This is a genomic window from Mycolicibacterium holsaticum DSM 44478 = JCM 12374, assembly GCF_019645835.1.
Lineage (GTDB): Bacteria > Actinomycetota > Actinomycetes > Mycobacteriales > Mycobacteriaceae > Mycobacterium > Mycobacterium holsaticum.
This window is the reverse complement of the sequence record NZ_CP080998.1, coordinates 1-227713: the sequence shown is the minus strand read 5'-3', so window position 1 is coordinate 227713 and position 227713 is coordinate 1. Positions and strand designations below refer to the sequence as shown.

At 67.2% G+C, this 227713-nt stretch carries 225 protein-coding genes and 2 pseudogenes (1 of these 227 cut by a window edge); 87 read left to right on the top strand and 140 right to left on the bottom strand.

Going from position 1 to position 227713, the window contains the following annotated elements:
• Both K3U96_RS01125 and K3U96_RS01120 read left to right on the top strand, forming a co-directional pair.
• Window positions 1-72 carry the 3' end of an anti-sigma regulatory factor gene (locus K3U96_RS01125; RefSeq protein WP_069405151.1) on the top strand. 339 nt of this gene lie to the left of the window's left edge, so 72 of the gene's 411 nt are visible here — the last part of the coding sequence; its start codon lies beyond the left edge, outside the window; it ends in the stop codon at window positions 70-72.
• Window positions 65-2284, top strand: a complete 2220-nt coding sequence (locus tag K3U96_RS01120; RefSeq protein ID WP_220691798.1) for a SpoIIE family protein phosphatase — start codon at window positions 65-67, stop codon at window positions 2282-2284. The genes K3U96_RS01125 and K3U96_RS01120 overlap by 8 nt, the downstream gene beginning before the upstream one ends.
• Before the next feature lie 35 nt (window positions 2285-2319).
• Here K3U96_RS01120 and K3U96_RS01115 read toward each other — a convergent pair whose 3' ends face one another.
• Window positions 2320-3216, bottom strand: a complete 897-nt coding sequence (locus K3U96_RS01115; protein WP_205871053.1) for a DMT family transporter — start codon at window positions 3214-3216, stop codon at window positions 2320-2322.
• Window positions 3217-3351: 135 nt separating this feature from the next.
• Between K3U96_RS01115 and K3U96_RS01110 the strand changes: the two genes are divergently transcribed.
• The gene (locus K3U96_RS01110; RefSeq protein ID WP_220691797.1) at window positions 3352-3696 is read left to right on the top strand and encodes an aminopeptidase; all 345 of its coding nucleotides are present in this window, start codon (window positions 3352-3354) and stop codon (window positions 3694-3696) included.
• Here K3U96_RS01110 and K3U96_RS01105 read toward each other — a convergent pair.
• From K3U96_RS01105 to K3U96_RS01060, 10 genes are all read right to left on the bottom strand, one after another.
• A complete protein-coding gene (locus K3U96_RS01105; protein ID WP_069405972.1) occupies window positions 3693-3980 on the bottom strand; it encodes a hypothetical protein in 288 nt (95 codons plus the stop codon). The genes K3U96_RS01110 and K3U96_RS01105 overlap by 4 nt on opposite strands.
• 32 nt (window positions 3981-4012) lie before the next feature.
• Window positions 4013-5317, bottom strand: coding sequence for an MFS transporter (locus K3U96_RS01100; RefSeq protein WP_220691796.1), 1305 nt, complete (start codon window positions 5315-5317; stop codon window positions 4013-4015).
• A gap of 72 nt (window positions 5318-5389) precedes the next feature.
• Window positions 5390-5827: a hypothetical protein gene (locus K3U96_RS01095; RefSeq protein ID WP_230982328.1), complete on the bottom strand. Its 438-nt coding sequence runs from the start codon at window positions 5825-5827 to the stop codon at window positions 5390-5392.
• Window positions 5824-7071, bottom strand: coding sequence for a DUF58 domain-containing protein (locus K3U96_RS01090; RefSeq protein ID WP_220691795.1), 1248 nt, complete (start codon window positions 7069-7071; stop codon window positions 5824-5826). Before K3U96_RS01090 ends, K3U96_RS01095 begins: the two co-directional genes overlap by 4 nt.
• A gap of 6 nt (window positions 7072-7077) precedes the next feature.
• Window positions 7078-8037 carry an AAA family ATPase gene (locus K3U96_RS01085; protein ID WP_069408232.1) on the bottom strand — a complete coding sequence of 320 codons (960 nt, stop codon included), beginning with the start codon at window positions 8035-8037 and terminating at the stop codon, window positions 7078-7080.
• A gap of 2 nt (window positions 8038-8039) precedes the next feature.
• The gene (locus K3U96_RS01080; protein ID WP_220691794.1) at window positions 8040-8525 is read right to left on the bottom strand and encodes a hypothetical protein; all 486 of its coding nucleotides are present in this window, start codon (window positions 8523-8525) and stop codon (window positions 8040-8042) included.
• On the bottom strand, window positions 8522-9484 hold the full coding sequence (locus K3U96_RS01075) for a DUF4129 domain-containing protein (protein WP_220691793.1): 963 nt from the start codon (window positions 9482-9484) through the stop codon (window positions 8522-8524). The genes K3U96_RS01080 and K3U96_RS01075 overlap by 4 nt, the downstream gene beginning before the upstream one ends.
• Window positions 9485-9538: 54 nt before the next feature.
• Window positions 9539-10300, bottom strand: coding sequence for a hypothetical protein (locus tag K3U96_RS01070; protein ID WP_220691792.1), 762 nt, complete (start codon window positions 10298-10300; stop codon window positions 9539-9541).
• Between the two features lie 24 nt (window positions 10301-10324).
• Entirely contained in the window at window positions 10325-11485 is a 1161-nt protein-coding gene (locus tag K3U96_RS01065) for an alpha/beta hydrolase (RefSeq protein WP_220691791.1), read from the bottom strand.
• A 1-nt stretch (window position 11486) separates the two neighbouring features.
• Window positions 11487-12335 (bottom strand): rhomboid family intramembrane serine protease, encoded by an 849-nt coding sequence (locus K3U96_RS01060; RefSeq protein ID WP_069405779.1) that lies wholly within the window; start codon window positions 12333-12335, stop codon window positions 11487-11489.
• 303 nt (window positions 12336-12638) lie between these two features.
• Between K3U96_RS01060 and K3U96_RS01055 the strand changes: the two genes are divergently transcribed.
• The 3 genes from K3U96_RS01055 (at window position 12639) to lipE (ending at window position 14940) form a co-directional block, all read left to right on the top strand.
• Window positions 12639-13040 carry a heme-binding protein gene (locus K3U96_RS01055; RefSeq protein ID WP_220691790.1) on the top strand — a complete coding sequence of 134 codons (402 nt, stop codon included), beginning with the start codon at window positions 12639-12641 and terminating at the stop codon, window positions 13038-13040.
• Window positions 13041-13130: 90 nt separating this feature from the next.
• Window positions 13131-13679 (top strand): Rv1352/Rv1906c domain-containing protein, encoded by a 549-nt coding sequence (locus K3U96_RS01050; RefSeq protein ID WP_069405775.1) that lies wholly within the window; start codon window positions 13131-13133, stop codon window positions 13677-13679.
• 22 nt (window positions 13680-13701) lie between these two features.
• A complete protein-coding gene (gene lipE / locus K3U96_RS01045; RefSeq protein WP_220691789.1) occupies window positions 13702-14940 on the top strand; it encodes a lipase LipE in 1239 nt (412 codons plus the stop codon).
• On the opposite strand, the gene K3U96_RS01040 is transcribed toward lipE, so the two are convergent.
• Genes K3U96_RS01040 through K3U96_RS01025 form a run of 4 tightly spaced genes read right to left on the bottom strand, consistent with a single transcriptional unit; the run spans window position 14941 to window position 21823 of the window.
• Window positions 14941-16065 carry an FAD-dependent oxidoreductase gene (locus K3U96_RS01040; RefSeq protein ID WP_220691788.1) on the bottom strand — a complete coding sequence of 375 codons (1125 nt, stop codon included), beginning with the start codon at window positions 16063-16065 and terminating at the stop codon, window positions 14941-14943.
• Window positions 16062-16895 (bottom strand): glutaminyl-peptide cyclotransferase, encoded by an 834-nt coding sequence (locus K3U96_RS01035; RefSeq protein WP_084223270.1) that lies wholly within the window; start codon window positions 16893-16895, stop codon window positions 16062-16064. The genes K3U96_RS01040 and K3U96_RS01035 overlap by 4 nt, the downstream gene beginning before the upstream one ends.
• A 52-nt stretch (window positions 16896-16947) precedes the next feature.
• Window positions 16948-20910 carry an ATP-dependent RNA helicase HrpA gene (gene hrpA / locus K3U96_RS01030; RefSeq protein WP_220691787.1) on the bottom strand — a complete coding sequence of 1321 codons (3963 nt, stop codon included), beginning with the start codon at window positions 20908-20910 and terminating at the stop codon, window positions 16948-16950.
• 19 nt (window positions 20911-20929) lie between these two features.
• Window positions 20930-21823, bottom strand: coding sequence for a mycobacterial-type methylenetetrahydrofolate reductase (locus tag K3U96_RS01025; protein WP_069405771.1), 894 nt, complete (start codon window positions 21821-21823; stop codon window positions 20930-20932).
• 158 nt (window positions 21824-21981) lie between these two features.
• Between K3U96_RS01025 and K3U96_RS01020 the strand changes: the two genes are divergently transcribed.
• The 4 genes from K3U96_RS01020 to K3U96_RS01005 are packed head-to-tail and all read left to right on the top strand — an operon-like array spanning window position 21982 to window position 25117.
• A complete protein-coding gene (locus tag K3U96_RS01020; RefSeq protein WP_069405770.1) occupies window positions 21982-22236 on the top strand; it encodes an ANTAR domain-containing protein in 255 nt (84 codons plus the stop codon).
• A 48-nt stretch (window positions 22237-22284) separates the two neighbouring features.
• Entirely contained in the window at window positions 22285-23745 is a 1461-nt protein-coding gene (locus K3U96_RS01015; RefSeq protein WP_220693349.1) for a protein adenylyltransferase SelO, read from the top strand.
• 22 nt (window positions 23746-23767) lie between these two features.
• Entirely contained in the window at window positions 23768-24001 is a 234-nt protein-coding gene (locus tag K3U96_RS01010; RefSeq protein WP_220691786.1) for a hypothetical protein, read from the top strand.
• A gap of 42 nt (window positions 24002-24043) precedes the next feature.
• Window positions 24044-25117 (top strand): M42 family metallopeptidase, encoded by a 1074-nt coding sequence (locus tag K3U96_RS01005; protein WP_220691785.1) that lies wholly within the window; start codon window positions 24044-24046, stop codon window positions 25115-25117.
• Here K3U96_RS01005 and K3U96_RS01000 read toward each other — a convergent pair.
• From K3U96_RS01000 to K3U96_RS00970, 7 genes are all read right to left on the bottom strand, one after another.
• Window positions 25114-25809 (bottom strand): DUF899 domain-containing protein, encoded by a 696-nt coding sequence (locus K3U96_RS01000; RefSeq protein WP_220691784.1) that lies wholly within the window; start codon window positions 25807-25809, stop codon window positions 25114-25116. The genes K3U96_RS01005 and K3U96_RS01000 overlap by 4 nt on opposite strands.
• A gap of 29 nt (window positions 25810-25838) precedes the next feature.
• Entirely contained in the window at window positions 25839-26732 is an 894-nt protein-coding gene (locus tag K3U96_RS00995) for a hypothetical protein (protein WP_110917338.1), read from the bottom strand.
• Window positions 26733-26737: 5 nt separating this feature from the next.
• Window positions 26738-27148, bottom strand: a complete 411-nt coding sequence (locus K3U96_RS00990) for a cupin domain-containing protein (protein ID WP_069405765.1) — start codon at window positions 27146-27148, stop codon at window positions 26738-26740.
• Between the two features lie 13 nt (window positions 27149-27161).
• Window positions 27162-27884 carry an SDR family NAD(P)-dependent oxidoreductase gene (locus K3U96_RS00985; protein ID WP_069405764.1) on the bottom strand — a complete coding sequence of 241 codons (723 nt, stop codon included), beginning with the start codon at window positions 27882-27884 and terminating at the stop codon, window positions 27162-27164.
• 13 nt (window positions 27885-27897) lie between these two features.
• A complete protein-coding gene (locus tag K3U96_RS00980) occupies window positions 27898-28452 on the bottom strand; it encodes a sigma-70 family RNA polymerase sigma factor (RefSeq protein WP_069405763.1) in 555 nt (184 codons plus the stop codon).
• 115 nt (window positions 28453-28567) lie between these two features.
• The gene (locus K3U96_RS00975; RefSeq protein WP_220691783.1) at window positions 28568-31357 is read right to left on the bottom strand and encodes a helix-turn-helix transcriptional regulator; all 2790 of its coding nucleotides are present in this window, start codon (window positions 31355-31357) and stop codon (window positions 28568-28570) included.
• 65 nt (window positions 31358-31422) lie between these two features.
• Window positions 31423-32088, bottom strand: coding sequence for a nitroreductase (locus K3U96_RS00970; RefSeq protein WP_069405761.1), 666 nt, complete (start codon window positions 32086-32088; stop codon window positions 31423-31425).
• Between the two features lie 168 nt (window positions 32089-32256).
• On the opposite strand from K3U96_RS00970, the gene K3U96_RS00965 reads away from it, so the two are divergent.
• A complete protein-coding gene (locus tag K3U96_RS00965) occupies window positions 32257-33186 on the top strand; it encodes an NAD(P)H-binding protein (RefSeq protein ID WP_220691782.1) in 930 nt (309 codons plus the stop codon).
• On the opposite strand, the gene K3U96_RS00960 is transcribed toward K3U96_RS00965, so the two are convergent.
• On the bottom strand, window positions 33156-35951 hold the full coding sequence (locus tag K3U96_RS00960; RefSeq protein WP_434085133.1) for a helix-turn-helix transcriptional regulator: 2796 nt from the start codon (window positions 35949-35951) through the stop codon (window positions 33156-33158). The two genes, K3U96_RS00965 and K3U96_RS00960, sit on opposite strands and share 31 nt — an antisense overlap.
• A gap of 128 nt (window positions 35952-36079) precedes the next feature.
• Here K3U96_RS00960 and K3U96_RS00955 point away from each other — a divergent pair, with 128 nt between their 5' ends.
• Window positions 36080-36712, top strand: coding sequence for a TetR/AcrR family transcriptional regulator (locus K3U96_RS00955; protein WP_069405495.1), 633 nt, complete (start codon window positions 36080-36082; stop codon window positions 36710-36712).
• Here the strand turns inward: K3U96_RS00955 and K3U96_RS00950 are convergent.
• Together K3U96_RS00950 and K3U96_RS00945 are read right to left on the bottom strand one after the other, a co-directional pair.
• Window positions 36709-37263, bottom strand: a complete 555-nt coding sequence (locus tag K3U96_RS00950; protein ID WP_220691780.1) for an NAD(P)H-dependent oxidoreductase — start codon at window positions 37261-37263, stop codon at window positions 36709-36711. The two genes, K3U96_RS00955 and K3U96_RS00950, sit on opposite strands and share 4 nt — an antisense overlap.
• A complete protein-coding gene (locus K3U96_RS00945; RefSeq protein WP_220691779.1) occupies window positions 37260-38636 on the bottom strand; it encodes an LLM class flavin-dependent oxidoreductase in 1377 nt (458 codons plus the stop codon). The genes K3U96_RS00950 and K3U96_RS00945 overlap by 4 nt, the downstream gene beginning before the upstream one ends.
• 74 nt (window positions 38637-38710) lie before the next feature.
• Here K3U96_RS00945 and K3U96_RS00940 point away from each other — a divergent pair, with 74 nt between their 5' ends.
• Complete coding sequence (locus K3U96_RS00940; protein ID WP_220693348.1) at window positions 38711-39268, top strand: nuclear transport factor 2 family protein; 558 nt, start codon at window positions 38711-38713, stop codon at window positions 39266-39268.
• 3 nt (window positions 39269-39271) lie between these two features.
• Complete coding sequence (locus K3U96_RS00935; RefSeq protein ID WP_220691778.1) at window positions 39272-40063, top strand: SDR family oxidoreductase; 792 nt, start codon at window positions 39272-39274, stop codon at window positions 40061-40063.
• On the opposite strand, the gene K3U96_RS00930 is transcribed toward K3U96_RS00935, so the two are convergent.
• The gene (locus tag K3U96_RS00930) at window positions 40051-41433 is read right to left on the bottom strand and encodes a 13E12 repeat family protein (protein ID WP_220691777.1); all 1383 of its coding nucleotides are present in this window, start codon (window positions 41431-41433) and stop codon (window positions 40051-40053) included. The two genes, K3U96_RS00935 and K3U96_RS00930, sit on opposite strands and share 13 nt — an antisense overlap.
• Before the next feature lie 124 nt (window positions 41434-41557).
• Window positions 41558-42739, bottom strand: a complete 1182-nt coding sequence (locus K3U96_RS00925; protein WP_220691776.1) for a cytochrome P450 — start codon at window positions 42737-42739, stop codon at window positions 41558-41560.
• A gap of 43 nt (window positions 42740-42782) precedes the next feature.
• Here K3U96_RS00925 and K3U96_RS00920 point away from each other — a divergent pair, with 43 nt between their 5' ends.
• Window positions 42783-43637 carry a TIGR03619 family F420-dependent LLM class oxidoreductase gene (locus K3U96_RS00920; protein ID WP_220691775.1) on the top strand — a complete coding sequence of 285 codons (855 nt, stop codon included), beginning with the start codon at window positions 42783-42785 and terminating at the stop codon, window positions 43635-43637.
• Window positions 43638-43642: 5 nt separating this feature from the next.
• Here the strand turns inward: K3U96_RS00920 and K3U96_RS00915 are convergent, their stop codons facing one another.
• Window positions 43643-44071, bottom strand: coding sequence for a VOC family protein (locus tag K3U96_RS00915; protein WP_220691774.1), 429 nt, complete (start codon window positions 44069-44071; stop codon window positions 43643-43645).
• Between the two features lies 1 nt (window position 44072).
• Entirely contained in the window at window positions 44073-44843 is a 771-nt protein-coding gene (locus K3U96_RS00910) for an SDR family NAD(P)-dependent oxidoreductase (RefSeq protein WP_069405502.1), read from the bottom strand.
• A 94-nt stretch (window positions 44844-44937) separates the two neighbouring features.
• On the opposite strand from K3U96_RS00910, the gene K3U96_RS00905 reads away from it, so the two are divergent.
• Window positions 44938-45609 carry a nitroreductase family protein gene (locus tag K3U96_RS00905; RefSeq protein WP_220691773.1) on the top strand — a complete coding sequence of 224 codons (672 nt, stop codon included), beginning with the start codon at window positions 44938-44940 and terminating at the stop codon, window positions 45607-45609.
• 14 nt (window positions 45610-45623) lie between these two features.
• Here the strand turns inward: K3U96_RS00905 and K3U96_RS00900 are convergent, their stop codons facing one another.
• A complete protein-coding gene (locus K3U96_RS00900) occupies window positions 45624-46469 on the bottom strand; it encodes an SDR family NAD(P)-dependent oxidoreductase (RefSeq protein ID WP_220693347.1) in 846 nt (281 codons plus the stop codon).
• An 11-nt stretch (window positions 46470-46480) separates the two neighbouring features.
• Complete coding sequence (locus tag K3U96_RS00895; protein ID WP_205871030.1) at window positions 46481-47215, bottom strand: SDR family NAD(P)-dependent oxidoreductase; 735 nt, start codon at window positions 47213-47215, stop codon at window positions 46481-46483.
• Between the two features lie 97 nt (window positions 47216-47312).
• On the opposite strand from K3U96_RS00895, the gene K3U96_RS00890 reads away from it, so the two are divergent.
• Window positions 47313-48500 (top strand): cytochrome P450, encoded by a 1188-nt coding sequence (locus K3U96_RS00890; RefSeq protein ID WP_220691772.1) that lies wholly within the window; start codon window positions 47313-47315, stop codon window positions 48498-48500.
• Window positions 48501-48512: 12 nt separating this feature from the next.
• On the opposite strand, the gene K3U96_RS00885 is transcribed toward K3U96_RS00890, so the two are convergent.
• From K3U96_RS00885 to K3U96_RS00875, 3 genes are read right to left on the bottom strand one after another with little or no spacing between them, the layout of a single operon-like run.
• Window positions 48513-50114 (bottom strand): GMC family oxidoreductase, encoded by a 1602-nt coding sequence (locus K3U96_RS00885; RefSeq protein ID WP_220691771.1) that lies wholly within the window; start codon window positions 50112-50114, stop codon window positions 48513-48515.
• A gap of 42 nt (window positions 50115-50156) precedes the next feature.
• Window positions 50157-50810 carry an MOSC domain-containing protein gene (locus tag K3U96_RS00880; protein ID WP_220691770.1) on the bottom strand — a complete coding sequence of 218 codons (654 nt, stop codon included), beginning with the start codon at window positions 50808-50810 and terminating at the stop codon, window positions 50157-50159.
• A 36-nt stretch (window positions 50811-50846) separates the two neighbouring features.
• Window positions 50847-51158, bottom strand: coding sequence for a hypothetical protein (locus K3U96_RS00875; RefSeq protein WP_131815098.1), 312 nt, complete (start codon window positions 51156-51158; stop codon window positions 50847-50849).
• 195 nt (window positions 51159-51353) lie between these two features.
• Here K3U96_RS00875 and K3U96_RS00870 point away from each other — a divergent pair, with 195 nt between their 5' ends.
• From K3U96_RS00870 to K3U96_RS00860, 3 genes are all read left to right on the top strand, one after another.
• Window positions 51354-51899, top strand: coding sequence for a TetR/AcrR family transcriptional regulator (locus K3U96_RS00870; protein ID WP_220691769.1), 546 nt, complete (start codon window positions 51354-51356; stop codon window positions 51897-51899).
• A gap of 64 nt (window positions 51900-51963) precedes the next feature.
• Entirely contained in the window at window positions 51964-52440 is a 477-nt protein-coding gene (locus K3U96_RS00865) for a MarR family winged helix-turn-helix transcriptional regulator (protein ID WP_220691768.1), read from the top strand.
• Window positions 52437-53693 carry an MFS transporter gene (locus K3U96_RS00860; protein ID WP_069405511.1) on the top strand — a complete coding sequence of 419 codons (1257 nt, stop codon included), beginning with the start codon at window positions 52437-52439 and terminating at the stop codon, window positions 53691-53693. Before K3U96_RS00865 ends, K3U96_RS00860 begins: the two co-directional genes overlap by 4 nt.
• A gap of 4 nt (window positions 53694-53697) precedes the next feature.
• Here K3U96_RS00860 and K3U96_RS00855 read toward each other — a convergent pair whose 3' ends face one another.
• Window positions 53698-55089, bottom strand: a complete 1392-nt coding sequence (locus K3U96_RS00855) for a S1C family serine protease (RefSeq protein WP_220691767.1) — start codon at window positions 55087-55089, stop codon at window positions 53698-53700.
• A 7-nt stretch (window positions 55090-55096) separates the two neighbouring features.
• A complete protein-coding gene (locus K3U96_RS00850) occupies window positions 55097-55936 on the bottom strand; it encodes an SDR family oxidoreductase (RefSeq protein ID WP_220691766.1) in 840 nt (279 codons plus the stop codon).
• 33 nt (window positions 55937-55969) lie between these two features.
• Here K3U96_RS00850 and K3U96_RS00845 point away from each other — a divergent pair, with 33 nt between their 5' ends.
• Window positions 55970-56791, top strand: coding sequence for a class I SAM-dependent methyltransferase (locus K3U96_RS00845; protein ID WP_230982327.1), 822 nt, complete (start codon window positions 55970-55972; stop codon window positions 56789-56791).
• Window positions 56792-56801: 10 nt separating this feature from the next.
• On the opposite strand, the gene K3U96_RS00840 is transcribed toward K3U96_RS00845, so the two are convergent.
• Window positions 56802-58157 carry a WS/DGAT/MGAT family O-acyltransferase gene (locus tag K3U96_RS00840; protein ID WP_220693346.1) on the bottom strand — a complete coding sequence of 452 codons (1356 nt, stop codon included), beginning with the start codon at window positions 58155-58157 and terminating at the stop codon, window positions 56802-56804.
• Window positions 58158-58292: 135 nt separating this feature from the next.
• Between K3U96_RS00840 and K3U96_RS00835 the strand changes: the two genes are divergently transcribed.
• Both K3U96_RS00835 and K3U96_RS00830 read left to right on the top strand, forming a co-directional pair.
• Window positions 58293-58658, top strand: coding sequence for a hypothetical protein (locus tag K3U96_RS00835; RefSeq protein WP_220691764.1), 366 nt, complete (start codon window positions 58293-58295; stop codon window positions 58656-58658).
• Window positions 58659-58866: 208 nt separating this feature from the next.
• A complete protein-coding gene (locus K3U96_RS00830) occupies window positions 58867-60036 on the top strand; it encodes a site-2 protease family protein (RefSeq protein ID WP_230982326.1) in 1170 nt (389 codons plus the stop codon).
• On the opposite strand, the gene K3U96_RS00825 is transcribed toward K3U96_RS00830, so the two are convergent.
• Window positions 60033-61610: an FMN-binding glutamate synthase family protein gene (locus tag K3U96_RS00825; RefSeq protein ID WP_069405517.1), complete on the bottom strand. Its 1578-nt coding sequence runs from the start codon at window positions 61608-61610 to the stop codon at window positions 60033-60035. The two genes, K3U96_RS00830 and K3U96_RS00825, sit on opposite strands and share 4 nt — an antisense overlap.
• Before the next feature lie 86 nt (window positions 61611-61696).
• Here K3U96_RS00825 and K3U96_RS00820 point away from each other — a divergent pair, with 86 nt between their 5' ends.
• On the top strand, window positions 61697-62050 hold the full coding sequence (locus K3U96_RS00820) for a VOC family protein (protein WP_069405518.1): 354 nt from the start codon (window positions 61697-61699) through the stop codon (window positions 62048-62050).
• An 8-nt stretch (window positions 62051-62058) separates the two neighbouring features.
• Here the strand turns inward: K3U96_RS00820 and K3U96_RS00815 are convergent, their stop codons facing one another.
• A complete protein-coding gene (locus K3U96_RS00815) occupies window positions 62059-62664 on the bottom strand; it encodes a class I SAM-dependent methyltransferase (RefSeq protein WP_220691763.1) in 606 nt (201 codons plus the stop codon).
• A 57-nt stretch (window positions 62665-62721) separates the two neighbouring features.
• Here K3U96_RS00815 and K3U96_RS00810 point away from each other — a divergent pair, with 57 nt between their 5' ends.
• From K3U96_RS00810 to K3U96_RS00795, 4 genes are all read left to right on the top strand, one after another.
• Window positions 62722-63816, top strand: coding sequence for an NADH:flavin oxidoreductase (locus K3U96_RS00810; RefSeq protein WP_220691762.1), 1095 nt, complete (start codon window positions 62722-62724; stop codon window positions 63814-63816).
• Window positions 63817-63852: 36 nt separating this feature from the next.
• Window positions 63853-65112 carry an oxygenase MpaB family protein gene (locus tag K3U96_RS00805; RefSeq protein WP_220691761.1) on the top strand — a complete coding sequence of 420 codons (1260 nt, stop codon included), beginning with the start codon at window positions 63853-63855 and terminating at the stop codon, window positions 65110-65112.
• A gap of 68 nt (window positions 65113-65180) precedes the next feature.
• A complete protein-coding gene (locus K3U96_RS00800; protein WP_220691760.1) occupies window positions 65181-67508 on the top strand; it encodes a Tex family protein in 2328 nt (775 codons plus the stop codon).
• 61 nt (window positions 67509-67569) lie between these two features.
• The gene (locus K3U96_RS00795) at window positions 67570-68430 is read left to right on the top strand and encodes a TspO/MBR family protein (protein WP_220691759.1); all 861 of its coding nucleotides are present in this window, start codon (window positions 67570-67572) and stop codon (window positions 68428-68430) included.
• Here the strand turns inward: K3U96_RS00795 and K3U96_RS00790 are convergent.
• Window positions 68381-69088: an SDR family oxidoreductase gene (locus K3U96_RS00790; RefSeq protein ID WP_220691758.1), complete on the bottom strand. Its 708-nt coding sequence runs from the start codon at window positions 69086-69088 to the stop codon at window positions 68381-68383. The two genes, K3U96_RS00795 and K3U96_RS00790, sit on opposite strands and share 50 nt — an antisense overlap.
• A 170-nt stretch (window positions 69089-69258) precedes the next feature.
• Here K3U96_RS00790 and K3U96_RS00785 point away from each other — a divergent pair, with 170 nt between their 5' ends.
• A complete protein-coding gene (locus tag K3U96_RS00785; RefSeq protein WP_372514998.1) occupies window positions 69259-70173 on the top strand; it encodes a GlxA family transcriptional regulator in 915 nt (304 codons plus the stop codon).
• A 103-nt stretch (window positions 70174-70276) separates the two neighbouring features.
• Complete coding sequence (locus K3U96_RS00780; RefSeq protein ID WP_220691756.1) at window positions 70277-70927, top strand: HD domain-containing protein; 651 nt, start codon at window positions 70277-70279, stop codon at window positions 70925-70927.
• A 9-nt stretch (window positions 70928-70936) separates the two neighbouring features.
• Here the strand turns inward: K3U96_RS00780 and K3U96_RS00775 are convergent, their stop codons facing one another.
• From K3U96_RS00775 to K3U96_RS00755, 5 genes are all read right to left on the bottom strand, one after another.
• Window positions 70937-71878 (bottom strand): mechanosensitive ion channel family protein, encoded by a 942-nt coding sequence (locus K3U96_RS00775; protein ID WP_220691755.1) that lies wholly within the window; start codon window positions 71876-71878, stop codon window positions 70937-70939.
• Window positions 71879-71932: 54 nt separating this feature from the next.
• The gene (locus K3U96_RS00770; protein WP_230982325.1) at window positions 71933-73096 is read right to left on the bottom strand and encodes an acyl-CoA dehydrogenase family protein; all 1164 of its coding nucleotides are present in this window, start codon (window positions 73094-73096) and stop codon (window positions 71933-71935) included.
• Window positions 73089-74285: an acyl-CoA dehydrogenase family protein gene (locus K3U96_RS00765; RefSeq protein WP_069403812.1), complete on the bottom strand. Its 1197-nt coding sequence runs from the start codon at window positions 74283-74285 to the stop codon at window positions 73089-73091. The genes K3U96_RS00770 and K3U96_RS00765 overlap by 8 nt, the downstream gene beginning before the upstream one ends.
• Before the next feature lie 62 nt (window positions 74286-74347).
• Window positions 74348-75178 (bottom strand): LLM class F420-dependent oxidoreductase, encoded by an 831-nt coding sequence (locus tag K3U96_RS00760; RefSeq protein ID WP_220691753.1) that lies wholly within the window; start codon window positions 75176-75178, stop codon window positions 74348-74350.
• 59 nt (window positions 75179-75237) lie between these two features.
• The gene (locus K3U96_RS00755; protein ID WP_230982324.1) at window positions 75238-75795 is read right to left on the bottom strand and encodes a COG4315 family predicted lipoprotein; all 558 of its coding nucleotides are present in this window, start codon (window positions 75793-75795) and stop codon (window positions 75238-75240) included.
• A gap of 102 nt (window positions 75796-75897) precedes the next feature.
• Between K3U96_RS00755 and K3U96_RS00750 the strand changes: the two genes are divergently transcribed.
• From K3U96_RS00750 to K3U96_RS00725, 6 genes are all read left to right on the top strand, one after another.
• A complete protein-coding gene (locus K3U96_RS00750; protein ID WP_220691752.1) occupies window positions 75898-78438 on the top strand; it encodes a DEAD/DEAH box helicase in 2541 nt (846 codons plus the stop codon).
• 117 nt (window positions 78439-78555) lie between these two features.
• Window positions 78556-79218 (top strand): Rv1733c family protein, encoded by a 663-nt coding sequence (locus tag K3U96_RS00745; RefSeq protein ID WP_230982323.1) that lies wholly within the window; start codon window positions 78556-78558, stop codon window positions 79216-79218.
• 120 nt (window positions 79219-79338) lie between these two features.
• Window positions 79339-80433, top strand: a complete 1095-nt coding sequence (locus K3U96_RS00740; RefSeq protein ID WP_220691751.1) for an acyl-CoA dehydrogenase family protein — start codon at window positions 79339-79341, stop codon at window positions 80431-80433.
• A 1-nt stretch (window position 80434) separates the two neighbouring features.
• Window positions 80435-81622 carry an acyl-CoA dehydrogenase family protein gene (locus K3U96_RS00735; RefSeq protein WP_220691750.1) on the top strand — a complete coding sequence of 396 codons (1188 nt, stop codon included), beginning with the start codon at window positions 80435-80437 and terminating at the stop codon, window positions 81620-81622.
• Between the two features lie 5 nt (window positions 81623-81627).
• The gene (locus tag K3U96_RS00730; protein WP_220691749.1) at window positions 81628-83991 is read left to right on the top strand and encodes a CaiB/BaiF CoA-transferase family protein; all 2364 of its coding nucleotides are present in this window, start codon (window positions 81628-81630) and stop codon (window positions 83989-83991) included.
• Between the two features lie 34 nt (window positions 83992-84025).
• Window positions 84026-84958, top strand: a complete 933-nt coding sequence (locus K3U96_RS00725) for a LysR family transcriptional regulator (protein ID WP_220691748.1) — start codon at window positions 84026-84028, stop codon at window positions 84956-84958.
• Between the two features lie 9 nt (window positions 84959-84967).
• Here K3U96_RS00725 and K3U96_RS00720 read toward each other — a convergent pair whose 3' ends face one another.
• Entirely contained in the window at window positions 84968-85366 is a 399-nt protein-coding gene (locus K3U96_RS00720) for a DUF302 domain-containing protein (protein ID WP_220691747.1), read from the bottom strand.
• Between the two features lie 36 nt (window positions 85367-85402).
• A complete protein-coding gene (locus K3U96_RS00715; RefSeq protein WP_069408175.1) occupies window positions 85403-85672 on the bottom strand; it encodes a metal-sensitive transcriptional regulator in 270 nt (89 codons plus the stop codon).
• 187 nt (window positions 85673-85859) lie between these two features.
• Here K3U96_RS00715 and K3U96_RS27250 point away from each other — a divergent pair, with 187 nt between their 5' ends.
• The 3 genes and pseudogenes from K3U96_RS27250 (at window position 85860) to K3U96_RS00705 (ending at window position 87326) form a co-directional block, all read left to right on the top strand.
• Window positions 85860-86024 carry a DUF8730 family Cys-rich protein gene (locus K3U96_RS27250; RefSeq protein ID WP_491562388.1) on the top strand — a complete coding sequence of 55 codons (165 nt, stop codon included), beginning with the start codon at window positions 85860-85862 and terminating at the stop codon, window positions 86022-86024.
• A 10-nt stretch (window positions 86025-86034) separates the two neighbouring features.
• Window positions 86035-86433 (top strand): annotated as a pseudogene (locus tag K3U96_RS00710) (TSUP family transporter); the annotation flags it as partial.
• Window positions 86434-86534: 101 nt separating this feature from the next.
• Window positions 86535-87326 (top strand): enoyl-CoA hydratase, encoded by a 792-nt coding sequence (locus K3U96_RS00705; protein ID WP_220691745.1) that lies wholly within the window; start codon window positions 86535-86537, stop codon window positions 87324-87326.
• Window positions 87327-87336: 10 nt separating this feature from the next.
• On the opposite strand, the gene trxA (K3U96_RS00700) is transcribed toward K3U96_RS00705, so the two are convergent.
• From trxA (K3U96_RS00700) to K3U96_RS00690, 3 genes are read right to left on the bottom strand one after another with little or no spacing between them, the layout of a single operon-like run.
• Window positions 87337-87714: a thioredoxin gene (gene trxA / locus K3U96_RS00700; RefSeq protein ID WP_220691744.1), complete on the bottom strand. Its 378-nt coding sequence runs from the start codon at window positions 87712-87714 to the stop codon at window positions 87337-87339.
• A gap of 41 nt (window positions 87715-87755) precedes the next feature.
• Complete coding sequence (locus tag K3U96_RS00695; protein ID WP_069403339.1) at window positions 87756-88955, bottom strand: NAD(P)/FAD-dependent oxidoreductase; 1200 nt, start codon at window positions 88953-88955, stop codon at window positions 87756-87758.
• A gap of 29 nt (window positions 88956-88984) precedes the next feature.
• Window positions 88985-90364, bottom strand: a complete 1380-nt coding sequence (locus tag K3U96_RS00690; protein ID WP_220691743.1) for a rhodanese-like domain-containing protein — start codon at window positions 90362-90364, stop codon at window positions 88985-88987.
• Between the two features lie 195 nt (window positions 90365-90559).
• Between K3U96_RS00690 and K3U96_RS00685 the strand changes: the two genes are divergently transcribed.
• Both K3U96_RS00685 and K3U96_RS00680 read left to right on the top strand, forming a co-directional pair.
• On the top strand, window positions 90560-91153 hold the full coding sequence (locus K3U96_RS00685; RefSeq protein WP_230982322.1) for a rhodanese-like domain-containing protein: 594 nt from the start codon (window positions 90560-90562) through the stop codon (window positions 91151-91153).
• Window positions 91150-92037: a sulfite exporter TauE/SafE family protein gene (locus K3U96_RS00680; RefSeq protein ID WP_220691741.1), complete on the top strand. Its 888-nt coding sequence runs from the start codon at window positions 91150-91152 to the stop codon at window positions 92035-92037. Before K3U96_RS00685 ends, K3U96_RS00680 begins: the two co-directional genes overlap by 4 nt.
• 3 nt (window positions 92038-92040) lie before the next feature.
• Here the strand turns inward: K3U96_RS00680 and K3U96_RS00675 are convergent, their stop codons facing one another.
• The gene (locus K3U96_RS00675; RefSeq protein ID WP_220691740.1) at window positions 92041-92418 is read right to left on the bottom strand and encodes a hypothetical protein; all 378 of its coding nucleotides are present in this window, start codon (window positions 92416-92418) and stop codon (window positions 92041-92043) included.
• A 100-nt stretch (window positions 92419-92518) separates the two neighbouring features.
• Complete coding sequence (locus tag K3U96_RS00670; RefSeq protein ID WP_220691739.1) at window positions 92519-93337, bottom strand: formate/nitrite transporter family protein; 819 nt, start codon at window positions 93335-93337, stop codon at window positions 92519-92521.
• Between the two features lie 197 nt (window positions 93338-93534).
• Here K3U96_RS00670 and K3U96_RS00665 point away from each other — a divergent pair, with 197 nt between their 5' ends.
• Window positions 93535-94566, top strand: a complete 1032-nt coding sequence (locus K3U96_RS00665) for a fused (3R)-hydroxyacyl-ACP dehydratase subunits HadA/HadB (RefSeq protein ID WP_069403345.1) — start codon at window positions 93535-93537, stop codon at window positions 94564-94566.
• A gap of 6 nt (window positions 94567-94572) precedes the next feature.
• Here the strand turns inward: K3U96_RS00665 and K3U96_RS00660 are convergent, their stop codons facing one another.
• The 4 genes from K3U96_RS00660 to K3U96_RS00645 all read right to left on the bottom strand — a co-directional run bounded on the left by K3U96_RS00660 (window position 94573) and on the right by K3U96_RS00645 (window position 98143).
• The gene (locus K3U96_RS00660; RefSeq protein ID WP_230982321.1) at window positions 94573-94851 is read right to left on the bottom strand and encodes a hypothetical protein; all 279 of its coding nucleotides are present in this window, start codon (window positions 94849-94851) and stop codon (window positions 94573-94575) included.
• A gap of 72 nt (window positions 94852-94923) precedes the next feature.
• A complete protein-coding gene (locus tag K3U96_RS00655) occupies window positions 94924-95604 on the bottom strand; it encodes a class I SAM-dependent methyltransferase (protein ID WP_220691738.1) in 681 nt (226 codons plus the stop codon).
• Between the two features lie 13 nt (window positions 95605-95617).
• Window positions 95618-97009 carry an alanine/glycine:cation symporter family protein gene (locus K3U96_RS00650; protein WP_220691737.1) on the bottom strand — a complete coding sequence of 464 codons (1392 nt, stop codon included), beginning with the start codon at window positions 97007-97009 and terminating at the stop codon, window positions 95618-95620.
• A gap of 282 nt (window positions 97010-97291) precedes the next feature.
• Window positions 97292-98143 carry an acyl-CoA thioesterase gene (locus K3U96_RS00645; protein ID WP_220691736.1) on the bottom strand — a complete coding sequence of 284 codons (852 nt, stop codon included), beginning with the start codon at window positions 98141-98143 and terminating at the stop codon, window positions 97292-97294.
• Window positions 98144-98250: 107 nt separating this feature from the next.
• Between K3U96_RS00645 and K3U96_RS00640 the strand changes: the two genes are divergently transcribed.
• Window positions 98251-99519 (top strand): DUF8462 domain-containing protein, encoded by a 1269-nt coding sequence (locus K3U96_RS00640; RefSeq protein WP_220691735.1) that lies wholly within the window; start codon window positions 98251-98253, stop codon window positions 99517-99519.
• Between the two features lie 179 nt (window positions 99520-99698).
• A complete protein-coding gene (locus tag K3U96_RS00635; RefSeq protein WP_069403350.1) occupies window positions 99699-100049 on the top strand; it encodes a 1-phosphofructokinase family hexose kinase in 351 nt (116 codons plus the stop codon).
• 61 nt (window positions 100050-100110) lie between these two features.
• Here the strand turns inward: K3U96_RS00635 and K3U96_RS00630 are convergent, their stop codons facing one another.
• The 24 genes from K3U96_RS00630 to K3U96_RS00515 all read right to left on the bottom strand — a co-directional run bounded on the left by K3U96_RS00630 (window position 100111) and on the right by K3U96_RS00515 (window position 123433).
• The gene (locus tag K3U96_RS00630) at window positions 100111-100650 is read right to left on the bottom strand and encodes a hypothetical protein (protein ID WP_275085719.1); all 540 of its coding nucleotides are present in this window, start codon (window positions 100648-100650) and stop codon (window positions 100111-100113) included.
• Window positions 100651-100702: 52 nt separating this feature from the next.
• The gene (locus K3U96_RS26810) at window positions 100703-101113 is read right to left on the bottom strand and encodes a hypothetical protein (protein ID WP_235848016.1); all 411 of its coding nucleotides are present in this window, start codon (window positions 101111-101113) and stop codon (window positions 100703-100705) included.
• Window positions 101110-101535, bottom strand: a complete 426-nt coding sequence (locus tag K3U96_RS00620) for a hypothetical protein (RefSeq protein ID WP_372514999.1) — start codon at window positions 101533-101535, stop codon at window positions 101110-101112. Before K3U96_RS00620 ends, K3U96_RS26810 begins: the two co-directional genes overlap by 4 nt.
• Window positions 101536-101590: 55 nt before the next feature.
• Window positions 101591-102244, bottom strand: coding sequence for a hypothetical protein (locus tag K3U96_RS00615; protein ID WP_230982320.1), 654 nt, complete (start codon window positions 102242-102244; stop codon window positions 101591-101593).
• An 11-nt stretch (window positions 102245-102255) separates the two neighbouring features.
• A complete protein-coding gene (locus K3U96_RS00610) occupies window positions 102256-102945 on the bottom strand; it encodes a hypothetical protein (RefSeq protein ID WP_372514981.1) in 690 nt (229 codons plus the stop codon).
• Between the two features lie 24 nt (window positions 102946-102969).
• Window positions 102970-103926 carry an MlaD family protein gene (locus K3U96_RS00605; RefSeq protein ID WP_069403353.1) on the bottom strand — a complete coding sequence of 319 codons (957 nt, stop codon included), beginning with the start codon at window positions 103924-103926 and terminating at the stop codon, window positions 102970-102972.
• Window positions 103923-104918, bottom strand: a complete 996-nt coding sequence (locus tag K3U96_RS00600; RefSeq protein ID WP_220691731.1) for an MlaD family protein — start codon at window positions 104916-104918, stop codon at window positions 103923-103925. Before K3U96_RS00600 ends, K3U96_RS00605 begins: the two co-directional genes overlap by 4 nt.
• Window positions 104915-106021 carry an MlaD family protein gene (locus K3U96_RS00595; protein ID WP_084222892.1) on the bottom strand — a complete coding sequence of 369 codons (1107 nt, stop codon included), beginning with the start codon at window positions 106019-106021 and terminating at the stop codon, window positions 104915-104917. Before K3U96_RS00595 ends, K3U96_RS00600 begins: the two co-directional genes overlap by 4 nt.
• An 8-nt stretch (window positions 106022-106029) precedes the next feature.
• Window positions 106030-106992 carry an MlaD family protein gene (locus K3U96_RS00590; protein WP_069403399.1) on the bottom strand — a complete coding sequence of 321 codons (963 nt, stop codon included), beginning with the start codon at window positions 106990-106992 and terminating at the stop codon, window positions 106030-106032.
• Window positions 106989-108008 (bottom strand): MlaD family protein, encoded by a 1020-nt coding sequence (locus K3U96_RS00585; protein ID WP_220691730.1) that lies wholly within the window; start codon window positions 108006-108008, stop codon window positions 106989-106991. Before K3U96_RS00585 ends, K3U96_RS00590 begins: the two co-directional genes overlap by 4 nt.
• Window positions 108005-109090 carry an MlaD family protein gene (locus tag K3U96_RS00580; protein ID WP_220691729.1) on the bottom strand — a complete coding sequence of 362 codons (1086 nt, stop codon included), beginning with the start codon at window positions 109088-109090 and terminating at the stop codon, window positions 108005-108007. The genes K3U96_RS00585 and K3U96_RS00580 overlap by 4 nt, the downstream gene beginning before the upstream one ends.
• 10 nt (window positions 109091-109100) lie before the next feature.
• Window positions 109101-109913: an MlaE family ABC transporter permease gene (locus K3U96_RS00575; RefSeq protein WP_069403402.1), complete on the bottom strand. Its 813-nt coding sequence runs from the start codon at window positions 109911-109913 to the stop codon at window positions 109101-109103.
• Between the two features lie 35 nt (window positions 109914-109948).
• Window positions 109949-110890 carry an ABC transporter permease gene (locus K3U96_RS00570; RefSeq protein ID WP_372514982.1) on the bottom strand — a complete coding sequence of 314 codons (942 nt, stop codon included), beginning with the start codon at window positions 110888-110890 and terminating at the stop codon, window positions 109949-109951.
• Window positions 110890-112131: a lipid-transfer protein gene (locus K3U96_RS00565; protein ID WP_084222886.1), complete on the bottom strand. Its 1242-nt coding sequence runs from the start codon at window positions 112129-112131 to the stop codon at window positions 110890-110892. Before K3U96_RS00565 ends, K3U96_RS00570 begins: the two co-directional genes overlap by 1 nt.
• On the bottom strand, window positions 112091-113203 hold the full coding sequence (locus K3U96_RS00560) for an NDMA-dependent alcohol dehydrogenase (RefSeq protein ID WP_220693340.1): 1113 nt from the start codon (window positions 113201-113203) through the stop codon (window positions 112091-112093). Before K3U96_RS00560 ends, K3U96_RS00565 begins: the two co-directional genes overlap by 41 nt.
• 22 nt (window positions 113204-113225) lie before the next feature.
• Window positions 113226-113615 (bottom strand): SCP2 sterol-binding domain-containing protein, encoded by a 390-nt coding sequence (locus K3U96_RS00555; RefSeq protein ID WP_069403404.1) that lies wholly within the window; start codon window positions 113613-113615, stop codon window positions 113226-113228.
• A gap of 28 nt (window positions 113616-113643) precedes the next feature.
• Window positions 113644-113844 carry a ferredoxin gene (locus K3U96_RS00550; protein WP_069403357.1) on the bottom strand — a complete coding sequence of 67 codons (201 nt, stop codon included), beginning with the start codon at window positions 113842-113844 and terminating at the stop codon, window positions 113644-113646.
• Window positions 113841-115406, bottom strand: a complete 1566-nt coding sequence (locus tag K3U96_RS00545) for an aldehyde dehydrogenase family protein (RefSeq protein ID WP_220691728.1) — start codon at window positions 115404-115406, stop codon at window positions 113841-113843. Before K3U96_RS00545 ends, K3U96_RS00550 begins: the two co-directional genes overlap by 4 nt.
• A complete protein-coding gene (locus K3U96_RS00540; protein ID WP_069403359.1) occupies window positions 115403-116584 on the bottom strand; it encodes a cytochrome P450 in 1182 nt (393 codons plus the stop codon). The genes K3U96_RS00545 and K3U96_RS00540 overlap by 4 nt, the downstream gene beginning before the upstream one ends.
• Window positions 116584-118194: a class I adenylate-forming enzyme family protein gene (locus K3U96_RS00535; protein WP_220691727.1), complete on the bottom strand. Its 1611-nt coding sequence runs from the start codon at window positions 118192-118194 to the stop codon at window positions 116584-116586. Before K3U96_RS00535 ends, K3U96_RS00540 begins: the two co-directional genes overlap by 1 nt.
• Complete coding sequence (locus K3U96_RS00530; RefSeq protein WP_220691726.1) at window positions 118191-119342, bottom strand: FAS1-like dehydratase domain-containing protein; 1152 nt, start codon at window positions 119340-119342, stop codon at window positions 118191-118193. The genes K3U96_RS00535 and K3U96_RS00530 overlap by 4 nt, the downstream gene beginning before the upstream one ends.
• Before the next feature lie 17 nt (window positions 119343-119359).
• A complete protein-coding gene (locus K3U96_RS00525; protein ID WP_220691725.1) occupies window positions 119360-120760 on the bottom strand; it encodes an aldehyde dehydrogenase family protein in 1401 nt (466 codons plus the stop codon).
• A 29-nt stretch (window positions 120761-120789) separates the two neighbouring features.
• On the bottom strand, window positions 120790-121647 hold the full coding sequence (locus tag K3U96_RS00520) for an LLM class F420-dependent oxidoreductase (protein ID WP_220691724.1): 858 nt from the start codon (window positions 121645-121647) through the stop codon (window positions 120790-120792).
• A gap of 157 nt (window positions 121648-121804) precedes the next feature.
• On the bottom strand, window positions 121805-123433 hold the full coding sequence (locus tag K3U96_RS00515) for a class I adenylate-forming enzyme family protein (protein WP_220691723.1): 1629 nt from the start codon (window positions 123431-123433) through the stop codon (window positions 121805-121807).
• 56 nt (window positions 123434-123489) lie between these two features.
• On the opposite strand from K3U96_RS00515, the gene K3U96_RS00510 reads away from it, so the two are divergent.
• Window positions 123490-124356 (top strand): enoyl-CoA hydratase-related protein, encoded by an 867-nt coding sequence (locus tag K3U96_RS00510; RefSeq protein WP_069403364.1) that lies wholly within the window; start codon window positions 123490-123492, stop codon window positions 124354-124356.
• Here the strand turns inward: K3U96_RS00510 and K3U96_RS00505 are convergent.
• The 4 genes from K3U96_RS00505 to K3U96_RS00490 are packed head-to-tail and all read right to left on the bottom strand — an operon-like array spanning window position 124293 to window position 126678.
• The gene (locus K3U96_RS00505) at window positions 124293-124931 is read right to left on the bottom strand and encodes a TetR/AcrR family transcriptional regulator (protein WP_165614069.1); all 639 of its coding nucleotides are present in this window, start codon (window positions 124929-124931) and stop codon (window positions 124293-124295) included. The two genes, K3U96_RS00510 and K3U96_RS00505, sit on opposite strands and share 64 nt — an antisense overlap.
• Window positions 124932-124979: 48 nt before the next feature.
• Entirely contained in the window at window positions 124980-125297 is a 318-nt protein-coding gene (locus tag K3U96_RS00500; protein WP_230982318.1) for a cytochrome C oxidase subunit IV family protein, read from the bottom strand.
• The gene (locus K3U96_RS00495) at window positions 125258-125881 is read right to left on the bottom strand and encodes a cytochrome c oxidase subunit 3 (RefSeq protein ID WP_220691722.1); all 624 of its coding nucleotides are present in this window, start codon (window positions 125879-125881) and stop codon (window positions 125258-125260) included. Before K3U96_RS00495 ends, K3U96_RS00500 begins: the two co-directional genes overlap by 40 nt.
• The gene (locus K3U96_RS00490; protein ID WP_220691721.1) at window positions 125878-126678 is read right to left on the bottom strand and encodes a hypothetical protein; all 801 of its coding nucleotides are present in this window, start codon (window positions 126676-126678) and stop codon (window positions 125878-125880) included. The genes K3U96_RS00495 and K3U96_RS00490 overlap by 4 nt, the downstream gene beginning before the upstream one ends.
• 292 nt (window positions 126679-126970) lie before the next feature.
• On the opposite strand from K3U96_RS00490, the gene K3U96_RS00485 reads away from it, so the two are divergent.
• A complete protein-coding gene (locus tag K3U96_RS00485) occupies window positions 126971-127645 on the top strand; it encodes a TetR/AcrR family transcriptional regulator (RefSeq protein ID WP_069403369.1) in 675 nt (224 codons plus the stop codon).
• Here K3U96_RS00485 and K3U96_RS00480 read toward each other — a convergent pair.
• From K3U96_RS00480 to K3U96_RS00460, 5 genes are all read right to left on the bottom strand, one after another.
• Window positions 127600-128694: an acyl-CoA dehydrogenase family protein gene (locus K3U96_RS00480; protein ID WP_220691720.1), complete on the bottom strand. Its 1095-nt coding sequence runs from the start codon at window positions 128692-128694 to the stop codon at window positions 127600-127602. The two genes, K3U96_RS00485 and K3U96_RS00480, sit on opposite strands and share 46 nt — an antisense overlap.
• Before the next feature lie 59 nt (window positions 128695-128753).
• Window positions 128754-129929 carry an acyl-CoA dehydrogenase family protein gene (locus K3U96_RS00475; protein WP_220691719.1) on the bottom strand — a complete coding sequence of 392 codons (1176 nt, stop codon included), beginning with the start codon at window positions 129927-129929 and terminating at the stop codon, window positions 128754-128756.
• Window positions 129926-131812, bottom strand: a complete 1887-nt coding sequence (locus K3U96_RS00470) for a flavin-containing monooxygenase (protein WP_230982317.1) — start codon at window positions 131810-131812, stop codon at window positions 129926-129928. The genes K3U96_RS00475 and K3U96_RS00470 overlap by 4 nt, the downstream gene beginning before the upstream one ends.
• A gap of 141 nt (window positions 131813-131953) precedes the next feature.
• Entirely contained in the window at window positions 131954-132934 is a 981-nt protein-coding gene (locus K3U96_RS00465; protein ID WP_069403372.1) for a cyclase family protein, read from the bottom strand.
• A gap of 53 nt (window positions 132935-132987) precedes the next feature.
• Complete coding sequence (locus K3U96_RS00460) at window positions 132988-134433, bottom strand: carotenoid oxygenase family protein (protein ID WP_230982316.1); 1446 nt, start codon at window positions 134431-134433, stop codon at window positions 132988-132990.
• A 457-nt stretch (window positions 134434-134890) separates the two neighbouring features.
• On the opposite strand from K3U96_RS00460, the gene K3U96_RS26805 reads away from it, so the two are divergent.
• Both K3U96_RS26805 and K3U96_RS26800 read left to right on the top strand, forming a co-directional pair.
• Window positions 134891-135415, top strand: a complete 525-nt coding sequence (locus K3U96_RS26805; RefSeq protein ID WP_230982315.1) for a 1-phosphofructokinase family hexose kinase — start codon at window positions 134891-134893, stop codon at window positions 135413-135415.
• 82 nt (window positions 135416-135497) lie between these two features.
• On the top strand, window positions 135498-135677 hold the full coding sequence (locus K3U96_RS26800; protein WP_350355540.1) for a 5'/3'-nucleotidase SurE: 180 nt from the start codon (window positions 135498-135500) through the stop codon (window positions 135675-135677).
• A gap of 252 nt (window positions 135678-135929) precedes the next feature.
• Here K3U96_RS26800 and K3U96_RS00445 read toward each other — a convergent pair whose 3' ends face one another.
• The 9 genes from K3U96_RS00445 to K3U96_RS00405 form a co-directional block, all read right to left on the bottom strand.
• Window positions 135930-136547, bottom strand: coding sequence for a TenA family protein (locus K3U96_RS00445; protein ID WP_220691716.1), 618 nt, complete (start codon window positions 136545-136547; stop codon window positions 135930-135932).
• Between the two features lie 35 nt (window positions 136548-136582).
• Entirely contained in the window at window positions 136583-137020 is a 438-nt protein-coding gene (locus tag K3U96_RS00440) for a hypothetical protein (RefSeq protein WP_069403374.1), read from the bottom strand.
• A 31-nt stretch (window positions 137021-137051) separates the two neighbouring features.
• Window positions 137052-137681: a heme-binding beta-barrel domain-containing protein gene (locus K3U96_RS00435; RefSeq protein ID WP_069403375.1), complete on the bottom strand. Its 630-nt coding sequence runs from the start codon at window positions 137679-137681 to the stop codon at window positions 137052-137054.
• Complete coding sequence (locus K3U96_RS00430; RefSeq protein ID WP_372514983.1) at window positions 137678-138154, bottom strand: Fur family transcriptional regulator; 477 nt, start codon at window positions 138152-138154, stop codon at window positions 137678-137680. The genes K3U96_RS00435 and K3U96_RS00430 overlap by 4 nt, the downstream gene beginning before the upstream one ends.
• Window positions 138155-138230: 76 nt before the next feature.
• On the bottom strand, window positions 138231-138695 hold the full coding sequence (locus tag K3U96_RS00425) for a MarR family winged helix-turn-helix transcriptional regulator (RefSeq protein WP_230982314.1): 465 nt from the start codon (window positions 138693-138695) through the stop codon (window positions 138231-138233).
• A gap of 73 nt (window positions 138696-138768) precedes the next feature.
• Entirely contained in the window at window positions 138769-139116 is a 348-nt protein-coding gene (locus K3U96_RS00420) for a DUF202 domain-containing protein (protein ID WP_069403378.1), read from the bottom strand.
• A 1-nt stretch (window position 139117) separates the two neighbouring features.
• Window positions 139118-139495 carry a YidH family protein gene (locus tag K3U96_RS00415; RefSeq protein WP_220691715.1) on the bottom strand — a complete coding sequence of 126 codons (378 nt, stop codon included), beginning with the start codon at window positions 139493-139495 and terminating at the stop codon, window positions 139118-139120.
• 182 nt (window positions 139496-139677) lie between these two features.
• Window positions 139678-142548, bottom strand: a complete 2871-nt coding sequence (locus K3U96_RS00410) for an MMPL/RND family transporter (RefSeq protein ID WP_220691714.1) — start codon at window positions 142546-142548, stop codon at window positions 139678-139680.
• Window positions 142545-142991, bottom strand: coding sequence for an MmpS family transport accessory protein (locus tag K3U96_RS00405; protein ID WP_220691713.1), 447 nt, complete (start codon window positions 142989-142991; stop codon window positions 142545-142547). Before K3U96_RS00405 ends, K3U96_RS00410 begins: the two co-directional genes overlap by 4 nt.
• A 180-nt stretch (window positions 142992-143171) precedes the next feature.
• On the opposite strand from K3U96_RS00405, the gene K3U96_RS00400 reads away from it, so the two are divergent.
• Window positions 143172-143762 carry a TetR/AcrR family transcriptional regulator gene (locus tag K3U96_RS00400; RefSeq protein ID WP_230982313.1) on the top strand — a complete coding sequence of 197 codons (591 nt, stop codon included), beginning with the start codon at window positions 143172-143174 and terminating at the stop codon, window positions 143760-143762.
• A gap of 43 nt (window positions 143763-143805) precedes the next feature.
• Here the strand turns inward: K3U96_RS00400 and K3U96_RS00395 are convergent, their stop codons facing one another.
• Complete coding sequence (locus K3U96_RS00395; protein ID WP_220691712.1) at window positions 143806-144555, bottom strand: 3-oxoacyl-ACP reductase family protein; 750 nt, start codon at window positions 144553-144555, stop codon at window positions 143806-143808.
• 113 nt (window positions 144556-144668) lie between these two features.
• Here K3U96_RS00395 and K3U96_RS00390 point away from each other — a divergent pair, with 113 nt between their 5' ends.
• Complete coding sequence (locus tag K3U96_RS00390) at window positions 144669-145214, top strand: TetR/AcrR family transcriptional regulator (protein ID WP_220691711.1); 546 nt, start codon at window positions 144669-144671, stop codon at window positions 145212-145214.
• A gap of 1 nt (window position 145215) precedes the next feature.
• On the opposite strand, the gene K3U96_RS00385 is transcribed toward K3U96_RS00390, so the two are convergent.
• The 5 genes from K3U96_RS00385 to K3U96_RS00365 form a co-directional block, all read right to left on the bottom strand.
• A complete protein-coding gene (locus tag K3U96_RS00385; RefSeq protein WP_220691710.1) occupies window positions 145216-145974 on the bottom strand; it encodes an SCO6745 family protein in 759 nt (252 codons plus the stop codon).
• Window positions 145975-146075: 101 nt separating this feature from the next.
• A complete protein-coding gene (locus K3U96_RS00380) occupies window positions 146076-146564 on the bottom strand; it encodes an SRPBCC family protein (protein WP_220691709.1) in 489 nt (162 codons plus the stop codon).
• Between the two features lie 2 nt (window positions 146565-146566).
• A complete protein-coding gene (locus K3U96_RS00375) occupies window positions 146567-146893 on the bottom strand; it encodes an ArsR/SmtB family transcription factor (protein WP_220691708.1) in 327 nt (108 codons plus the stop codon).
• A gap of 59 nt (window positions 146894-146952) precedes the next feature.
• Complete coding sequence (locus K3U96_RS00370; protein WP_069403409.1) at window positions 146953-147858, bottom strand: universal stress protein; 906 nt, start codon at window positions 147856-147858, stop codon at window positions 146953-146955.
• A gap of 20 nt (window positions 147859-147878) precedes the next feature.
• The gene (locus K3U96_RS00365) at window positions 147879-149102 is read right to left on the bottom strand and encodes an acetyl-CoA acetyltransferase (RefSeq protein WP_069403387.1); all 1224 of its coding nucleotides are present in this window, start codon (window positions 149100-149102) and stop codon (window positions 147879-147881) included.
• 53 nt (window positions 149103-149155) lie between these two features.
• Between K3U96_RS00365 and K3U96_RS00360 the strand changes: the two genes are divergently transcribed.
• Both K3U96_RS00360 and K3U96_RS00355 read left to right on the top strand, forming a co-directional pair.
• Window positions 149156-150646 (top strand): carotenoid oxygenase family protein, encoded by a 1491-nt coding sequence (locus K3U96_RS00360; RefSeq protein WP_220691707.1) that lies wholly within the window; start codon window positions 149156-149158, stop codon window positions 150644-150646.
• A gap of 44 nt (window positions 150647-150690) precedes the next feature.
• Window positions 150691-151599, top strand: a complete 909-nt coding sequence (locus tag K3U96_RS00355) for a winged helix-turn-helix transcriptional regulator (protein WP_220691706.1) — start codon at window positions 150691-150693, stop codon at window positions 151597-151599.
• On the opposite strand, the gene K3U96_RS00350 is transcribed toward K3U96_RS00355, so the two are convergent.
• Window positions 151596-152984 (bottom strand): oxygenase MpaB family protein, encoded by a 1389-nt coding sequence (locus K3U96_RS00350; protein WP_220691705.1) that lies wholly within the window; start codon window positions 152982-152984, stop codon window positions 151596-151598. The two genes, K3U96_RS00355 and K3U96_RS00350, sit on opposite strands and share 4 nt — an antisense overlap.
• Window positions 152985-153151: 167 nt before the next feature.
• Between K3U96_RS00350 and K3U96_RS00345 the strand changes: the two genes are divergently transcribed.
• A complete protein-coding gene (locus tag K3U96_RS00345) occupies window positions 153152-154258 on the top strand; it encodes a ferritin-like domain-containing protein (RefSeq protein WP_069403390.1) in 1107 nt (368 codons plus the stop codon).
• Here the strand turns inward: K3U96_RS00345 and K3U96_RS00340 are convergent.
• From K3U96_RS00340 to K3U96_RS00330, 3 genes are read right to left on the bottom strand one after another with little or no spacing between them, the layout of a single operon-like run.
• Entirely contained in the window at window positions 154255-155196 is a 942-nt protein-coding gene (locus K3U96_RS00340) for an alpha/beta hydrolase (RefSeq protein WP_220691704.1), read from the bottom strand. The genes K3U96_RS00345 and K3U96_RS00340 overlap by 4 nt on opposite strands.
• Window positions 155193-155822, bottom strand: coding sequence for a TetR/AcrR family transcriptional regulator (locus tag K3U96_RS00335; protein ID WP_069403392.1), 630 nt, complete (start codon window positions 155820-155822; stop codon window positions 155193-155195). Before K3U96_RS00335 ends, K3U96_RS00340 begins: the two co-directional genes overlap by 4 nt.
• A complete protein-coding gene (locus K3U96_RS00330) occupies window positions 155812-157182 on the bottom strand; it encodes a flavin-containing monooxygenase (RefSeq protein WP_220691703.1) in 1371 nt (456 codons plus the stop codon). The genes K3U96_RS00335 and K3U96_RS00330 overlap by 11 nt, the downstream gene beginning before the upstream one ends.
• Before the next feature lie 184 nt (window positions 157183-157366).
• Here K3U96_RS00330 and K3U96_RS00325 point away from each other — a divergent pair, with 184 nt between their 5' ends.
• Together K3U96_RS00325 and K3U96_RS00320 are read left to right on the top strand one after the other, a co-directional pair.
• Complete coding sequence (locus K3U96_RS00325) at window positions 157367-159400, top strand: toprim domain-containing protein (protein ID WP_220691702.1); 2034 nt, start codon at window positions 157367-157369, stop codon at window positions 159398-159400.
• A 9-nt stretch (window positions 159401-159409) separates the two neighbouring features.
• Entirely contained in the window at window positions 159410-161545 is a 2136-nt protein-coding gene (locus tag K3U96_RS00320; RefSeq protein WP_069405197.1) for a DNA gyrase subunit A, read from the top strand.
• A 13-nt stretch (window positions 161546-161558) separates the two neighbouring features.
• Here the strand turns inward: K3U96_RS00320 and K3U96_RS00315 are convergent, their stop codons facing one another.
• Together K3U96_RS00315 and K3U96_RS27120 are read right to left on the bottom strand one after the other, a co-directional pair.
• Window positions 161559-162488, bottom strand: coding sequence for a DUF5996 family protein (locus tag K3U96_RS00315; protein ID WP_220693336.1), 930 nt, complete (start codon window positions 162486-162488; stop codon window positions 161559-161561).
• A 217-nt stretch (window positions 162489-162705) separates the two neighbouring features.
• Window positions 162706-163227: a ribbon-helix-helix domain-containing protein gene (locus tag K3U96_RS27120; protein WP_220691701.1), complete on the bottom strand. Its 522-nt coding sequence runs from the start codon at window positions 163225-163227 to the stop codon at window positions 162706-162708.
• A gap of 52 nt (window positions 163228-163279) precedes the next feature.
• On the opposite strand from K3U96_RS27120, the gene K3U96_RS00305 reads away from it, so the two are divergent.
• Window positions 163280-164047 carry a DUF1906 domain-containing protein gene (locus tag K3U96_RS00305; protein ID WP_220691700.1) on the top strand — a complete coding sequence of 256 codons (768 nt, stop codon included), beginning with the start codon at window positions 163280-163282 and terminating at the stop codon, window positions 164045-164047.
• 8 nt (window positions 164048-164055) lie between these two features.
• Here K3U96_RS00305 and K3U96_RS00300 read toward each other — a convergent pair whose 3' ends face one another.
• The 3 genes from K3U96_RS00300 to K3U96_RS00290 all read right to left on the bottom strand — a co-directional run bounded on the left by K3U96_RS00300 (window position 164056) and on the right by K3U96_RS00290 (window position 166591).
• Window positions 164056-165153, bottom strand: coding sequence for a coiled-coil domain-containing protein (locus K3U96_RS00300; RefSeq protein ID WP_220693335.1), 1098 nt, complete (start codon window positions 165151-165153; stop codon window positions 164056-164058).
• Between the two features lie 105 nt (window positions 165154-165258).
• On the bottom strand, window positions 165259-165687 hold the full coding sequence (gene arr / locus K3U96_RS00295; protein ID WP_069405200.1) for an NAD(+)--rifampin ADP-ribosyltransferase: 429 nt from the start codon (window positions 165685-165687) through the stop codon (window positions 165259-165261).
• A gap of 130 nt (window positions 165688-165817) precedes the next feature.
• Window positions 165818-166591 carry a cyclase family protein gene (locus tag K3U96_RS00290; RefSeq protein WP_220693334.1) on the bottom strand — a complete coding sequence of 258 codons (774 nt, stop codon included), beginning with the start codon at window positions 166589-166591 and terminating at the stop codon, window positions 165818-165820.
• 136 nt (window positions 166592-166727) lie between these two features.
• Here K3U96_RS00290 and K3U96_RS00285 point away from each other — a divergent pair.
• The 3 genes and pseudogenes from K3U96_RS00285 to K3U96_RS00280 all read left to right on the top strand — a co-directional run.
• A pseudogene (locus tag K3U96_RS00285) lies at window positions 166728-166997 on the top strand (NAD(P)-binding protein); the annotation flags it as partial.
• A 7-nt stretch (window positions 166998-167004) separates the two neighbouring features.
• Entirely contained in the window at window positions 167005-167130 is a 126-nt protein-coding gene (locus K3U96_RS27015; RefSeq protein WP_268928492.1) for a hypothetical protein, read from the top strand.
• Between the two features lie 130 nt (window positions 167131-167260).
• Window positions 167261-167698: an SPW repeat protein gene (locus K3U96_RS00280; protein WP_220691699.1), complete on the top strand. Its 438-nt coding sequence runs from the start codon at window positions 167261-167263 to the stop codon at window positions 167696-167698.
• Between the two features lie 88 nt (window positions 167699-167786).
• Here K3U96_RS00280 and K3U96_RS00275 read toward each other — a convergent pair whose 3' ends face one another.
• Window positions 167787-168482 (bottom strand): SDR family oxidoreductase, encoded by a 696-nt coding sequence (locus K3U96_RS00275; RefSeq protein ID WP_220691698.1) that lies wholly within the window; start codon window positions 168480-168482, stop codon window positions 167787-167789.
• A 97-nt stretch (window positions 168483-168579) separates the two neighbouring features.
• Here K3U96_RS00275 and K3U96_RS00270 point away from each other — a divergent pair, with 97 nt between their 5' ends.
• On the top strand, window positions 168580-169197 hold the full coding sequence (locus K3U96_RS00270; protein WP_268928464.1) for a TetR/AcrR family transcriptional regulator: 618 nt from the start codon (window positions 168580-168582) through the stop codon (window positions 169195-169197).
• Window positions 169198-169211: 14 nt separating this feature from the next.
• Here K3U96_RS00270 and K3U96_RS00265 read toward each other — a convergent pair whose 3' ends face one another.
• Window positions 169212-169859: a maleylpyruvate isomerase family mycothiol-dependent enzyme gene (locus K3U96_RS00265; RefSeq protein WP_220691697.1), complete on the bottom strand. Its 648-nt coding sequence runs from the start codon at window positions 169857-169859 to the stop codon at window positions 169212-169214.
• A gap of 143 nt (window positions 169860-170002) precedes the next feature.
• Between K3U96_RS00265 and K3U96_RS00260 the strand changes: the two genes are divergently transcribed.
• The 4 genes from K3U96_RS00260 (at window position 170003) to K3U96_RS00245 (ending at window position 175693) form a co-directional block, all read left to right on the top strand.
• A complete protein-coding gene (locus tag K3U96_RS00260) occupies window positions 170003-171346 on the top strand; it encodes a DoxX family protein (RefSeq protein WP_230982312.1) in 1344 nt (447 codons plus the stop codon).
• A 145-nt stretch (window positions 171347-171491) separates the two neighbouring features.
• On the top strand, window positions 171492-173360 hold the full coding sequence (locus tag K3U96_RS00255; protein WP_220691696.1) for an ABC transporter permease: 1869 nt from the start codon (window positions 171492-171494) through the stop codon (window positions 173358-173360).
• 3 nt (window positions 173361-173363) lie between these two features.
• A complete protein-coding gene (locus K3U96_RS00250; protein ID WP_220691695.1) occupies window positions 173364-174485 on the top strand; it encodes an ABC transporter ATP-binding protein in 1122 nt (373 codons plus the stop codon).
• Between the two features lie 23 nt (window positions 174486-174508).
• Window positions 174509-175693, top strand: coding sequence for an ABC transporter substrate-binding protein (locus K3U96_RS00245; RefSeq protein ID WP_220691694.1), 1185 nt, complete (start codon window positions 174509-174511; stop codon window positions 175691-175693).
• Window positions 175694-175697: 4 nt separating this feature from the next.
• Here K3U96_RS00245 and K3U96_RS00240 read toward each other — a convergent pair whose 3' ends face one another.
• From K3U96_RS00240 to K3U96_RS00190, 11 genes are all read right to left on the bottom strand, one after another.
• Window positions 175698-176264, bottom strand: a complete 567-nt coding sequence (locus K3U96_RS00240; protein WP_220691693.1) for a dihydrofolate reductase family protein — start codon at window positions 176262-176264, stop codon at window positions 175698-175700.
• Between the two features lie 95 nt (window positions 176265-176359).
• The gene (locus K3U96_RS00235; protein WP_230982311.1) at window positions 176360-177598 is read right to left on the bottom strand and encodes an NRAMP family divalent metal transporter; all 1239 of its coding nucleotides are present in this window, start codon (window positions 177596-177598) and stop codon (window positions 176360-176362) included.
• Window positions 177595-178470, bottom strand: coding sequence for a magnesium transporter MgtE N-terminal domain-containing protein (locus tag K3U96_RS00230; protein ID WP_220691691.1), 876 nt, complete (start codon window positions 178468-178470; stop codon window positions 177595-177597). Before K3U96_RS00230 ends, K3U96_RS00235 begins: the two co-directional genes overlap by 4 nt.
• A 257-nt stretch (window positions 178471-178727) precedes the next feature.
• Window positions 178728-181400 (bottom strand): replicative DNA helicase, encoded by a 2673-nt coding sequence (locus K3U96_RS00225; protein WP_220691690.1) that lies wholly within the window; start codon window positions 181398-181400, stop codon window positions 178728-178730.
• A gap of 461 nt (window positions 181401-181861) precedes the next feature.
• Window positions 181862-182320, bottom strand: a complete 459-nt coding sequence (gene rplI, locus K3U96_RS00220; protein ID WP_069405209.1) for a 50S ribosomal protein L9 — start codon at window positions 182318-182320, stop codon at window positions 181862-181864.
• A 30-nt stretch (window positions 182321-182350) separates the two neighbouring features.
• Window positions 182351-182611 carry a 30S ribosomal protein S18 gene (gene rpsR / locus K3U96_RS00215; protein WP_069405210.1) on the bottom strand — a complete coding sequence of 87 codons (261 nt, stop codon included), beginning with the start codon at window positions 182609-182611 and terminating at the stop codon, window positions 182351-182353.
• Between the two features lie 36 nt (window positions 182612-182647).
• Window positions 182648-183154, bottom strand: a complete 507-nt coding sequence (locus K3U96_RS00210) for a single-stranded DNA-binding protein (RefSeq protein WP_220691689.1) — start codon at window positions 183152-183154, stop codon at window positions 182648-182650.
• 78 nt (window positions 183155-183232) lie between these two features.
• A complete protein-coding gene (gene rpsF, locus K3U96_RS00205) occupies window positions 183233-183523 on the bottom strand; it encodes a 30S ribosomal protein S6 (RefSeq protein WP_003884149.1) in 291 nt (96 codons plus the stop codon).
• Window positions 183524-183712: 189 nt separating this feature from the next.
• The gene (locus K3U96_RS00200; RefSeq protein WP_220693331.1) at window positions 183713-185311 is read right to left on the bottom strand and encodes a glycosyltransferase family 87 protein; all 1599 of its coding nucleotides are present in this window, start codon (window positions 185309-185311) and stop codon (window positions 183713-183715) included.
• Between the two features lie 65 nt (window positions 185312-185376).
• Window positions 185377-187854, bottom strand: a complete 2478-nt coding sequence (locus tag K3U96_RS00195; protein WP_271035605.1) for a transglycosylase domain-containing protein — start codon at window positions 187852-187854, stop codon at window positions 185377-185379.
• Between the two features lie 58 nt (window positions 187855-187912).
• Window positions 187913-188356: a DUF5318 domain-containing protein gene (locus K3U96_RS00190; RefSeq protein ID WP_069405213.1), complete on the bottom strand. Its 444-nt coding sequence runs from the start codon at window positions 188354-188356 to the stop codon at window positions 187913-187915.
• 98 nt (window positions 188357-188454) lie between these two features.
• On the opposite strand from K3U96_RS00190, the gene K3U96_RS00185 reads away from it, so the two are divergent.
• The 9 genes from K3U96_RS00185 (at window position 188455) to K3U96_RS00145 (ending at window position 196783) form a co-directional block, all read left to right on the top strand.
• Window positions 188455-189321 (top strand): DUF1707 SHOCT-like domain-containing protein, encoded by an 867-nt coding sequence (locus K3U96_RS00185; RefSeq protein WP_069405214.1) that lies wholly within the window; start codon window positions 188455-188457, stop codon window positions 189319-189321.
• A 162-nt stretch (window positions 189322-189483) separates the two neighbouring features.
• Entirely contained in the window at window positions 189484-190038 is a 555-nt protein-coding gene (locus K3U96_RS00180; protein ID WP_220691687.1) for a PadR family transcriptional regulator, read from the top strand.
• Between the two features lie 38 nt (window positions 190039-190076).
• A complete protein-coding gene (locus K3U96_RS00175; RefSeq protein WP_220691686.1) occupies window positions 190077-191183 on the top strand; it encodes an inositol-3-phosphate synthase in 1107 nt (368 codons plus the stop codon).
• 78 nt (window positions 191184-191261) lie between these two features.
• Entirely contained in the window at window positions 191262-192170 is a 909-nt protein-coding gene (locus K3U96_RS00170) for an Rv0045c family esterase (protein WP_220691685.1), read from the top strand.
• A gap of 9 nt (window positions 192171-192179) precedes the next feature.
• The gene (locus K3U96_RS00165) at window positions 192180-192971 is read left to right on the top strand and encodes an LLM class F420-dependent oxidoreductase (RefSeq protein WP_069406501.1); all 792 of its coding nucleotides are present in this window, start codon (window positions 192180-192182) and stop codon (window positions 192969-192971) included.
• A 56-nt stretch (window positions 192972-193027) separates the two neighbouring features.
• Complete coding sequence (locus tag K3U96_RS00160; protein ID WP_069406500.1) at window positions 193028-193708, top strand: GntR family transcriptional regulator; 681 nt, start codon at window positions 193028-193030, stop codon at window positions 193706-193708.
• 44 nt (window positions 193709-193752) lie between these two features.
• A complete protein-coding gene (locus K3U96_RS00155; RefSeq protein WP_220691684.1) occupies window positions 193753-195546 on the top strand; it encodes an ABC transporter substrate-binding protein/permease in 1794 nt (597 codons plus the stop codon).
• Window positions 195546-196283, top strand: a complete 738-nt coding sequence (locus K3U96_RS00150; RefSeq protein ID WP_069406498.1) for an amino acid ABC transporter ATP-binding protein — start codon at window positions 195546-195548, stop codon at window positions 196281-196283. Before K3U96_RS00155 ends, K3U96_RS00150 begins: the two co-directional genes overlap by 1 nt.
• Before the next feature lie 56 nt (window positions 196284-196339).
• A complete protein-coding gene (locus K3U96_RS00145; RefSeq protein WP_220691683.1) occupies window positions 196340-196783 on the top strand; it encodes a MarR family winged helix-turn-helix transcriptional regulator in 444 nt (147 codons plus the stop codon).
• Here the strand turns inward: K3U96_RS00145 and ggh are convergent, their stop codons facing one another.
• A complete protein-coding gene (gene ggh, locus K3U96_RS00140) occupies window positions 196784-198124 on the bottom strand; it encodes a glucosylglycerate hydrolase (RefSeq protein ID WP_220691682.1) in 1341 nt (446 codons plus the stop codon).
• A gap of 54 nt (window positions 198125-198178) precedes the next feature.
• Between ggh and K3U96_RS00135 the strand changes: the two genes are divergently transcribed.
• Window positions 198179-198844 (top strand): SDR family oxidoreductase, encoded by a 666-nt coding sequence (locus tag K3U96_RS00135; RefSeq protein ID WP_069406495.1) that lies wholly within the window; start codon window positions 198179-198181, stop codon window positions 198842-198844.
• 45 nt (window positions 198845-198889) lie between these two features.
• On the opposite strand, the gene leuS is transcribed toward K3U96_RS00135, so the two are convergent.
• A complete protein-coding gene (leuS, locus tag K3U96_RS00130; protein WP_069406504.1) occupies window positions 198890-201736 on the bottom strand; it encodes a leucine--tRNA ligase in 2847 nt (948 codons plus the stop codon).
• A 236-nt stretch (window positions 201737-201972) separates the two neighbouring features.
• Here leuS and K3U96_RS00125 point away from each other — a divergent pair, with 236 nt between their 5' ends.
• On the top strand, window positions 201973-203010 hold the full coding sequence (locus K3U96_RS00125; protein WP_220691681.1) for an LpqN/LpqT family lipoprotein: 1038 nt from the start codon (window positions 201973-201975) through the stop codon (window positions 203008-203010).
• Window positions 203011-203101: 91 nt separating this feature from the next.
• A complete protein-coding gene (locus K3U96_RS00120; RefSeq protein WP_220691680.1) occupies window positions 203102-203467 on the top strand; it encodes a hypothetical protein in 366 nt (121 codons plus the stop codon).
• Here K3U96_RS00120 and K3U96_RS00115 read toward each other — a convergent pair.
• Window positions 203464-204078 (bottom strand): YqgE/AlgH family protein, encoded by a 615-nt coding sequence (locus tag K3U96_RS00115; RefSeq protein WP_069406492.1) that lies wholly within the window; start codon window positions 204076-204078, stop codon window positions 203464-203466. The genes K3U96_RS00120 and K3U96_RS00115 overlap by 4 nt on opposite strands.
• 157 nt (window positions 204079-204235) lie before the next feature.
• Here K3U96_RS00115 and K3U96_RS00110 point away from each other — a divergent pair, with 157 nt between their 5' ends.
• Both K3U96_RS00110 and K3U96_RS00105 read left to right on the top strand, forming a co-directional pair.
• Complete coding sequence (locus K3U96_RS00110; protein ID WP_220693330.1) at window positions 204236-205477, top strand: MFS transporter; 1242 nt, start codon at window positions 204236-204238, stop codon at window positions 205475-205477.
• Window positions 205478-205482: 5 nt separating this feature from the next.
• A complete protein-coding gene (locus tag K3U96_RS00105) occupies window positions 205483-206256 on the top strand; it encodes a TIGR03084 family metal-binding protein (RefSeq protein ID WP_069406502.1) in 774 nt (257 codons plus the stop codon).
• Window positions 206257-206262: 6 nt separating this feature from the next.
• On the opposite strand, the gene K3U96_RS00100 is transcribed toward K3U96_RS00105, so the two are convergent.
• The gene (locus tag K3U96_RS00100) at window positions 206263-206748 is read right to left on the bottom strand and encodes a pullulanase (RefSeq protein WP_069406491.1); all 486 of its coding nucleotides are present in this window, start codon (window positions 206746-206748) and stop codon (window positions 206263-206265) included.
• Window positions 206749-206765: 17 nt separating this feature from the next.
• Entirely contained in the window at window positions 206766-208202 is a 1437-nt protein-coding gene (locus K3U96_RS00095) for a CCA tRNA nucleotidyltransferase (protein WP_220691679.1), read from the bottom strand.
• Between the two features lie 85 nt (window positions 208203-208287).
• Here K3U96_RS00095 and K3U96_RS00090 point away from each other — a divergent pair, with 85 nt between their 5' ends.
• From K3U96_RS00090 to K3U96_RS00055, 8 genes are all read left to right on the top strand, one after another.
• On the top strand, window positions 208288-209082 hold the full coding sequence (locus tag K3U96_RS00090) for an NUDIX hydrolase (RefSeq protein WP_069406489.1): 795 nt from the start codon (window positions 208288-208290) through the stop codon (window positions 209080-209082).
• Window positions 209079-211535 (top strand): hypothetical protein, encoded by a 2457-nt coding sequence (locus tag K3U96_RS00085; RefSeq protein WP_372514985.1) that lies wholly within the window; start codon window positions 209079-209081, stop codon window positions 211533-211535. The genes K3U96_RS00090 and K3U96_RS00085 overlap by 4 nt, the downstream gene beginning before the upstream one ends.
• On the top strand, window positions 211532-215182 hold the full coding sequence (gene murJ, locus K3U96_RS00080) for a murein biosynthesis integral membrane protein MurJ (RefSeq protein ID WP_220691678.1): 3651 nt from the start codon (window positions 211532-211534) through the stop codon (window positions 215180-215182). Before K3U96_RS00085 ends, murJ begins: the two co-directional genes overlap by 4 nt.
• Before the next feature lie 64 nt (window positions 215183-215246).
• Window positions 215247-215816: an RNA polymerase sigma factor SigM gene (gene sigM / locus K3U96_RS00075; RefSeq protein WP_220691677.1), complete on the top strand. Its 570-nt coding sequence runs from the start codon at window positions 215247-215249 to the stop codon at window positions 215814-215816.
• Between the two features lie 48 nt (window positions 215817-215864).
• Entirely contained in the window at window positions 215865-216473 is a 609-nt protein-coding gene (locus K3U96_RS00070) for an RsmA family anti-sigma factor (RefSeq protein WP_220691676.1), read from the top strand.
• A gap of 93 nt (window positions 216474-216566) precedes the next feature.
• The gene (gene trxB / locus K3U96_RS00065) at window positions 216567-217538 is read left to right on the top strand and encodes a thioredoxin-disulfide reductase (RefSeq protein ID WP_069404649.1); all 972 of its coding nucleotides are present in this window, start codon (window positions 216567-216569) and stop codon (window positions 217536-217538) included.
• A gap of 14 nt (window positions 217539-217552) precedes the next feature.
• Entirely contained in the window at window positions 217553-217891 is a 339-nt protein-coding gene (gene trxA / locus K3U96_RS00060) for a thioredoxin (protein WP_069404648.1), read from the top strand.
• Between the two features lie 135 nt (window positions 217892-218026).
• Window positions 218027-219223, top strand: coding sequence for an N-acetylmuramoyl-L-alanine amidase (locus K3U96_RS00055; RefSeq protein WP_069404647.1), 1197 nt, complete (start codon window positions 218027-218029; stop codon window positions 219221-219223).
• A gap of 8 nt (window positions 219224-219231) precedes the next feature.
• Here the strand turns inward: K3U96_RS00055 and K3U96_RS00050 are convergent, their stop codons facing one another.
• The 9 genes from K3U96_RS00050 to rpmH form a co-directional block, all read right to left on the bottom strand.
• Entirely contained in the window at window positions 219232-220002 is a 771-nt protein-coding gene (locus tag K3U96_RS00050) for an acetyltransferase (protein WP_220691675.1), read from the bottom strand.
• 218 nt (window positions 220003-220220) lie between these two features.
• On the bottom strand, window positions 220221-221216 hold the full coding sequence (locus K3U96_RS00045) for a ParB/RepB/Spo0J family partition protein (RefSeq protein WP_069404645.1): 996 nt from the start codon (window positions 221214-221216) through the stop codon (window positions 220221-220223).
• Window positions 221217-221260: 44 nt separating this feature from the next.
• On the bottom strand, window positions 221261-222307 hold the full coding sequence (locus tag K3U96_RS00040) for a ParA family protein (protein ID WP_230982310.1): 1047 nt from the start codon (window positions 222305-222307) through the stop codon (window positions 221261-221263).
• Window positions 222304-222984: a 16S rRNA (guanine(527)-N(7))-methyltransferase RsmG gene (gene rsmG / locus K3U96_RS00035; RefSeq protein ID WP_230982309.1), complete on the bottom strand. Its 681-nt coding sequence runs from the start codon at window positions 222982-222984 to the stop codon at window positions 222304-222306. The genes K3U96_RS00040 and rsmG overlap by 4 nt, the downstream gene beginning before the upstream one ends.
• A 67-nt stretch (window positions 222985-223051) precedes the next feature.
• Window positions 223052-223606 (bottom strand): Jag family protein, encoded by a 555-nt coding sequence (locus tag K3U96_RS00030; protein ID WP_220691673.1) that lies wholly within the window; start codon window positions 223604-223606, stop codon window positions 223052-223054.
• A 37-nt stretch (window positions 223607-223643) separates the two neighbouring features.
• A complete protein-coding gene (gene yidC, locus K3U96_RS00025; RefSeq protein ID WP_220693326.1) occupies window positions 223644-224795 on the bottom strand; it encodes a membrane protein insertase YidC in 1152 nt (383 codons plus the stop codon).
• On the bottom strand, window positions 224788-225075 hold the full coding sequence (yidD, locus tag K3U96_RS00020; RefSeq protein WP_220693327.1) for a membrane protein insertion efficiency factor YidD: 288 nt from the start codon (window positions 225073-225075) through the stop codon (window positions 224788-224790). Before yidD ends, yidC begins: the two co-directional genes overlap by 8 nt.
• A gap of 53 nt (window positions 225076-225128) precedes the next feature.
• The gene (rnpA, locus tag K3U96_RS00015; RefSeq protein ID WP_069404639.1) at window positions 225129-225488 is read right to left on the bottom strand and encodes a ribonuclease P protein component; all 360 of its coding nucleotides are present in this window, start codon (window positions 225486-225488) and stop codon (window positions 225129-225131) included.
• A gap of 21 nt (window positions 225489-225509) precedes the next feature.
• Window positions 225510-225653: a 50S ribosomal protein L34 gene (gene rpmH, locus K3U96_RS00010; RefSeq protein WP_082933415.1), complete on the bottom strand. Its 144-nt coding sequence runs from the start codon at window positions 225651-225653 to the stop codon at window positions 225510-225512.
• Between the two features lie 554 nt (window positions 225654-226207).
• On the opposite strand from rpmH, the gene dnaA reads away from it, so the two are divergent.
• On the top strand, window positions 226208-227713 hold the full coding sequence (dnaA, locus tag K3U96_RS00005; protein WP_220691672.1) for a chromosomal replication initiator protein DnaA: 1506 nt from the start codon (window positions 226208-226210) through the stop codon (window positions 227711-227713).

The following is a 227713-nucleotide window of genomic DNA, read 5'->3' as shown; positions in this document are numbered from 1 at the left end:
CTGCAAATCGAATCGAGGCCCGGTCGGGGCACCGTGATCGAGATGTGGAAGTGGGTGCCCGACGATGGTTAGGCATGCAAGCGACTTCTACACGCGGTACGCCGAGGCGCTGAACGCCTACCTGCGCAGCGGCGACGAAGCGGTGCTTGCCGTGGGGCACGACCTCGGACGTCAGGCGCTGATCGAGCGGATGAGCATGCTCGAGATCATCGAGAACCACTGGCGGCTGGTCAGCGCCGGCGGCCCGGACACCGACGCGGGCCCGGGCGGCGCGCTTCAGTTCCTGCTGCAAACCCTGGCGGCGCTCGACATCGCCACCCGCGGATTCCTCGACGGCACAAAGCGTTACGCACAGCAGCGAGCCCGCGCCGACAACCTCGCCGACCGCGACGCGTTCCGCACCGCGCTGGTGAACTCCCTTCAGGAAGGATTTTTCGTCGCCGACGACACCGGAACGATCGTCGAGATCAACGACGCGTTCGCCGACATCACCGGATACGGCGCCGACGACCTGCCCTACCAGATGCCTCATCCGTGGGTGGAGGATCCGGCAACGGCGAACCAGCATCTGTCGGAGGTGGCCCGGCGCGGCGCGGGCACCGCCGAGATCGCGATCCGGCATCGCGACGGCCGCAGCCGCTGGGTGGTGCTCAGCATGAACGTGATCGCCGAGCATGCCTCGGACCGGATGGCCTATGTCGGCACGGTGCGCGACATCACCGCTCCGCGCGCGGCGGCGGCGCGTGACGGCGCGGTGGCCCGGCTGGCGACGGCGGTCAGCCTCGCCACGAACGTCGACGAGGTGCTGTCGATCCTGTTGGCGCAGTGCGCTTCCCCGCTGGACGTCGCGCGGGTGATCGCCGTCATCTGGCCGCACACCGACGGTGATCCGACGATCCACGTGGCCGGTGACCCCGCCGTCTCGAGTTGGGACGAGCTGGATCCCGACTGGCAACGCACCTTCGACGACGCCCGCGACTGGCTGCCGCTGACCGTCAACACGGTCGGTGCCGCACCCAGCGCGGGCACCACCCGAGGCTTCGCGGCGGCGCTGTCCAGTAAGCGCGACGTCGTGATCTGCCTGGAGCACCACCGGCCGCGCGTGGTCAGCACCGAGGACCGGCGGCTGGTCAGCGCGCTCGTCGGGCATCTGGGTCTGGCGATGCAGCACGTCCGCCAGTTCGAGAGCGCCAGGGAGACCTCGCTGACGCTGCAGCGCTCGATGCTCGCGCCCAGCACGCTTCCCGCCGGGTTCGTCGTGCGCTACGAACCGGCCGTCTCGCCGCTGGAGATCGGCGGCGACTTCTACGATGTGCTGCCCGTCGCCGAACAGCGCATCGGTGTGGTCGTCGGCGACTGTGTGGGCCGCGGGCTGTCGGCCGCCGCGGTGATGGGCCAGCTCCGCGCGTCGGCCAGGGCGCTGCTGCTGACGGGCGCAGAGCCGTCGGACGTGCTGGCACACCTCGACTCGGTGGCCGAGTTGATCCCGGCTGCGTTCTGCACCACGGTGTTCGTGGCGGTGATCGACACCGAAACCGGGTCGGTGCACTACAGCAACGCCGGCCATGTGCCGCCGGTGCTCATCACAGGCGCGTCGCCGCCGGAACTGTTGACCGACGGGCGTTCGGTGCCGTTGGCCGTGCAGAGTGAGGAGCCCCGACCGCAGGCGACCCGGGCGCTGACGTCGGGTTCGACGCTGTTGCTTTACACCGACGGGCTGGTCGAACGGCGCGGCGACGCGATCGACAGCCAGATCGAACGTCTCGGCGAGGTGCTCGCCGAAACCACCGCTCAACCGATCGAATCGGTCGCCGATGCGGTGCTGGCAAAGCTGATGCCGGACAACGGTTTCGACGACGATGTCGCGATCGTGCTCTACCGGCTGGAGCGCGCGCCGCTGCGTATCGACACCGAGGCCGCGGCGATCCGGTTGAGCGAGGTGCGGCACCGGCTGGCCGCCTGGCTGCGCGGCAACGACGTACCCGACCAACTCGCCGACGACATCGTGCTGGTGGTCAACGAAGCGTGCTCGAACTGCGTCGAACACGCTTACCGCGGCCGCGATCCCGGCCGCATGCGGGTGGAGGCCGACATCCGCGGCCACGAGATGCACATCCGCGTCATCGACGGGGGTTCGTGGAAGACACCGCCTGCCGACCCGGGCACCAGAGGGCGGGGCCTGATGCTGATGCGCGCGGTCAGCGACGGGGTGGATCTCGACGGGACGCCGGCGGGTACGACGGTGGAGATGTCATTCCGACTGCCAACGACAAGCCGCGGTTGACCCACCGCCGGCGCCGGTCGTCGACGGCGCGCGGGCTAAGTGTCGGCCCGGCCCGCCACGGCGGCCTCGAGTTCTTCCTCCAGCGCGCCCTCCTCGCGACCGAGCGCGATGGTCGACGCCATCATCGCGACGACCGCGACCGTGATCGCCGCGGCCTTGACGCCGTTGACCGTCATGTGTTCCCCGAGCACCACCGCGCCGAGCACCACCGCGATGACCGGTTCGAGCACCAGCATCGTGGGCACCGACGTCTGCAACGAGCCGGCGTGGAAAGCCGACTGCTGCAGAAACACCGCGATAACCCCCAGCAGCACAAGCAGATACGGTATCGGCGTGCTGAGCACTGCCAGCAGCCCGTTGTGGGTGAGCATGTGCATGACAACCTTGGTCAGCACCGCGACGACGCCGAAGAGCACGCCCACGGCGACGGCCAGCAGCACGGCGCGCCGCCAGCCCGGGCGGCGGACCGCCACCACCACGCATGCGGTCACCGCCGCGACGCACACCAGCGCGACGACAGCCGTCAGCGGCGCGGAGGCCTCGTAGTCACCGGGCCGGGTCTTGGCCAGCACGACGAACACCCCCAGCGCGGCGGTCAGCGCCGACGCCCACAGCCATTCACCGCGGGTGACGCGGCGATTGGCCAGCCGCGCGCTCAGCGGCAGCGCGAAAAGCAGCGCGGACACCAGGATGGGCTGGACCAGCAGCAGCGAACCGAACACCAGCGCGAGCGCCTGAAAGCAGAACCCGGTCACCGCCGCCGCGGTGCCCGCCCACCACAGCGGCCTGCGCAACAACGTGAGCACCATCACGCTGCTCACCCCGTGCTCGGGTGCGACGTCCATGGTGGCGCGCTGGCGCACCACGATGCCGATCGCCAGGAACACCGCGGCGAGCAGGGCCAGAAGTACGGCCAGACCATGGCTTACCAAAGCGTTCAGCTCCCTTCAGACCATGGTCGGCACACCGGACAAGCAGACCATAATGGCCGATGCGCCGCGCAGTCGGTGTGAGGCCCCCGGCGGCGGGCACGTTTCGGCGCCCGGCCAATTGGGCATTGATCGATCATGAACATGCGACGGTTGGTGTTGCTACTGGGTGCGGTCGTGTTGGTAATCGGTGTCATCGGTCTTCTGGTACCCGTATCGATCGCCGGACCCGACAATCAGAAGATCGGTTGCGGTAACGCGGTCGCCGCGGACTATGCGCCCGCCCGCAACGTGGACAACCGCAATCCGGTCAACCTGCCGGTGCTCAACGAGCTGATTCCGCACACCGACTACGTCGCACAGTGCGAGTCGGCGGTGTCCCAGCGTCGGACCTGGACCATCCCGGTGGCGGTCATCGGGCTGGTGATTCTGGTCGGCGGGTTCTTCGTCGGCAACCGGGTCGGCGGCGCACGAACCGGCTAGCTCGCCTCGCGGCCTCCGACCACGCGCAGCCGTGGCGGCGCGTGGGGCGTCGGCTGGGGTGTCGGTGCGATCTTGTCGTTGACCGACGCGACGACGGTGTCGACCCGGGTGACGGCGCGGTCGCACAACCCGCGCACCCGGTCGCTGGCCACGTCGACGTCGTCGGCCGCGCTGCGCAGGTACGCCCGGACATTGACCCGGAACCGATCGCCTGCCACGCGCAGCCTGCGGCGAAGCCGGTCGTCGATCTCCACCGAGATGTAGGGCAGCACCCGAACCTTCATGGCCCCACGATAGCCGTGCCGGGTGCGCCGGCCTACCTGCCGAGCGGTGCGGGCACCGGCTGGTCGGTGGTCTGCGGCAGCGGGCGCGCCGCGGTCTCGCGCATCGTCAACACCGCGGCCAGCGACACCACCGCCGCCACGATCAGGTAGAACGCCGGTGCCACGGGGTTGTCGGTTTCGGCGGTCAGCCAGGTGACCACATACGGTGTGGTGCCGCCGAACCCGGCCACGCAGAGGTTGTATCCGATGGAGAAGCCGCTGTAGCGCACGGTGGTGGCGAACAGCTCGACGCCGGCCGACACCGCCGCGGACACGTAGACGGATTCGATCGCGGCCAGACAGCAGTGCGCGATGACCGCCGCCGTCAGCGAACCCGAGTTCAGCAACAGGAACAGCGGATAGCCCAGCACCGCGAAGGTCACCGAGGCCCCGATGAGCATCGGTTTGCGGCCGATCCGGTCCGACAGCGCGGCCAGCGGAAGGATGAGGATCAGCGCCACCAGGCTGGCCAGCGTCATGGAGACGAACGCGCTGGTCTTCGAGAACTCGAGCGTCTTGATGAAGTAGGTGGGCAGGAACGTGAACACCACGTAGTAGCCGACGTTGAACACGATGAACAACCCGATCACCTGAAGGATCGGGCGCCACGCCGTGGTGACGGCCTCCCGCAGCGGCGACTCGGCGATCTGATCGGTCTTGCTGAGTTCGGCGAACTGCGGGGTGTCGTCCAGGCGCAGCCGGATGTACAGGCCGACAAGGCCCAGCGGCCCGGCGATCAGAAACGGGATGCGCCAGCCGTAACTCTCCATCGCCGCGGCGGGCAGCAGCGCCTGCAACAGCGTCACGGTCGCCGAGCCGAGCAGGAAGCCCAGCACCCCCGACCACGCCATGAACGTGACGGTCAGCCCGCGGCGTTTGTCCGATGCGAACTCGGCCAGATACACCGCGCCGCCGCCGTACTCGCCGCCTGCCGAGAACCCTTGCAGGCAGCGCAGCAGCAGCAGCAGAAGCGGCGCGGCGACGCCGATCGAGGCGTAGGTCGGCAGTAGCCCGATGGCCACCGTTGCCGCCGACATCAGCAGAATGACGATCGCCAGGACGCGCTGGCGACCGATCCGGTCGCCGAGCGGACCGAACACGAACCCGCCCAGCGGACGCATGAAGAACGCCGCCGCGAAGATCGCGAATGTGTTGAGCAGCGCGGCGGTTTCGTTGCCCGCGGGAAAGAAGTTCGCCGCGATGAACGTCGCAAGGAAGCCGTAGATCGCGAAGTCGAACCATTCGACGGCGTTGCCGATCGATGCTCCGGTTATGGCCCTACGCACATCGGACGGCATGTCGCTGCTCCCTGCAACTAAGCGTTGTGCTGACTTTGCCAGCGCCAGTGTGGAATTGAGGCACGCTGGAGTCTATCGGTCGGCCCAGTACGGCCGGGTCACCAGCACCACCAAACCCAGCACCGCGACCGGAGCCACCAGCGGCAGCCACGGCAACTCCGCGGCAACCGACACCGCGGCCAGCCCGACGGCGCCGAATCCCACCGCTGCGATCACTGTCGGCGCCGTCGCGGTGCCCGCATGCCGCAACACCAAGTAGCCCGCCGCCGTCAACCCGCACAACGCCGCCAGCATCGGCGCGGCGTCGGCGAGCACCAACACCGCCCCGGCCAGCAGCACCGCCAGCGTCGCGCACGGCCGAAACACGCTGCCCGCCAGCACCGCAAGCGCAGCCAGCCCGGCCACCACCAGCGCGATGTCGTCGGCCTGCACCGCCGACGCCGCCACCATCACCAACCCGAACGCGGTTGACATCGCCCGGTTCACCGCCATAGCCATCGCGCGGTTCACCGCGGTCTCCCCACCGGGCGCCGATGGTCGGGTACCAGCTGCATCGCCGCCTCCAGCGTATCCACCGCACGCCACGACACCACATCGACACCGATGGTGCCCATGTCGCGGTACATGAACGACCGCTGCAGCGCCCACATCCTGGCGACCAGACGGTCGGTGTCTTCGGCGAACGGGGCACCCTCCAGCACGTCGACGGCGACGACGGTGTGCCCGCGTTTGCGTAAATCGATGAGCGCCAACGCGAATTCGGTGTCCAGCATCGTCGAGAACGCCACCACGATCGCACCCGGCGGCACCGCCGCGCGGGGCGCCAGCGTGCCCGGCGTGGTCTCGAACCCGTCGTCGACGGCGAGCATCGCATCCAGCACCCGGTAGAACTGCCGACGGCCGATGTCGGCGCCGAGCCAGCGCGGCTGCCGGTCCCCCAGGGCGACGACGCCGGCGCGGTCACCGCCGCGCAGCGCGCTCTGCACCACCTGCACGGCGCCCCTGGCGGTGCGGTCGGCGGCCTCGGTCGCGGGCCCCGCGGGTTGCGGATAGTTGTCGACGAGCACCACCACGTCGGCGGCGCGGTCGGTCAACCGCTGGGTGACGTGCAGGCTGCCCCGACGCGCGCTGACCGGCCAGTTGACCGTGCGCAGTTGGTCGCCGGGAACGTATCTGCGCACGTCGGCGTACTCGACGCCGGGGCCGATATGCCGGGTCAGGTGCGTGCCGAGGCGGTCCAGCAGTTCGGTGCGCGGAATCGCCGTCGGTTGCGGCGGGGCCTGAGGAAAGACGTAGACGGTGGCAGCGTCGACGACCCCGCGGCCTTCCAGCAGGCCGCCGCGCGCGGCCACCCGCAGGTGCGCCCGGATGGGGTAACGGCCCCAACGGTCGGCGCTCACCTCGACGGTCTGTCGCGGCCCACGTTCGACGACGTCGCATTGCATCCCCGTGGCCGCCGAGACGGCGACGAACACCGTTTCCGGTTCTGCGTCGGCCCACACCGTGACACGCACCTGTTCGGTCTCGAAGCAGCGGTGCGCGCCGGGTTGGGCATGCACCCGCGCCGACGGCACCGGCCGCTGCCACCCGATCGAGCACAACACCCCGATCAGCGGCGCCGCGAACGCCACCAGCTGCCAGCACCCGCCGATCACCGCCACCACGAATGCCACCGCCGCGCACGTCACCAGCGCTGCCGTCAGAGGTGAGGCGCGCCAAGTCAATTCGGCGTCAGCGGCGCGGGCTTCGGTCACGGCGCGTCAGGCTTCGGCTCGCGGTACCGGCAGGCGGCGCAGCAGTTCCTGGACCACGTCGCTGCCGTGCACGCGACGCACCCACATCTCCGGCCGCAGGCTGATGCGGTGGGCGATCGCCGGAACGGCAAGGGATTTCACGTCTTCGGGGATGACATAGTCGCGGCCGAACAGCAGCGCGCGGGCGCGGGCCAGCTGGACCAGGTCGAGTTCGGCGCGCGGGCTGGCGCCGACGGCGATCTGCGGATGCTGGCGGGTGGCCGCGGCCAGCGACACCACGTAGCGCAGCACGTCGTCGTGCACGGTCACCTGTTCCACCGATTCCCGCATGGCGATCAGCTCGTCGGCGTCGACCACCTGGCCCACCGCCGGCTCCGTCGATCCCCGGTCGATGCGCCGGCGCAGCATCGAAACCTCCTCGGGCTCAGAGAGATAGTTCAGCTCGAGGCGGATCGTGAACCGGTCGAGTTGCGCCTCGGGCAGTGGATAGGTGCCCTCGTACTCGATGGGGTTGTCGGTGGCCAGCACGATGAACGGGGCGGGCAGTCGGTGCGTGACGCCGTCGATGCTCACCTGGCGTTCGGCCATCGCCTCCAGAAGCGCTGCCTGGGTCTTGGGTGGCGTGCGGTTGATCTCGTCGGCCATCAGCAGGTTCGTGAAGATCGGCCCGGGCCGGAACTCGAACCGGCCCGACTGCATGTCGTAGACCGTCGAGCCGAGCAGATCGGCGGGCAGCAGGTCCGGGGTGAACTGGACCCGCTTGAACTGCAACCCGAGCGCGGCGGCGAACGACCGCGCGATCAACGTCTTGCCGAGGCCGGGCAGGTCTTCGATCAGCACGTGCCCGCCGGCCAGCACGGTGGTGAGGATGAGCGTCAGCGCACCGCGCTTGCCGACCACCACGCGCCCGATCTCGTCGAGCACGGTTTCGCAGTTGGCGGTGGTGGTCGCCGCCGGAAGGCCCATGGTCATATCCGCTCCAGCCGTTGCAGGATCTCGTCAAGGGCCGCGCGGCCGGGGCCCGGTTCGTTGGCGTCGCTGCGCGCGACGTTCTCCGGGTCCACCCATGCCCACAGCTGCGCGCCGAAGAGCATCTCGCCGGTGGCGGCATACGCCGCGCGGTCCTTGAGCCGCTTTTGCCCCGATGCCATTTCGAACTGTCGCGCGAGCATGGGCCGCAGGTGGCGGTCCCAGTCCCTTCGGGTGGAGTCCGCCCTGCTGATCAACGTCTCGGTGCGGGACAACCAGCGGCGCAGCGACTCTGCGGCGTCGTCGACCGGGGCTTCGGCCGCACCCGCGGTCGGATCGCGCACCAGGTACCACCGCAAACCCAGCAGCGCCACCGCGAGAGCCAGACCCGAGATGACCAGGGCCATGCTGCGGTCGGGTGCGGCCAAAACCATCAGCTCGGCTGCCACCACGAGCAGAAATGCGACCGCCACAAGCCTTTTCACGCCGGAACCTCCGGTATGCGCCCGGGCAGTTCGGCGAGCACCCGGTGCAGCACCCGCACCGCGGCATCACGGTGCGCCTCGGTCATCACATGTTTGGAGAACCGGGCCTCCTCGAACAGCTCGACCAGTTCGGTTGCGCTGTCGGCGCGTAACGCGTTGCGCTCGACCGCACGCGCCAGCACCTCGGTCGGGGTGTCGCAATCCTGCGGGATCGCCCCGGGCACCCGGGTCAGCTCACGTTCCATCGACGCGTAGCACGCGATGATCGCCTCGCGCGGCTCCCGGCTCAGGTCACCGATCTCGGCCAGCCCGATCTCTGCAGCCCTGGCAAGGGAATTCGTCGTCGGAGACGAAGGGGCGGGACGGTCCTCGTCACCGAACAGCTCGGGTTCGTGACGCCGCTGCCGCCGCGACGCGACCGCCGTGCCGAGCACCACCAGCCCCATCAGGATCAGCATCGGCGGGACCAGGTACCCGACGACGTTCGAACCCGTGTCGTCGGCCTGGTCGGGGAGTGGTGCGGGCGGGCTCTGCGCGCCAGGCGCAGTGTCGGCGATACCGGTCCCGGTGCCGGACTGCTCGATCGCCTCCCGGCCGCCGATGCGGCTCAACACCACGATCAGCAGCAGCCACCCGATGACGACCGACAGCGCGATCAACGAGAACCGCCACGTCGGGCGCCCCCTGGTGCCCGGACTGCGCGGCAGCGCGCCCACCGATGGCGGCGTGGGTCGGCGGTCGCGCAACCGCACGATGATCGCGAACCCGATGATCGCCACCGCCGCGGTCAGCAGCGCGACGACGGCGATCAGCGCCGCCGGGTGGCTCTGCTCGGGCTGTCGGGGTTCGGCTGGCCGCTCGGCCGCGCCGGGCACATATCCGCGCAACCCCCACGCGGCAAGGACCATGAGCGCGATGACCGCGATCACGCGCTGTGTCGACTTGTCGAAACCGGCCATGACCCTGACCCCATCCTGACAGGCGTTCAGTGATTTGGGTGCGCGAACGAGCGCTCAGCGCGCTTTAACGCGCCGAAGTCGCATCGCGGCGTCGCGGCTGGCCTGTTTGCCCTTCGCGTAGGCGTCTTCTGCGGCGGCCAGCGCCGCCTCGGCGTCCGCCAGCCGGCGACGTGCATCCTGGTGGCGCAGCCGCGCGGTGGCCAGGTCGGACTGCAGCTCGCCCAGCGCGTCGTCGGCCTCGGCCTTGGCGCGTTCGGCGGCCTTCAGTTCGGCGCGGGCCTGCCGGGCCGCCTTGTCGTCGGCCACGGGTTCGGCCCTGGTCTTGGCGGCCCGGGTCGGCTTGAAAACCGCTGCGCTGTCACCGAACCCGCCGAACCCGGACCACTGCTCGGCCTTGACCAGCCTGCCGATCCTGGCCGCGACGTCCTGATCGGCGACGGCCGCCTGCAGCGTCGAGATGACGTCGTCACGCAACGACGCCGACGGACGGGTCAACTCGGCTTCTTCGAACGCCGTCCGGGTCAGGTCGTCGATGAGCCGGCGCTGCTCGGCGGACAGTTCGCGGATCCGGGCGCCGTCCATCGCGCTGTGCGCGTCGCGCAACCGCGCACCGAGGTCGGCAAGGCGCCGCTGCACCGCATCGTCGGCGTGGGCGAGCCGGTTGACCACCCACGCCGCCGTGGTGGGCTTGCGCGCGGCCGAGATCTTCTTGGCGTCCTCGGTGTCCCCGCGTTTCCTGGCGGCCGCGGCGAGCTTGGTGCGCAGCGCAGTGAAGTCCTCGAGCCGGGCGGCATAGAGCTCGTCGAGCGGATCCATACGTCCCTCCTGCCGGTGGTGCGGTTACGGCCCCTGTCCATGGTCGCGCAACCAGCGCGCGGTCAGCTGCCGGAAGGCCTGTTGGCCGATGCTGCCGGGACGCGCGTCGAACACGTGATCGGCGAACGGCACGGGAACCAGCTCGACGTCAACGCCTGCCGCCGCGGCCTGCTCGACAAACCGGTGGGTACCGGCGACGGGCACCAGGTGGTCAGCCTCGGGCAGGATGATCAGCGTCGGCGGCGCCTCGGCGGTGATATGGCTGGCCGACGAAATGTGTTGGTAGCGCTCGGGAAATTGCTCGGGTGAGCCGCCGGTGTAGGCGGCCACCATGTCGCGCGCGGTGGCGCCGAGCAGCGGATCGGCGTTGCGGTACATGCCCACCGGGTCGACGGCGGGATACATCACCGACACCGCGTGCACCGCCGGTGGCCGCCCGCCGCACGACGACGACAGCCGCCCCGCGGCGGCCAGGTAGGCGGTATTGACCGCCAGGTTTCCGCCCGCGGAGTGTCCGGACAGCGACAGCCGCGCCGGGTCCCCGCCGTAGCGGTGCGCGTTGTCCCCGATCCAGGCGAGCGCGCAGCCGAGTTGGCCCTGGACCACGTCCGCGAGATGCCGGTCGGCCGACGACAACGGGTATCCGACGCTGATCGTCAGCCAGCCCTGGTCGGCGAGCCAGCGCAGATCGGTGCTACGCGAGTGCCGGTCGCCCTCGACCCACCCGCCGCCGTGGATGTACACCAGCACCGGCGCGCGCGACGCGTCCGTCGACCCGGGCGGCCGGTAGATGCTGACCTGCAGCGGTTCACCCTCGAACGTCGCGTAGGTCGCTTCCGCGTCGGGGCTGGCCGACCGGGGCAACCCGATCCCGAACACGTCGACCAGATCGACGTCGGCGCCCGCAGCGGCCACGGCGGCGGTCATCCGGACGGTGATGTACGACGCGCCTACCGCGGCGAACACGGCGACCACGGTCAGCGTCGCGGCGAACCGGCCACGCCCCCGCCACCAGCGGTACCCGGCAAGCACGGCGGCCACCGCCGCCGCGACGATCAGCCAGACGACGAACCAGGGCGTGAACGCCGTCGCGAGGCCCACATACGGCACGTCGTGCAGCAGGGTGCCCAGCACCGCCAGCGCCGCGACCGCGGTGAGCGGCACCGCCACCGCGTACACGATCACGTCAGGCCAGCCCGAACATCTCCAGCAGAGCCGCGGTGCGCCACCAGATCAGCACCGCGAACACGACCAGGACCGCGACGGTGACACCCGCCTGCACCGCGTTGCGCGATCTCTGCGGCGCATACGCGTACGCCGCGGCGACCGCGGCGCCGGTGACCAGCCCGCCCAGGTGACCCTGCCAGCTGATGTTGGCCGAGCTGATCAGCGGGAAGATGAACGTGAACGCCAGGTTGAGCCCGATGATGGCGACCACCCAGCGCACGTCGAGGTTGAGGCGCTTGCCCACCACGAACGTCGCGCCGAACAGCCCGAACACCGCGCCGGACGCACCGGCGGTGGCTGAACCCAGCGACGACAACAGGTACACCAGCACCGATCCGCCCAGCGCGCTGAGGAAGTAGAGCGCGCTGAACCGCAGCCGGCCCAGCGCGGCTTCCAGCGGTGGGCCCACCACCCACAGCGCCCACATGTTGAACAGCAGATGTGTCAGGCCGTAGTGCAGAAACGCCGAGGTCAACAGCCGGTACAGGTCGCCGTCGGCCACCGCGTAGGGCTGCAGCACCAGCCCGTTCTGGAAATCCCTCGACATGGTCTGCAGGACGAACATCACCACGTTGACCGCGATCAGGACGTAGGTCACCACCGGGGCGCCCGACGGGCGCCCGCCGAACTGGGTTCGCGGCTGGCGGACCGTCTTGGCGCCGGTGTGCACGCAGTCCACGCACTGATGGCCAACGGCGGCACTGCGCATGCACTCCGGGCAGATGTAGCGGTTGCACCGGGAACAGCGGACGTAGGTCACCCGGTCGGGGTGCCGGTAGCAGGTCTGCGTCTCCGCGGGGGTCGACATGGTCACCACCTTAAAGAGACGGTTTCGGGGCGCCGGGCAATCGCATTCGATAACGATTCGATCACCGTCCAGATCACGATCACCTAAGACGTGCGGGCAAATTCTAAGAAGGCACCGTTGTTCTGGCCGCGCGCTTAGTCGAATAGGCCGATTTTGCGGTATAGATCACGCCGGTCGGATGTAACGATCATTCCTATCCAGCAAACGAAGATACGGTCGGGATCTGCCCGTGTTGCGGCGCGCTACCTTGGTTTTCAGGGACGGGGAAATCCGAGACAACATCGCATAAAAAGGAACGAACACATGAAATTCAGTGGTATCGCTGCGCGCCGGGGAATCGTCGGCGCATGTGCAGCAAGCGTGCTCGGGGGCTTGGCCGCAGCAACCATCGCCGCGCCGTCGGCGGCGGCCTCGCCCGAGCAGTGCACCGCCAGCGCGGTGTCCGGCACGGTCAGTTCCGTGACGGGCTCGGCACGGGCGTATCTGGACAGCCATCCCGGCGCCAACCAGGCGGTCACGACCGCGTTCAACCAGCCGCGTCCGGCGGCGGCCGCCACGCTGCGCGGGTACTTCACCAACAACCCCGGGGAGTACTACGACCTGCGCGGCATCCTCGCGCCGATCGGTGACGTGCAGAGCACGTGCAACGTCTCGGTGCTCCCGCCGGACCTGGCGTCGGCCTACAACGAGTTCATGGCCGGCTGAGTCCCTCGCCGTGACGGTCGGACCCGCCGCTGCAGCCCCGCTGCGGCGGCGGGTTCTTTCATGTCCGTTGGACGCCTAGACTGGCTTCCTATGAACCCGACCCGATCTACCGTCATCGCCGCGGCGGTCCTCGTCGCCGCTGGTGGAGCGGTCGCCGGGGTCGCGCATGCCCAGCCCGAGCCGGCCCCGTCGCCGACGCCGTCCACCTCGGTGTCCGCGCCTGCCACGCACGACCCGTCGGCGGGGGCGCCGGGCCCGGCGGCTCAAGCCACTCCGGCTCCCGAGGGATCGCCGGAGTCCGAGGCGCCGGCTGTGCCACAGACCTCCATCGACGCCGACGGCACCTACAAGGTCGGTGTCGACATCGTGCCGGGCACCTATTCGACGGCGGGCCCCATCACCGACGGTGTCTGCTACTGGAAGCGCACCAGCGCCGGGGAGCTCGCCGACAACGCGCTCACCAAGAAGCCGCAGGTGGTGCAGATCAAGGCCGACGACACCACGTTCACCACCAACGACTGCCAGCCCTGGCAGCTCACCAACGCCGCGCCCCCGCCCCAGCCCGGCCCGCAGGACCTGCTCGGCCAGCTCGGGGCGTTCATCGGCTCGGGCATCCTCAACGGCGCGCCGCCCTCGTAACCGCCGCCCGTACGCTGGCCACGTGGACGCGGCGCAGGGCAGCGTCGACGTGCCTGCCGATCTCGACGCGGTGACGGCCGTCGGCGAAGAAGATCATTCGGGGCTCGACCCTGCGTCGGTCGAGCGGATCTGGCAGGCCGCGCGGCACTGGTATGCGGCCGGTATGCATCCGGCGATCCAATTGTGCTTGCGCCACCACGGCAAGGTGGTGCTGAACCGGGCGATCGGGCACGGCTGGGGTAACGGCCCTTCCGATCCGCCGGATGCCGAAAAGATCCCTGTCACAACGGAAACCCCGTTCTGCACCTACTCGGCGGCCAAAGCGATCACCTCAACGGTGGTGCACATGCTCGTCGAGCGGGGGTGCTTCTCGCTCGATGACCGGGTCTGCGACTACCTGCCCAGCTACACCAGCCACGGCAAGGACCGCACGACCATCCGGCACGTGATGACCCACAGCGCAGGCATTCCCATCCACACCGGGCCGCGGCCGGACCTCAAACGCATGGACGACAGCGGGTACACCGTCGCGCAGCTGAGCGAGCTCAAACCGCTGTACCGGCCCGGGCTCGTGCACATCTATCACGGGCTGACGTGGGGTCCGCTGATCCGCGAGATCGTCGGCGCCGCCGCGGGCCGCAACATCCGCGACATCCTGGCCACCGAGATCCTCGAACCGCTCGGGTTCCGGTGGACGAATTACGGTGTTGCACCCGAAGATGTTTCCGCGGTCGCGCCCAGCCACGCCACCGGTAAGCCGCTGCCACGGCCGGCCGCCACGGTATTTCAGTTGGCCGTCGGCGGATCGCTGTACAAGATCATCCCGTTCACGAACACCCCGATGTACCTGACCAGCGTGCTGCCGTCCTCGAACACGGTGTCGACGGCGTTGGAGCTGTCCCGCTTTGCCGAATTGTTGCGCAGGGGTGGGGAACTCGACGGTGTGCGGGTGCTGCGGGCCGAGACGTTGCGGGCGGCGACCGTGCAATGCCGGCGGCTGCGGCCCGATGTCGCGGTCGGTTTGGCGCCGCTGCGGTGGGGCACCGGCTACATGCTCGGGTCCAAGCGGTTCGGGCCGTTCGGGCGAGATGCGCCCGACGCGTTCGGCCACACCGGGCTGACGAACATCGCGGTGTGGGCCGATCCGCAACGCGCACTGTCCGCGGGGCTGATCAGCAGCGGTAAACCCGGGCCGCATCGAGAGGCCAACCGCTATCGGGCGCTGCTGAACCGGATCACCGCGGAGATCCCGCGCGGCTGATCACCCGAACGGGGAGTTCTCCCGCACCCCGCGGTAGATGCCGCGGCGCACGATCCACGGTTGCAGCAGCCGCTCGATCGACCAGGCCGGAAACCGGAACGCCTGCCCCTTCGGCGTGAACACCTCGAGGCCGTCGGGTTGGACGCCGAGCACCGAACCCCATCGTCGGGTCGCGGGCCGGAAAGCCCGCTGCTTCCCGCCCGACAGTGTGGCGCGAATGTTGTGTGCCAGTAGTCCATCCGCGCGGTTACGCGCCGAACTGCGCAACGGATCGGTGGCCGCGACGTCGCCGATCGCGAACACCCCGTGGTGGCCGGGCACCGTGAGCTGCGCGGTGACCCGGACGAAACCGTGCTCGTCGAGGATGTCGGCGGGCAACCATCCGGTGTTGGGCACAACCCGTCCGATCGTCCACAGCACCGCGTCCGCGGAGGCCGGCGGTTGGCCGGTGCTCCACCGGACCGGGCCGGTGGTGATGTCGTCGCAGGCGAAACCGTCGGGTACCACGGCGCGGTGCCCGCCGTGCAGTTCGACGTTCAGCTCCGCCAGGCGCCGACGCACGCGCTGCCACACCCGCGGATGGTGGTGGGTCAGCGCTTGTTGGCCGGGAAAGTACAGCGCGACATGCTTGGTCGGCCACGTCCTCGCCGCATTGGCGGCGCTGCTGACCGCCGCGGCGCCGCCGCCGATCACCAGCACGGATCCGGCGGCGGCCAACCGCTCGTGGCGGTCACGCAGGTCGGCACGCACCTGGTCGGCCGACTGCAGACCGGGCATGCGCCAGAAGCCGTTGCTCACCCCCGTCGAAATGACCAGTGCGTCAAAGGGTTCGGAGATGGGGCCGCCATCTTCCCGCTGGGCGAACACCTTTCGCGCTGGCAGGTCGACGCCGGTCAGGGTGGCGTGGAGGGTTTCGGTCGTGTCGAGGCCACGGAACCTGTCGAACGGGATCCAGTAGTCGCGCGCCCACTCGTGGGGCCGGCTGAGCCGGGCGCCGAGTTCCTGACCGCTGACCAGACCCGGTTTGGCGGAGATTCCGACGACGTCGGCGTGGCGCGCCAACCGGATTGCGGTGAGGACCCCGCTGTCACCGAGGCCGGCGATGACGACCCGGGGCCGGCTCACCGCTGCGGTGCGTCGAGGCGCACCCGGTACATCGACGGCCATTTCTTGCCGGTCAGCAGGTACTCGTCGGCGCCGATGTGGGCGATGCCGTTGAGCACCCGCTGGCCGTCACCGGCGTGCCCCGGCCACAGCCCGGCCGCGTTGACGACGGTGTTGACCTTTCCCGACGCCGGATCGATCCGCACGATCATGTCGGTCTGCCACACGTTGGCCCAGACCTGCCCGTCCACGCATTCCAGCTCGTTGAGGCTGGCCTGCGGGAGGCCGTCGCGGGTGACGGCGACCGAACCGGTTTCGGCGAACGTCACCGGGTCATGGAACCGCAGCCGGTCGGTTCCGTCGCTGCGGACGAGCCGGTCGCCATCGCGTTGGTCATCGTGGCAGAGACCCCAGCCCTCACCCTCGACGGGCACCTCCCGAACGGGTGTCAGGGTCGCCTTGTCCCATTCGACGGCGACACCGTCGCGCCAGGTCAGCTCCCAGATCCGAGCACCGACGACGGTGATGCCCTCGCCGTAGTAATCGTGCGGTGCGGGTGCGGCGCGCAGCACCGCGCCGGTCGCGGGGTCGAGTTGGCGCAGCTGTGAGGCGCCCGCGATGCCGGTGCCCTCCCAAAGCGCCGGGCCGTCGAACTCCAGCCCCTGCGTCCACGCCGCCGGGTCATGCGGCACCTCTGCCAGCACGACGGGGGTGATGACCGGGACCGGGCCGCCGTCGGCCGCGGGCTGGCTGTCGGCGCGGGGCGCCGAGTGACCGCAACCGGCCGCCACGAACAGCACAAGCGCGATCAGCCAGGTGACAGGCCGCCGCGCGGCATCCGATACGCCCATAGGAGCTAATACCTACCCCAGCGGCCGCCGTCGTGCGTCAGAAACCGCGACCTCACGGCAGTACCGCGTCGATCGCCCGGTAGATGCGCTGCTCGCTCACCGGGCGCGGCGTGCCGAGTTGCTGCGCCCACAGGCTCACCCGCAGTTCCTGGATCTGCCTGGCGATGTCGCGGACGTCGTCGGCGGCCGCGCGCGTCGGTGACAACGCGGCGACGAGGTCGTCGTAGGCGTCCCGCACGGCGTGCACCCGCTGCATCCGCTCCCGGTCGGCGCCGACGGCGTGCGGCAGCCGGTCCAGGCGTCTGCCGATCGCGGTGAGATAGCGGGTCAGATCGGCCAGATGCGCCGCGCCGGTGGCGGTGACGAACCGGTCGGGCAGCAGCGCGTCGAGCTGTGCGCGGATGTCGGCGATCGCATCGGCCTGCGCGGGACCGGGCTCAGCGGGTATGGCGAGCTGGACGTCGTGTGCGGCGGCGAGCACCTTTTGCACCCGGGCGACAATGTCGCCGGTGGTGCGTTCGAGGTTGGCGGTGACGCGGTCCCGCAGGGCGGCGAACTCGGCGCGCGTCCACGCCGGTGCGGGCGTCAACACGTCGATCGCGGCGTCGGTGCAGTCCTCGAGCAGGGCCTGCAGCGAACCGTCGGGGTTGGCGCCCAGCACCAGGCGGGTGCGCGGATCGAGTTGGCGCTCCAGTGTTTTGACCGGGGACGGTACGGCCAGCCGCAGCAGTCGGCGGGTGCCAGGCCCCATCGCGCTGTTCTGCTCGGCCGGTGATGCGAACACGTGCACGTCGACGGCCACGCCCGCGTCCACCAGCGCCGGATAGCCGCGCACGGTGTCGCGCTCAACGGTGCGGGGCAGCTCGTCGAGGTCGTCGGGCCAGCCGCGCAGCCCGCTGCGTTCGAGTTCGCCGGCGACCGCGTCGGCGACGGCTTGGCGCACCGGCCCGGCCAGTTCGTGCTGCAGCGCGTCAAGGTCCTTGCCCCGCGACAGCTCGGTCCCGTCCGGGGATTCGACGGCGAACGTCACGCGCAGGTGCGACGGCAGCTTGTCCAGGTCGAACGCGTCGATCGGCACCAACACGCCGGTGCGCCTGTGTAGTTCGCGCTGCACGGCGTCCAGCAGCGGCCCGTCGCCGGGGGTGATCGCACCCAGGATGGCGCGTGCGGTGTCCGGCGCCGGAACGAAGTTGCGGCGCAACGGTTTCGGCAATGCCCGGATCAGCGCGGTGATCAGCTCTTCCCGAAAGGCCGGTACCTGCCAGGCGAATTCGTCGCCGCCGAGGCGGGCCAGCACCTCGACCGGGACGTGCACGGTGACGCCGTCGTCTGCGGCGCCCGGCTCGAACCGGTAGCTCAGCGGCAACGCCAGATCGCCTGCCCGCCACGCATCGGGTTGTTCGGCGGCCTCGTCGGTGCGCAGCAGATCCTCTCGGGTGAAGGTGAGCAGGTCCGGCGTCTTGTGCCGTTGTTTGCGCCACCACGCGTCGAAGTGTTTGGCCGACACCACCTCTGCGGGAATGCGGGCGTCGTATAAGGCGTAGATCTCCTCGTCGCCGACCAGCAGGTCGCGCCTGCGCGCCTTCTCCTCGAGCTCCTCGAGTTCTTCGCGCAGCCGGGCGTTGTCCCGGAAGAAGTGGTGGCGGGTCTGCCAGTCGCCTTCGACCAGCGCGTGGCGGATGAACAGCTCACGCGCGAGTTCCGGCTCGATCTGCGAATAGCCGACGCGTCGGCGCGGCACGAGCGGCAGCCCGTACAGGGTGACCCGTTCGTAGGCCATGACCGCGCCACGCTGGGCGTCCCAGTGCGGCTCGCTGTAGGTGCGCTGCACCAGATCGCCGGCGACCCGTTCGACGGTCTCGGGCTGGATGCGCGCGGCGATGCGCCCGTAGAGCCTGCTGGTCTCGACGAGGTCGGCGACGACGACCCAGCGCGGCGGTCGTTTGGTGAGCACCGAGCCGGGTGCCAGCACGAACCGTGAGTTACGTGCGCCCTGAAACTCCCTGGCGCCACGCCCTTTGGCCTCGTCGCGCAGACCGATGTGCGACAGCAGCCCGGCCAGCAGCGCGGTGTGCACCTGCGCCGGGTCGGCCGGTTCACCGGATTCCCTGATACCCATGTCACGGGCGATGCCGCGCAGTTGGCCCACCAGATCCTGCCATTCGCGGATCCGCAGGTAGTGCAGGAACTCGTCGCGACACATCCGGCGAAACGCGTTTCCGGACAGCTCTTTTCGTTGGTCACGCAGATACCGCCACAGGTTGAGGTAGGACACGAAGTCCGAGTCCTCGTCGGCGAACCGGGCATGTTTCTGGCGGGCGGCGTCCTCGCGGTCGGCGGGCCGCTCCCGCGGGTCGGGGATCGACAGGGCCGCGGCCAGCACCAGGATCTCGGCGACGCAGCCCTCGGCGTCGGCCGCCAGGATCATCCGGCCCAGCCGCGGGTCGACGGCCAGCTGCGCCAGGCGCCTGCCGATTGCGGTGATCTTGCCGTCGCGGTCGAACGCGCCGAGTTCCTGCAGCAGCTGGACGCCGTCGCGGATACTGCGCCGTTCGGGCGGGTCTAAGAAAGGGAAGCTTTCGATCTCACCGAGATTGAGCGCGGCCATCTGCAAGATCACCGCGGCCAGGTTGGTGCGCAGGATCTCCGGATCGGTGTAGCGGGGCCGCGCTGCGAAATCCTCCTCGGAGTACAGCCGGATGCACACCCCCGGTGCGGTGCGTCCCGACCGCCCGGCGCGCTGGGCGGCCGAGGCCTGCGAGATCGGTTCGATCGGCAACCGCTGCACCTTGGTGCGTCTGCTGTAGCGCGAGATCCGTGCGGTGCCCGGGTCGACGACGTAGCGGATGCCGGGCACCGTCAGCGACGTCTCGGCGACGTTGGTGGCGAGCACGACGCGGCGCCCGGGATGCGGTGCGAACACGCGCTGTTGTTCGGCGGTCGGCAGCCGGGCATACAGCGGCAGCACCTCGGTGTCGCGCAGCAGCCCGCGCAGAACTTCTGCGGTGTCACGGATTTCGCGTTCGCCGGACAGGAACACCAGGATGTCGCCGGGCGGCTCGGCTTCGAGTTCGGCGATGGCGTCGACGATGGCCTCGGTCCGGTCCCGTATCTCGGTGCGCACCACCTCGTGGTCCGGGTCGTCGGGGTCGTCGGCGTCCTCGGTTTCCAGCGGCACTTCCAGTGGGCGGTAACGGATCTCGACGGGATAGGTGCGTCCGGAAACCTCGACGATCGGCGCACCGCCGCTGTGCTCAGCGCCGCCGCTACATCTATTTTCGGCACCGCCGAAGTGCGCGGCGAACCGCTCGGGCTCGATCGTCGCCGAGGTGACGATGACCTTGAGGTCGGGCCGGCGCGGCAGCAGCTCGCGCAGGTAGCCGAGCAGGAAGTCGATGTTGAGACTGCGCTCGTGGGCTTCGTCGAGGATCAGCGTGTCGTAGCGCAGTAGCCGGCGGTCGCGCTGGATCTCGGCGAGCAGGATGCCGTCGGTCATCAGCTTGACCAGGGTGCGGTCGCTGGCCTGGTCGGTGAACCGCACGGTGTAGCCGATGGTTTCGCCGAGCGGGGTGCCCAGTTCGTCGGCGATGCGCTGGGCGACGGTACGCGCGGCCAGCCGCCGCGGTTGGGTGTGCCCGATCGTGCCGCGGATGCCGCGGCCGAGCTCCAGGCAGATCTTGGGCAGCTGGGTCGTCTTACCCGAGCCGGTCTCCCCGGCGACGATGACCACTTGGTGGTCGTTGATGGCCCTGGCGATCTCGTCGCGCCGCTCGCTGACCGGAAGGTCCGGGTAGGTGATGGCGGGAACCGCCGCGGTGCGGGTGGCCACCAGCGCCTCTGCCGCGGCGAGCTGCTCGGTGAACCGGGCGAGTTCCTCCGGCCCGGCGTCGCGAAGGTGCTTCAGCCGCCGGCCCAGCCGGGCGGCGTCGCGCATCGTCAACCCGTCGAGGCGGGCCCGCAGTTCGGCCGACGAAATCGACGAAACGGCGTCATCTGGTCGCACTTTGTCGCCCATTTGTCCCTTTGGGCGAAAATCAGGTGGCGTCCGGCGCCCAGTACGCGAGCATCTCCGCGAACGTCTCGAACGCCGGGGCCGATACCCCGTACGTCGCCTCGAGGTGGATGCTCAGCGGGAAGCCCAGCTCGGCGACGCCGTCGATCACCCGCTTGTACAGGTCGACCATCAGCTTGCGCTTCTCGCTCGGGTCGGTGCCGGCCAGCCGCTTGACGAACTCCTGCTCCTCGGCGACGGCGGCGTTGCCGGGGTCCTGGATCAACCAGTGGATCAGCCCGACCTTGCTCTCCATCTTCGGCACGAACCCGAACGACAGCAGGATCTCGGGCCGATGGTCGGTCGTCGCGGCGAAGTCCCGCAGGAACCCGACGATCGCATCCGAGTACAGCAGCTGGGTCATGCCGTAGGTGGCGCCGCGGTCGCATTTGAACGTGAACCGGCCCTGCTCGCCATCGCGGGTCGGGATGAGGATCGCCCCGCGGTTGGGCACCACGTCGGCGAACAGCGACAACGCGTCGGTCGGCGCAACCCCGCCGCCTTCACCGTCGGCCATCGTGCGCGGCACTCCGACGAACGCGATGCCGTCGAACCCGGCGCCGGACAGCTCGGCGAGCCGCTGCCGAAGCGCCGGTTCGTCCAGGAACGAGGTGACCTGCGTGCACAGCCCGTTGACGCCGGGCAGCTCGGGTTTGAGCACCGACCAGAAGTCGAGCACGTCGAGCTTCGGCTTCATCTCGACGGGCCGGTCGTCGTCCTCCTCGATCATCCCGGGGATCATCACGTGCCCGATACGCCCGTCCAGGCCCGTCTGCGCCGAGTACCGCAGCACCTTGTGCGCGTCTTCGCGCGCCTGCTCGTGTCCGCGGTCCACGTTGGGCGCCACGAGCTCGAGCGCGATGGTGTTCAGCGTCACCGGGCTCTCCTCAATCACTATCCGCGCCCCTCCCCCGGGAGCCTCACCATACAGACCGCAAAGATACGGCCGCACAGACGCCGGGACGGCCGTAGCTCTCAGCCGATTCCCAGCGCACGGTTACCTCCGTGCTGCCTGCGACAGGTACCAACGGAGTCATGACACCCGGACGTAAAGGCCTGGACACCGCAGAAGGTGTTCTCATCGCACTTCGCCAATGCACCGTCGACGAGGCGTTTCGCGAGATGATCCGCGCCGCCCAGCAGCATCAGGTACCGCTGTTCACCCTCGCCGACGCGCTCGTCACGGCGGCCAGCGGCCATGCGGAGTGCCCGAACACCGCGGCCCGCGCCGCGGTGCTGGCCGAGTGGGGGCCGCTGTTGACCACACCGGAGCGGTTCACCATCGGTTGACACCAGGGTGACGGAGCCCCGGCCGCTCGTACTGTGGACAGGGTGAGCATCGCACCGCCCGGCCCCAATCAGTCGGTGGCCTTCGCCGGCCACTACGCGAGCACCCTGCCCGAGTTGGCGGTCCGCTGGCAGGCCGACGCGGCGCCGGACCCGCGGCTGCTGGTGCTCAACGAACCGCTGGCCGCCGAACTCGGTATCGACGCCGACTGGCTGCGCGGCCCCGAGGGGCTGCGGCTGCTGACCGGCACCCGGGTTCCCGACGGCGCCACCCCGGTCGCGCAGGCGTACGCCGGTCATCAGTTCGGCGGGTTCGTGCCCCGGCTGGGCGACGGGCGCGCGCTGCTGATCGGTGAGCTCACCACCGCCGACGGCGAACTGCGCGACCTGCATCTCAAAGGCTCAGGAGCCACCCCGTTCGCCCGCGGCGGCGACGGGCTGGCGGCGGTCGGGCCGATGCTGCGCGAGTACGTGATCAGCGAGGCGATGCACGCGCTGGGCATCCCGACCACCCGGTCGCTGGCCGTCGTCGCGACCGGGCGCACGGTCGCCCGGGAGACGCTGTTGCCGGGCGCGGTGCTGGCCCGGGTCGCGAAAAGCCACCTGCGGGTCGGCACCTTCCAGTACGCGGCGACGACCGGAGACCCCGCGTTGGTGCGCCGCCTGGCCGACTACGCCATCGCCCGCCACCACCCCGCCGCCGCCGGCGCCGACAACCCGTATGTGGCGCTGTTCGACGCGGTGATCGCCGTGCAGGCCGATCTGGTCGCGCGGTGGATGCTGGTCGGTTTCGTGCACGGCGTGATGAACACCGACAACACCACGATCTCCGGGGAGACCATCGACTACGGCCCGTGCGCGTTCATGGAGGCCTACGACCCGGAAACGGTGTTCAGCTCGATCGACTCCTGGGGCCGCTACGCCTACGGCAACCAGCCGACGATCGCCGGCTGGAATCTGGCCCGGCTCGCCGAGGCGCTGCTGCCGCTGTTCGCCGACGACCAAGAACAGGCGATCGCGATCGCCCAGGACCGCCTCGAGGGCTTCAGCGTGCGGTTCCAGCAGGCGTTGACCAGCGGCATGCAGGCCAAGCTGGGGCTCACCGGCGATCCTGCGACGCAGGCGCCGCTGATGAACGAGCTGCTCGAGCAGCTCGCGGCCAGCCACGTCGACTTCACTTCGTTCTTCCGGCACCTGGGCTCCGCGGCGCGCGGTGACACCGAACCGGCGCGCCGGCTGTTCGTCGACCTCGCGGCGTTCGACGCGTGGTTGACCCGATGGCGCGCGGGTGATCCCGACGCCGAACTGATGGGCCGGGTCAACCCCGTCTACATCCCGCGCAACCACCTCGTCGAGGAGGCCCTGACCGCGGCGACCGACGGGGATCTGGCCCCGACACGGCAGCTGCTGGCCGCCGTGACCACGCCCTACCAGGAACGGTCCGGGCTGGAGCGCTACGCCGAGCCCGCGCCGGAGGACTTCGGGAGATACCAAACCTTCTGCGGGACGTGACCTGCGGCCTAGACTGCCGAGCATGGGTTTTCTGCGCCGCTCGGTGACTGCTGTACTTTTCACGGCCGCCGTGGCGGCCGCCCCCCTCTCGCCGGCCGTCGCCGTGGCCCAGCCCGGCAACGTCGGGTGCGCGCCGGGTGAGACCGGCGTCATCTACGGCTGTTCGCCATTCTGCGTGCCGGGCAAGGCGCTCGACGTCAATACCGGGTTGTGCGTCCCGGCGCCGCCGCCGTTCCCGCATCCGCCGGTCCAGTAGCGCCGGGGTTTCCGCCGCGCCGTCTGCGGTAACTCGTGGGCGGTGTCCGATCAATATCAACTACGCCGCGCCCTGCTGCAGGAGCTGCTGTGGGCGTACGGGCCGTGCGGCCAGGAGCAGGCGGTGCGCGAAATCTGCCGTCGAGAGCTCGAACCGCACGTCGACGAGGTGTGGATCGACCCGGCCGGAAACCTGATCGGTCTGATCCGCGCAGACCATCGCGGCGACGACGGGCCGGCGACCCGGGTGATGGCCCACCTGGACGAGTTGTCGATGCTGGTCAAACGTGTCGAGAGCGACGGCACCGTGCACCTGACGCCGTTGGGCACGATGTACCCGGGCAACTTCGGGCTCGGCCCGGTGGTGTTGCTCGGTGACCGTCAGACGGTGTGCGGCGTGCTGACGTTGGGTTCCGAGCACACCACCAAGGAAAGCCTGCGGATCTGGGAGACCAAACCCGACCAGGGCGACAAATCGCTGGACTGGATGCACGTCTACGTCTTCACCGGCCACACCCCCGAGGAATTGACCGACGCCGGGGTGCAGCCTGGCACCCGGGTGTGCATCGACCGCAGCAAGCGCACGCTCGTCGACATCGGCGACGGCTACCTGGGCAGCTATTTCCTCGACGACCGCGCCCCGGTGACCGCGCTGCTGGAAACCGCGCGTGTGCTGCACGACCGCCGCCCGGCCCACGACGTGTACCTGGTGTTCACCACCAGCGAGGAGATCGGCGGCGTGGGCGGCTCCTACGCCGGCCGGATCCTGCCCGGCGACCTCACCATCGCGCTCGAGGTCGGCCCGACCGAGGCGGAGTACGCCACCTCGGTGCGCGGCGGCCCGATCGTCGGATACAGCGACGAGCAATGCGTCTACGACAAGGACGTCGCCGACGCGTTGATGGGCATCGGGCTGGACCTGGGGCTGTCACCGCAGGCGGCGGTGCTCGGCGCGTTCGAATCCGACGCCTCACACGCCAAGAGCACCGGGCTCACCCCGCGCGCCGGGTTGCTGTGCGTGCCGACGCTGAGCACCCATGGCTACGAAGTCATTGCCCGCCAAGCGATTCCGAATATGGCCCAGCTGCTGACCGAGTTCCTGGTGCGGCCCGGCTAGCCGTACTGCGCGGCGATATCGGGTGAGTCCAACCAGCCGGCATACGCCGGGCCTTGTGGCCAGCCGTCGGGTGAGTCCTGCCAGTCCTCCTGGCGACCCCACGGCAGCAAATCGATGAGCGGGAACGTGTGGCTGAGCTGTTCGGTGCCGCGGCCGTTGGTGTGCCACGTGCGGTACACCTGGTCCTCGCCCGACGGACCCGTCGCGCGTAGGAACACGTTGACCCCGAAACCGCCGCCGGGCGGGGCGTCGACGTCGGCGCCGAACGGGCTCAGCGACGACGAGTACCAGTCCATCCGGTTGCCCACCTTGTCGCGATACGCCAGCGCCTCCTCGATCGGCCCGTTGGTGACGATGACAAAGCGGGCGTCGTAGTTGTCGAGGAACTCCAGCCGGGTGAACTGGGACGTGAAACCGGTACAGCCACCGCACTGCCACTGCGCGCCGTCGGTCCACATGTGGTGGTAGACGATCAGCTGCGAGCGCCCCTCGAACACGTCGGCCAGGCGCAGCGGCCCGTGTTCGCCGATCAAGGTGTAGTCGGGCATTTCCACCATGGGCAGCCGCCGGCGCTGGGCGGCGATCGCATCCAGCTCACGGGTCGCGGCCTTCTCCCGCGCGCGCAGCTCGTCGAGGGCCGCACGCCAGGTGTCGTGGTCGACGACGGGCGGCATCGCGGCGTGTTTGGTCATCGGTGCGCCTCCTGCTCGTGTCATACAGGTTATGACCGGCTCAGCGCGCCAAACTCATCGTCGGCCTCTTCCCGGGCGGCCGGCGCGGGATGCAGCCACGCCGCGATGTTGCGAACGTAATCCTTGAAGACGGCCAGCCGCGCCGGGTCGGCGGTGATCTGCGCACCGGGCGGTTCGGACACGAACGACGGCGCACCGCACGCGACGTCCCAGTTGTAGTCGGCGAAGTGATGAAAGGTCGACTCGGCCAGCGCGCGGCCCATCGGTCGCCCGTCGGGACCCGGTTCGCCGTCCAGCGCGACCGCGAGGTTGAACCGACGATCGGTGGCCGCGCTGCGGCCCTGGGCGACCATGGTCGCAAACGGCACCTCCGCCGACACCGCGCCTTCGTGCGGGTGCGCCGGAAACCATTCGATGCGCCCGCTGGCGGTGCGGGCGGTCCGCAGCAGTTCGTGCACCGGCCCCGCGGTGAAGACGGGTTGGTAGTCGCCGTTGGCGCCGGAATGGTAGTTGGGCCACGAGATGGTCGGGGTGTCCCGGTCGTCGCACAGATGGCTCCGGTCGACGTTCGGGTCGTGGAACAGGTTGATGCGTCCGACCGATCCCAGCCGCAGCAGACAGCAGCCCAAATCCTGGTGGTCGCGGGCGGTGAGCACACCGCCGCCGTTGCACCGGAACCTCACGATGGCGTCGGCGTCGGCGGCGCTCAGGCCGTTGCCGACGTCGACAGCCATCAGCCACACCTGATCGAAGCCCAGGTCGTCGACATGGCTCAGCACGGGATCATCCCCGTCGCCTGCCCGGTTGCGCGCCACCACGTCGTGGCCGGCAGCCCGTAATTCGTTGGCCAGCAGCGCGAACCGGCTGATGTCCCAGTCGTCGTAGTTCTCCGGAATCGTGGTCTGTAGAAGGATTCTGGACATCGCGATCAGCTCCGGCCAACGCGTAGGTGCTCGCGGGCGGCAAGTTCCTCGTCGTCGACGAGAACGATCATCGGCTGATCCGGCGCGCAGAACATCGTGACCACGAACCGGCTCGCGATGTCGTCGCGGTGGTTGGCGTCCGAATAGTGGATGACGTCGCCGCCGGGTTCCCAGAACGCTTCACCGGCCCTGAGCACCCGCGGCGGCTCACCCTCGAGCTCGAACAGCATCTCGCCTTCGAGCATGTACCCGAACGCCGGTCCGCCCGGGTGCCGGTGCGGCGGGGCGCCCGCGCTGCCGGGCGGGTACTCGACGACGACGGTCATGGCGTGCGCGGCGTCGGATATGAGCGGCGCCTTGGTCTCTTGCACCACGGTGAACGCCGTCTGCCAGGACGGGTCGTATTCCTTGGACATCGGTTCTCCTCCTTCAGATTGCGCTGCCGCCGCCGTCGGCGTGCAGGGTGGATCCGGTGATGAAACTCGCGCGGGGCGAGGCGAGGAAGAGCACCGCGTCGGCGATCTCCTCGGGATCGGCGGTGCGGCCCAACGGCAGCGAGCGGCCGAGTTCCTCGTTGGTTTCGCCCCACTCCGCCGCCACCCCTTCGGTTTTGGTGGGACCGGGTGCGACGGCGTTGACGCGCACGCCGTACCTGCCGAACTCGGCGGCCCAGGTGCGGGTCAGCGACTCGACGGCGGCCTTGGAGGCGCTGTAGGTGGATGCGCCGGGAACGCCTTTGGACGCGACCATGCTGGTGACGTTGACGATGCACCCGTGCCCGCGTTCGAGCATGCCCGTCACCAGACCGGCCGCCAGGAAGTAAGTGCCGCGGACGTTGGTGTCAAACGTCTTCTCGAACGAGGCGACGTCTTGTTCGATCGTCGGGGCGCCCGGGAAGCTGGCCGCGTTGTTGATCAGGATGTCGACGTCACCGGCCTGGCGGACAAGGTTTTGCACCGACTCCAGATCCGAGAGGTCGGCCCGGATGAAGCGGGCGTTCGCGCCGATCTGCTCTGCGGCGGCCTGGCCACGGGTGCGGTCTCTTCCGGTGATGATGACCGAGGCGCCTTCGGCCGCCAGCAGCGCCGCGCAGGCCCGGCCGATTCCGGCGGTGCCACCGGTGACCAGCGCCGTGTAGTTGGTGAGTTCCATTTGCATTCCCTTCTCAGGCGATACGGGCTGGGGCGGGGGCCAGGGCGATGCGCAGCCGGTGGCGGGCCCGTGACACCCGCGACATCACGGTGCCCATCGGGATGTCCAGCAGCTCGGCGGTTTCGGCGAAGGTGTAGCCCTGGATGTCGGCGTAGTAGACCGCCTGACGAAAACCCTCGGGCAGCGCGTCCAGGGCCGTCTTGACGTCCGTGTCGGGCAACGCATCGAGCACTTCGGCTTCGGCGGACCGATGGACCAAGTCGTGCTCGGTGATGGCCGCGACCGAAACCTCCACGGGGCGGCGTTGTTTGCGGCGGTGCGTGCTGACCCAACGGTTGTAGAGGATCCGGAACAGCCACGCCTTGAGGTTGCTGCCATCGCGGAAGGTGTGAAAGCCCGCGTATGCGTGCAACAGGGTGTCCTGCAGCAGGTCGTCGGCGTCGGCTTCGCTGCGGGCCAGCCGGCGCGCGCGCCGCGCCAGGACGTCGAAGTGCGGTTCGGCTTCCCTGGCGAAGCGGGCCGCCAGTCCGTGCTCCGGTTCGGCTGCGCCGCCTGCGACGACTTTCATGCTGACCTCCGAGGTTGGCGTACCTGTCGAGATCAGACTTGTCGGCCCGCGGACCAACCGAACCCTTGGTAATCCGTAGTCAGTGGTCCGTAGTCCGTAGTCCGTAGTGGCGACGCTAGCTAGCCCACGAGACTTTGCGCAGCTGGCGGCGCGAGGTGACGCCGAGCTTGACGAACACCTTGCGCAGATGCCACTCGACGGTGTGCGTGCTGATGAACAGCTGTGCGCCGATCTCCTGATTCGTCAGCCCCTCGCTGGCCAGCCGCGCGATCTGGGCCTCCTGAGCCGTCAGCGCATCACCGGAGCCGCCGGATTTCCTCCGTGTCTTCTCGCCGGTGGCGGTCAGTTCCCTCCGGGCGCGTTCAGCGAACGCCTCCGCGCCCATCCGGGTGAACATCTCGTGGGCTTGGTTGAGGTGGGTGCGGGCGTCGACGCGGCGGTTCATCCGGCGCAACCATTCCCCGTAGCGCAGATGCGTGCGGGCGAGGAACACCGCGATACGGGTGCGCTCGAGGCGTTCGATCGCGTCGGTGAACAGGTCGTCGGCCTGATCGTCGTCGGCCAACAGCGCTTGTGCGCCGGCCAACATGCCCAGCCCCCAATCGGTTCCGCTGCCACCGGCGTGTTCTTCGAGACGCTGCAGCGCCGCCGCAGCGGCCTGCTGTTGGCCGGTGTGCACCGCGGCTTCGATCAGTTCGGTCAGGCACCAACCGAAGAAGCCGAGATCTTCGAACTCGCATGCCCGCCGCGCGCTGACGAACGCGTCCTGGTACCGGCCGAGCCCGTTGTAGAGCACCGCGGCGAGGTAGCCGGTCAGTCCGAGCACGCGGCCCTCCCCCCTGGCGGTGGCCTCGGCGGCGGCCGACTCGAGCAGGCCTGCGGTCCCCGGGCTTCCCCGCCACACCGCCAGCGACAGGGCGTGGTATCGGAGCGGGGCGTACCCCGTCGACGCGGTGATCGACGCAGCCTCTTCGATAAGCGTTGCCGCCGTGGTGAATTCACCCGCCAGAACGTGTACGCCTGCGCGGTAGGCAAGGGCGGGCGGAAGGACGGCCAGTGCGCCGGCATCGCGGGCCTGCCGGACGACGTCGCCGGCCAGCTGGTGGTAGAGCTCGTCGTCCCACAGCTCGCCGGTGGCCGACTCCTGAACGATCGCCAGCCCCAACGTCATCCAGCGCAGCGCCTGGCCCGCGTCCCGATGACCGCGTGCGCACATCAGTTCCAGCGCGGTGCGCATCGCCTCGGCGCCGGCCCGCGGGCCGCCGGCGATCCGGTCGGCCATGCCGCTGAGCAGCAGATCGATGGGGCGGTGCAGCTTGGGCACTCGGCGCACCGCAACGCATGCCGCGTCGGCCACGGCCGTCATCGCCGTCGGCTCACCGAGCCGGCCGGCGTACATGGCGGCGGCGAGCGCTTCGAGGTAGGCGTCGCGGGCCAGTTCGTCGTCGAGGTCCTCGAGGCGCCGCGCCGCGTCGAGCAACCGCGTGGCGGGTTCCCGCAGCGACGGGGCCCCGACGTCACCGCCGCGGCTGCGGGCGAACTCCATCTGCGCACGCAGCCGCGCCACCTGAGCGCGCTGCAGCTCGGACAGGGGTCCCAGTTCGGCGACCGCGAGCAGTTCGTGGGCGGCCGCCGGTGCGGCGGCCTGCCATTTGGCCTGCGCCGCTGCGATCGCCCGCGCCACGCGCAGCGCCGGGTCCGACGTCATCCCCGTCGCACGCTCGAGAAACGCGGCCGCGGCGGCCACGCCGCCCCGGGTCTGGGCCCGGTCGGCGGAGGCTTCCAGTTCGGCGGCCACCGCGTCGTCGGGTCCCGCGGCGGCGTTTGCGGCGTGCCAGGCTCTGCGGTCCGGGTCGAGCTGCGGATCGGTGGCCTCGGCCAGCGCACCGTGGATGGCCCGGCGGTCGGCCAGGTCGGCGGCCCGGTATGCGGCCGATCGCACCAGCGGATGATGGAACCGCATGCGCGCGCCGAATTCGATCACCCCGGCGGCCTCGGCGGGACCCAACGCGTCGACCGGGATGTCGAGCTGCGCGGCCACCCGCAGAAACAGCGCCACGTCACCGACCGGTTCTGCCGCCGCGACAAGCAACAACCGGCGGGTGTCGGCGGGCAGGACCTGAATTCGGCGGACGAACCCTTCTTCGATCTGCCCGGCCGACGGCCGCACGCCGGGGTTCCAGAACCCGCCCGCGAGTTCGGTTGCCGAGACGTTGCGGGGCACCTCCAGCAGCGCCAGGGGGATGCCTCTGGTCTCGGCGACGATGCGGTCGCGCACCCGCTCGTCGATCGGGCCCATGACGACGGAGTCCAACAGGGCGTGCGAGTCGCCGATCGACAACGCGCCGATCGCAAGTTCCTCGAGCCCGGTCAGCGTCTCGGCGCTGCCTGACCGGGCCGCGAAGATCAGCGCCACCGGCTCGGCCATCAGCCGCCGCGCCACGAACGCCAGCGTCTGCACCGAAACCTGGTCGAGCCATTGCGCGTCGTCGATCAGGCACAGCAGCGGTTCGTCGTTGGCGGCGGCGGCCAGCAGGCTCAGCACGGCCAGGCCGACCAGGAAGCGGTCCGGTGTCGGTCCCACCCCGCGGCCGAACGCCACACCCAGCGCCTCGCGCTGCGGCTTCGGCAGGTCGTCGGCGTACGCCATCAGCGGTGCGCACAGCTGCTGAAGGCCGGCGAACGCGAGCTCCATATCGGACTCCACACCGGCCACATGGACGCGGCGAAGGTCCGAGGCCTGTGCGGCGACGTAATCGAGCAAGGCGGACTTGCCGACACCGGCCTCACCGCGCAGCAGCAGCACCCGGCTGGTTCCGGACGTGACGTCGGCAAGCAGGCTGCGCAGAATGTCGCACTCGGTGACGCGACCGAGCAGGCGCTGTGCACCGCCGCCGTCCGTCATAGCGGAATTGATAGTAGCCCTGCTTGTACCGCTTCACAGCGCCAACAAGGGCACGCCCGGGACAGCTAGTCGGTGATGAAGGTGACCGTCTCGTCGAGCGGGGCGCGGCCCGTGCGGGGCGAAGCCAGTGCGACGTCCTGGTAGCCGATGGACATCCCGCAGAAAAGGATCAGCTCGGCCGGTGGCTTCACCACCTCGGCGACCGTCGTGCGAACCTGCGACCAGGCCATTTGCGGACAGCTGTGCAAACCCTCGGCACGCAGCAACAACATGACGGTCTGCAGATACATGCCGGCATCGGCCCATTGCGGCGCGCCGAGGTCGCGGTCGATGTAGCAGAACAGCGCAGCGGAGGCGCCGAAGCAGTCCCAGTTCGCGATGGCGGCCCGCTGCCGTGCCTCCCAGTCCTCCCTGGCGATGCCGAGCGCGCTGTAGCGCTCTTTGCCGAACGCCGACCGACGTTCGGCGTATGGGGATTTCGGCTTGGGCGGGTACATCTCGTACTGTCGCTCGTCCCATGGGTCACCCGCGGCCACCCGTTCCACGGCGAGCTTCTTGAGCTGGGCCAGCGGTGCGCCCGTCACCACGAACACGCGCCACGGCTGCATGTTCGACCCGGACGGCGCCCAGGCCGCCGCGGTCAGCACGCGTTCGAGGGTCTCCCTCGGGACGGGCCGGTCGGTGAAGCCGCGAACCGCCCGTCGGGTTCTGACGGCCTGATAGACGTCCATGAAGCGCGCCCTCCTCCCACGATCGCCGAAGCTCGGCAGCTTCCTGGCAACCAGAAACGGACGGCGGGCCGCAATCTCATCCCCTGGCCCGGAATTCTCACCCTGGACATGGTGTTACGCAGACTAGGCTGGGTTCAATCTAATGTACTCAGCTCGGAGGTCGCGGCGATGAGCGGGTCACCGGAGTACTTGGTCACCGGCGCCGGTGGCGCCATCGGCGGGGTCAGCAGTTCGGTTGTCGAGTTGCTGGTCGAACGCGGCGCCGACGTACGGGCGCTGGTGCATTCCGACAGCGAGCGCGCCGATGCGCTGCGCGCGCTGGGCGCGCAGGTCGTGGTCGGCGATCTCACCGAACCCGCCGACGTCGTCTCCGCGATGCGCGGGGTGCGACGGATGTTCTTCAACATGGGCGTCTCGTCGCGCTATCTGGAAGCCACTGCGATCGCCAGCGCCGCTGCCCGCGATCACGGCGGTCTCGACACCATCGTCAACATGTCGCAGATGACGGTTTCGCAGATGACGCTGACCAGCACCGGAGAATCCCGTCAGCACCGGCTGCACTGGCTGGCCGAACGGGTGCTGGACTGGTCCGGTCTGCCCGTCGTACACGTTCGACCCACGGTGTTCATCGACAACCCGCTGTTCACCTTCCTGAACGCCGAGTCGGTTCGCGAACGCCACACGCTCGCGCTACCGTTCGGTGACGGCCGGACGTCGCCGGTCGCCGCCGCGGACGTCGCAGCGGTGGTCGCGACGCTGCTTGCCGAACCGCAGAGCCATCACCAGCGGATCTACGAGCTCACGGGCCCAGACCTTCTCGACATCGACGGTCTGGCGCAAAGCTTCGCCCGTGGCCTGCATCAACAGGTGACCGGAGTCGACGTCGCGCACGACGAATGGGTCGAGCACACCCTGGCGCGCGCCGGGCTGGCCCCACACGTCCACCAGCACATCGCCACCATGGCGCGCCTTCATCGGGCCGGTCGGTACAGCCGGCTCACCGACGACGTCGAAGCGGTGACGGGCAGGCCCGCGGTGTCCGTCGAGCGGTACATCGCGACACACCCTCAGAAGTTCGGTGCGGCGCCGCGAAGTTGACGTCGTGACGAAATACCCAACTTGGCGAACACCTTTCGGAGATGCCAGTCGACCGTGTGCGCGCTGATGAACAACTGCGCGGCGATCTCGGAGTTCGTCAGACCGTCACTGACCAGCCGGGCGATCTGAGCCTCCTGGGCGGTCAGCGGCTCCCCCGACCCGACCGGGCGGCGACGCACCTTCTCCCCCGTCGCCGCAAGCTCCCGGCGCGCCCGCTCGGCGAAGGCTTCTGCACCCATGTCCACGAAGAACTCGTGAGCGCTTCGCAATTGGGCACGGGCATCGGCGCGCCTGTTGCAGCGGCGCAGCCATTCCCCGTAGACGAGCCTTGCACGCGCCAGCTGCACGGCTATCCTGGTGGCGCCGAGCCGTTCGATCGCCTCGCGATACAGCGGCTCGGCCGAACCGTCGGACGCCAGCAGCGCCTTTGACCGGGCGAAGATGCCTCGGGCCCAGTCGGTTTCACTGGCGAGCGTGCGCTCTTCGAGCGCCGCGAGTGCCTTCATCGCCGCCGACTGCTCGTCACTGCGGGTCGCCGCCTCGATCAGCTCCACCAAGGACCAGCCGAAGAGACCGAGATCTTCGTGGTCACAGGCCCTTTCACCGGCGACCCGCGCGACGTCATATCGGCCGAGCCCGTTGTTGAGCACGGCGGTGGCGTAGCTGGCCAAGCCGGCCAGCCGACCGTCGCCGCGGGCGGTCGCATCGGCGGTCGCGGCGTCGATCAGCTCCATCGCTTCGGCTTCGACACCACGCCACGCGGACAGCATCAGCGCAGGGAACTTGACCGGGACGTATCCGGTTGCGGCCGTGATGGCGTCGGCCTCGGCGAGCAGTTCGGACGCCGTGGCCAGTTCGCCTGCCTGTACGTGCACCCCCGCACGGTAGGCCAGCGTGACCGGAAGAACCGCCAATGTGCCTGCGGTGCGGGCCATTCGGACCGCATTGGTGGCCAGGTAGTGCCACATGTCGTCGTCCCACAGCTCGTGTACGGCCGACTCCTGGGCGACGGGAAACGCCAGCCACAGCCAGTTCATCAGCTCCGGGCCACCGCGGTCGATCTCGGCGCGCAGCAGGTCCAGCGCGACGCGCAGGGTCGGCACGCACGCCGCGTGGCCGTCGGTCACCCGCGTCGAGAGACCCTCCAGCAGCAGGTCGATCGGCCGCGGCGGCTGCGGACCCGGTGGAGCCAGCCGTGCCGGCTCGGCCACCTCCACCGCTCCTCCGAGCGGACAGAGCCTGCCGCCGTGCATCGCGGCACCCATGGCTTCCAGATACGTTTCGCGCGCCAACCGGTCGTCGAGCGTTTCGAGCCCTTTTGCCGCGTGCAGCAGACCCACCGCGGTGTCGGAGACCGACTTCGACGTTTCGCCACCCCGGCTCTTGGCGAAGACGATCTGGGCCTGCAGCCGCGTCAGCCGGGCGCGCTGCAGCGCATCCAACGGTGCGGTCGCCGCGACGGTGAGCAGTTCGTCTGCGCCGTCGAGTGCCGCCGCGTCACGCTTGGCCTGGGCCGCCGCGAGTGCGCGCACACCGCGAAGCGCCGGATCCATGGTCAGTTCGGTGGCGCGTTCGAGAAAGGCTGCCGCGGCGGCGATTCCACCGCGGGCCTGCGCACGGCCCGCCGACCGTTCGAGTTCGGCCGCCACATCTTCATCGGGTCCGGCCGCGGCGTTGGCGAGGTGCCATGCGCGACGGTCGGGATCGGATGCGGGATCGGTCGCTTCGGCCAGCGCCTGATGAACGGCCCTGCGCTGCTCGGGGTTCGCGGCGCGGTAGGCGGCAGAGCGCACCAGCGGGTGGCGGAACCGCACCGAGGTGCCGATGTCGATCAGCCCGGCCGCTTCGGCGGGCGCGGCCGCGTCGAGGGTGTCCCCGAGCCGTTGCGCGGCCCGTATCAATAGCACGGCGTCGCCGACCGGTTCGGCCGCCGCGGTAAGCAGCAGCCGCTGGGTCTGCGCCGGAAGCGACTCGATGCGGCGCACAAAGGCCTGCTCGATCTGGCTGTCCAGGGGCCGCGCATCGGGACGCCCGAAGCCGCCTGCCAACTCTGCTGCCGGCAGGTCGCGCGGAAGCTCGAGCAGGGCCAGCGGATTGCCGCGTGTCTCGGCGACGATCCGGTCACGCACCCGCTCGTCAAGACGTCCGGGGATGACCGAATCGAGCAGCGCGCGAGCGTCATCGGGCCGCAGCCCGCCCACCGCCAGGGTGGGCAGGCCGCTCAACTCGTCGGCGGTGTTGTCGCGCGCCGCGAAGACCAGCGCGATCGGCTCGGCCAGCAGACGGCGGGCGACGAACGCGAGGGTCTGCATGGAGACCAGGTCCACCCATTGCGCGTCGTCGACCAGGCAGATCAGCGGCTGGTCGCGGGCCGCGGCGGCCATCAGGCTCAACACCGCCAGGCCGACCAGGAAGCGGTCGGGCGCCGGGCCGGCGCTACGACCGAACGCGGTGCCCACTGCGTCGCGTTGCGGCGTGGGCAGCGCATCGCTGTGGTCCAACAGCGGCGCGCAGAGCTGCTGCAGCCCGGCGAACGCGAGCTCCATCTCCGACTCCACGCCCGCGGCCCGCAGGACGCGGAAGCCCGGGACATGATCGGTCACATATCCCAGCAGCGCACTCTTGCCCACGCCTGCCTCACCGCGCAGAACCAGGACCTGGCTGCGTGCGGAGCGGACCGTCGCGATCAGGCGGTCCAGGGTCGCGCATTCCTCACGTCGGCCGGGTAGGGGACGCGCCGCATCGTTCTTCGCCACGTGGACCACCGCATCTGAGGGTTTACGCGAAAACGATACCGGCTTGCTGGCATCGTCCACGGTCAAACGTGTCACCATACGGGCGTACAGCGCGGTGCGGATGACAGAATGTCCGCAGTCGACCGAACGAGGAGACCATGGCCTCATCTGCCCGCCGCGTGGGTGCCGAAACGTCCAAGACCCGCGACACGCTACTGGATTCTGTCGAGAAGATGGTGCTCGACGAGGGCTACGCCAGCGTGACCTATCGCGCCCTGGCCGCCAGGGCGGGGGTCACACCGAGCCTGGTGCAGTACTACTTTCCCACCCTCGATGACATCTTCATCGCCGCGATCCGGCGCTACTCGGCGCGTAACCTCGAGTTCCTGAACAAGACGTTGGAGAAGCGGTCCGACGATCCGCTGCGGGCGCTGTGGGAGTACAGCTGGGACGAGGCCACCGGCGCGCTGATGACGGAGTTCATGGCGCTGGGTAACCATCGCAAGTCGATCCGGGCCGAGATCGCCGCGGCGACCGAGAGTGTCCGCAAGGTGCAGTTGAAGGCGCTCACCGCGAAGTTCGGCAAGAACGCGCGGCTGGGCGGTGATCTGTCGTTATCGGCGCTGTTGCTGCTGATTTCGGGGCTGCCCAAGTTTCTCAGCCTCGAGGAGGGTGTCGGGGTCAAGACCGCACACGCCGAGGTCACCAAGGCGTTCGAGCGTTATCTGGATTCCGTGGAACCACCGGTGCCCCCGGCGAAGCGCAAACGCGCCAAGCCGGCAGGCCGTTAGGCGGACACTTCAGCGGCCAGGTCTTCGACGATGCCGCACAGCGTGCGCACGAGATCGGCGTCTTCGGCGGGGTGCCGACCGTCGAGCGTCTTAGTCGGTACCGACAGCCTGATCGACTCGACGATGCGAAGTCCCGCGATGCCCAACGACTTTCGGGCTTCATCATGGGCCCACACGCCGCCGTACCGGCTGAGCGATGCGCCGATCACGGCCGCCGGTTTGCCACTCATCGGGCCTCTGCCGTAAGGCCGTGACAGCCAGTCGATCGCGTTCTTGAGCCCGCCCGGAATGCTCCCGTTGTATTCGGGCGTGACGACCAGCAGCGCATCGGCTTCGGCGGCTGCGGCGCGAAAGGCCGCGACAGGCTCCACGACATCCCCGGTGTCGACATCCTCGTTGTACAAAGGTAATTCGCCGAGCCCGTCGAACAACCGCATGCGTACCGGGTTGGGCGCTTGGTCGATGGCCGCCTGTGCGATCTGCCTGTTGATCGACCCCCGTCGCAGGCTGCCGACCAGCACAAGGATCGTCGTGGCCGGGCCCTGGTTCATTGGCCGCAGAACATGCCGCGATATCCGGCGGCGGGATGCCTATCGGAGATATCCGGTGATGAGGTGTCAAACAGTTTCTCGCGCAACGTTCCTGGACGATAGTCCTTTTGCATGAGCCCCTTGTCCTGAAGCACAGGCACCAGATGGTCGAAGAACTCATCGTAGCTTTCGGGCAACAGGATGTTCATCACCTGCACCCCGTCCACGCCGGCACCTTGATACTCCTGCAGCCGCGCGGCGATGGTTTCCGGTGAGCCGACCACCATCTGGGGCAGCGACAGCGAGGTGAGGAAATCTTTGACCGTCGGCTTGGACCCGTCGGGCCAGGCGTTGATGACGGCCAGGAAGGCGCCCTGGATGCCGGGGATCTCCTCGATGATGTCTTCCAGCGGGGTGGCCGGGTCGTACTGTCCCAGGTCCATACCACTCAGGCTGGAGAAGTAGGCGGTCTGGGCTTCGGGGCTGCGCCACTCCTCCAGTTCGCCCCACTTGCGGTACGCCTCTTCGTCGGTGGATCCGATGACGAACATCATGCCTTGCAGGAACAGGATGTCGCCGTCCTTGCGGCCCTTGGCGCGTGCGAGTTCGCGCACGCTGCCGACCTGCTGGGCGATGGTCTCGAGCGAATAGGCCGAGAGGAACATCAGCTCCGCGTGGCTGCTCGCGAAGTCGAGCCCGGCGGGCGAGCCGCCGGCTTGTGCCAGCACCGGGGTGCGCTGCGGCGACGGCTCCATGAGGTTGAAGCCCTCGACGCTGTACCGCTCGCCGTTGTGGTTGACGTCGTGGATCTTCGACGGGTCGGCGTAGACACCCTTCCCCGCGTCGTTGACGATCGCGTCGACGTCCCATGAGCCCTCCCATAGCTTGTAGGTGACGTCGACGTACTCCTTGGCCCATGCGTAGCGTTCGTCGTGCGAAAGGTTGCCCGGCAGACCGAGATTGCGGAACGCCTTCTCGTTGGCCGAGGTGACGATGTTCCACCCGATCCGGCCGTTGCTCAGATGATCGAGTGTCGAGGCGGCGCGCGCGAAGACGAACGGGTGATGCGAGATGACCGAGCTGGTGTACAGAAACCCGAGGTTGTCAGTCTGGTGGGCCATCGCCGGGATCAGCATGGTGCAGTCACCGATCGGCACGTTCATCGCCATCTCGAAGACGATGTCGCGTGAGCCGTTGTACTCACCCTGTACACCCATGACGTCGGTGAAGAAGAACGCGTCGACCTTGGCCTGCTCGGCCTTCTTGGCGAGGTCGACCCACAAATCGAAACCCTTGAACTCTCGGTTGCGGGCCCGCGGATGCCGCCAGCTGCCGTGGAAGTTGTGCCCGATCGAGTCCATCACCAGCAGGGTGAAGATCATCCGCTTCGACATGTTGTACGACTGTACGGTCCGATCGACCCTGCTGTACAGTCGTACAAGGAAAGTATCTCTCGCGGAAGGATCTCCTGACGATGCCCGATGAACTCGAACAGTTGCGGCAGCGCGTGCAGTACCTCGAAGACCGCGCGGCGATCCTGGACTGCGTAATGAACCAGGCGCGCGGCCACGACCGCCACGATGCCGAGTTGATGGGAAGCGTGTACTGGGAGGACGGCGTCGACGAGCACGGACCGACCGTCAAATCCGGTCCGGAGTACGGCGAGTGGGCCAACGCCGCGCACAGCGCGGTGTTCGAGGATCACCTGCACAACGTCACCACCCACACGTGTGAGATCAACGGCGACGAGGCCCACGCCGAGAGCTACGTGATGGGCGCCATGCGATCCAAGGGCGGCAAGGTGGTGTCGCTGATGGGCGGCCGCTACCTGGACCGGCTCGAGCGGCGCGACGGGGTATGGAAGATCGCACTGCGGCGATGCACCATCGAATGGATGATGAGCGGTGACTCATCGGTGCTGAATTCCGGTGCCGTCAAGGGCTTTATCAAGGGCAAGTGGGACAAGACCGATGCCTCCTACATTCGCCCGCTGAAGTTGGAGAGCGAACCTGTCGAACGGTGGTGACCGGTGAAGCTGGCCGGTCGTGTCGCGCTGATCACCGGCGGCGGGTCCGGTATCGGGCGGGCAGCCGCGCACCGGTTCGCCGCTGAGGGGATGCGGGTGTGTGTGGTCGACATCGACGGCCACGCCGCCGAAACCGTGGCCGCGGCACTCGACGGGGTGGGCGTGCAGTGCGACGTCTCCGATCCCGGCCAGGTTGAGGCGGCCTTCGCCACATGCGTCGCCGAACTCGGCGGCCTGGATCTGGCGTTTCTCAACGCGGGCATCACCATTGACTGGTCCGGCGATATCGGCGCGCTCGATCTTGTGCAGTACCGCAGATCGGTCGGCGTCAACCTCGACGGTGTGGTGTTCGGTGTGCGCGCGGCCGTGCGCACCATGCGGTCGCTTCCCGCCGGGGAGAGGACCATCCTGGCGACGTCGTCGATGGCCGGTCTGATCCCCTGGCACCCCGACCCGGTGTACTCGTTGGGCAAGCACGCGGTGGTCGGTTTCATGCGCTCGATCGCCGCCAACCTCGCGCCGGAGCGCATCGCGGTCCACACCATCTGTCCGGGTATCACCGAAACCGGCGTCCTCGGTGACCGGCGCCAACTCGTCGAGCGAATCGGGGTCCCGGTCATGGAACCCGACGCCGTCGCCGCCGCGGCCCTGACCGCCGCCGCCGCCCCGCTGGACGACACCGGCACATGCTGGGTCGTACAACACGGAAAACCTCCTTGGCCCATGACTTTTGCCGATGTGCCCGCCGCCGATCAGCGGATCAACATACCGGTGCCTCCAGCTCACTCGCCGTGATCCGGCGGATCCGGATCGCCGCGCAGCAGCTCGTCGGGGTGGTGCGCGTGGTTGATCTCGGGTGCGTTGGTGCCATCGGTCCACGCCAGGCGTCCGCCTTTGGTGACCGTGGTCTGCCAGCGGCCCTGCGTGACGGCCGCGTGATCGGGCCCGCACGCGAAGAACAGGGTGTCGGCGTCGGTGGTGCCCCCGGCTGACCAGTCGGTGGCATGGTGAACCTCGCTGTGATAGCCCGGCGCCAGACAGTTGGGCCGGGTACAGCCGCCGTCGCGCGAGTAGCAGATGATGCGCTGATCGGCGGTGGCGATGCGTTTCTGGCGGGCCAGATAGATCGGGCGCTCGCTGTGGTCGTCGAACACGGCCAGGTAGTGAATCGCGCCGGCGGCCATGCGGATCAGATCCCGCATCGGCAGCGCGGTGTTGCCGCCGGTTCGGGCCGGCGCGGGCATCGACACCAGCGGATCGGTCACCGCGTGGGCGGCCTGGTTCAGCTCAGCCAGCGTGGTGCGCGCGATCACCGTCACCGGATGCCCACGATGAGACCCGAACCCGCCGGCGGCGATGCCTTCCTTAAGCCCGAGCTTGATGCCGTCATGACACCGCTGCGCTGAGTTGCGCTCATCGGGTACTTCTTCGACGGCGCCGTCGGGCAGATGACGTCCAGGACGCACCGCGGCGCTGCACGCCTCGATGTAGGAGCGGGTCTCCGGATCGACCCAGCCCGTCAGCCGCGACATCCCGTCGCGGCCCTGCGTCCCCAGCGAGACTCCGCGGCGGCGTTGACGGTCCTCTTCGTTGTAGTGTCCGTCGGGGTTGAAGATGTCGTCGATGCGTTTGCCGGCCGCTTTGACGATGTCTGCGTCGTTCTTGGTGGCTTGGCGGACCAGGCTGGCTTCCACATCGTCGCGGTCGGTCACCGAGATGTTGGAGGGCAACCGGTCCATCGCCGTGCAGATCTCCTTGAGGTGATCCTCACCGATCGCGCCCTGTTCGACGGCGGCGCCCACCTCGGGTAGCAAGGCCGGCAACCGTGGCCCGCTCAGTTGGCGGCGCGGGCAGATCCTTCGCGCCATCTTCATGCGGCGTTTGATCTCTGCGGGCGGGATGCGCAGCCGCGCCCACAGCCGATCCACCAAACCCGGCGCCATCGCGGTTTCATCCGGTGGATCGGCGATCTCCCCGAACACCCGATACATCAACCCCCGGTTGACCCGCTGCTGGACCTCCAACCGCTCGGCCATCTGCACGCGGTACACGTTTCCCACCAGATCGGAGGACAATCCGCGCAGCTCGTCGTACGCGGCATCGACCTGATCCAGCAGCGCGCCGATTCGCTCCCGCGTTGCCTGTCCGGTGATGAAACTGCCCATGGGCCAACGCTATCGAGCCACTACGTTGCAGCCACAGGTCAACCGAGCAATCTGTGGACCAAACCGCGATTGGGGATAACCGCAAGCGCACACCCAAAATTTGTCGGTGCCCCGTGGTAGGCGCTCAGCCCACGATCGTGGGCATGCTGTCCCAGCCCCGTACCGTGGCGGTCGGGGCCCGCACGGCGTTGTCGGTGTCCACCGTCCAGTCCGGCCAGCGCTTGAGAATCTCCTCGAGTGCCACCCGGCCTTCCAACCGCGCCAGCGAGGCACCCAGGCAGAAGTGCGTTCCCCTGCCGAAGGACAAGTGGTTGGCATTGCGGTGGATGTCGAAGACGTCGGGAGCGGCGAACTTGCGCTCGTCACGGTTGGCCGAGCCCACCATCAGCAGTAACGCGCTGCCGGCCGGAATGACCTGCCCGTGGTACTCGACGTCGTTGGCGACATATCGGGCGATCGAATGCACCGGGGGTTCATAGCGCAGCACTTCCTCGACCGCCCCGGCGATCAGCGCCGGGTTCTCGACCAATTCCCTTCGCTGCGAGAAATGTTCGCCGAGAAGCTTGCCGAGCCAACCGAAAAGCCGCCCGACCGTCTCTGTTCCGGCGTTGGCGATCACCCCGAGGAAGACCAGGAGTTCGTCGGTGCGCAGCTTTCTGACGGTTCCGCCGACGTCCTCGAACTCGACGTTGAGCAGTTCGGTGACGAGGTCATCGGACGGGTTCTCCGCGCGCCACTGCACGTAGTTGCGAAACATGTTGGCGTTGAAATAGTTGTCCTTGTCCACCGGCAGCGGCTCACCGGGCTTGTTGCGCAGCCTGCGGCCGGCGACCCTGCGGACGGTGCGCTGCAACGAGTCGGGGATGCCGACCAGCATCCCGATCACCCGCATCGGCATCTCGGCCCCGAGGTCGGTGGTGAAGTCCAACCGGTCTCCGTCGCGCAACGGATCCAGGCAGGCCGCACAGAACGCGCGCACCTGATCCTCGATCGCCTGCATCTTGCGGGGCGTGAACGCACGCGACACCAGCAGCCGGTGCACGGTGTGCTGCGGTGGGTCCTCGTTGATGAACACCCCCATCGGCATCACCGGCTCCGCCTTGACCACCTCGAGGATGTCGCCCTTGGCCGAGCTGAGGTTTTCGACGTCACGCAACGCATGCTCGACGTCCTCGAACCGGCTCAGCGCCCAGAAGTCGAACTTTTCGTTGTAGTACACGGGCGCCTCGTCGCGCAGCCGCTTGTACACCGGATACGGGTCAACGTCGATCGCGACGTCGTAGGGGTCGTAGTACACCTCAGACACCTGTACGATCGTACAGCACGGGTATTCGGCCGGAAGGATGTCAATGGATCTGGGTTACGTTTCGCTCAACACCCCGCGCGACATCGCCCCCGCCGTGCTGGGCGCCGAGCTGGAATCGCGGGGCTTCGAGTCGATTTGGGTGGGTGAGCATCCCCAGATCCCGGTGGCCGCGGGCGGTCAGTTCCACCGCAGCCTGCTTGATGCGCAGAAGCAGATGTGGGACCCGTTCCTGTCACTGCTCGCGGCGGCTCAGGCGACGACGACGCTGCGCCTCGGCACCGCTGTCGTCTTGCCGCTCGAACATGAGTTGTTCACGATGGCAAAACAAGTCGCCACGTTGGACCACATGAGCCAGGGTCGCCTGCGCCTCGGCGTCGGTGTGGGATTCCGCGCCGAACTCGAGGTGTCGCGGCCGCTGGCCTGGTCGGATCGCTACCGGGCACTGGCCGAGATGGTCGCCGCGCTCACCGCGCTGTGGACCGATGACGAAGCCGAGTACCACGGCGCCTTCTTCGACTTCGACCCGGTGTGGACCTATCCCAAACCGCACCAGCGACCACGCCCGCCGCTGCTGGCGGCCGCCACCGGTCCCAAGGCGATCCGGGACTGCCTTGGCTGGGCCGACGGCTGGCTTCCCGGCGATGCCGCATTCCGCGATGTGGCGGCCGCGCTGGCCGACTTCCGGCGAAGCGCGCAGGAGGCCGGTCGTGACCCCGCCGCGCTGGACCTGACGATCATGGCGTGGGGCGATCCCAAGCTCGAAAAGCTGGCGGCATACCGCGACATGGGGTTCAACCGAGTGGTGCTGGGTGGCGGGCGCCGCGAGGCGCATGATCCGTCGACCACGCTGTCGTTCCTCGACCGCTACGCCGCGATGGCCGACGAACTGCGATCCTGACCTGTTCAGGCCTGCGGTACCGGCCGCACCCGGGAGTGCACCAACTCGAGCAGTTGGCCGTCGGGATCGCGGACCATGCAGGCGAAGCCACCGCCGGGGTCGGCGACGACGGTGCCGCCGGCCGCTTGCACCGCGGCCTGCGCCGCAGCGATGTCGTCGACAGCGATCGATACGTGGGTCAGCCCGGCGCCGACCATGCCGCGCTCGGCTTCCTCCGGCGCCGGGTAGCCCGAGAAGGTCAGCAACTGCAGCACGACACCGGCGTTTTGCAGGTACACGGCTTGGAATCCGATCGGTGGTGCCAGGCCGAGCAACCCTGCGGCCATCTCGTCGGGCACGCTCAACCGCTTCACCTCGGTGAAACCCAGTGCCCCGTAGAAGGATCGCGACCTGTCCAGGTCGCGGACCCGTAACCCGAAGTGGCTGACGTCCATGTCAGACCCCCGCAGGTCCGGGGCCGCCGTGCATGTAGAGCGTCTGCCCCGAGCAGTAACTGGATGCGTCGGAGGCGAAAAACAGCACGCCGTAGCCGATCTCCTCGGGTTCGGCGATACGGCCCGAAGCGTTGGTCTGCCCGATCATGTCGATGTCGAACCCTTGCCGCTGCGCGTCGGCCTCCAGACCCGGTGTGCGGATCGCGCCGCACGCGATGCAGTTGACCCGCACTCCTTTTCGGGTCCACGCCGCCGCCATCGATCCGGTCAGGTTGTTCAACCCCGCCTTGGCCGCGGCGTAGACCGGCGCTTGGGGCATCGCCAGCAGGCTGGCACCCGACGAGATGTTGACGATCGCACCCCCGCCCTGCTCGATCATCGGCTGCACTGCGGCGCGTGACAGGTACCAGGCGCTGGACAGGTTGAGGTTCAACACCTGATGCCACTCGTCGTCGGTCCACTTCATCAGCGATTTGGTCTCGCCGCCGCCGGCGTTGTTGAGCAGAACGTCGAGCCGGCCGAACTCGGCGACCGTCGCGTCGACCAGCGCACGGCACTGCTCGGCGTCGGTGACGTCGGTGGGCACCGCCAGCGCACGCCTGCCCAGCGCTTCGACCTCTGCCACCGTGGATTTCAGTGGTTCGGCGCGACGCCCGGCGAGCACGATGTCGGCACCGTGTTCGGCCAGAACGAGGGCCGACGCCCTGCCGATACCGGTTCCGCCGCCGGTGATGACGGCGACCCGCCCGTCCATCGAGAACCTGTCGTTCACTGCACCACTTCCCATCCCGCTCGCTTGCAGTACGACTGTACAGCATGACGGTCAGGCACTCGACAACTTCCCGAGCGTCGAGTACACCAATGGAATGCCGCATCCGACCTCTGACGTCTGGGAAGTGCTATCCACCGCGCGCTCGATCCGCCGGTTCACCGACGAACCGGTGCACGACGAGACGCTGACCCGCTGCCTGGCGGCGGCGACATGGGCACCCAATGGCGCGAATGCGCAGCTGTGGCGCTTCATCGTGCTCGACGCGCCGTCACAGCGCGCCGCCGTTGCCGAGGCAGCCCGAATCGCGCTTCAGACAATCGAATCCGTGTACGGGATGAGCCGACCGGCCGATGACGACAACAGCCGCGCCGCGCGCAACAACCGGGCCACCTATGAGTTACACGACCGCGCCGGTGAGCACACGTCGGTGTTGTTCACCGCTTTCAAGAACGAGTTCGCATCTGAGTATCTGCAGGGCGGGTCGATCTATCCCGCGATGCAGAACTTCTACCTCGCGGCACGTGCGCAGGGTTTGGGGGCGTGCTTCACCAGTTGGGCGTCCTACGACGGGGAGAAGGTGCTGCGCGACGCCGTCGGCGTGCCCGACGACTGGTTTCTGGCCGGGCACGTCGTCGTCGGCTGGCCGCGGGGCAACTTCGGTGCCGTGCGACGACGGTCGGTCACCGACGTGGTCTTTCGGAACCGATGGGATCCCGAGCGCGCCGACATCACCTACGGCCGGGGCGCTCGGCCCAGCCGCGGCTGACCGCGTCGAGGCGACTACCGCATCACGTGGGCCTGCTGTTGTTGTGGATGCACATCGAAAAGCTCACGGTACGAGGGTGGTTGGCGGCCGTCTTCGTCGTGGATTCCGTACTTGACGGCCAGCTCGGCCCCGATCAGCGTCTGCCCGCTGACGGCAATCCGGTCGGGGTCGTCATAGAGCGCCTTGATGACGTGGCCCGTCAGCTCCGGGGTTTCGGCGGTGTCCAGGATATGGCCGAATTTGGCCGGGTTGCTGGCGATGATCTTGCGAACCCGGTCGGTGAGCAGGGACCCCATCCAGATCGAGACCGCGGTGATACCAACGTCCTTGAAGTCCACCGCCATGTCGGCAGCCATCTTGTCGGTGCCTGCCTTCGGCACCCCGTAGGCCGGCCCGAAGGCGTAGTGCACCCCACCCGAAGACGACGTGAACACGACCAGACCGTTGCCCTGGGGCAGCATCAGCGGCGCAGCGTAGACGGTGGCGACGTAGCTGCTGCGCAACCCGACGTTGAGGGTGTCCATGACGTTGAGCGGTTCTTCCCAGAACTTCGTCCGGCCCATCATCTCGTCGCGGATGATCGCGGCGTTGTTGACCAGGATGTCGACGCGGCCGTGATCACGTTCGATGCGCTCGAACAACGCCTTGACCTGTTCGTCATCGGCATGGTCGACGCGGACGGGGATGCCCCGACCGCCTGCGGCCGTGACACGGTCGGCGGTTTCAGTGATGGTGCCGGAAAGTGCTGCCGTCCCTGGCTTTTCGGTACGTCCGGTGACGTATACCGTGCAGCCGTGGCTGCCGAGCGCATGTGCGATGCCCGCACCGGCGCCGCGGCTGGCCCCGGTGACTACCGCAATCGTCCTCGCCACTAGATCACCGCCCCGCCGTTGACACCGACGACCTGGCCCGTGACATAGCCGGCGGCATCCGAGCACAGGAACGAGCACACCGCGGCGACGTCCTCACCCACTCCCAGGCGTCCGGCCGGAATGGCCTGGACGAGGTACTCGGAAGCGGGCAGTTTCCCCGCCGCCTGCTGATGTCGCAGCATCGGGGAGTCGATCACGAACGGCGGGATCGTGTTGGCGGTGATGCCCTTGTTCGCGTAGTCCAGCGCCACGGTCTTGGTCAGCGCGATGACGCCGCCCTTGGTCGCCGCGTAGTGCCCCTGCCGCCGGGCGCCCTGTTGACCCGCGGCCGAGGAGATTGTCACGATCCGCCCCCACCTCGCCGCGACCATGTCGGCCAGCGCGGCCTGCAGGCACAGGAAGGTGCCGGTGAGGTTCACCGCAAGATAGCGGTTCCACTCCGCCAACGTGATCTGGTCGAAGCGGGTGAACCCGGCGATCGCGGCGCTGGTCACCAGGATCTCGACCGCATCGAGCTGAGTTCGCACCGTGTCGAACGCCGCCTGCACGGCCGGTTCGTCGGAGACGTCCACGCCGACGGCGACCGCCGACGCGCCGTCGGCCCTCAGTTGGGCGGCGACCTTTTCCGCGGCTTCGCCGTCGATGTCGAGCACCGCGACCCGGTGACCGTCGTTGGCCAGCCCGGTGCAGATCGCGTACCCGAGCCCGGAGGCACCCCCCGTCACTACCGCCACACGGCCCACCGCACGTCTCCTCACTCGAACCGACACTCGCTGTACGAGCGTACAGCATCTGCGCTACCCTGATGTTCGTCGCAGTCAAGGAGGTACGGTGCACGACCTGTATTACGACCCGTGGAACGTCGAGATCGACATCGACCCGTATCCGACGTACCGGCGACTGCGGGACGAACGTCCGCTCTACTACAACGAACGCCATGACTTCTGGGGGCTGAGCCGATACGCCGACGTCGATGCGGCGCTACGTGATCCGCAACGCCTGAGTTCGGCCAAGGGCGACATCCTCGAGGTGGTCAAGGCCGACCCGGTGATGCCGCCGGGGGTCTTCATCAACGAGGACCCGCCCCTGCACACGGTGCACCGCGCGTTGGTGGCGCGGGCGTTCACGCCGAAGAAGATGCGCGCGATCGAGGACAAGGTGCGTGCGTTCTGCATCGCCTGCCTGGATCCGCTCGTCGGCGGGGACCGCTTCGACTTCGTTCAGGACCTCGGCGCCGAACTGCCCATGCGCACAATCGGAATGCTGGTCGGCATCCCCGACGCCGCCCAGCCGTCGGTGCGCGCTCAGGCGCACGCCGTGCTGCGCAACAAGCCCGGCGAACCGCTTCCTGTCAAAAAGGACCACTACTTCGACGGCGACATGTTCACCGACTACGTCGCCTGGCGTAAGAAGAACCCCTCCGACGACCTGATCACCGAACTCCTCAACGTCGAGTTCGAGGACGAGACCGGTACGACGCGCCGGCTGCGGACCGATGAGCTGCTGATCTTCCTGGCTGTCATCGCCGGCGCGGGCGTGGAGACCACCGGGCGCCTGTTCGGTTGGATGGGCAAGGTCCTCGCCGAGCACCCCGACCAACGCCAGGAACTCGTCGAGGATCCGTCCTTGATTCCGGTGGCGATCGAGGAACTGCTGCGCTACGAGCCGCCGGGCCCCCACGTGGCGCGGTTCGTCGCGCAAGCCGATGTCGAGTTTCACGGTCAGACGCTGCCCGCGGGTAGCGCGTTGTTGCTGATGCTGGCATCGGCCAACCGCGACGAGCGTCATTTCGACGATCCTGACAGCTTCAATATTCACCGTAAGCCGGGCGGGCACTTGACGTTCGGTCGAGGCGCCCACTTCTGCCTAGGGGCGCCGCTGGCGCGACTGGAAGGCCGGGTCGCGCTGGAGGAAGTGCTCAAGCGGTTTCCGAAATGGGAGGTGGACATGGCCGGTGCGCGGCGGTCCCGGACGTCGACGGTGCGCGGCTGGGACACGATGCCCGCCGTCATCGGCTGACAGCGGGCGGCCCTAACCGTCCTGCAGGATGAAATCAGCCGCGCGCCAGGCCATCGCCATGATCGGTCCGTTGAGGTTGCCCGCGACCATCGTCGGCATCACCGAGCAGTCGACCACGCGAAGGCTGTCGATCCCACGCACGCGTAGCTGGGGATCCACCACGGCGTCATCGCTGGGGCCCATCGCGCAGCTGCCTGCGGCGTGGTAGCCGCAGTAGCCGCCGTCGAGCACGGAGTCCACCAGCTCGTCGTCGCTTCGGACGTCGGGTCCCGGGTAGGTCTCGTGGGTAATGCGCTCGGCGATCGGAGAATGTTCGAAGATGCTGCGCATCTTGCGCAGCAGGTTGGCGGTGGCCTCCCGGTCATGCTCTGTACCAAGGTAGTTCGGGTTGATCCGCAGCGGCGCGGCGAAGTCGGCGGAGGTGATCTCGATCGATCCCTGCGCCGTCGGGCGTAACACCATCCCCAGACAGGAGACGCCGGCCTGGCGTTCGATCGCGACGGGTTCGCCGGTGTTGTAGGGCGGGATCGTCCACGGTCCGAGCATCACCTGTCCGTCCGGGCGCTCCGCGTCGGGCCGGGTCTTCACGAAGCCGACGACGTCGAACGACGGAGCGGCAAGGGGGCCACTTCGGGTGGCGAGGTACTTGGCGCCGGTCAGGGCCTTCCCCAGGTTGGTCGCGAGCTGCCGGTTGTAGCCGAGGTCTTCCTTGAGCTGGTATCGCAACGTCGCACAGCGATGTTCACGAAGGCCCCGGCCGACGTTGTCGCGCTCGAGGTAGACGGCCACACCCGCCGCAGCCAGCACGTCGCGTCGCCCGATACCCGAGAGCTGCAAGAGCTTCGGGCTGTTGAGGCTGCCCAGCGACACGATCACCTCGCGCTCGGCCCGGATCTGCGCGGTTCCGCCCTTGGCTTCGACTTCCACGCCGATCGCCCTACCGCCGTCGAACAGAAGTCGGCGCACCGTGGTGCGGGTACGGACGGTGAGGTTCGGCCGGCGCAACGCGGGCCTGAGGAACGCGGTGGCGGCACTGACCCGGCGACCGTTCTTGATGGTCGCCGTGGCGTACCCGACGCGCTCGTCGTCGCTTTCATTGATGTCTTGCACCCGGTTCAAACCGGCTGCGGCTGCGGCGTCGAGCATTTCGGCGCAGAGCGGGTCGGGGTCACGGGGCACCGAGATGTGCAACGGTCCGCCGACACCACGCGTCGGAGACGGCCCGAACGCATTGTCCTCGAATTGCTGGAAGATCGGCAGGATCTCGTCCCAGCCCCAGCCCTTGTTGCCGAGCCGCTCGAGGCCGTCGTAATCAGCGCGGTTGCCGCGGTTGTAGATCATCCCGTTGATCGAGCTCGACCCGCCGAGCACCTTCCCGCGCAGCCACTGCTCGGTGTGCGGTTTGGGTCCAAACGGCGTTGTTTCGTAGTGCCACATGTGTTTTTCGCTCTCGAACAACATCCCCGAGCCCTTCGGGATGGCGTAGAGCGGATGGCGGTCGACGCCGCCGGCCTCGATCAGCAGCACGGTTGTCTTCGGGTCGGCCGACAGGCGGTTGGCCAGCACGCATCCGGCCGATCCAGCGCCCGCAATGATGTAGTCGTAACTCGTCATGCCCTGACCTTCCCGTAACGCTGTACGAGCGTACAGGAGGGTTCAGCCGGCGAGGCGGCGACGTGCGCGCTGCCGGACCTCGTCGGCAAGGGCGTCAGCGACCAGGATGTCGGGCAGCAGTTCGGGTTCGGTCATGATCGCGCGGAACACGTGGCCGATGGTGACGCCGTGATCGGGGCGCTGGGTAACGGTCACCGTATCGCCGGCACGCACCGACCCCGGCGTGATCACCCGCAGGTACGCGCCCGGTACCGCAGCGCGGGTGAACGTGCCCATCCACCCGCGGATGCCCAGGAACTGGGTGAACGTGCGGCACGGCGTGCGCGGCCGGGAAACCTCCAGGACGAGGCCGTCGGTCCCCACCGCCCACCGCTCGCCGATCACCGCACCGGTCACATCGATGCCGACCGTGGTGAAGTTCTCGCCGAACATGCCGTTGCTCAGCGACCGCTGCAGCCGCGTCTGCCACGCGTCGAGATCTTCGCGCCCATAGGCGTAGACGGCCTGGTCGTCGCCGCCGTGATACTTGCGGTTGCCGATCAGGTCACCGGTCAGGCCGCTGCCGAGCCCGGCGCGTTTACTGCCGGGCGCGCGAACCATGACCGGCTCGGCCGTCGGGCGCTTGTCGAAGCCGGTATTACCCGACGGCCCCTCCGAGTAGTGGTGAGCGATGTTCACCGAGAGCACGGTTGGCACGCTGCTGAGCTTACGGAGTGATCGACCGGCCCGTCGTCACGCCGCCACGGGCTGTTCGGCATCCTCCAGGGCCGCACGGTCGGTCACCGCGTCACCGTCGGTAGGCCCCGGTGCACTGCGGTACGTCGCGCGATAGCGGTCGATCTGTTCGGGCGCAATGGGTGTCGACCAAATGCTCATGTGCTCGCCGGAGCGGCGTGACTCGGCGAGCCTGGCCGCCCCGCTGCGGAAACCCTCGACAGACGCAATGGCAGAGATCACGAACGCGATACCGGCCACCGCCGCCAAATCGCTCTTCATTGCCAGCGCGGCGATCATCACGCCAAGCGCGGCGAAGGACACCAGCATGAACAGGTATCCGATGACCTGTTGGGAAATTCGGTTGAAAAGGTTCGACATTATTTCTTCACCTCGCACAATCTGGCGCCGGCTGAGGTAGACGCCGACGCGCCTCTGAATACGCTACGCGTAGCGTATCGCTACGTCCAGTGTAGCGCATAATGAACTTCACGGCATCTCCGGCAACCCGACAGGAACACGTGGATGGCAGAGCAACGGGCGGTTGAGGAAGCTATTGCGGAGTCGACGCTGCGTCTGCTGCGCGCGGGCGGTCCGCGGTCGGTGACCGTGGAGGCCGTGGCGGCCGACTCCGGCGTCGCGAAAACCACGATCTACCGGCGCCACCGCGACCGGCGCGACATGCTGTCGGCGGCGTTGTCGCGGGTGACGTCCACAGACCCGCTCGGCACGCACGCGAATGCGCCGCAACGGCTGCGGTGGCTGATCAAACACGCGGTCGCGGCGGTGGACGAGGGTATCGGGTTCGGCGGCTTCGCCTCGCTGCTCGGCGAGGACGACCCCGAGTTCAGCACGCTGTTCCGCAAGATCCTTGGCGACCAGCGCAAGAAGTTGGTGACGGTGATCGACGGCGGTAAAGCCGACGGCACCATGCGCGCCGACGTCGACGCCGAGACCCTGATCGACGCGATCGTCGGTGCGCACATCGCCGAACGGGCCCGGAAGGGCGGTGTGGGGAGCGACTGGGAGGACCGGTTGTTCGCGCTGTTCTGGCCGGCCGTGGGCACCTAGGCCAGCCGCGCTTCCCAGCCCATCAGCGGGACCAGCGGATTCGCCCAATAAATATCTATGTGCTATGCATATATCCGTGCCGCAGTCCCCCTACGACCAACTCGACGACCTGCTGACGCGCATCGCGATCGCGCGTCAGCGGCCCAGTTGGCGCGGCCGGATCCTCGACGGCACCGGTCCGGTGACCAGTGTCTCGACGCTGCGCGTGCTGCGCGCCGTCGAACAGTGCCAGCAGCTCGGCGCGGGCGCCTCGGTCGGCGACGTCGCCGACTTCATGGCCGTCGAGCACTCCACCGCGAGCCGGTCGGTCGCCGCGGTCGTCGCGGCCGGGCTGTTGACGAAGACCTTCGCCGCTGACGATCAACGGCGCTGTGCGCTCGTGTTGACCGACGAGGGGCGAAATGCCCTCGACGCGGTGACCGAACGGCGCCGCGATCTGGTCGCCGAGATGGTCGTCGACTGGCCCGACGACGACGTGGACACGTTGGTCTCGCTTCTGGCCCGGCTCGCCGATCGCTTCGAAGGCGCGGTGCTGCGATGACGGCGACCACCCCACGGACCTCGGCGACGCAGCCGCGCGGCGCGCTCGGGTTGATGTTCGACCCGGTGTTCGGCGCGTTGTTCTGGGGCAAGATGTTCTCGGTCGTCGCGGTGTGGACACACGGCATCGTGGCCGCGATCGTGATGTTCGACGCGACGCATTCGGCCCTGATGGTCGGGCTGGTCGGCGTCGTCCAGTTCGGGCCGCAGCTCATCCTCAGCCCCACCAGCGGCAAATGGGCCGACACCGGCGATCCGGCCCGCCAGATTCTGCTCGGCCGGGTGCTGTGCGTGGCCGGTTCGGGTTTCACCGCGGTCTGGCTGATCCTCGATCCGACACAGCAGGGCATGTCCATCGCCGTTCCCGTGCTGCTCGGCACGTTGCTGGTGGGGTTCGGGTTCGTCGTGGGTGGCCCGGCGATGCAGTCGATCGTGCCGAACCTGATTCGCGATGGTGAGCTGTCGACGGCCATGGCGCTCAACAGCATTCCGATGACCCTCGGTCGCATCCTGGGCCCCGCCACCGGCGCCTACATCGCGGCGCACTTCGGCTCCGGTGTGGCGTTCGCGGTCAGCGCCGTGCTGCACCTGGTGTTCGCGTTCTTCTTGGTCGCTGTGCGCTTCCCGGCGCCGCCTGACCGCCAGGCCGACGCCGACTACCGCGTCCGCGCCGCCCTCGTGTACGTCTGGCGGGACCGCCCGCTGCTGCTGGCGCTGCTCGCGGTGGGCGCCGTCGGGTTCGCGTCGGACTCGTCGATCACGTTGGCTCCGTCGATGGCCGACGCGCTCGGCGGGGGCGCGCAGCTGGTCGGGACGTTGTCCGCGGTGTTCGGGATGGGCGCGGCGATCGGCATGGCGACGCTGGCGATGATGCGCGGCCGGATGGCGTCGGAGAACGTCTCGGCGATCGGTTTGGCGGGGCTGGCCACAGGATGCGCGGTGCTGGTCGTCACGCCGGTGACCGCGGTGGCGCTGGCCGGGTTCGCGCTGGCGGGCCTGGGCTTCGGCTGGGCGATGACCGGGCTGAGCACGCTGGTGCAGGAGCGCGCGCCCGAAGAGCTGCGCGGCCGGATCATGGCGCTGTGGCTGGTCGGATTCCTCGGTTCGCGCCCGCTGGCCGCGGCGTTGCTCGGCGGAACCGCCGACGCGTTCGACGTGCAGGCGGCCTTCGCCGTCGCCGCGGTGCTGTGCATCGTGGTGACGTTGACGTGCCGGCCGTCGAAGCTCACCGGGCAGCTGCCTGCCCGCATCTGACCGGCTACCGGTTCTTGTCGGGCTCCGGGTTGATGGTCAGCGTGACGTGCTGGCCATCGCGGATCACCTCGATGGGCGCGTCCTCGCCGACCTTCAGGCTCCGGACCGCGACGACGAACTCGTCGAGGCCGTCGACGGGGCGGTCACCGATCTTGACGACGACGTCGTTCTCACGGACCCCGGCGCGTTCGGCCGGCCCGCCTGCCACCACGCGGGTCACCCGGGCCCCGGAGGGGTCATGATCACTGACCGACTCCGCGGTCAGGCCCAGGGTCGGGTGCCTGATCTCACCGTTTCGGATCAGCGACTCGACGACGTGCTTCATTTCGTTGGACGGGATCGCAAAGCCCAGCCCGCTGGCGCTGTCGGAGAGCGACTTACCCGCGGTGTTGATGCCGATCACGTCGGCGTTCATGTTGATCAGCGGACCCCCGGAGTTGCCGTGGTTGATCGGCGCATCGGTCTGCACGGCGGCGATGACGATCTCGTCGGACCCCTCACCGGGTATCCGCACCGCGCGGTTGAGCGCGCTGATGATGCCCTGGGTGTCGGTGCTGCGCAGGCCGAGCGGGGCGCCCGCGGCGATCACCTCGTCGCCGACGCGCAGCTTGTCGGAGTCGCCGAGCCGCGCGACGGTCAGGTTGTCGACGTCGTCGACCTTGAGGACGGCCAGGTCGGTCTTGGGGTCGGTGCCCACAATGTTGGCGGGCACCTCTTTACCGTCGTTGAAGATCACCGTCACCGCGTACCGGTCGGGAGCGGAAGCGGCCTCGGCGATCACGTGGTTGTTGGTGACGATGTACCCGCGCCCGTCGACCACCACCCCGGAGCCCTGCGAGCCTTGCGAATCGCTGACCGCTTCGATGGTGACGACGGAATCGGCCACGGCGGCAGCTACTTTGGCGAACCGGCCCTCGGGCAGGTCGCCTTTGTCGGTGGTCGAGAGCGTGACCTTCGACGTGGTGAACGCCTCGATGACCTCCGCGGTCTTGCGGCCCACCCAGCCGCCGACCAACCCGAGGACCAGGGCGATGACGGCAAGGCTGACCATCGCCGTCAACTTGAGCCGCTTACCGAACAGCACGTCGCGCACGCCTAGATTCTCGGCGGGCTTCACGTCGGGCGCCGGCGGCGGCGCTGCCGCGGATGCCGGGTCGGCCTCGCCTGCGACGAAATCGGTGTCGGCACTCGGATCGGTGTCGTCGGGGTCGGGCGAGGATCCGAACGCGGCGGCCAACACCGGGCCGGGTTCCTGGTTCGTCGGGGTGTACTCGTCCTGCTCGCCGTCGGCGCCCTCGGGGCGGCCGAAGGCGCGCTGGGTGGCCGCATCGACCGTGGGACGCCGGATCGCACCCGGCGCCGAAGCGTCGCCGCCGGGCTGGCGTTCGTCGGTCACGCGGTTTTCACCTTTCCTCGGCGGCCTTCCTGGCGCGTTCCCTCATGGACGCGATCACACCGCCATCGTTCAAGATATCCGTACCGGTGAGGTAGCCGGCTTTGTCGCTGGCACAGAAGGCGAGCAGCGCGGCCATCTCTTCCGGTCTGCCCCAGCGGGGCACCGCGGCGTCGGCGACCATCGCACCGGCGCCGGCGTGCTCCTCCAACCTACCCATCTCGGTGTCGATGGATCCCGGCGAAACCGAGACCACCCGAAGCCCGCGGCCGTTGAACCGTTCGGCCTGCGACGTGCTGTACCAGCGGACGAAGCCCTTGCTCAGCGCGTAGGCGATCCCGGATCGCGCGTCCTCGGGCACGATCTCGCACGCCGCCATCATGTCGGCCAGAAACGCGTCGTCGTCCTCGAGCGCCAGCGGGAACTTCGCGGTGGGAATCATCTCGTCGGGCAGCATGTGGGCCGCCATCGAGGCCACGTTGACGATCGCCGCACCCGCGCCGGCCGTCTGATAGAAGACCTCGTTGACGTGGACCGTGCCGAGCGCATTGGTTTTCATCACGTATGCGGCGTCGCCCATGCTCGGGCTCACCCCCGCGGTGTGGATCACCGAGGCCAGCGCGCCGAGCCCGGCGGCGGTTTCGAAAAGCCGGGTGACGGCCTGGCGGTCGGTGACGTCGCAGTCGACGGTCGTCGGGTTGACGCCGAGGTCGGCCAGCGCGGCGGCCGCACCGTCGAGCCGGTCAGCACGAACGTCGCAGAGCACGACCGCGTGGTCGCGGCCGACGAGCTGCGCCGTCGCCTGACCCATCCCACCCGCGCCGCCGGTGATCACCACAACTCGATTCATAGCTGGACGGTATACGCCGGTATGTTCGATGTGGTGGATCCCGTCGACGCCAGCACGCTGACCGGAGTCTCCGAGACAGCGCTGCTCACGCTGAACGGGCGTGCGCATCAGGCCCGCCATCCGGACGCCATCATCGACGACCCGATGGCGATTGCGCTCGTCGACGCCATCGACTTCGATTTCGACAAGTTCGGCCGCAGGGGCCAGGAGATGGCGGTGCGGTCGCTGGCTTTCGACCGTGCCGCGATCCGGTACCTGTCGGCGCATCCGTCGGCCACCGTCGTCGCCCTCGCCGAAGGGCTGCAGACCAGTTTCTGGCGGCTGAGCAAAGCGCTGCCCGACACCGACTTCCGTTGGATCACCATCGATTTCGAGCCGATCATCGAGTTGCGCAAGAAACTGCTGCCGCCATCCCCGCGGATCACCGCCATCGCGCAGTCCGCGCTCGACTACAGCTGGATGGACGCGGTGGACACCACCAACGGGGTGTTCATCACCGCGGAGGGTCTGTTGATGTACTTGCAGCCCGAGCAGGCGATGGGCCTGATCACCGAATGCGCGAAACGCTTTCCTGGCGGTCAGATGGTCTTCGACCTGCCGCCCGTGCTGGTCAAGAAGTTCGCGCCCAAGGGGATGCGGGCCACCCGCCGCTACCGCGTGCCACCGATGCCGTTCAGCCTGTCGGCGGCCCAGCTGGCCGATCTGGCCAACACCGTGCCCGGTATCCGCGCCGTGCACGACCTGCCGATGCCCCGCGGTCGCGGGGTGTTCTTCGAGAAGGTGTTCCCCGCCTTCTGGCGACTGAAGCTGACCAGGAACTTCCGCGGCGCATACACCCTGCTGGAATTCGGCTGAGCGTGACGGGCTATCCGCATACGGCGCGCTCCAGGTCTTTCAACGACGTCTCCAGGTGACCGAGTAGCCGCTGCAGATGCGGGACGCTGCGCCGGCAACCGATCAACCCGAAGTCGAGGTTGTCGGCGTTGTTGGCCAGCGTGATGTTGAGGGCCAGGCCGTCCAGCGGAATCGACAGCGGATAGTTGCCTTCGAGGCGGGCGCCGTTCCACCACAATGGTTCTCGCGCACCGGGCACGTTGGAGATCACGATGTTGAACGGCGGTGGCGCGGTCCGCACGAAGCCCGGCACCAACGCCAACGCAACCCCGCCGACCAGTAACGCCGACAGCGCAAGCTGTTGTATCCGCGGCAACTGCGAATACACCTTCTTGTTGTCGCGCATCGAAGCGGCGATGACCTCGATGCGGCGCGCCGGGTCCTCGATGTCGGTGGCGAGATTGCACAGGATCGCGCCGACCAGGTTGCCGCCGCCCTCGCCGTCGTTCTCGTTGCGCAGGTTGACCGGAACCATCGCGACCAGCGGAGTGGCGGGAAGCGCGTCCTCCTCGGCCAGATACGCCCGCAGCGCACCCGCGCACATCGCCAACACCACGTCGTTGACCGTCACCCCGGCGGCGGCCTTGACGTGCTTGAGCCGCTCCAACGCCCAGGACTGCGCCGCGACGCGGCGCGCGCCGCCGATTCGGACGTTCAGCATGGTCTTGGGCGCGCCGAACGGCAGCGTCAGCTCCTGCTCGAGCAGCGCGGACCGCGCCAGCGACAGCGTGTGGGGCGCGACGCCCGCGACCGAGCTGGCCACCTGGCCCACCGTCCGCAGCAGCGACGGCCCGGCGACGTTGGGCCTGCGCCGTGGCGGCAGGCTCCACGGCGCCCGCACCGAGGTGTCCTCGGGGTTGGAGGACAGCACCCGGCGCATCAGCTTCATCGCCGAGACGCCGTCGATCAGCGAGTGGTGAAACTTGGTGTACACCGCGAACCGGCCGTCGTCGAGGCCCTCGATGAGGTGCGCCTCCCACAGCGGGCGGTGCCGGTCGAGCAGCGTGCCGTGCAGCCGCGAGACCAACTCCAACAGCTCGCGCACCCGGCCCGGCGCGGGCAGCGCGGACCGGCGCATGTGATAGTCGAGCTCCAGGTCCTTGTCCGACGACCACGCCACGTTGGTGATCCCACCGAAGAACGCCGGTCGTTTCCGGAACGTCGGCTGCACATCGGTCTGGGCCAGCAGGGCGTCGTAGAGCCCGGCCAGGAACTCCGGCCCGCTGCCTTCGGGCGGCTCGAACAGCTGCAGGCCGCCGACATGCATTGGATGCTCGCGGGATTCGCCCAGCAAGAACAGTGCGTCGGTCGGTGCGATCGGCTGCATGATGGGGGCCTCCAACGTTGATGCTTGTCAGCTTGCCCCTTATCCCCCACAACGCAAAGGGGAAAACCTGAGCGGCCTTGATAGGGTCGCAACCACGTATTTCGCGGCGCTCTGCCGTTTTTGGAAAGGACGTCGATGCTCGCCCTGACAACCTGGACTGGCGCCCTGCTCGTCGCGACCGGGGTGATCGCCTATGTCGTCACTGCTTTTGTCAGCGTCACCGCGCTGATCCCCGCGTTCGTCGGGGTGCTGCTGCTGATCGCCGCGCTGGTCGCCCGTCGCGCGGAGAAGTTCCGCAAGCCCGCCATGCATGTGGCCCTGGTGATCGCGCTGCTGGCCGCGCTGGGTGCGTTGCGCAACGTCGCCAAAGTCGGCGATCTGTTCGCAGGCACCGCCGAACGCCCCGCCGCGATCATCACGAGCATCATCATGTTCGTGCTGCTCGTCGTCTACCTGATCGCCGGTGTGCGGTCGTTCATCAAGGCTCGCTCCGCGCGCTGACGGGCTCACCCCTCCGGTCGTGCTCGCCCCGGATCCGGTCGCTCACCCATGGGACGGCGCCGGCACCACGTTCCCGACATCGGCTGGGTCGTTCCGCGATATCGATTCCAGCCGCCGGTTCGCGCCGGTGACGGATACTCGACGGTGACGGGGACCCGCGGTTTCTTCATCCCTGCGGGCTCCCGAGGTGACCACGGAAGGAGCCAGAGTGAAGGCGACGGTGCGGCTGGGACGGATTGCCGGTGTGTCGGTCGGGATGCACTGGAGCGTGTTGGGCATCGTGCTGTTGCTCGTGATCGGCCTGTCGGTGCAGTTCCCGGTGCTCGCCGAGGGCTACGCGACATGGGAGTACATCCTGGCCGCGGTGGTGACCGCGGTGCTGTTCGTGGTGTCGCTGCTGGCCCACGAGTTGGCGCACGCGATCTGGGCCCGGCGCAACGGTGTCGGGGTGGACGGAATCACGTTGTGGCTGCTCGGCGGCGTCGCCCGGTTGCGCGGCGACGCCCTGACGCCGGGGGCGGCGTTCCGCATCGCGGTGGTGGGGCCGCTGACCAGCGTCCTGGCCGGGGCGGTGTTCGGTGTGGCCGCCATGCTCGCCGACGACGCCGGGTTCAGTTCGCTCACCGTGTCCGTGCTGTCCTATCTGGCGTTGATCAACGTGGTGCTGGCCGTGTTCAACCTCATTCCGGCCGCGCCGCTGGACGGCGGACGTATCCTGCGCGCCGCGATCTGGGCGTGGCGCGGTGACCAGTACGTCGCCACCGTCTGGGCCGCCCGCGCGGGACGGCTGTTCGGCTTTCTGCTGATCGGCCTCGGTTTGATTCGGATCATCTCCGGGATGGGCGGGTTGTGGTGGATCCTGTTGGGCCTGTTCATCGTGACGATGGCCAGCGCCGAAGAACACCAGGCCCGCACCACCACGATGCTCGCCGGGGTGCGGGTCCAAGACGTGATGACCGCGGACCCCGAGACGGTGTCCGGTGACCGCACCGTCGGCGACTTTCTGCGCGACGTGGTGTTGTTGCGACGGCACTCCGCCTTCCCGCTGGTCGACGGGTTCGGCCGGGTCGAGGGGCTGATCACGTTCAACCGGTTGCGCTCGGTCCCGATGCTGGAGCGCGACACGGTCCGGCTGCGCGACGTGGCATGCCCGCCGCAGGACGTCCCGTCGGCCACTCCCGACGAACCGCTCACCGACCTGCTGCCCCGGCTCAGCGGCTGCGCAGACGGCCGTGCCCTGGTGTACGACCACGAACGGCTGGTCGGCATCGTCTCCCCGTCCGACGTCAGCCGCGCGGTGGCCCTGCACGGCATGGGCGTGTGGGCGGGCGGCGGCGGTTCGGACATCACCACCGATCTGCGTCAGCGTCGTCGCTAGCCGACCGCGGACCGAGACGGTGGTGCCGAGCCCTGTCGGGACTCGGTGTGGGTCATCAGCCCGACGATCTCCTCACGGTCGGCCGCTGAAGGAAGACCCATGCCCGGGGTGTAGCCGTAGACCTCGTGCAACGGGGTGGAATGGGTTCGCCCGTCGAGGATGTCCACCGATTCGGTGCTGATCAACCCCGGATGCTCCACCCCGCAGGCTTGGGCCACCTTGAGCAGGTCGCGGCGCAGCGTCTTGATGTAGTTGGCGGTGCGGACCGCCTTCTCGTCGGGAACCAAACCGCGTGCCAGCCAGGCGTTCTGGGTGGCGACGCCGGTGGGGCAGGTGTCGGTATGACACTTCTGGGTCTGGATGCAGCCGACCGCGAGCATCGCTTCGCGGGCGACGTTGACCATGTCGCAGCCGAGCGCGAACCCGACCACCGCGTTGCCGGGCAGGCCGAGCTTGCCGCCGCCGATGAACGTGATCTGTTCGTGCAGGCCGCGTTCGGCGAAGATCCGGTACACCTGGGAGAAGCCGAGTTGGAACGGCAGTGACACGGTGTCGGTGAAGATCAGCGGCGCGGCGCCGGTGCCGCCTTCGCCGCCGTCGATGGTCACGAAGTCCACCGCGCGGCCGGTTTCGCTGATGAGATCGGTGAGCTGATACCAGAAGTCGAGATCACCGACCGCCGATTTGATACCCACCGGCAGGCCGGTCTCGGCGGCCAGCAGTTCCACCCAGTCGAGCAGTCCGTCGGCATCGGAGAACTCCGCATGCCGCGATGGGCTGACGCAGTCTTTCCCCTCGGGAATGCCTCGGGCAGCGGCAATTTCGGCGGACACCTTGGGTGCCGGCAACAGCCCGCCCAGGCTCGGCTTGGCGCCCTGGCTGAGCTTGATCTCCAACGCCCGCACCGGCGCACCCGCCACCACGTCCTTGAGTCGCTGCAGATCGAAGCGGCCGTCGGCGTCGCGGCACCCGAAGTAGGCGGTACCGATCTGGAAGATGAGTTCGCCGCCGTGCCGGTGATAGCGCGAGATGCCACCTTCGCCGGTGTTGTGCAGGCAGTCGGCCAGCGCGGCGCCCTTGTTGAGGGCCTCCACGGCGTTGCCGGACAACGAACCGAAGCTCATCGCCGAGATGTTGACCACCGAATTGGGCCGAAACGCGCCCGGTCGGTTTCGCGCGGCGCCAATCACTTTGGCGCACGGTAACTTCACTTCCTGCGGGGCCTTCGGCGCGGACGGCGGCACCGCCGGCCCGAAGGTGTGGTGCTTGATGATGGGATAGCCGGGCGTGTGCTCGATGTTGTTGTCGGTGCCGAACCCGAAGTAGTTGTTCTCTTGTTTGGCCGAGGCGTAGACCCATCGGCGCTGGTCCCGGGTGAACGGCCGTTCTTCGTCGTTGCCCGCCACGATGTACTGGCGCAGTTCGGGGCCGATGGATTCCAGAAGATATCGGCCGTGCCCGACGAGGGGGAAGTTGCGCAGCAGCGCGTGCTTTCGCTGAAAGATGTCACGTGCGGCGACCGCCGTCACCGCGGTGGCGGCCGCCGCAGCCAGCGCCCGTATCGGTTTGCTCATGACGTCAGGGTTGCCATGCCGCCGCAGCGCGAAACCCCAGGTCGTTTTCGCTTTATGATCTAAGGGATTTCGTCCTAGGAGGCAGCGTGACTGACCATGACGTTCGGATGATCATCTTGTCGACCGATGATCTCGACGAGTCGATTCGGTTTTACAGCGAGACGTTGGGGATGTCGTTGAAATTCCGCGACGGCGCGCATTTCGCGGCGCTCGACGGCGGGTCGGTCACCCTGGCGCTGGCCACCGCCGTCGACCATCCCATCCCCGGCCAGGTGGTCGTCGGGATCAAGACCGCCGACGTCGACGGTGCCGCGAAGGCCATCGAGGCCAGCGGCGGCGGCATCGTCAAAGGCCCCTACGACGATGCGCACGAGCGTCGTGCGGTGGTGTACGACAACAAGGGCAACGGGTTGGTGTTCTACAAACCGCTGGCGCGCTGAGCCCGCCCTCACGCCGGCCGTAGCAGCGCGACCAGGAAGTCGGAGTCGTCGGTGAACGGCCGCAGGTCCCAGGTGGACAGCAGCAGATCCGGCGCCAGCCCAGCCTCGGCCACGTCGGCGAAGAACCGGTCGAACGGGTAGTCGCGGCCCGCGCCGAACCCGATCACCGCGCGGCCCTCGGCCGCCAGGTGGGTGCGCAACCGGCTCAGCACCACGCCACGGGTGCTCGGCGCGAGGAACGTCACGACGTTGCCCGCCGAGACGATCACGTCGAACGGTTCGGCGATCCCGCGCGCGGGCAGATCGAGTTCGGCGAGGTCGCCGACGAGGTAGCGCGGCCCGGGATAGTCCTGCTCGGCGGCTTCGATGAGCGCCGGGTCGACGTCGACGCCGACCACCTGGTGCCCGGCCGCCGACAGGTATCCGCACAACCGGCCGGGCCCGCAGCCGGCGTCGAGGATGCGCGCGCCGCGGGGCACCATCGCGTCCACCAGGCGCGCCTCGCCGACCAAATCCTCACCGGCGCGCGTCATCGATCGGAAACGCTCGATGTACCAGTGCGAATGCCCAGGATCGGCCGCGACTTTCTGCATCCAGATGCTCTGTTCGACCATATGTGCATTGTCCCAGGCGTCCGGAATCACTGTCGCTCGCGCTACGTTGTCGCGTACATGGCCTTAGACGATCTGTTCACCCCGCTGCATGTCGGCTCGTTGACGGTGCCCAATCGATTCGCGATGGCGCCGATGACCCGGCAGGCCTCACCCGACGGGGTTCCCGGCGCCGACGTGGCCGAGTACTACCGGCGCCGCGCCGCGGGCGGGGTGGGGCTCATCATCACCGAGGGAATCCGGCTCCCCGACCCGGCCGCCGGCTACCCGTTGGGTATTCCGACCCTTGCCGGCGAGGACGTGCTCGCCGGTTGGCGGCGCGTGGTCGCCGGGGTGCACGCCGAGGGCGCGACCATTGCCGCACAGCTGTGGCACCAGGGCGCCGAACGTGCCGACGCCGACGGCGTCGTGCCGGTCAGCCCGTCGGGAGTGGACGGACACGGCCAACCGAAGGGACGTGCGCTTCGGGCCGACGAACTTCCCGGGGTCGCGCAGTTGTACGCGCGAAGCGCGGCCACCGCGCGCGAGGTCGGCTTCGATGCCGTCGAACTGCACGGCGCGCACGGCTATTTGTTGGACCAGTTCTTCTGGGACCGGACGAATCTGCGCACCGACGACTACGGCGGGCCGCTGTCCGCGCGGACCCGGTTCCCCGCCGAGGTGGTGGCCGCGGTCCGCGCCGCGGTCGGCGAGGACTTCCCGATCATCTTCCGGTTCTCGCAGTGGAAGGGCACCGACTACACGGCGTCGGTCGCCCAGGACCCGGCCCAGTTGCAGGAACTGCTGGCACCGTTGGTCGACGCCGGGGTCGACGTCCTGCATCCCTCCACCCGCAGGCACTATGCGCCCGCGTTTCCCGACCACGACAGCGAACTCAGCCTCGCGGGATGGACCAAGAAGGTCTCCGGGGCGCCCGTCATCGCGGTCGGCTCGGTCGGGTTGGAGACGCAGTTTCGCAGCGAACCGCGCGGGCAGGTCATCTCACCTGCGCCGGTCGACCGCCTGGTCGAGCAGTTCGACGCCGACGAGTTCGACATCGTCGCGATCGGGCGCGCGTTGCTCGCCGACCCGGCGTGGGTGAACCGCCTGCGCGCCAACGAACTCGACTCGTTCGCCGGATACGACCCGCAGACCGCGCTGGCCGCACTGGCCTGAGCGTTCAGGCCGAGGCCGCTGCGGTATGAATGAGGCATGCCGGAACCTGCGGCACGACCACCCGGGGCGCCGGCCGCATTCCGCTATCCGCGGACCGACGGCAGGCGCGCGGCGCTGCGCAACGTGGTGAAGCGGTTCACCGGCGTCGACCTGTTTCCCACCGACGCCGTCGCACGGGCCTTCATCGCCGGGCTCAACGAGGGCGACCCCGTCGCGGAACGGTTCGTCGCCGAGACCTACCACGGTGAGCTCGGCGCCGGGAAGGCCCGGAAGCTCGTCGAGCGGGCGCAGCGCGACGGCATCGACAACGTCCCTGAGGCGCCGGACTCCATGCGCGCGCTGTTCGAGGAGTTCGAGCAGCTGCCGGCCTGGGTCGATCCGGACCTGGTCGAAGCAGGCGCCGCGGTGTGGCGCCGCTGGGCCTACGCGCTCGGGGCGCTGGGCAATGCGGGCACCAACGACACCTACACCGAGGGCTGGCTGGCCGTACCGCTGTCGCTGTCGGGTGGCTACGCCGGCCAGCGGGCGCTGCACCGCTACCTGGAGACCTCGCGCTGGTGGATCGAGGTGTGCCGGCCCGGCGCCATCCTCACGCCCGGCTCACGCGGCCGCAACATCTCGTTGCACGTGCGGGTCATGCACGTCAGCGTCCGAGAGCGGGTCAAACACCATCCGGAATGGGACGCGCAACGCTGGGGCCTGCCGATCAGCCAGTCGGCCATGCTGCTGACCCTGCTCGGCGGCAGCGTCGCGCCCGCGTTCGGGCTGTACCTGCTCGGGCACCTCACGTCACCGCGGGAGATGCGCGCGGTGTTGCACTTCAACCGCTACTGCGGACATCTGGTCGGAGTACGCTGCGACGGCTACTTTCCCGAGACCGTCGCCGACGCCTGGCGCATCCTTTTGATGGCCGACGCCGCGCGCAGCTACGACAGCGCTGAGAGCGGCACCGAGCTCGTCGAATCGTTCGTCCCCGCGTTCGCACCCGCACCTGCACACCGCGGCCTGGCCCGGCTGCGCGCCGAGTACCACTACCGGGTGCAGGCCGGATACCTCGGGCTCTACATGCTGCCGTGGAACCGTCACCGCTACCGCCTACCGTCCGCGTTACCGGGAATCCTGTTGCTGCTGTTGCGGTTTCCGGTCATTTTCGCGCTGGAACTGGCGCGGCGCGCTTCCCGGCGAGTCGACCGCCACTGGCAGCGGACCAACCTCGCGCGGTGGGAGAACTGGCTGCAGTGGCAGTCCGATGGCAAGGCCGCCGCGTTCGAGGCCGCCGCACCGCTGCGCCGCTGACACCGGATTCTGCGACACGTCGAGGGCGCTGCTTCGGTGATGTCGGAACCGGCCTGTAGAGTCGCCGCGTGCCACAGAGCTCACCCGTGAAGTCTGTAAATGCCCGCCTTGCTGAGGAATTGGCCGTCGAGGAGGTGCGGGTCGCCGCGGCCGTGCGGCTGCTCGACGAGGGCGCGACCGTGCCGTTCATCGCCCGCTACCGCAAGGAGGCCACCGGCAGCCTCGACGACGCCGAGCTGCGCACCCTCGAAGAGCGCCTGCAGTATCTACGGGAACTCGACGACCGCCGCGCCGCGGTGCTGGCGTCCATCGACGAGCAGGGCAAGCTCACCGACGAACTGAGGGCCGCGCTGCTGGCAGCCGACACCAAGTCGCGGGTCGAGGACATCTACCTGCCGTACAAGCCCAAGCGGCGCACCAAGGCGCAGATCGCGCGGGAGGCCGGGCTGGAGCCGCTGGCGGACCGGTTGCTGGCCGATCCGACCCTCGTACCCGAGCAGGTCGCCGCGCAGTTCGTCGACAGCGCAGTGCCCGACGCGGCCGCGGCGCTCGACGGTGCGCGTCACATTCTCGCCGAGCGCGCAGCCGAAGACGCCGCGCTGGTCGGCACCGTCCGGGAGAAGTTCTGGAACAGCGGTTCGCTGCGCACCGCGCCCTGGTCCGAAGAGGCGTCCAGAAGCCAGGCCGCGCAGAAGTTTCGGGACTACTTCGAGTACGGCGAAGCGCTGCAGAGCATGCCGTCACACCGGGTGCTCGCCGTTCTACGCGGGGAGAAGGAAGAGGTCCTGGCGCTGACCTTCGACGGCGGCGACGACGCCGAATACCACGCCATGATCGCCAAGACCCTCGGCATCGACATGGCTTCGAAAGCGGCCGCGACGCCGTGGCTGGTGGGCACCGTCGAGTGGGCGTGGCGTACCAAGCTGATGATCTCGGCCAAGGTCGACGCCCGCATCCGGCTGCGTAACCGGGCCGAGGAGCAGGCCGTCGCGGTGTTCGCGACGAACCTCAAGGACCTGCTGCTGGCCGCCCCCGCGGGCAACCGCACGACGCTCGGCCTGGATCCCGGCTACCGCACCGGGGTGAAGGTCGCCGTGGTGGACGGCACCGGCAAGGTAGTCGACACCGCCACGATCTTTCCGCATCAGCCTGCGCGGCAATGGGATACGGCCAAGGCCACGCTGGCCGCGCTGGTCGCCCGCCACCGCGTCGAGCTGATTGCCGTCGGCAACGGCACCGCCTCGCGCGAAACCGATGCGTTGGCAGCCGAACTCATCGCCGACATCCGCGCCGCCGGCGCTGACGCCCCGACGAAGGCCCTGGTGAGCGAGGCCGGCGCGTCGGTGTATTCGGCCTCTGCCTACGCAACGCGTGAGCTGCCGACGCTGGACGTGACGTTGCGCGGTGCCGTGTCCATCGCACGGCGCCTGCAGGATCCGCTGGCCGAGCTGGTGAAGATCGACCCCAAGTCGATCGGCGTCGGGCAGTACCAGCACGACGTGACGCCCGGCACGCTGGCCCGCAGCCTGAACGCCGTCGTGGAGGACGCGGTCAACGCGGTCGGCGTCGACCTGAACACCGCATCGGTGCCGTTGCTCGCGCGGGTGTCGGGGGTGTCGGAATCGCTTGCCGAAGCCATCGTCGCCCACCGCGACAAGACCGGCCCGTTCCGCAACCGCACGGCGTTGCTCGACGTTCCGCGGTTGGGGCCCAAGGCGTTCGAGCAATGTGCGGGTTTTCTGCGGATCCGCGGCGGCGACGACCCCATCGACGCGTCCGGTGTACATCCCGAGGCGTACCCGGTTGTCCGCCGGATCCTCGACCGGTCGGGTATCACGCTGGCCGAGCTGATCGGCAACGAGCGGGCGCTGAAGTCGCTGACGCCCGCGGACTTCGCCGATGACCGCTTCGGCACCCCCACGGTCACCGACATCCTCGCCGAACTCGAGAAACCCGGGCGTGACCCGCGCCCGGCGTTCTCCACCGCGACGTTCGCCGCGGGCGTGGAGAAGGTGGCCGACCTGAAGGCGGGCATGGTGCTGGAGGGCGTGGTCACCAACGTCGCAGCGTTCGGCGCGTTCGTCGATGTCGGTGTGCATCAGGACGGGCTGGTGCACGTCTCGGCGATGGCGGATCGGTTCGTGTCCGACCCGCACGAAGTCGTGCGCTCCGGTCAGGTGGTGCGGGTGAAGGTGGTCGACGTCGACGTCGAGCGGCAGCGCATCGGGTTGAGCCTGCGGTTGAACGACGCGCCGACGGGCAAAGCCAAGCGGCCCGACCGCGCCGCGACCGCCCGGCGTGAGGGCCGCCCCCGCCGCGACAAGGGTGCCCGTCGGGCCGCCGAGCCCCCGGGTTCGATGGCGGAAGCCTTGCGCAAGGCGGGCTTCGGGCGCTGACGCGTCAGCCCGGCCGCAGCGCCGATGGTTCGGAACCGCGGCAAACGGGCATGTAGCGCGTATGCGAACGCAGGCAGAAGACCACCACGCCGGCGGCCGGGCTGCCGAGGGCCGGCCGATTTCGACGTTGCTGTTGCCGCTCGTCGTCAGCCTGGCGACCGCGGCCATGCTCGTCGTCAACTATCTGGCCAACGGTCTGCCGATCAACGGCCAGACCACCGGTGACGTCACCCGGCGCTTCGAGGTGTACTTCGTGCCCGCGGGCTACGTGTTCTCCATCTGGAGCGTGATCTACCTCGGGGTGATCGCCTACAGCGTCTATCTGGGCATCACCCTGGCCCAAGGCCGTTCCGACAGCGGCGCGGCCCGCGCGATCGCCCCCTGGTATGTGCTGACCGCGGTGGCCAACTGCTGCTGGCTGTTCGCGTGGCACCACAACCGGTTCCCGCTGAGCATGCTGATCATGGTCGTGCTGCTGGGCACGCTGATCGTCATCTACCGCCTGCGGGCCACCAGGCCGCCGGCCTCGACGCTGGAGCGCTGGACGGTGCACATCCCGTTCCGCGTCTACCTGGGTTGGATCTCGGTGGCCACGATCGCCAACGCGACGATCACCCTCGACGACGCCGGCTGGTCGGGCTTCGGGCTCTCCGAGCCGACCTGGGGTGTGATCATGGTCGCGGTGGCGGCCGCGCTCGGTGTGGTGATGCTGCTGCGCCACAAGGACATCGCCTATGCCCTGGTGCTCATCTGGGCGCTGGTCGGCATCGCGGTGCGGCTCTACGACACCACGCCGATCCTGATCGCCTCGCTGGTAGGTGCGGCGATCCTGACGGTGGGCACCGTGGGTACCTGGGTCGTCGCGTCGCGCGCTAGGCCGGAACGCTCCCGCCGCCGTCAACCCGAACGATCTGGCCGGTGATGTAACCGGCGTCCTCGTCGAGCAGGAACCCGATTGCGTGCGCGATCTCTTTGGGGGTGCCGACCCGTTGCATCGGGATCTGGCTGAGCAACCGTGCCTCTCGCTGGGATCCGACCGGGCTGCGTTGCCGGTAGAGCTCGGTCTCGGTGGGCCCGGGCGCCACCGCGTTGACGGTGATGCCGGTGGTGGCCAACTCCTTGGCCCAGATCCGGGTGGAGGTCTCCAGCGCGGCCTTCGCCGCCGCGTACGGGGTGCGTTCCGGGGTGCCGAGCGTGGTGAGGCTGGTGACGTTGACGATGCGGCCCCAGCCCGCGGCGCGCATGCCGGGAAGCACGGCCTGCACCACCTGCACCGCGGACCGCATGTTCAGCGCGTAGGTGTGCAGCAGGTCGTCCAGATCGATTTCGCCGATGACGGCGAACTGCGCGTAGCCCATGTTGTTGACCACCGCGTCGACGCGACCATCGGCCAGGATCTGATCCAGTGTCGTTGCGGTCGCCGCCTGATCGGCCAAATCCACCCGGTAGAACGGCCCAGGGAAGTCGGGTGGTGCGGTGCGGGCGATACCGATCGGCTGGTGGCCGTCCGCGGCCACCCGGTCGGCCACCGCTCGGCCGATGCCCTTCGATGCGCCGGTGATCAGAATCCGCCGTGACATGATGTGCACTCCCTTCGGTCGGTCAGTCGGCTGCGAACGCCGGTGACGTCAGGTGCAACACCGGTAACTGTCCCGCCGCAGACGGCGATTACGCCATGTTTCCCACAGAAAAAGACACAATGGTCTGTGTGTCGAAGGCCAGCGTGGTGGTGTTCGTCGTCTTTCCCGGGATGAAACTGCTCGACGCCGCGGGAGCAGCCGAGGTGTTCGCCGAAGCCAACCGGTTCGGCGCCGAATACCGGATCGCGATGGCATCGCCGGACGGGCGTGACGTTCCGACATCGGTCGGGGCGGGTTTGGCAGTGAGCCAACGGATCTCGGCCGTCGAGCACGCCGACACGGTCGTCGTCGCAGGCGGTGACAACCTGGTGGGCCAGGCCATCGATCCCGCGCTGGTCGAGGCGGTGCGTTTCGTTTCGGACCGGACGCGGCGGCTGGCATCCATCTGCACCGGATCGTTCATCCTGGCGCAGGCCGGCCTGCTGTCGGGCAGGCGCGCCACGACACACTGGCGCCATGCCCGCCTGCTCGCCCGCGCCTACCCCGATGTCCGGGTGGAGCCGGACGCCATCTTCGTCCGCGACGGGCACGTGTACACCTCCGCGGGCGTTTCGGCGGGGATCGATCTCGCGCTGGCGCTCGTCGAGCAGGACCACGGGGCCGACCTGGTGCGCGACGTGGCGCGTTCGCTGGTGGTGTATCTCAAGCGCGCGGGTGGTCAGTCGCAGTTCTCGGTGCTCGTGGAGGCCGATCCGGCGCCGCAGTCGCCGCTTCGCACCGTCACCGATGCGATCGCCGCCGACCCCGCCGCCGATCACAGCGTGAAAAGCCTTGCCCGGCAAGCCTCATTGAGCACGCGACAGCTCACGCGGCTGTTCCACTCCGAGCTGGGCACCACACCGGCCCGGTACGTGGAGATGGTCCGCGTCGATGCCGCACGGGCCGCGCTCGATGCCGGACGCAGCGTCAGCGACAGCGCCCGGCTGGCCGGTTTCGGCAGCCCAGAAACCCTCAGGAGGGTGTTCGCCGACACGCTCGGCGTCTCGCCCAAGAACTACCGGGACCGATTCCGCACAGCCCATTGAGGGTTGGCGCCGATGTCGCTTCTTGTGGGAAACGTGGCACATCAGCCGCTCTCACCCCGCCCGCCGCGGCCGCACACTGGCCACTGACGAAGGGAGACAGCCGATGAACACCGAATCGACAGAAACAATTGCCGGAGTGGCGATACCGGACACCCCGCTGGTGCGAGACGCCACCGAGATGATCGCATCCGTCGAGGACGAGTTGCTGTTCAACCATTCCCGGCGGGTGTTCTTGTTCGGTGCGTTGCACGGTCGCCGGCTCGGCTTGCAACCCGACCTCGAGTTGCTCTATGTGGGCGCGATGTTCCACGACATCGGGCTCACCCAGCGCTACCGCACGTCGCACGGGCGATTCGAGGTCGACGGCGCCAACGCTGCGCGAGACTTCCTGCTGGAGCACGGAATAGCCGCCCAGGACGCCCGCAAAGTGTGGCTGGCCATCGCGCTGCACACCACGCCGGGTATACCGGAGTTCCTCGATCCCGAGATCGCGTTGGTCACCGCAGGCGTCGAGACCGACGTGCTGGGTTTCGGGCGCGACGAACTATCCGCACAACAGCTGACGGACGTGACCGCCGCGCACCCGCGCCCGGACTTCAAACGCCGGATCCTGCAGGCGTTCACCGACGGTATGGCGCATCGGCCGCGCAGCACCTTCGGCACCGTCAACGCCGACGTGCTGCAGCGCTACGACCCGTCGTTCCAACGCGACAACTTCGTCGACGTCATCCTGGAGAACAACTGGCCGGAGTAGGGCCGCCCGTCAACGTCCGACCACGGCGTGGATGCGTCCGCGCGGATACGGCAGGTCGATGCCGTTCTCGTCGTAGGCGCGCAGGATCTCCCCGCGCAGTTTGCGCTGCACCGACCATTGGGCGTTGGGCCGCGTCTTCACGGTCATCCGCAAGGTCAGCAGGTCCGGTGAGAGTTCCTGCACTCCGAGCATTTCGGGTTCGCCGAGCACCTTGTCGGCCATCGGCGGTTCGGCGATGGCCGCCTTGGTCGCGTCGAGCGCGACCTGCTCGGCCTTCGCCACGTCGGCGGTCAACGCGACCGGCAACTCGATCCGCGCCACGGCGTACTCCTGGCTCATGTTGCCGACCCGCAGGATCTCGCCGTTCCGGACGTACCACAGCGTGCCGTCGATGTCGCGCAGCGTGGTGATCCGCAACCCGACGCTTTGCACCTCGCCGATCACCTCGCCGAGGTCCACGATGTCGCCGACCCCGTACTGATCCTCGAGCAGCATGAACACGCCGGTCACGAAATCGCGCACCAGGTTCTGCGCGCCGAAGCCGATGGCGATGCCGACCACGCCCGCAGAGGCGATGAACGGCGCGATGTTCACCCCGACAACGCTGAGGATCGCCAGGATGACCCAGGTGAGCAGCACGATCGACACGATCGACTTGAGCACCGAGCCGATGGTCTTGGCGCGCTGCAGCCGCCGTTCGGCTACCTGCGGGCCGCTGGCCGTCTTCGGCACGCGGTCGCGAAGATGCCGGATGATCGGCGGCTTCGCCTGGGCTTGGGCCTTCTCATCGCGCTTCTTGCGGCGCCGGCCGGTGGCCCGATCGATCATGCGGTGCAGCAGGTACCGCACGAACAAGGCAACCCCCAGGTACACCGCGATTCGTACAGGCACCTCGATGAGCCAGTGCCGGTTTGTCTCCGTCCATTCGAAAGCCAGGGCGTAAACGTCCATGCCCCGACCGTACGGATCATCCCGGGCGCAGAACAATCGGGTGACGAACGCCTCTCAGCCGGTGAGACCGTCGGCGACCCGCGGTGTCCGTTCGGTTTCGGCGTTGTCCAGCACCATCGCGGCGACCCGATCCCGGTGCTGCTCGGCGCTGCCCAGCAGCACGGCGTCGGTGGTGGCCCGCTTGTAATACAGGTGCGCCTGGTGCTCCCAGGTGAACCCGATGCCGCCGTGCACCTGGATGGTGTCGGTGGCGACATGCGTCAGCGCGGACGAACACACCGCCTGGGCGATACTCGTCGCGAGCGCCGGGTCGTCGGATCCGTCGGCCAGCGCCCAGATCGCATGATAGGCAGCCGATCTCGCATGTTCGACGTCGACGAGCAGGTTGGCCAGGCGGTGCTTGACGGCCTGAAAGGATCCGATCGGCCTGCCGAACTGCAGCCGCGACTTCGCGTACTCGACGGACAGGTCGAGCAGATGCTGGGCGGCGCCGACTTGTTCGACGCCGAGCAATGCCGCTCCCACCTGCAGCGCGTGGTTGAGCACCCGGGTGGTCTCGTCGGGGCCGGCGATCACCCGGGCGGGCGCGTCGGTGAGCGTGACGTTTGCCGCGGACCGGGTGAGGTCAAGGGTGGCCAGCGCGGTGCGCTGCACGCCGGTCGCGGTGGTGTCCACGGCGTACAGAGCGACACCGTCGGATCCACGCGCGGCGACCAGCAGCACGTCGGCGATCCCGGCGTCGACCACCTGAGTCACGGTGCCCGACAAGGTGTCTGCGGCTGCGGTCACCGTCACCGCGGCCGGGTCGAAGACCCCGGCCTGATCGGCGACCGCGACCGCCGCGGTGCGGGTGCCCGCCATGAGCTCGCCCAGCATTTCGTCGCGCGCGGCGCCGGCGCCCGCGGCCACCAACGCCGGAATGGCGAGGTAGACCGTGCCGAACAGCGGTCCGCACGCCAACCGTGCGCCGAGTTCCTCGATCGCCACGGCCTGATCGATCAGGGTGCCGCCGACACCGCCGTCGGCCTCGGGCACCGACAGACCCAGGACACCGAGTTCGCCGCCGAGACGCGCCCACACCTTGGGGTCATACGGCGCGTCGGCCTCCATCAGCTCACGGACCTTCTCCTCGGAGAAGTGCTCGGCGCTGAACTTCCTTACCGCAGCCCGCAATTGGTTCTGTTCGTCGGTGAACCGGTATTCAGCCTGCTCAGCCACGGGGAATCTCCTTCCACGGCATACCCGCATCGGCGCGCAGATCACCGGGCAACCCGAGGATCCGCTCGCCGAGGATGTTGCGCATCACTTCGGATGTACCGCCTTCGATGGTGTTGGCACGGCTGCGCAGGAACCGCTGCTGAATGGGTCCCTGCCAGTCATCCCCGTCGCGGGTGCCTGCGCCCTGCCCGTAGCCGTGGTACAGCAGCCCTTCGGGCCCGAGGAAGTCCATACACCACTGGTAGATGTCCTGGTTGAGCTCGGCGCCGACCAGCTTGCCGATCGAACCCTCCGGACCGGGACCGCCGACCGTTGCCGTGGCGCGTGAGCGTTCCGAGGTGAGCCGCTGCGCCTCCGAGCGCAGCCACAGCTGCGTCAGCCGGTCACGCAGCACCGGGGTGTGCCGCTCGGGCCGCGACGCCCACAGCCCGGTGGCGTCGGAGATGGTGCCCGCACCGCGCCTGCTGCCGCTTCCGCCCAGCGCGGTGCGCTCGTTCATCAGCGTGGTCATCGCGACGTTCCAGCCGTTGCCGACCTCACCGAGCCGGTGCTTGTCGGGGATCCGGGCGTCGGAGAAATACACCTCGTTGAACTCGGCCTGCCCGGTCATCTGGCGCAGCGGCCGGGTTTCCACACCCGGGCCGTGCATGTCGACGACGAAGTAGGTCAGGCCCTTGTGCTTGGGCACGTCGGGGTTGGTGCGTGCCAGCAGCAGCCCCCAGCGTGCGCGGTGCGCGAGGCTGGTCCAGACCTTCTGGCCGTTGATCACCCATTCGTTTCCGTCGAGCACCGCCGAGGTGGCCAGCCCGGCCAGGTCCGACCCGGCGCCGGGCTCGGAGAACAGCTGGCACCACAGGTCCTCGGTGGTGGCCAGCGGCCGCAGCCATTGCCGCTTCACGTCGTCGGTCTGGGCGTGCTCGCGGATCGTCGGCGCCGCCATGCCGTAGCCCATCGGGTTCAGCCCGAGCGGCACCGGCCCGCCGGCACCCTGCAGGATCCGGTCGGCGACGGCCTGCAGACCGCGCGACACCCCGAGCCCGCCGAGGCCTTCGGGGAAGTGCACCCACGACAGGCCGGCGTCGTAGCAGGCACCGAGGAACTCCGGGATCGGCACCGTTTTCGGGTCGTGGTCGGCGACGACCCCGCGGGCCCGTTCGGCGACCCGCTCGGCATCAGCGTCATTGCTCATCCCGCCACAATAGGAACTCGACACCCGTCGACGAGCACGGGGATACCCCTTGCTCGCCGGAGTCAGCCGCGGTACTTGGCGACTGCCTCGGCGTACTCGTCGAGCAGCCGAAGCGATGCGTCCAGCGGCTTGGTCGGCAGCAGCAGGTTGGCCTGCCGGTAGCCGAGATCCTCCAGCGCCTGCCAGTAATCCGGGTCGATCGGCGTGCCGAACGTGGTGAGCGGGACGTCGTGGCTGGCCCCCGCACGCATCTGATCGATGCGCTTGGTCAGCCGCTCGACCGGCAGCGGGTTGGACATCCAACCGGCCTGGTGCCGGATGACGCGCTTGACGGTGGCGTCGGAGTCGCCGCCGATGAAGATCGGCGGGTGCGGTTTCTGCACGGGCTTGGGACGCAGATAGGACGCGTCGAAGTCGACGTAGCGGCCGTGGTATTCGGCGGGTTCGGTGGTCCACAGCGCCTTGATGGCTTCGATGCGTTCGTCGAGCAGCGCGCCGCGCGTTTTCGGATCAGTGCCGTGGTGGCGCAACTCCTCGATGTTCCATCCGGCGCCGACCCCGAACCCGAACCGTCCGCCCGAGATCAGGTCGATGCTGGCGGCCTCCTTGGCCGTGATGATCGGGTCGCGCTGGATGAGCAGGGCGATACCGGTGATCAGCTCGATCTTGGAGGTGACGGCCGCCGCGGCGGCGAGCGTGACGAACGGGTCCAGCGTGCGGTAGTAGACGCTGGGCAGCTCACCGCCACCGGGGTAGGCCGACTCGCGGCTCGCCGGGATGTGGGTGTGCTCGGCGATCGCCAGCGCGTGCAGGCCGCGCTCTTCGATGGCCCGTGCCAGCGATACCGGGTCGCTGGTGTCGTCGTTGACGAAGGTGGAGATCCCGAATTCCATGCGCGCACCTAACTGCCGTCGTCAGGCGCGAGCAACGCCCGTCTGTTCGAGGCTATTCCTCAGGCCAGCGGTCGGCCGTCCTTTCTCAGCACGTGCCATTCACCACCGAACATGTCCAGGCCCTGCCCGTTGGCGACCCGGTCCCCGGTGTCGCCTGCGTACCGGTACAGAGGTGTCCCCTTGTAGGTCACCTGGTTCCCGCCGTCGCTGCGCGGCACGCTGTGCACCGACGCCACGTCGATGCCGATGGTGCCGGCAGGCGCACCGCTGGCCAGCAGCGGCAGCCAGGTGTCGGCGCAGGCGTCATAGCAGGTGGGCTCATCGGGCTGGTCCGCCGAAAAGGCGTAGAGGGCGTGTCCGGTGCTGTCGACCACGATTTCACCCAGGTCGCCTCGGTCGTCGATCGTCAACGACACCTCCCGGGTGGGCAGGACGCCGGTGGTCGCCGGCGGCGGCACGGGCGCCGGGGTCACCGCATCGGTCCTGGGTGCGGCCAGCGCACTCTGGGTGGTCGACGTGGCAGAACCGGTGGCCGCCTTGTTCGTGAACGCCGAGCAACCGGTCAGAAGGAGCGCGCTGAGCGCGAGCATCGACGCCGCGGTTCGTGGCTTGGACATGCCCCACCCTTTTCCAGCCGCGATGCCGCTCAAACCCGTTCGATACGGCAGGGCATGCTCAGGGGTGGCGGCAACGAGCAGCGAGAGGCGGTTGGTGATGCGATGACCGACACGGCCCGTCTGCTCGACGATCCGGGCGATCTGTCGACGCTGCGCGCCAAGGGCGCCGATCCCGACGAGTTGTTCGCGTCGTTCGCCGCATGGGCCGAGGCCAACGGCACCGTGTTGTACCCGGCGCAGGAGGAGGCGCTGATCGAGTTGGTCAGCGGCGCCAACGTCGTCCTGGCGACCCCGACCGGTTCGGGGAAGTCGCTGGTGGCCACCGGTGCGTTGTACGCGGCGCTGGCCGCGCGGCGGCGAAGTTATTACACCGCCCCCATCAAGGCGCTGGTCAGCGAGAAGTTCTTCGCGCTGTGCGAGGTTTTCGGCGCGGCCAACGTCGGCATGCTGACCGGCGACGCCGCGGTCAACGCCGAGGCGCCGATCATCACCTGTACCGCCGAGGTGCTGGCCAATATCGCGCTGCGCGAAGGCCCGAACGCCGATATCGGGCTGGTCGTGATGGACGAATTCCACTTCTACGGCGACCCCGACCGGGGGTGGGCGTGGCAGGTGCCGCTGCTGGAGTTGCCACGGGCGCAGTTCCTGCTGATGTCGGCGACGCTGGGCGACGTCACGTTCCTGCGCGACGACCTCACCCGGCGCACCGGACGGCCGACCGCGCTGGTCGCCAACGCCGAACGTCCCGTGCCGCTGTTCTATTCGTATGCGACCACCCCGATGCACGAGACGATCGGCGACCTGCTCGACACCCGGCAGGCGCCGATCTACATCGTGCACTTCACCCAGGCCTCGGCGCTGGAACGCGCGCAGGCGCTGATGAGCGTCAACGTCAGCACCAAGCAGGAGAAGGCCGAGATCCGGGACCTGATCGGCGCGTTCCAGTTCTCCACGGCCTTCGGTGCGACGCTGTCCCGGCTGGTGCGCCACGGCATCGGCGTGCACCACGCCGGGATGCTGCCGAAGTACCGGCGGCTGGTCGAACAGCTGGCGCAGGCCGGCCTGCTCAAGGTGATCTGCGGCACCGACACTCTCGGCGTCGGGATCAACGTGCCGATCCGCACCGTGGTGTTCTCGGCGCTGTCGAAGTACGACGGTGTGCGCACTCGGCTGCTCAACGCGCGCGAGTTCCACCAGATCGCAGGCCGGGCGGGCCGGGCCGGCTACGACACCGCGGGCACCGTCGTCGTGCAGGCGCCCGACCACGAGGTGGAGAACCTCAAACAGTTCGCCAAGGTCGCCGACGATCCGAAGAAACGCCGAAAGTTGGTGCGCCGCAAGGTACCCGAGGGCATGGTCCCGTGGAGTGAAGCCACCATGAACCGGTTGATCGAGGCCACCCCCGAACCGCTGACCAGCAACATGCGGGTATCGACCGCGATGATCCTCGACGTGGTCGCACGTCCCGGTGACCCGTTCGAGGCGATGCGGCGGCTGCTCACCGATAACCACGAGCCGCGTAAACGCCAACTGCAGCACATCCGCGAGGCCGTCGGCATCGCCAGGTCACTGCTGCAGGCCGGGGTGGTGGAACGGCTCGAGGAACCAGCACCAGACGGCCGCCGATATCAGCTGACCGTCGACGTGCCGCCGAACTTCGCGCTGTATCAACCCCTCTCGACGTTTGCGCTGGCCGCCGTCGACGTGCTCGACCCGGCGTCGGAAACGTTTGCACTCGACGTGGTCTCGGTGATCGAGGCGACGCTGGAGGATCCGCGCCAGATATTGGCCGCGCAGCTGAACAAGGCCCGCGGTGAAGCGGTGGCGGCGATGAAAGCCGAGGGCATCGAGTACGAGGAACGCATCGAACTGCTCGACGACGTCACCTACCCCAAGCCGCTGGAGGAGTTGCTCGAGCACACCTTCGAGGTGTACCTGCAGAGCAACCCGTGGGCCGCCGACGCCCGGCTGGCACCGAAGTCGGTGGCGCGCGAAATGTGGGAACGCGCAATGACGTTCCGCGAATACGTCAGCGACTACGGGTTGACCCGCTCGGAGGGCGCGGTGTTGCGCTACCTGTCCGACGCGTACAAGGCGCTGCGCTCCGGGGTGCCCGCCGCCGCCAGAACCGAGGAGCTGACCGACATCGTCGAGTGGCTCGGCGAGCTTGTCCGCCAGGTCGATTCGAGCCTGCTCGACGAGTGGGAGCAGCTGACCAGCCCCGAGCAACCGCACGACGCGCCGGTGGCGGTGCCTGCCCGGCCGCGTCCGCTCACCGGCAACGAACGCGCGTTCACGGCGATGGTGCGCAACGTGTTGTTCCGGCGGGTGGAGTTGTTCGCCCGGCGGCGCTGGGCCGAACTCGGCGCGCTGGACACCGGATCGGGCTGGACGGCCGATCGTTGGGCGCAGGTCGGCGAGGGTTACTTCGACGAGCACGACGACGTCGGCACCGGCGCCGACGCCCGCGGACCGGCGCTGCTGATCATCGACCGCACGCCGCAGGTGTGGCGGGTGCGGCAGATCTTCGACGATCCGGCGGGTGATCACGACTGGGGCTTCACCGCCGAGGTCGATCTCGCCGAATCCGACGAGGCGGGCGCAGCGGTGCTGCGGGTGCTCGACGCGGGCCGGTTCGACTAGCCCGGGTTTTTGTGGCGGCCCCACAACGCAGGTGCGCGTCGTTGTCCGAGCGCGGCAAGCGCGCCCCGGTGATCGCGACGACCATGGAGGAAAACGCCGACCCGAGAGGAGCTCACGGTGCACCGCCGCGGTGGCAACGATCAGCGCAGGATCGCCGTTCGGCGGCCTGACGATGATGTGACCACCTTCACCCTCGGGCTGCCCCGGTGGCCACTGCTGGTGCGGCTGCGAGGTGGTGGCCCGCTGGTGCGGACGATCGACAGGATCGAGGCCCTGGTCGTGGCCATGGCCGTCGTGGTCTCGCTGATCGCGGTGCCGATCGCCGGGGCCGTCGGCACCGCGCTTTTTGATTCCAAGCGGATGGTCTACAGCGAACAGGCCGACGCGAGTACCCGGGTGGTCGCGACGATCACCGCGATCCCACCCACCACCGACGGCCCGCAGTCGGCGTCCGTCGTCCTGCCTGCCCGGTGGTCGGTCGACGGAACGGTGCACACCGGTCTCGTCGCGGCCGACTCGTGGAGCGATATCGGTGATCCGGTCGAGATCTGGGTCGATCACCACGGCAACCAGGTGCCTGCGCCTGCGACGACGACCCGCGCGGCCGCCGAAGCGGTGACGGTGGCCGTGCTGATCTGGCTGGGCGTCTCCGGCATCGCCGCGGCGCTGACGGTCACCACCCGGGTGCTGGGCGACCGGCGCCGCATCGCCCGTTGGCAGCGTGGCCTGGACCGGCTGCTCGAGCAGAGCGACGGCCAGGGCCGAAGCCGAACCCAGTAGCACCCGGGGGTTTCGCACGGGCATGTCCCGATCGGAAACCCGCTGGTGAGCCGATTCGTGATTTACACCTTGGCGCCCCGGCGTGAACATGGACGCAACAAGCCAGGAGAGGCGGAGTCGATGACGATCAGCGTGGCCGAACGCGCCGAACTGCGCACGGCGGTCGGTGAGCTGCTGGGCGACAAGTGCACCGAAGCCGACGTGCGCCGCGTGATGGGCTCAGACGATGGCTTCGACCGTGAGCTGTGGCGTCATCTCGCCGAGCAGGGCGTGCTCGGCATGCTCGTCGACGGCGATCACGGCGGGCTGGGTTTCGGCGCGCTGGAACTCGAAGCCGTCGCCGAGGAGACCGGCGCGGCGCTGCTGCCCGCGCCGTTTCTCTCCAGCGCGGTGCTGACGGTGGCGCTCATCTCGGCCGCGGGCTCCGACGAGGACAAACAGCGGCTGCTGCCCGGGCTGGCCGACGGCACGTCGATCGGCACCGTCGCGCTCACCGGCCCGTCCGGGACGTGGACCGCCGACGGCGTCGACGTCGTCTCCGGCGCCGACGGCAGCCTCAGCGGTGCGGCGCACTACGTGACCTGGGGGCAGGTGGCCGACGTGGTGCTCGTCGTGGCCCGCGCCGGCGACGGCGTCGGCGTCTTCGAGGTCTCACCCGATGCGCCGGGCTTCGTACGCACGGCGGCAACGGTTTTCGACCCGACCGTGCGGCTGTCGACGTTCACCTTCGCGGGCACCCCGGCACGGCGGCTGGGCACCGCCGGTTGGGACGCCGTGCAGCAGGCGTTGGACTACGCGGTCATCGGCTCGGCAGGAGAACAGGTGGGCGGGGCAAGGCGTATCTTCGACATCACCGTCGAATACCTCAAGACCCGCGTGCAGTTCGGCCGCCAGATCGGCAGCTTCCAAGCGCTCAAACACATGGCCGCCGACCTGCTGCTCGAGGTCGAGAACGCCACATCGGCGGCTCAGCACGCCGCCGCCGAAACCGCGTCGCACAGCGAAACCGCGGGCGGGGCGGTCGCGTTGGCCGGTTTCACCTGCGCCGAAGCCTACGAAACCATCGCGATGAACGCCATTCAGATGCACGGCGGGATCGCCTTCACCTGGGAGCACCCCGCCCACCTGTTCCTGCGCCGCGCGCGCACCGGGACACATCTGTTCGGCGGCTCACGTCTTCATCGCGAGCGCTACCTCGTCTCGAAGGGTGCCTGACATGACCTCGCTTCCCGCTGCCGACGACCTGCGCACGGAGGTACGAGAGTGGCTGAGCGCCAACTGGTCTCCGCTGCCCAAGGCCGACGACCCGTGGGTGTCGACCCCGGAGCGGATCGCGTGGCTGGAGAAGGTGCTCGACGCGGGCTACGCGGTGCCCACCTATCCCACCGAATGGTTCGGGCGCGGCTATCCGGGCGAGCTGGCCAACGTCATCGGCCAGGAGTTCTCGGCGATCAAGGCGCCGGGCGCCCGACAGGATAAGTACAACATCCCAGCCAACACCGCGCTGAAACTCGGCACCGACGCCCTCAAGCGGGATCTGCTGCGCGACTTCCTGGTTGAGCGGTCCCGCACCTGCCTGCTCTACAGCGAGCCGGGCGCTGGTTCGGACCTGGCGGCCGTGCGCACCACCGCGGTCAAAGACGGCGACCAGTGGGTGGTCAACGGCCAGAAGGTGTGGACATCGGGGGCATTGACCGCCGACTACGCGCTGCTGCTGGCGCGCACCGACTGGGACGTCCCCAAACACAAAGGGCTGAGCCTGTTCATCATGCCGATGAAGCAGCCCGGCATCGAGGTGCGCCCGCTGGTGCAGATCACCGGGGAGTCGCACTTCAACGAGGTGTTCATCAGCGACGCCACCGTCTCCGACGACTATCTGCTCGGCGGTGAGGGCAACGGCTGGCGCGCGCTGCAAACCGCGCTGGCCTACGAACGTTCGATCATGGGCGACAGCGGACGCGGGTCGCGTAACCGCAAGGCCGACAGCCTGATCGAGCTCGCACGCGAACACGGCGTCCTCGACGATCCCGCGGTGCGCTATCCCCTGGCCAAGGTGCTGGCGCTGCGCGAGCTCAACAAGCTCAACAACGCGCGCGCGAAAGCCGCGACCACACAGGGCACCTCGAGCTCGATCATGTCGTTGGGCAAGCTGGCGATGTCGCGGATCCTGCACACCGAGGCGGCGATGAAGACCCAGATCATCGGAGCGCAAGCGCTGTTGGCCGGCCCCGACAACCCGGTCGCCGACGACGTCAACTTCCTCACGCTCAACGCGTACTTCACCTCGATCGGCGGGGGCACCGACCAGATCCAACGCAATATCATCGGCGAGCGGGTGCTCGGCCTGCCCAAGGAACCCGAGACCGACCGCGACATCCCGTTCCGTCAGGCCCGCCGGAGTTGACCCGCATGTCCGAGGTGACCGGCGCCACCTACGATCCGCCCTTGCTGGGCACGCGGATCCTCGACCTGACGTCGGGGCCGATGACCGCCGTCGGCCGCCTGTTCGCCGATCTCGGTGCGCACGTCACGGTGCTGCGCCTGGCCGGCGTCAGCGACGATGAGGTGGTCGGCCCGCATGTCGGCGCGGTGCCGGTCCAGACCGCGATCAACCGCTACGGCATGGCGACGATCGAACTCGATCCCTGCACCGCGGCGGGCGGCGCCGAGTTCGAGGAACTGCTCGCCGATGCCGACATCTTCATCGAGAGCACCCGCCCCGGCTCACTCGCCGAAGCGTCGCTGGCGGTGCGCGAGATCCGCCGCAGGCATCCGGCGCTGGTGATCCTGTCGCTCAGCGACTTCGGCCGCGACACCGACTACCGCACCTGGCAGGGCACCGGTCCGGTTTTCCACGCGCTGACCAGTGAACTGTCGCGGTCGGGAATTCCAGGGCGCGAACCGCTCGTCCCGCCCGCCGAACTGCCCTATTCGGTGGCCGCCGCACACGCCGCGGCGATGACGCTGGCCGTCCACGTGGATCGGCTGCGCACCGGCGAGGGCGATTTGATCGACTTCTCGATCCTCGAGGGCGCGATGCAGACGCTCGATCCGCCGTTCGGTTCGGCGGGCAGCGCGTCGGCGGGCGTCGCGGTCAGTGCACAGCAACGGGATTGGAACGCCGAACAGCAGCGCTATCCGATCATTCCGTGCAAGGACGGTCACGTCCGTATCTGCATTCTGTCCAAACGCCAATGGCGGGGCATGTTCACGTGGATGGGCAGCCCCGAAGAGTTCGCCGATCCCGCCTTCGACAAGCTCGGCAAGCGCTTCCGTTCACCCCATCTGCTCGAGGCCATCGCGGGCTTCTGCGCCGACAAAACCCGCGCCGAACTCGAGGCTGCGGGCCAGGCCCACGGCGTGCCCACCGCAGCGGTGCTGAGCTTGTCGGAGGCGTTGACCGCCGAACACTTCAGTGCCCGCGGATTTTTCCGCGATGTGGAGTTGGCGCCCGGGATGGTGGCACCGGTCCCGGTCGGGGTCAGCGAGATCGACGGGCACCGGGCGAGCGCACTGAACGCGCCGTCGGTGCCGGACGTCCGCGTTACCGCCGCGCCGCTGTTGGCGGCCCGACCGCGCCGCGGCGAGGGCCTGCCGCTGGAGGGCATCCGCGTCCTGGACCTCGGCGTCATCGTGGTCGGAGCCGACACCGGGCGCGTCTTCGGCGACCTGGGCGCCGACGTCGTCAAGATCGAGCACTCGGCGCACCCCGACGGGCTGCGGGTCGGCAAGCTCACGACGATGACCCAGCCGTTCGCCGCGGGGCACCGCAACAAACGGTCGATCGGCCTGGATCTACGCACCGCCGAGGGGCGCGCGCTGGCGCACCGCCTCGTCGAGTCCTCCGATGTGGTGCTGACGAATTTCAAGCCCGGTGTCGCTGAGACGCTGGAAATGGATTACGCGACGCTGCGGCGGATCAACCCCGGCATCGTCGTGGTGGACAGTTCGGCGTTCGGCCCGAACGGGCCGTGGGCCAAGCGGCTCGGGTACGGACCGCTGGTGCGCGCCGCGGTCGGGTTCACGAACCTGTGGGTGTACCCCGACGACCCCGAGACCTTCTGTGACACCGTGACGGTCTACCCCGATCACGTCGCCGCCAGGATCGGGGCACTGTCGGCGATGGCGCTGCTGCTGCGCCGGGAACGCACCGGCGAAGGCGGATCGGCGAGCATCGCGCAGGCAGAGGTCATGCTCAGCCACGTCGCCGCCGACATCGCCGCCGAGGCGCTGCAGCGCGTAGGGCATCCGCGCTCCGACCGCGATCGCGGCACTCCGTGGGGCCTGTTCCCCGCCGCCGGTCACGACAGCTGGATCGCGGTCACCGTGCGCGATGACGCCGATCGCCAGGCGTTGCGCTGGGTGCTGGGCATCCCCGGTGAGGGCGAGGTCGATCCCGACGCGGTGCGCGCCTGGACGGCCCGGCACGAGGCGACCGAGGCGATGGAGAAGCTGCAGGCCGCCGGCGTGCCCGCGGGCGCCGTTCTGCACGCCGACGAGCTTCCGTCGTGGGCGTACTACGGGCAACGGCGCGCGTTCCGCGAGGAACTCCATCCGCACGGAGACGTCCCGTTCGTGATGGAAAACGTGCAGATCCACTGCGATCACGTGGCCGATCCGCCGTTGCGCCAAGCCCCGCTGATCGGTGAGCAGACCGCCGAGATCGCCGCGGAACTGTTAGGCCTCGAGCCGACGCAGATCGCCGCGCTGCACGAACGCGGGGTGCTCGAGACCACGGTCGGGTCTACGCAGGGCGCGCCGGTCATCTCGTAGCATTCGGGTGCACACCCGTTTGAGACCGGCAGGAATGGACATCGACTTCACCAGGCTCAGGTATTTCGTCGCGGTCGCCGACGAACTGCACTTCAAGCGAGCCGCCGAGAAGTTGATGATCACGCCGCCGCCGCTGAGCAAGCAGATCAAACTCCTCGAAAAGGAACTGGGCGGAGCACTGTTCGAGCGCGGTTACCACGATGTGCGCCTGACCCCGCTCGGCGAGAAGCTGCTCGGTCCCGCGCGCGAGATCCTGCGCCAGGTCCAGGATTTCAAGGCTGCCGCCGAAGAAGGCGTGCAGGGTCGGGCCCCGATCCGGGTGAGCGCCACCGCCTACGCGCCCTCCGACCTGCTCGCCCAACTGGAGACGGTGCTCGTCAGCCTTCGCCGGCCGACCGAGTTCAGCGTCCCGGGCTCGGGCACCGAGGTGGCCGCCAAACTGATCGGCGGGCACGCCGAACTCGGTCTGATCCACCTGCCCGCCAACGATAAACGGCTGCGGTCGAAGGTGGTGGCGAGCTACCAGGGTGCGATCGCGGTCCGGTTCGACGATCCCCTCGCGGACAAGGATCTGGTCGAGATCGAGGAGTTACGCGAGCGCGACGTGGTCATCGACTTCGCCCGGCCCAACCCGGTGGTGCTGGCCGGTTTGACCCGTGGGCTCAACAGCCGCGGCGTGCACCGCATCGTGCGCACGACGAACCAGCGGGGTGGCGAACTCGAAATGGCCACCCAGGTTTTCAACCGGCACCTCGTCGCGCTGGTGAGCTATGCCCCCGACTCGTTCATTGGCAAGATGTTCTCCCCGCCGGAGTTCAGGCTCATTCCGATCGATGAAAGCAACTGGGCGCCAGCGCGTATCGCCTTGGCATGGGCGCCCGAGCGGCTAGGCGGCAGGCTCGCCGAGATCGAATCGGCCGTCGAGCAGATCGCCGACCGCCTGGGACCCGTGCGCCGGGGCACGTGAACGGCGCGGTCAGGCGCCGAGCGCGTCGATGACCGCCTGCAGCTTGGCTCCGACTTCTTCTGCGACCGGCGTCAGGCCGGGATCATGGGTGACGTCGACGAGCAACTGGGGATTCATCGCCTCGACGAGCGTCGTGTCCGGGTCGTCGGGATCGCTGCGCACCACGACGTTGCACGGCAGCAGCAGCCCGATCTGACGTTGCACGCCAAGTGCCTGGTGTGCCAGCGGCGGATTGCACGCACCGAGGATCAGGTAGTTCTCCATGTCCGCGTCGAGCTTGGTCTTCAGCGTGGCCTTGATATCGATCTCGGTCAGCACACCGAAGCCCTGCTCGGCCAGTGCCTCCCGGGTACGGGTGACGGCGTCGTCGAACGACGTCTTCAGGCTGGTCGCCAGAGCGATGCTCATGTTGACTCCTTTGTCTGTCCTTATCGCTTCGAACAATCAGGCGAGTGCGAGAAACAGCTTCTCCAATTCCGCCTCGGTCATCGGTTTTTCGTTGCCCTCATGGTCACCGGCGATGCATTCGCGCAAACCGGTCGCGACGATCTTGAAGCCGGCGCGGTCGAGCGCCCGTGACACCGCCGCGAGTTGGGTCACGACGTCCTTGCACTCGCGGCCCTGCTCGATCATCGAGATCACCCCCGCGAGCTGGCCTTGCGCGCGCCGCAGCCGGTTCAGCACTGCGTCGATGGATTCCTGGTCACCGACCATTTCCGTGTCCTTCCACTAGAAGTCCCATATTACCCGTGGGGGTATGTTTCACCAGTTCAACACCGCCCGCGGCGGTCAGATTCCCCCGGCGGGCCAGCTACAAGCCTTGGAAATAATTTCTCCACCACGTAGGATATATACCCATAGGGGTATCTTCGTTCTTCGACACAGGAAAGGGGGTTCGGCGATGTGTTACCCAGTTCAATGCCCGGCCTGCGGTAAGACGACATGGGACGGCTGTGGCCAGCATGTCGACGAAGTGATGCGGTCCGTGCCGGCCGCGCAGCAGTGCTCATGTGCGCGCGTCACCGAGCCGGCGCCACAACGCGGGCGCAAATTCTGGCGTCGATAACCCGCAACCTTCATGGCGTCGCTGTCTCCCACGATCGATCGGCGCCGGCCTGGTGGTCGGCCTGCTGACCGGACTGTTCGGCGTGGGTGGCGGGTTCCTCATCATCCCGACGCCGGTGGTCGTGCTCGGCGTGGAAATGTCCACGGCCATCGGCACTTCGCTGCTGATTATCATCCCCAACTCCGCCGCCGGCATCTTCTCGCACCTGCACGACGTCGGCGCCGACTGGTCGCTCACGGCGGCGTTCGTCGGCGCCGCGGTGGTCGCATCGCTGGTGGCCGGATACTTCGGCACCAAGGCCGACACCGTCCGGCTGCAGCGCTGGTTCGACTACCTCGTCTTCGTCGTCGCCGCCTACGTACTCGTCGACACCGTCTTCCTTTCGAGAACGCCGCCAAGGCCGGCTTGACGGTCCATTAGGCCGAATCGGGACCGCGCTGGCCAATCGGCGACCGTGACACGGGATGTGGACCACAATCGAGAGTTCGAGCCGCGAGCGAGGTCAAGGTGATGGATGAACCCCTGGTGCTGCAAGACCGCGATGAGCGCGGCGTCGTCACGCTGACCCTGAACCGTCCGCAAACCTTCAATGCGCTCTCCGAGGCGCTGCTCACTGCGCTCGGCGAGGACGTCGACACCCTTGCCGACGACGACGCCGTCCGCGCCGTCGTGCTCGGAGCGGCCGGAAAGGCGTTCTGCGCCGGTCATGACTTGAAGGCGATGCGGGCCGAGCCCTCGCTCGAGTACTACCAGCAGCTGTTCGCACAGTGCACGGCCGTGATGCTGGCGATCCAACGCCTGCCCGTCCCGGTGATCGCACGTGTGCACGGTCTCGCGACGGCCGCCGGCTGCCAACTCGTCGCGATGTGTGACCTCGCGGTGGCGAGCCAGGACGCGCGCTTCGCGGTCAGCGGCATCAACGTCGGGCTCTTCTGCGCCACCCCGGGAGTGGCGCTGTCGCGAAATGTGCCCCGTAAGGCCGCGTTCGAGATGCTCGTCACCGGCGAGTTCGTCTCCGCCGAGCAGGCCCGCGCGCTGGGCCTGGTCAACCGGGTCGCCGCGCCGGACAGGCTCGACGACGAGATCGCGGCACTGGTGGCACACATCGTCGCCAAGCCGCGCGTCGCCGTCGCGACAGGCAAGGCGCTCTTCTACCGCCAGCTCGACGTCGGCATCGAGACCGCCTACGACGACGCGGGTGCGACGATGGCGCACAACATGATGGATCCGTGCGCCCTCGAGGGGGTCCAGGCCTTCATCGAAAAGCGTGCTCCCCGTTGGTCGCCAGCGCCGACGACGTGACCGATCGGACCTAACCCGTCGACGACGCCGCCTTGCGCGCGGCGATCTTGGCGCGGACGTCTTGCATGTCGAGTCCCTTCACCCGGGTGATCAAGTCCTCGAGCGCCGCCGGATGCATCGCTCCGGGCTGGCTGTACACCAGCACGGCGTCGCGAAAGGCCATCACCGTCGGGATCGACCGGATCTCCAGGGTTGCCGCAAGGTCGCGCTCGGCTTGCGTGTCGACCTTGGCATGGACGACGTCGGGGTGCGCGGCCGCGGAACGTTCGAAGATCGGGGCGAACGCGCGGCAGGGTCCACACCACGACGCCCAGAAGTCCACCAGCACGATCGGATTCCCGACGATAGTCGACTCGAAATTGTCGTAGGTCAGGGTCTTGGTTGTCATGATCGTTTCCTTTCCGTGTTTGTGTCCAGCGCTGCCGGCTGCTACGCGAGCCCCTTGAGCATCAGGTTCCAGTACATGAACGGCAGCCCGTATTTTTTGAGGTACCAGTAGCTTCGGTGCGGCTTGGTCGGGTCCAGCAGCGGCACCGACGGGGTGATGTTCAGGTCGTAGTCGAACTCGGCGAGCAGCATCGCGTGCGACGAGGTGACGATCGGACATGATCCGTAACCGTTGTAGGAGGCTTGCAGTGGCCGGCCGGTGAGGAACGCGTCGATGTTGTCGACCACCACCGGGGCCTGTTTGCGGATCGCGGCACCGGTTTTGGAGTTCGGTGACGATCCGGCGTCCCCGAGGCTGAACACGTTCGGGTAGCGCACGTGTTGCATGGTGTGCTTGTCGATCTCGACGTAACCACCCGCATCGCCGGTCGACAACGGGCTGGCCTTGATCCAGTCCGGTGCCGACTGACGCGGTACGGCATGCAACACCTCGTAGGACAGCATGGTGTCGGACCCGCCGGCACCGGTGGCCGTCACGCCCACTTTGCGGGCCTCGGCGTCAACGGAGGTCACCTCGGCGTTGGTGTGCACCGTGATTCCGTATTCCGCCGCGACCGCGTCGAGGTTGTCGGCGATCGCGGGGATCCCGAACAGCCGCGGCGTCGGCACCACCAGATGCACGTCGATGTCGTCGAGCACCCCCTGCGATCGCCAGTAGTCACTGGCCAGATAGGCGATCTTCTGCGGCGCCCCAGCACACTTGATGGGTCCGGAGGGCATCGCGAACACCGCTGTACCCGAACGTAAGTCGCGGATGAAATCCCAGGTCCGCGGGGCCAGGTCGAACCGGTAGTTCGACGACACCCCGTCCTTGCCGAGTGCGTCGGACAACCCCTCGGTGTCCGCCCAGTCCAGTTGAATGCCCGGGCTGACCACGAGCACGTCGTACTCATAGACCGCACCGCCGGCACACGTGACTGTGTTGTTGTCGGGGTCCACTGCCGCGGCCGCGTCCTTGATCCACGTCGCGTTCCTGGGCATCACCGAGGCCTCGGGCCGCGCGGTCGTCGACGCGTCTGCCCGCCCGCCGCCGACCAGCGTCCACAGCGGTTGGTAATAGTGCGTGTCGGACGGTTCGATGACGGCAACGTCGGAGTGGCCGCGCCGAAGGAGGCGGGCGGCCACCGAGATTCCGGCGGTGCCCCCTCCGATGATCACGACCTGGTGTTTGGCGGTAACCATCTCCTTGCTTTCCCTTCTGGTACGTCGGCTCAGGCGCTCTGCCGGGATTCCGCCCAGGCGCCGAAGCCGCCCAGGATGTCGCTGACATCGGCGAACCTGTTGTGCCGCAACAGGCTGGCCGCTACCGACGACCGGTAGCCACCGGCGCAGTAGACGACGGTCGGCTTGGCCGGATCCAGCTCGCTCAGCCGGCCGGGCAGCTGACCCACCGGGATCTCGATCGCATTCGGGATGGTGCCCGCCGCGGCCTCGCCCGGGTTGCGCACGTCGACGATCTGCAGGTCGGCCAGCTCGGCCGCGCGCTGGTCGAATGCTCTGGCCGTCAGCCGGGACGCGATCTGCACGTCGTCCTGGTGGTCGAACATCACCTCGAACGGGCGGTCCAGGTAGCCGATCACCCGGTCGAAGCCGATGCGCGCCAGCCGGGTCTTGGCTTCCATCTCCTGGCCGGGTTCGGTGAACAACACGATGTCGGCGTCGGTCGGCACCACCGATCCGGCGTATTCGGCGTAGCGGCCGTCGAGCCCGACGTTGATCGCGCCGCGCAGATGCCCCAGAGCGAACTCCTCCGGTCCGCGGCCGTCGACCAGGATCGCACCGGCGTTCATCGCCTCGCGCACCTGCTCGTAGCTCATCGCCGTCGGCATCTTGGTCTCGTCCAGCAGTGCCCGGTCCTTGCGGTTGAGGATCGCGTCGTAGACGAAGTAACTCGGTGCCGGTGGCTGACCCTCGGTGACCAACGCCATGAAGGTGGCCTTGTCGGGGGCGCGCAGCGCGTAGTTCGTTTCCTTCTGCTCGCCGATCGTCGACCACAGGTCGGTCGACAGGTTCTTGCCGCAGGCCGAACCCGCGCCGTGGGCCGGATACACCCGGGTGGCATCGGGCAGGGTGATCAGCTTGTTGTGCAGCGAGTCGTAGAGCTTGTCGGCCAGCTCCTCACGGGTGAACCCGATCGAGGCCAGCAGATCCGGCCGGCCGACGTCACCGATGAACAGCGCGTCGCCGGTCAGCACCCCGTAGGGCACCTCGTCGTCGGGATGTTGGTAGACGACGATGCTCAGCGACTCGGGCGTGTGGCCGGGGGTGTGGCGGAACTCCAGCGTCACCTCACCCAGCGAGTAACGCTCGCCGTCGGCCACGCCCATCGACTCGAACTCTGTCTCGGCAACCGAGGAGTACACGATCTTGGCGCCGGTGGCCTTGGCCAGCTCCAGGTGGCCTGACAGGAAGTCGGCGTGGAAGTGCGTTTCGATGACGAGTTCGATGGTGTATCCCATCTCCTTCGCATCCGCGAGGTACTCGGCCACGTCACGCTGGGGGTCGACAACGACTGCGCGCCGGGTGGTTTCGTCGGCGATCAGGTACGACGCGTGCGACAGGCAGTCCAAGTAGTACTGGATGAATTTCATGGCGGCGGTCCTTTCGTTTCGGTGCTCGGGGGCCGTCTGACCATCAGACTGCCGATACCCCTCTGGGTATGTCAAGTACCCTAGGGGGTATAGGTATTCCTCCTTGCCTTTACCCCCAGGGGTATGTGTACCATGGGCGGGACTATACCCCTGGGGGTATCAAGTACCCCCGCTCGGCTCGAAAGGACGCCAAAGATGCCCGCACCGATGGCCATCGACTGCCAGGACCTCAGCCAGCTGCTGGAATCGGCCAGCCCGCCGCGGGTGCTCGACGTCCGCACCCCGGGCGAGTTCGAGACCGCCCATATCGCCGGCGCCTACAACGTGCCCCTGGACCTGCTGCGCGAACACCGCGACGAGATCATTCGCTACCTCGACCAAGACGTCGTCCTGGTCTGCCGCTCGGGTCAGCGCGCCGCACAGGCCGACGAGACGCTGCGCAATGCGGGGCTGACCAACGTGCACATCCTCGCCGGCGGCATCACCGCCTGGGAAGCCAAGGGATTCGCGGTCAACCGCGGCGTCGAACGTTGGGACCTGGAGCGACAGGTCCGCCTGGTAGCAGGCGGCATCGTGCTCTCCAGCATCCTGGGCAGCATCGCCGCGCCAAGGCTCAAGTGGGTGGCGGGCGCCATCGGCGGCGGCCTCACGATCGCGGCGCTGTCCAACACCTGCGCGATGGGCATGTTGCTCTCGAAGCTGCCCTACAACCGGGGCGCCTCCTGCGACCCGCAGACCATCGTGTCGCAACTGGTCGACTCAACCGAAAAACGCGGCGGCAGATCATGATTGGGTTGGCAATCGGCCTTGCCGTGTTCGTCGGCGTCGCGCTGGGGCTCCTCGGCGGCGGGGGGTCCATCCTGACCGTTCCGCTGCTGGCTTACGTCGCGGGGATGGACGCCAAACAGGCGATCGCCACCTCGCTTCTGGTCGTCGGCGTCACCAGCGTGATCGGTGCGATCTCGCACGCGCGGGCCGGGCGGGTGCAATGGCGCACCGGCCTGATCTTCGGCGCCGCGGGCATGGCCGGCGCCTATGCGGGCGGACTGCTGGCCCGCTACATCCCGGGCACCGTGCTGCTCATCGGCTTCGCCGTGATGATGATCGCCACCGCGGCCGCCATGTTGCGCGGCCGCAAGAACGTCGAGGCCACCGCAGGCAACCGTGCCCTGCCGGTGCCGAAGATCTTGGCCGAAGGTCTGGTGGTGGGCCTGGTCACCGGTCTGGTCGGCGCCGGGGGCGGATTCCTCGTGGTGCCTGCGCTCGCCCTGCTCGGCGGCCTGCCGATGCCGGTGGCGGTCGGCACCTCGCTGATCGTGATCGCGATGAAGTCGTTCGCGGGCCTGGGCGGCTATCTGTCCAGCGTGCAGATCGATTGGACGGTCGCGCTGGCGGTGACCGGCGCGGCCGTGGTGGGTTCGGTCATCGGAGCCCGGCTGACCGCGATGGTCGACCCCGAGGTGCTGCGGAAAGCCTTCGGCTGGTTCGTGCTGGCGATGTCCTCGGTGATCCTGGGTCAGGAGATCCACCCGAGCGTCGGGGTGGCCGCGGCGGCGCTCACCGCGATCGCGGCGGGCGCCACGCTGGCATGTGCCCGGCTGCAGATCTGTCCGCTGCGACGGCTCACCGGTGCGGCCGCACCCACGCTGAATGCGGCCAGCCCGGCGATCTGACGATCAGAACTGGTGGCAGGTGTCCAGCACGGTCTTCATCGCGGCGATCTTCGCCTGCCCCTCCGGCGAGTTCTTCCACTCGTCCCACTTGGCGCGCTTCTCGGGGCTGATCTCCGGCTTGTTCGCCCGCTTCTCTTCGAACTTGGCGCGGCGTTCTTCGACGGACAGGTTGAGGATCCGCTCGAACTTGCCCATCCGTTCGGGGTTGGCGGCGAGGTCGGGGGCGTGCTGCTGGGCGGCGGCCTGGAACTGGGGGAAGGTGCAGGTGGTGTCGAGCAGCCCGCCGTGGGGTTCTGCCGCGGCGGTGCCCGCGCCGAACAAAAGGCCGGCGGTGGCGAGCCCGGCAAACGTCGCGATCAACGGGGTGCGGATGGCAACCAAGTCGATGTCCCTTCTCGTAGGTGTGATCTTGAGCTTCCTCCGAGTTAACCAAACCCGGATATAAGACCAGCTCAAGCCCCTGACGTCGGACCTACTCGACTCAAGACGCCTCGGCGTCCTGCCGTTCCTCCTCCAGTCGGTCCTTGCTGCGCAGCACCCGCAGAAGCGTCACGAGCAGCAGCCCGCCGACGACATTGCCGACGGCGGTGTACCCGAACCAACTCAGCCAGTCCCAGTAGCCGAACGGCGCCGCGCCGGTGATGAGCGCCCCGAAGATCAGCAGCGAGTCGAGGATCGAATGGAACATCTGCAGCCCGGCGAGCAGAAACCCGCCTGCGACGGCCGCGGTGATCTTGCCGAACGTCGAATCGGTGCCGTGCTGCATCCGCGTCATCAGCGTGATGACCATTCCGCCGAGCAGCGACAGCGTCACCGTCTCGGCCGACAGCGGAGCGGTGGCGAAGTGGGTGCCCGACTCGATCGTCTGCGCATGCAGTTTCGGGTAGGCGGTCATGATCAGCCACATGATCAGCCAGCCCCCCGCGAGGTTGGCGATCAGCGTCCCGCTCCACAGCTTGAGCAACTGCCCGATGCTGGCGCGCTTGGCGACCACCGTGGTGACCGGCACCAGAAAGCCCTCGGTGAACAGTTCGCTGCGGCCGAGCAGCAGCGCCAGGAAGCCGATTGAGAACGCGAGCCCGGCGAGCAGCTGGTTGTGCGTCGCGGCCAACACCGAGAGATAGGCGAGGACGCCGACCGCCACCTCGGTGCCGCCGAAGAAGCCGGTGACCAGCACCTCTCGCCAGCTGCGGTGCAGGCGCTGAGTGCCCTCCCCCACCATCCTCTGGAAGGCGCCCTCCAGTTCGTCCTCGATGGGACTGTCCGACTGACCTAGCTCGCGTTGGCTGGTTTTGCTCACGGGTCGTCCTCAGGCTCGGATGGCGGCGGCAGTCACGAATACCCACCGCCGGGCCGCCCAAGCACCGGTTTTTGCGTCCAGGGTCGTTGCGCGGCACAGAGCACAGCCCTGAGCGCAATAATCAGCGCCGATCCGGCAGCGTTAGGGTTCTCTGGTCGGCCTCAGCGAACCAGCCGATAGAAGAGTTGAGCAATTTCATGACCAGAGCAGCAGAATCGTCGGCGCTTGAAGCCCGGGTCGGCCACTACTATCAGATGGACGGCACCTACCTGGTCGGCCGCGAGAAGGTGCGTGAGTATGCCCGCGCAGTGCAGGACTACCACCCCGCGCACTGGGACGTCGACGCCGCCGCCGCGCTGGGCTATTCGGGCGTGGTGGCGCCGCTGACGTTCACCTCGGCCCCCGGCATGTCCTGCAACCGCCGGATGTTCGAGCAGGTGGTCGTCGGTTACGACACCTACCTGCAGACCGAGGAGGTCTTCGAGCAGCACCGCCCGATCGTGGCCGGCGACGAGCTTCAGGTCGACGTCGAGCTGACGTCGGTGCGCAGGATCGCAGGCCGGGACATGATCACCGTGACCAACACCTTCACCGACACCGCAGGCGAGCGGGTGCACACGCTGCACACCACCGTCGTCGGCGTCACCGCCGAGGACCTCAACCCGGAGGTCAAAACGGCGGTGCAGAACGCGATGATGCACGACGTGGACTTCTCGGGGGTCAGCACTTTGGACTCCACGTACCACAAGACCGTGCGCCCCGAGGGCGAGATCCGGATCTCCGACGGCGGCACGACCCGCACGCCGGGCACGCCGTCCTTCGATGACGTGGCGGTCGGCGACGAACTGCCGGTGCGCCACACTCGGCTGTCGCGCGGCGATCTGGTGAACTACGCCGGCGTGGCCGGCGACGCCAACCCGATTCACTGGGACGAGGACATCGCCAAGCTGGCCGGGCTGCCCGACGTGATCGCCCACGGCATGCTCACCATGGGCCTGGGTGCCGGGTTCGTCTCGGCCTGGTCGAACGATCCCGGCGCGGTCACCCGTTACGCGGTGCGCCTGTCCGCACCCGCGATCGTCTCGGCGACCGAAGGCGCCGACATCGAGTTCAGCGGCCGGATCAAATCGCTGGATCCGGCGACGCGCTCCGGTGTCGTCGTGGTCGCGGCGAAGTCGGCCGGAAAGAAGATCTTCGGCCTGGCGACGACGAACATCCGCTTCCGCTGAGCGCGCTCAGCACAAGTCGTGCAGCGCGGCGCTCACAATGTCCATCGCCGCGCCGGTCGCCACACCGAGGTCCTTTCGAACCATGATGACGGCATCGGGTGCGAGGACGCCCGCGCTGCTGGCTGCGCATACCCGGTAGCCCTCCGAGAGCAGCGGATCGGCAGTCAGAAACGTATACCGGTCCTGCAAGCCTTCTAGGTATTCGTCCTCTGAGGCCGCGGCAGGAGCCGCGAAGAGCACCGCGAGGACCGCGGTCGCCATCCCAAGACGCATCAACGCAAACATGTGAGCCACCTAGGGTCAGATGCCATTCGCCAAGCTCGATGATAAGCGCCGACGTGTTCGCCCGCGGTGACTTCAGCAAACGGTGTCAGCGTTGGGGTCCTTGTGCGCGCTGAGTAGGAGTCCCGGCATCATCATCAGGCCGTCGGTGGTGCGCTTGACGTTCGTCGTCGCGGCGCCGCCATCGGGAGGCGGTATGTCCTTGCCGTACAACGTCGCTGGACGCACATCGTCGACGGTGAACCGGGTGGCGATCGTGTCGCGCAGTTCGTCGGCGGTGAAGCCGTTGGGGCCGGGCGCGTCGTGGCCGAAGGGCCGTTCAGCGAACGCCAAGATGTACAGCGCAGCCCCGGGTGCCGCCGCCCGGTGGACCGCCTCGACGTAGGCCTGCCTACGCTCGACCGGCAGCGTGTGCAGGCATCCGCTGTCCATCACGGTGTTGAACCGGTCGTCGTAGCCACCGAAGTCGGTGATGTCGGCCTGGGCGAGCGTGGCTGAGGCGAGCCCGCGCTCGGCGGCGGCTGCGGCGGCTGCCGCGACGGCGGTCGGGCTGAGGTCCAGCCCGACGACGCGGTAGCCCTGCGCCGCCAAGGCCAGTGACAACTCCGCGTGCCCGCAGCCGGCGTCGAGGACCTCGCTGCGCACCCTGCCCTGCTCGATCAGCGCCGCCAGTTCGGGCTGCGGCGCGCCGATACTCCACGGAGGCAGGGTGTCCTGCCGATAGGCGTCGTCCCAATCCCGGTGCGGTTCAGTCATATTCGTGGTCCTCTCATACGCCGCTGCGTATCCGCATGTCTTCCGCGTGGTGCTCGCCGCGGAAATAGGCGCGGGTCTCGCGGTACACCAACGGGGACAGGATGACCAGACCGATGAGGTTGGGCAGCGCCATCAGGCCGTTCATCACATCGGAGAAGGTCCACACCGTTTGCAGGGCCGTGGTGGAGCCGATGTAGATCACGATGATGAACAGGATCCGGTACGGGACCACCGCCTTGCGCCCGAACAGGTACTCCACGCACCGCTCGCCGTAGTAGGACCAGCCGAGCAGGGTCGAGAACGCGAAGAAGATCACGCTGAGCGTGACGATGATGCTGGCCCAGCCACCGGGCAGGCCTTCGGCGAACGCGCGTGCGGTGAAGCTGGCGGCCTCGTCGGGGCCCGCCTCCTTCCACACCCCGGTGACGACGATCGTCAGCGCGGTGAAGCTCACCACCACCAGCGTGTCGATGAACGTCTGGGTCATCGACACCAGCGCCTGCCGGACCGGGTGGGTGGTCTTGGCCGCGGCCGCCGCGATGCCGCCGGTGCCCAGACCCGACTCGTTGGAAAAGATGCCGCGCGCGACGCCGTAACGGATCGCCGCGGCGACGGCCGCTCCCGCGAAGCCTCCGGTGGCCGAGGTGCCGGTGAACGCGTCGGTGAAGATGAGGCCCACCGCGGCGGGCACCTCACTGATGTTGAAGGCCAGCACGGCGGCCGCCCCGACGATGTAGAAGACGATCATCACCGGGACGAACAGGCTGGTCACTCGGCCGATGCTCTTGATGCCGCCCAGGATGACCGCGGCAGCCAGCACCACGATGACCGCGCCGGTGATCGGTGCGGACACGCCCCACTCTTCTTCGACGTTGGCGGCGACGGTGTTGGCCTGGGTCATGTTGCCGATTCCGAACGCGGCCAGCGCGCCGGCGATCGCGAAGAACCCGCCGAGAAAGACGCCGAGCGGCCCCTTGATGCCGCGCCGCAGGTAGTGCATCGGCCCACCGGACTGCTCGCCTGCGGCGTCGGTGCGACGAAACCGCACGCCGAGGAAGGCTTCGCTGTACTTGGTCGCCATGCCGACCATGCCGGTGAACCACATCCAGAACACGGCGCCGGGGCCGCCGAGGGCGATCGCGGTGGCGACACCGGCGATGTTGCCGACGCCGACGGTCGCCGCCAGGGCCGTAGACAGCGCCTGGTAGTGCGAGATGTCGCCTTCGGCGCCCAGGTCCTTGCGTTTGACGAACGCCAGCCAGAACGCCAACCGGAACCTTCGCACCTGGATGCCGCGCAACAACACGGTGAGGTAGAGGCCGGTCAGCAGCAGTAAGGGGATCAGCAGCCAGGGACCCCAGATGAAGCTGCTGACATCGCCAAGAAGGTTGTCGATAGTCGTCATCGCACCGCCGTAATCCCGTAGACGTCAGACCCGTGAAACGGTAGTGCACCGGCATGTGGCGATCCAGCGATTCGCACCGGCTGATGCGGGTAACCCATCCGTATCGAAACCGACCGCTGAAGAGAACCGATGACTTCACCAGACCCGAATGACGCTGCTGAACAGCAGGATTCACCTCCGGACGAAGTGCCGCCCGCGGCGCCCGCGTATTCGACGCCGCCGCCAGAGGATTAGCGACTTGTGGAGCCGCACCCGCGCTCACCGCGGCTACCGCTCCACAAATCACCGGCGGCCGAAATAGAGCTCCTGGGTCGCGATACAGACCAGCTGGCCCGTCCGGTTGTACATCGTGGAGGTGGTCAGCCCACGACCGGCGACACCGCTGGGTGAGTGCTGGTCGGACAGCACCCAATCCGACAAATCGACCGGCCGGTGAAACCACAGCGCGTGGTCGATCAGCGCGTTGAACGTGCCGATCGGGGTGGCGCGCCGCATCACCAGCGCGGCCTCGAGCATCGTGGTGCCCGACAGATACGTCAGCAGACAACTGTGCAGGATCTCGTCCGCCGGCACCGGATCGGCGGGACGCCACCACATCCGCAGCCGCGGCGACGGTTCCGGCAACTCGAGCGCGAGGCGCGGCGGCGCGTCGACGTAGCGCCGCTCGAAGGGTTGCGGATGCACCCAGTGGCCGCCGTATTCGTCTGCGTGACTTGACAACTGTTCCTGTACCGGTGCCAGTCGGTCCGGATCGGTCACCTCGGGCATCGGAGCCTGGTAGTCCTGCGATTCGACGGGTTCGGTCAGCGACACCAGCGCTTCGAGCAGGATCTCGCCATCTTGGACGGCGGTCACTTGCCGCGTCGACAGTGTGCCGCCGTCGCGCGCGGGGTCGACGCGCAGCTCGACGGGGTAGCGCGCATCGCCGGCGCGCACGTAGTAGACGTGCAGGCTGTGCGGGACGCGCCCGGGCGCGGTGCGGCTGGCCGCCATCAACGCCTGCCCGGCGATATGGCCTCCGATGATGTGGTGGGCGGGGTTGTCGAGTTGGGTGGCGACGAAGAGATGGTCATCGCGGCGCTCCACCTCGAGGGTGGCGATGATCTCGGCCAATGTCGGCGAACGGTAGGTCACCGTGGCATCATGCCGCAGCCGAATTGGCGTGCCGGCGCGGTGAGCCTTTGACCTATACTCACCTATACAGAAACTGACCTATAGGTGAATCTAGGTGATCATTCGTTATGGAGGGCAGCGTCTACACGCCGGGCGCCGGCCATTCGCCACGTGTCCTGGCCGGACGCGACGCCTTGCTGCAGGACTTCGAGCTCATGCTCAACGACGTGTCGGTCCAGGGCCGCGTCCGGGCGCAGGACATCATCTTGGCCGGTCCCCGTGGCGTCGGAAAGACGGTCACTGTGACGGCCTACGGCATGCTGGCCTCCAGCACCGGCTACGAGGTGGTGAACCTCCAGGCGGTCGCCGGCCAAGCCGGACTCGTCGATTCGTTACTGCACAGGGCAACCGGCAAGCTGCAGGCAGGCGCGGGTCCGTGGCAGCGGGCAAAGAAGGCCTTCGATCGGCTCGCCGGCGTCAGCGTCGGCGCGGCAGGTTTTTCCGCCGGGTTCACCACCCGGTCGCCAGAAGAGGGCCGATTGCCGGCTACCGATGCCGGCACGCTGGCCGAGGCGTTGCTCACGGTCGCCGCCGAAGTCCGCAGGGACCGGCCCAATGGCGGTCTGCTCATCACGCTGGATGAGCTGCAGGTTGCCTCGCCCGCCGACCTTGCACTGCTCGCCGCCACACTGCACCGGCTCAACGTCGATCACCCTGAAGCCGCCGTCGTCTTCACCGGGACGGGGCTTCCCCACACGCCGGAGGCGCTTCGGAAGGCCGGCGTCACCCACCCGGATCGCCTGTTCATGTTGGAGCCGCTACCGCTGACCCTCAAGGCCGAGGATGCCGCGTACGCCGTGGTCGAACCCGCGCGTCGCATCGGCATCAGCTGGCAACCCGAGGCGGTCGAACGCATCGTGACCGCCAGTAACGGCTATCCGGCGCACCTGCAACTCTTCGCGCACGCGACGTGGACCATCGCACCGGGTCCCAGCGTCATCAAACTCGCCGACGTGGAAAAGGCATTGCCACGAGCGGCCGCTCAGTTGGAGCAACGCAGCCTCGGGCCCCGCTGGGATCGCATGCCCGACCGGCAGATGGAGTTCCTTGCCGCCCTTGCCTTGTGCGGCGGGCGCGCGACCACCGCGCAGCTCGCACGCATCCTCGGCCGGACCAGCCAGGAACTTTCGTGGATACGCCAGGCGCTCATCGAAGAAGGTGACGTGTTCGCGCCCAAACGAGGTCAACTTTGCCTGACCGTGCCCCTGATGGCTCCGTTTGTGTTAGCCCGCTATGAACAGGCACGCCGCGACACTGGAGACGACGTCATTCTCAGCCTGGAAGCCATGCGAAACAACGGCGGCATAGCCACGCCGGCACTGCGCTCCGATCGCTGAGTGCGACACCAACGTCAGCGCGTCGACGACGCACCTTCGCGTGATCGCCGCGTGCGACCGCGCCGGGATGGGTACCCCCCTCCCCGTGACAGACACGGGGTCCCGACAGGACAGGTCCGACGACAACGCTGCCGGACCGGACGACGAGGCAGGCAGCGACTCCGCGATGCCGGGCTGCCGTGACCCACGGCCGGGTGCTGCTGTCCGGGCCGCAGGACGACCGGGTGGTACCCGCGCCGACCTTTACCCGGCGGCTGTGCACCGATCTGGGCGCCAACGGTTGCCTGGTGGCCGCCGACCTCGCCGGTGAACGGCTCAAGGCAGTGCTGGCCAGCAAACCCGACCTCATCAAGGTCAGCCACAAGGAGCTGCTCGAGAACGGCCGGTCGAAGTCAGAAGAGGCAGCCGACCTGACCAAGGCCATGGAGGCCATGCGTGACGACGGCGCAGGCACCCTCGTCGTCTCGCGTCGAGTTGGGTCGCGACGAAGAGATGGTCATCGCGGCGCTCCACCTCGAGGGTGGCGATGATCTCGGCCAATGTCGGCGATACGGTAGGTCACCGTGGCATCATGCCGGACAGCGACCGCCTTTAGCGGTAGCACGGACCTCCACTGGGTGGGCTACATGATGCTGGTCCGCGTTCCATCCAGCTCAGGTCCGTCCACGCTGCGGATAGCCAGGTCTTGGTGGGCTCGATGAGGAATCGCATCGGGCCGCGTTCGCAGTAGGTTCTGCCGTCCGGTGTTGCGGCGCAGGTGGTTCCCTGGTGGGTGATCTTGCTAAACGGGCGCAGGGGTTGGTTGGCCCGTGTCGGAGGGAATCTGACCGCAACCGACCAGTCGTAGTGCACTGCGCGGTCCCCGTTAATCCAGCCGATGTGGTGGCTTCCGCCGGGCGCACCCGGGATATCTCCGGCGCAGCCGAAGTTGCCCAGCCCCCAGATGCCGCAATTCTGTCCCGTGGGGGCGACGAACCACACGCCACCCGGTAGGACGAACTGTTCGGCATTCAACTCGTCGTAGTACCGGATGTCGGGGAAGGGATCCACGACCGTCTCCGGTGCCGCCGGTTCGCCCGAGGCCAGTGCCGGGCTGCCCAGAACCCCGACCACGGCGGCCACTCCCGCCATCGCGACATACCAACGACTCACGACTGGCTCCTTTCCGAAAGCTATTGTGCAGTTAGGTAATACGCCGGACGGCTCCGTAGCATGCAGCACCACCGATATCCAGGGTGTTTTGGCAGATCACTTTTCCTCGGTGAATGACCCGCACAGACACCCACCGTCGGGGCGCTGCATCGCGCCGCCAGTCCGCGCGCACCTGGCTACCGTGCGGAGGCGGGCCGTCGACGGTGCGCACCGCTGTGTCGATCCGCCAAGGAAGTGCGACGGATCCCGCAGACATCCGGCCGGTGCTGGTCTGGTACTCGATATCGGCGACGGTGACGGTGTCCGACGCCACCTCGTATGTGACGACGTCCTCGGCGTGGGCCGTCGGGGGGTGGACCAACACTGGCAGGCTGACAGCTGCCACGCAGGCCAGTATCCGGGGAGCGGTGACCTTCCGCAAATTCTTTGCGCCCACGGTCATTTCGTCACCAAGATGACGGTGATCAGATGAAACCCTGTCTGTTCATCGTAGAGATGGCTGGCGCCGAAATCCGTGTAGGAACAGTCGGGTATCGCCTTGTAGCCCTGTATCAGCAGGCCTTTGAGGGCGTTGACCTCGTCCTGTCCGGCGCCATGAAGCGACAGGTCCTTACCGGCGTCGATGCCGAGATCGCTCAGGATCGCCGTGGGGTGCGGTCCGTCGGCCGGGATGTTTTCCCCGGTGTGGTTCAGATAAACCATCGTCGAGCGGTTGACTATCTCCGCCGCGCGTTCGACGACCGGGTCGTAGCCCAACGGCCCGCATCCGGCGCCGCGGGCGGCAGCCACAGCCTCGGCGGCGGTCGGAGCCGGATCTGCGGCGGCCTGCGATACGGGTAGCGCGCCGGTGCCGATCAGCGTCACCAACGCCGCAACGGTGCGTGCTTTGCGCACGTGCTTCTCCTTTCTGCAACGGTGGTCAACGGCAGACATGGGACCGTTGGATCTTGCTGCCCCAGAACTGCATCAGGTGATACGACGGGCCACTGAACCAGGTCGGCTGGCGCGCCCTGATCCCATTGCTGACGTTGGACATCTGCTGCCACAACCCGTGGAAACTGTCGGCTTGATACAGCGGGAAATACATGTCCCCCGCCCGGTCATAGCTTCGGGTGAGCGCCCCGACGCGTGGGGTGAGAAATTCCACCGCCTGGTCGAGGTTGGCGGTCACGATGTCGGCCTGCTCGCCGACCCCGTCGATGTTCCAGTCGCCGTTGTTCCGCACGATGTGATTGTTGAGCCCCGCGATCTGGCGCTTCAAGTCCTTGTACTGAATGCTGTACCACTGACACATCTCCCGCTGTGCATTGATATCCGCGTCGGTGACGAACTGGCGCGTCTCGTCGAACGGGAAAAGGAATTTCGGTTGCCAGTCACTGGGAGCGGGCGTCACGGCAGGTAGCCGCTGAGGCTGGTCGAAGTGCGCAACCGGGTCGTAGGGTTCGACCGGATCAGGGGGAACCGGGTCAGGGAAGAACGGTTCGGCGGCCGCCGGCCCGCCGAGCAGGACCATGCCGCATACGGCGGATACCGCGGCCGTCATCGCCAGACTGCGCTGGGCACGATTTCTCATGGCACCGACCGCTATTTTCGTCCGAGTGCCGCGTCGATTCCGCCGACGTCGGTGATCCGCCAGTTGTTCCGGCTGTCAATGGTGATGCTGTAGGTCGCGGTGGACTGCAGACCGTCGGGTGCCTGCATCGTCTTGGTCAGTACGCTGACGAACGCGTCGACGGTATAGATGCCGCCGGTGTTCGTCCGGACCGCGGCGGTCAACGGTCGCGCTTCCGACTTCCATTGCAGCGGAGCCAGCACCTGCTCCATGGAGTCGGCTGCCTTGCTCAGCTTGTCCTTCAATTCCGGGGAGGTGCCTTCGACCAGTTTGACTTTCCACGCGGCGAAATCCTGGTAATCCATCTCCGCGGCGTTCACCGCGTAATCGATCGCGACCTCCTCGGCCCGCTGTGTGGCAGCGGCCTGGGCCGCTTGTGCATCCAGTTGGGCTCGCGCGCCGAAGTAGAGCCAGGCCATCATGCCTGCCGTCGCCGCCAACCCGACAATCACCGCGGTGGTGATCAAGGTACGCACCGACAAAGACACCCGACGAGCGGCGTTCGGCGGGCGATCATGTTGGGTGTCCTCGGGCATTGGCGCTACTTCGGTGGTACCGAAACCTGTTTCGTCGGTCGATCGTTCAGCGCATGGGTCATCCGGCGAGATGTCGTCACTGGTAATCGGATCGTCGATCTGGCTGGTGGCGTCGGTTAGCGACATCGAATCCTCCTCGGGCACAGTAATTTAGGGATCGGGGACGGTGACGCGCAGTGTGATCGCGCCGTCTTCGGGTATTCCTGCCAATGTGTTGGACAGGATCTGCGCGCTGTCGAAATTCATCAGCGCACCGCTGATTCCCTGGAACTGCGGGAGCAGCGACTGTGTGAGCACCTTGAGATCCGGTGCTCTGGTGTCGAGGAAGCCCTGTATTCGGTCCAGGAACTTCTGGAACAACTTCATGTTTTCGGGGTTGTTCCAGGCAATGACATTCATCGTGCCGATCCACAGCTTGGAGGCGGCGGGTCCCGTGGCGTGTAGCGACGGGGTGGTCTCGGCGAGGGTGGGGCCGACCCAGTCCGCGTTGCGCAGCAGTGTCTGGAAGTTGTCCAGAACCTGTTGGCCCTTTCCGTCCATACCCGACACCATGTTTCGGAAGAGCGAGCTGGCTCGCGACAGGTTCGGTAGCACGTGTCCGGGGTCGGGTAGTGCGGCGTCGGTTTCGTCGAGGATCCGCTTGAGCTGGTCGGGATCGCTTTGGTTGAGTATCCGGACGACGGTGGTGGCGAGTTGCGATATCGAAGGCGGTACGGAGATCGATTCGGCTGCGATGCGCTGGCCGTCCCTCAACATCGGCGCCCCGTCGGTGCGCGGGATGAAGCCGATGTAGGCCTCGCCGAGCGCGGAGAGGTTGTCCAGCCGCACATCGCTGTCAACGGGGATCTGATGTTCGGCATTGACGTAGAAGTCGATGGTGGCGTGGTTGGCCGACGACGAGACATCTGTCACCTTGCCGACGGCCGCACCGCGCAACAGCACGCTCGATCCCACGACGAGGCCTTTGACATCGGGGACGTCCATCGACAGGTTGATGCGATCGGTGGACGACCACGAGTGAAGGCCGAACGACCCGATGTAGGTGCCAGTGCCCGCGATGAGCAATGCGAACGCGACGAACGATGCGATGTTCTTGACTGTCCTCATGGCGTTGCTCCCAGGATGCGAAGCACGTCTTCGACATTGTCGATCATTTCGCGGCCGTCAGGTCCGACGATCGAGGTGATGTTTATCGCCGGGTACTTGTCGACCGGGAAGAAGTACTCGGTGAAGAGTTTGCGCCAGTGGGGTGCTTCGCCCTCGTAATCCCATTTGCTTTGCTGCACAGCTCCGACGGCATCGCCGAGCGATTCGAGCAGCGGCACAAGCCAGAACCCACCGCTGTAGATGCTGCCGACCGACGGCACCACGGTCCCGACGTAAGCCGCGGTTTCCATATTCCGGTCCCAGCCCAACATGCCGTCTGGGGAGAACCAGTAGTCATACACCGAACCGTCGCGAACCATCACATCGGCCGTCCCTGATACCCCGTGAAGCCAGGTGTCGACTGTGTCGATGTTGTTCGACAGATCGGCGAGATCGACCGCGACCCGGCTTACCAGTTCACGCAGCTGTCCCTGCGCTGACGGCGTCACGTTGTTGATACCGATGATCGCGTCCTGGGCGCGCTGGATCGCGCCGCTGCCGACAAAATTGGCGAGGTTGGCCAACGTATCCTCAAGCTGAGGCGGTGACGTTGTCTGCGCCAACGGAATTCGTTCGCCGACCGCCAGCGCCGGCGCGGTGTCACCGGCCGTGGGCCGCTCGATCGCGACGTAGGTATCGCCGAGGACGGTGGACTGCTGCAGGGTGGCACTGGCGTTGGCCGGAACGGCGACCCCCGAGTCGATCTGTGCGGTGAGATCGACATGTTCACGCTTGAGATCGATTCGAGTCACGACCCCGACGGTGGTGCCGCCCTGGACGACTTTGGCCCTGTCGGGCAACGTGAGCACGTTGGCGAATTCGATGACGACGTCGTAGCCGGCGCGGTTGTTGCCGCCCGGCTGCGGTAGCGAATTCACCGTGATCGATGCACACGACGACACCAGCGCGGCCACCGCTGCCGCACCGGCTACCGACCTCATCCGCTTGCTCATCGACGGCTCGCTTCCTGCAGAACGTACTGCAAAAGCGCGACATCGACGGCATACGGCTGGCCGTTGACATCAGCGCAGCTACCGGGTGTCGCGGCGTTCATCACACCGCACATCAGTAGCCCGTCGTGGGTCGGTACCCGGTAAAGCGGCGGCCGGTAGGCGATGTTGAACGTGCCGAATTCCCTGGTGTTTACGTGGTTCGCCAGCGAGTTGATCCACCAGGGCACGGGGTTGAACAATGCGGCGAGCGCATTCGAGTGTGGGGTGACTTTGCGCACCGCAGTGCTGACCGCATCCAATGTGATCTGTGTTTCATCGCCCAGCCTGGTTTCCAGTACTGCGACCGATTCGATGAGGGGACCGAGCGTTCCGTACCCGTCCGCGCCGTTGAGCCGTCCGCCGCCGTCGAGCACCGTGACCACGTCACCGGTGGTGATCGCGGCGTCCTGAAGGATCCCCTTTAACGGCCCGCGCATTTCCGTCAACATGTCGGTCAGCTCGGCCGTATTCTCGATGATCGAACCGAGGTCGCTGACCGCTTGATCAGGGCTGTCGAGCAGGGTCGATGACAACGTCAGCAGCTGTCCGGCCGCGGCACCGTTGTTGTGTACCAACCGATCCAGTCCCCCGATGCTGTCGGCGATGTTGTCCGAGCCTGCGGAATTGATCGCGTTCAGAAAGGTGTCGGCTGATCCGATGACTTCAGACAGTGTCTTGGGCGAAATGGACCGCTCCAACGGGATACAACCCGTCGGTTCCAACTTGGGCCCGTCGGCGTAATTGCCCACCAATTCCATCGAACGGTCCGCCAGAATCGATGGCGATCGGATGATCGCCTTGACGTCACCGGGTAGTTCCCGCTGTTCGGTCATCGTGAAATCAACACGGACGCGCGCAGGCCCCGTCTGGATCGACGTGATTGTCCCGACGGGATAACCCATCTGCGTGACCGGATTGCCAACGTAGAGTCCCACCGTGTCCGGGAGGTACGCGCAATAAGCGGCGTGCCGGCCTTCGGGTGCACATCCGGTACCACCCGCCGCGAGGGTGACAGCTAGCAGTGCGGCAGTACTGGCGCGCCGCACTCGGGGGCTGGTGATCATTTTCGTCATCAGCACGGACTTCCTGGAATCGGGATACACAAGTCGGTGGCGAGCAACTCCGGACGCGCATTCTGGGCGTCAAGGACACGTTCGAGCTTGTCGCGTATCCGTCGCAATCGCGGCACGATCCGGCTGTTGTTGTCCACCCATCTGCGGATACGGTCCTGCCACTCGCGGACTTTCTGGATGAAGTCCTCACGATGGTTGACCCAGAACTTGCCGTAGGGCACCAGGAACGCATCGGAGATATCACCCATTCCCTTGAGTGCGCCCGCGAATCCCTTGCCGTACATGACGAGTGTCTGTTCGAGGATCGAGACCTTCGAGACAAGCTCCTTGAGCTTTCCTCGGAAATTACTCAGTTCCTCGATGTATTCGTCGGAGAGGTTGAGGATTTCGGAGATCTGCCCGCGTTGGCGATCGATCGTTTCGGTCAGCGCATTGCCGGCATTGATAACCGCGCTGAGGGTGTCGGTGTTGGTGCCCACCAGCCCGGCTTGTATCTGGTCCAGCGATTCGCGAATCGGCTTGGGGTCGACCCGCTCCGTGACCTTTGGTGTATCGGCCAGCGTGCGCATCAAGTTGTACGGCATCGTCACGCGACCCATTGGAATAGTGGCTTGTCCCAGCGGTTTATCACCGAGGGAGATCAGGTTGACGTAGTATCCCCCGACCACCGTGAGCATGCGTACCTCGACCTGGGACTGATCACCGACGAATGCGCCGCTTTTCACGCTCGCGCTGACCCTGACCCTGTCCGGTTCGATCGACATACCGTCGACCTTGCCGACGGTGATCCCGGCCATCCGCACGTCGTCGCCCTGGCGGACCGAAGCGGCGTCATCGGTGTAGAACACCACCGTGGTATGCCCAGGTGGTCGAACGTAGACGGCCGCGGCCGTCACCGCCAGCACCGCCACCATGATCAGCGCGGTGACACCCCAGAACATCGGCTGCCTCAACGGTTTCATCGATTGCACAAGATCACCCGCTGCCCGTTCAGTAGCACATCCATCGACGCGGGCAGTTGGGCTGGACCGCGCGAACACCGTTCCGGGGCCCCGGCTTCGGCGGGTGGATCAATGCTGTCCCAGATGACCGGTACACGCTTGATCGCATCGCTGTATTCGTAGAGCGCGCTGATGGCCCGGTCGATTCCTTCATCCATGTCCGCTGCACCCGGGGTGAAGCCGGCATTTTCGAGCAGGCGCATGGCCGCGGAAGTGAACCCGGGACCGTACAGTTCGGACTTTCGGAACTCATCGAGCACGGTGAGGGTTGCGTCGATGGGCCGGTTCATCCATTCGAGTATCTGGACGAAATCCTTGGCGTGGCCGCCGAATGTGCCTGCGATTGCGTTGAGATTTTGCATCAGGGTCGCGATCACCTCCTGGCGGTTGGACGTGAATTCGGTCAACTTCCGGATGCTTTCCAGCATCGGCCCGAGGCCACCGCCGTCGCCCTGCAGATAGGTGGCGGCGTTCTCGGTGAACCTGTCGATGTCTTCGGAGCTCAGCGTGGCCAGGACCGGTTGTAATCCGTTGAACAACGACGTGATGTCGAACGACGGTTGTGTCATCGCCAACGGGAGGTACGTGATTGGCCGCTGGCTTGACGCGTGGCCGTCATCGGACTCGGAAGCATCGGTCACATCGACGTACCTCAACCCGGTCAGCGCCTGGTATTTGATCGCCAGTCGGGTCTGCGGGACGACGGTGTAGCGGCTGTCGAGGCTGAAGTCGACTGAGGCGATGTTCTGACCTGCCTTGTGCTCCAGCCTGACTTGCTTGACCTTTCCGACTCGCACCCCGCGGATGCGTACGTCGGCGTCGATGTGCAGACCGGATACGTCGGTGAACTCCGCGGTATACGACCGCGTTTCGGCGGCGACGGGCTGTCGAAGCACGTTCACGGTCAAGATGAACACCAGCGCGGCGACGATGCTGGCCAACACGAATCGCCATAAGGCGGCACGAGGTTTGATCATGGTCCTCCCATCGCATGGACCGGCGCCTGGATGCCGGGAATCCGGTCGAGCACGATGTGTACCTGAAGTGCCCGTTGTTCGGCCGATCCGGCGTAAAGCTTCTCGAACCGGGTGCGTAGCTCCACCAACGTGTCGCCCAGACCGGCCGGGGTCACCAACCCGGGTACCGGATCGGTGAGCGTTTGGACCAGGTCCACCGCCGGAAGCAGTTCGTTGGCGTGCGAGGACATCAGCTTTCCGATCGCACCGAACAGGGAGTTGGCCACCACGTCAAGGGTGGGGATGGCCTGGTCTTTCCAGTACTTTTCACTGACCCGCTCGCCGGGGACCGCCACTATTCCTTGTCCTGGAAGGGCTTCGCGGCCCGACACCCTGAACTTCACCGCGCTCGAACCCTGGTTGAAGCCGTAGCCGGCATTGGTCGCGGCGTCGACGAATCCCGGGAACGCCGCGCTGATCCCCGCTGCGTTTCGGAGTAGTTGTTCGGTGGACACGGTCTGGACCTTGGCGATCGAATCCGCCGCGGTCAGCATCGATTCGATCAGCGGGTTGAGGCCATCGGTGTACCGCGTCGCCTTTCTGATCACGTCGACGAGTTGCGGTGTCACCACGGTGTCGGTGATAGATCCCATCCGGTACAGCAACGCCTGCAGGGTGAAGTTACCTTGCGGCACGGTGGTGATCTGGGCTCCATTGCGGAGTTGTCGGCCGCCGTTGCCAGGAACCAGGTTGATACCGGTCACACCGAAGTAGTTGGCCGGACGGAAGTCCACACCCAAGGTGTCGGTCAAACCCGCTGCCGGAGCGGGCTCCACGAAGGCGTTGAGTCGGACCGTGCCCCCCGGCAGGCTCTTCACTTCCGTGACCTCCCCTACCGCGACGCCGTACATCGTCAACGGCGTGCCCCGCTCCACACCCTGTCCGACATACGGAAGGTCCATCACCACGGTGACGCGGTCGGCGGCGCGTGCGAAGGGCTTTGCGACGATGATCACGCAGACGGCCGTGAAACACGCGATGACCGCTACGCCGATGATGAACAGTCGACGTGCCTCGGCTTCTGCCGACGTCCGGAACAGCATGTGTCGGCCCCTATCCCTTGAACACGAACTCGGGGCGTAGGCCCCACATCATGATGGTGGTGCTCAGATCCAAGATCATGATCGTCACCAGGCTGGCTCGGATGGCCCGGCCGGAGGCCTGACCGACGCCGACCGGCCCCCCGGACGCGAAAAAGCCATAGTAGCAATGGATCACCGTAACTGCGGTGCAGTAGACGACCGCTTTCAACAGTGAGAACCCGATATCCTGCAGGGAGAGGAACTGAACGAAATAGTGTTGGTATGTGCCGCCCGGCTGCTCGTAGAAGCCTCGGACGATTACATCGGCTGTCACGAAGCTGACCGCCAGTGTCAGCATGAACCCCGGTATTACACAAAGTAATCCACCGATCACGCGGGTGCCGACCACGAACGGGATCGCGCGCAGCCCCATCGCCTCGGTCGCGTCGATCTCCTCGGCGATGCGCATCGAACCGATCTCGGCCGTCATTCGGCACCCGGCCTGAGATGCGAACGCCACCCCGGCGACCAACGGCGCCATTTCTCGGACATTGCCCCAGCCGCCGATGATGCCCGTCAGCGATCCGAGTCCGATCAGGTTCAGCGTCGCGAACGACTCGATGGCGACGATCCCGCCGACGATGACTCCCAGCGCGGCCAACAGAGCGATAACGCCTCCGTCGACGATGATCGAACCGCGGCCCCATGCCAGGTTATTCATCACCCGAAGCGTTTCGCGCCGGTATCGACGCACGGTGACCGGCAGTAGCCACACCGTCTGCGCAATGAACGTTCCCCACCGCCCAGCTGACCGGACCGGCTCACTCAGCCGGGCCGCCAGCATCAGGCGCGAATCGAACAGCGTCGACGGGGCGGCCACTACGCCACCGCCATCGGGAAGAACATCGACTGCAATTGCGTGATCGCCAGATTGACCGCCAAGATCAGCAGGACGTTGAGCACCACCGACGCGTTCACCGCATCGGCGACGCCGCGCGGACCGCCCTTGGCCTCCATGCCTCGCTGCGAGGAGACGACCGCGACGATCGCGGCGAAACAGAAGCCCTTACCCAGGGTGAACCACAGGTCGACCATCTTGGCGAACGATCCGAAGGACAGCCAGAAGCTGCCCGGTGTCACCCCATTGACCACCGTCGCAATGACGAAGGCCGCGCCCACCCCCATGGCCAGCACGACGATGACCAGAATCGGTGTGATCAACATCAACGCCAGAAACCGCGGCACCACAAGTCGCCGCACGGGATCGATGCCCAGCGAACGCAGGGCGTCGAGTTCCTCGCGGATGGCCCTTGCCCCGAAGTCCGAGGCGATGGCCGCGGCCGCTGCGCCACCCATCAACAGACCGGCTGTTACCGGCGCGCCCTGCCTGAGAACAGCCACGCCGGTGGCCGAACCCACCAGTGAGTTGGCCCCCACCTCGTTGACCAGGCCTGAAATCTGGACGGCCACCATCGCGCCGAACGGTATTGCCATCAGGATCGCCGGCAGTGCGGTCACCTTCAGCAGGATCCACGCCTGGGTGATGAGCTCGCCGAACGGCAGCCGCAAGGTCAGCGTGTCGGTCACCGCATATCGAAACACCGTGGCTGCCATGATCACACCACGCCCGGTGGTCTCTGCGCTACGCAGCGGTATGGCGACTGCTCGCGATAGCGCCTTCGCCGGCCCTGTCCGGGTGATCGCCGTCCTTCTCGCGGCGTCGCCGGGTCGCACGGGCCCGATTGCGCGCCGGCCTGTCCCGTCCGCGTGAGGGTCTTGTGCAGGCGCATCTTCCAGCGCGGCCGGTAACGCGGTGGACATCAGTTGTCACCCCCGGTGCGGGCCGAGCGGTACGCGGTGACGACGACAGCACCACCGAGTCCGATGTTGTGTTGGAGGCCGGCACCTACATTCGAAACCTGTCGAGCACCGGCCTCACCACGGATCTGCCACGTCAGTTCGGCACACTGCGCGAGCCCGGTGGCTCCGAGTGGATGCCCCTTGGAAATCAGCCCGCCGGAGGGGTTGACGACCCACTTGCCACCGTAGGTGGTAGCACCGTCGTCTACCAATCGCCCCGAGTCGCCCGCGGCGCACAGGCCGAGTGCCTCGTAGGTGATCAGTTCGTTGGTGGAGAAGCAGTCGTGCAGTTCGATCACTTGGAAATCATCTGGGCCCAGCCCACTTTGCTTGTACACCGCTTCTGCTGCGGTCCGCGACATCTCGCTTCCCACCAGCGAGATCGCCGAGCCGTCAAATGTCGACTCCAAGTCGGTCACCATCGCCTGCCCGATGATCTCCACAGCGCGATCGGCCAAGTTGTTACGCTCGGCGTAGTCTTCGCTGACAATGACAGCAGCCGCCGAGCCGTCCGAGGTCGGTGAGCATTGCAGCTTGGTCAGCGGCGCAAACACTTCACGCGACGCCAGTATCTCGTCGAGGGTGTAGATGTCCTGAAACTGTGCATAGGGATTGTTCGCAGAGTGGCGGTGGTTCTTCTCGGCCACCTTGGCCAGCTGTTCGATGGTGGTGCCGTAGCGTCGCTCGTGTTCACGGGCGGCCAGGCCGAACATATACGGTGCGGGCGGTCCGGCTTGTGGGGCAATTCGTGCGAACGCCGCCATATGCGTTTCCATGGGGTCCGCACGGTCGGAGTAGATGGAGTACAGCGACCCCGGTTGCATCTTCTCGAACCCGACAGCGATGGCGCAGTCCACGATTCCGCCGCGAACCGCCTGGGCGGCCAGAAACAACGCGGTGGAACCGGTCGCGCAGTTGTTGTTCACGTTCACGACGGGTATCCCCGTCAGCCCCAACTGATAGACCGCGTGTTGACCAGACGTTGAATCGCCGTACATGTAGCCCACATACGCTTGCTCGACGTCGCGGTATTCGACACCGGCATCAGCGAGGGCGTGGGTGGCGGCTTCCCACACCATATCGGTGTAATCCACATCAGCTCTGTGTCCAGGCTTTTCGAACTTCGTCATACCGACTCCGGCGACGAACGCTCTTCTGCCTTCAACGGAAGTCAATGACACCTCGCAAGTTGGTGCCGGCATGCATGTCGGCATAGCCCTGGTTGATTTCGTCGAGCCGGTACCGTTGGCTGACCAGCTCGTCCAGTGCGAGATATCCCTGACGGTAAAGGTCCAGGAACTTCGGGATATCACGCGTGGGTGAGGACATTCCGAACAGAGCACCTTGAACTCGCTTTTGATACATGGTGAGTTCGAGGAGGTTGACCGGCATGGTGTCGGCATCGATGTTGGCCGCCGCCGTCAGTACTACCGTGCCTCCTTTTCGGATCGCGGAAAAGGCCTGGCCGACATGGTCGCCGGTGGCGACTCCGACGGTCACCACGGCCGAGTCGGCACCTTGGCCGTTGGTCAGCGACAGCGCCAACTCAGTGGCCTGGATGATGTTCTCCACCGCGTCCGTGGCACCGAATTTCATAGCGCTGTCGCGTTTGAACTGCACAGGGTCGACGGCGATGATGCGTGCAGCGCCCGCGTGGTTGGCACCCTGTACGGCGTTGATGCCCACGCCGCCCACGCCCATGACGATGACGATGTCGCCGGGGCGCACCGCGGCGGCGTTGACCGCTGAACCCCACCCCGTCGGCACCCCGCAGCCCACCAGACACGCCACCTCAAGCGGGATGTCGTCGTCGATGACGATCGCCGCGGCCTCGGGCATGATGCTGTATTCGGAGAAAGTGGACACCAACGATGCCTGGGCCACGTCGTGGCCACCGTGGTGGAGTCGAAACGTTCCGTCGAGTTGGGTGCCGAGCATCATGAACGCGCCGTTGTCGCAGAGGTTTTGCTGCCCGCCCGCACACCATCTGCACCGGCCGCAAGGCGGCAGGAAGCTGGCCACCACATGGTCGCCCACCTTGAGATCGGTCACGCCGGGGCCGATGGCCTCGATGACTCCTGCGCCCTCGTGTCCGCCGCAGTACGGGTAGTGCGCCGACGGAACATCACCTTTGGCGACATGGTCGTCGGAGTGGCAGAGTCCCGCCGAGACGTAACGCACCAGCACTTCGTTTGCGCGCGGTTCATCGACCTCCACTTCGACGATGTCCCACTCTCCTGGCGACTCGAACAGCACTGCGGCTCTGGACTTGATGCTCACGTTGTTATCCGCCCGGTCACTCGAAGTCGACGCGCTTCATCGCGGTGATGACGTACTGGAATGCGGCCATGTTCTTCAGCAACTGCGTCATTTTGCCGCGGACTCGCAGTTTGCCGCGGGTCATCGCCACGGTCGGGTTGATGGCGTCGGTGAAGCAGTCCTTCCACACGTCGCTGGAGCCGCTGATGACGAAGTCTGCATTCTCGATGTCCACAGGCGATGCTTCGCGAACCTCGACAACCTCACCATTGTCGAATTTCGTGTAGAACGAACCCTCCAAGGGCGCTTCGTAGTTGTAAACCATTGCGTAGGACAGGTTCTTGCCGATGTCCTTCCACTCCAGATCGTTGTTGAGCTGCTCTGCCATCACCTCGTAGAACGACAGGGTTCCGAACTTTACTGTCATCGCCATCCTCCTTGATCCGAATTAGTGGTCACTCCAGCGTGATTGCCTGCTCGGGGCAGCTGTCTACTGCCTCCTGCGCGTCGGTGAGGTGGGCAGGGGCGATCTCGCCGACGAGCACCCTGCTGATGCCGTCGTCGCCGACGGCGAAGATTTGCGGCGCGATGATCTCGCAGCGTCCGTGCCCGTGGCAATGTCGGCTGTCGACGAAGGCTTTGACGGCTTTGGTCACGTTGAGCCTTCCTTCGTGCGCGTGGTGAGACGGCGCCGCCAGTCGTGTGCGCCTGTGAGCCGCACCAGCCGTGCTATCGAGGTGCTGACGCGGCGGCGGTACGGGTACCACAGTGGCTCCGACGGGAGCTCGATGCGTTCGGACAGCACGGTCTTGGGGCGACAGAACTTCAACATGCCCGCGGCGCCGTCGAACCGCTGTCCCAGGCCCGACTGTTTCCATCCGCTCATCGGGGTGGTCATCTGAAAGGTGGTGGCCAGCGCATTGTTGATGTTCACCGCGCCAGCCTCGATACGTCGTGAAAGGCGATGTGCACGAGAATGATCACGTGTCCAGATGCTGGAGCCCAGCCCGTACACGCAGTCGTTGGCGAGCTCGACGGCGTGATCTTCGGTGTCGACTTTCATGATCGGCAGTGTCGGACCGAATGTCTCTTCGCGCATGCACAGCATCGAGTGGTCCACGTCGGTGAGCACAGTCGGCTCGAAGTACAGGCCGGGCTCGCGGCGATGCCCTCCGATCAGCACGTGAGCCCCTTTGGCGACGGCGTCGGCGACATGGCGTTCGACGGTGTCCAGTTGCGCGGCGGTGGCCATCGCGCCCACATCCGATGAGAAGCTGCCCGGCGCATCGGTTCCGTGTCGCAGGGCGCCGACCTCGCTGGCGACCAGATCAACGAACCTGTCATACACATCGGCAACGACGTAGGCTCGCTCCACCGAAACACAGATCTGGCCTGAGTTGAACATCGCACCCCATGCCGCGGCCTTCGCCGCTCGCGGAAGGTTCGCGTCGGCGCACACGATCATGGCGTCCTTGCCGCCCAATTCGAGGCTGCACGGAATCAGCCGCTCTCCGGCGCGGGTGGCGATCGCCCGGCCGGTGGCGGTCGAACCGGTGAACATCACCATGTCGACCTCGTCGACCACCGCCTGGCCGACGTCACCGTAGCCATTGACACACGCCAAAACCGTTGGAGCACCGATGTCCCGCCATCCGCGGGCCGCGGCGGACCAGGTCAGCGGTGTGACCTCCGAGGGTTTGAACGCCACTGCGGCGCCTGCCAACAGCGCAGCAACCCCGTCCATGATCGGGCCGGCCAGCGGACCGTTCCACGGGGTGATCACGCCGACTAACGGATACGGTCGGTACTGTACGGTCAGCTTCTTGGTCAGGTTGGCCAGTCCGGCAGGTGAGACCGTACGGTCGGCCATGAACTTCGACACGTTCTTGACGTAGTAGTTGATGGTGTCGACCGCCATGATGATCTCCAGCGACGCATCCCCCCACGACTTTCCCGACTCCGCCTGAATGGTCTCGACAAGGCTTTGTTCGTTGTCGAGGATCCAGTCAAGGAACCTCCGCAGCACCACTTTTCGTCCGCCTGGACCGCGCGCCTCCCATTCCGGCTGGGCCGCACGTAGTTCGGCCGCGGTCGCCGCGACATCCTCCCGGCTGTTCACCGGTACGACACCGACGACGCGGCCGGTCGCCGGCGACACCACTTCTATGCGTGTGTGCCGTGCCTCCGTTCGCGTGGCAGCCGTCGCCTGGGCGCTCATAACGTCTCGAAGGTCAGCGGGACGGTGCTCGGACCGTTGGACAGCCCTGGCTCCCAGACGATGTCGCGCGGGTCGGCATCCAGGCGCAGGTTGGTGATCCGGCTCAAGATGTTCTCCCACGCGATGGGAATCTGCAACCGGGCGAGGTTGGAGCCGACACAGCGGTGAATGCCCAGGCTGAACGCCGTATGCGTAGGGCGACGCGATTTGTCGTCGAAAATCAGTGTGTCGGGTTCAGGAAAGCGTGTCTCGTCGCGGTTGGCCGAGTCGTAGCGCAGCAGCAACCGCTGCCCCTTCTTGATCTGCACGCCCGCCAGCTGAGTGTCTTTGGTGGCGACGCGGCCGAAAGTGGCGACCGGTGAGTCGATTCGGAGAAACTCGTCAAGGTCTTGACGGACCCAATGCGGATCACGTAGCCGCTGTTCGATGCCGGGCTGGGTGGCCACGCGAAGTGCGATCATGGTGATCGCCGCACGGGTGGTGTCCAGGCCGCCCAGGAATAATATGTTCAGTACGCCCAAACGCTCTTCTTCGTCGAGGGGACGTCCATCGACCGTGCAATCGAGGATTCCCCTGAGCACCGGTGAAGCGTTGTCCGGGTCTGCCTTGGCGGTCTCCAACCGCTCCATCGACGCCTCCACCAGCGCCATGAAGTTTTCCGGGGTGCCCTCATGGGCACAGCCGATGACCGCCTTGGTGACGCGTTCGCTCTGCTCGGGAGCCATCTCACCCATGACGATGTTCATCAGGATGGTGCCGACGTAGGGGGCGGCGAATTCGTTGGCCAACTCGACGGATCCCTTGTGCGCCCAGGCGTCGACCAGATCGGCGGCCAGCTTGTTCATCATCGGGACGTAGCGGTACAGGTAGCTGCGACTGAACAGTGGGTTGAGCATGTGTCGCAGCGCTGTCTGCAACGGCGGGTCGGCGTCGATGGGGCAGATGCGCAACGGGATTCCGAACGGTATGGCGTCCTGGGAGGAGAACGTCTCCCAGTCCAGAGCGACCTGCTGGACCTCCTCGAATCGCGTCACCAACCACGTTCCACCGAGCGCGTCGGTCCATGCCACGGGCTGGTTCTGCCTGGCATACCGCATGATCTCGTGGCGGACCTTTTCGTGCTCCGGCTCATAGGTGTCCCAGTGCGGCAACAGTTCCGCAAGTTCGGAGTCCTTCATCAGCGTCTCCTGTCCGAGCTGGTTGCGATGGAGATGGCGGCGGGCAGCGACCCGTCGATCAGGGCCTGCTTGAGCTCGCCGTAGGGCACTTTGAGCAACGATGTCTTGGGCAGGGCCGCGGTGAACACAATGGTCTTCGGCACCTTGAATCGCGCGAGTTCGTTTCGGACGAGCCCGGCGAGCTCGCCGGCCAGTTCCTCGCCGGTGGTTTCGGATTCGACGGGCGGCACGGTCACGACAGCGGCGGTGACCGCCTCCCCCCAATGATCGTCGGGAACGCCCACGACGGCGACTTCGGCAACGGCGGGATGACAGGCCAGCACCTGCTCTACCTCGCGGGAGAATACGGTCTCCGCACCGGTCTTGATCCGCCCGAACAACCGGTCTTTGTAGTAGTAGTAACCGTGGGCATCGCGATAGCCCAGGTCTCCGGAGTGAAACCAGCCGTTGCGCCAGGTGTGTGCGCTCAGGTCCGGTTTGCCCCAATAGGACTGGATGAACATGTCGCCCTGGTAGACCAGCTCACCAACTTCGTTGTCTCCGAGGAATTCGTCGTTTTCATCGACGATCGCGACGCGCACACCGGGTGCGGGTCGGCCCACCGATGACGCCCGGTGGGCCAACCCGGGCTCGGCCACGATGCTGCGGTAGTCGTGCGCCAGCAGGGCGAGTGTGACGGCGCCCTCGCTGCTGCCGCCGATCTGGCTGATCTGAGCCGGCGTGTGTGTCAGCAACCGGGTGGCAAGCGCGGGTGACACCGCCGAGGAGCCGACCAGGAAATGCCGCATCGACGACACGTCGTAGGAGTCCGGGTCGGATTCCACCAGGTCGATCATCCGTTGCGCGACGGTGGGAACCAGGATTGCGACGGTCACTCGGTGCTTGGCGATCGCCTGCAGCATCTGTTGGGGGTCAGGCGAGCTGAGCACCATCGGTTGGCCCAGCAGCGCGGCGCACATGACGATGTACTGGCCACCACGGTGCACCAGCGGCAACACGTTGATGATGACGTCACGGGGATTGGATTCGATGCTCCACGCGATCGTCCACGCGTAGTAGAACTCGTTGCGGCTGCTCACGGGAACGCCTTTGGGCTCCCCGGTGGAGCCGGAGGTGTACATGATGGAATAAACGGCCTCGGCATCCTGGTGCGAGGGCGCGGGCGTGGTCGGCTGCGCCGTGAGCAGCTTGTCGTAGGGGTCACCGACCCCGGCGCCATCCAGCCCGATCAGCTGCACCGACCGATGTTCAGCGATGCTGGTGGCGCGTTCTTCGAAGCCGGGTCCGACCAGCAGAACTGCAACTGCGGCGTCGTCGAACTGCCGCATCATCTCGTTCATCGAGGAGCGGGTTTTCAGCGCTGAGTGAACGACTTTCGCCCGTGAAGCTGCGAACATCAGCTCCATATGCTCCGGCCGATTCTCGGCGAGAATGGCCACCACTTCGCCTTCGTCCAGACCGATGTCACCGCGCAGCGCGTGCGCCAACGCATTCACCCGGCCCTCGATCTCGGCCCACGTCCATACCCGGTCGTCGTGGATGTAGGCCACCCCGCCCGCGTCACGCTCGGCGTTGACGCGGGGCAGTTCTCCGACGATCAGCCTGCTCACAAGTCGAGCTCCGCTGACTTGCTGGGTAGCTCTGCCACGGCAACGCCGGCGGCGGTGGTCTCGCCGTTCTGGTTGATCCCGCGGACGTCAACTTCCACCAGGTGCCTAACGCCGTCGATCCACTTGCGCGTTACGGTGCCCTCGCAGGTCGTCAAGTCGCCGATGATGTTGTGGTGCCGCACTTGCACGTTGAGCCGGCGCAGAAATCCGTTGTCACCGATCCAATTCGTCATCAGATGTCCGAGCCAGGACACCCGCTCCGGTCCGTAGTCGTAGGCGGCCGGCACACCGACACGCTGCGCCAGGTCGTTATCCCAGTGCACCCGCTCGGGTGGCTCGGGCACACCCTGCTGGTTGAGGATGCCCAGGGCTGGATGAGCGCGGAACATATCGAATGCCACACCATGTGCCTTGACGTACAGGCTGCCCCAACCCTGGGTGAACGCCACAAACCCGGTTACGGTGCTCGGCCCTTTCAGCACGACCGGAAGCGGGTCACCAGGCTGCACCTCGTCCCAGTACAGCGGCTCCTTGCCGCGCGGACGTTCGTTCGCGTAGTGCTCGGCGATGCGGGCGAGCTCATCGGTATTCCACTGGTAGGGCGCGACGTGGCTACGATCGGCACGACGCCGGGCAATCTCACGCTGGGTGCGGATACACCACGAGTCGGCGCGACAGATCTCCAGACCGTCCTGGTTGACGAATCGCACCTCATATGTCTGCTTGACTGCGCGACCGGAGAACCTGCTCTCCAGGTCGCGTAGGTCTTTGAGGATGGGAAATGCCTCGACGGTGTCACCAAGTCGCAGGGGGTGGGCCCAGTTCCAGTCTGTGCCGGCGAACATCGCGTGTACGCCGGGCATTCCGGTGACATAACCACTGACAACCCGGTCGAACGCATAGAGCATGGTGCCGGGCGCCACGATCCCTTTCCAGCGGGTGTCCGCCGCGTAGTCGGGCTCGAGCCAGAGCGGATTGGTGTCACCAATGCCCAACGCCCAGTGCCGGATCGAGTCTCGGGTGGCCTCTGTGACATGCGGGTACGGCCGCTCGAAGGGTTGGCCGATCCGCGCCCTCAGCTCACCCAGCGTCTCATCGGTGATCAGCGGGAACGAGCCGGCTTCAAGGCTCTCATCCGTCGTCGTCAAGTTTTCTACTTCCTTTCCTATTTCTGTGTATTCGCCGGCGCTGCACGCCAGATGATTTGCAGCCGGGTGAATTCACGCAGTCCGAGCGAGCCGTTTTCCACGCCGACACCGCTGTGCTTGACCCCACCGAACGGGATGTGCGGGGCGAGGACGAGGTGCTGGTTGACCCAGGCTGTGCCGCACTCCAGTCGCCGAGCCAGCGTTTCCGCTCGTTCGGGATCTGCGCTCCACACCGAACCCGACAATCCGAACGAGGTGTTGTTGGCGCACTGCAGGGCTTGCTCTTCGTCGGTGTAGCCGATCACAGGCAACGCGGGGCCGAACTGTTCCTCGTCGACGATGCGCACCCCGTCGCCGACACCCGCCAGCACCGTAACCGGCTGGAAATAGCCGGTTTCGGGTGCGTTGCCCGACACTGTGCGCGCACCGTGGGCGACGGCGTCAGCCACCAAGTCGATCACCCGCTGGTGTTGGGCAGCGTTATTGACGGGGCCCAGCTGCGAGGAGCGTTCGGCGCCCGGTCCGACGCGCACGGTGCGGGCTCGGTCGGCCAGCGCGTCGAAGTACGCATCGACCCGACGTGCCGGCACGTAGAGCCGCTTGATGGCCGAGCACGCCTGACCGCAGTTCATCATCGCGCCCCAGAACAGTTTGTCGGCGATCGCATCCGGGTCCGCGTCGTCTAGAGCGATCGCTGCGTCGTTGCCACCGAGTTCGAGCGTCGCGTGTTTGAGATCGGCGGCTGCCGCTGCCGCCACTTTCTTGCCGGTCGCAACGGATCCGGTGAAGCTGATCTTTCGGACCGCTGGGTGAGCGGTCATCTGTGCGCCGAGCGCACCGTCACCGCTGATCACGTTGAGTACGCCCGGGGGCAACACCTCTCGCAGTAGTTCACCCATCGCGAGGGTGGCCACCGGCGTGAACGGCGACGGCTTGAGGACCACCGTGTTGCCGGCCGCCAACGCAGGGGCCAGTTTCCAGCTGGCCAGCAGAATGGGGAAATTCCAGGGGGTGATTGCCGCGACGACACCGAGCGGCTTGTAGTTGCCCTCCACCGCGCCGGTGTCGTCATCGTCGAAGACGTCGGGCTTCTGCACCAGTTCCGCGTAGTAGCGAAACCATTGCGCGGCCGCGGTGAACTCGTAGCGCGCCTGCTTGAGCGGCTTGCCCTGTTCGGCCGTCAGCACCACAGCCAGGTCGGTCGCGGCGCCCTCCAGCGCCGCAGCCACCTCAGCGAGCAACTCGCGACGCGTTTCGAGGTTTGCCGACCAGTCCGGTAACGCGACCTCGGCCGCGTCCATGGCATCGTCGAGTTGATCGGGTGTGCACGCAGGCGCCACGGCGATCGGCTGCGCGGTTGCGGGATCGAACACGTCGAACCGGCCCGCGGACTCGACCGGTTTACCGCCGATAGTCATGCAATGGTCAGTTCGGGCGCTCATTGAAGTCACCCGTTCACCGGGTCGGCGATCGTCGCGAGAGTCCGCGGCGCAAGCAGTTGCCCATAGGATGCCAAGTAGTCGCGGAAACGCTCCAGCGAATCCAGGGGCGGTCGGATCACCACTCGTGTCGCGCCCGCATCTGCATATTCGATAAGGACGTCGGGGTCGGACCGTTCAAGACACATCACCGTGATGTCGAGTTCGTCGGGATCCCGTCCTGCGTCTTCGGCCATCTGTCTCAGCGTGACCATCCGCTCACGCAGCTGACCGGGGTGCGCCAGCGATAGCGGCAACCAGCCGTCGGCCTCGCGGATCACCAGCTTCGAGGGCTGGATGGTGCCGTAAAGCACCGGTGGATGTGGCAACTGAACAGGCTTGGGCCATGACCAGATTCGGTCAAAGTGCACCCACTCGCCGTGAAAGCTGGCTTCGTCGTGCTCCCATATCGTCTTCATCGCGTTGAGGTGCTCACGCGCGCGCCGCCACCGGCTGTCGAATGCGACACCATGGTTGGCCAGTTCTTCGCGGTTCCATCCCGAGCCAACGCCAAGCATCAGCCGACCACCCGACAGCATGTCGACCGTCGCGATCTGCTTGGCCAAAGTGATCGGATGATGACAAGCAGTGAGGGTCACCGCCGTTCCGAGCAGAAGTCGGTCAGTCGACACCGCGGCGGCGGTCAACACGAGCAGCGGATCGAACAACCTGCCGTACTTGTTCGGAACCGCCTGCCCCAAGGGGGGAGCGGTATCGCGGCTGGCGGGGATGTGGGTATGTTCGGGCACCCAGATCGATTCGATACCGGCATCTTCGGCCAGTTTGGCCAGCTTGCCGACGTGCACCGATTCGGACGTCGCGAACATGAACAACCCAACACGCATCACCGTGATCGCGTCTCCTTTTCGGTCATCCCGGACCGCCGCAGAATGGCCGTCGGTCGTGGACCGTAGATAGTAAAGCACTATACTAAGCTCGTAACAAGGGCTTTTTTGGTCCAATTTGTGCTGGCCGCCAAGGGGTTCAGCGGAGCCGCTGTGAGTACTCCGTGCGCCACTCGCGGGCGATCTGGCTCTTGAGCACCTTGCCGCTGGCGTTCTTGGGCAGGTCATCGAACAACCGCCACGCAGTGGGTACCGCGAAATAAGCGAGTGTTTGACCGGCGAAATCCGACAGTTCGCGCTCGTCGAGGTCGATACCCGGATACAGCACGACGGCCGCCGCGAGCTCCTCCCCCAAGTCCTCGTGAGGCAGCCCCACGACGGCCACTTCACGCACTGCCGGATGTTCGGCCAACCGTTCCTCGACCCGTACCGTGGAGATGTTCTCCCCACCACGGATGACGACGTCCTTGGCCCGGCCCACGATGTAGAGGTATCCGTCGCTGTCGAGCCGGCCGAGATCCCCGGTGCGTAACCATCTATCCGGGGTGAGAATCGGGTCGTCGTCGCATCCCCAGTAGCCGAGCATCACCCCGGGGGATCGCACGAGGACCTCGCCGATGCCGTCGTCGGATCGCCCTTCGACCGGTTCGATGCGCACGTCAACGGTCGGCAGCGGCCGCCCGACCGTGCCCGGTCGCTCGGCGACCACGTGGCCGGCGGCGGTGGCCGCGACACCCGACATCTCAGTGAGCCCGTATGAGGTGCCCAATCCTTTTGCCGCAGTGTGGGGAAACGCGGCCCGCGCCCGCGCACGCAAGGACTCGCTGACCTGCGCCCCGCCGATCACCAGCGTTCGCAGCGTCGACGTGTCGTAGCGGCCGGGATCGTCTTCCAGGACATCGAGCACGCGCGATAACATCGTCGGTACCGCAGCCCATCCCGTCACGCCCTCTTCGCCGATCACGTCGAGCACGCTTGCCGGGGAGAACCTGCCCTCGGTGAAAACCAAGGCGCCACCCGAGAGCAATGCGGTGAATACCTGCTGGAGGCCGCCGATGTGGAACAGCGGCATCGCCATCAAGGTCACGGCCGGGTTGCGGGTCGCCCCCGGCGAGCCCGGTAGACGTCCCGCGATCGCCAATAGGTTGTGCAGGTTCGCCAGGAGGTTCCGGTGGGTGATTACAGCCCCGCGCGGAAAGCTGGTCGTCCCCGAGGTGAACAGCACCATCGCCGGGTCGTCCTCGTCGGCCGTACCGGGTATCGGCACCGGGCCACCAAAGTCTGTGCCCGCGGGGATTGACTGTGTCAGAAGGGTTTCAAGCTCAACACAGGGCAAGTCAGTGGGCAGGCGCTCGCGGCGTCGACTGTCGGCAACCGCCAGCCGCGCATCGACCAACCCGGCCGCGTAGGCCAGTTCTTCGCCGCTCCACCAGGCATTGGCAGGCACCAGGATCCACCCGTAACGCAGGCACGCCCAGAACGTCACGACCCATTCGATGCTGTTCGCGCCGGCCAAGATTATTCGGTCACCGTGCTGCACGCCTTCTCGGCGCAGCGCACTGGCGACCGTTTCGATCGCGGCGGGTAGCTGGGCAAACGATATCCGCCGCTCGCCCTGGATCAGGCATATCCGCTCACCGTGCTGCGCACCCCAGAGCAGGAGCTCGCCGAGATGCTTTGGTCGCTCAGCGAATACCCGGCACGGTGAACCGAGAACGCCTTCGACGACGACCTTCTCACTCCAGGCGCTTGTGGTCGCGTATTGCACCGGCCTAGTATTACATAGGAATCACTTACTAACTACAGTTTCGGAGGGCCAGCCCCGTGAATTCTGTTCTCCTCATTGACGACCCGGCGCCTCGAGTACGGCGACTCACCCTGAACAGGCCCGAGAAGCGCAATGCGCTCAACGATGCCCTGCGCGGTGCACTCTTCGGTGCCCTGCGCGCCGCCGATGTCGACGACGCGGTATCGGTGGTCGTCATCCGGGGTGCCGGCACGTGCTTTTCGGCCGGATACGACCTGGGCGAGCGGCTCACTCCTGTGGAGCGTTCCGCTGCCACCACCGACGGATGGTGGGCCCGCCACGTCGTCAACAACTGGCTGGAGATGTGGGATATGGCGACGCCGCTTGTCGCACAGGTGCACGGTTGGTGCCTGGCCGGGGGTTCGGAACTGGCAACCGCATGTGACCTTGTCTACGTGGCCGACGACGCGAAGATCGGGTACCCGCCCGTGCGGTCCATGTCGACTCCGGACATGGCCTGGCAGCCGTGGATGCTGGGGATGCGCCGCGGAATGGAGGCCTTGCTCACCGGTAACGCGATCAGCGGTACCGAAGCAGCCGCTTTCGGCTTCGCCACCCGCTCATTCGCGCCGGCAGAATTGGAGAAGTCGGTCCTGGAGATCTCGGAGCAGGTGGCCCAGGTGCCCCGCGATCTACTGGCTCTGAACAAGCGGGTGTGTCATCGGGCCATGGAGGCGGCCGGTATCCGCGAGGGGTTGCGGGCGGGCGCTGAGCTGAACGCGCTGGGATTTCACCAACGCTCGTCAAGGGAGTACATGCACGGATTCCGGAAGAACGGTGTGCGTGAGAACCTGTCCAACCGCGACCGGGTCTTCGGTGACTATCGCGAGAATTGCACCACCGATTCGGCGACCGAGTCCGGTACGCCGTCGGCGAAGAGCTGAGTCAACTGGTCGGCGGTGCGCCGGGCATCGCGAGGTTCGTCGCGCATCATCACGTCCACGGCGATCGCAACGTGGGTCCCGATCATCGCCGCGAAGATCAACGAATGCTCGTCTGCGGGTGCGCTCCAACCGGTGATCTTCGAGATCACCGAGTTGAGCGGCTTGCCAAGCAGAGGAAGCAGTTCCTCCTGATAGAACACCCGGCCGCGGCCGAGTTCGCGTAACCACAGCGTGGCAAGGAACGGCGCTGATTCATCCATGAACCGGGCCAACATCTGGTTGACCTGTCGCAACACCTCGCGACCGCTGAAATCGCTGGCGCCGAGGCCGTTTGCGGTCGCCTGCAGTTCGGCGACCAACTCACCCATCGGCTCGACTACCGACGCCTTGTACAGATCTTCCTTCGAGTCAAAGAACCGGTAGAGGAAGGCTTCGGTGATTCCGGCCTGCTCGGCGATCTCCCGTGTTCTGGTGCCCGCGTACCCTTGGCGCAGGAATACCGCGCGTGCTGACTCGACAATCTGGTGTCGACGTTCTTGCGCCGATAGCCGCCGACGAACCTTCGGTTCGCTCACACAGCGCATGATATCTCTTGTCTGTCTGCGTTCCGCCGGCGGCGGTGATCATCCGAACAGAAACATCCCAACCATCAGAACAAACAGGGTCAGGCAGTAGCCCTCGAACAGGCCACGCAGTTCCAGTGGTGCATCGCGCAGTTCCATGAAGTACATGCCGATCATCCGCACCTTGAACAGTGCGACAACGATGACAATCAGGCTGACAGTCACATGACCGAGACCGCTGAAGCCGAAATCGCTGCCCAACAGCCACGAAACCACCGTCAACGCGCTCAGCAACAGCCAGATCAGGGTCGCATTCGACCGCACTATTGAACTCACGCTCACCTCACCAGGAACAGCAACGGGAAGATCACGATCCACAGAAGGTCCACCATGTGCCAAAAGCACGCGCCGCCTTCGAAGTACGCGATCTGTGTCTTCGTATGAGCGGGTCTGCGGGCCAACAGCCACAACACCGTCAGCACGGCGAGTCCCAGCAGAACATGGGCGAGGTGCAGGCCGGTCAACACGAAGTAATACATGAAGAACTCGTTGGTCGTCGGGGTGATCCCGGCGATGACCTTCTCGCGATACTCGATGACCTTGATGAGCACGAACAACGCACCGACGGCGAACGCGCCGATCGTCAGTCGGGGAGCCCATCGCCGTAGGTTTTCACGTTGCATGGCGCGCGTAGCCAGTACCACCAACAGTGAACTGGTAAGCAGAACAAGGGTGTTGATGGCGCCGAAGGTGCTGTTGAGTGCGGCCTGCGAGTCGGCGAACAGCGACGGGGCTTTGCCTCTCTCGTGCAAATACACCACGAAAATGGCCGTGAACATGGTCAGATCCCCGAAGAGCACGACCCAGATCCCTGGCTCGCCAGGTATGTGGGGTGACGACGGGCCCGACGGTGCATCCGGCTCACGTTGACGCGGCCGGTGCGAATCGATGACGTCGGTCATCGCGCAGACCTCCTCTGTTGGGCGCTGGACAGCACCGTGTGCTGTCCGTCCTGCCTGTGGACCAAACGTTCGAGTTCGGTCTGCACGACAGCGATATCGGCCTTGAGCCGGTCCAGCTCATCAGATGGCCCCGTCGGTTGCGGCGACACCGTCCGCGTTTCCTGCAAGCTGAGAGCTTTGATCACCACATGAGTGTTGATCAGGAACCAGATGCAGAATGCGACCAGGACCATGTACCAGGAGATGAGTCCATTCCAGGCAAGGGGTCCGTCCTTGAAGAAGACGTTCACGGTGCCGGGCGTGAACATCAACGCACACCACAGATTTGCGTAACCGGCCCACCGCGGCAATATCGGAACCGCGCGTTTGTCGGCAAGTATCGCCACGCCAATTGCGACAGCTTGCAGGATCGCCGTACCGGCCAAGCCAACGAAGGGAATCCAGCCCAGATCGACGACAGCTTGAATGATTGGTGCGGAGCGCTCGGCACGGAACGTGGCGGCAACCCAGAAGAACAGAATGTACTCGAAGACCAACGTCGACATACCCGCCCCGATGAGCTGGCACGGGCCCAAGACCGCGAATCTGCCCTCGATGCGTTTCAATTGCACGCTCACCGCCGCGGCCCAGGGCACGATCAGGATGGCAGCAGACGCGCAGATGAGCATCCCGACCCGGATCGGCATCGCGTTGTCGATAAAGAACTCCGCCATCCGGTCGGCCTCCCAGGCTGGTGACGGCGGCGGAACGAAGCCCCCGACCACCCAGAACCCGATGAGAAACAGGACGACAAACACCGGTCCACACCAAACGCAGGCCCTGTTCAATTGAAGATCCATCTCACCCTCTCGCGCACGCGCGCCGGAGCGCAAACCTCCTGAGTCACACCAGACTACGCATCACGTATCAGCCATTCATCACAATGGATACCTCAGGGTGACACAGTCTGCATGGGCGTTTAATACAGTAAGGCACTATACTTACTATGTCAACGCTCAGAGGAATGTCGGGGCTGCGTTGTCATCCACCGGGACGTCATGCTGTTCGGGCGCGATGCGGCGGGTTAAGCTGAGCCCATGCGGTTGGTAAATGACTGATACCAAGGCAGGCGGTCGCCCTCCGTCACGTAAACGCCTCTCCGCCGAACAGCGCCGCGAGAAGATTCTCGACGCGGCGCTGGAGGTGTTCGCCGAGTCCGGGTTCGAAGGTGGTCGTCTACGTGAGATCGCCACGAAGGCCGGTATCACCGAGCCTTACCTGTTTCGTCATTTCGCCTCGAAGGCTGAACTCTACGAGTGGGCGGTGATCCGTCCGCTCGTTGATTTGGTCGAAAAGTTCGAGATGGAACTTGAGGCCATCAAGACCGGGCCGCCCGTCACGGTGGCCGCACTGATCCGGCAGCTCAACGTGCTCATGCTTCAGTTCATGCTCGACGGCGTCCCCTACATAGGGGCGTCGTTCTTCTCCGACAGCGCCGGTAGCGACTTCTACGCCAAGCAGATGCGGCCACGTGTCGTCGAGCCGCTGGTGAATATTCTGCGTTACGTAAAGGGTTGGCCGGCGCCGACGGTGGATGTGCAGTTGGTTGCCGAGTCGATAGTCGGTATCAACTATGGCCTGGCACTTGACAGCCTGCACACCGGTTTTCAGGTCTCCGTAGATAAGACCAGCGAACGTGTTTCACGGTTGTACCTGCTGGGCATCCCGGCCTTTCACTCTCAAGAGCCGCCGCGGGCGAGGAAGTCGGCCAAGACGGCGCGGTGATAGCCCGAGCCGGAGAGCTGCTGCGCGGCCGCTTTAGCTCGTCGTAGATAGAGGTGTGCGTGATGTTCCCAGGTGACGCCCAGCCCGCCGTACAGTTGTAACGTCTCCTCGGCAACCCGGATAAACATGCGCGAACACCATATTCGGGCGCTTGCAGCCGCCTGGGGTAGCTCCTCGCTGCACTCCTGGGCCGCCCACGCGGCGTATTCTGCTGCGGAGCGGCCGAATTCAATATCGATGAACAGGTCGGCGCAGGTGTGCTTGACAGCTTGGAAGCCGGCGATGGGCCTGCCGAACTGGAAACGCTGCTTGGTGTAGTCCACGGCATCGGCCAGACATCGCGCTGCACCGCCCACCTGTTCGGCTGCCTGCGCACAGGCCGCTAGATCGATCAGTCGCGCCAGCAGTGCTCGACCACTGCCGGGTTCGCCCACCAGTCGCGCGGGTACGTCTCGCAACTCGATGCTACCCACCCGACGGGTGAGGTCAAACGTAAGCAACTGCTGCCGCTGCAAACCTGGAGCAGTGGCGTCGAACGCGAAAAGGCTTGTGGTGCCGTCATGTGTCGCAAATACGAGAAGTAGATCGGCTTCCATCACGTCGAGGGCAACCAACCGTCCACCGCTGATCCGCCAGGCTCCGTCGACCTGTGTAGCGGTCGCCGTGACACGTCGCGCGTCCGCGTCGCAGCCCAACGTCACCACGGTTCGGCCCGCTGCGATAGCGGGCAGGTAGTCCGCGCACGCCGCGTCGTCACCGGAAAGCAACAGTGCGTTGGTTCCCAGGACAACCGTCGAGAAGTAGGGTGCGCACAGCAATGCCGCACCAGCCGCCTCGAGTACGACGGCCAGGTCGGTCTGCGTACCGCCCATACCACCGTAGTGCTCGGGGATCAGGATCGCCGTCAATCCGATCTGCTCGCACAGCATCGTCCAGATCTTGGGGTCGAAGCCGGTCTCGATGTGCTCGAAGACCCGCAGCGGGGAGGACTCCCGGTCAAGGAACTCGCGCAGCGTGGTGCGCAATTGCTCCTGTTCGACCGACCACACGAACGGGGCAGTTGGTGCCATCGATTCCCTACTTTCTCCGGCTCGGCGCTGATCGCACGTCAACGTCGCGGGATGTCTTTCCAGGGTGTGCTTCGTGGCAGTTCACCGGGGTCACGAGGCATGCCCAGCACACGTTCGGCGAGAACGTCGCGCAGCACGTTGCTCGCGCCCCCTTCGATCGTGTTGGCCTGTGCGCGTAGGTATCCCGATGCGATGCGCCTGCTCTGGCCGGCTTGGTCATCCCAGGACATCGCGGCCGGGCCTGCGATGTCGAGAAACGCTCCCTGCAGGCGGCGATTGTGTAACCCGGCACCGACCTTGGTGGCCGCCCCCTCCGCCCCGACGGAGCGGCCCGCGCGCAGGGCGGCTCTGCTCCGTTGATTGGTCAGACGGATCAGGGTGCTTTCGACGACCAAGTCCACGATTTGTGCCCGGGCCACCGGGTCGTGCCAGCGACCGTTGGTGACGGCCAACTCCACCAGGCGCTCGACTGCGGACCCGCCGATGTTCGCCGCCCCTGTGCCCGCGCCCGACAACGCTGCGCGCTCGCTGGACAACGTGGTCCGTGCGACGGCCCACCCCTTACCGACGGCGTCGATGCGGTCGGTGTCGGGGACCCTCACGTCATCGAGGAAGACTTCGTTGAAATCCGATTGACCGTTGAGTTGCTTGAGCGGGCGCACATCGATACCGGGTTGCCGCATGTTGACGACGAAGTAGGTAATGCCGTCGTGTTTGGGTAGCCCGGGGTTGGTACGGGCAAGCAGCATCCCCCAAGTTGCCTTGTGCGCCAGGCTGGTCCAGATTTTTTGCCCGTTGACCACCCATTCGGCGCCGTCCCGAACTGCCCGGGTCGACAACCCGGCCAGATCCGAGCCCGCACCTGGCTCGGAAAAAAGCTGACACCAGATCTCTTCCCCAATGAACGCCGGGCGTAGGTAGCGCTGCTGCTGTTCGTCGCTTCCATGACGCAATAGGGTCAGCGGTAGCATGCCGACTCCGAGGGGGTTGCGCAGGAAGGCCCGGTGGGCGCCCGCCGCATCGAGCTGGTCATCAACTCGGCGCTGCAGCCCTGCCGGAAAACCTAACCCTCCCTTACCCAACGGATAGTCGACATACGCCAGGCCTGCGTCGAATTGTTCGCCCAGGAACACTTCGGCATCCGTCGTCCGGGGATCGACGCGGGTGAGCAACTCCGCCACGCGACGGTCGACTTCGGCGGCTTGGTCGGTCACTTGCTCACCTGTTCGGCCGGCACACCGTCCCGCAAAATCGCATCGGTGCGCTCGCACTCGAAATCCGCCGCATCGAACTCTCGCGTCCGCCGCCAATAGTCCAGATAGCTCCACGGGCTGGTGACGACGACGCGGCCGGCGCCGTTTCGGTAGTAGGTCGACATGCCCGGGTGGACCCAGATAGACCTTTCAAGCGCGGTGTCGACTTCGTCGGCGTACGCCCGGAACACCTCTGGGCGAACCTCGAGGCTGCCGATACCTTCTGACAACATCGTGTGAAGCGCCTGCATCACGTAACGGGTCTGGAACTCGACACTCAGGATCGCGCTACCACCGTGTCCTGCCGTCGTGTTGGGCCCGTTGAGGATGAAGAAGTTGGGAAACCCGGTGACGGTCATGCCTAGATATGCGCGGGCGTCCTCGGGCCCCCAGAACTGCGCGAGGTTCCCGCCGTTTCGTCCGACGATCTGCATCGGCCAGAGGAACTGCAGGGTGCGAAATCCGGTGGCCAGAACGATGACGTCGGCCTCGTACTCGGCGCCGCTGTCGGCGACGACCGAGCGCGGGCCGATCCGGGCCACCCCACCGGTGACGAGCTCGACGTCGTCGCGCGCAACCGTGCGGAACCAGCCGTTGTCGATCAATGGCCGCTTGCCGTAGGGGGGGTAGTCGGGCAGGCAGGCGTCGATGAGATCGTCACGTTCGCCCAACTGGCCGGCGATGTATCGGCTCAAGAACACGCGGTGCCGGTCGTTGATGGCGTTGATCGACCGCTGCTGATGCGGCCATTCCGGATCGCGTTGCAACTGTGCATGTAGACGGTCGCTGAACAGCCATACCTGACGCAATCGATACCATCGCGCATAGAACGGCACCTCCCCCATCAGTACTTGCACGTCCTCGGGGATGTCGCGCTTGTAGTTCGGGTGGGGGACTGCCCACTGCTTGGAACGCTGGAAAATCGTCACGCGCTGCGCTGCGTCCACTATTGCCGGCACCAACTGCATCGCACTGGCGCCAGTACCGATGACGGCGACGCGCTTGTCCTGCAGCGTCAGGTCATCAGGCCATTGCGCGGTGTGCAACACCGTCCCGCAGAACTGGTCAAGTCCAGGGATATCGGGTGAAGCCGGCCGGTTCATCACCCCGACGGCAGAAATCACGACGTTGGCGTTGAACACCACTTCAGATCCGGCAGATCCGGCACCGGAGCGTGCCACTACCTCCCAGGCCTGCCGGTCTTCGATATATGTGGCGCGGACGACCTCGGTGTCAAAGATGACGCGGTCGCCGATGGCGTGCTCGTCCACGATTCCCTGCAGGTAGTCAAGAATCTCTTCACGTTTGGCGAAGTAATGCGACCAGTTCGGTTTGAGCGCAAAGGAATACGAGTACAGGTGGCTCGGCGTGTCGGCACCGCATCCGGGATAGACGTTCTCAAGCCACGTTCCCCCGATAGCCGAGTTTTTCTCCAGGATCGTGTACGGAATCCCCGCCGCCTTGAGCGCCACTGCCGCACTGATACCCGATACCCCACAGCCAATGATGAGCACGTGGAAGTCTTCAGGGGCCTCTTGCTGGGCCGCGGTCGGTATCTGGCGCGTCCACAGCCCGAACTCCTCGGCCAGCAGTGGGCCATAGTCGGGCGGGATCTCCTCGGCCAGCGCGATCGCGAGCATCTCTGTGATCTGCTGTGGAGTCAGCGGTTCGGGTGAGAGCCTGCCCGCCCGATAATCCATGACCGCCTGGTACGCCGCATCGCGAACCTCGCGCTGCAGCGCTTCGCCCAGACCGCCGTCATCGTGATCGCCTGGCCCGTGCGCACGTGTCGGTCGATACGGCTCGGCCAGCCACCGAACATTACCGGTCAGCTGGCGTAACACGGTGAGCAGTATCGGAATATTCGCGCATTTCAATGCGCTACGAAGATCTCGTGAGCTCCGGCCGCTGTCGCGGTCTCGTGTCAAAGTCATCGCCATTCCTCGAATAGTCGTCGGTTGCTACACAGTTGGGATTGCAGATCGTCACTTAATTGCCAGTGGGTTGACAGGTGCGTTGACCGCGCCGGTGATTGGCAACGGCTGAGCGACAAACAGGAATTCAAACCTGCGGTCCTGCGCACAGTCGACGGCCAGGTCCTCGAGGTCGAACATCTCACCGATCGTGATTCCGCACCGCGACAGCAGGATCTGATGCAACGGTGCGACCGTGTCCGACGTTTCATACGGCAACACCTCAAATCCCCAGGTGTCGGATGCGACAGCAGCGACATCGCGCTCGGCGAACCACGCGGCGCTTTTCACACTCATTCCCGGTTGTGGACCCTTGCCGGCGTAATCGCCCCAATCTCCGCGTTCACGCACCTGCGCCAACGCGCCGGTACGAATCAGAACGACGTCACCGGGTGCGACTTCGACGCCGCACGATGCACAGCACGTGTCGAGATGTTCACTGGTGATCGCCTCGCCCGGCTCCAGCCATGCACGGTCGAACATACGCGGGATATCAAGCAGCACACCGCGTGACACCACCCGCTCCCGAAGGACCGAAACCGAGTTGCGGCGTGCGCCAGCGCGAGCGGTGACCATTTCGCATCCGACGTTGTTGTACGTCGTACCTTCGCTGAACACGTGTGTGAAACCGTCCCATTGCGTCGAACAGGACAGGTTCATCACGATCCAGTCGTCGGCGAAGCCCGGTGTGTGCAACGACTCGGAAGCCAGCAGGTCACTGCCCGTCAACGTCAGGAAGTGTTGTGGCGCAGGACGGCCGGGTGGCCCGTCGGGCCCATCGGATCCGAACGGTAGCGCGAGGCTGAAGACCTTGCCCCGGGCCACGGTCGCTGTCGCCGCGTGAACCTTCTCGGGTGTGACCAGGTTCCACGTTCCCAGCTCGTCTTCGTCGCCCCAGCGCCCGGTGTTGGAGAGGCGGGCGCCCTCGGCGATGACCCAGGCTCGGTCGAGGCTGCCTGCGGGGTCGCGCAGCAGCGCGTGATTCACAACCATTTCGTCGCAGGATCCTCACCGCGGACGCGTGTGCTGAGCGCCGTTTGACCAGATCACTTGAACTGCATCCAGTGCCCGTGCGGTGACCAGCCGATCTGAAACGGCATGGCGATCCTGGCCACTGGTCCGTCGGCGAAGCCGTCGGTGTCAAAGATCAGGAATTCCGATGTGCGCTGGTCGAAGTGCGACACCGGCACGATGTAGAACCCGTCTCCCTCAGGTGACGATGGCGACCGCGGCGCGAACGTTCCCTCAAACACGGTGACGTGTCTGTCATCGCTTACCCGGTACACCTCTTCGGTGCCGGTGCGCACATTCCGCCGGATCACGGTGTTCATGCGCATCCCGCCATCCTCCGTCGGGTCTCCGGCCGTCAGAAACGCCCACTCGTACGGCTTGCCGTAATACCGCTCGTCCACCTTCGGCAATTCGACCGGCCGATCCCCCAGTAACTCGGTAGACACCGCACCGGTCTCGAGATCGACCGTCCAGCGCCCGACGGCGCTCGTTGCCAGTTTCCAGAACGGTACGAAGCCGTCACCAGGAGAAAACCTGTCTTCGAATTGGAACGGAGGGCGATCGAATATCGGTCCGTCGAGCTGAATGACGTCCTCGCCGATGTGATTTGCCGAGAGCATGTGCATGATGTACTCGGCTGGGAAGTCCGCCGAGATCCACTGGATTTCGCCATTGAAGTCCTCGCGGTCTACCAGAGCCAGCGAGATCGGCAGGGTCGGATCCCAGGCATAGGCGGAAAATCCCTTCTGAATACGGTTCTGACCAACGGTGAAAGGCTGGAATGGGATCACCATGAACCGTTCGGTCAGCCAAATATCGTGAGCGACAGTGTTATACGGCGCACCCCACAGATCGCGCCGGATGACGCCACCGTCGGGCATGGCCTTGTAGACGGTGACATATGGCGGCTCGTCACGGTACGACCAACCGAACAGATCTCCGGTGGCGTCATCCCACTTCGGATGTGCGGCGAACGCTCCGTCACCGAAGCATGCCGGCTCCACCATCCCCGTACACAACATCGGCGACCACGAGACAACCCCGATCGTGTCGAGTGTGATCGGGTCGAGCGCAACCGGAGCGGTATTCTCCCCTAAGGCCAGTAGCTGATTGCCGAAAGGCACGACGTTGACGGCATTGGTTCCCTGCGGGATACCACGGGTGTACTCGTTGCGTTCCACCTCGCCCAGCGCCCATGCGCGCCAGTCACCGAAATGTCCGTCACTCCACTCGAACAACGCTTGGCCCGCGGCCTGCTCGGCACGGAATTTGGGAGTTCGCGTCCATCGATTCCTGAAGTCCGCCCGGCCTTCCCGAAAGACAAGCCCCTGCACCATCCCATCCATCGAGTACGGCGTGTTGATTCCTTGCCGTGACGGACGCTTCCAAGTTGGGCCGTTGCGATAGAACCCTCCGTTGAGTTCACGCGGGATCTCACCGTAGCTGACGGCGCAGTCTTCGATCGTGGCCTCAAACCTCATCGGTGTCATCGGCCCGCGGAGATCCGGAGGTACTGTGACGACGCGATTCGCGCTGGACGTGGGTGCCATAGCTGCTTTAAACCTCCCCATAGTTAGTAAACACTATACTAGATAATGATGTCTGTCGAGACGGTGAGTTTTCCCCGACGCTGGCTACCGGCTCACTCTGCGCAACCTCTGCGCAACAAGCCGGCGCTGATCCCCGCGGTGGGCCGGTGGTGCTGTGCTCGGCCCTCGGCGGCGTGACCGGCGAGGTCCTCGGCCATCTGTTGCCCATTCGCGCCGTCACCGTTCAGGCGGTGCCGGTCAGCGCACGCAACGGATCGCCTGTACACGACCGCCACTGCGGCACAAGGGAAGTCGTCGCCGAGGCCGGGGGCGGCTCGCTGGACCGCGACGAGGTCGACTCACTCTACGAGCTCACCCTTACCGAGGGCCTGATCCACGGCCGGTCCTGTTGTCTGGGCCGGCCGAGGACCGTTCGCTGCCCGCCGACCTCTACCGGCACCTGTCCACGGATCTGGGCGCCAACGGCTGCAAGGTGGCCACCGACCTTGCCGGCGAGCGGCTCGAGGCGGTCGCCGGCGGACCCGACCTCATCCAGGTCAGCCACGAAGAGCTGATCGAGGACGGTCGGGCGAAGTCGGAGGACGCTGAAGACCTAGTCAAGGCCATGCGCGCCGTGCGTGACGGAGGCGCGGGCACGATCGTCGTGCCTCGGGCTGGTTCCGCCCTGGCGCTGGCGCTGCTCGGCGACGGCGACGACGACGACGGGAAGCGCGGAAAGGACATCGTCGAGATCGGGACGCCGACGCTGGAGCCGGCCGATTCCGCGGACGCAGGAGACTCGATGACCGCGGGCATCGTCGCGCGCTGGCCAGCGGTCGCTCGCTGGCGCCGGGGCGCTGCGTATCGGCGCGGCTTGCGGGGCACTCAACGTCGTGCGGCATGGGTTGGGCACCGGAGGCGCGCGGGCCGTTGAGACGCTTGCCGAACGGCTCGAACTGCAGCCATGGAAGTAGAAGTAGAGGAGTACGACACGTGCCACGCGCGTCGGCCGGGCGATCCTGCACTCCGGCACCGTCGGCGCGGCGCTCACCGCGAAGATCAGCGACACCCGCGCGCTGGCGGTGTCGCTTGACGTCGCGCTGCACCCGACCGGTGAGCGGCACTGGGACACCGCCGCCGGTCTGCTGGCACCGGTGCTCGACCTGTTGCACGACACGTCCGGCGGCTTTCGCTGAACGTCCCCGATCGACCCGCGGACCAGGTCGGCCCAATCCGTCACGCTCGCCTGGCTCGCGGCGGCGCGGCGCAGACCCGTGTCGAAGAGGTCCGCGGCGGTGACGTGCGCCTGGCGGAGGTCGAGGTGAAAGACAAGCCGAGGAGGACACCGACAGCGCGCTGCTGGACGCTGGGCACCCGACGCTCACCGCGCTGCGCTCCGTCGAGGCCGACGACGGAGACCTCGTGCGGAGTTGGCCGGCGTCGCGACCTTAGGAGCCCGGTTTGAGCGCGGCGTCGAAGAAGGCCAACTCCAGCCGCATCGCCCGCCCGTAGGCCACGCGCGCGGCGTCAACGTCGTCGGCGTGCTGATCGAGCAGCCGCTCCAGCAGCGCCGCCACCTCCTCGAAGCCCGGATCGGCGTAGGTCTGCACCCATTCCGCGTACGGCCCGGCGGTGCCGGCGTCCAGCGAGCGCCCGACGTGTGCGTAGAGCCGCATGCACGGGGTCATCGCCGCGCACACCACGCCTATGTCGCTGGTGGCCGCGGTGGCAAGGAGGAACTCGGTGTAGGCCAACGTCGCCGGGGCCGGCTCGACACCGGCCATCTCGATACCCCACGACGCCGCATAGGACGCGTGCAACCCGAGTTCTTCACGCACGCCGGCGAGCAGATCGGCGAACGTCAGCAGCGTGGCCGTGTCAGAACTGCGCGCGAGTGCCAAACCATAAGCGCGGGCGAAGGATTCGAGGAAGAACGCGTCCTGGGCGAGGTAGCCGGCGAACAGTTTGCGGTCCAGCGAGCCGTCCCCGATACCGCGCACGAACGGGTTGGCCAGCACCTCGGCCACCACGTCGGCGTTCTCCGTCCACAATTGAGCTGCCAACATGCCACGGACTCTAGCCCGGTGGCGCCCGCGGTGGGTCAGGCCGTGATCCGCATTTCGGCGCCGGGATGCGAACTGAGCGTCACGACGACCGTGCCTTCGCCGGTTCCGAGCGTGGTGTTGGCGTAGCCGATGAACCCGTAGTGCCCGTCGATCGTCGACACCGCGGTGATGTCACGGCTTCCCGAGGCGCCGGTGTCGAGATTCAGCCAGGAGGCGCTCACGGTGAGCGCACACGACCCGTCGTAGACACCGGCGTCGTAGTGGATCGCGACCCGCACACCGTTTTCGACTCGCTCCCCGATCTGCACCGGCGTCACCTGGGCGTCGGCGCTGACGGTTCCGCCACACGTCGGAGACGCCACAACCGGGACTTCACCGAGTTGAGCAAACGGTTCGGCGGACGCGGTCGTCGCCCACAACCAGGGCGCCGTCAGGGCCACGGCCAGCGCGCCGAAGACACGCAACAGGGTCATACCGCGGTTATCGCCGCCCGACGGCTCGGCGTTAGCCGGCGTGCTCGCTGCCGGGGTGGTAGCGCTTGACCCGGCGCAAGGTGTTCTGGTCGGTGTGGTGCATCTCCTCACCGATCGCGGCCAGCTTCAGCACCAGATCGGACGTGTAGCTGAAGGTGTCGTCGTCGTCGAACGTGAAACTGCTCGTGAAACCTTTGATCTCGGCGCGGTCGAGCAGGTAGCGGTTCTGCAGGACGCCGTAGCAGGGGTCGCCGGGCGTGGCGTTGAAGTGCAGGGTGCGGTCGCCCACGGCGGCATCACTGCCGGCGAGGATCGCGATGCCCCGGCCGAAGACCACGTTGCGAATCACCTGACCGTGGGCCTTGTCCCAGAGCAGAAAGCCGATCTCGTCGTGGAAGGGGTCCATCGCCTCTTCGCCGTGCCGCCATGCGGTCATCGAGTAGTTGAGCCCCCAGAGCACCTGTTGACCGTTCTCCTGGATCGGGATCGGCTTGAAGACGGCCTTCTCGAAATAGGTTGTCTCACCGGTGACGTCGTCGTTGTTGTGGTAGCTGAGGTCGACACCGCCGTCGCCCTCCCACTCCCCGACCAACGGGGTCAGCGGCCCGAGCTTCTGCGGGCCCTGCACGGCGGTGCGCTCGAGGGTTTGCGCGTTCGTCATCTGCGTTGCTCCATTCGATTGTCGGTTTCGGTTGACACAACTCGGCATGCCGGGCAGAGGCCCCAGAACGTCACCTCTGCCTCGTCGATGCGGAAGTTCTGGTCATCGTCGGCTTCCAGACACGGCGCTTGGCCTGTCGCGCAGGCGATGTCGACAATCACACCGCAGCCCCGGCAGACCAGGTGATGATGGTTGTCGCCGGTCTCGACCTCGAAGAGGGTCCGCATACCCGCCGGTTCCACCCGACGCAAGATCCCCACCCTGGTGAGCGCGTGCACCACGTCATAGATCGCCTGGGTCGACACTGTGCCCAGTCGGACCCGAACTCCGCTGGCGATCGTCTCGACATCGGCGTGCGGTTGGTTCGCGAGTTCGGCAAGCACCGCAAGGCGCGGCCGGGTCACCCGGAGGCCGGCGGCGCGGAGTTTCTCCTCGGCGCTCTGCATGGGATCCTCGATTCTGGAGTGCGTCAAGATTACCGCTCCTGATTGTCTTGCGCAAGACAAGTCTTGCATTTAGCAATTTATGAGCGGCTTTGGTGTCCGTGTGTCAGTACGGGATTCGCGGATCCTCTGGTGCTTCGAGCACCTCGTGCAACCGCTCCAACGCGACGATGCACTGCGCTCGCTCCTTGGGGCCGAGGCGCGCCAACGCGTTACCGAGCTCACGCCGCCGACGCGCTTCCACCTTCTTGACCAACCGCCGGCCTTCCGCGGTGAGGGCCAGCACGACGGCGCTTCGGTTGCCGGCGTCCGGTCGCCGAACCAGGTGACCGGAGGCATCGAGCCGATCCACCAGGCGGGTGATCGACGAGCCCCCGACGCCCAGCACCTGGGCACATCTCGTGGCGCTGGCCGCACCCAGCTCGTCGAGCACCCGCAGCAGCCGAAACTGCGGCAGAGAGACTTCGAGATCCTCGACGCTACGCAGCGCCACACCGACAAGGTCGCTGGTGGCCAGCTGAATGGTCGCTAACTCCCGCGCTGTCGTCTCCGTCGGCTTCCTGCCCACCACGTTCGCGAGTATCCCACGCTGGAACGCAGGTTGTGCTGTGTGATCGTCGGCGCTTCTGGGCGGACTTGCGGGCTCAGCCGAGTATGACCGAGCACAGCAACGCCACCACGATCGCCGTCGCGAAGCCGACCGTAGCGCCACCGATCAGCAGAACCTCCACGCGCGGGGCAAGCATGACGACTCGTCCGGCGATGACCAGGCTGGTTCTGATCTGTCTCGAACGTCGATAACCGAGACCGAGAACGAGCAGCGCGAGCAGAGTCGCGGTGAGCGCCAACACGGTCCGTCCCGATCCGAGAGGACCGTGCGGGCGCAGCAGCACCAGCGCACCGCTGATCAGGAAACCGAATGCGGCTCGTTCCCAGGACAACAACGTGCGCTCGGCCGGCAACCCGGGCTTCTGCGGTTCTGGGTGCGGCATCTCATGCACCCGTTGGCGGCCAGACGACCAGCGCCACCAGAACCGCGATGGTGACGGCGAAGATAGCGATGCTGAGCACCAACGGGACATATGTGGACGGCAGCGCTTCCCGGCGGCGCATTGCCGCCTGCACGCGTTGCCAACGCCGCACCGCCAGGGCCGCTAACAGACCACCGCCGGCCGTCAACACCACGGCGAGGCCATGTCGCAGTCCGGGAATCCCCAAGGACGGCACGAACTGCACGACGGCGATGCCGCCGGCTATGAGCGCCAACGCTGTTCGGGTCCAGGCCAGAAAAGTCCGCTCGTTGGCCAGGGTGAAGCGGTAGTCGGGTTCCTCCTCTGCGTCCGCCGGTCGATCATCGTCAACGGAACTCATGTGACCGCATCCCCTCGAGCGCGCGCATCGATCATCAGCAGCGTACGTGTCACCGCACGTCGGAGTCGACGGCTTCGCCCCGTCGACGGGATCACTCAGGCGGTGATCCGCATTTCGGCGCCCGGGTGCGAACTGAGCCTGCCGTGCCGACCACCGTGCCGCTGGTTCGTGGCTCCCCGTGTCTACTTCGTCGTATCACCCAGCAACTCGCGAACCATCCGGCGTGGACCGTAGGGGCGGAGCATGTGGCTTGCCGGACGCGGGCGCACCCGTTGTGGCCACCAGAACCAGCGTCCCAGGAGGACCGCAATCGACGGGGTCATGAATGCCCGAACGATGAGGGTGTCGAATAGGAGACCGAGGCCGATGGTGGTCCCGATCTGGGCGAGAACGCGCAGATCGCTGAACACGAACGAGGTCATGGTCGCGGCGAAAACGAGGCCGGCGGCCGTCACCACCGAACCGGTGCTGCCCATTGTGCGAACCATGCCTGTTTTGATTCCGGCGCCAAGCTCTTCTTTGAATCGGGAGATCAACAACAGGTTGTAGTCGGAGCCGACGCCAAGGAGCACGACAACAGCCAGGGCGAGCACAATCCAGTAAAGCTCGACACCAAAAATGTGCTGCCAGACGAGCACCGACAACCCGAATGAGGCCCCCAACGAAAGCGCGACCGTGCCCACAATGACGGTCGCCGCGACCAGGCTGCGCGTAACCAACATCATGATGAGCAAAATGAGGCTGAGGGCGGCGATCCCGGCGATCATCAGATCGTATTTCGCGCCTTCCTGGATGTCTTTATAGGTCGCAGCGGTGCCTGCCAAAGTCATTTCAGCGCCCTGCAAGGCTGTCCCCTTGACGGCCGTATACGCGGTGTTCTTGATTGGCTCGATGTGCGCGATGCCCTCCGGCATCGCAGGATCACCTTCATGGGTGATGATCATGCGGGCCGCTTTGCCGTCGGCCGAGAGAAACATTTTCAACCCGCGCTGGAAATCGGGATTGTCGAACACTTCCGGAGGCATGTAGAAGAAATCGTCAATTTTGGCGGTGGCAAAGGCCCGGCCCATGGCGCTCGAGTTATCCGTCGAAGCCTCCATCCGCTCATAAATGCCCGCCATCGTGGCGTAGTTTGTGAGCATCAGTTCATGATTCGTCTTCTGGCTTTCGATCTGCTCAGGTATCAGTGCCACCAGCTGCGGTTGGATGGCGGTTAAATTGTCCAGGGTTTCTCTGACGCGTTCCATCTTCCCGCTGAGCTTGTCGACACCGTCGAGTGCCTCGAAGACGGACCTGAACGCGGAGCAGGACGGGATGTTGTAGCAGTGCTCTTCCCAGTAGAAGTAGTTGCGAATCGGACGTAGAAAATCGTCGAGGTTCGCCATGTCATCGCGGACTTCGTTCAGTGTGGCGGTCACATCGGCAAAGCTTTCAGCCTGGACATCTGTAGCAGCAGCTAACTCCTGTTGCAGTGCATACTGCTGCTCCAATACGTGGATCGATTTCGCAAGCTCGTCGGCCTGCTTCAGCATGTCGTCGGCTCGGTCCTTCTGATAGGTGAGGTTCATGACTTGCCCGGTGTTCTGCATGCTGATCTGGAACGGAATCGAGGCCTGGTCGATCGGCGTTCCAAGGGGACGGGTGATGGACTGCACTTGGGCGATGCCAGGAAGGCGGAAGACTTCGCGGGCAATCCTTTCCAAGATGAGCATATCTGCGGAATTGCGCATATCGTGATCGGCTTCGATCAGCAATAGTTCGGGGTTCAGCCGGCCGGCAGGAAAGTGGCGTTCGGCGGCGGCGTAGCCGACGTTCGCCGGGGCACTACCCGGAATATATTGTCGAACATCGTAATTCGTTTCGTAACCAGGCAGGGCGAACATACCGATGATGGCCACCACGCCGGTCACCGCCAGGATGGGCCCCGGCCACCGGACAATGGCGGTGCCGATGCGCCGCCATTCACGCGTCCGCATCGTACGTTTCGGTTCGAGCAGACCTAGATGACTGCCGATAGTGACTACCGCGGGGATCAGCGTAAGGGCTGCTCCGAGGGCGACCAGGACGGCTACCGTGACCGGCCCGCCGAGGCTGTGAAAGTAGGGCAGCCGGGTAAAGCTGAGGCAGTACACCGCTCCGGCGATGGTCAATCCAGAGCCTAGAACAACATGCGCTGTCCCGTTGAACATCGTGTGGTATGCCGTCGGCCGGTCCTCGCCGGCCGCGCGAGCTTCCTGATATCGGCCGATGAAAAATATCGCGTAATCTGTCCCAGCCGCAATGACAAGCAGCGTAAGCAGATTGGTCGCGTACACAGAGAGCCCGATGATTTCGGAGTCGGACAGCAGGGCAATGATCCCCCGGGCGGCTAGCAACTGCACGAAAACGATAAGGAGCACCAGGAACATCGTGGCGACCGAGCGATAGACGAAAAACAGCATCACCGCGATCACGAGAAGGGTGATCATCGTGACCTTGACGGTGCCCTTGGTGCCTACTCCGAACTGATCCGCGAGCAGTGGTCCTGCGCCAGTGACGTAGGTCTTCACTCCGTTTGGTGGCGGCGTATCTGCCACAATCGCGCGGACTGCAGCGACGGACTCGTTCGCCAATGCCTCGCCCTGATTGCCGGCCAGGTAGACCTGAACATAGGCGGCTTTCCCGTCAGCGCTCTGGACGCCCGCGGCCGTCAGCGGGTCCCCCCAGAAGTTCTGGATGTGCTCGACATGCTTGGTGTCCTCGGCCAGCCTCTGGACCAACGTGTCGTAATAGCGGTGTGCGCCCTCGCCGAGTGGATCCTCGCCTTCCAGCACGATCATTGCTGCACTGTCGGAGTCGTACTCGTCGAATATCTCACCGACGCGTTTCATCGCCTGCATCGACGGCGCATCGGCGGGACTCATCGAAACGTTTCGTTCCTTGGCGACCTCTTCCAACCGCGGCACGGCAGCATTGGTGACGGCGGCCACCGTCAGCCAGAACAGCAGAATCGGCACCGCCAACCGGCGGATCGTCGCCGAAAGGGAGAATCGCGAGCCGTGCCCGTTGCTCACGAGGACTTATCCAGGCAGAAGGTATAGGCATTCACCCTGTTGACGGTTCGCTCGTCTTTGATCACACCGTCGACGGTGATGCGGCAACCGATGAGGTCGCTGTCGCCCTGTGCCACCAGATTGGCGAAGACCGCCGGCTGCGTTGTCGTAATCGTGTAGGCCCACGGCAATGTCGCGTCGAGAACCTCGTGCGGTTCGGCATCCCCGTCGAGGTAGTTGATGGTTGCCACCGTTCCTTGGACGCCGAAAACTTCAAGGGTTACGTGCTTCGGGTTGAAAGTAACGATTTCATTCGCCGTACCGCCGAAAGACGAAGCGTCGCTTTGCGTTCCAAAGATTCCCTGGAGCCGATACACACTGAACCCCGCGACCGCTGCCACGACCGCCACCACCAGCAGCATCCAATTTCGCCCGATCGTGCGCCTGACTGAAATCCCTGTCATCCGTTCGCCGTTTGACAGCTGTCTGTGCCGCTTCCGACACGCACGCTCAGCGGGGTGGGCGCCGCCGCAGTTGTCGCCCTTGCCGTGGGAGGCGCAGACGGTCTGGCAAGCATGTGGGGTCCGTTCGTTTCAGGGATGAAGCGTGTCCACTCTGTACATACGACGGATATAATCTCAACAATGATGAATTCTGGTCCTCGCCGAGGACGCAGGCCCGGAAAGCCCGACACCCGCGTGCAGATTCTCGACGTCGCCCGGAGACGCTTCCTCGAAGAGGGCTATCAGGCGGTCACGATGCGGTCGGTCGCGACGGAAGCCGGTGTCGACCTTGCCCTGGTCAGCTACTATTTCGGCTCCAAGAAAGGCCTGTTGGGCGCCACCCTTGCCCTGGCCGCGAATCCGGCTGACATCCTTGGTCGAGCTGTGGAGGGCGACTCCGCCCTGTTGCCCGAACGCGCCCTCCGTTCCATCCTGTCCCTTTGGGAAGACTCCGAAAATGGTGCGCCACTACGCGTATTGGTCGCCGGCGCGTTCCAAGACACAGTCGTCGCGAACCTTGTCAAAGAGATGCTCGAAGTCGAACTGATCGACCTGATCGCAGCGCGAATCGGCGGTGCGAATGCCCGCAAACGCGCGGCAGCATTCTTCGCTCAGATCGCGGGCCTGGTCCTGGCCCGTTACATCCTGCGCCTCGAACCGATGGCGTCGATGTCTTCTGATGAAATAATTCAGCTCTATGTTCCGCCGTTAAGGGTTGCGCTGAGGACCTGAGTGGTTGCGGACCCGATCTCCGATTCGCTGGAACGCGGTGCGACTAGACGGTGAAGCCGCCGTCGACGTTCCAGCTCGCACCGGTCACGAACCCCGATTCTGGACCCGCGAGGAAGCTCACGATGGCGGCGACGTCGCTCACGTGGCCGTAGCGGCCGAGGGGCAACAACTTCTTGGCGCTTTCGGAGAACTCACTGCCGTTGTCCGGATTCGCATCGGTGTCGATGGGACCCGGCTGCACATTGTTGACGGTGATGCCGCGCGGACCGAGATCGCGCGCCAGGCCGCGGGTGAACGAGGCGACCGCGCCCTTGGTCATGCCGTACACCGAGAAGCCCGGGTTCGGCATCTGGTCGGCGTTGATGCTGCCGATGTTGATGATCCGCGCGCCCTCACCCAGATGCTTCACCGCGGTGCGCACCGCCCAGAACATTCCGCCGATGTTGATCGCCACGAGCCGGTCGAACTCCTCGCCCGGAAACTCGTCGATCACCGCCATATGGGCGACGGCGGCGTTGTTCACCAGTACGTCCAGCCCGCCAAGCTCGGTGACGGTCTGCTCGACCGCGGCGGCGACCTGGGCGGGGTCTGCCGAGTCGGCCTGGATCGCGACGGCCCGTCCGCCGTGCTCGGCGACTTCGGCGACGAGCTTCTCGGCCTCGGCCGCTGAGGCCGAGTACGTGAAGGCCACCGCCGCACCGTCGGATGTCAGGCGCCGCACGGTCTCCGCGCCGATCCCGCGGGAACCTCCGGTGACCAACGCGCGCCGACCGGTCAGGGGTGCTGTGCTCATTTTGTGGCCTCTCTCATAATTACGAACCGATGCGTTACTTAGTACGATCAGGTCAAGGCCTATGGCGACGGGGTTATTCCCGCAGGACCGAAGCCGCAGAGAGGTGGTGCGCCATGGCGGTCGGACGGCCGCGCGAATACGACCCCGATCAGGTGGTGGAGGCGGCGATGAAGCTGTTCTGGGCGCGCGGCTTCGACGGCGTCTCGATCTCCGACGTCACCGCCGCGACCGGGGTCAACCGCCGCAGTATCTACGCCGAGTTCGGCTCCAAGGAACAGTTGTACGAACGGGCCGTCGAGCGTTACAACGCCGGGCCGGGGGGTTACATCGGTGCAGCGCTAGTGCTGCCGACCGCGCGCGGGGTCGCCGAGGCGATGGTGCACGGCGCCGCCGACATCGTCAGCGCCGATCCGCGCGGTTGTCTGACGGTCGACCACGGCCCGGGGCTGGCCGAGATGCGCGAAGCGACGGTGCATTGGATCGCCGAACGGTTCGACGCGGCTGTCGCTGACGGTGAACTGTCCGGAGTGGACACGCTGGTGTTGGCTCGCTGGATCGCCGCGGTGTGCCAGGGCATCGCGATCCAGGCGCGCAGCGGAGCCAGCCGCGACGACCTGCACGTGGTGGCCGACCGGGCCTTGGTGGGCTGGCCCAGCTAGCTCAGTTCGGGACGTTGGCCTTCAGCGACGCCAGCGCGTCGGTGCTGAGCCGTGCCAGCTCCTGAACCTCGTCGACGTCGAAGGCCTCGGCACACAGTTCGGCCATCCGCCGGTTGGTCGCCTGTTCGACCTCGGCGTAGCGGTCCTTTTTGTCGGCGCCGTCGGCGTACGGTTCGGGCCACCCGAACATCGCGGCGTACTCGGGCCCCTTGTTGAGCATGTGCGCCTCGATCGGGGCGATGCCCGAGATCGTGAGCGCGTTGAAGTGCACCCCGGCGCGCAGTTCCCGCAGCACGAACATCACCTGCAACGCCCGCGCCGGGGCGTCGTCGGCCAACGGCATCGCACGCCAACCGGCATACAGCGGCAGCCCGGCGATCGGTGTCACGGCGATCAACTTCTCGCCCAGTTCGGCGATGCGCTCCAGCCCAGCCGCACCGGCGAGGTACTTACGTCCGAACTCGGCGGCCTGCTCCCAATACCGTTGCGCCGCACCGGCAGCGCCGTGCACCGCGCGGCCCTCCTCCCACATCGCCGCCAGCGAGGTGGGTTCGAACACCGCGAACACTGCGCCGACCGTGGCACCGTCGGCTTCGCCCAGCACCCCGGCGCGGCCGGCGACGTAGCCGGCCAACGGGTTCTGGTAGCCCGCGGCGACGCTTTCGCCGAACGTCTCTGGATGCAGCATGAAGACCGCGACCGCTTGTTCTATCGCAGTTCCGGCTTCGGCGGCGGCCTCAACTATGTCGGTGGTACCCATGGCCTCAAGTCCCTCTCGCTGGCGTGCCGGTCGCCCTGCATCATGACACCATCGGCCGCGCCGCTGGCCATAATGGCCCCCGCCAGCCGTCGCAGGCTCCGTCAGCCCGCCAACAGTGCGTCGATCTGGTTGAGCGCCTGCTTGGTGCCCTCTTCAACGCCCATCTCGAGCACCTTCTGCAGGCCTTCAGCCGATTCGTACCTGCTGACGTAGGTGGCTCTGGTGGCGCCGTCGCCGATCGGTTCGAAGGTGTAGACGCAGCGCGCGACCGGCATGTCGTCCGCCGGTTCGAGGTGGTCGTCGGCGAACCCGTCTTCGAAACTGAAGCTTCGCGGCTCGTCGACGGCGGAGACCTTCCAGTAGCCCGGGTATTTTTCGCCGTCGGGCCCGGTCATGTAGTACGTGACGGTGCCGCCCGGGGTGAGTGAGTGCTCCACCACCGTTGCCGGATAGCCCGGTGGCCCCCAGATCTTCTCGAGCTGGCGCGGGTCGGCGTAGATCTGCCAGATACGCTCGACGGGCGCCGCGAACTCCGCGGTGATCGTCAGGGTGAGGTCGTCGATGTTCTTGCTGATGTCGGTGACAGGCATGGCTATTCCTTGTTGAGTAGGTCGTCGATGGCAGCGACGCGGCCACGCCAGACGTCCTCGAGCTCGGTGAGCATCGAGGCGACTGAACGCACCGCCTCCACATCGCCACTCGCCAGTTGCTCTCGCCCCTCGCGACGCTTGGAGATCAGGCCCGCCCTCTCCAGTACGGCGACGTGTTTCTGCACCGCGGCAAAGCTCATGTCGTACTTGGCCGCAAGTGCGGTGACCGAGTGCTCCCCGGCCAGCACCCGACGAAGGATGTCGCGCCGGGTCCGGTCGGCCAGGGCGTGGAAGAACGCGTCCGCGCTGTCCTCGTCCTGGTCGGTCACCCAATCAATGTACAACCGATCGGTTGTATGTTGTCAACCTGCTCGCCGTCGCCCGCCGTTCACCGTGGGCGCGCGACGATGACCGGTACCGGCGATTCCTGCGCCACAGCATTGCTGACCGACCCGAGCAGCATTCCGACGAATCCACCGCGACCCCGGCTGCCCACCACGACCAGCTGTGCCCGTTCGGCGTGATCCACCAGTTGCCGCGCCGGCCGGTCGAATTCGACGACGAGCTGCACCGCGACCTCGGGATGGCGGTCCTGCCAGACGGCAAGGCGCTCCGACAACATCTGGTCCCCCACCGACTGCAGCGCCGACCATTCCATGTCGAACGGTGAGGACACCTCGGCGTCGCTCAAGACGTGCAACGCCATCAACTCCACACCGCGCAGGTCGGCTTCGTCGAACGCCAACCCCACTGCCGACTCCGACGCCGCCGAGCCGTCGAACCCGACCAGCACCGGGCGCTGCGCGAACTCCGCAGACAGCGGATCTGTCGCACCGTGGATCACCGCCACCGGGCAGTGCGCGTGATGAAGCAACCCGTTGGTGACCGACCCGAGCAGACGACGTTGCCACTCTGTTCGACCACGAGATCCGACCACGAGCATCTGGGCCTCCGCAGACGATGCCACCAGGGTCGGCACCGCTGCGCCGAAAAACAGTTCGGCGGTGATCTGCGGGCGAACTCGGCCCGCCATCATCTGATCGACGTCCTTGACCGCCTCGGCGAGCACGGCACGTCCTTGTTCCTTCTCGGCCTCGACAAGCTTCGTGGGGATCGCGCCGGCCGGCCACGTCAGCGTCGCGGCCATGACCGGGCCCGCGGCCACCACGTGCACGATGGTCAGCGGCGCGTCCCGCATCGCGGCTTCATGCGCCGCCCAGCGCACCGCGGCGCGCGCCGACTCCGAACCGTCGGTGCCGACGACAACTCCGCGGGGTGGGGCAGGCTCGGACATCTCGCGCTCCTGTGCGGTGATCATGGTTGCGGCGCAGCGCCGACGACGAAGCTGACCGTGGTCGCGGTACTGCCGCCGATGTTGAGCGTGCCGAACCGCCGCGCCCCGTCGACCTGGTAGTCGCCGGCAGCGCCGCTGACCTGTTTGGCGGCATCGACGAGCATGCGGATTCCGCTGGCGCCCACCGGATGTCCGCCGCCGATCAGCCCGCCGCTGGGGTTGATCGGTAGCCGCCCGCCGGTTTCGATCTCGCCGTTCTCGATGGCCTTCCACGACTCCCCTGGCCCGGTCAGCCCGATGTGGTCGATGGCCAGGTACTCGCTGGGGGTGAAGCAGTCGTGCACTTCGAACCCGTCCACGTCATCGAGCGTGGCCGCGGCCCGGCCCAACGCGTCGTGGACGGCGTCGCGCACATGCGGCATCACATACGGTGATTCAGCGTCCCGGTCGAGTTTCTGCTGCAGCCCGAGGCCGACCGTGCGGTGGCCCCAGCCATCGATGCGCCCGAGTGGGCCGGCGTCGGGATGCGCGCGCAGGTAGTCGTCGGTGACCAGCACCAGACCCGCTCCGCCGTCGGTCAATTGGCTGCAGTCGTAACGACGCAGCCGACCGTCGACGCGGGGGTTCACCTCGTCGTCGCCGCCGTCGACGGAAAGGTCGGGAACACGCCAATTCCGCGTCTGCGCAAGCGGATTACGGCGGGCATTGGCGTAATTGAGGCTGGCGATCGCGCGCAGGTGCGCGTCGTCGATGCCGTAGCGGCGGTCATACTCGTCGGCCACCCGGGAGAACGCATCCGCCCACATGTTGGTGGTTCCGGGATCGTCGTGCCCGGTCCAGCCGGCGGCGGCCAGATGGGCAGCGCCGACGTCGCCGGGCACTGTCTTCTCCAGTTCCAGCCCCAGCACCAGCGCCACGTCGTAGGTCCCCGAGCGCAGGTCCGCGATAGCCGCCAGCGCCGCGACGCTGCCCGAGGCGCAGGCCGCCTCGTGCCGCGACGCCGGAACACCCCACAGCGCGTCGTTGACGGTCGCAGGCATTGCCCCGAGATGCCCTTGGGCGGCGAACAATTCACCGAACGCGTTGCCGACGTGGACGACCTCGATCGCACCGGCGTCCAGTCGCGCCGACGCCAGCGTGCCGGTGACCACCTCCCCGGCCAGGTCGGCGAACTCGCCGCCCTCCCGGGTCAGGTGGCGGGCGAAGTCGGTCTGGTAACCACCGAGGATCCACACGTCCGTCATACGGCTATGGTTCAGTTGACAGAGTCACTCTGTCAACTGTAGTTTCGCGCGATATGCGGGTAAGGCTGCTGGACACCTGGACCTCGACGCTGCCGAGCGATGACGATCATCCCTACCGGACCGGTCCGTGGCGCCCTCAGGTCAACGAGTGGTGTGCCGACGATCTCGACGTGGTAGCCGGGCAGGTGCCCGCCGACCTGGACGGCATGTACCTGCGCAACACCGAGAACCCGTTGCATCCGGCCGCCACCGCCTACCACCCGTTCGACGGCGACGGGATGATCCACATCGTCGAGTTCGGCAACGGAAAAGCCTCCTACCGCAACAAGTTTGTGCGCACCGACGGCCTGCTTGCCGAGAACGATGCCGGGGAGGCGCTGTGGGCCGGGTTCATCGAGATGCCCGCGGCCGCCAAACGCGCCGACGGATGGGGTGCTCGCACCCGCATGAAGGACGCGTCGAGCACCGACGTCGTCGTACACCGCGGCATGGCGCTGACAAGTTTCTACATGTGCGGCGATCTCTACCAGATCGACCCGCACACCGCCGACACCGTCGGCAAGGAGACCTGGCACGGCGCGTTTCCTGCCTGGGGCGTGTCCGCGCACCCCAAGGTCGACCCCGTCACCGGCGAACTGTTGTTCTTCAGCTACAGCAAGGAGGCCCCCTATCTGCGCTACGGCGTCGTCGACAAGGACGCCAACCTGGTGCACCACACCGACGTTGAACTGCCGGGTCCGCGGATGCCGCACGACATGGCGTTCACCGAGAACTACGTGATCCTCAACGACTTCCCGCTGTTCTGGGAGCCTTCGCTGCTCAAACGCGACATTCACGCACCGGTCTTTCACCCCGACCTGCCGTCGCGGTTCGCCGTGCTGCCGCGGCGGGGCGACCAGGCGCAGGTGCGCTGGTTCGAAGCCGCGCCGACCTACGCGCTGCACTTCGTCAACGCGTTCGAAGACGGCGACGAGATCGTCCTCGACGGGTTCTTCCAGGACAACCCGACACCGTCGACCGAGGGCGCTCGCTCCCTGGAGGAGGCGTCGTTCCGCTACCTGGCCCTCGACGGCTTTGAGTCCCACCTGCACCGCTGGCGCTTCAACCTGGCCACCGGCGTCACCTCCGAAGAGCGACTCAGCGACGACTTCACCGAGTTCGGCATGCTCAACGGCGATTTCCAGACCCGGCCGTATCGCTACGTCTACGCCGCCACCGGTAAGCCCGGATGGTTCCTGTTCGACGGGTTGGTCAAACACGACCTGCGCACCGGGACCGAGGAGCGATTCGCCTTCGGCGACGGTGTGTTCGGCAGCGAAACCGCGATGGCCCCGCGACCCGGCGGTGATGCCGAGGACGACGGCTACCTCGTCACGCTCACCACCGACATGAACGACGACGCGTCCTACTGCCTGGTGTTCGACGCCGCCCGCGTCGGCGACGGCCCGGTCTGCACCCTGCGGCTGCCCGAACGCATTTGCAGCGGAACGCATTCCACCTGGGTGGCCGGCGAGGAGTTGCGCCGCTGGCCCCGGCCCCAGTGACACCGTCGGAGACCGGGCCCGGCGATCTCAACGCCATAGCGCGCATGCTCGCCTTGCTCGGCGACGAGTGGACCCTGCTGATCGTGCGCGAATCTCTGTTGGGCGCACGGCGTTTCACCGACTTTGCGGCGCTGCCCATCTCCAACGCCGTGCTCACCAGCCGACTGCGCACGCTGGTCGACGACGGACTGCTGGAACGTCGTATCTACCAGACACAGCCGCCGCGCGCCGGTTACCACCCCACCGAGCCCTGCCAGGCGCTGTGGCCGGTGCTGGTGTCGATATGGCATTGGGAGCGCACCTGGGTCGACCACCATTCCCCGTCACTGCCGGACATGCGCCATCAAGAATGCGGTCACGACTTCTCCCCGGTACTGCGGTGCGGGAACTGCAGGCAGCCGGCCGGGCCCTGCGATCTCGAGGGCCGGTGGGGGCCCGGCGGCGGTTGGCGGCGCTCGGTTCCGCGGGCCGCGACGCGGCGCCGCGTGCGCGGTGACGCAGCGGCCGAAGCGGGCCTGTTCCCGCACACCATGGCGATCTTCGGAAACCGGTGGGCATCGGCCGTCGTCGGGGCGGCCTTCCTCGGGACGCGCCGGTTCAGCGACTTCCAGAGCCGACTGTCGGCACCTGCGGCGGTGGTGGCCGACCGGTTGCGGGTGTTCTGCGACATCGGCGTCCTGCAGGCGGCCGCCCATCCTCAGCGCGCCGACTGGTCCGAATACCACCTCACGCCCAAGGGGTTGGCATTCTTTCCCGTGGTGGCCACCGCAATCCACTGGGGTGAGCGCCATCTGGGCTCTGCGGACGGGCCTGCGCTGATCCTCACCCACACCGCCTGCACCGAGCCGTTGCACCCCGAGTTGGCGTGCGACCAGTGCGGGCAGGCCCTGGCCGGCAGCGCTGTCGAGGTGGTCGCGGCAGATCGCGCCGAAGACCCTGTACGGCCCGCCTAGCCGGTGAAACCCTCGCCCGATATCGAACGGTCGTGGCTGGTGAAGGTCACCGGGATCTGCTTCATACCGGCGATCTTGTCCAGTGTGGCGATCCGCTCGCGCGCGGCCGCGCCGCTCTTCTTCCTGCGTTCCCGGATGGGGTTGGACCACGGCAGCCGGTCGGCCACCCTGGCGATACCGACGTTGAGCTTGGTGAGGTTGCGGAACATCTGCACCCGGCGTTCGTAGTTGTAGCCCAGCGGCTCAAAAAGGCTGCCCGCGACCATCGCCTCAATCTGCTGGTAGCCGAATACCACGCCCGCCGGGACCAGCGCGATGCTGGCCGTGAGCTGGTTGGCGTGCCGGGCCACCAACTTCCTGGCCCAACCGGGGGAGGTTTGCGTCAGGGTCGACAGGTGCGCGGGACCGGCGATGGCGTCGACCAGTTGGGCGCGCCACGGAGACGGGTTACCGCCGCGGGCCAAGACGTAGTTCAACGACTTGATCAGCTCCAGACCGTCAGCAGAGTGCAACCGCACGGGCGCACCCCACAACCGCCCCGAGAACGACGAGTACTCGGCGAGATCCTCGAGTTCCTGTCGGGTCATCTTGCGCCCGAACGCGTGGTCCACCAGCCGGCTGAGCAGCATCCCACTGCCGAACCCCAGCAGCGACGTGACCGGAATGGGTTCGCCGAACTTGAGGTAGACGTCGTCACCCCACTTGCGGCGCAAGCCCCGGCTGGCCAGGCCGTGCATCAACCGCACCCGCACCACGTCCTGGAACGCTTCTGAGTGCCGATCGAAGATCTCGGGCAGGGTGAACTCCGCGAACACCCGCGCGGTCTCGATGAAGCGACGTGGGCCGTCGTCGGCGAACCGGCCGGTGGCACCGGTGGCGGCGGAGATGTCGCCGGTCATCGCGGTCTCGTAGAACGCCCACCCGCGAATGATCGCGGTGGCGGCCACCGTGCTCGACATCGCCAGCATCCGGCCCCGTTCGGCGGCTTCCAGGTCGAACTGGCTGGCCAGCTGGTCCAGGTGCTCGAAGAAGTCGACAAAGGACTGGGGCGGGTCCTCGACCGTGTCGATGCCCCGGGTCAGCGCCTGTTCGAAGAGCGCGCGTCCCGTTTCGTAGCCGAGGCGCTCGAACGCGTCGACCACGCCGACCATGTATTCGTCGCCCTGCCAGAAGTAGTCGTCACGCAACCGGGTGATCTCGTTGGGTTCGACCTCTTTGTCGATGTCGATCCACTCGCCGAACATGAACTCGCGCATGTACCGCCACTGGTCGGCGAAGTGGTCGCGGCCCGGCGGGATGGGCCGCAACGGCCGGTCGGGATGATCCCGTCGGTTGAAATCCACGTCGTCGAGTTCGATCTTGGGGCGCTCTCCGGTCACCGTCATGCAGCACAAACCCACTCTCCGCGGTACAGGGCACTGCCTTGGACGTTAGCTTCCGGGCCACCGAATGTGAACGCCCACCGTCCTTGACGGCGACATCAGCGACTGCGAGCATTGTGATCTTCGTCATAGGACTACTCGGTCCGACCCGGACAGAGGGGCGCAGCACCATGGCCACTAGGGAGATGTACACCGACGCACCCACCCCCGCCTCGTGGGAGGTGCCCAGTGCGGGCGACGCTCGCTTCAACTGGGAGTACCAGGACGGCCGTGCCCGGCTGCTCTCCCTGTACCAGAAGGGAAAGGACAAGCAGTGGGACGCGCAGTCCCGCATCGACTGGGCCAAGGACGTGGATCCGATGAATCCGATCGGGTTGCCCGACGAGTTCCATCCGCTGTTCGGCAGCCCGATGTGGGAGGCGGCCGACCAGACACGTCGAGCCGAGATGCGCCAGCACTCCCAAGCCTGGCAGTTCTCCCAGTTCCTGCACGGCGAACAGGGCGCGATGATCTGCGCGGCCAAGATCGTGGAGGTCGTGCCGGATGTGGACGCCAAGTTCTACGCGGCCACCCAGGCGATGGACGAGGCCCGCCACGTCGAGGCGTTCTCGCGGTTCCTGCACGAGAAGGTGGGCCTGGTCTACCCGATCAACAAGAACCTGACGGCCCTGCTGGAGGACACGCTGCGCGACTCCCGGTGGGATATGCCCTATCTCGGTATGCAGGTGCTGATCGAAGGGTTGGCGCTCGCCGCCTTCGGTGTGCAGCGAGACCTGGCGCAGCCGGACTCGACGGCCAAGCAGTTGCTGGCTTACGTCATGCAGGACGAAGCCCGACACGTCGCGTTCGGCCGAATTTCCTTGAAGGACTATTACTCTGCGCTGACCGAGGCCGAGCGCGACGAGCGGGAGGAGTTCGTCGTCGAGGCCTGCTACCTGATGCGTGACCGCCTTCGCGGCGACGAGGTCTTCGAGACCCTCGGCCTCGACGTCAAGGCATGTGCCGAGTGGGTGGAGACGGCACCGATGATGAACCAGTTCCGCGCGCATCTGTTCAGCCGAATCGTGCCGATCGTCAAGGACATCGGACTATGGGGCGACAAGGTCCAGAAGGCGTTCCGGGACATGGGTGTTCTCGAGATGGGCAGCTTCGACATCGAGACCCTGATGAAGGCCGACGAGGATCAAGCCGAGGCGCTGGACAAGGCCCACGCCGAGATGGCGATCCGGGCCGCTGAGGTCGATCAGGTGATCGCCGCCGGCGCGGGCGCTGACTAGGCGGTCGAGCCGCGCCGGGCTCGGCTCGGCGCCAGAATGCGCTGTAGGAAGGCGATCTGGTCGGAGAGCACCCGCTCATGCCAACCGGCGCCGGGATAGACGTCGAAGTGGTCGCAAGGGTAGTGATGCACCGTCGCCCGCATTCGCGTCGCCGCCGACGTGGCCGGCGCGGGAGGTGCGATCCGGTCCAGATCGCCGATCTGCACGAGGGCCGGGCAGCTGACCCGCGTCGCCCTGGTGATCGGTCGGTGTCCGGCCATGGCCAGCACCAGTCGGGCGGCGAACTCGTTGCGCCAGGTGGGCCCGGCGATCCCGACCATCCCCTCGACGGCGCCCTCGGCGCTCAGGCCGGCCACCTGACCAGGTGGGGCCACCACCGGGATGAGCACGGGCGGGCGGCCGAGCAACTTCGCCGCCACGTCGCGCACACCGAAAGCCATCATCCGCATGACGTAGCGGGGTCCGAATGTGCCAAGCATGCCGGCCACCACGGCCAGACCGTCCGTCGCGGGTGTCAGCGAGATGACCCCGGCCAGGTCCGGGTCTTCGGCCGCGACCCGGATGACGTGTCCCCCGGACAGGGATACCCCCCAGGCCACGATCCGCGCCGGGTCCACGCCCTCGAGCCGGCGTGCGTAGTCGATCACCGCGTGGTAGTCGGCGACCTGCCCGGTCAATGAGACCAATTGCCTTGGTTGGCCACTGGATTCGGCGAAGTGCCGGTAGTCGAAGGTCACCACGTCAGCTCCGGCGCCCGCCAGTGTCTCGGCGAACTCGAACAGCCCGCTGTCCTGGGTCGCGCCCAGGCCGTGCGCCATGACCACGCAGGGGCGCCCCGCTGGACCGGTCAATGCATCCGTCGTCGCGGCGAAGCGCCTCGCGGCGATGCTGGCGCCGTCGATGGGGACCTGAAGCCGGGTGGATGCCGTGGATGTCATGGTGCAGGTTCTCCGAATAGCGCTGTGTGCCATACATGTATTACCGCCGCGAGCAGCGGGCGAGCGGCCTCGGGGCCGCCGTCGGAACGGACGTGGCGGTCGAGAACCCGTTCGTTCATCGAGATCAGTGTGTGGGCTACGGCACCGGCGTCGGGAATGTCGATGGTGGGCTGGCTGGTGATGAAGTCGCCGACGAGTTGCTCATAGCGTTGCAGCCACTGGTCCCAGATCGACCGTGCCTCGGGGTCGGTGTCTCGGGCGTCGAGCATCGCGCGGAACAGGGTCCGGTGGGCGTGCCACGACTCGAAGGTCCGCGTCATCGCGTCGGTGACGGTGGCTCGCGGGTCACCGCCACCGGCCAGTGCGCCCTCGATGGTGAAGACGTCGTCGTGGAAGATCCGGGTCAGCAGTTCGGTGACGACCTCGTGCTTGCCGGCGAAATAGAAGTAGAACGCCGGGCGCTTCAGCCCCGCCGCCCGCGCCACCTCGGCGACGCTGATCTCGGCCAGCGAGTGGGTCTGTAGCAGCTCCTCGAATGCCTCGAGCAGCCGCAACCTGCTTTGGTCGCCACGCGGTTGGGGCCGGCGGGTGTTGCGTCGTGAGGTCTGCGTCGACTCAGGCGGCACCGACCACCTCGCGGGCCCTGCCGGCCAGCTGGACCGGTCCGAGCTTCTCGGCCCGCCGACGTCCGGCCGGCAACTCACGCTTGCGCATGTTGCGTTCGTAATGCCAGTAGTCGACCTGTTGGGTGTGGCGCGGTTTGTCGGCGAAGTGGCCGACGTATTTGCGTTCGTCGGCGGTGATGACGCGCCGCATCTCGGCTTCCGACGGCGGGCGGTAGGTACCGGCGAGATACGCTGCGGCAAACCGGGCCTGGCACTCGACGAACGGGAACAGCGTCGGCACCGCCTGCGCGAAACCCATGAAGAGCAGGTCCTCGATGCCCGGTTTGAGGATCCGCTTGTACAACGGGAGCCGGTTGTCCGGTGCGTCGATGAAACTCTTGTCGAAGAACGGGAACGTGATGTTGTATCCCGTCGCGTAGATGATCACGTCGGCGTCCACGGTCGAACCGTCGACGAACGTCACCGAACGTCCGTCGAGGCGTTCGATATTCGGTTTCGCGGTCGCGTCACCGGAGCCCAACCGCATGAGCAGTTCAGCCGACTGGGTGGGGTGCGCCTCGAGGAACCGATGGTTGGGTTTGGGCAGACCGTAGTTTTCCGGATCACCGATCAAGAACCGCGCGAACGGTTGTATCGCCCGGCGTTGCCATGACAGCGGCACCACGGGCAGCGTGCGTGCGACCTTGTCGGCGGTCATCCCGAAGATGTACTTCGGCACCACCCATGCGCCAGAACGGGTGGACAGGTAAACGGTGTTGCGCCAGGATTTTTGGGACAGCTCCGAAACAAGATCGGCCGCCGAGTTGCCGATCCCCACGACGACGATGCGTTTGCCGCGCAGATCAAGCGGTTCGGTGGGGTCGATGTACTGGTGGGCGTGAATGCTCTCGCCGGTGAACTCGCCGGGGAAGTCGGGTGTGCGCGGATCCCAGTGATGCCCGTTGGCGACGACAAGGACGTCATAGCGTCGCGTCTGCCCATCCTCGGTATCGAGTTCCCAGCCGCCACGGGGCAGGCGCCGGGCGTGCTTCACGCCGTTCTGGAACTGGATCCGCTTCAACAACCCGAAGGCGTCGGCGTAGTCGTCGAGATATTCCTTGATCTGGGAATGATGCGGAAAGTCCGGAAGGTCGTCGCGCATCGGGAAGTCGCGGAACGACAGGCACTCGCGCGAGGTGTCGATGTGCAGCGACCGGTAGGCGCTGGAGTGGCCGTTCGGATTGCGGAAGGCCCAGTTCCCGCCGATCCGGTCCGACGACTCGAAGCAGTCGTACTCGACCCCGGCGTCAGCGAGATTCTTGCCAGTGGTCAGGCCGCTGATGCCCGCACCGATGATCGCGACCGAAGGTGATGAAGCCATGTCCGCCTACCGTTCTGTGAAGTCCGTCACCGGCAACAGTACCCAATTTCTGACAGGTGTCAAAAATTGCGTCCCGATCGCGATGCATCGGCTCGGTCAAGGCGGCGGCGCGTCCAGCGACGTTGTCGGCCACGGCGTCTACGATTCGTGCGGCCCCAATCTCGCATCGCCCTAAGGACCAGCAGTGAGTTATACCGCCGCCGACATCACCGAGCTCGACGATGTCCAGCACACCCGCCTGCGGCCGGCGGTGAACCTGGGGCTCGACGTGCTCAACACCGCGCTGCGCGAGCTCATCGACAACGCGATCGAAGAGGTCGCCGAGCCGGGCCACGGCGGCTCGACGGTGACGATCACCCTGCACGCCGACGGTTCGGTCAGCGTCGCCGACGACGGCCGCGGCCTGCCCGTGGACACCGATGCGACGACGAAGAAGAACGGCATCGTCAAGACGCTGGGCACCGCGCGGGCCGGCGGGAAATTCTCCGCACACACCGATGCCACCAGCACCGGTGCCGGCCTGAACGGAATCGGCGCCGCGGCGGCGGTGTTCATTTCTGCGCGCACCGACGTCACGGTGCACCGTGCCGGCAAAACCTATGTGCAGAGCTTCGGCCGCGGCTATCCCGGGGTGTTCGAAGGCAAGGAGTTCGACCCGGACGCCCCGTTCACCCGCGCCGACACCCAGAAGCTGCGCGGCACCGGCAACCGCAAACCGGACCTGCACGGCACCACGGTGCGGATTCTGTTCGACCCGGCCGTCGTACCGGACAACACCGTGGACATCGGCGAGGTGCTGCTGCGCGCGCACGCCGCGGCCCGGCTCTCGCCCGGTGTGCACCTGATCGTCACCGACGAAGGCTGGCCCGGTGAGGAAGTTCCCCCGGCGCTGCTGGAGCCGTTCGACGGCCCGTGGGGCACCGACACCCTGCTGGACCTGATGTGCACGGCGGCCGGCGCCCCCACCCCCGACGTCCGCGCCGTCGTGGAGGGCCGCGGCGAGTACACCACCGGTCGGGGACCGACACCGTTTCGTTGGTCGCTCACCGCCGGCCCGGCCGAACCCGCGACCGTCGCCGCCTTCTGCAACACGGTGCGGACCCCCGGCGGCGGGTCGCACCTGACCGCGGCCATGAAGGGCCTTTCGGAGGCGCTGGCCGACCGGGCCTCCCGGATCCGCGACCTGGGCCTGGCCAAGGGCGAAGAGGGCCCCGAGCCGCAGGACTTCGCGGCCGTCACCGCGCTGGCCGTGGACACCCGCGCCCCCGACGTGTCGTGGGACTCGCAGGCCAAGACCGCGGTGTCGTCGCGGTCGTTGAACGTGGCGATGGCCCCGGATGTGGCACGCAGCGTCACCATCTGGGCGGCCAACCCCGCCAACGGTGACGCGGTGTCGTTGTGGACCAAGCTGGCGCTCGAGTCGGCCCGGGCGCGGCGCAGCGCCGAGGGGGCAAAGGCGCGGTCCCGGGCTGCCTCGAAGGCCAAGGGGCTGGGCACGAACCTGTCGCTGCCACCCAAGCTGCTGCCCAGCCGGGAGACCGGCCGGGGCTCGGGGGCCGAACTGTTCCTGTGCGAGGGTGATTCGGCGCTGGGCACCATCAAGGCCGCGCGCGACGCCACCTTCCAGGCCGCGTACCCGCTGAAGGGTAAGCCGCCCAACGTCTATGGGTTCGCCCTGAGCAAGGCGCGGGCCAAAGAGGAGTTCGATGCGATCGAACGCATCCTGGGGTGCGGCGTGCGAGAGAGTTGTGACCCCGAGTTGTGCCGGTACGACCGGATCCTGTTCGCCTCCGACGCCGACCCCGACGGCGGCAACATCAACTCCAGCCTGATCTCGATGTTCCTCGACTTCTACCGCCCGCTGGTCGAGGCCGGGATGGTGTACGTGACGCTGCCGCCGCTGTTCGTCGTCAAGGACGCCACGCAGCGGGTCTACTGTCAGGACGAGTCTGAGCGCGACGCGGCGGTCGCCAAGATGAAGGCGGCCTCCAATCGCAGGGTCGAGGTACAGCGCAACAAGGGTCTCGGCGAGATGGACGCCGACGACTTCTGGAATACCGTGCTGGATCCGCAGCGCCGCACGGTCATTCGAGTCCATCCCGATGACGGTGAGACGCAGTTGCACCACACGTTGTTCGGCGGACCGCCCGAAGGCAGGCGCACGTGGATGGCTGAGATCGCCGCCCGCGTCGACACCGCCTCGCTGGATTTGACGTAGGAGTACGACGTGACCGCCGTAATCGAGCAGAACCCCGAGCTGGTCCTCGACCAGAGCGCCGACGACTACTGGAACCGCTACCAGTTGACCTTTGCGCTCTACAGTGTCAGTGACCGTGCCATCCCGTCGGCGTATGACGGACTCAAGCCGGGTCAGCGCCGCCTGCTCTACCAGATGCACGACTCGAAACTGCTGCCCGGCAACAAACCGCAGAAGTCGTCGAAGGTCTGCTCGGCCGTCACCGGCAACCTGCACCCGCACGGCGGGGCGTCGATGTACGGGGCAGCGGCGCTGATGGCCGCCGACTTCCAGCGCGTGAAAGTCATTGACGGCCAAGGTGCTTTCCCGCGCATCCAGGGTGATATTCCCGCCGCGGACCGGTACACCGAGATGCGGCTGTCCGCGGCCGGCGCCGCGCTGACCGCCGAACTCGACAGCCACGCCGTGCCGATGACGGCGACCTTCGACGGCGAATGGACCGAACCCACGGTGCTGCCCGCCCAGTGGCCGGTGCTGCTGTGCAACGGTGCGGTGGGAATCGCCGAGGGATGGGCGACCAAGGTACCGGCCCACAACCCGCGCGAAATCATGGCGGCGTGCCGGGCGCTGCTGAAAACCCCGAACATGACCGACGACCGCCTGGTCAAACTCGTTCCCGGCCCGGACTGGGGCTGCGGTGCGACGGTGGTCGGCGAGGCCGGCCTGCGCGAGTACATCACCACCGGGCGCGGCCAGTTCACGGTGCGCGGCACGGTAACCGTCGACGGCAAGAACTGCATCATCACCGAGCTACCGCCCGGTGTCGCGAGTAACACTGTGCAGGACCGCATCCGGGCCCTGGTGGAGTCCGGTGAAATGGCCGGCGTCGCCGATATGTCGGATCTGACCGACCGCCGCAACGGGCTGCGGATCGTCGTCACCGCCAAACGCGGCCACGACGCCGAGAAGATCCGCGAGCAGCTGTTGGCGCTGACGCCGCTGGAGTCGACGTTCGCCGCCAGCCTGGTGGCCCTCGACGAGAACCGGGTGCCACGGTGGTGGTCGGTACGCGAACTGATCAAAGCGTTTCTGTCACTGCGTGATTCGGTCGTATTGCATCGCAGCGAGTACCGCCTGGAGAAGGTGACCGCGCGACGGCATCTGGTGGCCGGCCTGATGACCATCCACCTCGACATCGACGCCGCCGTGGCGGTGATCCGTGGGTCCGACACCGTCGACGAAGCACGCCAGGGGCTACAGGACCGGTTCAAGATCGATGCCGTTCAAGCCGACTACGTGCTGGCGCTGCAGCTGCGCAGGCTGACCAAACTCGATGTCATCGAACTGCAGGCCGAGGCCGAGAAGCTGGACGAGGAGTTCGCTCAACTCACTGAACTGGTGTCGAACCCGGATTCACGCCGGGCGGTCATCGACAAGGAGTTGGTGGAAACGGCGAAGCTGTTCAAGGCCCCAGAGTTCGACCGCCGCACCGTGTTGGACTTCGAGGCCACCCCCATCAGTTCCGGCGCCGCCGAAGACGGGCCCCGTGAGCGCAAGGTCAACGCGTCCTGGCGGCTCGACGATCGCGGCGTGTTCTCCGACAGCCACGGCGAGCTGCTCACCTCCGGTCTGGGGTGGGCGGTGTGGGCCGATGGCCGGGTGAAGTTCACCACCGGCGGCGGCCTGCCGTACAAGATCCGCGACATCCCGGTCGCACCGGACATCACCGGGTTGCTGTGCTCGGGCGTGCTGCCCGAGGGTTTCCATCTGGCGCTGGTGACCCGACGCGGCAAGATCCTGCGCATCGACCCGGCCGCGGTGAACCCGCAGGGCGCGGCGGGCAACGGCGTGGCCGGGGTGAAGCTCGCGGCCGGCGACCCGGCGGACACCGTGATCGCCGCGCTGCCGCTGTCGTGCGGCAACGACGAGGCGATCCTGTCGGTCTCCGAAAAGGGGTGGAAGGTCACCGAAGTGCCCGACATTCCGGTCAAGGGCCGCGGGGGCGCCGGAGTCGGATTCCATCCGTTCGTGCGGGGCGAGGACGCGCTAGTGTCGGCGACGGTCTCCCCGACCGGGTTCGTGCGGGGCAAGCGCCGGGTGCCTGCCGAGAAACGCGCGAAGGCCTCGACCAAAGGGTCGGGTTCGAATGTGACGCCGGCCGGTTAGCCCAGCCCTCTCGTCAACGCTGTCGTCGGCGCGGTGCCCAGCGGTCGGGATCGTCCTCGAGGGTGCTGCGATCCCAGTCGGCGCGTTCGGCGGCGGCCTCGTAGGTGGCTTGCAGAAAGGTGAGAAGCGTCTCGCCGGGGTCGTCCGCGGCCCGGACAACCTCGTAAGGAAGCAGGAATTCCCCTTCGGCGCGCCCGTAATAGGCCTGCCGCGGTTCGACGTCGGCATCGGCGAAGCCGTCGGGCTCCGGGTAGGCGTAGGAGTAGAAGGCGCCCTCCTCGCCCCCGCCAGGCCAGAATCCGCAACTGCTCAGTTCCCGTGAGTAGCCCTCGACCATCACCCAGTCGCCGACGTTCGGGGCGCCACCGGGGTGGGTCGGCGCCCGGCGGCCCGAGAATCTCGTGTACGCCAGGTCCATCGCGCCCCAGAAGAAGTGCACGGGGCTGGCCTTGCCGACGAACCGGGAACGGAATTCGCCCAGAACCCGATCGGCCTGCAGCAACTGCCGCCAGAACAAGTGCACGGCCTGCGCGTCGTAGGACGCGTGAACGTGGTCCTCGGCGAACGGGATCGCCGGTGCGACCTCGTTGGGGTGCGGCTGGATGTGTGCGTCGATACCCAACTCCTGCAAGGCGTCGAGGGTGCGCGCGTGAAACTCGGCCACCGACATGGCCTGCAGTTCGATGTAGCGGGTGGCACCGGTGGTGGTGCGGATCAGCAGCCGGTGCTCGACGAAATCGAACTCGATGTCGAAACCGCCTGACATGTACGGGATTAACGACGTGGTCAGGCCGCGCGCGCTGACATACGACGTCACCTGCCACCAGTGATTCAGCAGCGGAGCGAACCCCAGTCGGATCTTCCCGATGATCTGCAACCACATGTGCAGCGTCTCGCGTGTGTCGGTCCAGTCCTCGACCCGCAGGCGGGGCCAGCCATCCATGTCGGACTGAGGTGCGGCCACGGTTACTCCCTGGGATCGACGGGTGACCTGTCCATCTTCGAGCCGCGGGCGCACCGGCCGCAGCCAAACGGAGCCATCGGCCGCGCCGACCGTTGTCCGGCACCCACATCGGCGTCTTCGCCGTCTGTGCCGGGTTCGGTGTCGCGGAGCTGTAAAGCCCGGCGCGACCGTATAATTCGTGCCGAGAAAGAACCGATCATCTCGGCCGACGCGTCGGGACCCATCGGGTCGGTCTAAGACCCCACCGGGCTTCCGCCGTACCACGCGTGTCCGCCCTGTGCACCATCCAGCACTGCGCGAGGACTCGCCCGTCGCCGCGGCGGTACAGCCGGTCGGGATGTAGAGGTCGTACCTGCGGGTCCCGGCGGGCTCGGTGTGCACCAGGTGACAGATCTTCCCGGCGGGTGCAGCAGCCGCCAGTGCTTCGGACATGCCTGCGGTGCGTGTTTGACGTCGACCGGTCGGTTGGCGCCAACGCATGCTCGGGGTTCACGTCGTCGCCGATGGTCGCCAGCCCGAGCACGCGCAGGTCGATCGTCTGCCCCGCATCCCGCAGCTTCTCGAGGTCACGACGGTTCAGGTGCTGGGTGCCCAGCACCGGCGTTCGGCGTGCCACGGTGTCGTGGCCGGCGTCCGCGAGGCTGTCGAGCTGCCGTCGGGTCTTGCGCCAGGCCCTCCCACTGGCCGAACGCGCAACGAAACGACCACAAACCGGCATCGCCCGCGCGTCGAAAGGCTCTTCAGGACAGTCACCTTGGTAGCTTCGCGCCGTGCAGGTATCCCGCCGTGACGCGCTGCGCTATGCCGCCGCGGCGTCCGCACTGGTCGGTCTGGGTGCCGTTGCGGGTAAGCAGGCACCCGCAGCGAAGGCAGCCGCTCCCACGCTGATCGATTTCGCCATGCGCCAGATTCCCGCGAAAGACATCCGGGCGGCCGGCCACGCCGGAGTGATCAACTACGTCTCGACCTCACGGCCGGGCTCGTCGTTCGGCGCCAAGCCGATCACGCTGCCCTACGCCAAGGCGCTGACCGCGGCCGGTTTGGTGATCGTCAGCAACTACCAGTACGGCAAGCCCGGCGGGACGGCGCCGTCGGACTTCACCCGCGGGTACGCCGGTGGCGTCGCCGACGCGAAAACCGGGTGGCACCTGCACACCGCCGCCGGTGGCGGCCGCACCGCACCGATCTTTTTCAGCGTCGACGACGACATCGACCGCCAGACCTGGAACGACCTGGCGCTGCCGTGGTTTCGCGGGATCAACTCCGTGATTGGGGTAATGCGCACCGGCATCTACGCCGGCATCCGGCCGTGTCAGTGGGCCGCCGCCGACGGCGTCATCGGCAAATCACAGACGCCCGGCCGCGTCTGGGCGTGGCAGACCCGGTCGTGGTCGAACGGACAGATCTTCCCCGGCGCGGTTCTTTACCAGCGCATCATCGACACCGCCTCGAATCCGGGACCGGTGGTCGGCGGCATCCGCGTCGACGTCAACGACGTCCTGGCCCAGGACTGCGGCCAGTGGAACTTCCATCCCTGACCGGGTCCTCAGCGCGGCAGCGTGGTGATGTGCACGTGGTCGAAGTGGCCGTACCCCGACGCCTGCGGACCGGCCGGCGTGTAATACGTGCCGCGCCAGATCACATCCTGTAACCCGAGTCGGGCCGCGTTGGCGAGTGCGAAGTCGCGAATCTCGTTGCCGAGGGCGATGCCCTCGGGGCTTTCGGCGTTGGGAATCATGATGTCGATCGCCAGGCCGCGAGGATGCCACGGCTTGGAGTCCGGCCGGACCCCGCCGATGGTGGCGATCTGCGGGAACCGGGCGCTGACGGCGCGCGCGGCCACGATGGTGTTGGGCTGCAACCCGGCCTCGGACGCGACGCCGACGGGCAGCGCCTCCGGGATATCGACGCGGGCAGCGGCGAGGGGCGAAACCGGGTCGGCGGGGGGCGGGCCGGGCATCGCGGCGATCGCCGGGTCTTGGGGAGCGGGCCCGCTGGGCGGGACCGCGTTGTCGATCGCCGCTTGCTGTTGCGGTGTCAGCGCGGCGTACTGCGCCTCCGCGGCGGCGATCTGGCGCAGCAGGTCACTCCATTTGGCCTGTAGATCTGCGCGTACCGCGGCGGCGCGCTCAGCCGCGGCACGCGCGTCGGCGGCCGACCTCTCGGACGCCTGCGCGGCGGCGGCGGCACGCTCCCGCGTCGCGTGGAACGCCTTCATCTGATCGGCGGTGGTCGCGCCCACCACCCGCTGCACCGCCAATCTGTCGATCAGTTGTTGCGGCGAGGCCGCGGTCAGCACAGCCGCCATCTCACCGTCGCGGCCACTCATGTAGCTCATGGCCGCAAGCCGGTCGACCGCCGCCTGATAGGGCACAAGCTGGTCGTTCGCGGCCGCGAGGGCCTCCACATCGGCGCGGTGGCGGCCTTCTGCGGCGGTCTGGGCGGCCAGTCGCGCATCGGCATCGCGTTGCGCGGTCGTGACCGCCTCGCGAGCCTGCACCGCCTGACCGGACAACTCGTTGAGCCTGGCCAGCGCGTCAGCCGCCGGGTCCGCCATCACACCGGCCACCGAAAGGGCCAACACCAGGACAGCGACCAACGAACCGCACACCGTTCGCCGAAGTGACTGGCGCACCGGGGTCATAGGGCTTGGCACGATCCTTCGCTGCAGAGGACCGCGGGCGGCCCGGCTTCTTCGTCCCGGACAGGCTACGAACTGGACTTGATGCTGTCCACTCGGCGGTGGGCACTAGTCGTAGATGACGTCGAGCCCGCGCCGTTTGAGGTCGGCCAGGCCGTTGCGCATCGCCTGGAGTTGCTCGTCGGAATGTCCCGTCCAGTCGGTTACCTCGCCGATGATCCGCACGGGTTCGCGGGTACGGTACGAGCGGGTCGGATTGCCGGGCATCTTCTTGTCCGTCACGTTCGGGTCGTCTTCGACCGGACCCAGCGGTTCCACGAGGTAGATCCGGCCCGGACCGTCGCCCCTGGCCATCTCGGCGCCCCACACCGCGGCATCCAGCGTCTGCGTCACGTACACGTGGTTCATGACCCGGCCGTCCTCGTAGTTAGAGAAGCGGCCCGGGATAAGCAGATCACCGACGGACAGATCGGCTTTGGTGCCGTGTAGGTATGCGCCGGACTCGTGTACTTCGAAGGGTTTCGGCGGTGTCGACACTTCGACCTCCAGCTGTCGCAGTTCCTGGGCCGAAAGATTGTGCCGCGCGAATGGGGCCTTGCCGCAAGGCCCCCTCCGCGCCATATAGTGAGCATGGGACACGCCGTTGGCCCAGCGCGCAAGAGGCTGATTATTCGTCGAAAATGGCGACGGCTCGTGTCCAGCCGGCGGATGCGGCATGCACCTTCACCGGGAAGCAGCAGACCTGAAATCCACTTTCAGGCAGCGTCTCCAGGTTATGGAGCTTCTCCAGATGGCAGTACCCGATTTCTCGTCCCGCGCGGTGCCCCTCCCAGATGATCGACGGATCCCGGTCGCGGGAATAGCGCTGCGCGGTATAGGCGAACGGCGCGTCCCAGCTCCACGCATCGGTGCCGGTGAGTCGCACACCCCGCTCCAATAACCACAGCGTCGCCTCGCGACCCATCCCGCAGCCAGAGGAGACGTAATCCGCCTCGCCGTAACGGGCCCCAGCGGCGGTGTTGACCACGACAATGTCCAGCGACCGTAGCTGGTGGCCGATGCGGTCGAGCTCGCGGGCGACATCAGCGGCGGTGACCACATAGCCCGCTTCGAAGTGCCGGAAATCAAGCTTTACGGCCGGTTGCAAACACCATTCGAGCGGAACCTCGTCGATGGTGATCGCCGGCGCGCCCCCATCCATCGTCGACGCATAGTGATAGGGCGCATCGAGGTGGGTGCCGTTGTGGGTGGTGATCCGGACCCGTTCGATCGCCCACCCCTCCCGATCCGGTAGGTCATCCACCGTCGCACCCGGGAAGAACCCCACGACTTCGGCAGCGGTATCGGCGTGGGTGTAGTAGTCGATCTCGGGAAGATGCCCCGGCGGGTCAGATGCGATCCCCGCCTGCAAAGGCACCGAGATGTCGACAAATCTACGCATTCTGTTCTCCCCACTTATTTCTGCCGATTGCAGTTTGTCAGGATCCGCCGGCCGGCCCGCGCCCGGCAGCACTTGTTTGACACCTGTCAAAGACTTAGTAGCGTGTGCGGTGACCCAGTTCAAGAATGGTAGGCAGATGGCTTCCTTACCCACGGCGGCGATCATCGGTGCGGGCATCAGCGGTTTGACCACCGGCAAGAACCTCGCTGACGCCGGCATCGAGTACGACTGCTTCGAGTCCTCTGACCGGATAGGCGGGAACTGGGCCTTCCGCAATCCGAACGGACACTCCAGCGCCTACCGGTCGCTGCACATCGACACCTCGCGCGAGTGCCTGTCGTTCCGCGACTTCCCGATGCGCGACGACCTCCCCGACTTTCCGCATCACTCCCAGATCAAGGAATACCCAGCAGGTGGATTACTGGCATTACGAACGCAACATGCGCAAGCGGGAACTGCCCGCCGGGCGGCGCCGCGCCGAGAAGCTCGGACCGGTCCAGCTGGCCGGTAGGGCGCGCGAGGCCGTCGGGGCCGCCTGAGCCGACTGCGGTGTGTTCCACATCACACTCAATGTGGCGTCTTCTGCGTATGCGGACCCCCTGGCGGGGTAACGCTGAACCGGGCATCAAGCCCTAAAGCGCTTGTGCCCCAGGAAGAAGGGAGAAGGAAATGAGCACTCCTCAGGCGTCAATCGAACGCCATCCAGACATCCTCGCGCTTCGGGCCAGCTACGAGCGGGCTGCAGAATCCGGTGCCGCGCAGGCCACATTCGGACTCACCATGCTGGCCGGGCTGTATGCGGCCGCGTCACCGTGGATCGTCGGCTTCGGCGTCACCACCAACCTCGCAATCAACGACCTGATCGTCGGTATCACGATCGCGGTGCTGGCCATGGGGCTCGGCGTAGCCCTCGACCGCAGCCACGGTCTGGCGTGGACACTGCCGTTGCTCGGCATCTGGCTCATCATTTCGCCATGGGTCGTCAACAACGTCTCGGTCAGTGCCGGCACTGCTTGGTCGAACGTCCTGATCGGCGTGGCGACGTTGCTGCTGGGTGTGGGCGCTACGTATTTCGGAGTGCAGGCACGTCAGGTCACCCAACGCTGACGAGGTGCGGTCGATAGAGCGGACCGGCCACAGTGCCGGTCCGCGCCACCCTTGACGGCTCTGCCCGTCCGGCTGTGATCGCCCCGGCTCATGCCACCTTGCGCTGCCCGATCGGCAGGTTCAGTTGGGTGCGGACAGCACGGGTCATCTCGTCGGCGAGGACCTCGTCCGCGCCCGCCTCGATGCCGTCGAGAACCTGCCGCACCACATCGGTCGGGTTCGACTTGGGACTGTCGGAGAACGACGCCATGTCGGTGTCGACGAGCCCCACATAGACCCCGACGACCTGGACACCGCGCGGTGCCAGCTCCAGCCGCATCGCATCGGTGGCGCTCCACACCGCTGCCTTGGACACCCCGTAGGTCCCGCCGACGGGCAGCCACGCCAGCACCGACGCCACGTTCACGATGGCGCCGCCGTTCCGGGCGATCTGCTCGGAGAAGGCGGCGGCCATGTTCAGCGGTCCAAAGAGGTTGGTTTCCAGCTCCTCTCGCAGCTTCGAGGTATCGCGGTCGAGTACGGATCCGAAGCGGCTGATACCGGCGTTGTTGATCAGGACGCTGACGTCGGTCGCGACATTCGCCGCCTCGGACACCGACTGTTCGTCGGTGATGTCGAGTGCCAGCGCGACGACGCGAGGATCGGTCACGTCTATCTGGCGCGGATCGCGCGCTGCTGCGTAGACCTTGGCGACGCCCCGATCAAGCAGCTGCGTCACGTAGTGGCGACCCATGCCGCGATTGGCCCCAGTGACGAGCACGGTCTGGTCCTGTAGTGCGGTCATGTCGGCCTCCTCGTCCCGTGGTACACCGCTCGGTGTACCACCTGAACGACGCTACACCGGGTATCCGATGATGTAAACCGAACGGTATACTTCCGGTGTGAGCAAGCAGGCCGCGGAACGACCTGACGCCGCGCGCGGCGGCGGGCGCGGCGCGCGCCAGCGCATCCTCGATGCCGCGCTCATGCTCTTCTACCGGGACGGGGTCAACGCGACGGGCGTCGAGCGTCTGGCCGACGAAGCCTCGGTGTCCAAACGGACTTTGTATCAACATTTTCCGAGCAAGACGGCGGTGGTGCAGGAGTATCTTCGCCACCTCCGCGAAGGCGTCGGTGATCCCATCCACCCTGATTCGGGGACGACCAAGGCCAGCCCCAGGGCGCGCATCCTGGCACTCTTCAAGACACCTACCGGCGGCGGGATCATCCGAGGTTGCCCGTTTCACAACGCAGCCGTGGAGTCGGCCGGCGAGATACCCGAGGTGCATGAGATCGTCGAGGCGCACGAGAGAAGCTTCATCGACGGGCTGGGCGATCTCGCGAGCCAAGCGGGGGCGGCGAATCCCAAGGCGGTGGGGTTCCAGCTCGCCGTCCTCTACGAAGGTGCTGCTTCGCTGTCCACCTCGCTCAACGACACCGCGCCGTGGGACCACGCCCGCAAGGCCGCGCAGCGCCTTCTCGATGGCGCGATCGATCGCCGCTCGGAACGGCACCGCTGAGCGGACACCCGCGATCAGGTGAGCCGGGACTTCAGCAGCGCCAACCCGGGGCCCGCGAGTTCGTCGCAGGCTACGGTGCGTCCACAGACGGCCAGCATCACCGCCACGCCCGGACCGTGGATCGGCTGGCCCTCGCCCCACGTTCGGCCGGTATCCGTGTCGCGCAGCGCGATACCGCGCAGACGTCGCTGCGGGAAGAAGCCGAACTGCGTTCGGCTGGTGAGGAAGTCGAGGACCGAGGCGACGAGGTGCGGATCGGGCCGGTGCGCAAGTCCCAGGGGTATGCGCATGTCGGCACCGTGCACCAGCACATCGGTCAGACCCGACAAGGGGCCGGTCACGGGCGGACTGAGCTGGCGATCAGCACCGCGCCGTAAGGCGTCGGCGATCTCGCCTGCGGAGGCCTGCGCCCGACGGCGGGCCAGCGCGTCAATTCCGCGATCGATGTTGCCGTGCCGGATGCCGCTAACCAGGAAGCCCCAGAATCCGTCGGTGAAGTCGCTCACCAAGTGCGCGGCAACCGTCTTGACATCCCATCCAGCGCAAAGGCTTTCGGTGGCCAACCGGTCGGGGCTGAGACTTTCTATCATCGTGGCGATCGACCGCCGCTCGGTCGCCACGGCGTCGAACACCCGCTGGCGTTCCGCTGGTCCCAGGCGCACTGTGCCAGGGTAACGCGGCCGTGGCCGCCCAGGCGCGCGACGATCCCGCTGATTCTGACCTGACGCCCGCGCGCCCGACGCGCGCCCTGGAATCGGCAGCCGCCTCATCTGGCGGCTGTGCGCCGTTGTTACGGTGGTGGCGTATGACTTCCACCTCGGATCTCGTCGACGTTCAGCACCGCGCACCGAATGCGCCACGGGATCCGTGGAGCTGGGGCGCGGCGGTAGTGTTCCGCTTCGCCTTTGTGTACCTCGGTTTGTTCTGTCTGGCGTTTGCGCAGATTCTGTTCGTGTACACCGGGGTCCTCAGCGCGTGGCTTCCCGACCGGGCCGTCCTGTGGCAGATGACCTTGGCCGAGCCCGTTCTCAGCTGGGTCGGTCGGCACGTCTTCGGGATCGATGCTGTGCTGCATCAGGATTCAGGCAGCGGCGACCAATCCGTCATCTGGATGCTGCTGTTCTGTCTCCTGGTGATCGCCACGGTCGCGACGATCGGGTGGTCGGCACTGGACCGTCGACGCACCGACTACAGCCGGCTCAATGCCTGGTTCCTGACATTCCTTCGGCTGTGCCTGGCCGGGCAGATGGTGTTCTACGGGCTGGCCAAAGTCATTCCGAACCAGATGCCGGCCCCGCCGCTGGCGGCGCTGCTGCGGACGTTCGGCGACCTGAGCCCGGCGTCGGTGTTGTGGCTGCAGGTCGGTAGCTCCCCGACGTATGAGATCGCCTTGGGCGCCGCGGAGCTTTGCGCGGGGCTGCTGTTGTTCCTGCCGCGGACCGCGACGGTGGGCGCTCTGATCAGTCTCGCCGGCATGGGTCAGGTTTTCCTGCTGAACATGACCTTCGACGTCCCGGTAAAGATCTTGTCCTTCCATCTTCTGCTGATCAGCGTGGTCCTGCTGGTGCCTCAGGCGCGCCGACTGGCGAATGTCTTTGTGCTGCAACGGCCTGCAGAGCCGGTGACGCAGCCGCCGCTGTTCACATCCGACAAGGCGAACCGGACCGCCGCGGTCGTCCAGGCGCTGCTGGGCGCCTGGGTGGTGGCCGGCTGCGTGCTGGTGAACGTGCAGGGGTGGTACGCGTACGGCGGTGGCCGATCCACGCCCGAGCTGTACGGCATCTGGACGGTTACCGAGTTCATCCGCGACGGCGCGCCGATTGCCCCTGCGCTTTCCGATGTAAACCGTTGGCAGCGGGTCATTTTCGACGTGCCGGGGGTGGTGACCTATCAGCGGATGACCGGCGAACTCGTCGATGTCCCCGCGACGCACGATGGTCAATCCCTCACGCTCACCGCGGCGGACCAGCCGACCCCGGCACCGTTCGCCACGCTCGACGTCGAGCGGCCCTCCCCAGACCGTCTGCGGCTCGACGGGCAGATCGACGGTCGACCGGTCACGATGTCGCTCGAGCGCGTCGACCTGCAGGCATTCACCCTGCGCAACCGAGGATTCAACTGGATCCAGGAGTATCCGTACTTCCGCTGAGGGGCCACGGCACCAGGTTGCCGCGTTCGACGAACCTGACACCGACGTTTGCTGTATTTCCTGACACGCTGGGCTGGGGCTAGGTACTGTCCCGAACGTAATCAGCGGTACGTCCGACAAGCCGTAGCCAACCCGAGGATTCCGCGTGCAGAGACGGGCAACGGCGGCGCCGGACCCCCTGGTGGTCCACGACGAGCCGCCTGTGCCCGCGGGCGCTTCACCATCTGTTCGGCAAGGCATGCGGTACCGGTTCAGGGTCGCCGCTGGGCGTCCCACGACGGTTCTCGGCGTGCTCGGGCTGGTGCTGTTCGGCTACCTCATCGTGGTGCCGATCGTGACGATGGTGATCCAGGGCGTGACCGTCGGCCCGAGGGACACGTTGACCGTGCAGCGGCCCGCGGGTTCGCTGACGTCGTACTACCTCTGGCGGGTGTTTCTCTCACCGGTCGCCGGCGACCTGTTCTGGCGGCCGCTGCTGCACACCGTGATCGTCAGCGCCTGCTCGGTCGCGTTGTCGCTCCTGCTCGGCGGGCTGCTCGCGTGGCTGCTCGCCCGCACCGACGTCTTCGCCCGCCGTTGGTTCAGCACGGCGTTGATCGTGCCCTACATGCTTCCGACATGGGCGTTCGCGCTGGCGTGGAGCACGGTCTTCAAGAACCGCACGGCGGGTGGTCAGCCCGGTTGGCTCGAGTCGATCGGCTTCACACCGCCCGACTGGCTGGCCTACGGCGGCATCCCGATCACCATCATCTTCACGCTGTACTTCTCGCCGTTGGTCATCCTGTTGCTCGGCAATGCCCTCGAACGCTTTGACCCGCAGTTGGAGGATTCGGCACGCTCACTTGGGGCCGGCTACTGGACGGTCGTCCGCACCATCCTGATACCGCTGATGCGGCCGGCGATCCTCTCGGCCGCCACCTTGATCCTGGCGAAGGTCCTCGGCGAATTCGGGGTGACCTACATCCTGGGGCTGCCCACCGACTTCAACGTTCTGGCGACCTCGCTGTACCGCAATATCTCGACCCGGGACAGCGGCGCCGCGGCCGTCATCGCCAGCGCCATCATCGTGATAGGACTGCTGTCCCTGTGGGTCGACGTGCACTTCCTCAAGGAGGCGCGGCGCTTCGTCACCATCGGGGGCAAGGGGTCGACGAACCGGATTCAGTTGCTCGGCAGATTGCGGGTTCCGGCCACCGCGCTCTGCGGGCTCGCGTTCGTTCTCAGTGTGATCGTGCCCATCGGCGTCCTGCTGCTGTCCACCTTGATGCATCGTCCTGCCGACTTCTCCCTGGACAACTTCACCCTGTCGTACTGGTTCGGCCACGACCTCGACACTGCGGGGTTCACCGACGGGATCCTGGTGAGCAGCGCCGTGTGGTCAGCGGCATGGAACACGTTCTGGATCGTCGGCGTCGCAGCGGTGTGCGCGGGTGTCCTTGGGCAGCTCGTCGGCTACGTCGTCGTCCGCTCCCCCAGCCGTCTGCTCGCAACTACATTGCGCCAGTTGACATTCCTGCCGTACCTTGTGCCGGGCATCGCCTTCGCGGTCGCTTACCTGTCGCTGTTCGCCGTACCCCGCGGACCCATTCCGGCGCTCTACGGCACGGCCGCCATCCTGGTGCTGATCTACATGGCCGAGCAGATGCCGTTCGCGTCGCGCGCCGGTATCTCATCGATGATGCAGCTCGGCAGCGACCTCGAAGACGCCGCACAGGCCGCGGGCGCCGGCTGGTGGCGCCGCATGGCGGGTATCGTTTTGCCCATCCAAAAGCGCTCCCTGGCAACCGGTATGCTCTTGCCGTTCATCGCCGGGGTCCGCAGCCTGAGCCTCGTGGTGATCTTGACCGTACCGGGTATGGATGTCTTGACCACGTTCGCGCTCAAGCTCGTCGAATTCGGGTTCACCCAAGCCGCCAACGGCGTCGTGCTCATCGTCTCGGCCATCGCGTTCGGCGGCACCTACGCCATCCAGAAGACCATGAAGGCCGACCTCGGTCGGGGATTAGGTGAATGACCGATGCCCACGATTGCTCTGCGCCGCATCACCAAGCGATACCCCGGAGGCACGACGAATGCCGTCGACAACCTGGATCTGACGGTCGACCACGGTGACTTCATGTGCATGCTCGGCCCCTCCGGTTGCGGCAAGACCACCACGCTGCGGATGATCGCCGGACTCGAACAGCCGACGGCCGGTTCCATCTCCGTCGACGACCGGGTGCTGGACTCCGTCGACCGCGGAGTGTTCGTTCCACCCGAGCGGCGCGAGATGGGCCTGGTCTTCCAAAGCTATGCATTGTGGCCGCACATGACGATTCGTCAGAACACCGAGTACGGTCTGCGTTTGCGCAAGGCCAGCCGAGCCGAACGGGTACGACGCGCCGACGAGGTGATGGCGGTGATGGGCATCGACCGTTACGCCGACCGCTACCCCGCGCAGCTGTCGGGCGGACAGCAGCAGCGGGTGGCGCTGGCCCGGATGCTGGCCGTCAACCCCAGCGTCATGCTTCTCGACGAGCCGCTGTCGAACCTCGATTCGCGGCTGCGTCTGGAGATGCGGGCAGAGCTCAAACGCATCCATCACGATTTCGGCTCCACCGTCGTCTTCGTGACCCACGACCAGTGGGAGGCAATGACATTGGCGACCCGGATTGCGGTGATGTTCGAGGGTCGACTCCAACAGATCGGATCACCGGTCGACATCTACGACCGGCCCCGGAACCGGTTCGTCGCGGAGTTCCTCGGCAACCCTCCCATCAACGTCGTCGAGATCGCCGACGTCGAATCCGCGCCGCACGTCGCGGCGGCATATGCCTTCAGCATGGCGAGGACTGCCGACATCGGGACGACCCCGGGTTCGGTGGGATTTCGCCCGGAGTCGATCCGGATCGAAGGACGCGACGACCCCGTTGCCGGCGACGGACTGTCCATCGATGGCACCGTGTTCGCCGTCCTGGCGACCGGCGGAAGCTGGACCATCGAAGTCGTCGCCGATGGCCGCCACCTGTTCGCCACCACGTCCGTCAATCCGACGTGCCGGCCAGGCGACGAGATCCGAATGCGGGTTCCCGCCAACGATGTTCACGTGTTCGACACCGCAGGTGATCGGGTGGACAGCTCTACCCGATCCATTCCGTGATAGCCGCCAACAAAGGAGAAGTCATGCACAGCACCATTTCGCGCGTTCGCCGCGTCGCGCTTGCCGGCGCGTCCCTCGCGCTCCTGCTGGCGGGCTGCGCGCCGCCCAGCCCCACCGGTACCGACGCCACGTCACCCCCGCTGGTGCAGACGTCGACCCAGCCCGACGAGGATCCGGCGGGCTTCGATCTCGACGCGCTGATCGCCGCTGCCCGCACCGAACCCGGTATCACGATCTACGACCAGACCACCAAGGTCGTCGCCACCGCCGAGGCCTTCGCCGCCAAGTACGGGCTCGAGGCCACCGGCGTGAAGGTCGAGCTCGGCGCCATCGACAAAGTGCTGAAGGAGTACCAGTCCGGCAACGTCATCGGTGATGTCGTCATCAACGAAGACCTCCCCGCCTACGCCGTGGAGTTACTCGATCAGGGTGTCCTCGTCAACTGGGTCCCCGGCGACATGAAAGGCTCGATCAAACCCGAGGATCAGTACCCGCTGATCGTTCACTACGGACCGATGGGCTGGGTCTACAACAGCCAGGTCCACTCGAGCTGCCCGGTGTCCAACATCTGGCAGCTCACCGACGAACAGTTCAATGGGCGCGTCGCCATTGCCGACCCGCTGAGCAACGCCAAGTACTCCTACTGGTTCAACACGATGGCGCTCAACGACGACGCCGCGCTGCGCAGCGCGTACAAGGAGCTCTACGGTACGGAACTGACCACGGACCAGCCCGACGCCGCCCACGAATGGGTGAAACGGTTCGCGCAGAACAATCCCAAGCTGACCCGTAACGACGAGGAAGTCTCCGAGGCGGTCGGTGCGCCCGGCCAGCAGGAGCCCAGTTTCGGTCCCATCTCCATGGCGAAGTTCCGCAACAACGCGCAGAAGGGGTACCACCTCGCTCTCTGCGATGGCATGAAGCCATGGGCGCTGCAGTCGTTCCCGTCGGGAATTGCGTACGCGGCCAAGACGGACAGCCCCAACGCTGCCAAGCTCTACATCCACTACATGCTGACCGAGGAGGGCTTCGGCATTCAGCTCGCGGACGGCAAGCCCTCGGCGAACTCGCAGGTGCCCGCACCAGATGACCCGTCGCACGTGAAGGACTTTATGGATCAGATGGCGCCGTTCCCCAGCGCCGACCTCGTCAGTGACTACCGCACCAAGTCCGAGTGGGAGGACTTCTGGCGCAGCTCGTATAGCTGACAGATCAATCCTGTTTCGCCTCGTAGCGCAGCAGGACCGTACCGCCGGGGAAGGCGCGGTTCTCCAACAGCCGCAGTGAGATCCAGGACGGCAGGGCGGGGAGAAACGGTGTGCCGCCGCCCACGGCGGTGGGAGCGAGCACGATCCGGAACTCGTCGACGAGTCCGGCCGCCACGATCGGTGCGGCCAGCGTCGCGCCTGCCACCTCTAGCTGACCGTCGGTTTCGGCTTTCAGCTTGCGCACCACCTCGACCGGGTCACCGCGTTCCAGGCGGGAGTTCCAGTCAACGGACGTAAGGGTGCGCGAGAAGACGACCTTGGGCATGTCGCGCCAGATGCGGGCGAAATCGACGATCAGAGGGGTGGCGTCCGGGGCGTCGTCGGCGGTCGGCCAGTACGCCGACATCAGCTCGTAGAGTCGCCGACCGTACAACGACAGGGCGGTCTCGCGCTCGAAGTCGTTCCAGTACTGGTGCAGTTCCTCGCTCGGCTCGGACCAGTCGATGCTGCCTTGTGCGTCGGCGATGTACCCGTCCACCGAGACGTTGAAGCCATAGATGAGTTTGCCCATGCAGATCAGACTGCACGAGAGGACAAAGCTCATCGCGACGCCACGCGACGTGCTGTTCGATCTGGTGCCGTCGCCGACCTCGGGTGGCTCCGCCGCTAGCCGAGGGCTGTGGTGGCCCCCAAGGCGATCACGCAGATCACCACCGCCGCGGTGGTGGCACCGTATGCGATCGTTCCGGAGCGTCCGACGGTGAATTCGCCCATGAGATCGCGGTCTCGTCCGATCACGATCATCACGATCAGCAGCGGCACCAGTAAGACCGCGTTGAGAACCTGGGTGGCCACCAGGATGGTCACCAGCGGCGCATCAGGGATGAGAACGATGCATCCGACGAGGACCGTGACGAGCCCAAAGGTCAGGTAGAACAGTCGCGCCTTGCTGAACGAATCGTCGACGGCGGCTTCGACGCCCACATACTCACACACCGAGTATGCAGTCGACAGGGGGAGCACCGATGCCGCCAGGAACGCGGCGCCGATGAGGCCGACGGCGAACAAGGTGGCCGCGGCGGGACCTGCAATCGGTTCAAGGGCGATCGCTGCGTCGGCGGCATCGCGGATGGGACGGCCGTGTCGGTGTAGCGTCGCTGCGCACGCTACGACGACGAAGAACCCGATGACACCGGTCATGACGGCTCCGGTGACGACGTCCACGCGCTCGAGCCGAAGATCGTCGACGCGGAGTTTCTTGTCGACGGCGTACGACTGGATGAAGGACAGCCCCCACGGGGCCAATGTCGTGCCGACGGTGGCGGTGACGATCGCAACGGTCGCAGCGTCGGTGGGCATGCTCGGCACCAGCATGCCCCGCGCCGCGGCCCCCCAGTCCGGGCGGGCGAGAACCCCTGAGGCGATGTAGGCCAAAAACACCGCCGACACCGCGAGCAGAAAATGCTCAACTCGGTGGAAGCTGCCCCTCAGGACCAGTACCGACACGATTACCGCCGCCGCGGGCACGCTGGCGTAGCGACTGATCCCGAATAGTTCTGAGCCTGCGGCGATTCCGGCGAACTCGGCGCACGTCGTCCCGATGTTGGCGACCACCAGCGCGGTCAGCACCGCGCCGCCGACACGAACGCCGTACCGCTGCCGGACAAGGCCGATCAGGCCCTGCCCGGTGACCACACCCATCGGGGCCGCCAGACCATGGAACAGCACAAGCGCCACGGTCGACAGCACCAGCACCCACAACAGTTGGTAACCATGGCGTGCGCCCAACACCGAATAGGTGGTGATGCCTGCTGGATCGTCGTCGGACAGACCGGCAAGCAGCCCGGGCCCGAGGACCGCAAGGAGACCTCCGATCGCAAATCTTCTGCGCCGCACAGTGTTCACGAGTTGCATCCGGCCTTGGAGTGCCGCGCGGCAGACGGCAGGTGGCGGCGACGGGGCCACACCCGGAATTGCAGGAAGCGCCGCCCATGTAGCCGGGGAGCGCGGGACAGGCGGGTTCTCCAGCGCGAGGCATGGTCGGGCGGCATCGCCGCGACGATCTGCTCGGCAGCCTCGTCGGGCAAGGCCCGCAGCACTCGCTCCCCGCTGGCCGGGACAACCCGGACCGCCTCGGCGACGGTGCGCGGTGGGCTTGAGGTCACGACTTCCGTCGCCGACTCGACATCGAGCTCACTGACCAGCAGCGCGAGTTGGGCAGGGTCGAGGTGGTGCACCGCAGACCGGGGCGTGGCCAACTGCACGGAGTGGCCGCGCTCCGAGGTCAGGTGCAGATCGGTCCATGCCACGACGTCCCGGGAGGTGCGGGAGGCCAGCCGCCTCAACCCCAAACGCCGCAGCACCGCACCGATACCGACGTCGACGCCCACCACTTCGAGGCGGTTCTGGGCGTCTCGATTGAGCACCACATCGGCCACCCGGGCCAACCGTGACCCCGCCACGTCGACGATCTGGGTGTCGAGTACGTCGCGGCTGAGCAGAATCTCCTCGTCCTCAAGCGCGTCGGTGATCGATGAGACAGCGAAGGTCGGCTCGACGTCGCTGCGGCGAAGCCACACGCCGGTCCGCTCGAACGATTCGATGTCGGTCCACGGCACCAGCAGATCCGGTCTGTGTCGGCGCCGCACCACGACCCGGTCAACCAGGTACGCGCCGACCTCAATCCCTAGCCTGGTCGTGAGGTCACCGATTCGACCGAGGGACTCCCCGTTGGCTCCCCGCACCTCTCGGCCGGTCACTTCGCTGAGCGAGAGCACAGTCAGATCATGCCGGACGCGTCCTGTGGTTCGTGGTGTCGGAGTGGGAGTCGGCTGGCGAACCGCAAGCCCGGCGCGCCAGGGCCGTGCCCCGGTGCGATGGAGTGTGGGCGCTCGGCGGAGGTCATACCGTCAACCTGAGTGGGCTGCGTGGCCACAGCTGGACCTAGCTGCTGCCTAACGACATTGGAGACATCACCAAGCTGCCGATCGCGACATCGCGCCACGTGCGGTGAGAACCCACACAACAGTAGTAGTCACGCCTTAGCCATGTTGGTGAAGCGAGACAAATGCAGTTGGTGCGCAACGGTTATGGTCTTCGTTGGACCGTTGCGGTGCTTGCCGATAATCAGGTCCGCTTCGCCGCCGCGCGGGTCGTCACGCTCGAACGCATCGGGCCGGTGCAAAAGTATGACCATATCCGCATCCTGCTCGAGCGAGTTGTGTAGACTAACTAAGTTTGCGACGAAATTGTGCGTGCCGCTTACGGTTCCATCGTAGACATCTTGCCCGCCAATGCTCGTGATTTCGACGATCGCATCCCAGAACACGTCGTTGGTTGCGAGGTCGTGCAATTCACGGTCGTCCAGCAGTGCGGCGACCCGATGAAGCCGGCCACGACTAGGCGCACGCTTCCACATCGTCGATCCACAGAATTTCGTGCCCATCGCCGCCGCGAACGCCCGGTGTGACATCTTCTGCTCCGACAGCGCAGCACGGACATCCGTCCAGACTTCCTTCGGAACAGTGTCGAGGTTGGTATTGCGGACCTTGCTCTCCAGCATGCCGATCACTTCCCGCACGGCGATCGCCTTTTCGCCGTTCACACCGACATGGCGCAGGAATCGCAGCTGATTCTCGGCACCGTAGATATACAGGTGCCACCCATCGCGGTACCCCGCCTTACGCACCCGCTTGATGCGTGCGAATACGCCAAGCCGCGCCAAGAGACTGACGACACCGTCGATGAGCTGGCGGCTAGTCGACGCATAGTAGATGCGGCCCTGCCCCATTTTTGTGTCCCAGGAAACCGAGCCGTCCGTGGCCCAAAGGTGATTAAGGAATGTTGCCACCTGGTCGTTCGGCAGCGCGAAAATTTCGGCCGGGACAAACTTTTCGTAACTGCGCTTGCCGAATAGCCCGAGCTCGTCCAGCCACGCCGCGATCGGATTGCGCTTGCCCCGCGCCAATCGATACGGCGCCGGCAGCCGCAGCGTCGTCACCCGCGCTGCCGGATAGTCGTCCCGCACCGCGGTGACCCCGAAGTGCTCGGCCGCGGAGGCGACGGCGTGCAAGTTCCATTCGTCGATGCTCGCGTACCGAATCGGCTGGCGCTTCACACACGAACCGTCGCCGATCATGTGCGCTAGCAGGACGATTTCGGACTCATCCATTCGCTGCGTCTGCACTGGCTCGGGCACCCGTCGCGGCACCGCGACGCGGTCGCCAACCTGCAACTCGCCCAACGGAGTCCAGCCGTCCAACGTCATGAACGGATGGTTCGCTGTCGCCTCCACCTCGCGTCCCGACGCTAGCCGCACCTTGAACACTTCCTTGTGCCCGCTGTAGAACACGTTTGTCATCGGCCGTGCGACCATCCGCTTGCGCTCATCCAGCGACCACACCAACGGCCGCTCGCCGGTGCGCAACAGCTCGCCTAAAGTCACCTCAGCGCCGTTGTCCGCCCGCAGGATTCGCGTGTTCGCCGTCAAGCATCCCGACTCGCGAAGATCCGAGATCATCGGCTTCTTGTCGGTGCGCTGTTCGGGACCGCGGTTCAGCTGGCTGATCGCCACCACCGGGACGTCGAGCTCCTTGGCCATCAGCTTGAGGCTGCGGGAGAAGTCCGACACCTCCTGCTGGCGCGACTCGTACTTCTTGCCCGACGTCATCAGCTGCATGTAGTCCACGACGATGAGCTTCAGCCCGGCCTTCTGCGACAGCCGACGTGCCTTCGCCCGGATCTCCATCATCGTCAGGTTCGGCGAATCGTCGATGTACAACGGCGCTTCGCTGATCTCGCTCATCCGCCGCGCAAGCCGGGTCCAGTCGTCGTCGTTCATCCGGCCCGACCGCATGTCGGCCAGCTTGATCTTCGCCTCGGCCGACAACAAACGCATGACGATCTCAGACCGGCTCATCTCCAAGCTGAAGATCACGCTCGCCATCTGGTGCTTGATCGAGCACGACCGCAAAAAATCCAGTCCCAGCGTCGATTTCCCGACACCCGGCCTGGCCGCGATGATGATCATCTGGCCCGGATGCAGCCCGTTGGTCACATCGTCGAGTTCGATGAACCCCGTCGGGACGCCACGGGCCAGCCCGCCCTGCGATGCGATCGCGTCGATCTCGTCCATCGTCGGCTGAAGCAGATCCTCCAGCGGGACGAAATCTTCGGACGTGTTGCGACCCTCGGTGACGTCGTAGATCTCGGCCTGCGCCCGGTCCACGATCTCGGTGACGTCGGCACCCTCGGCGCCGGCGTAGCCATACTGCACCACCCGCGTCCCGGCCTCCACGAGGCGCCGCAGCAACGCCTTCTCCGCCACGATGCCCGCATAGAAGCCGGCGTTGGCTGCCGTCGGCACCGTGGAGATCAGCGTGTGCAGATACGGCGCCCCGCCGATGCGCCGCAACAAACCCCGCCGGTCCAGTTCGGCGGCCACCGTCACCGCATCCGCCGGTTCACCGCGGCCGTAGAGGTCAAGGATCGCGTCGTAGACGTTCTGGTGGGCGGGCCGGTAGAAATCGCCGGGGCGCAGCCGCTCCAGCACGTCGGCGATCGCGTCCTTGCTCAGCAGCATTCCGCCGAGCACCGCCTGCTCGGCAGCGGAGTCCTGCGGAGGCTGACGGCCAAAGTCCTCACTCGGCGGCGGAGCATCCATGCCCGAATGGCCCCGGCTGTGACCCAGGTCGTCGACAACAGCCACCTAGCGTTGCACCTCCCCTAGCCCAAAGCTCGAACGCACATTCGACTCGTACTGCCGTGACAGTAAATGAGCCCACCGACGAATCTCCCGCGACGGCTCACGCTAGACGTTGCTGAGGGCGAGTCCAACCGCCCCTGTTCATAGAGCTGTGCATGGCGTGTGGATAGCTCGGTTCCCCCATGTTGACGGCCTGGGGAGAACCTGTGGACTAACGGCTCCGTTGAATACATTTCTGCAGGCAAGCGCACCACATGACGGTTGTGGATCTGTGGATGGCAATTCGTTCGGCGTGTCGTGCCGGGTTGCCTTCTCGGGCGTGTTGGGTAGCCGCGGAAAGACGCGGAGGTTAACGGCTGGTTATCTTCGCTGTGGCGCACCGGTTCCGCAAAGTTCGCCAGCGCACACAGCAACGACCGGGTGGGGGCCGATCAAGCCCCCACCCGGTCATATTGACGCTGGCGCTACTGCGCGGCGACGACGGTCAGCGACACCGTGGCATCGACGTCGGGGTGCAGGCGCACCTCGATCGGATGGGTGCCCGTCGACTTGATGTGTGCCTTGGGCAGCCGGACGGTGCGCTTGTCCAAATTCGGTCCGCCCGCGCTCTTGATGGCCGCGACGACGTCGGCGGGCGTCACCGAGCCGAACAGCTTGCCGGTGTCGGCTGCGGCCTTGACCGAGAGCTCCACCGGGCCGAGGCCCTCGATGGCCGTCTTCAACTCGCCGGCATGCTCGAGGCTCTTGATGCTCTTGGCCTCGCGGGCGCGCCGGATCTCCTCGGCTTGCTTCTCGGCGCCGCGGGTCGCGACGATGGCCAGCTTGCGGGGCAGCAGGAAGTTACGGCCGTAGCCGTCTTTGACCTCCACGATGTCGCCCGTCGCGCCGAGGTTGTCCACGTCGGCGGTCAGAATCAGTTTCATTCTCTAGTCCTCTTATCGCGTCTATCGCGTCTATCGCGTCGACGAGCTGAACGGCAGCAGCGCCACCTCGCGGGCGTTCTTCACCGCGATCGCGATGTCGCGCTGGTGCTGCACGCAGTTGCCGGTCACGCGGCGAGCACGGATCTTGCCGCGCTCGCTGATGTACGTACGCAGCAGCGCGGTGTCCTTGTAATCGATGACCTGTCCCTTGCCCTTTTTGGAGCAGAACACGCACTTGCGGGTCTTGACCGGCTTCTCGGGTGCCGGACGTCGTTTGTTGGCCTTGGCCATGTGTCTCTATCTCTTTCTCGGTATCACTGATCAGTGTCAGAAGGGCGGCTCGTCGTCGCTTCCGGCGAAGGAGCCGGTCGCGGGCGCGCTGCCCCACGGATCTTCCTTGGGCTGCTCGGCGGGACGGGAACCTCCGCCGCCGCCACCGCCACCGAACCCGCCGCCGCCACCGCCGCTGCGGCTGGCCTTGTTGACCTTGGCCGTCGCGTACCGCAGCGAGGGGCCGATCTCGTCGACCTCGAGCTCGACCACCGTGCGCTTCTCGCCCTCGCGGGTCTCGAACGACCGCTGCTTGAGCCGGCCCTGCACGATGACCCGCGAGCCGCGGGTCAAGCTCTCAGCCACGTTTTCGGCGGCCTCACGCCAGATGTTGCACCGCAGGAACAGCGCCTCGCCGTCTCTCCACTCCCCGCTCTGGCGGTCGTAGATCCGCGGCGTGGACGCCACGGTGAAGTTGGCGACGGCCGCACCCGACGGCGTGAACCGCAGTTCGGGATCGGCGGTCAGGTTTCCGACGACGGTGATGATGGTGTCACCAGCCACGAGTGTCCTCCTAGATGGGCGGCGTATTGGGCGCGAGCCTACGGAAGCGCTCCGACGCGTACAGCCTGTTCGTCGGTACTAGTGCTTGTCGGTCCGCATCACCTTGGTCCGCAGCACGGACTCGTTCAGGTTGAGCTGACGGTCCAGCTCGGACACGGTCGCGGGCTCGGCCTTCACATCGACGACGGCATAGATGCCCTCGGCATGCTTGGCGATCTCGTATGCCAGCCGGCGACGGCCCCAGATGTCGACCTTGTCGACAGAGCCGCCGTCCTTGCGGACCACGTTGAGGAATGTCTCCAGCGACGGAGCTACGGTGCGCTCGTCAAGGGTGGGGTCGAGGATGACCATGATTTCGTATGGACGCATAAGGAACCCATCACCTCCTACGGTCTAGTGCGGCCACGGACGTTCCGTGGCAGGAGGGTCGCCTGCGTCGGCAACCGGCCCAGGCTACAGGAAACCGCGCTGATCTGCGAAATCGCGCTGCTGCTGTCGTCGAGTGTGCGATCTGATACGCCCACCGCGGCGAGTCGCGTATGAAACTGCACATTCGCGTTAAGTGGGGACGCTCAGCCGAGACCGCTCTCGGTCCGGGCGCAGCCAGTCCGGCAGCCAGCGCGGCGGCGCGTCCGGCGCCCGGTCGAATATCCCGCCGGCCGGGTCGTCGACCTCACCTCCGAAACCCGACGCCCGGACCAGATCCAGTTCGGGGCGATAGATCTGGCGGATCACCAACGCGCACAGCACGACGACGGCGATATCGCGCAGCAGCACGGTGGTGGTGAACCACTGTTCGGGCAGTCCGCGGTTCTGCTCGCCGTAGAGGTACAGCATCCGCGGCACCCACACCAGGGCGTCGATCGTCATCCACGCCAGCAGGATCCGTCGATGCGGCAGCGCCAGAACCGCCAACGGCACCAGCCACAACGAGAACTGCGGGCTCCACACCTTGTTCGTCAGCAGGAACGCGGCCACCACGAGAAACGCCAGTTGCATCACCCGCGGCCGGCGCGCGGCGGTCAGCGCGACGTATGCGATTGCCACACAACAGGACAGGAACAGGATCGCCGAGACGGTGTTGGTCACCGTCGGGGGCTGCCAGAAGCCGAGGTCGGGGTCGAACCCGCGCCACCCGGTGAACGACTTCACCACGTTGTACAGCGAATCCATGTCGTCACCGCGACGGGTGTTGAGCCGGAAGAACTCCGACCATCCGCGCGGGAACAGCACCATGACCGGCAGGTTGACCACCAGCCACGTGACCGCCGCGGCGCCTGCGGTCTTGCCGACTTCGCGCAGCCGACCGGTGCGTACCGCCAGCACCGCCAGCGCCCCGAGCAGCAGCACCGGATACAGCTTGGCCGCCACGCCCAGACCGATCAGCGCCCCGGCCAGCACCGGTTTTCGTCGCGCCCACGCCAACACCGCCCCGGTCGCGAAAGCCGTTGCCAGCGCATCGAAATTGGTGAAGATCTGAAAGATCAGGATCGGGGAGGCCGCCACCAGCGCGGCGTCCCAGACGCGGCGCGGACCGGCCAGCCGAGACGCCGCCCACACCGTCGCCAGCCAGGCCAACGCCAGCCCGAACGCGGCGATGTTGAAGAACATCACCACCTCGGCGATGATCGGCGCCGACACCAATTTCGTCAGCGCGGTGTAGGTCTTGGCCAGCGACATCGACACGTACTGGTACAGCCCGGTGAGCACCGGATACTCCATGTAGCGCACGGCGATATTGCCGTCGTACTGGATGTGTGGTTCCCCGGCAGCGTCCTTTTCCACCCAGCTCGACTTGTACGGAAACTTCCCGAGGTTCAACAGTTCTGCGGTGTAGAGCGGAACGGTGTCCGAGTAGCACAGCTGGTAATAGGCCCGCTGGTTCTCCCAGTTGCCGACGCGCTGATCGGCGGTGCCGGTCCCGGTGGTCTGCAGGCACGCGGCCTTGGTCGAATAACCCAGCGCGAGGAACACCAGCGCCAGGATCAGCATCACCCGCAGCGGCGTGAGGAACCGTTGTCTGCCGATCAGCGCGTGTTTGCCAACGGGCCCGCCGATCACATCCGACAGCGCGGCGCCGATGGTGTCGGTGCGGCTGGGCAGGTCGCGGTGGTCCAGGCTCCGCCTGTCTTCTGCCGGCGGAGCCGGCGATTCCACACCTGCCGGCGGAGCCGGCGATTCCACACCCGCGAGCGGCGCCGGCGATTCGACGTCGGGTTGGGTCACGGGGGCGGCAGGGGGCCGGGCGGCGGGCCCGGCGCCGGCGGCGGCGGTTCGGGGACAGGCGGGCCCGGTGGAGCAGGCGCGCCGACGGGCGCTGGCGGACCGACGGGCACGGTGGTGGGCGGCCCCCACGGAATCGTGATGCCCGGCGCCAGTTCAAGAGTCGGTTGGATGACCGTCTGCGACGGCGGCGCATCCGGCGGCGGCGCCTCCGGTGCGGTGGTTCGCGGCGCGACCGGCGCCTGCGGCACACCCGCGTAGCCGCCGATTTCCTCGGGCTTGGGGAACGTCTCCACGTCGGTGCCCTTCAGCGCCCCGTCCATCGTGGCCTTCCAGATGTCCGACGGGATACCGGAGCCGTAAACCGGTGAGCCCCACTTGTTCTCCAGCGGCTTGTCGCCGTCGGTGGTGCCCACCCACACCGCCGTCGACAGCGACGGTGTGAACCCGACCATCCAGGCGTCCCGGTTGTCGCCGGTGTCGCCGAGCTGATTGGTGCCTGTCTTCGCCGCCGACGGGCGCCCCCCGGCCAGCGCATGACCGTTGGAGTACGCCGCGATCGGCTGCATCGCCGCCGTGACGTTGTCGGCGACCTTCTTCTCGATGCGCTGCTCACCCTCGGTGTCCTGCTGCGACGCGTCGAACAGCACATCCCCCTGGGCGTTGACCACCTTCTGCACGAAGTGCGGTTTGTGGTAGACGCCCGATGCGGCCAGCGTGGCGTAGGCCGACGCCATGTCGATCACCCGGGTCTGGTACTGGCCCAACACGATCCCGTTGTTGGGCGGGCCGCCCTGACCGTCTTCGGACAGGGTGTGCTCCACACCCGGGAAGCTCTCGGCGATACCGGCCTGGTGCGCGGCCTTGGCGACGTCCTCCGGTCCGTTCTTCAACTTCAGCATCAACCGGTAGTAGCTGGTGTTCAGCGAGCGCTTCAGCGCCTCGGCGATGTTGCAGGTTCCGCAGCTGCCGCCCTCGACGTTGGAGATTTCGATGCCGTTGACCGTCAACGGTGAACTGTCGACCTGAGTGCCCAGCCCCATCCCCTGCTGCAGCGCCGCAACCAACGCGAACACCTTGAACGCCGACCCCGTCGGCAGCCCGGCCTGGGCGAAGTCGAACCCGTTGGCGTCGTCGCCGCCGTAGTAGGCCTGCACCCCGCCGGTGCGCGGATCGATCGACACGATCGCGGTCCGCATGTCGGGGTCCTGGCCCTCGAGGTACTCCGCCGCGGCGTCCACGGCGGCCTCCTGCGCATCGGGGTCGATCGTCGTGGTGATCTGCAGACCCTCGGTGTTGAGCGTCTTCTCGGTGATGTCGAACAGGTCGAGAAGTTCCTGCTTCACCTGACGCTCGATCAACCCGTTCGGACCGGTGGTCAGGTTCTGGGAGCGCGCCAACTCCGGCGGCACCGTCGCAGGAAACACCTGGGCGGCACGCTCGCTGGGGGTCAACGCGCCGATCTCCACCATGCCGTCGAGCACCCAGTTCCACCGCTCGGTGGCGCCTTCCAGGTTCACCGCCGGATCCAGCCCGGACGGCCGCTGGATGAGCGCGGCCAGCAACGCCCCCTCAGCGACCGTCAACTCCTCGACCGGCTTGTTGAAGTAAGCCCGCGACGCCGCAGCCACCCCGTAGGAGCCCCGGCCGAAGTAGATGATGTTCAGATACGACTGCAACACTTGGTCTTTGGACCACTCGCCGGACATCTTCGTCGAGATGACCAGTTCCTTGGCCTTGCGGATCAAACCGCCCACCCCGGCGCGTTCGGAGCCCACCAGCGCGTTCTTCACGTACTGCTGGGTGATGGTGGAGCCGCCCTGCAGGTTTTCCCCGGAGAGGTTGTTCTTGATCGCGCGGGCGAACCCGGTGAACGAGAACCCCGGGTTGGAGTAGAAGTTACGGTCCTCGGCGGCCATCACCGCGTTGCGTACGTGCACCGGGATCTGGTCGATATCCACGTCGACCCGGTTGCCTTCCGGCGGAACGATTTTCGCCAATTCACTGCCGTCGCTGGCGAGAATCGTCGATACCTGGTTGGTCCGGATGTCACCTGGTTTGGGCACGTCGACGATCAGATACGCCATCGCGAACGTGACCGTCGGCAGCACCAGGAACACGATGGCCGCGGCCAACAGACCCCGCCGCACCCACGTCCAGTTGACCGACTTGTGCTGGCCGGGCCGCCGCGGCGGTGGGCCACCCGCGGGCGGTCGGCCGCCCTGCGGCGGGCGGCGCGGCGGCGGGGGAGGCGGGGAAGGTGGTGCGGGTTTGGGCGCCGGGGTGCCGTCCAGCGCCGCCTTGACCACGTCGATCGGATCGCGCAGGTGCGGCGGCGGCTGGTCGCGCACCGGCGGCAGCACCGAGGTATGCCGGTCATCGGGGGCGACCGGGCGGGTGCGGTCGGCCGAGGGCGCGTCCTGCGGTGGGCGATGGCGCCCCGCGCCGTCGGGCCTTCTGGCTTCGGGCTCGCTCACACCATCAGCCCCGTGTCCCTTGCGGACATCGTTGACTGACCGGTCGCGGCGCCCCTCGCTATTCACTGGCCGTGCGCGCACGACCGCGCGCCGTCTGGGTGCCCCGCGAGGCCCGCCTCCCCCGAGACGGGCCCGTCGGCGGGACAGCGCCGAGGACATACGACTTGACCAGGTGATTCCAACTGCAGGTGCGGCATACCTCCACCACGTGTACCGAAAATTCGTCGTAGCGGGACGCCAGCAGGACCAACTCCTCAGCGGTGCGCGCCGACCCGGACACCGCGCCCAGGTGGTCACCGAAAACCCACGACACCAAGGTCAGCTGTTCCTTGCGGCAGATCGGGCACATCACCGAACTGGGCTTCCCATGGAACTTCGCGGCTCGCAGCAGATAGGGGTTGGCGTCACAAACCTCGGAGACGCCGGTGCGCCCCGAGTAAACCTCCGCCAGCAGGGACCGTCGCCGAAGGGCGTAGTCCACCACCTGTCGCTGCAATCGCACGGAGACCAGAGTACGTCGGTGCCGCCGGGACTGAGGCGCGACGTGCTTCCCGCCGCAACGTCGAAAACAATCGAAAACCATCTTTTACGATCGTGCTCGTGGCTTCGGGCAGCTCAGCGTGGCGGACGTCGGGAATGCGCGCCAAAGACAGCGACCGCGCCGAGACGTGCCAGATTCTCGACACCGCCCTGGCTGACGGCCAGCTGTCGATGACCGAGCACGGCGAACGCGTGAAATCCGCCACTGCCGCCTCGACGCTGGGCCAACTGCAGGATCTGGTCACCGATCTGCAGAACGCCAAGTCGCCGCAGGTGCCGATGATCACCAAGGTGGTCAACCGGCAGGTCCCCCAGCCGGTCAACTGGGGCATCCGGGCCGCGATCGCCGGGGTGCTGGTGGTGGTCGGCATCGCGGTCGGCTGGGGACTGTTCGGCAGCCCGTCGTCGCCGCTGAACGCCACCGCCGACCCCGGCGCCCAGCCCGACGGCATCGCGCCCGTCGTACTCACCCCGCCCAGACAACTGCACTCGCTGGGCGGACTGACCGGGCTCATCGAGCAGATGAAGCAGCGGTTCGGCGACACCACCGGCTACCGGTTGACTGTCTATCCCGACTACGCCTCGCTGAGCCGGCCGGACCCGGCCGAAGACCGGCGCGAGCTCAACTACTCCTACCGCGGCGGCTGGGACGACCCGTCGTCGAGTTCCAAGAGCACCGACGCCACCCTGGTGGACCTGAGCAAGTTCGACACCAAGACGATCGTCGGCGTGCTTCGCGGGGCGCCGGAAACGCTGGGCATCAAACCCGCGGACGTGACGAGCACCTACCTGACCATCGATCCCAGCCGCGACCCGACCACTCCGGGTGAGCTGTCGGTCTCGGTCTACGTTTCCAGCGATTACGGCAGCGGCTACATCGAGATGGCGCCCGACGGCAGGGTCAAGCGGATCAACTATCCGTCCTGACAGCGACGCCTTTTCCGCGGTTGGGCCAGGCGCCCGGTGGACCGGTGGGGTTCACATCGCGGTCACCCGCAATTCGCGTCGAATATATCGGCGCGATACTATGAGCCGAGGTGTTGGACCGTCGTAACGGGCGAGCTCGAATTCTAGGAGGAGGTGTCCCCGGTGCTCGAACTGGCCATCCTGGGACTCCTGCTGGAGTCGCCGATGCACGGCTACGAACTACGCAAGAGGTTGACGGGACTGCTCGGGGCGTTCCGCGCGTTTTCCTACGGCTCGCTGTACCCGGCACTGCGCCGGATGCAGACCGACGGGCTGATCGTGGAAGATCCGGCACCGGATGGATCCCCGAAGATGCGTCGCGCTCGGCGCGTCTACCGGCTTACCGATTCCGGTAAGCAGCGGTTCGCCGAACTGGTGGCAGACACCGGTCCGCAGAATTACTCCGACGACGGGTTCGGCGTCCACCTTGCGTTTTTCAACCGCACCCCGGCCGAGGCCAGGATGCGCATCCTCGAAGGACGCCGTCGTCAGGTAGAGGAACGCCGTGAAGGCCTGCGTGAAGCAGTTGCGCGGGCGAGCAGCTCGATCGACCGGTACACCCGCCAGCTTCACCAGCTCGGGTTGGAATCCAGCGAGCGCGAAGTCAAGTGGCTCAACGAGTTGATCGCGGCCGAACATTTAAGCCAGGGGCGCTCAGACAATCCTGTGCAGCCGTAAGGCATTACCGAGTTAGTACGAAGGGAAGAGTTCGTGTCATGACTGAGCACATCGGAGCCGGCGCGCCGGCGACACCAAACGCGGACGTGCGGGTCGCGATTGTCGGTGTGGGTAACTGTGCGTCCTCGCTGGTGCAAGGCGTGCAGTACTACCAGGACGCCGATGAGTCGGCCACCGTACCCGGCCTCATGCATGTGCGACTCGGCCCGTACCACGTACGCGACGTGAAGTTCGTCGCGGCCTTCGACGTGGACGCCAAGAAGGTCGGCTTCGACCTGTCCGAGGCGATCTATGCGTCGGAGAACAACACCATCAAGATCGCCGACGTGCCGCCCACCAACGTCGTGGTGCAGCGCGGCCCGACGCTCGACGGCATCGGCAAGTACTACGCCGACACGATCGAGGTGTCCGACGTCGACCCCGTCGACGTGGTCGCGGTGCTCAAGGAGAACAACGTCGACGTCCTGGTGTCCTACCTGCCGGTGGGCTCCGAGGAGGCCGACAAGTTCTACGCCCAGTGCGCGATCGACGCCGGCGTGGCGTTCGTCAACGCGCTGCCGGTGTTCATCGCCAGCGATCCGGTCTGGGCGAAGAAGTTCGCCGACGCCGGGGTGCCGATCGTCGGCGACGACATCAAGAGCCAGATCGGTGCGACCATCACCCACCGCGTGATGGCCAAGCTGTTCGAGGACCGCGGCGTGCAACTGGACCGCACCATGCAGCTCAACGTCGGCGGCAACATGGACTTCCTGAACATGCTCGAGCGTTCGCGCCTGGAGTCCAAGAAGATCTCCAAGACCCAGGCCGTCACGAGCAACCTGCAGCGCGAGTTCAACACCAAGGACGTGCACATCGGCCCGTCCGATCACGTCGGCTGGCTCGACGACCGCAAGTGGGCGTACGTGCGCCTCGAGGGTCGGGCCTTCGGCGACGTGCCGCTGAACCTGGAGTACAAGCTCGAGGTGTGGGACTCGCCGAACTCGGCGGGCGTGATCATCGACGCGGTGCGCGCGGCCAAGATCGCCAAGGACCGCGGTATCGGCGGCCCCGTCGAGGCGGCCTCGGCCTACCTGATGAAAAGCCCGCCCAAGCAGCTGCCCGACGACATTGCGCGCGCGCAGCTGGAAACCTTCATCGAAGGCTGACGTTCCCGCGATTTGTGGAGTCCTGCCCGCTCTGAGCGCGGCCGGGGCTCCACATTTCGCATTTTGTAGTGTTTTTCTGTGAGCGACATAACCCCGGACGACGAACTGGCCTCTCTCGACGAGTTCACCTTCCTCAAAGAGAACGCCCGCCAAGCCGGCGTCGACACCGTGCCGCCGGCCACCCGGGTCGAGTCCGGGCCGATCAGCGCGCTGAAGTTCGGCGACGCCGCGCCGCGGGTGGTGTTCCTGCACGGCGGCGGCCAGAACGCGCACACCTGGGACACCGTCGTCGTCGGGCTCGGCGAGCCCGCGTTGGCCCTTGACCTGCCCGGTCACGGCCGCTCGGCGTGGCGCGACGACGGCGACTACGGACCCAAGCTCAACGCGGTCACCGTCGAACCGGCGCTGCGTGCGCTGGCCCCCGGCGCCGACCTGGTCGTCGGGATGTCGCTGGGCGGTTTGACGGCGCTGCGGCTGGCGGTGTCGGCCCCCGCGCTGGTGCCCCGGCTGGTGCTGGTCGACGTGACCCCGTCGGCGCCGGAGCGCCACACCGAGCTGACCGACGAGCAGAAGGGCACCGTCGCGCTGGTGCGGGGCCCGCGGACCTTCGAAAGCTTCGAGGCGATGCTCGAGCTGACCGTCGCGGCCGCCCCGCACCGGGACCGGGAATCGTTGCGCCGCGGGGTTTTTCACAACGCCAAGCGGCTCGACGACGGCACCTGGACGTGGCGTTACGACGAGATGCGCAAGGGTGAGGGGTTCGAGGGCCTGTGGGACGACGTGCCCCGGCTCGAGGTGCCCACGACGCTGGTGCGCGGCGCCAAGTCCTACTTCGTCAACGACGACGACGCCGCCGAGTTCGCCCGCAACGCACCGGGTTTCCGCGACGTGCACATCGTCGAAGACGCCGGGCACTCGGTGCAGAGCGACCAGCCGGGCAAGCTGATCGAGATCCTTCGCGGGGTGCTCGCCGAAAAACGCACGTAAGTTGAAAGGGTGAGCTTTCCCATTCGCATCGGCGTGCAACTGCAGCCGCAACACTCCCCGCAATACCGCCATATCCGCGACGCGGTCCGTCGCTGTGAGGACCTCGGTGTCGACGTCGCCTTCAACTGGGACCACTTCTTCCCGCTCTACGGCGATCCCGACGGTGCTCATTACGAATGCTGGACGATGCTGGGCGCCTGGGCCGAGCAGACATCCCGCATCGAGATCGGGGCGCTGGTGTCGTGCAATTCCTACCGCAACCCTGAACTGCTGGCCGACATGGCCCGCACCGTCGACCACATCAGCGACGGCAGGCTGATCCTGGGCATCGGCTCGGGCTGGAAGCAGAAGGACTACGACGAGTACGGCTACGAGTTCGGCACCGCAGGCAGCCGACTCGACGACCTGGCCGTCGGCCTGCCCCGCATCGCGTCGCGGCTGGCCAAGCTCAACCCGCCGCCGACCCGCCAGATCCCCGTGCTCATCGGCGGGGAGGGGGAGAAGAAGACGCTGCGGCTGGTGGCCAGGCACGCCGACATCTGGCACACCTTCAGCGGCAGCGCCGGCTATGCCCGCAAAGCCGAGATCCTCGCGCAGCACTGCTCGGACGTCAGCCGCGATCCCGACGCGATCGAGCGGTCGGCGGGCGTGTCCGGCAAGACGATCGACGCGCTGATCGCCGAGGCCGACGCGCTGGCCGACCTCGGGGTCACGCTGCTGACCGTCGGCGCCAACGGTCCCGACTACGACCTCGCCGAGGCCGAGGCGCTGTGCCGCTGGCGCGATCGGCGGCAGAGCTAGGCACACCGCAGGATTCGGCTCCGACTCCCGCGGCGACGTGAGACACTGGCGCCGCGATGCCCAAGAAGTATGGGGTCAAAGAGAAAGACCTCGTGGTCTCGCATGTTGTCAACCTGATACTGACCGGCAAACTCCGCTCGGGTGACCGGGTCGACCGCAACGAGATCGCTCACGCACTCGGACTGTCCCGGGTGCCCGTTCAAGAGGCCGTGGTGCAACTCGAGCACGACGGGATCCTGTCCACGCTTTATCACCGCGGCGCCTTCGTCCAGCCGTTCGACGAATCCGTGGTGCGTGAGCATCACGAGATCTACGGGCTGCTCACCGGGGTCGCGTCCGCGCGCGCGGCAGACGACCGGAACCCGGAGATCCTCGACGAGCTCGCCAGGTTGGTCGACGTCATGCGCAACAACCGGGAGTCGCGGGCCTTCAACGACGCCGGCTGGGGGTTCCGGCAGATCGTCAACGACAACTACGGAGGCCCGCGGCTGCTCGCGCTGATCCAGGCGTCTCAGGCGTTGGTTCCGCGGGTGTTCTGGGGTGCATACACAGACAACCACGACGAGGTGCTGGCGACCTACGAGAGCGAGATCAGCGCGCTGCGCCGCGGTGACACCGACGCGGCCCGGGCGGCCTGCGCCGCGCGGTCCGAGGTGATGGCCCGGGTCATGCTGGTCGAACTGGTGCGCCGCGGCGTCTTCAACCCGTCGGCGCACCCGGCGTTGCGTTCCGATTGAGTTGAAGACGGCGCCGCGGCGCAGACGGTCGCTACGTTGCAGGAATGAAGGCAACCGTCTTGGCGCTCATCGCGCTGCTCATCGGCGGCATGGGGTGGGCCCCGCTGGCCCAGGCGCAAGTCGACCAGTGCGCGCCGCCGGGCATGGCCAGCGCCAGCGCACTGCCCACCAACCTCGCCGCGGCGGCCAAGGGGCCTGAGGAAGACAGGTACACGACGGCCACCGTCGTCCCGTTGGACACCATCGACGTCAACGCGCTGGGTCTACGCACGCCGGGCACGCTGACCGTCGGCACCCTTTCGGATGCTCCGCCGAGCATCTGCATCAACTCCGCCGGCCAGTTCACCGGCTTCGACAACGAACTGCTGCGCGCGATCGCCGACAAACTGGGCCTGCAGATCAACTTCGTCGGCACCGAGTTCTCCGGGCTGCTGGCCCAGGTGGCCGCGCGGCGCTTCGACGTCGGGTCGTCGTCGATCACGACCACCGAAGCGCGGCGCCGCACCGTGGGCTTCACCAACGGCTACGACTTCGGGTACTTCTCGCTGGTGGTGCCCGCCGGGTCGCCGATCACCGGGTTCGGCGACCTGGCCCCCGGGCAGCGCATCGGCGTCGTGCAGGGCACCGTGCAGGAGGCCTACGTCGTCGACACCCTGCGCCTGCAGCCGGTGATCTACCCCGACTACAACACCGTCTACGCGAGCCTGAAAACCCGCCAGCTCGACGCGTGGGTGGCGCCGTCACAGCAGGCCGAGGGCACGGTGCAGGCCGGTGACCCGGCCGACATCATCGAAAACACCTTCAGCTTGGACAATTTCGTCGCCTACGCGGTCGCCAACGAGAACCGGCCCCTCATCGACGCACTGAACTCGGGCCTGGACGCGGTGATCGCCGACGGCACCTGGGCGCGGCTGTATTCCGACTGGGTGCCGCGCGCGCTGCCGCCAGGCTGGAAACCCGGTTCGAAGGCCGCCCCGCTGCCACAACTGCCCGACTTCGACGCGATCGCCGCGCAGCAGCAGGAGTCCGACACCAGCGGGCCCGCGCAGCAGAAGTCCACGCTGTCTCAACTCAAAGACTCGTTCCTGGACTGGAACCTGTACAAACAGGCGATCCCGGTGCTGTTCAAGACCGGACTGCCCAACACGCTGATCCTGACGATCTGCGCATCGGTGATCGGGCTGGTGCTGGGCATGGCGCTGGCCGTGGCCGGGATATCGCGGCACCGCGTGCTGCGCTGGCCCGCCCGGGTGTACACCGACATCTTCCGCGGGCTGCCGGAGGTGGTGATCATCTTGTTGATCGGTTTGGGGCTCGGCCCGGTGGTGGGCGGATTGACCGGGAACAACCCGTTTCCGCTCGGTATCGCCGCGCTGGGGCTGATGGCGGCGGCGTACGTCGGGGAGATCTTCCGCTCCGGTATCCAGAGCGTGGAGCCCGGCCAACTGGAAGCCTCTCGGGCACTGGGCTTTTCGTACACCACATCGATGCGGTTGGTGGTGGTGCCGCAGGGCATCCGGCGGGTGCTGCCGGCGCTGATGAACCAGTTCATCTCGCTGCTCAAGGCGTCGTCGCTGGTGTATTTTCTGGGCCTGGTGGCCGACCAGCGGGAGCTGTTCCAGGTGGGCCGTGACCTCAACGCGCAGACCGGCAACCTGTCCCCGCTCGTCGCCGCCGGGTTGTTCTATCTGGCGTTGACCGTGCCGCTGACGCACCTGGTGAACTACATCGACGCCCGGTTGCGCCGCGGCCGGCCCCCGACCGAGGAAGACCCGCTCGAACTGTCCACGTCGCTGGGGGCATCTCCCACGCGACGCGCAGGGGAAGAGATGCTCTGATGGCTGATTTCGAACCGGTGTCGTTGGCCGCCAACGATATTCATTTGGCATTCGGGCCGAACCCGGTGCTGCGTGGGGTGGACATCGACGTGCCTGCGGGCAGCACCGTCGCGGTGATCGGGCCGTCGGGATCCGGGAAGTCGACGCTGCTGCGCACGCTGAACCGGCTCTACGAACCCGACCGCGGCGACATCCTGCTCGACGGGCGTTCGGTGCTCAAGGACAACCCCGACCAGTTGCGTCAGCGCATCGGAATGGTGTTCCAGAACTTCAACCTGTTTCCGCACCGCAGCGTGCTGGACAACGTGACGCTGGCACCGCGCAAGCTCAAACGCCTCGGCGCCGAGGAGGCCCGTGAGCTCGGGATGGCGCAGTTGGAGCGGGTTGGGTTGGGGCACAAGGCCAATGTGCGGCCCACGACGCTGTCGGGTGGGCAGCAGCAGCGCGTGGCGATCGCGCGGGCGTTGGCGATGGCGCCGCAGGTGATGTTCTTCGACGAGGCCACCTCGGCGCTGGATCCCGAGTTGGTCAAGGGCATCCTGGCCCTCATCGCCGACCTGGGCGCAGACGGGATGACGATGGTCGTCGTGACCCACGAAATGGGCTTTGCCCAGTCGACCGCGGACACCGTGGTGTTCATGGACCACGGGCAGGTGGTCGAATCCGGCAGGCCCGCGCAGATCTTCCAGGCCGCCGAAACCGACCGTCTGCAGCGGTTCCTGTCGCAGGTTCTGTGAGGCTAATCGGCCGTCATCGCGTCTTGGCAGGCCCAGACAGGTTAGACTGACGAATTATGGCCGAGGTGGAACCGCAGGTCACAGAGTTGGCCGGGGAGCTGCAGCGGGTGCTCTCCCGGGTTTTCTCCGTGCTGCGCCGCAGCGACACCAACCGTGCGGAAGCCGGTGATCTCACGCTGGCGCAGCTGTCGATCCTGCTGACCCTGCTCGACCAGGGGCCGCTGCGGATGACCGACCTGGCCGCCCACGAGCGGGTGCGCACGCCGACCACCACGGTCGCGATCCGCCGGTTGGAGAAGCTCGGTCTGGTCAAACGCTCACGTGACCCGTCGGATCTGCGGGCGGTGCTGGTTGACATCACCCCCGAGGGACGTTCGCAGCACCAGGAGGCGCTGGCGACCCGGCGGGCGCATCTGGGCACGTTGCTGGGCCGACTCAGCCCCGAGGATCTGGAGATGCTCACCAAGGCGATCGGCCCGCTCGAGCGGTTGGCCGAATAGCTAACCCAGCCAGTCCAATACCGCGGCCGCGGTCCACGACTGTTGCATGCTGCCCAGCGGCTCCCCGGTGAACGGTTCGTAGTACTCGGCGAAACTGCCGTCGCTGACTTGCCGCAGTCCTTCTTTGCGCAGCAGCCGGGCCCGTTCGGCCCACCCGCGCCGGGCGAAGCACCACGCGAACAACCACGTCATCACCGGCCACACCGGGCCGCGCCAGTACTCGCGCGGGCGGAAGTGACGCGACACCGGCGACGTCGACGGGATCAGCGGGTAGCACAGATCGGGATGCCCGCAGAACCGCGGGCCCTCCAACAGCTTCACCAGGTGGCGCTCCTGTTCGTGCGCCAACCCGCCGCACAGCAGCGGCGCGAACTGCGCGACCGTCTCCGTGGCCACCCACTGGTCGGCCTTGACGTCGAAATCCCTTGCCGCGCCGGTGCGTTCGTCGGTAGCGCCGACGACGCCCGACCGGAACCGCTCGGCCCACGCGTACAGGTCGCGCACGTCAGCGGTCGGGCGTTTGTAGTCCTCACCGATTTCGGCGAGCACATCACATGCGACCGCCAGGATCGCCGAGACGAACACGTCCTCGACGGCGAAGCTCATCACCTTGGGCAGCAGTTCGTCGTCGTAGCGGGCCAGCTTCATCTCCTCGAGCAGCCACAGGTACCGGTCGTACTCGACGTCGGTGGGGCGCTGGCTGGCGTCGGTGACGATGGTGGTGTCCTCGCGTTGGTACTCGGGCAGCGCGCCGGGAACGACGTTGGCGTAGGCGCTGTCCCAACGCGGCGAGTTGTCCATACCGGACTCCCAGCCGTGATAGAGCGTGACCCGGCCGCGCGCGTGCGGGTCGCGCGCTTCGGCCAACCAGCGGTGCCAGCGCACCAGGTTGTCCCACCGGCGGTCGAGGAACGCCTCGGCGACCCTGCGGGTGGACCGGCCGCGGGTGCGGGCGTTGTCGAGGATGCGTTGTACGGCGATGGCGTGCACGGGCGGTTGGGTGATGCCCGAGGTGAGCCGGTTGCGCGGCGCGTGCGCGGCCAGCGTCGACGTGGCCCAGCGGGCCGGCCCGGGAAAGTACCCGTCCACCCCGTTGGCGAAGACGATGTGCGGGATCATCCCGTTGCTCCACTGCGCCGAGAGCAGCGTGTCGAGCTCGACGACGGCGCGCTCGACGCTCAGCGGCGCCAGCCCGATCGCCACGAACGCGGCGTCCCAGCTCCACATGTGCGGGTAGAGCAGCGGCGCGGCCGTCGTCATGGTGCCCAGGTCGTTGCCGCGCAGCAGATACGCAGCGCGGGCGGAGAGCTGCGTTGGCGTGAAGCTGTGATCGGCGGGCATCCGTACCATGATGCGACGCGGTGCGCCGGTTTGCAGGTCGGTAGCGTTGACGACATGCCGACCGCACTCATCACGGGGGCGTCGCGGGGCCTGGGTACGGCGGTCGCGGCCGCGTTGGCGCCCACGCATTCGCTGGTTCTCGCGGGCCGACCGGGGGCGCGGCTGGACGCCGTCGCCGCCCGGTTCGGCGCCACGACGGTGGCCGTCGACCTGGCCGACGCCGACGCGATCGCCGGGGCCGTCGCGTCCATCGACGAACTGGACGTGTTGATCCACAACGCCGGTGTGGCCTATCCCGGGCGGGTCGCGGAGTCGACGATCGACGAGTGGCGAACCACCATGGAGATCAACGTCATTGGCGCGGTGGCGTTGACGCTGGCGCTGCTGCCCGCGCTGCGGGCGGTTGGCGGACACGTGGTTTTCGTCAACTCGGGCTCGGGCATCGACGCCTCGCCCGGGCTGGCGTCGTATTCGGGAAGCAAGTTCGCGCTGCGGTCGTTCGCCGATTCGTTGCGCAACGACGAACCGTCGCTGCGGGTGACGTCGGTGCATCCCGGCCGGATCGCCACCGAGATGCAGGAGGGCCTGGTCGCCTACGAAGGCGGGCAGTACGACCCGTCACGGTTCTTGTCGCCGGAGACCGTCGCGGGCGTGATCGCCGACGTGGTGGCGTCGCCGCCGGACGCGCACATCCACGAGGTGATCGTCCGCCCCCGGTGATTTCGGGGTAGTTCGTCACGGTGAGCGTGACGAACTACGCCGAAATCACACGACGATGTTGACCAGGCGGCCGGCCACCACGATCACCTTTTTCGGCGTGGCGCCGTTGAGGAACGCCTGCACCTTCTCATCGGCCAGCGCTGCGGCCTCCATCGTGTCAGCGTCGGCGTCGGCGCCGACCGTGATGTGCCCGCGAACCTTCCCGTTGACCTGCACCGGATACTCCACGGTGTCCTCGACGAGGTACTGCGGGTCGGCAACCGGGAACGGTCCGTGCGCAAGCGGGGTGTCGTGACCCATCCGGTGCCACAGTTCCTCGGCCAGGTGCGGCGCCAACGGCGCGAGCATCAGCACCAGCGGTTCCACCGCCGCCCTGGCCGTCACACCCTGTTTGGTCAGGTGGTTGGTGTACTCGATCAGCTTGGCCGCCGCGGTGTTGTTGCGCAGGTTCGTGTAGTCGTCGGTGACCCCGGCCACGGTGCGGTGCAACAACCGCAGGGTGTCGGTGTCCAGCGCCTCGTGCTCGGCGACCTGCACGCGGCCGCTCTGCTCGTCGACGACAAGCCGCCACACCCTCTGCAGGAACCGGTGCGCGCCGACGACGTCCTTGGTGGCCCACGGTCGCGACGCCTCGATCGGTCCCATCGACATCTCGTAGACGCGCAATGTGTCGGCGCCGTAGTTGTCGCAGATCTCGTCGGGCGACACCGAGTTCTTCAGGCTCTTGCCGATCTTGCCGAACTCCTGGAACACCTCGATCTCACCGTCGGGATCCGGAGCCGACCCGTAGGCGTCATCGGACGGACGCCAGAAGAACTTCCCTTCGCGTTCGACGACTTCGGCGGCCGGCACGTAGGTGCCGCGGGAGTCGGTGTAGGCGTAGGCCTGGATGTAGCCCTGGTTAACCAGCCGCCGGTACGGCTCGCGCGAGCTGATGTGGCCGAGGTCGTAGAGCACCTTGTGCCAGAACCGCGCGTACAGCAGGTGCAGCACCGCGTGCTCCACACCGCCGACGTACAGGTCCACCCCGCCCGGATCATGCGGACCGTGCTCGGCCGGCCGCGGACCCATCCAGTAAGCCTCGTTTTCCTTGTCGCACATCGCTTCTGCGTTGTCCGGGTCGGTGTAGCGCAGCTCGTACCAAGAACTGCCCGCCCACTGCGGCATGACGTTGGTGTCCCGGGTGTAGGGCTTGCACCCGTCACCCAGATCCAGTTCGACGTGCACCCAGTCGGTCGCCTTGCCCAGCGGCGGGGACGGTTCGGTGTTCGCGTCGTCGGGGTCGAACAACACCGGCGAATAGTCCGGGACGTCCGGCAGTTCCACCGGCAGCATCGATTCCGGTAGCGGGTGCGCACGACCGTCGGCGTCGTACACGATCGGGAACGGTTCACCCCAATACCGTTGGCGCGCGAACAGCCAGTCCCGCAGTTTGTACTCGACGCGCGCACGGCCGCGGCCTTCTACCTCCAGCCGCCGGGTCATCGCCTCCTTCGCCGCGCCGACGCTGAGCCCGTTGAGGTAGTCGGAGTTGACCACCTCGCCGTCACCGGTGTTCGGGCCCTGCGAAATATCGCCGCCAGCAACGGTTTCCACGATCGGCAGGCCGAACTCGGTGGCGAAGTCCCAGTCGCGCTGGTCTCCGCCGGGCACGGCCATGATCGCACCGGTGCCGTAGCCGATCAGCACATAGTCGGCGATGAACACCGGAATCCGTTGGCCGTTGGCCGGGTTGGTGGCGTACGCGCCGAGGAACACGCCCGTCTTGGTCTTGTTCTCCTGGCGCTCGAGGTCTGACTTCGCCGCGATGGCCGACCGGTAGGCGGCGACGGCCTCGCGTGGGTTGGCGGCGCCGAAGGTCCAGCGCTCGTCCACGTCGGCCGGCCACTGCGAGGCCGCCAACGTGTCGACCAGCCCGTGCTCGGGCGCCAGCACCATGTACGTCGCGCCGAACAGCGTGTCCGGGCGGGTGGTGAACACCTCGATATCGCCTGCGTCGGTGCTGAAATACACCGACGCACCGGTGGACCGCCCGATCCAATTTCGCTGCATGGCCTTGACCTTCTCCGGCCAGTCCAGCAGATCCAGGTCGTCGAGCAACCGGTCGGAGTATGCGGTGATCCGCATCATCCACTGCCGCAACCGCTTCCGGAACACCGGGAAGTTGCCGCGTTCGCTGCGCCCGTCGGAGGTGACCTCTTCGTTGGCCAGCACGGTGCCCAGGCCCGGGCACCAGTTGACCAGCGAGTCGGCGCGATACACCAGCCGGTGAGAGTCCACCACGTCAGCGCGGTCACCGGCGCTCAGCTGCGACCACACCCGTCCGTCATCGAGGGTCCTTGCCCCGGAATCGAATTCGGAGACCAGTTCGGCGATCGGCCGTGCCTTGCCGGTGGTCGGGTCGAACCAGGCGTTGTAGATCTGCAGGAAAATCCACTGGGTCCACTTGTAGTAGTCGACGTCGGTGGTGGAGAAGCTGCGCCGCGGGTCGTGGCCGAAGCCCAGCCTGCCGAGCTGACGGCGGAAGTTGACGATGTTGGCTTCGGTTCGCTCGCGTGGATGCGTGCCGGTCTGGATCGCATACTGCTCGGCCGGCAACCCGAATGCATCAAAGCCCAATGCGTGCAGGACATTACGGCCGGTCATCCGGCAGTAGCGGGCGTAGACATCGGTGGCGATGTAGCCGAGCGGATGCCCGACGTGCAGGCCTTCACCGGACGGGTAGGGGAACATGTCCTGCACGAACATCTTGTCCTCGGGCACCGTGGCGCCGTCGGTGGGTGCCAGCGAACCGACCGGGTTCGGTACGTGAAACGTGCCTGCCTCGGCCCACCTCTGCTGCCAGGCGTGCTCGATCTTCCCGGCCAGCTCCGCGGTGTAGCGGTGCTGCAGGGTTTCGGCGGCGGCGTCGGCGGCGGCCGCCGCGGGCTGAGCGGTCGGCGGTTCGGTCACGTGAACAGGGTATAAGCCCGCGAATCCGGTCCGCGCCGGCCACGGGTTGGTATCGGTTGCGTTGCGGACAAGTCAGAACAAGGTTGCAGCTCGGTTCCGGCTCTGGTGGCTAACGTCCCCGGCTGGATACAGTCGGCGCCTGACGTGCACCGCGCTGTCTGGAAGGACCGACGTCGATGATCGAGATCGCCCGCCGCTGGCGGGTTCTGGCTTCAGGAGCCGCCGTCGCAGCGGCTGGTGTGGTGAGCTTCGCGGGCACCACCGCCTCGGCCGAACCGGTGGTTCCGCAACCCCCGGTGCCGGCACCGGCCACGGTGACGCAGACCGTCACGGTGACGCCGAACGCCGCACCGCAAGCCGTCGGTCAGCCCGGTGTGAGCTCGGCCACTGGCCTCGCGCAGGCCGGTATCGCATCACCCGGCGCCGAAGCCGCGCCCGCCGCCGTCCCCGTCGCGCAGGCCGGTGCTCCCGTCGCGCAGCCCGGTGCTCCCGCCGCGCAGCCCGCCGCACCGGTCGCACCCGTCGTGGCACCGCCTGCCGTCACGATCACCCCGGCGGCCTCGGGCACCCTGCGGGAGTTCTTCGAGTCCAAGGGCGTCCGGCTCGAACCGCAGAACAGCCAGGACTTCAAGGCGCTCACCATCGTGTTGCCGATGCCGCGCGGTTGGTCCAACGTTCCCGACCCCAACGTGCCCGACGCGTTCGCGGTGATCGCCGACCGGGTCGGCGGCAACGGCCTGTACACGTCCAACGCCCAGGTGGTCGTCTACAAGCTGGTCGGCGAATTCGACCCGATCGAGGCCATCAGCCACGGCTTCGTCGACAGCCAGCAACTCCCGGCATGGCGATCCACCGACGCGTCGTTCGACAGCTTCGGCGGGATGCCGTCGGCGCTGATCGAGGGCACCTACCGGCAGAACTCGATGACGTTGAACACCTCGCGCCGCCACGTCATCGCCACCGTCGGACCCGACAACTACCTGGTCTCGCTGGCGGTGACCACCAGCGTGGACCAAGTCATCCCCGCCGCCGACGCCACCGACGCGATCGTGCGCGGCTTCCGGGTGAGCGTCCCGGCCCCCGCCGCTCCCCCAGCGCCTGCGCCGGACGCGGCGCCCGGCGTGACGCCCCCACCTGCCACGACCGCCCTTCCCAGCGGGCCCGCCGCGGCAGTCCCGGCGTCGCAGGCACTTGCGAACACGGCGTCCAGCTAGGGCGCCCGCGATGGACATGTCCCCCGGGCGAAGCCTGGCGTCCGGGGGACACCATCACGCCATCGGGGCGCGGCCCTCGTAGGGTGGGGCCATGCTCGTCGTCGGTGTGCTCAGCTTCTGTGCCGCAGTGGCGTGCGCGGCGGCCGCGCTGTGGCTGCTGAGCCGGCCCCGCTCGAATGACCCCAGGCAGCAGGTGTTGCGCGCCCTGGTGCCGACACAGTTCGCCGCCGCGGTGATGCTCGCGGTGGGCGGCGCGGTCGCAGTGTCCACCGAGCCGGGCACGGCGCTGCTCGTGGCGATCGTGTGCGTGATCGGCGCGGTCGGCACGCTCGGCGCGGGTTGTTGGCAGAGCGCGAAGAGCCTGGCCCGTATCGGCGGGCAGTCCACAGCGGCCACGGGTGAGTGCGGCAGCGTATGCGCCACCTGCACGCTGTCCTGCAGCGAAAACGCCGTCTAGTTGCGGCTGATGTCGATCGGGTGGGTGGCCAAGAGCGACAGCGGCAGGGGCTGACGGCGCAGCACCCGCGCCCACAGGTCGACGCGTGGTTCGACCAACACGTCAGAGGGCAACGCGGACAGCACAATCCAGTCGTCGCGTTCGATCTCACCCTCCAGCTGACCGATGGTCCACCCCGAGTAGCCAGCGAAGATCCGCACGCCCTCGACGGCCGGAGCAACCGAGTCCGGATCGGCGTCGAGGTCGACCATCGCCATCCGGCCCTGCACGTGCCGCAAACCGGGCAGCCCGTCGGCGTCGACGCCGACGCGCATGGTCGCCAGACACAACGCCGCATCGCGTTTGACCGGTCCGCCGATGAACATCGTCTTGGGCTTGGTGGCCAGCTTCGCCCACTGCGGCAGCACGTTGTACACCGCGGTTTCACTCGGCCGGTTCAGCACCACCCCGAGGGTGCCGCCGTCGTTGTGCTCGACGATGTAGATGACGCTGCGCCGAAACGTCGGCTCCAGCAGGTCGGTGTTGGCCAGCAGCAGAGTTCCGGCCCGCACCCGGTGCGCCGCGGGGGCGACTCCCTCTTTACGGTCCTCGGGCTCCTCCGACTGCGCCACGTACCCATCATGGCACCAGCAACCAAACAACGTGGAGAACAAGCACGGCCCGCCGCAAGATTTGTACTGTGGGTCGGGTTCGCATCCACACAACCAGGACGTGGTACCGCTGGCCGACCTTCGCGCACCCACCGCACTGTGGCGGTCGGTGCGTGGCATGCCGGAATTCTGGCGGCTACTGGAACTTCGGTTGGTCAGCCAGTTCGGCGACGGCCTGTTCGCCGCTGCTCTCGCGGGTGCGATCCTCTTCAACCCGCAGCGCGCCGCCGAGCCGTGGGCGATCGCCGGCGCGTTCGCGGTGCTGTTCCTGCCGTACTCGGTGCTGGGCCCGTTCGCCGGTGCGCTGCTGGACCGTTGGGACCGGCGGGCGGTGCTGATCGGCGCCAACGCCGGCCGGCTGCTCCTGGTGCTGGCCGTCGCCGCGCTGCTGGAGTCCGGTGCCGGTGATCTGCCGATCCTGTGCGGCGCGCTGATCGTCAACGGTTTCACCCGGTTCGTCTCGTCGGGGCTGTCGGCCGCGCTGCCGCACGTGGTGCCGCGGGATCAGGTGGTGGCGATGAACTCGGTGGCGGCGGCCACCGGTGCGGTCTCGGCGTTCGTCGGGGCGAACTTCATGTTGTTGCCCCGCTGGTTGTTCGGCGCCGACGACGCCGGTGCGGCGGCAATCATCCTGATCGTCGCGGTGCCGGTGGCGCTGGCGCTGTGGTTGTCGTGGCGCTTCGCCCCGCACATCCTCGGCCCGGACGACAGCAGGCGCGCGGTGCACGGGTCGGCGCTGTACGCGATCGCCACCGGCTGGGTGCACGGCACGCGTACGGTCGCGACGGTCCCGACGGTGGCCGCCACGCTCACCGGGCTGGCCGCGCACCGCATGGTGTTCGGCATCAACAGCCTGCTGGTGCTGGTGATCGTGCGGCACAGCGACACCCAGCAGGTCGCGGGCCTGGGCACCGCCGTGCTGTTCGTCGCCGCGACCGGCGTGGGAGCGTTTCTCGCCGCGCCGGTCACCCCGATCGCCGTGCGACGGTGGGGCCGGTACGCCACCGTCAACGGTGCGCTGCTGTCAGCCGCGCTGGTCCAGGTGGCCGGTGCGGGCCTGCGGCTACCGGTGATGGTGGTGTGCGGCTTCCTGCTCGGCCTGACCGGCCAGGTCGTCAAGCTGTGCGCCGACAACGCCATGCAACTCGACGTCGACGACGCGCTGCGGGGACACGTGTTCACGGTGCAGGATTCGCTGTTCTGGATGTCGTTCATCCTGGCGATCGCGTTGTCGGCCATCGTGATTCCCCCGGACGGCCACGAACCGGCGCTGGCGCTCGCCGGGGTCGGGGTGTACCTGGCCGGGCTGGCCGCACATGCCGTGCTCGGCCGGCGGGACCGACCGGTGCCGATACAGTGACCGCCATGTCCGGTGCCGCGCCGATGGTGGCCGATCTGCGTGCCGAGAGCGACGCTCTCGACGCCCTGGTGGGCGACCTCGCGCCACAGCAGTGGTCGACGCCGACGCCCGCCCCCGGCTGGACGATCGCCCATCAGATCGCCCACCTGCTGTGGACCGACCGTGTCGCGTGCACCGCCGTGACCGACGCGGACGGGTTCGCGGCCCTGCTCGACGAGGCGGCCAAGGACCCGGCCGGTTTCGTCGACGCGGCCGCCGAGGAGCTGGCCGCCACGCCACCGGAAGACCTGCTGGCCGACTGGCGCGCCACCCGCACCCGGTTGCACGACGAGCTGCTGGAGGTGGCCGACGGCCGCAAGCTGCCCTGGTTCGGGCCGCCGATGAGCGCCGCGTCGATGGCGACCGCCCGGTTGATGGAGACGTGGGCGCACGGCCTCGACGTCGCTGACGCGCTCGGGGTACGGCGCCCCGCCACCGCGCGGCTGCGCTCGATCGCGCACATCGGTGTGCGCACCCGCGACTTCGCATTCAGCATCCACGGGCTCACGCCGCCCGCCGAGCCGTTCTACGTGCAGCTGCGCGCGCCGGACGGGTCGACGTGGGCGTGGGGCCCCGAGGACGCGTCGCAACAGGTCACCGGTTCGGCCGAGGATTTCTGCCTGCTGGTCACCCAGCGCCGGCCGCGTTCCGAACTGGACGTCACCGCCGCCGGCGCCGACGCGCAGACCTGGCTGGGCATCGCCCAGGCGTTCGCCGGCCCACCCGGGCCGGGCCGCTGACACGCGTCACGACAGCTCGTCGGCGCCGTCGGCCCGACCGTCGCCGTCGGTGTCGCTGAGCTTCACGTCCCAGCGGCCGTCGCCGTCGGTGTCGACGTAGGCGTCCGCATCCCCGAGCGCGCGGTCGGCCACCCCGTCACCGTCCACGTCGGCCAGCCGGTCGTCGACCTGGCCGTCGGCGTCGATGTCGACCATCGGTCCGCCGAACTGCTCGGCGCCGTCGAGGCGGAACCACCGCAGCCCCCGGTCTGCGGCCACCGCCCAGGTGCCGCTGCCGTCGTCGGTGAAATACGCCGCGTCGCCGGCATGGTCACGGACCAGGTGGTCGGCCGCACCGTCACCGTCGAGGTCGCCCAGCGCGTCGTCGAGCAGCCCGTCCCCGTCGAAATCCAGGCCGACCGCGTCGAACACCCCGTCACCGTCCACATCGATATCCGGTGCGGCGGTCCAGATGGTGGCCGAGCCGTCCCCGTCGCCAAGGCAGTAGTCCACACCCTTTCGACGCAGCGCTACTGTCTGGCGTTCCACCACTTCCACAACTCGTCGACGGCGTCGTCGTGGGACAGCGGGCCGCGGTCCAGCCGCAGCTCCTTGAGATGCCGCCACGCCTCGCCGACCTCGCGCCCCGGCGGGATGCCGAGGATCGTCATGATCTCGTTGCCGTCGAGGTCGGGCCGCACCCTGGCCAGGTCCTCCTTTTCGGCAAGCTCGGCGATCCGCAGCTCGAGGTCGTCGTAGTTGGCCTGCAACCGCGCGGCGCGGCGCTTGTTGCGGGTGGTGCAGTCCGCGCGCACCAGCTTGTGCAACCGCGGCAGCAGCGGTCCGGCGTCGGTGACGTAGCGGCGCACCGCCGAGTCCGTCCACCGCCCGCCGCCGTAGCCGTGGAACCGCAGGTGCAGGTACACCAGCTGGGAGACGTCGTCGACCATCTGCTTGGAGTACTTCAGCGCCCGCATGCGCTTGCGCACCATTTTCGCGCCGACCACCTCGTGGTGGTGAAAGCTCACACCGCCGTCGGGTTCGAGCTTGCGGGTGGCCGGCTTACCGATGTCGTGCAGCAACGCGGCCCACCGCAACACCAGATCGGGTTCGCCGTCTTCCAGTGCGATCGCCTGCCGCAGCACCGTCAGCGAATGCCAGTACACATCCTTGTGCTGATGGTGCTCGTCGATGGCCATCCGCATCGCCCCGACCTCGGGCAGCACCACGTCGCCGAGCCCCGTCTGCACCATCAGGTCGATGCCCGCGACCGGGTCGGCGCCCAGCAGCAGCTTGTCCAGCTCGGCGGCCACCCGCTCGACGGTGATCCGGCCCAGCTGCGGTGCCATCTCGACGAGCGCCTCGATGACCCGCGGCGCGACGGTGAACTGCAGCTGGGAGACGAACCGCGCCGCCCGCAGCATCCGCAGCGGATCATCGCCGAACGACGTCTGCGGCGCCGACGGGGTGTCCAACGTCTTGGCGCGCAGCGCGGCCAGCCCGCCCAGCGGGTCGTGGAACTCGGCCGGGCCGTCGGCGGTGATGCGCACCGCCATCGCGTTGACGGTGAAGTCCCGGCGTATCAGGTCGTCTTCGAGCCGGTCGCCGAACCGCACCTCCGGATTGCGCGACACCTGGTCGTAGGTGTCGGCGCGAAACGTGGTGATCTCGAGGCGATGGTCGTCCTTGCCGACCCCCAGGGTGCCGAACTCGATGCCGGTGTCCCACAACGCCTCGGCCCACGGCCGCAGCAGCTTCTGCATCTGGTCGGGGCGGGCGTCGGTGGTGAAGTCCAGATCGCCGCGGATGCCGCCCAGCAACGCGTCGCGCACGCTGCCGCCGACGAGGTAGAGCTCGTGACCGGCGTCGGCAAACACCTTGCCGAGGTCGGCGAGCAGGTCGCGATGGCGGTTCAGCGTGACCTGCGCGGCGGCAAGCAGTTCGGCGTCGGAAGCGGAATCGGGCACGTTCGGACAGCTTAATGTGCAACGGCTGTGTCACGACCGGTGAGTGCGGCCGGAGCGAATCTTCGTGGCAGCTACTATCGCTTGGGTGTCGGACGGCGAACAGGCCAAACCACGACGGCGCCGCGGGCGACGTCGTGGCCGTCGTGCTGCCGGCCCGCCCGACGCCACACCCCCCGCGGCCGAGGTGACCCCGCTGCGTCACAACAACGCTGGCCTGCACCGCGCCCAGGAGCAGCCTAACGGGCAGCGCAAGGCGCAGAAGTCCCGTCCGCGTCGACCCCCGGACCGGCTGCGCACCGTCCACGAAACCTCGGCCGGTGGCCTGGTCGTCGACGGTATCGACGGTCCGAAGGACGATCAGGTCGCGGCGCTGATCGGGCGCATCGACCGACGCGGCCGGATGCTGTGGTCGCTGCCCAAGGGGCACATCGAACTCGGCGAGACCGCAGAGCAGACCGCGATCCGTGAGGTCGCCGAGGAGACCGGTATCCAGGGCAGCGTGCTGGCCGCGCTGGGCAGCATCGACTACTGGTTCGTCACCGAGGGGCGCCGGGTGCACAAGACGGTGCACCACTATCTGATGCGGTTCCTCGGCGGCGAACTGTCCGACGAGGATGTCGAGGTCACCGAGGTGGCCTGGGTGCCGCTGGGTGAGTTGCCGTCGCGGCTGGCCTACGCCGACGAGCGCCGCCTGGCCGAGGTGGCTGGGGAGCTGATCGACCGGCTGCACGCCGACGGGCCTGCCGCGTTGCCGCCGCTGCCGCGCAGTTCGCCGCGGCGACGGGCCCAGACGCATTCGCACACCCGCAACCGACGTCCCGACGAGCGTGCGAAACCTCAGCCCGGCCGGCGGACGAACGGCTGCGGACAGGGGCCGTGACGCGCGCCGCGGCGGTGCCGCGTGAGCGCACCCCGGCGGTGCTCCGCCTGTGGATCGCGGCGCTGACGCGCATCGGCAGCACCGTCCTGCTGCTGGTCCTGTTCGCCGCACCGGTGGTGCTGCCGCGCGCCGCGGCCGGCGAGCCCGGTTCGACGCAGTTCCTCCAGGTGCGCGTCGACCGGGTGACCCCCGAGGTGGTGACCACCACCAGCGAGCCCACCGTCACCGTCACCGGAACCGTGCTCAACGTCGGTGACCGCCCGGTGCGCGACGTGGTGGTGCGTCTGGAGGACGCCGCCGCGGTGACGTCGTCGACGGGGTTGCGCACCAACCTCGCCGGCAACGTCGACCAGTTCGAGGCCGTCGGCGACTTCATCACGTTGACACCGGAACTGAAACGGGGACAACAGGTTCCCTTCGAGCTGTCTTATCCGCTGCGGTCCTCGCAGCGGCCCTCGATGAGCATCGACGAGCCCGGGGTGTACCCGGTGATGGTCAACGTCAACGGCACCCCCGATTACGGTGCGCCCGCACGGCTGGATGACTCGCGGTTCCTGCTGCCGGTGCTCGGGGTGCCGCCCGACGCGACGGCCGACTCCGCAGCCGAGACATTGACCTCGGTGGTGGCACCCGACACCTCCAGCCCGGTGCGGCTGACCCTGCTGTGGCCGATCGCCGACGAACCACGGCTGGCCGCCGGTGCGCCGGGCGGCGCCACCCCGGTCCGGCTGATCGACGACGACCTGGCGACCTCGCTGGCCCCCGGTGGCCGGTTGGACACCTTGCTGTCGGCGATCGAGTTCGCGACCAGCCCCCAGGTCGACCCGGACGGCAAGCTGCGGGCGGCGGCCTGCCTGGCCGTGGACCCCGACCTGCTGGTCACCGTCAACGCGATGACCGGCGGCTACGTCGTCAACACCGGACCCGACGCCGGCCCGGGCACCCCGACCCGGCCCGGCACCGGCCAGCAGGCCGCGGTGGGCTGGCTCAACCGGCTCAAGGCGCTGGCGCAGCGGCTGTGCATCGCCCCGACCACCTACGCGCAGGCCGACCTGGACGCCCTGCGCCGCGTCGGCGATCCCGGGCTCAGCGCGATCGCCACCCACACCGCGGGCGACATCGTCGACCAGATCCTCGGCGCCGCCTCGGTGCGGGGCGCCACCCTCGTCGCCGACGGGCCGCTGACCGGACCCGCGGTGCAACTGCTGTCCGCTCAAGGCCGCACGGTCGCCGTCGCCGCGGCCGACTCCCCCACCACCGACGACGGCTCCGAGGCCGGCGCGCCGACACCGGCGGATCTCACCCCGCAGCGCTACACCCCGCAACTGGTCTCCGCGCCGTTCGACCCGGCCGTCGGCGCCGCGCTGGCCGGTGCGGGCACCGACCCGGTGTCGCCGTCGTATCTCGGTTCGGCCCTTGACATTCCGGTGCAGAACGAGTCCGAGGTGGCCCGGCGGCAGGCCGCGCTGGGCGCGCTGCTGTGGCGCGCGCTGAGCCCGGATACCGCGCCGCGCACCGAGATCCTGATGCCGCCGCTGAACTGGAGCCTGCAGCCCGCCGACGCGCAGGCGGTGTTGACGACGGTGGCCACCGCCATCAACGCCGGGCTGGCCGAGCCGCGGCCGCTGCCCGCGGTGATCGCCGAGGGTAACGCCGTCGCACCAGAACCCGACGCGGCGCTGCCCGACGCCGACCTCGGTAACCGGCAAGCCCGTTTCGACGACGCGGTGGTGTCGGGCATCGCCGCGGTCACCGCACGGCTGTGGGGGCTGACCGCGGCACTGACCACCGATGTGCGCACCGGCCTGACCGGGATGGGCTACACCGCGCCGCTGCGCGAAGACATGCTGCGCGCGCTGAGCCAGTCGGTTCCGCCCACGACGCGCAACGGCCTGGCCCAGCAGCGGCTGACGACCGTGGGACGCACCGTCGAGGACATGTTCCACGCCGTCACCATCGTCAACCCCGGCGGCTCCTACACCCTGGCCACCGAACGCAGCCCGCTTCCGCTGGCGCTGCGCAACGACCTGCCGGTGCCCATCCGGGTCCGGCTGGACATCGACCCGCCGCCCGGCATGACGGTCACCGACATGGGGGTGATCGAGCTGCCGCCGGGCTACCTGCCGCTGCGGGTGCCGATCGAGGTGCACTTCACCCAGCGCGTCGCCGTCGATGTCGCGCTGCGCACCGCCGACGGGCTTCCGCTCGGTGACCAGGTGCGGCTGTCGGTGCACTCCAACGCCTACGGCCAGGTGTTGTTCATCATCACGTTGTCGGCGGGCGCGGTGCTGGTGTTGCTCGCCGGGCGCCGGCTGTGGCACCGGTTCCGCGGCCAGCCCGACCGTGCCGACTTGGATGCCGACCCGCACCGTCCGGATCCGCTCGACGTCGCGCTGCACTACGACGACGACCCCCGCGGTGCGCAGCGCAGCCACGCCGGCGAGGAGACGTGAACACCGCAGGCCGGCCCCGGGTCAACGCCGGGGCACCGCGGCAACCCCCGCCCCGGCTGCCCCGCGGACCCGCACCCCGGCGCGGCGCAGGCCGCCCCGAGCTGACCGACGCCGCGGTGGTGTCGCGGTCGTGGGGTATGGCGGTGGCGACGCTGGTCAGCCGGCTGACCGGGTTCGCGCGCATCGTGCTGCTGGCCACAATCCTGGGCGCCGCGCTGTCCAGCGCCTTCTCGGTGGCCTACCAGCTGCCCAACCTGATCGCCGCGCTGGTGCTGGAGGCCACGTTCACCGCGATCTTCGTGCCGGTGCTGGCCCGCGCCGAGCGCGACGACCCCGACGGCGGCACCGCGTTCGTACGCCGCCTGGTCACGCTGGCGACCGTGCTGTTGCTGATCGCGACCGCGATATCCGTCGCGGCCGCGCCGCAATTGGTGGACCTCATGCTGGGCAGCCACCCCGAGGTGAACCGCGATCTGACAACGGCTTTCGCCTACCTGCTGCTGCCGCAGGTGCTGTTCTACGGGTTGTCGTCGGTGTTCATGGCAATCCTGAACACCCGCAACGTGTTCGGGCCGCCGGCCTGGGCGCCGGTCTGCAACAACCTGGTCGCGCTGGTCACGCTGGGCCTGTACGTGGTTGTGCCCGGCGAGCTTTCGCTCGACCCGGTGCGCATGGGCAACGCGAAGCTGTTGGTGCTCGGGATCGGCATGACCATGGGCACCGTCACCCAGGTGGCGGTGCTGCTGGTGGCCATCCGCCGCGAACGGATCAGCCTGCGCCCGCTGTGGGGTGTCGACGAACGGATGAAGAAGTTCGGCGCGATGGCCGTCGCGATGCTTCTCTACGTGATGATCAGCCAGGTCGGGCTGATCGTCGGGAACCGGATCGCCGCGGGCGCGGCGGCTTCCGGGCCGGCCATCTACAACTACACCTGGCTGGTGTTGCAGCTGCCGTTCGGCATCATCGGGGTGACGGTGCTGACCGTGGTGATGCCGCGGTTGAGCCGCAACGCCGCCGCCAATGACGGCGCCGCGGTGCTGGCGGACCTGTCGTTGGCCACCCGGCTGACGATGGTGACGCTTATCCCGATCGTGGCGATGACGACGGTCGGCGGTCCGGCGATCGGCAGCGCGCTGTTCGCGTACGGCAACTTCGGTGACGTCGACGCCGGCTACCTGGGCATGGCGCTGACCCTCTCGGCATTCACGCTGATCCCGTATGCCCTTGTGCTGCTGCAGCTTCGGGTGTTCTACGCCCGCCAGCAGCCGTGGATACCGATCGTGCTGATCGTGGTGATCACCACCGTCAAGATCATCGGGTCGCTGCTCGCGCCGCACCTGACCGACGACCCCGACCTGGTCGCCGGCTACCTCGGCACCGCCAACGGCCTGGGTTTCCTGGCCGGAGCGACCGTCGGGTACTTCTTACTGCGCGCCGCGCTGGACCCGCCCGGCGGGCGGCTGATCAGCCTGCAGGTGGTGCGCAGCATCCTGGTGACGATCGCGGCGTCCCTGCTGGCCGGGCTGGTCGCCCACGTCGCCGACCAGCTGCTCGGTCTGGAAACCCTCACCCGCAACTGGGGCGGGGCGGGATCGTTGCTGCGGCTGCTGGCGCTCGGCGTGATCATGGTGCCGATCATCGTCGGCGTGCTGCTGGCCGCTCAGGTCCCCGATGCGCAGGCCGCGCTGGCCGCCGTCCGCCGTCGGCTCGGTGGGCGCGCCACGCCGGCGACGGTCCCCGACAAGGCCCGGACAGCGCGTCCGCTCCCGTACCCTGATCAGAGGAATTCGTTCGCGTCAGGGCGCCGGCCCAGCCCGCCGGCCGTCCGTCGCGAACCCCCGGCTGCCACGGCCGGGGACGGGATGCCGAAAGGACCAGCGGTGAGCGACGAACCCGCAGGCGGCACCACGCCCATTCCCGACAGCACCGCCACCACCAAGATCCCGCGGTCGCGGCCCGAGGACTTCCAGCCCGACGTCCCCGCGGGCGACTTCGAGCCCGACGTGGCGGCCCGCGCGGAGACCACCGAGTTCGCCGCCGAGCCGGCCAACGGCACTTCGGCCCCGGTGTCGGGCAGGCCGCCGGCCGACTACGGCGGCGACCCGACCCGCGAGCCGATCGCGTTCGACCCGCCGCGCGAACCCGCCATCGAGGCCGCCACCTCCGACGAAGACGTCCATCTGATCCCCGGGGCGGTCATCGCCGGCGGCCGCTACCGGCTGCTGGTGTTCCACGGCGGCCCGCCCAACCTGCAGTTCTGGCAGGCGCTGGACACCGCGCTGGACCGGCAGGTGGCGCTGACGTTCGTCGACCCCGACGCGACGCTGCCCGACGCGGAGCTGCAGGAGATCCTGTCGCGCACGCTCAAGCTCAGCCGCCTCGACATGCCCGGGGTCGCCCGGGTGCTCGACGTCGCCAACACCGGCTCGGGCGGGCTGGTGGTGTCGGAGTGGATCCGGGGCGGCTCCCTGGCCGAGGTGGCCGACACCTCACCGTCGCCGATCGGCGGCGCCAGGGCCATTCAATCGCTGGCGGCCGCGGCCGAGGCGGCCCACCGCTCCGGTGTCGCGCTGTCGATCGACCACCCCAACCGCGTCCGGGTGAGCATCGAGGGCGATGTGGCGCTGGCCTTCCCCGCGACGCTGCCCGATGCCACCCCCGAAGACGACATCCGCGGCATCGGCGCGGCGCTGTACGCGCTGCTGATCAACCGGTGGCCGCTGCCCGAATCCGGGGTCCGCAGCGGGCTGGCCGCCGCCGAACTCGACGCCGCGGGTCAGCCGGTCGAACCGCGCGCCGTGGACCGCCACATCCCGTTCCAGATCTCGGCGGCCGCGGCGCGGGCCGTGCAGGAGGGCGGCGGCATCCGCAGCGCCCCGACACTGCTGAACCTGCTGCAGCAGGCCACCGCCATCGCCGACCGCACCGAGGTGATCTCCCCGGTCGATGAACCCGCTCCGGCCTCACCGTCGGTCACGGGTGCGCGGCCCACCGACGATCCCGAAGCCATCGCCCGCCGGCGCAAGGCGCTGATGGTCGGGTTGGCCATCGGCGCCGCCATCATCGTGGTGGCGCTGGTGGTGTTGGGGTCGGTGCTGAGCCAGATCTTCGGTGACGTCGGAGGCGGCCTCGGCGGTGACCGGCTGGGCCTCAACGCGCCGACAACAGCCGAAGACGGCGAGACCACATCGTCCGGGGCGACGGTGAAACCCGTTTCGGCGACCGTGTTTTCACCCGAGGGTGAGGCCGACGCGCCCGCGCTGGCCCGGCTCGCCATCGACGGCGACCCCAGCACCGTGTGGCCCATCGACACCTACACCGACCCGGTGCCGTTCCCGAACTTCAAGAACGGTGTCGGGCTCATGCTGCAGTTGCCGCGCCCGACCAGCGTCGGCGAGGTCACCATCGACCTGAACAGCACCGGCACCGAGGTCGAGATCCGCTCGGCGGCCACATCGACGCCGTCGTCGCTGGCCGACACCACGGTGCTGACCCCGGCCACCCCGGTCAAACCCGGCTCCAACACCATCAAGGTGGACAACGCCGCACCGACGTCGAACCTGCTGGTGTGGGTTTCCAAGCTCGGTCAGGTCAACGGCGAGAGCCGTTCGGACATCGCCGAGATCACCGTCAAGGCGGCCGAGTAGCGGCTATCCCCAGCCGGGCAAAGATGTGTCCGAGGATGCCCTCGGCGCCGTTTAGTGTTCGGCTGTGGGGACCTTCGACGGACGGGCCAGACACGATCTCAGCGACGCGGACCTGCTGGCGGCCCATGTGGCCGGTGACCGCTACGCCTTCGAGGCGCTGTTCTACCGCCACCACCGTCAGCTGTACCGGCTCGCGCAGCTCACCAGCCGCAACCCCGAGGACGCCGCCGATGCGCTGCAGGACGCGATGCTGTCCGCGCACCGCAGGGCGCGCACGTTTCGATATGACTGCGCCGTCAGCAGCTGGCTGTACCGCATCGTGGTGAACGCGTGCCTGGATCGACTGCGCCGCAACAAGTCTCACGTCGCCTCTGCGGTGCTTTCCGACGCCTTCCCGGTCGTCGACCCGACCGCGGTGGTGGACACCGCCATCGTGGTGGAACATGCCCTGATGCGGTTGCCGGTCGAACAGCGCGCCGCAGTGGTCGCAGTGGACATGCAGGGCTATTCGGTGGCCGAGACCGCTGACATGCTCGGCGTGCCGGAAGGCACGGTGAAAAGCCGGTGCGCCCGCGCGCGCAGCAAGCTGGCCGATGCGCTCGACTACTTCGACAGCCGCGCGGGCGCACGCTGATTCGGCGCAACCACCACGACCCGGGTTCGGTAGTGGAGACTGGCGGCGATGGACCACGACGACGATCTCGACCCGGCGTCGGCGCGGGTACGCGACGAACTCGCCCGGCTCGGCGAGGACGCGGCGTCGGCCCCCGAAGTGCCCGCCGCGGTCACCGCCCGGGTCGGCGGCGCGCTGCGCGCCGCCGGCGCGGCACCGGCGCACTCGGTGCGACGCCCGCGGCTCGGGCGCATGCAGGTGCTCGCACTGGTCGTCGGTGCCTGCGCCGCGGTGACCGGTGTGGTCATCGGCGTCGCGGTGCTGGCGCACGAGCCGCCGCCGCGGCGCGACGCCGGGCCGACCGCGCGCAGCATCACAGTGTCGGCGCCGACGCGGGACCTCCCGCTGTCCGACGCCGAGATCCTCGCCCTGTTGAACCAGCCGGCGGACTACGGGCCGCTGGCCGATGCGGCGCGGCGGGCGTCCTGCCTGGCCGGGCTCGGCTATCCGGCGGTGACGCCGCTGGGCGCGCGGCCCGTCGACCTCCACGGCCGGTCCGGGGTGCTGATGCTGCTACCGGGCGACACCGCGCAGGCCGTCGTTGCGCTGGTGGTCCAGCCGGACTGCACCGCCGCTGACGGCGGGGTGGTGGCCAGCACGGTGCTCACCCGGCCCTAGCCGGGTCCGCGGGCCTGGTTCGGGGCATCGGGAACACCGGGGCTTAGGCTGGTGTTGGTAAACGTGCCGCCCATTTTCGGCAGAAAGGCGCCCATGACCTCGACATCCCCGGTGCATGACGTGATCGTCATCGGATCCGGCCCGGCCGGCTACACCGCCGCGATCTACGCGGCCCGCGCGCAGCTGTCCCCGCTGGTGTTCGAAGGCACCCAGTTCGGCGGCGCCCTGATGACCACCACCGAGGTGGAGAACTACCCCGGCTTCCGCGAGGGCATCACCGGTCCGGAACTGATGGACGAGATGCGTGAGCAGGCCGTGCGCTTCGGCGCCGATCTGCGCATGGAAGACGTGGAAGCGGTGTCGCTGGACGGGCCGATCAAGACGGTCACCGTCGGCGACGAGACCCACCGGGCACGTGCGGTGATCCTCGCCATGGGCGCCGCCGCACGCCATCTCGGTGTTCCCGGTGAGGAGGCGCTGATCGGCATGGGTGTGAGCACCTGCGCCACCTGCGACGGCTTCTTCTTCCGCGACGAAGACATCGTGGTCGTCGGCGGCGGCGACTCGGCCATGGAGGAAGCTACCTTCCTCACCCGGTTCGCCCGCAGCGTGACGGTCGTGCACCGCCGCGACGAGTTCCGCGCGTCGCGCATCATGCTGGAGCGGGCCCGGGCCAACGAGAAGATCACCTTTGTCACCAACACCGAGGTGCTCGAGGTCGAGGGCAGCCCCAAAGTCAGCGGCGTGCGGCTGCGCAACACCGTCACCGGCGAGGAGTCCAAGCTCGCGGTGACCGGCGTGTTCGTCGCAATCGGCCACGACCCGCGTTCGGAGTTGGTGCGCGGCCAGGTGCACCTCGACGAGGACGGCTACGTGCTGACCCAGGGCCGCACCACCCACACCTCACTGGAAGGCGTGTTCGCCGCGGGCGACCTCGTCGACCGCGTCTACCGGCAGGCCATCACCGCCGCGGGCAGCGGCTGTTCGGCCGCCATCGACGCCGAGCGCTGGCTGGCCGAAATCGGTTCTGTACCAAGCGATGAAGAGACATCCACCCCCGCCTGATTGGAGCGCCACCCATGGCTGAAACCACCCCGTCTGCGACCGTCGCCGTGACCGATGGCTCGTTTTCCACCGACGTGCTGTCCAGCAGCACCCCGGTGCTCGTCGACTTCTGGGCCACGTGGTGCGGCCCGTGCAAGATGGTCGCCCCGGTGCTCGAGGAGATCGCCGCCGAGAAGGCCGGCACGCTCACCGTCGCAAAGATCGACGTCGACGCCAACCCCGCAACCGCACGCGACTTCCAGGTGGTGTCGATCCCGACGTTGATCCTGTTCAAGGACGGCGCCCCGGTGAAGCGCATCGTCGGGGCAAAAGGCAAGGCCGCGCTGCTGCGTGAGCTTGCTGACGTGGTCTAACGCGGTAATCGGACAGCCGGACACCCGCCTGGCGTTTTCTCGATTCCCGCGGGTGTCTGAGACAATGCTGGCTAAGTCCCTGATGCCTCGTCAGCGCGGTGTCGCTCGCTGACGACCGTGATCGAAAGGTCGCCCATGTCGAGTCTGCGTCGCGGTGACCGCGGGGGTGCGGTCACCGAGATCCGGGCTGCGCTGTCCGCGCTCGGCCTGCTCGACAACCCCGACGAAGAGATCACCACCGGTAAGCACGTCGCGGTCGACATGTTCGATGACGAACTCGACCGCGCGGTGCGCGCCTTCCAGCAGCACCGGGGTCTTCTGGTCGACGGTGTCGTCGGCGAAGCGACATACCGTGCGCTCAAAGAAGCCTCGTATCGCCTCGGTGCGCGCACACTCAACCACCAGTTCGGTGCCCCGATGTACGGCGACGACGTGGCCACGTTGCAGGCCCGGCTGCAGGACCTGGGTTTCTACACCGGCCTGGTGGACGGACATTTCGGGCTCGGCACCCATAACGCGTTGGTGTCGTATCAGCGCGAGTACGGCCTGTACCCCGACGGCATCTGCGGCCCGGAAACGTTGCGGTCCTTGTACTTTCTGGGTTCGCGCGTCACCGGTGGTTCTCCGCACGCGATCCGCGAAGAGGAACTGGTGCGCCGGTCCGGGCCACGGCTTTCGGGTAAACGCATCATCATCGACCCAGGCCGCGGCGGTGCCGACCACGGGCTGATCATGCACAGCCCGGACGGACCGATCGGCGAAGCAGACATCCTGTGGGACTTGGCCAGTCGGCTCGAGGGCCGGATGACCGCAATCGGCATGGAGACGTTCCTGTCGCGGCCATCCAACAACTCACCGTCAGACGCTGAACGGGCCGCGACCGCCAACACCGTCGGCGCCGACCTGATGATCAGCCTGCGGTGCGCCACCCAGCCCAGCCCGGCCGCCAACGGCGTCGCCTCCTTCCACTTCGGTAACTCGCACGGATCGGTGTCCACGATCGGCCGCAACCTGGCCGACTTCATTCAACGAGAAGTAGTGGCCCGCACCGGATTACGCGACTGCCGTACGCACGGGCGGACGTGGGATCTGTTGCGGTTGACCAGGATGCCCACCGTTCAGGTCGACGTCGGCTATGTCACCAATCCGCGCGACCGTGACATGCTGGTGTCCACCCAGACCCGCGATTCGATCGCCGAAGGCATCCTGGCCGCGGTCAAACGGCTGTACCTACTCGGCAAAAACGACCGTCCCACAGGCACATTCACGTTCGCCGAACTGCTGGCGCACGAACTTTCCGTCGAACAGGCCGGCCGGGTCAGCCCGACGTGACACCGGGCTCACCCGCTGAAGCGGGCCCCCGCCCCGACGGGCTGCTGCAGCTCCGCGTTCTCCAGTAGCCGCTCCAGGGCCGCTTCCACATCGGCCTTCCAGCCAAGGCCCGGCTCGAGTTCCAGCCGTAGCCGCGGAAAGTACTGGTGCGGCGCGACGACGACGAACCCGGCGTCCTGCAGCATGTCGGTGGACAACACGCATTGGTCCACCGCGCAGTCCCCGAGCACCTCCACCACCGCGCGCAACGACGGCGACACGGCGTCGGGGTCGGCGAGCTCGGCGACGGCGGCGGTGTGACCGAACGCCTCCAACGCGCGCGCCCCCCGACGAACGAGGTCACCGACCACCGCGGCGATCAGGCTACGGGGCAACGCGTCGGCGCCGTCACCGGGTTCCACGCCCAGCGAGGTGAGCAGGACAGCGTCGGCGCTGACCGGTCCGGTCGGGAAGTGGCGGGCCCGTGGCACCGCGGTGGGCGGCGCGTAGAACGCATAGCCCAGACAGGGTTCGTCGCCGCGCAACGGCACCGCGCCATCGTCGGCGCCGTCCCGGCACCGCACCGCGACCTGGGCGCACGCCCCCCATTCGAGCATGACCATCGACAGCCAGGCTTCCTTCTCGAACTCCGGGTCCGACAGCGGGGCGTTACGCACGGGCACAGTGCCGGCACCGGTCTCCAGCGTCGACGGATCGACCTCCCAGTACACGCAACGACGCGCGTGCTTGGGTAACTGCTCGAACGCCTCGAGCCGAAGTGGCGCGATTCGTGCTGACACTAAACTCCCCGAGTTCCACGCGGTGCCCCGATGCACGGCTGCCACTCCAGGATAGAAGGCGGCGCCGCCAAGGGTCCGGGTACTTCGCCATACCCCGGCGTGGGCCGTGGTGGTTTCGAAAGTGGTTGTAGCGCACGAAGATTGGCCGCCGAGGGGCCGTTTCGCAGTTCGCGATCGCCTGTCAGTGTCACAGTGACGTAATTACCGCGGGTGGTAGGTCAGCGCTCTGCCGCGGTCATCAACTCGACGATGCGTTGCAGATCGTCGACCGACCCGAACTCCACCACGATCTTGCCTTTGCGTTTGCCGAGGCTGACCGTGACGCGGGTGTCGAACGCCGTCGACAGCCGCTCAGCAACGTCCTGCAGGCCGGGCATGTGGATGGGCTTGCGCCGCGGCGCCGACGGGGTGCTGTCGTCGGAGCGGTTGGCCAGCGTGACCGCTTCCTCGGTGGCGCGCACGGAGAGACCTTCGGCGACGATGCGCGCGGCCAACTCCTCCTGCTTTTCCGGGCCGCCCTCCAGCGAAAGCAGCGCGCGGGCATGGCCGGCCGACAGCACACCGGCAGCGACCCTGCGCTGCACCGCGATCGGCAGGCGCAGCAGGCGAATCATGTTGGTGATCAACGGTCTTGACCGACCGATGCGGGCGGCCAGTTCGTCGTGGGTGACGCCGAACTCGTCGAGCAGCTGCTGGTAGGCGGCCGCCTCCTCCAACGGGTTCAGCTGCACGCGGTGGATGTTCTCCAGCAGCGCATCCCGCAGCATGCTGTCGTCGGCGGTCTCGCGCACGATTGCGGGAATGGTGTCCAGGCCGGCCTGCTGCACCGCCCGCCAGCGGCGCTCGCCCATGACGAGTTGATAGCGCGGGCTCTCACCGGGCGCGCCGGGCAGCGCGCGCACGACGATCGGCTGCATGAGGCCGAACTCGCGGATGGAGTGGATGAGCTCGGAGAGCGCGTCCTCGTCGAAGACCTGGCGCGGCTGCTTCGGGTTGGGCTCGATGGCGCTCGGGTCGATCTCGCGGTACACCGCGCCCACGTCGCCGGTACCCGCACCGTCGCCGTCGCCCGATCCGCCCCCGATGACGACGTCGGCGGCCGCGTCGCCCATCCGCGGGCCGTACGACGACTTGTCGCCGTCGGCGGGTCCGGTCGGGATGAGCGAAGCCAGCCCGCGGCCCAGGCCGCTGCGCTTGCGTGTCGGTTGGGTCATTGCCTCTCCCCTGCTCTCCGAGTGTGGGCCGGTTTCGCGCGCGCTCACCGGTCCTGCCCGGGGTGGCCCCGTTGGGCGATCTCGCGGCTCGCGTCCAGATAGCTCATCGCGCCCCGCGAGCCCGGGTCGTAATCGAGGATCGTCATCCCGTAACCGGGTGCCTCGGAGACCTTGACGCTGCGCGGGATGACGGTCCGCAACACCTTATCGCCGAAGTGGGCCCGCACATCGGCGGCGACCTGATCGGCGAGTTTGGTTCGTCCGTCGTACATCGTGAGCACCACGGTGGTGACGTCGAGCTGCGGATTCAGGTGTGCCTTGACCATCTCGATGTTGCGCAGCAGCTGGCCCACCCCTTCCAGGGCGTAGTACTCGCACTGAATCGGGATGAGCACCTCGGGCGCGGCGACGAGCGCGTTGATGGTGAGCAGCCCCAACGAGGGTGGGCAGTCGATGAAGACGTAGTCGAAGTCGTAGTCCTTGAGCTCGGCCAGCGCGGTGCGCAGCCGGCCCTCGCGAGCCACCATGCTGACGAGTTCGATCTCCGCGCCGGCGAGGTCGATGGTGGCCGGGACGCAGTACAGCCGTTCGTTGTGTGGGCTGCGCTGCAGCGCCGCCTGCAACGGAATCTCCCCGATCAACACCTCGTATGAGGACGGCGTGCCCGGCCGGTGTTCGATGCCCAGCGCGGTGCTGGCATTGCCCTGGGGGTCAAGGTCGATGACCAACGTGTTGAGCCCCTGCAGCGCGAGCGCCGCGGCGACGTTGACGGCGGTGGTCGTCTTACCCACGCCACCCTTCTGGTTGGCGATCGTGAAGACCCGTTGGCGTGCCGGGCGGGGTAGGTCTCCTTTGGTGGCGGCGTGCAGCAGTCGTACCGCACGCTCGGCCTCGGCGCCGATCGGGGTGTCGACCGCCGCGGCCTCGCCCCAGTCCTCTGCCGGCGGCGTGGAGGGGTCCCATGTTTCACGTGAAACCTCCGTCGACGCGTTCGATGTTTCACGTGAAACATCGGCGGCGTCGGCAGCGGAAGCCCGGGCGGCGCCGGTGCCCGCCGGGCCGCGGCCGTCGCGCTCAGGAACCGAACTCATCCTCTTCTCCTGCCCGTCGAGCGATGTGCCTTCGGAGTGCGTCGCCGCGCCACCACGACGGTCGCGGGTGGATCCAAGAAAGCCGCGCCACATTGCATCACCCTTACATCGGCTGCACCCAGTGCAGTCATCACACGCCGGTGGTCGCGGACCTCCCCTTCGGCCCGCTCCCCCTTGATCGCCAGCATCGCGCCGTCGGCGCGCAGCAGTGGCATGCTCCACTTCGTGAGCTTGTCCAGCGAGGCCACCGCCCGCGACACCACGGCGTCCATCTCGCCCACCTGTCGCCGGATGGCCGGGTCCTCGGCCCTGCCCCGCACCACCGTCACGTCGAGCGCCAACTCATCGATCACCTCGCCAAGGAACTCGCTGCGCCGCAGCAGGGGTTCGATGAGCGTCACCCGCAGATCCGGCCGGGCCAACGCCAACGGTATCCCCGGCAGCCCGGCCCCGCTGCCGATGTCCCCGACCCTGGCATCCGTCTCGAGCAGTTCGGCGATCGCCACGCTGTTGAGCAGATGCCGCTCCCACAGCCGGTCGACCTCGCGGGGTCCGATCAGGCCCCGTTCCACCCCGGCGCCGGCGAGCAGCTCGGCGTAGCGCTGCGCCCGGTCGAGTGCCCCTCCGAACAAGGCCTCGGCGGCCGGTGGGGCCGCCGACACCTCGCTATGTTTCACGTGAAACATCCTCCGGATCCCCGCGCCTGCCGACCGCCGATCGAACTACATCGATGTAACTCTGGGGTCAGTCGAGCAGCACCACGACGCGGCGCGACGGCTCGACGCCCTCGCTCTCGCTGTGCACACCGTCCACCGCGGCGACCGCGTCGTGCACGATCTTGCGCTCGAACGGCGTCATCGGCGCAAGCTCCTCGCGCTCCCCGGTCTCGAGCACCCGGCGGGCCACCTTGTCGCCCAGCGCCGACAACTCGTCGCGGCGGCGCCGGCGCCAGCGCGCGATGTCCAGCATGAGCCGGCTGCGCTCCCCGGTCTTCTGGTGTACCGCGAGCCGGGTCAGTTCCTGAAGCGCATCGAGCACCTCGCCCTTGCGGCCGACCAGCTTGCTCAGATCCCCGCCGCCGTCGATGCTGACGATCGCCCGGTCCCCCTCCACGTCCAGATCGATGTCGCCGTCGAAGTCGAGCAGATCCAGAAGCTCCTCGAGATAGTCGCCGGCGATCTCGCCCTCCGCGACCAAGCGCTCCTCCAGATCGTCCTCGACAGCCGGTGCCGCGGTCTCGCCGCTGTCCTGCTCGCCGGTCAACTCCTCGTCGCGCTCGGTCGTCTCAGCGTCCGTCATGACTGTGTCTCTCCTCATTCCACCGGTGCCGGACCGGTCAACGTTTCCGCTTCTTTGGACGCGCGCCCGGCCGCGGTGTGGCTCCCGGCCGCGGCGCGCGGTTGTTCGTTCCCGATGTGGATTTACGTGCAGTGGTGCTCGTCGGCTTCGCCGCGCCCGTGTCGTCGCCACCGGTCGCGGTGTCCGCTTCGTCTTCGCCGACCGACCCGTCCGCGCCGCCGTCGCTCTCCGCACTGGCCGTCGCGGTCGCCTGCGCGGCCGCCGCCTGACCCTTGCGGGCCCGCTTCGGCTTGGCCCCCGGCGGCGGTGCGTTCTGCGCGCGGCGCTCCAGCGCCTCCTGCTTCTTGGCTTCTTCTTCCTTCTCGATCTTGCCGAACACGTAGTGCTGCTGACCGAAGGTCCAGATGTTGTTGGCAAGCCAGTACATGATGATCGCCAGCGGCAGGAACGGCCCGCCGACGACGACGCCGAGCGGGAACACGTACAGCGCCAACTTGTTCATCAACGCGGTCTGCGGGTTGGCCGCGGCCTCGGGGCTCTGCCGCGCCACCGACGCCCGGCTGTTGAAGTACGTCGCGACGCCGGCCAGGATCATGATCGGCACCCCGACCGCGATCACCGCTCCGCGGTTGAACACGGTGAATGCGTCCAACCCGGTGTTCTGGATCATCCACGCACCGATGGGGGCGCCGAACAGGTTGGCGTCCAGAAAGTGCCCGACATCGGTGGCGCTGAAGACGTAGTTGGCCAGCGTGCGGTTCACCTCGGGATCGAGGTGCTGTGCGCCGATGCCGTAGCCGCCGGTCCGGTTGAAGGACCGCAGCACGTGAAACAGCCCGATGAACACCGGGATCTGCGCCAGCATCGGCAGGCAGCCCAGAATCGGGTTGAAGCCGTGTTCCTTCTGCAGCTTCTGCATCTCCAGCGCCATCCGCTGGCGGTCCTTGCCGTACTTCTTCTGCAGCGCCTTGATCTGCGGCTGCAGCTCCTGCATCTGGCGGGTGGTGCGGATCTGTTTGACGAACGGTTTATAGAGGATCGCGCGCAGCGTGAAGACCAGGAACATCACCGACAGCGCCCAGGCGAAGAAGTTCGACGGCCCCAACAGGAAGCCGAACAGCTTGTACCAGACCCACATGATCGCCGACACCGGGTAATAGATGATGTCGAGGCTGAACCAATTAAACACGCGTCTCGCTTCCTGATCGCAATGCCGGGCCTTCACCGCTGGGGGTGGAAGTGTCCCGATCCGCTGGGTACTCGCCCGAGTGCGCACATCCTTCGTGCGGGCCGGCCCCGCGCTCCGGTATCGGGTCCCATCCTCCCTTATGCCACGGTCCACATTTCAGCAGCCGGACCACCGCCAACCAGCCTCCCTTGACGAGGCCGTACTCGGCCAACGCCTCCACGGCGTACTGGCTGCAGGTCGGCATGAAGCGGCAGGTGGGCAACCGCAGGGGCGAGACCATGTTCCGGTAGAGCTGGATGACGAAGATGACGCCGCGCGCGGCGGAACCGGCTTTCACCGTCGCGCTCCGCTCTTGGGCCTGCTGCGCCGCAGCGCCGACCGCAGCTCCTGTTCCAGCCGCGCCGAGATCGCATGCCTGCTGCTGGGCATCGCGCGGATCACCACCCGATCGGACGGGTCGAGTTCATCGATCACCGCACGGGCCACGTGTCGCAACCGGCGGGCCACCCGATGTCGTTGCACTGCGCTACCAACCGATTTCGAAACCACCAGCCCGATCTTCGGGCCGTCCTCGGCCCCATTGTCCGCACGCAACGTGTGCACGACCAGATCGGGCTGCACCGTGCGCACACCGCGGCTGACCGTCGTCCCGAATTCGGTCGACCGCGTCATCCGGTACCGCGCCGGAAGCACCGCGCTAGATCCTGCGTCGCGTTACGCAGACAGTGCGCGACGGCCCTTGCGCCGCCGGTTCGACACGATCGCCCGGCCGGCCCGGGTCCGCATCCGCAGCCGGAAGCCATGCACCCGTGCCCGGCGCCGGTTGTTCGGCTGAAAAGTCCGCTTGCCCTTGGCCACGGCTCTATCTCCTTGTTGCGTCTTGCAACCGCAGCCCACACCGATCGACGATCGCGATCGTGGACGCGGTTGCCGTTGGTAAGCTCGCCCGTCTCGGTTAACCGGCGCGGTCCCCCATAAACGCTGGGTCGCAGCCGTGTCGCCACGTGCGGGCGACTGTTCGAGGGTACTGACGAGTTTTGCCTGGGTCAAACCTCGTCCCGGACCCCCGCTGACCGTCACATACGTCACAGCTGTCTCGCCGCAGCGCAGGCCGAAAAGTCGCGCCCGGCAATGTCGCCGAACGGTTGGCACCCGGCTAGAAAACTGTTAGCTTCTGCCAAGGCCGATTCGATAACGAAACGGCGACAGACAACGAAATGAGGATGGCCGAAAAGTCGCGAGCCCACAGCACGCACCACGACTGTGACGAGCCCCGGCCAGTGCCTTCCTCACCGGCAGACAACAGAGCGGCGGCGATTGTCCGTTATCCACAACCTGTGGATAAGTTTGTGGACAGTTCGTCTTCGTTCATTTGGTCGTCCCAGGCGTCGACCTCGAGGGGGTACTAGTCATTGACAGCGGACCCCGATCCCCCGTTCGTTTCGGTGTGGAACACCGTCGTTGCCGAACTCAACGGCGAATCTCCGCCAGCCGGCGTCGCCAACGGTGAATCGACCATCCCGACCCTCACCCCCCAGCAAAGGGCTTGGCTGAAACTCGTCAAACCGCTCGTCATCACCGAGGGGTTTGCTCTGCTGTCGGTGCCGACCCCGTTTGTGCAAAACGAGATCGAACGGCACCTGCGCGAGCCGATCATCACCGCGCTCAGCCGCCAGCTCGGCCAGCGCATCGAACTCGGTGTCCGCATCGCCGCGGCCGCCGACGAAGCCGACGACGGCCCGGGCGGATTTGCGCCCCCTGCCCAGGCGCCGGTCCTGGAACCCGACGAGGTCGACGAGGTCTCCGAAGCCCTCGCTAGCGCAGAAGAGAGCTGGCCGACCTACTTCGCCAACCGGGCGCTCAACCCCACCACCGACGAGGAAGCCGCGGTCAACCTCAACCGCCGCTACACCTTCGAGACCTTTGTCATCGGGGCGTCCAACCGGTTCGCCCACGCTGCCACGCTCGCCATCGCCGAGGCGCCCGCCCGCGCCTACAACCCGCTGTTCATCTGGGGTGAGTCCGGGCTGGGCAAAACCCATCTGCTGCATGCCGCGGGTAACTACGCGCAGCGCCTGTTTCCCGGGATGCGGGTCAAGTACGTGTCGACCGAGGAATTCACGAACGACTTCATCAACTCCCTGCGCGATGACCGCAAGGCGTCGTTCAAACGCAGTTACCGCGACATCGACGTCCTGCTGGTCGACGACATCCAGTTCATCGAGGGGAAAGAAGGTATCCAGGAAGAGTTCTTCCATACCTTCAACACCCTGCACAACGCCAATAAGCAGATCGTCATCTCCTCAGACCGGCCGCCCAAACAGCTGGCCACCCTCGAAGACCGGTTGCGCACCCGGTTCGAGTGGGGCTTGATCACCGACGTTCAGCCCCCCGAACTGGAAACCCGCATCGCGATCCTGCGCAAGAAAGCGCAGATGGATCGCCTCGACGTGCCCGATGACGTGCTCGAGCTCATCGCCAGCAGCATCGAACGCAACATCCGCGAACTCGAGGGCGCGCTCATCCGGGTCACCGCATTCGCCTCGCTGAACAAGACCCGCATCGACCGGTCGCTGGCCGAGGTCGTCCTGCGCGACCTGATCTCCGATGCCAGCACCATGCAGATCAGCACCGCGGCGATCATGGCCGCCACCGCCGAGTACTTCGAGACCACCGTCGAAGAGCTGCGTGGCCCCGGAAAAACCCGTGCGCTGGCCCAGTCGCGCCAGATCGCGATGTATTTGTGCCGCGAGCTCACCGACCTGTCGCTGCCCAAGATCGGGCAGGCGTTCGGCCGCGATCACACCACAGTGATGTACGCGGAGAAGAAGATTCGTGCGGAGATGGCCGAACGCCGCGAGGTGTTCGATCACGTCAAGGAACTCACCACCCGGATCCGGCAGCGCTCCAAGCGCTGA

What these genes read in the sequence shown, in the direction of transcription:
- K3U96_RS00725 (WP_220691748.1), top strand. Translation starts at nt 84,026, where the DNA reads ATGGACATCGACTTCACCAGGCTCAGGTATTTCGTCGCGGTCGCCGAC.
- K3U96_RS00155 (WP_220691684.1), top strand. Translation starts at nt 193,753, where the DNA reads ATGAAGGCAACCGTCTTGGCGCTCATCGCGCTGCTCATCGGCGGCATG.
- K3U96_RS00580 (WP_220691729.1), bottom strand. Translation starts at nt 109,090, where the DNA reads ATGCTGTTCCGGACGTCGGCAGAAGCCGAGGCACGTCGACTGTTCATC.
- K3U96_RS00905 (WP_220691773.1), top strand. Translation starts at nt 44,938, where the DNA reads ATGCCGCATCCGACCTCTGACGTCTGGGAAGTGCTATCCACCGCGCGC.
- K3U96_RS00275 (WP_220691698.1), bottom strand. Translation starts at nt 168,482, where the DNA reads ATGACCGCACTACAGGACCAGACCGTGCTCGTCACTGGGGCCAATCGC.
- K3U96_RS00875 (WP_131815098.1), bottom strand. Translation starts at nt 51,158, where the DNA reads ATGCTGGTGTCCTTCGCCGCGCTTGGCGTGATGATCGCCGCGCTGGCA.
- K3U96_RS00315 (WP_220693336.1), bottom strand. Translation starts at nt 162,488, where the DNA reads ATGGATGGCTGGCCCCGCCTGCGGGTCGAGGACTGGACCGACACACGC.
- K3U96_RS00795 (WP_220691759.1), top strand. Translation starts at nt 67,570, where the DNA reads ATGCGAACGCAGGCAGAAGACCACCACGCCGGCGGCCGGGCTGCCGAG.
- K3U96_RS00245 (WP_220691694.1), top strand. Translation starts at nt 174,509, where the DNA reads ATGCACAGCACCATTTCGCGCGTTCGCCGCGTCGCGCTTGCCGGCGCG.
- K3U96_RS00590 (WP_069403399.1), bottom strand. Translation starts at nt 106,992, where the DNA reads ATGAAACCGTTGAGGCAGCCGATGTTCTGGGGTGTCACCGCGCTGATC.
- K3U96_RS00660 (WP_230982321.1), bottom strand. Translation starts at nt 94,851, where the DNA reads ATGTTTGCGTTGATGCGTCTTGGGATGGCGACCGCGGTCCTCGCGGTG.
- trxA (WP_069404648.1), top strand. Translation starts at nt 217,553, where the DNA reads ATGGCTGAAACCACCCCGTCTGCGACCGTCGCCGTGACCGATGGCTCG.
- K3U96_RS00030 (WP_220691673.1), bottom strand. Translation starts at nt 223,606, where the DNA reads ATGACGGACGCTGAGACGACCGAGCGCGACGAGGAGTTGACCGGCGAG.
- K3U96_RS00815 (WP_220691763.1), bottom strand. Translation starts at nt 62,664, where the DNA reads ATGGTCGAACAGAGCATCTGGATGCAGAAAGTCGCGGCCGATCCTGGG.
- K3U96_RS01070 (WP_220691792.1), bottom strand. Translation starts at nt 10,300, where the DNA reads ATGGATCCGCTCGACGAGCTCTATGCCGCCCGGCTCGAGGACTTCACT.
- K3U96_RS00420 (WP_069403378.1), bottom strand. Translation starts at nt 139,116, where the DNA reads ATGCCGCACCCAGAACCGCAGAAGCCCGGGTTGCCGGCCGAGCGCACG.
- K3U96_RS00250 (WP_220691695.1), top strand. Translation starts at nt 173,364, where the DNA reads ATGCCCACGATTGCTCTGCGCCGCATCACCAAGCGATACCCCGGAGGC.
- K3U96_RS00920 (WP_220691775.1), top strand. Translation starts at nt 42,783, where the DNA reads ATGGATCTGGGTTACGTTTCGCTCAACACCCCGCGCGACATCGCCCCC.
- K3U96_RS00640 (WP_220691735.1), top strand. Translation starts at nt 98,251, where the DNA reads ATGGAGGGCAGCGTCTACACGCCGGGCGCCGGCCATTCGCCACGTGTC.
- K3U96_RS00755 (WP_230982324.1), bottom strand. Translation starts at nt 75,795, where the DNA reads ATGTCCAAGCCACGAACCGCGGCGTCGATGCTCGCGCTCAGCGCGCTC.
- K3U96_RS00695 (WP_069403339.1), bottom strand. Translation starts at nt 88,955, where the DNA reads ATGGTTACCGCCAAACACCAGGTCGTGATCATCGGAGGGGGCACCGCC.
- ggh (WP_220691682.1), bottom strand. Translation starts at nt 198,124, where the DNA reads ATGCCCGCCGATCACAGCTTCACGCCAACGCAGCTCTCCGCCCGCGCT.
- K3U96_RS00785 (WP_372514998.1), top strand. Translation starts at nt 69,259, where the DNA reads ATGAAACTGCTCGACGCCGCGGGAGCAGCCGAGGTGTTCGCCGAAGCC.
- K3U96_RS00525 (WP_220691725.1), bottom strand. Translation starts at nt 120,760, where the DNA reads ATGACTATCGGCGGTAAACCGGTCGAGTCCGCGGGCCGGTTCGACGTG.
- K3U96_RS00840 (WP_220693346.1), bottom strand. Translation starts at nt 58,157, where the DNA reads ATGCAGCCGATCGCACCGACCGACGCACTGTTCTTGCTGGGCGAATCC.
- K3U96_RS00780 (WP_220691756.1), top strand. Translation starts at nt 70,277, where the DNA reads ATGAACACCGAATCGACAGAAACAATTGCCGGAGTGGCGATACCGGAC.
- K3U96_RS00835 (WP_220691764.1), top strand. Translation starts at nt 58,293, where the DNA reads ATGCTCGCCCTGACAACCTGGACTGGCGCCCTGCTCGTCGCGACCGGG.
- K3U96_RS00705 (WP_220691745.1), top strand. Translation starts at nt 86,535, where the DNA reads ATGGATGAACCCCTGGTGCTGCAAGACCGCGATGAGCGCGGCGTCGTC.
- K3U96_RS01100 (WP_220691796.1), bottom strand. Translation starts at nt 5,317, where the DNA reads ATGCCGTCCGATGTGCGTAGGGCCATAACCGGAGCATCGATCGGCAAC.
- K3U96_RS00600 (WP_220691731.1), bottom strand. Translation starts at nt 104,918, where the DNA reads ATGAGCAAGCGGATGAGGTCGGTAGCCGGTGCGGCAGCGGTGGCCGCG.
- K3U96_RS00805 (WP_220691761.1), top strand. Translation starts at nt 63,853, where the DNA reads ATGCCGGAACCTGCGGCACGACCACCCGGGGCGCCGGCCGCATTCCGC.
- K3U96_RS00395 (WP_220691712.1), bottom strand. Translation starts at nt 144,555, where the DNA reads ATGAGCACAGCACCCCTGACCGGTCGGCGCGCGTTGGTCACCGGAGGT.
- K3U96_RS00145 (WP_220691683.1), top strand. Translation starts at nt 196,340, where the DNA reads ATGGCCGAGGTGGAACCGCAGGTCACAGAGTTGGCCGGGGAGCTGCAG.
- K3U96_RS00730 (WP_220691749.1), top strand. Translation starts at nt 81,628, where the DNA reads ATGTCCGAGGTGACCGGCGCCACCTACGATCCGCCCTTGCTGGGCACG.
- K3U96_RS00750 (WP_220691752.1), top strand. Translation starts at nt 75,898, where the DNA reads ATGACCGACACGGCCCGTCTGCTCGACGATCCGGGCGATCTGTCGACG.
- K3U96_RS00865 (WP_220691768.1), top strand. Translation starts at nt 51,964, where the DNA reads ATGCATATATCCGTGCCGCAGTCCCCCTACGACCAACTCGACGACCTG.
- K3U96_RS00390 (WP_220691711.1), top strand. Translation starts at nt 144,669, where the DNA reads ATGGCGGTCGGACGGCCGCGCGAATACGACCCCGATCAGGTGGTGGAG.
- K3U96_RS00300 (WP_220693335.1), bottom strand. Translation starts at nt 165,153, where the DNA reads ATGACCCCGGTGCGCCAGTCACTTCGGCGAACGGTGTGCGGTTCGTTG.
- hrpA (WP_220691787.1), bottom strand. Translation starts at nt 20,910, where the DNA reads ATGGGCGACAAAGTGCGACCAGATGACGCCGTTTCGTCGATTTCGTCG.
- K3U96_RS00630 (WP_275085719.1), bottom strand. Translation starts at nt 100,650, where the DNA reads ATGGCGGGAGTGGCCGCCGTGGTCGGGGTTCTGGGCAGCCCGGCACTG.
- K3U96_RS00415 (WP_220691715.1), bottom strand. Translation starts at nt 139,495, where the DNA reads ATGAGTTCCGTTGACGATGATCGACCGGCGGACGCAGAGGAGGAACCC.
- K3U96_RS00370 (WP_069403409.1), bottom strand. Translation starts at nt 147,858, where the DNA reads ATGTCCGAGCCTGCCCCACCCCGCGGAGTTGTCGTCGGCACCGACGGT.
- K3U96_RS00400 (WP_230982313.1), top strand. Translation starts at nt 143,172, where the DNA reads ATGATGAATTCTGGTCCTCGCCGAGGACGCAGGCCCGGAAAGCCCGAC.
- K3U96_RS00950 (WP_220691780.1), bottom strand. Translation starts at nt 37,263, where the DNA reads ATGAACCAGGGCCCGGCCACGACGATCCTTGTGCTGGTCGGCAGCCTG.
- K3U96_RS01085 (WP_069408232.1), bottom strand. Translation starts at nt 8,037, where the DNA reads ATGGGCCTTCCGGCGGCGACCACCACCGCCAACTGCGAAACCGTGCTC.
- K3U96_RS01020 (WP_069405770.1), top strand. Translation starts at nt 21,982, where the DNA reads ATGACACCCGGACGTAAAGGCCTGGACACCGCAGAAGGTGTTCTCATC.
- K3U96_RS00860 (WP_069405511.1), top strand. Translation starts at nt 52,437, where the DNA reads ATGACGGCGACCACCCCACGGACCTCGGCGACGCAGCCGCGCGGCGCG.
- K3U96_RS00970 (WP_069405761.1), bottom strand. Translation starts at nt 32,088, where the DNA reads ATGGACGTCTATCAGGCCGTCAGAACCCGACGGGCGGTTCGCGGCTTC.
- yidD (WP_220693327.1), bottom strand. Translation starts at nt 225,075, where the DNA reads ATGGTCTCGCCCCTGCGGTTGCCCACCTGCCGCTTCATGCCGACCTGC.
- trxA (WP_220691744.1), bottom strand. Translation starts at nt 87,714, where the DNA reads ATGACAACCAAGACCCTGACCTACGACAATTTCGAGTCGACTATCGTC.
- K3U96_RS00685 (WP_230982322.1), top strand. Translation starts at nt 90,560, where the DNA reads ATGCCCGCACCGATGGCCATCGACTGCCAGGACCTCAGCCAGCTGCTG.
- K3U96_RS01075 (WP_220691793.1), bottom strand. Translation starts at nt 9,484, where the DNA reads ATGGCCGGTTTCGACAAGTCGACACAGCGCGTGATCGCGGTCATCGCG.
- K3U96_RS00885 (WP_220691771.1), bottom strand. Translation starts at nt 50,114, where the DNA reads ATGACGAGTTACGACTACATCATTGCGGGCGCTGGATCGGCCGGATGC.
- rplI (WP_069405209.1), bottom strand. Translation starts at nt 182,320, where the DNA reads ATGAAACTGATTCTGACCGCCGACGTGGACAACCTCGGCGCGACGGGC.
- K3U96_RS26810 (WP_235848016.1), bottom strand. Translation starts at nt 101,113, where the DNA reads ATGACCGTGGGCGCAAAGAATTTGCGGAAGGTCACCGCTCCCCGGATA.
- K3U96_RS00690 (WP_220691743.1), bottom strand. Translation starts at nt 90,364, where the DNA reads ATGAAATTCATCCAGTACTACTTGGACTGCCTGTCGCACGCGTCGTAC.
- K3U96_RS00595 (WP_084222892.1), bottom strand. Translation starts at nt 106,021, where the DNA reads ATGATCACCAGCCCCCGAGTGCGGCGCGCCAGTACTGCCGCACTGCTA.
- K3U96_RS00485 (WP_069403369.1), top strand. Translation starts at nt 126,971, where the DNA reads ATGACTGATACCAAGGCAGGCGGTCGCCCTCCGTCACGTAAACGCCTC.
- K3U96_RS00585 (WP_220691730.1), bottom strand. Translation starts at nt 108,008, where the DNA reads ATGATCAAACCTCGTGCCGCCTTATGGCGATTCGTGTTGGCCAGCATC.
- K3U96_RS00955 (WP_069405495.1), top strand. Translation starts at nt 36,080, where the DNA reads ATGGCCTCATCTGCCCGCCGCGTGGGTGCCGAAACGTCCAAGACCCGC.
- K3U96_RS00135 (WP_069406495.1), top strand. Translation starts at nt 198,179, where the DNA reads ATGCCGACCGCACTCATCACGGGGGCGTCGCGGGGCCTGGGTACGGCG.
- rpsR (WP_069405210.1), bottom strand. Translation starts at nt 182,611, where the DNA reads ATGGCCAAGGCCAACAAACGACGTCCGGCACCCGAGAAGCCGGTCAAG.
- K3U96_RS01010 (WP_220691786.1), top strand. Translation starts at nt 23,768, where the DNA reads ATGGGTTTTCTGCGCCGCTCGGTGACTGCTGTACTTTTCACGGCCGCC.
- K3U96_RS00120 (WP_220691680.1), top strand. Translation starts at nt 203,102, where the DNA reads ATGCTCGTCGTCGGTGTGCTCAGCTTCTGTGCCGCAGTGGCGTGCGCG.
- K3U96_RS01060 (WP_069405779.1), bottom strand. Translation starts at nt 12,335, where the DNA reads ATGTCGACCCCCGCGGAGACGCAGACCTGCTACCGGCACCCCGACCGG.
- K3U96_RS27120 (WP_220691701.1), bottom strand. Translation starts at nt 163,227, where the DNA reads ATGCCGGTTTGTGGTCGTTTCGTTGCGCGTTCGGCCAGTGGGAGGGCC.
- K3U96_RS00760 (WP_220691753.1), bottom strand. Translation starts at nt 75,178, where the DNA reads ATGGAATTCGGGATCTCCACCTTCGTCAACGACGACACCAGCGACCCG.
- K3U96_RS00965 (WP_220691782.1), top strand. Translation starts at nt 32,257, where the DNA reads ATGAGCGGGTCACCGGAGTACTTGGTCACCGGCGCCGGTGGCGCCATC.
- K3U96_RS00570 (WP_372514982.1), bottom strand. Translation starts at nt 110,890, where the DNA reads ATGTCCACCGCGTTACCGGCCGCGCTGGAAGATGCGCCTGCACAAGAC.
- K3U96_RS00825 (WP_069405517.1), bottom strand. Translation starts at nt 61,610, where the DNA reads ATGAGCAAACCGATACGGGCGCTGGCTGCGGCGGCCGCCACCGCGGTG.
- K3U96_RS00160 (WP_069406500.1), top strand. Translation starts at nt 193,028, where the DNA reads ATGCCCAAGAAGTATGGGGTCAAAGAGAAAGACCTCGTGGTCTCGCAT.
- K3U96_RS00945 (WP_220691779.1), bottom strand. Translation starts at nt 38,636, where the DNA reads ATGTCGAAGCGGATGATCTTCACCCTGCTGGTGATGGACTCGATCGGG.
- K3U96_RS00355 (WP_220691706.1), top strand. Translation starts at nt 150,691, where the DNA reads ATGCTCGCCTTGCTCGGCGACGAGTGGACCCTGCTGATCGTGCGCGAA.
- K3U96_RS00105 (WP_069406502.1), top strand. Translation starts at nt 205,483, where the DNA reads ATGTCCGGTGCCGCGCCGATGGTGGCCGATCTGCGTGCCGAGAGCGAC.
- K3U96_RS00385 (WP_220691710.1), bottom strand. Translation starts at nt 145,974, where the DNA reads ATGGGTACCACCGACATAGTTGAGGCCGCCGCCGAAGCCGGAACTGCG.
- K3U96_RS00445 (WP_220691716.1), bottom strand. Translation starts at nt 136,547, where the DNA reads ATGTTGGCAGCTCAATTGTGGACGGAGAACGCCGACGTGGTGGCCGAG.
- K3U96_RS00980 (WP_069405763.1), bottom strand. Translation starts at nt 28,452, where the DNA reads ATGAAAGTCGTCGCAGGCGGCGCAGCCGAACCGGAGCACGGACTGGCG.
- K3U96_RS00240 (WP_220691693.1), bottom strand. Translation starts at nt 176,264, where the DNA reads ATGGGCAAACTCATCTATGGCTTCAACGTCTCGGTGGACGGGTACATC.
- K3U96_RS00765 (WP_069403812.1), bottom strand. Translation starts at nt 74,285, where the DNA reads ATGAGCAATGACGCTGATGCCGAGCGGGTCGCCGAACGGGCCCGCGGG.
- K3U96_RS00125 (WP_220691681.1), top strand. Translation starts at nt 201,973, where the DNA reads ATGATCGAGATCGCCCGCCGCTGGCGGGTTCTGGCTTCAGGAGCCGCC.
- K3U96_RS00435 (WP_069403375.1), bottom strand. Translation starts at nt 137,681, where the DNA reads ATGACGAACGCGCAAACCCTCGAGCGCACCGCCGTGCAGGGCCCGCAG.
- K3U96_RS00995 (WP_110917338.1), bottom strand. Translation starts at nt 26,732, where the DNA reads ATGTCCAGAATCCTTCTACAGACCACGATTCCGGAGAACTACGACGAC.
- K3U96_RS00555 (WP_069403404.1), bottom strand. Translation starts at nt 113,615, where the DNA reads ATGACAGTAAAGTTCGGAACCCTGTCGTTCTACGAGGTGATGGCAGAG.
- K3U96_RS00405 (WP_220691713.1), bottom strand. Translation starts at nt 142,991, where the DNA reads ATGACAGGGATTTCAGTCAGGCGCACGATCGGGCGAAATTGGATGCTG.
- K3U96_RS00565 (WP_084222886.1), bottom strand. Translation starts at nt 112,131, where the DNA reads ATGCCGGCACCAACTTGCGAGGTGTCATTGACTTCCGTTGAAGGCAGA.
- K3U96_RS01035 (WP_084223270.1), bottom strand. Translation starts at nt 16,895, where the DNA reads ATGGGCGTATCGGATGCCGCGCGGCGGCCTGTCACCTGGCTGATCGCG.
- K3U96_RS00365 (WP_069403387.1), bottom strand. Translation starts at nt 149,102, where the DNA reads ATGACGGACGTGTGGATCCTCGGTGGTTACCAGACCGACTTCGCCCGC.
- K3U96_RS00930 (WP_220691777.1), bottom strand. Translation starts at nt 41,433, where the DNA reads ATGGGCAGTTTCATCACCGGACAGGCAACGCGGGAGCGAATCGGCGCG.
- K3U96_RS00610 (WP_372514981.1), bottom strand. Translation starts at nt 102,945, where the DNA reads ATGTCGCTAACCGACGCCACCAGCCAGATCGACGATCCGATTACCAGT.
- K3U96_RS00540 (WP_069403359.1), bottom strand. Translation starts at nt 116,584, where the DNA reads ATGAAGGACTCCGAACTTGCGGAACTGTTGCCGCACTGGGACACCTAT.
- K3U96_RS01110 (WP_220691797.1), top strand. Translation starts at nt 3,352, where the DNA reads ATGAACATGCGACGGTTGGTGTTGCTACTGGGTGCGGTCGTGTTGGTA.
- K3U96_RS00110 (WP_220693330.1), top strand. Translation starts at nt 204,236, where the DNA reads ATGCCGGAATTCTGGCGGCTACTGGAACTTCGGTTGGTCAGCCAGTTC.
- K3U96_RS00545 (WP_220691728.1), bottom strand. Translation starts at nt 115,406, where the DNA reads ATGAGCGCCCAGGCGACGGCTGCCACGCGAACGGAGGCACGGCACACA.
- K3U96_RS00380 (WP_220691709.1), bottom strand. Translation starts at nt 146,564, where the DNA reads ATGCCTGTCACCGACATCAGCAAGAACATCGACGACCTCACCCTGACG.
- K3U96_RS00790 (WP_220691758.1), bottom strand. Translation starts at nt 69,088, where the DNA reads ATGTCACGGCGGATTCTGATCACCGGCGCATCGAAGGGCATCGGCCGA.
- K3U96_RS00655 (WP_220691738.1), bottom strand. Translation starts at nt 95,604, where the DNA reads ATGACTGAACCGCACCGGGATTGGGACGACGCCTATCGGCAGGACACC.
- K3U96_RS00340 (WP_220691704.1), bottom strand. Translation starts at nt 155,196, where the DNA reads ATGACATCCACGGCATCCACCCGGCTTCAGGTCCCCATCGACGGCGCC.
- K3U96_RS00870 (WP_220691769.1), top strand. Translation starts at nt 51,354, where the DNA reads ATGGCAGAGCAACGGGCGGTTGAGGAAGCTATTGCGGAGTCGACGCTG.
- K3U96_RS01050 (WP_069405775.1), top strand. Translation starts at nt 13,131, where the DNA reads ATGAACCCGACCCGATCTACCGTCATCGCCGCGGCGGTCCTCGTCGCC.
- K3U96_RS00720 (WP_220691747.1), bottom strand. Translation starts at nt 85,366, where the DNA reads ATGAGCATCGCTCTGGCGACCAGCCTGAAGACGTCGTTCGACGACGCC.
- K3U96_RS00520 (WP_220691724.1), bottom strand. Translation starts at nt 121,647, where the DNA reads ATGTTCGCGACGTCCGAATCGGTGCACGTCGGCAAGCTGGCCAAACTG.
- K3U96_RS00665 (WP_069403345.1), top strand. Translation starts at nt 93,535, where the DNA reads ATGACCAGAGCAGCAGAATCGTCGGCGCTTGAAGCCCGGGTCGGCCAC.
- K3U96_RS01105 (WP_069405972.1), bottom strand. Translation starts at nt 3,980, where the DNA reads ATGAAGGTTCGGGTGCTGCCCTACATCTCGGTGGAGATCGACGACCGG.
- K3U96_RS00740 (WP_220691751.1), top strand. Translation starts at nt 79,339, where the DNA reads ATGACGATCAGCGTGGCCGAACGCGCCGAACTGCGCACGGCGGTCGGT.
- K3U96_RS00775 (WP_220691755.1), bottom strand. Translation starts at nt 71,878, where the DNA reads ATGGACGTTTACGCCCTGGCTTTCGAATGGACGGAGACAAACCGGCAC.
- K3U96_RS27250 (WP_491562388.1), top strand. Translation starts at nt 85,860, where the DNA reads ATGTGTTACCCAGTTCAATGCCCGGCCTGCGGTAAGACGACATGGGAC.
- K3U96_RS00150 (WP_069406498.1), top strand. Translation starts at nt 195,546, where the DNA reads ATGGCTGATTTCGAACCGGTGTCGTTGGCCGCCAACGATATTCATTTG.
- K3U96_RS01055 (WP_220691790.1), top strand. Translation starts at nt 12,639, where the DNA reads ATGAAATTCAGTGGTATCGCTGCGCGCCGGGGAATCGTCGGCGCATGT.
- K3U96_RS00850 (WP_220691766.1), bottom strand. Translation starts at nt 55,936, where the DNA reads ATGAATCGAGTTGTGGTGATCACCGGCGGCGCGGGTGGGATGGGTCAG.
- K3U96_RS00985 (WP_069405764.1), bottom strand. Translation starts at nt 27,884, where the DNA reads ATGGAACTCACCAACTACACGGCGCTGGTCACCGGTGGCACCGCCGGA.
- K3U96_RS00460 (WP_230982316.1), bottom strand. Translation starts at nt 134,433, where the DNA reads ATGAGGTTTGAGGCCACGATCGAAGACTGCGCCGTCAGCTACGGTGAG.
- K3U96_RS00260 (WP_230982312.1), top strand. Translation starts at nt 170,003, where the DNA reads ATGACTTCCACCTCGGATCTCGTCGACGTTCAGCACCGCGCACCGAAT.
- K3U96_RS00810 (WP_220691762.1), top strand. Translation starts at nt 62,722, where the DNA reads ATGGCCTTAGACGATCTGTTCACCCCGCTGCATGTCGGCTCGTTGACG.
- K3U96_RS00290 (WP_220693334.1), bottom strand. Translation starts at nt 166,591, where the DNA reads ATGCGTAGATTTGTCGACATCTCGGTGCCTTTGCAGGCGGGGATCGCA.
- K3U96_RS00495 (WP_220691722.1), bottom strand. Translation starts at nt 125,881, where the DNA reads ATGACCGACGTCATCGATTCGCACCGGCCGCGTCAACGTGAGCCGGAT.
- K3U96_RS00975 (WP_220691783.1), bottom strand. Translation starts at nt 31,357, where the DNA reads ATGACGGACGGCGGCGGTGCACAGCGCCTGCTCGGTCGCGTCACCGAG.
- K3U96_RS00605 (WP_069403353.1), bottom strand. Translation starts at nt 103,926, where the DNA reads ATGAGGACAGTCAAGAACATCGCATCGTTCGTCGCGTTCGCATTGCTC.
- K3U96_RS00575 (WP_069403402.1), bottom strand. Translation starts at nt 109,913, where the DNA reads ATGCTGGCGGCCCGGCTGAGTGAGCCGGTCCGGTCAGCTGGGCGGTGG.
- K3U96_RS00615 (WP_230982320.1), bottom strand. Translation starts at nt 102,244, where the DNA reads ATGAGAAATCGTGCCCAGCGCAGTCTGGCGATGACGGCCGCGGTATCC.
- K3U96_RS00360 (WP_220691707.1), top strand. Translation starts at nt 149,156, where the DNA reads ATGCGGGTAAGGCTGCTGGACACCTGGACCTCGACGCTGCCGAGCGAT.
- K3U96_RS00350 (WP_220691705.1), bottom strand. Translation starts at nt 152,984, where the DNA reads ATGACGGTGACCGGAGAGCGCCCCAAGATCGAACTCGACGACGTGGAT.
- K3U96_RS00680 (WP_220691741.1), top strand. Translation starts at nt 91,150, where the DNA reads ATGATTGGGTTGGCAATCGGCCTTGCCGTGTTCGTCGGCGTCGCGCTG.
- K3U96_RS00990 (WP_069405765.1), bottom strand. Translation starts at nt 27,148, where the DNA reads ATGTCCAAGGAATACGACCCGTCCTGGCAGACGGCGTTCACCGTGGTG.
- K3U96_RS00715 (WP_069408175.1), bottom strand. Translation starts at nt 85,672, where the DNA reads ATGGTCGGTGACCAGGAATCCATCGACGCAGTGCTGAACCGGCTGCGG.
- K3U96_RS01000 (WP_220691784.1), bottom strand. Translation starts at nt 25,809, where the DNA reads ATGACCAAACACGCCGCGATGCCGCCCGTCGTCGACCACGACACCTGG.
- K3U96_RS00915 (WP_220691774.1), bottom strand. Translation starts at nt 44,071, where the DNA reads ATGGACGTCAGCCACTTCGGGTTACGGGTCCGCGACCTGGACAGGTCG.
- K3U96_RS00045 (WP_069404645.1), bottom strand. Translation starts at nt 221,216, where the DNA reads ATGACCCAACCGACACGCAAGCGCAGCGGCCTGGGCCGCGGGCTGGCT.
- K3U96_RS00280 (WP_220691699.1), top strand. Translation starts at nt 167,261, where the DNA reads ATGAGCACTCCTCAGGCGTCAATCGAACGCCATCCAGACATCCTCGCG.
- K3U96_RS00070 (WP_220691676.1), top strand. Translation starts at nt 215,865, where the DNA reads ATGGACCACGACGACGATCTCGACCCGGCGTCGGCGCGGGTACGCGAC.
- K3U96_RS01120 (WP_220691798.1), top strand. Translation starts at nt 65, where the DNA reads ATGGTTAGGCATGCAAGCGACTTCTACACGCGGTACGCCGAGGCGCTG.
- K3U96_RS00345 (WP_069403390.1), top strand. Translation starts at nt 153,152, where the DNA reads ATGGCCACTAGGGAGATGTACACCGACGCACCCACCCCCGCCTCGTGG.
- K3U96_RS00440 (WP_069403374.1), bottom strand. Translation starts at nt 137,020, where the DNA reads ATGACCCTGTTGCGTGTCTTCGGCGCGCTGGCCGTGGCCCTGACGGCG.
- K3U96_RS00735 (WP_220691750.1), top strand. Translation starts at nt 80,435, where the DNA reads ATGACCTCGCTTCCCGCTGCCGACGACCTGCGCACGGAGGTACGAGAG.
- K3U96_RS00175 (WP_220691686.1), top strand. Translation starts at nt 190,077, where the DNA reads ATGACTGAGCACATCGGAGCCGGCGCGCCGGCGACACCAAACGCGGAC.
- K3U96_RS00465 (WP_069403372.1), bottom strand. Translation starts at nt 132,934, where the DNA reads ATGGTTGTGAATCACGCGCTGCTGCGCGACCCCGCAGGCAGCCTCGAC.
- K3U96_RS00040 (WP_230982310.1), bottom strand. Translation starts at nt 222,307, where the DNA reads ATGAGTTCGGTTCCTGAGCGCGACGGCCGCGGCCCGGCGGGCACCGGC.
- K3U96_RS00055 (WP_069404647.1), top strand. Translation starts at nt 218,027, where the DNA reads ATGTCGAGTCTGCGTCGCGGTGACCGCGGGGGTGCGGTCACCGAGATC.
- trxB (WP_069404649.1), top strand. Translation starts at nt 216,567, where the DNA reads ATGACCTCGACATCCCCGGTGCATGACGTGATCGTCATCGGATCCGGC.
- rpsF (WP_003884149.1), bottom strand. Translation starts at nt 183,523, where the DNA reads ATGCGTCCATACGAAATCATGGTCATCCTCGACCCCACCCTTGACGAG.
- K3U96_RS00650 (WP_220691737.1), bottom strand. Translation starts at nt 97,009, where the DNA reads ATGACGACTATCGACAACCTTCTTGGCGATGTCAGCAGCTTCATCTGG.
- K3U96_RS00330 (WP_220691703.1), bottom strand. Translation starts at nt 157,182, where the DNA reads ATGGCTTCATCACCTTCGGTCGCGATCATCGGTGCGGGCATCAGCGGC.